Genomic DNA, 228,033 nt, shown 5'->3' with positions numbered 1-228,033 from the left:
GCGTTACTTCTTCTTGCCGCCCGCGCTCGCCTTGATGAAGTCGCCGTTGAGGCGGCCGATGACGTCGAGCGAGATGCCCTTCGGGCACGCGACGGTGCACTCGCCGGTGTTGGTGCAGCCGCCGAAGCCCTCGGCGTCGTGGGTGTCGAGCATGGACACGACGCGGTCCCAGCGCTCGGGCTGCCCCTGCGGCATGAGGCCGAGGTGCGTCACCTTGGCGCCGAGGAACAGCGCCGCCGAGCCGTTCGGGCAGGCCGCGACGCACGCGCCGCAGCCGATGCACTCGGCCGCCTCGAACGCGCGGTCGGCGTCCGGCTTGGGCACCGGCGTCGAGTGCGCCTCGGGCGCGGTGCCGGTCGGCGCCGAGATGTAGCCGCCCGAGGTGATGATGCGGTCGAACGCGCCCCGGTCGACGACGAGGTCCTTGACGACGGGGAACGCCGCCGCGCGCCACGGCTCGACGTCGATGACCTCGCCGTCCTTGAACTTGCGCATGTGGAGCTGGCACGTGGTCGTGTTGCGCTCCGGGCCGTGCGGGGTGCCGTTGATGACCAGCGAGCACATGCCGCAGATGCCCTCGCGGCAGTCGTGGTCGAACGCCACCGGCTCGTCGCCCTCGGCGATGAGCCTCTCGTTGAGGACGTCCAGCATTTCCAGGAACGAGGCGTCGGGCGAGATGTCGTCGATCGGGTACTCGACCATCGAGCCCTTGTCCTGCGGGCCCTTCTGCCGCCAGACGCGCAAAGTGAGCTTCATTACTTGTACGACCTCTGCGTGGGCTTGACGTATTCGAATTCGAGGGCTTCCTTGTGCAGGACGGGCTGCCCGCCCTCGCCGCCCCATTCCCAGGCGGCCACGTAGGCGAAGTTCTCGTCGTCGCGCTTGGCCTCGCCGTCCTCGTCCTGGCTCTCGGCGCGGAAGTGGCCGCCGCAGGACTCGCTGCGGTGCAGCGCGTCGATGACCATCAGCTCACCGAGTTCGAGGAAGTCGGCGACGCGGCCGGCCTTCTCCAGTTGCTGGTTCAGCTCGTCGCCGCTGCCGGTGACCTTGAGCCGCGTCCAGAACTCGGCGCGCAGCGCCGGAATGAGCTCCAGCGCCTTGCGCAGCCCCTCCTCGGTGCGCTCCATGCCGCAGTACTCCCACATGATGTGGCCGAGTTCGCGGTGGAAGGAGTCCACCGAACGGTCGCCGTCGATCGACAGGAACTTCTCGATCTGCGTCGTGACGCGGGTGCGCGCCTCCTGCACCGCGTCGTCCCGGACGGCCGGGAGTTCGGTGCGGGCGATGTAGTCGCCGATGGTGTTCGGCAGCACGAAGTAGCCGTCGGCCAGCCCCTGCATCAGCGCGGACGCGCCGAGGCGGTTCGCGCCGTGGTCGGAGAAGTTCGCCTCACCGGTGACGAACAGGCCCGGGATGTTGGACGACAGGTCGTAGTCGACCCACAGCCCGCCCATCGTGTAGTGCACGGCGGGGTAGATGCGCATCGGCGTGTCGTACGGGTTCTCGCCGGTGATCCGCTCGTACATCTCGAACAGGTTCCCGTACTTGGCCTCGACGGTCTTGCGGCCCAGCCGCTCGATCGCGTCGGCGAAGTCGAGGTAGACGCCGAGCCCGCCGGGGCCGACGCCGCGTCCCTCGTCGCACACGTTCTTGGCGGCGCGGGACGCGATGTCGCGCGGCACCAGGTTGCCGAACGAGGGGTAGATGCGCTCCAGGTAGTAGTCGCGCTCGTCCTCGGGGATGTCGGCCGGACGGCGCGTGTCGCCGCCCTCCTTCGGCACCCAGACCCGGCCGTCGTTGCGCAGCGACTCCGACATCAGCGTCAGCTTCGACTGGTGGTCGCCGGAGACGGGGATGCACGTCGGGTGGATCTGCGTGTAGCACGGGTTGGCGAAGTAGGCGCCGTGCTTGTGCGCCCGCCACGTCGCGGTGACGTTGGAGCCCATCGCGTTCGTGGACAGGAAGTACACGTTCCCGTAGCCGCCGGACGCCAGCACGACCGCGTCGGCGGTGTAGTGCTTGATCTCGCCGTTGATCAGGTCGCGGACGACGACGCCGCGCGCCCGCCCGTCCTCCACGATCAGGTCGAGCATCTCGTGCCGGGCGTGCAGCTCGACGTTGCCCGCGTCGACCTGCCGCATGAGCGCCTGGTAGGCGCCGAGCAGGAGCTGCTGGCCCGTCTGGCCGCGCGCGTAGAACGTCCGGGACACCTGCGTGCCGCCGAACGAGCGGTTGTCGAGCAGGCCGCCGTACTCGCGGGCGAACGGGACGCCCTGCGCGACGCACTGGTCGATGATCTGGGTGGAGATCTCCGCGAGCCGGTGCACGTTGGACTCGCGGGCGCGGAAGTCGCCGCCCTTGACCGTGTCGTAGAACAGCCGGTGCACGCTGTCGCCGTCGTTGCGGTAGTTCTTCGCGGCGTTGATGCCGCCCTGCGCGGCGATCGAGTGGGCGCGGCGCGGGCTGTCCTGGAAGCAGAACTGGACCACCTGGTACCCGGCCTCGCCGAGCGTGGCTCCGGCCGCGCCGCCCGCCAGCCCGGTGCCGATGATGATGATCTTCTTCTTGCGCTTGTTGGCCGGGTTGACGAGCTTGGCCTCGAACTTGCGGGTCGTCCAGCGCTGCTCGACGGGGCCCGCGGGCGCCTTGGCGTCGGCGATCGGCTCGCCCGACTGGTAGAAGGGATCGCTCATGGTCAGCTCACCAATCCGAACGTGACGGCGAAGGGCACGGCGAGGAACCCGAGGGTGACCACGCCGGCGAGGGCGAAGGCGACGCCGCGCAGCGTGCGGTTGTTGCGCGGGGTGCGCAGGCCGAGGGAGTTGAACGCGCTCCACGTGCCGTGCGCCAGGTGCAGGCCCACCATGATCACGGCGACGACGTAGAACAGCGTCACGTACCAGTTCTCGGGGGCGAAGCCCTGCACGACGCGCTCGTAGGGGGTGGCCTCGCGGCCGGCGGGGTTCACCACGAGGAACGTCATGTCCAGCAGGTGCCAGACGATGAACAGCGCGATGATGACGCCGCCGTAGCGCATGGTGTGCGTGGCGTAGCCCTGCGCGTGGGACTTCTTGCGCGAGGCGTACTTCACCGGGCGGGCGCGGCGGGCGCGCAGCGCCAGCGACGTCGCCGACCACATGTGGGCGACGACCGCGACGACGAGCCCCACTTCGAGGAGGGTCAGGAGGGTGCGGTACGGGACGGCGGGCTCGCCCATCGTGCGCAGCCAGTGCGCGTAGTGGTCGAAGTCCTCGGCGCCGTAGAAGATCTTCAGGTTGCCGACCATGTGCCCGATGAGGAAGAGCACGAGGACGCCACCGCTGACCGCCATGACGGCCTTCTTGCCGACGGTCGATCGATAGATCGCAGGTTTCGCTATAGCCACGGCCCGCACGGTAGGCGGACCTGCATCAAGATAGCCAAGTCATCAACGAACTTGATCCGATAGCCACAGGCTATGAACGGTGTTTCGGCGGGGTTTCCCGACGCCGCGTCGGAGCCGCCGTGTGGGGCAGTTCACAACCCCGTCGGGAACCTCAGACCTCACCGGCCCGGTTTGTGCGTCAGCAACAGAACCGCGAGATCGTCCGCGAGCGCGTCGCCGTTCAGCTCCTCGACCTCCGCGACGAGCGCGTCGATCAGCGCCCGGCCGCCGCTGCCGCGCCGCCGCGCGATCTCCGCCAGCCCCACCAGGCCCTCGGTGCCCAGGCGCTCGGCGCCGTCACCGACCCGGCCCTCGATGAGCCCGTCGGTGTACAGCATGAGACTCCACGCCCCACCCAGTTCGACCTCCGTCGCGGGCCACTCCGCGCCCGGCAGCAGGCCCAGCGCGGGACCGTGCGCGTAGTCGGGCAGCGCCGACACGTGCGCGCCGTCGCCGTCCTCGCGGAACAGCAGCGGCGCGGGATGCCCGGCCGAGTGCAGCCGCGCCGTCCGCCGCGACGGCGCGATCGTCACCATGCACAGCGTCGTGAAGATCTCCTCGCTGCGCCGCTCGTGCCCGAGCACGGTGTCGAGCGTGGCGAGAAGCTGCTCGCCGGTGTGGCCCGCCAGGACGAGCGTGCGCCACGCCATGCGGAGCTGCACGCCGAGCGCGGCCTCGTCCGGGCCGTGCCCGCAGACGTCCCCGATCATCAGGTGGACGGCGCCGTTCGCGGTCTGCACGGTGTCGTAGAAGTCGCCGCCGAGCAGCGCGCGGCGGCGTCCCGGCCGGTACCGGGAGTGGTGCGCGAGCGCGTCGTCCCCGATGATCGGGATCGGCAGCAGGCCGCGTTCCAGCCGCGCGTTCTCCCGGCCGAGAATGCGCGCCTCGACGAGCCGCCGTTCGGTGTCCTCGGCGCGCTTGCGCTCGATCGAGTAGCGGATCGCGCGGGCCAGCAGCGGGCCGTCCACCTCCTGCTTGACCAGGTGGTCGGCCGCGCCGGTCGCCACGGCGCGGACGCCGAGGTTCTCGTCGTCCAGCGCGGTCAGCACGATGACGGCGGCCGTCCGCGACAGCGCCAGCACGTCGCGCAGCGCCGCCAGCCGGTCGATGCCGCGCCCCGACAGGTCGACGATGACGCACTGGGTGCGGCGGGTCAGCACGCGGCGCGCGGAGTCGAGGTCGGCGGCCACGCGGAGGCGGACGTCCAGGCCGCTGTCGCTCAGCATGCGCTCGACGAGGAACACGTCGGACGGGTCGTCGTCGATGAGCAGCAGGTCGATGCGGTCGTCGCCGCCGCCCCCGGGCCGGCCCGAGGGGCGGCCGGGGACCGGCGCGCGGTCACGGCGAGGGCTGAGCGTGCTCACAGAAATGGTTTCCGGCTTCCGGACGGGTATCGGCGGGGCGGCACACACCGGCGTCTCGGCGAGGGCCGCCGGCCGGGTGGCGCCGGGGGGCGGCTTCGGCCTAGCCGCCGGGTTCCCGGCATCGGGGAGCGGGGAGAAAACGTCGCTCCGTACCCCCCGACCCTAGCGTCTCCGCTCGCGGTCACGCATCCTCCGCGCCCGTCCGCCTCGCCGGTCGGCGCCGGAAAACCTGTCGAGAAATCCGGCGTCCGCCGCCTACGGTGCGTGCCGTGGACCTTTCGCCGATGAAAGATCCCGGTCCGCCCGGTGACCGGGGACCGTGGTGGTATCTGGCGGTACTCGCCGCGAACATGCCGGGACGCCTCGCCGCGATGGCGGGCTGGGGCGTGGTGCACGCGCTGAGCCTGGCGTTCGTCCCCGCCGTGCTCGGCCGCGCCCTGGACGCGGGCGTCGTCGGCGCCGACACCTCCGCCCTGTTCGCGTGGACGGGCGTGCTGCTCGCGCTCGGCTGCGTGCAGGCGCTCGCGGACACGCTCCGGCACCGCGTCTCGGTCCGCGCCTGGCTCGGCGCCGCCTACGGGACCGTCCAGCTCGTGACGCGCCGCGCCACGGCCACCGGCGCCGCGCTGCCCCGCAAGATCTCCACGGGGGAGATGGTGAGCGTCGGCGCGGCGGACGTGTCGCAGGTCGCGACCGTCCTGGAGATCTTCGGGCGCGGCGTGAGCGCCGTCGTGACGATCGCGGCGGTGACGTCGCTGATGCTGGCGTCGTCGGTGCGGCTCGGGCTGGTCGTGCTCGTCGGCGTCCCGCTCATCCTGGCGCTGGCCGCTCCGCTGCTGTCGCCCTACCGGCGGCGCGAGGAGCGGTACCGGGAGCTGAACGGCACGCTGATCGGACAGGCCACCGACATCGTCGCGGGCCTGCGGGTGCTGCGCGGCGTCGGCGGGGAGCGGCTGTTCGCGGACCGCTACCGGGCGGCGTCGCAGCGGGTGCGCGTCTCCGGCGCGGAGGTCGCGCGGGCCGAGTCGATGCTGAGCGGCGCGCAGGTGCTGCTGCCGGGCCTGCTGCTGGTGCTGGTGACGTGGCTCGGGGCGCGCGCGGTGGCGGACGGGTCGCTCAGCGCGGGACAGCTCGTCGCGTTCTACGGGTACGCGGTGTTCCTCGTCCAGCCGTTGAAGGTCATCGGCGAGGTGGCGGGGGAGACGATGCGCGGGACGGTGGCGTCGCGGCGCATCATGGCCGTGCTGGCGCTGGAACCGGACGTTCCGGCGGCGGGCACCGCGCGGGTGCCCGGACCGGCGCCGCTGACGGACGCGGCGTCCGGGCTGGTGCTGCGGCCCGGCCGCGTCACCGCGCTGGTCGCGAGCCCGGCCGACACGGCCGCGATCACCGCCCGGCTCGGGCGGCACGCGCCCGGCGACGTGACGTACGGCGACGTGCCGTGGGGCGACGTCGCCGACGTCCGCGACCGCGTCCTGGTGGCCGTCAACGAGGATCGGCTGTTCGCCGGGCCGCTGCTGCCGTCCCTCGCGCCCGCCCGGCCGGTGCCCGCCGCGCGCCTGGACGAGGCGATCGCGGTGGCGCACGCCGCCGACGTCGTCGCGTCCACCGGGGCGGACGCCGTCGTGGCCGAGGCGGGACGCGAGTTCTCCGGCGGCCAGCGCCAGCGCCTCCGCCTGGCCCGCGCCCTCGCCGCCGACCCCGAGATCCTCGTCCTGGTCGATCCGACCAGCGCGGTGGACGCGCACACCGAGGCCGCCATCGCCGCCGTCCTCGGCCCCGCGCGCGAGGGCCGCACGACCCTGGTCTGCACGACGAGCCCGCTGTGGCTGACGCGCGTGGACCACGTCGTCCACGTCACCGAGGGCAGCGTCACCGCCGAGGGCACACACCCGGACCTGCTCGCGGCGTCCCCGTCCTACGCGTCCCTGGTCAGCCGCGACTGACCACCGCCGCGACGGGCGCGGCTCGTCGCGGCGGTTCGCGCGATGCGAGAGCGGGGGTCGGGAGGCGACGGGGCGATGGGCGGAGCGGACGGCGAGTGGGGGCGACCCGGCCGGAAGGGGCCGGGTGATCGTGGCGGGTTCGGCGCTTCGGGAAGTTCGACATGAGATCCGGTGACGAGGAGAGACGATGAACGCGCGACATCTTCCGGTGGCGTCGCGGCAGCAGGTGCGGCGCTATGCGCGGGTGCTGCTGACGCGGCACCCGCGAGCGCTCGCGGGCGTCCTGGCGCTGCACGCGGCCGCGGCCGTGTCCGGGCTGGCGGCGCCGCGGCTGCTCGGCGCGCTCGTCGACGGCGACGGCGCCGCCGACACGATCGCGGTCGCGCTGGTGGCGTTCGTGGTGGCGCAGGGCGTGCTGGTCCGGTACGCGTACCTGGCGGCGGCGCGGCTCGGCGAACGCGTCCTGGCCGAACTGCGGGAGGAGTTCGTCGACCGCGTCGTGGAGCTGCCGCTGTCGCGGATCGAGCGGGCCGGCACCGGCGACCTGGTCAGCCGGTCCACCCGCGACGTCGAACAGATGTCGGAGGGCGTCCGCGAGGCCGTCCCCGACACCGTCATCGGCGTCGTCACGATCCTCGCCACCGTCGTCGCGCTGATGCTGAACGGGCCGCTGCTCGCGGCGGCGTGCCTGGTCGCGCTGCCGCCGCTGTACCTGGTGACGCGCTGGTACCTGCGCCGCGCCCGCGACGGCTACCTCGCCGAGAACGCCGCCTGGACGCAGATCACCGACGGCTTCGCCGAGACCGTGGACGGCGCCCGCACCGTCGAGGCGTACGGCCTGGCCGACCGGCGGCACGCGCGCGGCCGGGACGACATCGCGGCGAGCTGGACGGCCGAGCGGTACACGATGCGGCTGCGGACCGTCCTGTTCCCGACGATGGTGCTGGCGTTCGTCCTGCCGGTCGCGGCGACGCTGCTCGCGGGCGGTCTCCTGCACGCGCGCGGCCTGGTGACGCTCGGGCAGCTCACCACCGCCGTCCTCTACGTGCAGCAGCTCACCGGGCCCGTGGAGACGCTGCTGTACCGGCTCGACGAGTTCCAGCTCGCCGGTTCGTCGCTGGCGCGGCTGCTCGGCGCCGGAGAGGTGCCGCCGGACCGGGTGGCGTCCGGTGAGCGCCCGCGCGGCACGGAGATCGAGCTGCGCGACGTTCGCTTCGCGTACCGGCCGGGGCAGGAGGTGCTGCGCGGCGTGGACCTCACGCTGCGCAGGGGCGAACGCCTCGCGATCGTCGGGCCGTCGGGGGCGGGGAAATCGACGCTGGCCCGCATCCTGGCGGGCGTGGACGCCCCGACGTCCGGGTCGGCGACGGCGGGCGGCGTCCCGCTGACGGCGCTGCCGCTGGACGACCTGCGCCGGACGGTCGCGCTCGTCACGCAGGAGCAGCACGTCTTCGGCGGCACCGTGGCCGACAACCTCCGCATGGTCGGCGAGTCGCTGCCGGACGCGCGGCTGCGCGCGGCCCTGACCGCCGTAGCCTGGGACGGCCCGGCCCTGGACGTCCGCGTCGGCACCGGCGGCGCCGCCCTGACCCCGGCCCAGACCCAGCAGCTCGCGCTGGCCCGGCTGATCCTGGCCGACCCGCCCACGCTCGTCCTCGACGAGGCGACGTCCCTCCTGGACCAGCGCGCCGCCCGCACTCTGGAACGCTCACTGGCCGCCGTCCTGGAGGGCCGCACCGTGATCGCCATCGCGCACCGCCTCACCACCGCCCACGACGCCGACCGCGTAGCCGTAGTGGAGGACGGCCGCATCACCGAACTGGGCCCCCACGAAACCCTCCTGGCCGCCAACGGCCCCTACGCCGCCCTCTGGACCTCCTGGCACGGCCCCACCCCGACCCTCGCCACCACATCCGAAGACGACCACTGACCCACAAGCCCACCCGACAACGAGACCCCAAGCCACCCACGAAATGCGACCCCTGAGCCGTGGATCGCGTCCGGGCGGCAGCCAAGCGCCCGGCGGCTGCAGAACGTTCAGGCGTGTCGGGCGTCTGGATGCGGGTCGTGGAAGGACGGCAGCTTGGGCTCTGGGCCGAGGCGGACCGCCGGGCTCGCGGCCCACCTCGGTTACGTGTGTTCGCCGGACTGGAGCGAGTCGGGCATGTCGGGCGTGGTCGGGGTCAGTCGGGGCGCCGATCGGAGGCGGCCGCGAGGCTCGCGGCCCGCCTCGGGTTGGTGCGGTGGGTCAGGTCAGGTTTTTCTTGAGGAAGTCGACCTGGAAGGAGAGGAGGTTCTCGGCGACGGTCTCCTGCGGGGTCATGTGGGTGACGCCCGAGAGGGGCAGGACCGTGTGCGGGCGTCCTGCCGCCAGGAGCGCCGACGACAGGCGGAGCGTGTGGGCGGCGACGACGTTGTCGTCGGCGAGGCCGTGGATGAGGAGGAGCGGGCGCGTCAGGTCGGCGGCGCGGCCCAGGAGCGAGTTGGCGAGGTAGTTCTCCGGCTCCTCGTCGGGCAGGCCGAGATAGCGCTCGGTGTAGTGGGTGTCGTAGAGACCCCAGTCGGTGACGGGTGCCCCGGCGATGGCGGCGTGGAAGACGTCCGGCCGTTCGAGCACGGCGAGCGCCGCGAGCCAGCCGCCGAACGACCAGCCGCGGATGCCGACGCGGTCGAGGTCGAGCGCGCCGGGATGACGGCGGGCCGCCTCGGTCAGCGCGGCGATCTGGTCGTCGAGGACGGGCCGGACGAAGTCGCCGTACACGGCCCGCTCCCAGCCCGGCCCGCGCCCCGGCGTGCCGCGCCCGTCGGCGATGACGACCGCGAACCCCTGGTCGGCGAGCCACTGCGCCTCCAGATAGGCCCGGCGCGTCGCCAGGACGCGCTGCGCGTGCGGCCCCCCGTACGGGTCGAGGACGACGGGCAGCCGCCCGTCGCTCGGCTCCCACCCGGTCGGCAGCAGCAGCGCGCTGCGGACCTCGCGCTCCCCGGCGCGGTACAGCTCGACCCTCGGCGTCAGCACCGGCGTCTGCGCGAACGACGCCACCGGATGCACGCCGCCCGGCGTCCGCACCTCGACCTCGGCGCCGTCCGAATCCGGCCGCGACCCGCTGACGACCGTCACCTCACCCGACCGCGCGGCGCCGAACACCCCCGGCCCCGACGTGAGCGACCGCAGCGTGTCGGGCGTGTACTCCCACACGTGCACCTCGGCGGGCTCCTCCGACGCCGTGAACACGATCGTGGTGTCCTCCACGGACAGCACCGACCGCACCTGGAGCCCCGCCGGGGTGACGGGCTTGCCGCCGATGGTCAGCCGCCGCGTCTCGGCGGCGTGGTCCTCGGTGATCCACACCAGGTCGCCGCGGCGCGTCCGCGCCGGGACGCCCGGCACGATCTCCGACCAGACCGGGTCGTGCTCGGTGTGCAGCAGCGTGGTGTCGCCGCTGAGCGTGTCGACCTTCAGCGCCCGCTGGCTGCGCTGGTCGCGCGGCTGCACGACGATCGCGAGGCCGTGCCGGTCCCACAGGGGCGTGACGACGTACGGGTACTGCCCCCGGTCCCACGAGACGCCGATGCGCCCGCCGTCGAGCGGGAACAGCGCCAGCGACACCAGCGCGTTCGGCGTCCCGGCGGCGGGATAGGCGAGTTCGGTGGCGGGCCGCTCGGGGTTGGCCGGGTCGGCGACGTGCCAGCGCAGCACGGGCGTCTCGTCGACGCGGGCGGCGAGCACGGTGGTGCCGTCGGGCGACCACCAGTGGCCGCGGAACCGGCCCATCTCCTCGGCGGCGATGAACTCGGCGAGGCCGTAGGAGATCTGGTCGCTCTCGGGCCGGGCGAGGGCGCGGTCGCCGGAGCCGTCCAGCTCGATGACGCGCAGCGCGCGGTCGGACACGTAGGCGACGCGGCGCCCGGCCGGATCGACGCGCGGGTCGAACACGGGCGTCTGCGCGGGCAGGGCCCGCACCTTGCCGGCGGTGAGATCGGCGGCGAACAGCCTGCCGCCGAGCGTGAACACCGCGACCGCGCAGGCCCGGTCGACGGCGTAGCCGACGATGCCGCCCGCCTGCTCGCGGACCCGCTCACGGCGGGCCCGCTCCTCGGCGGGCAGCTCCTCCTCGCCGGGCAGGTCGAGCGCGGCCGGATCGGCGACGAGCCGTTCGTCGCCGGTCTCGGTGTCGAGCGTCCACAGGCAGGTGACCGGGTCGTCGCCGGCGCGCGTCCGCAGGAACACGACCCGCGACCCGTCCGGCGCGATCTGGAACGCGCGCGGGACGCCGAGGCTGAACCGTCGGGTGCGGGCACTCTGCCGCGGATAGCTGATGCTCATGGGACACGAGTCTGCCAGCCGCGGTGGGCACACACCGACCCGAGCCGCCGCCTGTGGATAACCCGGTCGTGCCGATCGCGTCCCGGCGAACGAACGCGGGGGCGGGCGGGCCTCGCGTAAGCTCGGATCTTCCCGCGTACGCGTCGAAATGTGCAGGCTTGAAGGAGAAGATCCATGGCGGAGCTGCAACCGGGGGACCCCCGGCGGCTGGGCTCGTACGAGCTGCTCGAACGGCTCGGCGAGGGCGGCCAGGGAGTCGTGTACCTCGGTGCGGACGCCTCGGGCAACAAGGCCGCGATCAAGCTGTTGCGCGCCGACCTCGTCGAGGACGCCTCGGCCCGCAACCGTTTCGTCCGCGAGGCGCAGGCCGCCAAGCAGGTCGCGCGGTTCTGCACGGCGCAGGTGCTGGAGGCCGACGCCGCCGGTGACCAGCCCTACATCGCCAGCGAGTACGTCCCCGGCCCGTCGCTCTACAAGCAGATCATGGAACAGGGCGCGCTGTCGGGCGCGGCGCTGGACCGGCTCGCGATCGGCACGGTGACGGCGCTCGTCGCCATCCACCAGGCCGGGATCGTGCACCGCGACTTCAAGCCGCACAACGTGATCATGGCGCCGGACGGTCCCCGCGTCATCGACTTCGGCATCGCGCGGGCGCTGGACGTCGGGCAGACCGCCGCGACCAAGGCGATCGGCACCCCGTCCTACATGGCGCCCGAGCAGGTCGCGGGCGCCAAGCTCACCGAGGCCGTGGACGTGTGGGCGTGGGCGACGACGATGGTGTTCGCCGCGACGGGCCGCCCCCCGTTCGGCGACGACACCGTCGTCGCGGTGATCAACCGGGTGATGAACGAGCCGCCGTCGCTCCAGGGCCTGCCGCCCGAGCTGCACGGCCTCATCGCCGCGTGCCTCGTCAAGGACCCGGCCCGCCGCCCCAACGCCCAGCAGATCATGATGAACCTGATCGGCGCCGGTCCCGCCACCGAGACTCGCCTGGACGACCCCGCGCAGGCCACGTCCCTGCTCGCCGAGGGCGAGCAGCGCGCGGCGGGCGGCACGCAGCCCGTCGGCGGCACGCGCCGCATCGCCCCGGCCGACTTCACCGGCTCACTGCCGCCCGCGCCCGGCTACGGCCCCGCCGCGGCGACCCGCGCGCGCGGCTACGACGAAGAGCCGGGCAAGTCCAAGTGGCCGATCTACGCGGGCCTCGCCGTGCTGGCGATCCTCGCGGTGGTGGTGGCCGTGGCGCTGGCGACGTCGCGGAACGACGACCCGATCAGCCCGGTCGACAGCCCCACGCCGACCGTCAGCGAGACGACGGACGAGCCGGACGAGCCCGACGAGCCGGACGAGCCCGTGCAGACCCCGACGCGCCGCACGACGCCGCCCACCTCGCAGGCCCCGGCCCCGCCGCCGCCTCCGTCGACCTCCACGCCCCCCACCGCGCCGCCCACGACGCAGCCCCCGCCCACCACCCAGGAGCCGCCGACCGAGCCCGAGAACCCGGGCGGCGGCGGGGAAGGCGGCACCGACACCGGGGCGGGCGCGGGCACCGAGCCCTGACCCGGCGGGCCGGGGCGGGCATCGCCGCGGGAGCGCCTCCTGAGTACGCTCAGGAGGTATGACCGAGCCGAGCATCCTGTTCGTCCATGCCCACCCGGACGACGAGTCCATCGGTACCGGGGCGACCATGGCGAAATATGCGGCGCAGGGCGCCCACGTCTGCCTCGTCACCTGCACGCTCGGTGAAGAGGGCGAGATCATCCCGCCCGAACTGGCCTCGCTCGCCTCCGGCCGGGAGGACCGCCTCGGCGAGCACCGCGTGGGCGAGCTGGCGCGGGCGTGCGCGGCGCTCGGCGTCACCGACCACCGCTACCTGGGCGGCGCGGGACGCTGGCGCGACTCGGGCATGATGGGCGCCCCCACCAACGACGACCCGCGCTGCTTCTGGCGCGCGGACCTCGACGAGGCGGGCGCGGCCCTGGCGGAGGTCATCCGCGAGGTGCGCCCGCAGGTCATCGTCACCTACGACGAACGCGGCAACTACGGGCATCCCGATCACATCCAGGCGCACCGGGTGACGCGCCGCGCCTTCGACCTCGCCGCCGACCCGGCCCACCCCGGCGGTGCGCCGTGGCGCGCCGCCAAGCTGTACGCCTACGCGTCGCCGCGCACCGTGCTGGCGCGGGCCATCGCGGTCATGCGGGAGGGCGGGCGGCTGCCGTTCGCGCGCGTCGCGGGCCTGGAGGAGCTGGGCTCGGGCGTCCCGGACGACCTCGTCACCTCCGCCGTCGACGCGCGCGCGTTCCTGCCCGCCAAGCTCGACGCGCTCCGCGCCCACCGCACGCAGATCACGGTCGCCGACGAGGGCCCGTTCTTCGCGCTGTCCAACAACCTCGGCCAGCAGGCGTTCGGCACCGAGTACTACATCCTGCTCGAAGGCACCCTCGGCCCGCCCGCCGCCCCCGGCGGCCGCGAGACCGACCTGTTCGCCGCCGCCCGCGCGGAACCCCGCGTGTGACCGTCCGGATACCCTGACCCCCGTGCCCGACGAACACGACCCACCCGCCCCCGCGTCCCCGCGCCGCTCCGACGGCGAGCCTGTGCCGGACCCGTCCGGCGCGCATCCTCCCGGCGAACCCCGGGGGGACGAAGCGGGACACGACCCCGACCGGGAGACGCCCGGCGACGCCGTCGTCGCCGGAGCCGCCTACGCGGCGCTCGGCATCCTCGGCGCGTTCTGGGGCATGATCGGCGCCGTCGTGCAGGCGTGGCCGGCCGGGCCCGAGCCGGTGCTGGGCGTGGTCGCGGTCCTGGCGACGTTCGGGTTCGTCCACCTGGCGGGACGGGGGATGGGCGCGCGGCTCGGCGCGGTCGTGCCCGGCGTGGCCTGGGGCGTCGTCGTGCTGCTGATCTCGCAGCAGCGTCCCGAGGGCGATCTGATCATCGCGGGGTCGCTCAGCGGGTACGTCTACATCCTGGGCGGGATGATCGCCGTCGTGGCGGCGGTCCTGCTCGTCCCCGCGCGCCGTCCGGCAGGGTCCTGGCTGACTGCGGGGGCCGACGTTACCCGCAGGTAGGGTGGAGGCGCTGTGAACACCGATCCGGATGCCGCGCCCGCCGTCGACCGCGGACGCTTCCGCGCCGTCGCCGGCCGCTTCGCCACCGGCGTCGCCGTCGTCACCACCGTCGCCGACGGCGTCGACCACGCGATGACGGTCAACGCGTTCACGTCCGTCTCGCTCGACCCGCTGCTCGTGCTCTTCTGCGCCGAGAAGACGGCCCGCTTCCACGACGCCGTCCTCGCCACCGGCACGTGGGGCGTCTCGCTGCTCGCCCGCGACATGGCCGAGACGTCGCAGCGGTTCGCCACCCGCGGCCGCCCGCTGGACGACCAGCTCGCCGGCCTGGAGCACACCCGCGGCGCCCGCACCGGCGCCGCCCTGCTCGGCGGCGCCGTCGCGACGCTGGAGTGCCGCACCCACGCCGTCCACGAGGGCGGCGACCACAGCATCGTCGTCGGGGAGGTCCTCGACCTGGACGCCCCCGAGGTCGCCGCCGCGCCGCTCGTCTTCTACGAGGGCCGCTACCGCACCCTCGGCTGACCCTCGGGCTGCTCCACCGGCTCCGCCGCCGGGGCCTGCGGCACCGGCGCCCGGTAGGAACGCACGGCCAGGCACGCCGCTGCTCCTACGAAGATCAGCACGGCGGGCAGCAGCATCGTCGGCTTGAGCGCGTCCACGAACCCGTGCGTGAACACCTGCGCGCCCAGCTCCTGCGCGCGCTGCGCGACGTCCGGCGGCAGCCCGTCCGGCACCCGCGCCCCGTGGTGGGACGCGCCGATCTCCAGCCCGCCCCGCGCCGCGTCCGCGAAACCCGCCGTGAACGGCTCGCGGTAGTCGGGCGGCAGCGCGGCCGCGCGCCGCTCGGCCTCGTCCGCGAGGCTCACCGTGAGGCGGTTCTGCAACACGGCGCCGATCGCCGCCGAGGCCAGCACCGACCCCACCTGCCGCACCGTGTTGTTCACCCCGGACGCCGCTCCGGCCAGCGCGGGCGGGACGCGGCGCGTCGCCTCGGTCGCCATCGGTGCGAACAACCCGCCCATACCGGCGCCAGCGACGATGAACGGCACGATGAAGGACGTCCACGGCGTGTCCACCCGCGCGATCGTGATGATCCACAGCATGCCCGAGCCGTACAGGACGAGCCCGCCCATCAGCAGGTACTTGCCGCCGACACGGTCGGACAGCCGCCCGGCCAGCGGCGCCAGCAGCATCGACACCACCGACGTCGGCGCGATGATCAGCCCAGCCTGCAACGCGCTGTACCCGAGGACGGACTGGAGGTAGAACGTCAGCGGCAGGAACATCCCGATCATGCCGAACGACACGATCGCCCCGACCAGGTTCAGCACCGTGAAGTTCCGGTCGCGGAACAGCGAGAAGGGCACCAGCGGCTCGCGGTCCTGGCGGCGCTTCTGCTGCGCCAGGAACACCGCCAGCAGCACGGCGGCACCCGCGAACAACGCGACGATCCCGCCGTTCCAGGCGTGCTTCTGCCCTTCCGTCAGCGCGAACACCAGGCAGAACAGCGCCGCCGTGGCCAGCACGACCCCGGTGACGTCGAACCGGTGCCGGACGCCCTTGACGTGCGCGGGCAGGATCGGCGCCGCCATCGCGAGCACCAGCACGCCGATCGGCAGGTTGACGAAGAAGATCCACCGCCAGTCCAGCCAGCTCACCAGCAGGCCGCCCAGCGTCGGTCCCGCGACCGTCGAGACGCCAGCCACCGCGCCCCACACGCCGAGCGCGGCGCCGCGCCGCTCCGCCGGGAACGTCGCGATGATCATCGACAGCGTCTGCGGCATCAGCAGCGCCGCGCCGAGCCCCTGGACGGCGCGGGCCGCGATGAGCTGCGCCGGGTCCTGCGCGAGGCCGCACGCCAGGCTCGCGAGCGTGAACAGCGTGACGCCCGCCATGAACAGGGTCTTCTTGCCCCACACGTCGCCGAGCCGCCCGGCGGTGATCAGCAGGACGGCCAGCACGAGGATGTAGGCGTTCGACACCCACAGCACCTGGTCGAGCGACGCGCCGAGCCGGTCGACCATGCTGGGGAACGCGATGTTGACGATCGTCAGGTCCAGCAGGGTCATGAAGAACCCGAGCGACAGCGTGAGCAGGATCGCCCACGGGTTACCGCGCCAACGGGTCATGCGTGCTCCTGCGCGGTGAGGTGGGGGGACGCCGCGACGCCCGCACCGGCACGGGTCGGCCGGAACGTACCAATCTACGCCTGATGCACCGCCGTCGCGTGCGGCCGCGTGCTCAGTCGCCGATGCGGGGGCGCGGCAGCAGCACGCCGGTCAGCCCCTCGAAGTGCCCGACGCCGCGGTGCAGATGGCGCCGGGCGTCCGGCCAGCGGCGCCGCGCCGCGTACCCGACGGCGGCGCCGAGCGGCACGACGATGGCGCGGAACCCGTCGAAGCCGCGATAGTGCCGCTGGTAGACGCGTCCGGCGCCGCGCGCGAGATGCCGCTCGCGGGCCGGATCGGCCTTGTCGGCCGGCTCGCGCACGTCGATGCCCGCCTCGTGCCGGACGACGCGGCGTCCGCGCAGCGCGCGGAGCAGCAGGTCGGCCTCGGCGCCGGACTGCCAGGGGGTGCTGCCGCCCCCGCCGAGCCGCTCGTCGAATCCGTCGGCGTCGCGCAGGAACCCCGTGCCGTAGAAGCACGCCGCCCCGGCCCGCGCCCAGACGGTCCGCTGCGTCACGGGCCCGTCGCCGCCGCAGACGACGTCGGCGTCGCCCGCGAACGCGGCGGCGGCGCGTTCCAGCGTGTCGTCCCCGTAGACGGCCCGTTCCCCGCAGAACACGACGACGTCGGCGCTCGCGTCGGTGCCCGGGGGACTGGGCCGCGTCAGCACACCGCCGTGGGCACCCTCGGCCTGAGCCCGCCCGTCCGTCCCGGACAGCAACGTCTCCAGCAGGCCGAGCCCGGACGTCCGCTGACCTCCGCGCAGCACCCCGAGCGCCCGCAGGGCGGCGTTCCGCGCGACGGAGACCCCGCCCGTCACCTCGACGACCCGCACCGGCAGCCGCTCCGCGTACTCCTCGATGACGTCCCGCGCCTCGCGCGACATCCCCTGATCAGCGACGACGACCGCCGAGGGCGCCCGCGTCTGCGCGGCCAGCGACGCCAGCAGCCGCTCCACCGGCCGCGCCCGCCCAGCGGTGGTGACGACGACGGCGATCCGTGGAGACGACGCGGCAGACGGCATGCTGATCATTCTCCGCGCCGCCCCCGCACCCACTCACGACCAGCGATATGTGCGTGTCGCCCGATCTCTCCCGCTGATCACGCAACCCGGCAATCCGGACGGTCTCGAACGGTCTCCCGGTACTCGCCCGAGGCCGCCGACGGCGAGACCGCCTTGCCTGCGGCCTCTTCCGGCCCGCGCCCCGCCCATCCGGGTTATCCACAGCCGGAAAAAGCTTCCCGTCCGCGGAGCGAACGAGAGCACGATCGAGAGGCCGTCCCAGCCGAGGGCGGTCCACGAAGGGAACCCGTCATGCGCAGCCCGTTCCGCTCTCTCCTGCACCGCCTGGCCCTCCGACGAACTGCCCTCCCGCGCCCCACCCGGGCCGCGTCGCGACCGTCGCCGCCCGACCCCGGTTCGCGAGGCGATCTCCCCTGCGAAGCGGCGTCCTCCCGGCGTGCGGCGCGACCACGCTCCGACCGGGCGCCGACAGCCATCGGCTCGGTGGCACGTCCGTCACCGCCGCTCCACCCGTCTCGCCCTGCTCCGGCACGGCCGTCTGCTGCGGCGGTGTGCGGTCGTCCACGCGCGGGAGGCACCACGACGCCCGAACGGCGCCCGGAGACGCGCAGCGACCCTCCCCGGCCCCTCGGCGGCCCCATCGCCTCACGTGCGCCGAGCGCACGCCCACGTCGGCCGACCGAGCCCGGACGGCCGGACGCGAACGCCGCACGTCCGCGTCTCGCCGCCGGGCACCGCGCGCGGCCGCCGCGCGTCGAGGCGCCTGCGTCAGGCGTTCAGAGCCGCCGTGAACTGGTCGATGCCCCAGTCGAGGTCGTCGCGGGTGATGGTCAGGGGAGGGGCGATGCGGATCGTGTAGTCGTGCGTCTCCTTGGCGAGGACGCCCAGCTCCATCAGCCGCTCGCTCACCGGACGCGCCGGGGCCGTCAGCTCGACGCCCGCCCACAGGCCACGGCCGCGAACCTCCCGGACACGGTCGCCACCGAGGTCCTTCAAGCGCTCCATCAGATGGGCTCCCAGCTCGCGGGAACGCTCCTGGTACTCCCCGGTCTTCAGGATCGCGATGACCTCGCGGGCAATGGCGCAGGCGAGCGGGTTGCCGCCGAACGTGGAACCGTGCTGCCCGGGCTTGAAGACCCCGAGGACGTCACGGTCGGCCACGACGGCCGACACCGGCATGATGCCGCCGCCCAGCGCCTTGCCGAGCAGGTACACGTCCGGGACGACGTGCTCGTGCTCCAGCGCGAACGTCGCGCCGGTGCGGCCGAGCCCCGACTGGATCTCGTCGGCGATCATCAGGCTGCCGTTGGCGGAGCACAGGTCGCGGACGGCGCGCAGGTACCCCTCCGGCGGCACGATGACGCCCGCCTCACCCTGGATCGGCTCGATCAGCACGGCGACGGTGTCGTCGTCCATCGCGCCGCGCAGCGCCTCGGCGTCGCCGTAGGGGACGGTGCGGAACCCGGGGGTGTACGGCCCGTACGAGTCGTGCGCGACGGGGTCGTTGGAGAAGCTGATGATCGTCGTGGTGCGTCCGTGGAAGTTGCCGTCGAACACGACGATGTTGGCCTGGTCCTCCGGGACGCCCTTGACCTCGTAGCCCCACTTGCGCGCCGTCTTCAGCGCCGTCTCCACCGCCTCGGCGCCGCTGTTCATCGGCAGCACCATGTCCTTGCCGCACATCTCGGCCAGCTCCGTCACGAACGGGCCGAACTGGTCGTGGTCGAACGCGCGGCTGACGAGAGTGACCCGGTCGAGCTGCCGCCGCGCCGCCGCCGTCAACTGCGGGTTGCGATGCCCGAAGTTGACGGCCGAGTAGGCGCTGAGGAAGTCCAGGTACCGGCGTCCGTCGACGTCGGTCACGAACGCGCCGTCCGCCTCCGCCACCACGATCGGCAGCGGGTGGTAGTTGTGCGCGCTGTGCGCCTCGGACAGTTCCCGCAGCCGCTCGGTTCGGGTGTGTTCGCTCACGGCACTCCTTCGGACGGTCGGCCCGGCGCCGTCGCCGGGATCGCGTGGCACACCGGGGATCACCGGTGCGAAGGGGGGCGGATGCCCGCGCCGAAGGGTGGGCACAGCACCCATAGATCAGCGTACGGGCGCGTCAACCGGCGGTGCGCGCAGATCATGGACTCGGTGCCGGACTTTGGTCACCTCTTGACGGCCGGGCAGCGATCCAGCGGGCGGTTCCGTGCGTCTCATCCCTGGAGGCCCCCGCGCCCGCCGTCCCGCGCGCGCCTTCGGCGGGCCACGCGTGGCGAGATTCCCGCACTCTCGGGTACAACAGGGCGGCGACCCCCTTGGAGGCCCCCATGCCAGCGCCGGTCCCGGTGTTCGAGCCCCTCGTTCCGGGCGATCCCCCGGCGCTCGGCGCGCACCGCGTCCTCGCCCGGCTCGGCGTGGGCGAGATGGGCCGTGTCTACCTCGCCGTCGCGCCGGACGGCGGCAAGCTCGCCGTCAAGGTCATACGGCCCGAGTTCGCCGCCGACGCCGACTTTGTCCGGCTGCTCGGCGCGGCGGTCGCCGACGCCCGCCGCGTCCGGGGACGGTTCGTCGCGCCCGTCCTGGACGCCGACACCGTCACCGCACCGCCGTGGGTCGCGTCCGCGCACGTCGCCGGGCCGTCCCTCGCGGAGATGGTCGTGTCGCTGGGGCCGCTGCCCGAGCCGACGGTCCGGGTGCTGTTCGCCGCCGCAGCCGAGGCCCTCACCGCCGTGCACGCCGCCGGTGTCGTGCACCGCGACCTCAAACCGTCGAACGTCCTGCTCGCCCCCGACGGCCCCCGCGTGCTCGACTTCGGCTTCGCCGGCGCCGCCGACGCGCTCCCGCTGGCCGGGTCCGGCATCCGCGCGGGCGCTCCGCAGTTCATGGCGCCCGAACAGGCCCGGGGCGAGGACGCCACCCCGGCCGTGGACGTGTTCGCGCTCGCGTCCGTCGTCGCGTTCGCCGCCACCGGCCGCACCCCCTTCGGCGACGGTGCCGCCAGCGCCGTCCTCTACCGCGTCGTGCACGAGGAACCCGACCTGTCCGGCTGCCCGGACGCGCTCCTGCCGCTGCTCGAACGCTGCCTGAGCAAGGAGCCGTCCCAGCGCCCCGACCCCGCCGACATCCGCACCGAACTCGGCCTGCCCGACGACCTCACCGGCTGGCTCCCCGAGGACGTCACCCGTCGGCTCGGCGCCTACTCGGCCGACCCGCCTCGCCCGATGGGTCCGCCCACCAGCGGACCCGGCTTCGACGGACCGCCCGTCCCGCCGCCCCTCCCGCCGCCCCCGGCCCAGCCGAAGGCGTCACCGGCGCGGATCATCGCGGCGATCTGCGCGGTGGCGGTCGGGCTGCTGCTCGTCGCGGCCGTCCTGGTGGTCGTGATGCTGTCGCGCGGCGGCGGCGACGACCAGCTCCCGTCCGACGCCGCGACGTCCGCCCCCAGCACGGAACCGCCGTCCAGCAGCACCCCCGCCGAGGCGCCCGGAGGGAGCGGCAACGAGGTCGGCCGCTACCAGGACATCAACCTGCCCGACGGCTACGGGCTGGCGTTCGGCGGCGACCCGGCCCGTCCCGCGCCGTCCCACGGCGACCCGCCCGACCTGCGCTACATCGGCCGCGTCCTGTACGCGAACCGCGTGACGCTGCTGCCGCCCACCGCACCGGGCTCGTTCGCGGTCTGCACGAGCCGCCTCCCGTACCAGCGGCACCTGGAGGTGGACCGGCTGGCGCCGGGATCACGGTTCTGCGTCACGTCCGTCACCGGCCTGGTCGCCCTGGTCAACGTCCAAGGCGTAGGGCCGATGCCGGGATCACCCCTGACCCTGGACGTGACCGTCTGGGAGGGCTCCCCGCCGACCCCGGGCAACTGACAGCCTCGGTTACCCCTCGGTACGCTTGCCCCATGGACTTCGCGACCGCCGACCTCATCGACGACTTCGACGCCGAACTGCGCAGTTGCGAAACGCAGTTCACCCAGTACGGCGCCCGCACCACCTTCGCCGGCCAGGTCGTGACGATCCGCTGCCACCGCGACAACGGCCTCGTGAAGAAGACCCTGAACTCCCCGGGCGACGGCCAAGTCCTCGTAGTCGACGGCGGCGCCTCCCTGGCCTCGGCCCTCATGGGCGACATGATCGCCGCCGCCGCCGTCTCCAACGGCTGGACAGGCGTCGTCATCAACGGCGCCGTCCGCGACGTGGCAACCCTCCGCACCCTGAACCTAGGCATCAAGGCCCTAGGCTCCAACCCCCGCAAAAGCGCAAAAGAAGGCACCGGCGAAAAAAACCCCCAACTAACCCTCGGCACCACAACCATAACCCCCGGCGACTGGCTCTACAGCGACGAAGACGGCCTACTCCTAGCCACCCGCCCCCTCATCTAATCCGGATAGCCTCCGATCAGAGGACGGCATCCGGCCAGTCGCCGCTTCAATGAACTCAAGCTCACATCAATACTCGCTTGCGTGCTGACGTGCCGATATCTCCGATATGGGCACCAGTTCGACTTCGCGGTGATTGACGGCGCATGTCTAGGGCCAGCGGGCGCCGGTGCTACAGCGGCTGGCGATTATGGCCTACGGTTGCAAGCCACCTGCTGGTATGTCCGCATGTGAAACTTGATCCTCGCGCCGTAAGAGTTGACGAGGCATGCTCTCGCGTGGGTGGTTCTAATTCGTTGTAGTCGCCTCGGCTGGCGAAACTGAGCGCAGCTTCTACTTGGTCACTGGAACTGCTTCAGCTGAAGTTCTACTGCGGATCGGGCTTGGTCGATGATTTTCTGTGGAGATTTCTTGGGTTCGGTTCGTCCCCAGTACAGCATCGCCAAGAACGTATTTCCACGTACTGCGAAATCGTAAATCAAGTGTAGCCAATTATACTGACTTGCTGAGGCCGCGTACTTCTGTACCTCCTGCCCCTGGAGCCGCGTCCAGCGCTGGTCGGTCGGCTCGCTGACCTTCCACGTATCGTCATGGGCGTACCTGGTGAAATTCTCTCGTACTTTCTTGGCCGGTACGTGTCGGCGTGGAGGGCACGAGTGGGCACTCTTCTTTAGTGCGTCGAACGCGGCCATGGCGGCCGCCGAATCTGGGTAGACGGCCACCACCTGGACGTACTTGACTTCTTTTGCGCCCTTGTGCGGGTTGGTGAACTGTCGCGTAACGAAGCGTGGGTTGCCCTCGAGCTTCTGGCTCTTCAAGGAACAGAGGGGGACGCCGTTGTTCTCCGCTGCGCTCGCGACGGTCGGAGTGAGTTTCAAGTCGCTACCAAGCGCGCGCGCATCGAGAAGCCGGCTCTCGGCCTGCTTGAGATCGAACTGGGGGGGCGGTGCCGACGGGGACGCTGAAGAAGGCGCTGCCCGAGTGGGCCGCGGCGCCTGCCCGTCGTCGGATGAACAGCCCGCCCCCGTCGAGGAAACTACGACTGCCATGACTACCGAGAAACTCAAGGTTCTTGTGTGCATGATCGCTTAATCTCGTGCGTTCGTCTGAATCTCGCCGACCAGAAGCGGGGTGGGAGCGGAGTCTCGCGTCATCGACGGAAGCGTGTCGCCCGAGGACTGGCAGTCGAGTCCTTGACATTCCCACCGGAAGGTCCAGGTTATCGTTGCGACGATGTAATATTTCCCGCCGCGTTGATTTGCTGAAGACCGCTGGTACGTGTAACTGCACTCGGCGCTGTTGCGAGATCCCGGTCCGGCGCAATCGAACTGCTTCTCGACCATTTTCCACGTGACGGTTGTAGCTGTCGCCCAAGCCCTGATTGTTTGACGGCCGACGGTGATCGGCTCGGTTCCGACATCGACGTAGTTGTCAACCCAGAGGTTGGTGCGTACGCCGACGTAGGTCTTCCCCGCGGGCGCCGTGTGGACGATCGGGGTCGGGAGTTGAGCGTTGGCCCTTGCCATCTGCGCGAGAGTGAGCGTAGGGATAGGGGCTGGGCCACCACCTCCGTCACCGCCGCCCCCAGGATCGCCGCCGAGACCGAGCTCCTCCTCGTCTCCCGGAAGCAGGGGCGGAATGTTGAAGCCGCCGTCGCCGTTACCGCCTCCTCCGCCGCCACCACCGCCGCCGTTGCCGCCTCCGCCGCCCCCCACGTTCCCACCGGCGCAATGGAACTTTCCATCTGGGCCCAGAACGCACGGGTCGGCGAAGGCGGGCAACGTCGCAGCCGTCAGGGTTCCCGCGACCGTCGCAGCGGCAACGATCCCGCGTGTGACCCTGGCGGCCGTCGGCGGAAGATTGAAGGGGGTCATCCTGTGCCTCTGTCTCGAGATCACTTGCCATTCAACGGTGTAACGAATGCGGTCAGCATTCTCGATCTCGAACCGCGTCGGCGACCAGCCATCTGCCGGATTCTAGATGAACCGCAGTCCGATAAACGTACGCTTTACCCGGTGCGCTGGCCGTCCGCTTGCCTGTGGCCAGGGAGAAGCGATAGCCCGCAAGTGTGCGTAGGCAATCCGCGATGAATATTGTGGTTCTGTCCGGTGATTGGGCGTAGATGCGAGGTGATAAGACGTTCACGAAACGCCATACAACGCCCTTGGCGGTTGTTTCGTTGACGTCGCGCGTCACCCGGCGGAGGATTGGATCGATGGCCACATTCGGAAGTCCACTCGCATCATTGCGTTCGTAGGCCGTTTGCACGGCCGCATGGTAGGCGCGATAGCTCGTGAGAGCGCTCTTCTCGATCTCCGCCTTGGAGGAGGCGGTGGGCTGCCCTGCTTGGTCGGAGTCGAGGGGAGTGGTGTCGGTGCGCGTGGTGCCCGAAGGACTGAAACTGCCTGTCGCGGGTGCGGAAGCGCACGCGCTCAGAGCGAGCGTGACGAGAGAGGTGCACAGGACAGTGCGCAAGGGGTGGTAGGGGCGGGGGTGTGGCGCCATCTTCGACTCGCTCAGTCGACAACGGGGTGTCAGTACGCGCGAAAGCTTACAGATGCGGGTGCTGGGGGAAAAGTGGTTCGTTGCCGAAAGGTTTGTGCGGGATCGGGGGGTGGAGGGGTGGTCATTTCTGGGTGGATGGATGTGCAGGTCAGGGCGTGGGGGTGGGGTCGGTGATCATCTGTGTCGGTGGGGAGGGGTGTGGGGGTCTGGCTGGAGAGTCAGGTGTCTTCCTGGTGGGGAGTCCTTGTTTGCGGCGCCGGTGAGGTTGGGGCGGTGGTGGCTTGCTGTTGGGCGGAGGGGTTTGCTGCGCGGTCGGTTGAGGGTTCCTGTGCGAGCCGTGGCGTCGGCTTGGTGGTCGAGTGCGAGGTTGTTCGGGGTGGGTGGTCGGGCTTGGGCTTGGTGGTGGGTGGGGAACGGGGCGGTGGTGGTGGGGCGTTGATCGGGCTGTGTCGGTGCGGGGCGTGAGGGCGGGGGTTTTGGGTGGATAGCCTGCCTCGTTGGAGCTATGGAGGAGGCGGCGGTGGGCGGGCGCGCGGATGAGATCGCGGGGTTGGAGGGGCGTGTCGTCGCGGTCGTGCGGGGGGTGGGGGCGGTCGGGTGGCGGCGGATTGATGTGCGGTGCCGGGCTTTGGTGGCGACCAGCGACGTTGTGGTGACCTGTCTGGGGGGTGACGGTGAGCGGTGGGTGGTGCCGGAGGTGCCCGGGGAGTTGAGCGAGGCGTTGCTTCGGTTGCGGCGGGCGCAGTATCTGTCGGAGCAGGGCACGTGGTTCTCGTTGGTGTTCTTCGTCGAGCCCGACCGGTTCGGGGTCGTCTACAACTATGACGACGATCCGGGGTGGGAGCCGCCGTTGCCGGTGGAGCACTGGCGGCGGGATCAGGTGGTGCTGCCCCGGGACGGGGCGAAGATGCCGAGGTGGCTGCGGGAGCGGTTGGACGGGCGGGAGCCGGAGTACGCGGCGGACGACGTGCCCGTTCCACTCGATCCAGCCGAGCAGATGGCCCTGCTGTCGAACCGGTTCACGACGCTGGTGGCCGATCAGGCGCCGCCGCTGTGGCAGAAGGTGTTCGGCTACTACCAGGCGGCCGGCGGGCACGTGGAGTTCCCGCCGCTGATGGTCACGCGCGCCGACCGCACCCGCTGCGACTGGACGCCGCCGCCCGCCGCCGCCGCGTTGCTGGACCGGCTGCGGGCGGGGACGCACGCGTTCCAGGGGTCGACGTGGTCGCGGATCGACTTCGAGGTGCTGTACGACGAGACAAGCGTGCGGTGCCGCGCTTCCTACACCTACGACCGTGAACCGGCGTGGAACACGCTGCCGTCCGCGCATGAGGTGCAGCGCGAGCTGGAGCGGTTCCCCACCGCGCAGATCCCGGAGTGGATGACGCAGCTCGCGGGCGAGGCGTCCCGGCGCGCGGCCGAGGTGCCGCCGCCGCGGCCCGCGCTGCGCCGGGCCCGCGTGTTCGACGGCATCGGCCCCGACGGGGAGAACCCGTCGGTGACGCGTCCGCCGGTCCCGCCGGACGAGACAGGGGTCCTCGCGGAGTATCTGCGGCGCTGCCCGGTGGTGCTGGCGGCGCGGTCGTCCGCGCCCGACCTGCTGGACGCCGCGCGCCCCGACCGCGTCCCGCTGACCTTCCACACCGACGGCGTGTGGGTGTGGTCCGGCGCCGTCGCCTACTACCTGGCCGAGCACGGCGTGCCGCCGGAGCCGGAGCTGGTCGCGCACGTGCGCGGCCGGGGCTTCCGCGTGCCCGCGCTGAGCGACGACGAGATCGAGGCCGCGACGGCCGCCGTCACCGGTGAGAAGGCGCCCGACCGCTTGGCGCCGGGGTCCGCCGATCCCGCGCCCGGTCCGTCGGACACCGGCACAGCGGCGGAGGACGCCGGGCGGGCGGGGCGCTGGCTGGAGCGGGTGCGGCAGCGTCTTGAGGACTTCGGCGTCGACCCGGGCGCCTACCGGATCGGGGAGTCCGCCGACGGGGCGTGGTGCCTGGTCGGGGAGGACGGCGGGTGGGCGGTGTTCAAGGATGTCGGCGGCGAGCGGCTGAAGCCCGTGCGGTTCGAGGCCCCCGACGACGCGGCGGCGCACCTGCTGGGGCGCGTGCTGCTGATTCCGGCGCGTCGGCCGTCCGAGCCGAGCCCGCCGGTGATCGAGCCGTTGCCGGGGGAGCCTCCGCTGACGTTGTTCCGTGATCCGGCGCCGGTGCGGGTGCCGGTGGGCACGGTCGTGGACCGGTACGGCGACCCGTCGGGCAATGTCGTCTACGCGAAGGGGACACCGTTCCCGCAGCGGTCGTTGCCGCCCGACTGGGAGAACCGCCCCTATCAGGCGTATCGGGTGGCGCGACCGGCGTGGGCGTTGCGGGGGACGGCCGTGCCGTGGTTCGAGCAGCCGGGCGGCGGGACGGCGTACGTGCTCGCCGCGTCGGTGGAGGCCCTGGTGGCCGAGGGCGTGCTGGAGCCGGACGGCTGATCCGCCGCCGGGCCGGTCAGGTGCCGATGGCGGCGACGAGGTCGAGGCCGAAGAGCAGGTCGAGGTGGACGCAGGTCTCCAGCCGGGCGCCGGGCGGCAGGTCCGACGCGGCGACGGTGTCCAGGACGCGCAGGGCCGAGGGCACGTCCAGGTCGGCGGCGAGCGCGCGTTCGGCGGTGGCGACGCTCGCGCGGTCGAGCGGACGGCCGGGCGCGGTGGCCCAGTCGGCGACGAGCGCGCGCCAGCGGGCGAGACGGTCGGCGGAGGCGGCGAGAACGGCGTCGTCCAGGTCGAGCGGCGCCGCGTAGTGCGTCTCCAGCAGCGCGAGACGCAGCCCCGGCGACGGTGGGAACACTCCGGACGGCTCGGTGACGCGCAGGTCGCCGGTGGGGCCCACGGTCACGTCCGCGACGGCGTCGAGCCGCGAGAACGGGGCGACGCCGTAGTCGTCCCACCGGCCCGGAGGCGCCGGGACGTCGCCCGTCGCGAACAGCGTCGCGCGCCGCCCGGACCGCCCGGCGACCCGCCGCAGCACGTCCGCGACCACCACGGCGCGCGGCCCCGCCCCGGCCCCGACGCCGATCCGCAGCGTCCGCGCGGGCAGTTCCGAGACTCCGTGCAGCCGCAACATGCCCCAACCCTAAGCGGCCGGGGATGGGTTCAGAGGTTCGGGCCCTCGGGCATGGGCGTGGACCCGTCGGGCTTGCGCACGGCCGCGAACCGGAGCCGGACGTAGTCGGCGACCCAGCCCGATTCCCGGCGCAGGGCGGGAGCGGCGAGGTCGTTGATCCGTGACAGCAGCGGTTCGACGAGTTCGGGCGGCACGTCGGCCAGGGCGCGGGGCGCGTACACGCGCACCCAGTCGGCCGCGCCGTCCGGCCCCTCGACCATGCGCGACGGACGGTCCGCGTGCTCCAGCAGCCGGACGGTGAACCCGGCCGCCTCCAGCCGGGACGCGTACTCGGCGGGGCTCGGGAAGTACCACGGCAGCTCGGGTTCGCCGAGCCCGAAGACGCGCCACGCCGTCTGCATCGCGACGATCAGCTCGGCGCAGTTGCCCGCGCCGCCGAGTTCGCCGACGAACCGGCCGCCGGGGCGCAGGGTCTCGTGGACGCGGGCGATGACGGCGTCGGGGTCGCGGGTCATCCAGTGCAGGGCGGCGTTGGACGCGACGGCGTCGAACGACTCGCTGGTGGTGAAGTCGTGGGCGTCGCCGACGGTGAAGGACAGCCCGGGGTGCAGCGCGGTCGCCTGCGCGATCATCTCGGGGGAGCCGTCGATGCCCAGCACCTCGGCGCCCCGCTCGGCGATCTCGGCGCTGAACGCGCCGGTCCCGCAGCCGAGGTCGATGATCTTCTCGCCCGGCTGGGGATCGAGGAGATCGACCAGTGGCGCGCCGTGCGCGGAGACATACCCGAAGGCTGAGTCATACGTCGTCACGGCCCAATGCACTGTCGTAATTTACCGGCACTACCGGAATGATGCGGGAAGACACCGATCCCGGGTGACGCGAGTCACGGAACGTTCCGGGAGCCGACATCGAGGGAGTGCGACGTGCGAGGCGAGGTCCGGATCGTGGGGGCGGAACGGCCGGGGGGCCTGGAGTTGCGCACGCGGGGGCTGGCGGAACGGGGGTTGCCGGAGGTCCGGACGACGGGCCTGCCGCCGTATCTGGGGCAGGGCTGGGCGCGGGTGCTGGGCGCGGTCGCGCAGCGGCTGGCGGCGCAGGGCCCGGTGCTGCCGGTGGCGCTCGACCTGGGCGAGGGCGTGACGGTCCGGCTCGTGCCGGAGAAGGAGGGGACGCTGGCCGTGGTGCCGCCGGAGCCGGTCCCGGCGGACGCGTGGCGCCGCGACGTCCTCGCGCGGCTGTTCCCGGACGCGGCGACCTAGAATCAGGTTCTAAATCCGCCGGAAGGGGCCGCATGCCGTACACCCAGATCGCCTACGACGTCCAGGACGGGATCGCCACCCTCACCCTGAACCGTCCCGACCGCATGAACGCCTACACCGAGACGATGCGCGCCGAGACGCTCGACGCCTTCGACCGGATCGACGCGGACGACGCCGTCCGCGTCGTCGTGGTGACGGGCGCCGGGCGGGCGTTCTGCGCGGGCGCGGACCTCCAGGCGGGCGGCGACACGTTCAACCAGGACAAGACCCGCGACATGTTCGCCGGTGACGACGTCCTGGAGGACGGCACCCCGCGCGACGGCGGCGGCACGGTCGCGCTGCGCATCGCGCGCTGCCTCAAGCCGGTGATCGGGGCGTTCAACGGCGCGGCGGTGGGCGTCGGCGTGACGATGACGCTGCCGATGGACGTGCGGCTGGCGAGCGAGAAGGCCAAGTTCGGCTTCGTGTTCGCGCGGCGCGGCATCGTGACCGAGGCGGCGTCGTCGTGGTTCCTGCCGCGCCTGGTGGGGATCGCGCAGGCGATGGAGTGGGCGGCGACGGGCCGCGTGTTCGACGCGCAGGAGGCGCTGCGGGGCGGTCTGGTGTCGCGCGTGTACGCGCCGGACGAGCTGCTGCCCGCCGCTTACGCGCTGGCGCGTGAGATCGCCGACAACACCTCGGCGGTGTCGGTCGCGGCGATCCGCCGGCTGATGTGGTCGGGGCTGTCGGCGTCGTCGCCGTGGGACGCGCACGCCGCCGACTCCCGGCTGATGGCGGCGCTCGGCGCCGCGCCGGACGCGGCGGAGGGCGTCACGTCGTTCCTGGAGAAGCGCCCGGCGGAGTTCCCGATGAGCGTCTCGAAGGACCTGCCGCCGCAGGTCCCGGACTGGCCCCTGCGCTGACCCTCGGCACGCGCGCCTTCCCGCACCCGGACTCCGGGCGCGGGGAGGCGCGCGTTCGGTTTCCGGGAGTTTTGCCCTCTGTGGGCTGCCGTTTGGGGCGCACGTCCGGAATACCGGGAAGTGATCTTGTAGGGGGTACGGCCGGACTTGTGCCAGGACGGGGGTCGTGCGCCGAACGCGAGATCGGGGAGGCGCGATGCGAGGCACCACGGGAACGGCGTGGATCGGTGCGGCCGTGCTGGCGGGCACGCTGACGGCGACGTCATGCGGCGCCGAACGGACGGCCGAGACACGCGCCGTCCAGGGCCAGGCCCCGGCGGCCCCCACGCCGACGCCGAGCCCGACGCCGCCTCCGCCGCGCCGGATCGACTGCGCGAAGGAGAAGTGCGTCGCGCTCACCTTCGACGACGGCCCCGGCCCCTACACCGAGGGCCTCCTGGACGACCTGCGCCGCGCGGGCGCCCGCGCGACGTTCTTCATGCTCGGCCAGAACGTCGGGGAGTTCCCGCAGACGGTCCGCCGGATGGCGCTGGAGGGGCACGAGCTGGCCAACCACTCGTGGTCGCACCCGATGCTGACGAACCTGTCCACGTCGGCGGTGAAGAGCCAGGTCCAGCGGACGCAGGACGCGATCAGGCGCGCGTCGGGCGTGACGCCGACGCTGTTCCGCCCGCCGTACGGGGCGACGGACAAGCGCGTCGCCAAGGCCGTCGCGCTGCCGGAGATCCTGTGGAGCGTCGACACGCTCGACTGGCGGCACCGCAACGTCTCGCGGGTGCGCAAGTCGGGCGTGGGGGAGCCGCGCAAGGGCGGCATCGTGCTGTTCCACGACATCCACGAGTCGACGGTGAAGGCGGTGCCGGAGGTCGTGGCGGGCCTCAAGCGCAAGGGGTTCACGCCGGTGACGGTGTCGGAGCTGTACGGCGACACGCCGCCCGAGGCGGGCCGCTCCTACCTGGAGCGGGTCGAGCCGCAGCAGACGCCGCCGCCCGTCGAGTACGACCGGGAGACCAGCACCGCGCAGGGCTGAGCGGTCACAGTTCCAGTTCCGGTTTCAGCCGGGCGAGGGTCCACTGCCGTTGCCGGTGGACGGTGAACACGACCAGGCAGAGCGCGGCGGTGAGGAACCCGGCGAGGACGCCGACGTCGCGCAGCACGCGCGGGATCTGCCCGCCGGAGATCATCGCGCGCATCGCCTCGACGAAGTACGTCATGGGCACGACGTCGTGGACGAACCGGAACGGCTGCGGCAGCGTCTCCACCGGATACAGGCCGCCGCACGACACGAGCTGCACCATGAGCAGCACGAGCGCGACGGCGTCGCCGGCGGCGCCGAACGCGAGCCGCAGCAGGTGGACGAGGGAGCTGAACGTCAGCACGCCGAGCGTCATGACGCCGATCGTCCCGAGGGTGTGGACGGCGTCGAGCCCGAGCCCGGCGGTCAGCACGGTGAACAGCAGCAGCGCGGCGCAGACGCCGAGGAACGCGACCGGCAGCCACGCCGCGAACGCCACCGTGACCGAGGGGGCGCGGCTCGCCAGCAACCGCCCCGAGACGGGACGCAGCATCAGGAAGGCGACGATCCCGAACACCCAGAGCGCGATCGCGATGAAGAACGGGGCGAGGCCGCGTCCGTAGGGACCGGCAGGGTGCGCGTTGGACGTGGCGACGTGCACGGGGTTGGCGAGCCGTTCGGCGGTCGCGGCCTGGTCGTCGGTGGCCAGGGACGGGATCTGGCCGACGGCCGAGTCCAGCCCGGACGCGAGTTCGGCGGCGCCGTCGCGGAGCTTGGCGTTGCCCGAGTCGAGCGTCCGGGCGCCGTCGAGGAGCCGCGTGTTGCCCGCGTCGAGTTGCCGGGCGCCGTCCAGGAGCCGCGCGTTGCCGGAGTCGAGTGCGCGGGCGCCGTCTAGCAGGCGGGCCGAGCCCGCGCCGAGGTCGGCGGCGCCGTCGGCGAGCCGCGTGTTGCCCGCGTCGAGTTTCCGCGCGCCGTCCAGCAGCCGCGCGTTCCCGGCGTCGAGTTGCCGGGCGCCGTCGAGGAGCCGGGTGCCGCCGCTCCGGAGCGCGGTCGCGCCGGTGAGCGCGGCGGCGGCGCCGTCGTCCACTCGGCGGGCGCCGGTGGCGAGCCGCGCGGCACCCGCGTCCAGGGCGCGCAGGCCGGTGACGGCGTCACCGAGACGGGCCTGGAGCGCCGGGACCTGGGCGCGGAACGCGGTGACGTCGGCCGCGACGCGGCGGGTGCGGCCGTCGATTCCGGCGGCGAGGTCCGCGATGCGGCGGGTGTCGGCGGCCGCGCCGTCGGCCAGGTCGAGGACGCCCGCGAAGACGGGGTCGGTGTTCAGCGCGGGGTGCCGTGCGGCGAGCAGCCGCAACCGGCTGAGCAGGGCGGCGTCGGCGGCCTGCGCGGCGTCGAGCGCGGCGGCGCGGCCGGGGTCGCGTTCGGCGGCGGGGTGGGCGGCGGCCAGTTCGCGGACGCGCTGCGCGACCGTGCCGTCGAGGCGGGCGAGGGCGGCGCGGAGGCGGGCATAGGGGGCGCCGCGGGCGAGGTCGGGGTGCCGTGCGGCGAGGTCGCGCAGCCAGGCGTCGACGTCGGCCGCCGCCGTGGCGACGCGGGCGGAGACGGACGCGGCGAGGCCGGTCAGCTCGGTGGCGTCGTTCGCCGCCGCGGCGGCCGTGCCCGCGAGGCCGGGCAGCGCCGCCGAGGCGCGCTCGGCCAGCGGGACGGCCTCGGCCGACAGCCGGTTCAGCCCGCGCGACAGCTCGGCCGCACCAGGCGCGAGCGCGCCGGTGCCCGCTTTGAGCCGATCCAGGCCGGTGACGAGCGCGGCGGTGCCGGTGTCGGCGGCGGTGAGGCCCGCGACCAGCGCGGACGACCCCTGCCCGGCCCGCCCCAGTCCCGCGACTAGCTCGCCGGACCCGCGCCGCGCCGCGCCGAGCCCGTCCGCCAGCGCGCCGACGCCCGTCTGCGCCTGCTCGGCGCCGGTGACGAGCGCGCCCGTGCCCCGCTTGGCCTGGTCGAGGCCGGTGACGAGCCGCCCCGACCCGTCCTCGGCCGCGCCGAGCCCTTCGACGAGGCTCGCGGAACCCCGCTTGGCCGCGCCGAGGCCGTCGCGCAGCTCGCCCGCGCCGGACGCGGCGTCCCCGAGCCCGCCGCGCAGCTCGGCCAGCTCACCGAAGGCCGTCTCGAAGTACGCGGCGACGGCGGCGGCGGCGATCTGCCGCTCCAGCTCCGCCTGGACGGTCCGCGCCATCACCCCGACCAGGTAGTTGTTCGCGTCGTCCAGCCGGATGCTCATCGCGGCCTGCTCGGGCGTCCCGTTCGCGCCGCTGGTGAGCTTCGCGCTGAAGTCGGACGGAATCGTGATGACGGCGTAGTAGCGCCCGTCGCGGAGCCCGTCCCGCGCGTCCCCGGCTCCGGTGAACCGCCAGCCGAGCAGCGGGTTCGCCCGGAACTGCGCCACGACGTCCGCCCCGGCGTCCACCGTCCGCCCCTCGACGTTCACGGCCCGGTCCTCGTTCACCACCGCGACCGGAACCTGGTCGAGCCGGGCGTAGGGGTCCCAGTTGGACCAGAGGTAGATCGCGCCGTACATCAACGGCACCACGAGCAGGAACGCGAGCCCGGCCCGCTGCAAGGGCGTCCGGAACCGCAGAAGCTCGTACACGCCCAGCCGCAGCGCCCTCACGCCGGGTCTCCGAGCGTGACCAGGACGTCGCCGGGGCCCGGATCGGCGGCGGCGGCGACGATGACCGGGCCGTGGGCGGCGGCGTGGCGGGCGGCGTCCCAGAGGGACTGGCGGGCGGCGTGGCCGGCGCCGGAGTCCAGGTCGTCGAGGACGATGACGGCGGGGGACTCCAGCAGGGCCAGGGCGAGGGCGAGGCGGGTGGTGTCGGCGGCGGGGAGCGACTCCACGACCGTCGCCGGGCCGGCGGACAGGCCGACGATCTCGCAGGCGTCCTCGAACGTCTCGCGGGACGCGTCCGGCGCCGTCCGCAGCCGTTCGGCGACGAGCTGCCGGACGCGCAGCCACGGTTCGGGCGCGGCGGCGCCGCCCGCGCGGGCGACGGCGACGCGGCGGCGCACGGCGGCCGGGTCGTCGTCGCCGTCGACGGCGAGCGCGCCCGCGCTCGGGCGCATCCGTCCGGCGAGCGTCAGCAGCAGCGAGGTGCGGCCGCTGCCGCCCGGCCCCGCGACCGCGACGAGCTGCCCGCGGTGCGCCCGCAGCGACACCTCGGAGAACACCCAGCCCCGGCGGGTGCGGACCCCGAGCAGGTCCGCCTCCAGCACCGGCGCGTCGGCACGTGCGTCGTCCATCTCGACCCCCCAGGACAGAGTGGGGAGGATCGGACGTGCGCGGGGACGCGCGGCACCGTGCCCGGGCCGCTCATCGTCAAGGTTTTGCCGGAGGTTGTCCGCGCAGCTCAGCCGGGCGGTTCGGGCCGCGCGCGGCGGCGCGGCGGGGCGGCCGGGACGACCTTCCCGGCGGCCAGCGCGGCCTCGGCGACCTGCGCGACGGCGCCGTCCCGGCGGCGAACGCGCAGCGTACCGGCGGACCAGGATTCGAGGACGCCCACCACGTCACTGTACTCTCCCGTTGGCAGGCGGCGGCGTAGCGAGACCCGTTGACCCACGTCGGCCGGACTGATCGACACCACCAGCCGTGCCGCGAGATATCCGGACATGCTCTGAGCGACCCCCATGTCGAATCGACCGCACGGTGACGGCAATACTATTCACAGCGAGCTTGCGGTGAACCGGGAGAGGAGTCACTGAGGTGACCTACGTCATTGCGCAGCCCTGCGTTGACCTGCTCGACAAGGCATGTATCGAGGAGTGCCCGGTCGACTGCATCTATGAGGGCAAGCGCCAGCTTTACATCCACCCTGACGAGTGTGTCGACTGTGGTGCGTGTGAGCCGGTCTGCCCCGTGGAGGCCATCTACTACGAGGACGACGTCCCCGAGCAGTGGAAGGACTTCTACAAGGTCAACGTGGAGTTCTTCGACGACCTCGGGTCGCCCGGTGGCGCGTCCAAGGTCGGCAAGATCGACAAGGACCACCCGATCGTGGCCGCACTGCCCCCGCAGACGCAGGACTGACCGCCGACGCTCGCGGGCCGCGGCCTCCCTCGCGGAGGTCGCGGCCCGCGCTGCTTCACCGAGCTGGAGGAACCGGGCGTGTTCACGCTGCCGGATTTCCCGTGGGACCGCCTCGTGCCCTACCGGGAGCGCGCCGCCGCGCACCCGGGCGGCACCGTCGACCTGTCGGTCGGCACCCCGGTCGACCCGACGCCGCCCGCCGTCCGGGAGGCGCTGGCGGCGGCGGCCGACGCGCCCGGCTACCCGCAGACGTACGGCACGCCTCGGCTGCGTGAGACGGTCGCGGCCTGGCTGCGCGACGTCCACGGCGTGAGCGGCGCCGACCCCGACGCCGTGCTGCCGGTCATCGGCACCAAGGAGCTGGTGGCGTGGCTGCCGTCGCTCCTGGGCCTCGGCGCGGGCGACACCGTCGTGTTCCCCGAGCTGGCCTACCCGACCTACGACGTCGGCGCGCGCCTGGCGGGGGCGCGGCCCGTCGCGACCGACGGCCTGCTGACGCTCGGCCCGGCGACGCCGAAGCTCGTCTGGGTGAACTCGCCGTCCAACCCGACCGGACGCGTGCTGCCGCCCGAGCACCTGCGCAAGGTCGTGGCGTGGGCGCGCGAGCGCGGCGCGATCGTCGCGAGCGACGAGTGCTACCTCGACTTCGGCTGGGACCAGCGCAACGCCCCGGTGTCGATCCTGCACCCGGACGTGTCCGGCGGGTCGCACGAGGGCCTGCTCGTGCTGAACTCGCTGTCCAAGCGCTCCAACCTCGCCGGGTACCGCGCGGGGTTCGTCTCCGGCGACCTCGCGCTCGTGCGGCGGCTGCTGGAGGTGCGCAAGCACGCCGGGATGATCGTCCCGGCGCCGGTGCAGGCCGCGATGATCGCCGCCTACTCCGACGAGCGGCACGTCACCGAGCAGCGCGCCCGCTACGCGCACCGGCGGCAGGCGCTGCGGCGGGCGTTCGAGCGGCACGGCTTCCGCGTCGACCACTCCGAGGCGTCGCTGTACCTGTGGGCGACGCGGGACGAGCCCTGCTGGGACACCGTCGGGCATCTCGCCGATCTCGGCATCGTCGTCGGGCCGGGCGAGTTCTACGGCCCGGCGGGGGCGCGGCACGTCCGCATCGCGTTCACGGCGACGGACGAGCGCGTCGAAGCGGGCGTCGCCCGCCTCTGACCGTTCCGTCCTCTTTTCAGGGGAACCGCAGTGGCGAGCGGCACGTCTCACGGCATGTCGGACCCGGGGTTGCTTCGGTAACATGCCCGGATTCTCGTTCGTTGAGGCGTTCCCCCTGGAGGTTCCGGATGACCGGAGTCGTCATCGGCGTGCTGCTCGTGCTGATCCTGGCGGCGCTCGTCGTGGTCATCCTGCTGTTGCAGCGCCGCCGCGAGGTCCCGGCCGCGTCCGCCGCGCCGCGCGACCCGTTCGCCGCGTCCGAGCACACCGCGGGCGACCCGCGCGCGCTCAAGGCCGGCGACATGGTCGAGTACCTCGGCACCCGCTACTTCGTCCGCGGCTCGCTGCGCATCCGCGAGGGCGGTTTCACCTGGTCCGAGCACCTGCTCGACGCCGACACCCGCGACGGCGGCAAGGTCTGGATCTCCGTCGAGGAGGACCCCGACCTCGAAGTCGTCTGGTGGACCGAGATCGACATCGGTGACCTGCGCCCCGACGCCCGCCACCTCACCGTGGACGGCGTCGAGTACCGCCGCGACGAGCACGGCACCGCCGACTACACCAGCGAGGGCACCACCGGCCTCGGCGTCACCGGACGCGTCGAGTACGTCGACTTCGAGGGCCCGCGCGGACGCTACCTGGCGTTCGAGCAGTTCGGCGGCGGCACCTGGGAGGCGGGCGTCGGCGAACGCGTCCCCGACGGCTCGCTGACGATCTACCCGGGCTCCTGACGCCGTGCTCGCCGCGCTCGACACCCCCTACGCCGACACCCGCGCCGACGCCCTCCGCTTCGCCCTCGGCCTCCCGCCCCTGCCCGCCCTGGCGACACTGACCGTGGAACGCGCCGGACACGCCGTCGAACTGCGCCTGCTCGGCGCCTCACACCAGATCATCACGGCCGACCTCAGCGAAACCGTCGCCTGCCTACCCGACGCGGGCATCCCCCTCCCGTCCCGGCACGACGGCACCGGCTACGCCTTCGCGTCCCGCACCGACACCCACGGCGACGACGCCGCGTTCGCCGCCGCCGTCACCGCCCTCCGGCACGACCTCGACGGCCGCGCCGACGTCCTCACCGGAACGTTCCCCGGCTCCCCGCACGCCGTCACCGCCCTCGCCGTCGACGCCGCCGGGCTCGGCTGGCGCACCTGGCACACCTACCCCCAGACCCGGGAGATCGTCATGACATGGAGCCGGACGGAGGTGCGCCCGTGCGCCGCGCCCTGATCGGTGGCGGGCTGCTCGCCGGGCTCGGCGGGCTGGTGCTCGCCGGGGCGTTGTTCGCGGGTGGTGGTTCGCCGCGCGGCTGGATCGACGGCCGCTACCAGCAGCTCGGCGCGGGGAGCTACCGCGCGGGTCAGCCGCCCGCGCGCGTCGCGAGCGACCTCGTGCGGCGGCACCGCCCGTCCGACCGCGTCTACGACCCGGCCGGGATCTTCCTGCGGTACCGGGACGACGTGGTCGTCATCGCCCCGGACGGGCGCGGCAGCCGCGTCACCGTGCTCGACCCGGACCGGGCGTACCGGACGTACCACGGCTACGTCGGCGGACGCTGGGGCGGGTTCAACGGCCGCGCGTCCACGTTCCGCGGCGGCGGCCCGGGGACGGGCAAGTGAGCGCGTCGTCGTCCGCGAAGCGGACCTGGATCTGGATCATCGCCGTCGCCGTCATCGTGATCTTCGTCTGGGTCACGCTCGCCGACATGAACGACGACGACGGCGGCAGCGGCGGCGCCGTCTTCGGCGCGGCCGACTCGGCGCGGCTGTCCGACCGGCTCGCCGCCGCGCAGCGCGCGCAGGGCGTCTGCTACGGCTGGCGCGTCGACCCCGGCACGCCCGGCCGGTCGTTCACCGCCGCGCCGGACGGCACCGAGACCGGCTCCAGCCTCGGCCCCCGCACCGACCCGGCCCAGGACAAGGTCCGCTGCGCCCGCTACGCCGTCGTGGACGCCCGCTACTCCTACTCCTCGATCGACGAGGAGTGGACGTCGGTCTCACTGCACGTCGACAACAACCTCGGCCTGAACCCGACCAGCACGACGCTGCTGTCCCGCGTCGGCCTCACCGAGCGGGACCTGCTGGACGACGAGGCCGCCGGCCGCCTCGCCGACGTCGTCGGCGCGCTGCCGCTGCTCGCCGCCGAGGAGGGCAAGGCCCCGCCGGTGCCGCTGGACGCGGCGTCCACGCCGCGCGCCGGCGACCGGATCTCCGGCTCCGGCCACGGCCGCACCGTCTTCATCGGCCTCGGCGCCGCCCTGATCCTGGGCGGCGTCATCTGGATCATCGTCGCCGCCGCGCGGAGGAACTCCACATGACCCACGACATCCTCACCGAGAGCGGTGCCGCGCTCGCCTACGGCGTGGTCGCGATCGCGCTGATGGCGATCGGCTACCTCGTCGTGGAGATCACGACGCCCGGGAGGCTCGGCGACCAGATCTGGGTCGAGCGGAACCGCGGCCTGGCGCTGATCCTGGCGGCCAAGCTGCTCGGCGTCGGCGCGATCGTCGCGACCGCCATCGTCACCAGCGAGGACGACCTCGCGGAAGGGCTGCTGAGCACCGCCGTCTACGGGCTGATCGGCATCGCGCTGACCGTCGCCGCGTTCTACCTGCTCGACCTGCTGACCCCCGGCAAGCTCGGCGCGACCGTGGCCGAGCCGAGCGTCCTGCACCCGGCGTGCTGGGTCGTGGGCGCCGCCGACCTCGCGACCGCCGTCACCGTGGCGGCGGCGATCTCCTAGATGGAGCAGGCTCCGCCCGGCCCCGCGTGGCGGTTCGCGCGGTCGCTCGTCCTGGCGGCCGTGTTCGTGTGCGCGGCGTGCGGGCTGGTGTACGAGCTGGCGCTGGTGGCGCTCGGCAGCTACCTGGTCGGCAACTCGGTGACGCAGGCGTCGGTCGTGCTGTCGGTGATGGTGTTCGCGATGGGCGTCGGGTCGCTGGCGGCCAAGCCGCTGCAAACGCGGCCGGTCGTCGCGTTCGCCGTGGTCGAGGGGTTGCTGGCGCTCGCGGGCGGTCTGTCGGTGCTCGTGCTGTACGCGGCGTTCTCCTGGCTCGACCTGTACCAGCCGGTGCTGGTCGTGGTGGCGTTCGTCGTCGGCGCGCTCATCGGCGCGGAGATCCCGCTGCTGATGACGCTGCTCCAGCGCATCCGGCGGCAGGACGCCGGGTCGGCCGTCGCGGACCTGTTCGCCGCCGACTACGTGGGCGCGCTCATCGGCGGGCTCGCGTTCCCGTTCCTGCTGCTGCCGCAGTTCGGGCACATCAAAGGCGCGCTGGTCGTCGGCGGCGTCAACGCGGTCGCGGGCGTCGCGGTCGTCCTGTGGCTGTTCCGGCGGCAGGTGCGGCGCGGGGCGCGGACGGCGCTGTGGGCCGGGATGGGCGGCGTCCTCGCCGTTCTGGCCGGGACGTACGCGCTGGCCGACGGGTTCGAGGTGTCGGCCCGGCAGGCGCTGTACCGCGACCCGATCGCGTACGCGGTCCGCACGCCGTACCAGGAGATCGTCCTCACCCGGCAGGTCGCGCTGACGGGCCGCGCCGACCTGCGGCTGTTCCTCAACGGCGACCTCCAGTTCTCCTCGGTGGACGAGTACCGCTACCACGAGTCGCTGGCGCACCCGGCGCTGGCGGGCGGGCCGCGCGGGAACGTGCTGATCCTCGGCGGCGGCGACGGGCTCGCGCTGCGCGAGGTGCTGCGGTACCGCGACGTCGCGACGGCGACGCTCGTGGAACTCGACCCGGAGATGATCCGGCTCGCCCGCACCCATCCGGAGATCTCCGCGCTCAACGGGCGCGCGTTCGACGACCCGCGTGTCCGCACCGTCGCCGCCGACGCGTTCGGCTGGCTGCGCGGGCTGGACCGCACCTACGACACCGTCATCGTGGACATGCCCGACCCCGACGACGTCGCCACCGCCAAGCTGTACTCGGTCGAGTTCTACGGCCTGGTCAAGCGCGCCCTGGCGCCGGGCGGCCGGATGGTCGTCCAGGCGGGCAGCCCGTACTTCGCCCCCAAGTCGTACTGGAGCATCGCCAAGACGATCGGCGCGGCGGGCTTCGCCACCACCCCGTACCACGTGGACGTCCCCAGCTTCGGAGACTGGGGCTACGTCCTGGCCGCGCCCGGCGACCGCCCGCCGCCGCTGGCCCTCGACCCGTCGATCCCCGCCCTGCGCTACCTGGACGCCGACGTCCTGCGCGCCGCCGCCGTCTTCGGCCGCGACCTCCGCCACCGCGACGTCGCCGTCAACACCCTCGCCCACCCCCGCCTCGTCGAGTACGAGAACGAGGAGTGGCGCGACGCCTGACGCGTCACGTCGTCGCGTGGCCGAAGCGGGACTGGAGGTCGGCGTCGACCTCGCGCTGGTCGCGGCCCTTGGTCTCCGGGACGAAACGGGCGACGAAGAAGAGCCCGGCGAGCGAGATGGCGGCGAAGATCCAGAACGTCTCGCCCTCGCCGATGAGCTGCATGAGCGGCAGGAACAGCAGGCTCACCGCGAAGTTCGACGCCCAGTTCGTCGCCGTCGCCGCGCTCGACCCCGCGCCGCGCGCCCGGGGCGGGAAGATCTCGCCGATGATCGCCCAGAAGACCGGGCCGAGGCCGACCGCGTACACCGCGATGAACAGCACCATGAACACCAGCGTCAGCACCGACGGCCAGCCCGCCACGAACGACAGGCCCAGCAGCGCCATCGACACGGCCATGCCGGCCAGCGAGAACAGCAGCAGCGGACGGCGGCCCGCCCGGTCGATGAACCGCGTCGCGACGACCGTCATGACGAAGTTGATGACGCCGATCGCGATCGAGTAGAAGATCGCGTTCGACGCCGTCAGGCCCGTCTGCTCGATGATCGTCGGCGCGAAGTAGATGATCGTGTTGATGCCGCCGAACTGCTGGATCGCGGCGAGCAGCACGCCGACGATCAGCGCCGGACGGACGGCGGGGGAGAGCAGCGAGCGCGACTTCTGCTCCGGTCCGTGCTCTTTGGCCTCCTTGGCCTGGTTGTCCTCATAGCGGCGGATCAGTACGTCGGCCGTCGCGTCGTTGGTGACCGACGCGATGCCGCGCCGCGCCTCGGCCGTCCGGCCGCGCGAGAGCTGCCACGCCGCCGACTCCGGCACGAACCACAGCGACGCCGCCACCATCACCAGCGCCGGGACCGCGCCGACCCCGATCATCGCCCGCCAGTCGCCCGCGCCGGAGAAGATCAGGTTCGTCACGTACGCGACGAGGATGCCGACCGTGATGAGGAGCTGGTTCAGCGTCAGGACGCGGCCCCGGATCTCCTTCGGCGCGATCTCCGACAGGTAGACCGGGACGGTCGCCGACGCCGCCCCGACCGCCAGGCCGAGCACGAGCCGCGCGAGCAGCAGCGTCACGAACCCCGGCGCGACGACCGCGATGGCCGTCCCGACCAGGAACACCGCGCCCTCGATGCCGAGCGCCTTGCGGCGTCCGATGCGGTCGAGCAGCCGCCCGGACGCCAGCGCGCCGACCATCGCGCCCAGCACGAGCACGCTGACGACCGCGCCCTGCTCGAACGAGCTGAGCCCGAAGTCCTTCTTGATGAACAGCAGCGCGCCGGAGATGACGCCGGTGTCGAAGCCGAACAGGAAGCCGCCGACCGCGATGAGCACCGCCCACCGCCAGATCTTGCGCCGTCCCTCGGGAGGCACCTCGGCGAGCGGCCCGTGCTGGGACGGGGCGGTGTTGTACGCCTGCACGTGGGGTCCTCTCGCCGGGATTTCACTCCATGGCGAGAATTACCCTCCGTGATCGTCTGTATACGTCGTTGTGCGGATCAGTCACCCGGGACCGTGCGGCGGATGGCGTCGTCCACCGCGCGCTGGAACGACGTCACCAGCGACTGGATGAGCAGCGGCTTCAGCTTCCCGGCCAGCTCCAGCAGGCCCTCACGCTCCTCCGGCGGGCGGCCCCGCTCGCGGTACGGGCGCACGACCGTCTCCTGGAAGACGGCCTGGAGCTCGCCCGCGAGCGCCGTCGTGTACCGCTCGACGGCGGTGTGCGCGGCGAGCAGCGTGTCCAGCGGCATCGGCAGCCGGGCCAGCTCCGCGCCGACGCCCAGCAGCGACGGGCTGACGACCCGGACGCGGGCGCCGCCGTCCAGCCGCTCCAGGACGCCGAGCGCGGCGAGCCGGTCGAGCGCGGAGTCGTCCAGGTGGAACCCGGCGCGGCGGTCCAGGTCGCCGCGGTCCATCTCCTCGGGCTGCTCGGGCGTCCACGGTGACAGCAGCGCCCGCTGGAGCGCGATGTCCTCGGGGCGCGCGTCGTCCGGGATACGGGCGACGTGCTTCTCGATCGCGGCGAGGGTCAGGCCGAGGGCCTGGAGTTCACGGACGAGTTCGAGCCGGACGAGGTGGTCCTCGCCGTACAAGCCGGTGCGCCCGCGCAGTACCGGCGGCGGCAGCAGGCCGCGTCCGGCGTAGAAGCGGACGGTGCGGACCGAGACCCCGGCCCGCGCGGCCAGCTCGTCGATCGTGAGGTCCGTCATGCCCGCTCCCTTACGTGACAGTGCTGGTGTTACATTAGCGCTGTATCAGCGCACGCTTACAAGCAGGGAGACGCGCCGGATGGCACGCGACATCTTCACCCCCGAGCACGAGGACTTCCGCGAGACGGTGCGGGCCTTCATCGCCAAGGAGATCACCCCCCACCACGAGCAGTGGGAGAAGGACGGCGTCGTCTCCCGCGACGTGTGGCTGGCGGCGGGCCGCGCGGGACTGCTCGGCATCGACATCCCCGAGGAGTTCGGCGGCGGCGGGGACGAGGACTACCGCTACTACGTCGTCCTGAACGAGGAGTTCGCGCGCGCGGGCGTGCACGGCCCCGGCTTCTCCGTGCACAACGACATCAACGGTGGCTACCTGCGGCAGCTCGCCAACGACGAGCAGAAGAAGCGCTGGTTCCCCGGGTACTGCTCCGGCGAGCTGATCACCGGCATCGCGATGACCGAGCCCGCGGCCGGGTCCGACCTCCAGGGCATCAAGTCGACCGCGATCCTGGACGGCGACCACTACGTCCTGAACGGCTCGAAGACGTTCATCTCCAACGGCATCCTCGCCGACCTCGTCATCGTCGTCGCCAAGACCGACCCGGCGGCCGGAGCCAAGGGCGTCAGCCTGCTCGTCGTCGAACGCGGCATGGAGGGCTTCGGCCGGGGCCGCAACCTGGACAAGGTCGGCATGCACGCCCAGGACACGGCCGAGCTGTTCTTCGACAACGTCCGCGTCCCCAAGGAGAACCTGCTCGGCGAGGAGGGCATGGGCTTCATCTACCTCATGCAGAACCTCGCCCGCGAGCGCCTGTCCATCGGCGTCACGGCGCAGGCGGCGGCCGAGGCCGCGTTCGAGATGACCGTCGAGTACTGCAAGACCCGCGAGGCGTTCGGCCGCCCGATCGGCAAGTTCCAGCACAACCGCTTCACGCTCGCCGAGATGAAGACCGAACTCACCATCACCCGCACCTTCACCGACCAGTGCGTCACCAAGGAGGGCAGGGGCGAACTCTCCATCGAAGAGGCCGCCATGCTCAAGTACTGGAACACCGAACTGGTCAAGACGGTCGTGGACCGCTGCGTCCAGCTCTACGGCGGCTACGGCTACATGACCGAATACCCCATCGCCAAGGCCTACCAGGACGTCCGCATCCAAACCATCTTCGGCGGCACCACCGAGATCATGAAAGAGATCATCGGCCGCAGCATCCTGTAACGCGCCCCGACCCTCACGCGGCCTTCCGCGAGCCCGCCGACGCCACGCCGTCTGCCCACCTTCGACGGCCGTGCTCACCTGACGACAGGGGCAGGGGCTCGGTGGGCAGACGGGGTGTGGGGTCAGGGGCGGGTGGCGGCTACTCGGGCGGCGATGGCGCGGAAGGCGATGAGGTCTTCGGTCGCGGAGCTGGTGGACATGAGGGCGGTTTTGGCGATGACGACGCCGTGTTCGGGGTTGACGTAGATCTTCTGGCCGCCGAAGCCGTCGGCCCAGTAGTCGCCGTGGGTGCCGCCGCCCAGCCACCAGTGGAGGCCGTAGCCGACGCCGAGTTCACCGGCGGGCTCGTTGAAGGGCGCCGAGGGGCTGGTCGCCTGCTGGACCCAGGACGCCGGCACCACCTGGCCGGCCGGGGAGGCCCCGTTGTTGAGGTAGAGCAGGCCGAGCCGGGAGAAGTCCTCGACGGTCGCCATCATGCAGCAGTAGCCGAGCGAGCTGCCCTGGTAGTCGCGGCTGACGGTGGCGGCGGACGCCATCCCGGCCGGGTTCCAGATCTTCTGCTGGACGTACTGCGCGAACGGCGTGCCGGTGGTCTTGGTCAGCAGCCACGTCAGCACGAACGTGTTCATGCCGCTGTACACCTGCTGCGTGCCCGGCTCCCAGCCGCGGACGCGGGACTTGGCGAACTCGGTGAGCGGGTTGCCCGCCGCCGCGCCCAGGTGCGCCTGCGGGATGTCGAGCTCCTCGGTCCACTGAACGCCCGACGACATCCGCAGCAGGTTCCGGATCGACACCCCGGCGAAGCCGGACCCGTTCAGCTCGGGGAGGTAGGTGGTCACCGGGTCGTCGATCGAGGCGATGTGCCCCTCGGCGAGGGCGATGCCGACGGCCGTCCCGACGAACGACTTGGACGCCGACCACGACTGGAACCGCGTCGCCCGGCTGGAGGCGAAGTAGTGGTCGCGGACGATGGTGTTGCTGCGCCCGTCCAGTACGACCATGCCCCAGGCGCGGGTGCGGTCGTTGATGTACTGGTCGAGCGTGTAGGTGTTGCCCTGGTACTGGTACGTGACGTTCAGGTTCCGGATCGCCCGGGTGAGCGGCACGGGCTGCGGCGAGGGGGTCAGCGGGTCGGACGGCAGGATCGCCGAGATGACGTCGGGCCCGGGCGGTGACGGCGCCGCGGCGGCGGGCAGGGCGGTTCCGAGGACCAGGCTTCCGGCGGTCAGGCCGGCGATGAGGTATCTGCGCACCAACTGATCATGGTCGCGGCGCCGGGGCCCCGACTATGACTTCCGATAACAAAGTTACCGCCGCCCGTTATGGCGCCAGAAACTGGCGCATCGCGGTCCGGACGGGCTCACGTCCCGGCGGGCGGGCGGGGGATCGCATAGAGGTCGAGGACGGCGGGCGGCACGGCGATCCCGGGGCCGCCCGCGTCGATCCAGGCGGTGAGGTCGTCGAGGACGGCGTCGTCGTTGACGAGGCCGAGCCAGACGGGCCGTCCGCCCGCACGCCGGCCCGCCGCCGAGGGCTGCACCACCACGACGTTGGCCTGGGCGCAGACGTCCAGGCACTCCGAGACGCGCGTCGGCACGCGCCGCGCCAGGTCCGCGACCTGCTGGTCATGGTCGAGTCCGGGCACCTTGGACGTGCCGCAGCAGCAGCCGCGGCACACGGTCACGCGGCAGGGGACCGGCTCACCGGCAGGCACGGGAGGAACCTCCTGTCCGGGGAGATCCGCCCGGGACGGTCAATGACCGGCCCATCCTCCCATGCCGGGCATTCGCACGACGCGGGAGCGGTCAGCTCACCGGAAGCCGCAGCACGAGCCGGGCGCCGCGCGCGCCGGGTTCCTCGGCGGTGAGGACGCCGCCGTGGGCGCAGGCGATCTCGCGGGCGATGGCCAGGCCGAGGCCGGTGCCCCCGTCGCAGCGGCTGCGCGCGGTGTCCAGGCGGGTGAACCGCTCGAAGACGCGCTCGCGGTCGGCGGCGGGGATGCCGGGGCCGTCGTCGGCGACGGTCACGACCGCGTGGTCGCCGTCGCGGCGCAGGGTGACCTCCACCCGGCCGTCGGCGTGCCGCTCGGCGTTGTCCAGCAGGTTGTCCACCAGGCGGGCGACCTGCGTGGGGACGGCGTGCACCCGCAGACCCGTGGCGAGGTCGGCGGACGGGGCCGGCACGCGGGCGGCCAGGCCCTCGCGGAGCAGGTCGGACAGGTCGACCGGCTCGCGCGCGGCCGGGTCGCACGACTTGACGCGGACGAGCAGCAGCAGGTCGGTGGTGATCGCTTCCAGCCGGTCGGCGTCGCGCAGCGCGGAGTTCAGGACCTCCTTGACGTCCACATCGTCGGGGTACAGGACGGCCTCTTCGAGGTTGGCGCGCAGCCCGGCGATCGGGGTGCGCAGCTCGTGCGAGGCGTCGGCGGCGAAGGCGCGCTGCCGCTCGACGACGTCGACGAGCCGCTCCAGCACGAGGTTGACGGACGCGCCGAGCCGCGCGGCCTCGCCGTCGCCGGACGCGACGGTGACCCGGCCGCAGGCGCGGCCCGCGCCGATCGCGTCGAGTTCGGCGCGCACCCGCGCGACGGGGCGCAGTGCCCGTCCGGTGCCCCACCACGCCGTTCCGGCCGCGACGGCGACACCCGCCGCCGCGATGACGGCCGCGTCGAGCACGAGTGTGAGTGATCCGAGTAGTACGACCGCCGATCCGGCGGCAAGTAACGTGACACGCGCCCGGATCGAGCGCTGCGACACGCGCATGGACGAGAACATGACTCCCCCTCGGTCGATATATACGACCGTAGGCGCCGTCTCCCGCCCCCGTCCCCGGCGCGGCCCCAGGATGCCTCGCCTGCACAACCGGTACCGCCACCCTTAGTGACGATGACCAGTCCGACCTGCGCCGATGCACCGGCGGCCGGGTGCGGGGAAGGGTGGTGTCAGGGTGCCCGGAAGCGGCGTTGGAGGGTGGGGGAGAGGGCGAGCAGGAGGAAGGCCCAGTAGCTCAGGGCCGGGACGGCGAGGGAGAGGAGGAGGGCGACGGTGATGAGGGCGGTGGTGGCGGCGGCGCCGGTGCGGAGGGCGGCGGGCGGCGCGTCGGCGGCGTCCGGGTTCCGGGCGACCAGGAAGGCCATGGCGGTCAGCAGGGCGGAGGCGAGCAGGACCGTGCCGGTGTAGAGGGCGACGGTGAGGCGGTCGGTGCCGAAGCGGCCCGCCATCTCGGTGGGGAACGGGAGCAGGACGACCGTCAGCAGCCAGCCCAGATTGCACCAGACGAGCGGGCCCGTCAGGGCGCGGACGTGCCGGAAGAGGCGGTGATGGGCCAGCCACAGCCGCATGATGACCACGAAGCTGAGCAGGAAGACGCCGATCTGCGGCGCGCTGTCCGCGAGGACGTCGGCGGCGGTCGCGCCCTCGCCCACGACGTCGACGAGCGGCAGCACCAGCAGCGTGGCGGCGATCGCGACGATGGCGTCGGTGAACGAGACGAGCCGGTCCGGCTCTCTGACGGCGGTCACCGGGCCAATCTACGAGGCGGCCGAGCCAGGAGCCGGGACCGCCTCGTGCGTGCCACAAGTTACCGAACCGTAGGACCGGCCTCGTCGGCGTCAGCGCTGACTCGGCAGGACACAGCGCGTGTCGAGGCCGAGCACGTGGTTCAACCGGCCGAAGGCGAGCCAGGAACCGAGGCTCATGGACAGCTCGACGATCTCCCGCTGCGCGTAGTGCGCGGACATCCGCTCCCAGAACGGCTCGTCCAGCCCGTGCGGGTCGAGCGCGTACCGCTCGGCGTACTCGGCGGCGAGCCGGGTGCGGTCGTCGAAGCGGTCCGTGGTGCGCCAATCGGTGACGGCGTCGGCGAACTCCGCCTCGACCCGCTCCCCGTCGCGTTCGGTGCGCCAGTCCAGGCAGAACACGCACCCGTTGATCTGCGCGATCCGCAGCCGCGCCGCCTCGAACTCGCGCAGCCCGAGCGTCGTGTGGGCGTAGACGGCGAGCGAGAACCCGGCGGCGGCCGGGCCGATGCCGGGCACCATCTCGCCCCACACGTACTCGATGGGGTCCTTGCCGTCGGGGACGTCGATGTTCACGCCGGTCTCCTTCCGAGCCTGCCGACCGCGGGCCGCAGCGGGACGTCGAGCGCGTCGTACAGGCCGGGCGGCGCCGCGGCCAGCCACTCGATCGCGCCGACGAGCCGGCCGACGGCGGTGGCGTTGCCGCCCGCCGCGCGGTTGCCGTCCTCGTCGGTGGCCTCGACCGTCACCTCGATGCGCGGACGGCCCTCGATCACGACGCGGTGCGCGCCGTCGCCGCCGTCCGGCGCCGTCGGCCAGTCGGGCGCGCACGAATGATGGACGCGGGTGACGTGCTCGATGACGATCCGGGGTTCGCCCGCGACGATCCCCTGCACCTCGAACCGGACGGCGCCCTGCGTCCCGGCCTCGAACGCGCCCATGGTCGCGGTCTCCACGGTGACGTCGAGGGCGCGCCGGTCCACGACCTCGCGCACCTCGTCCAGCTCGACGCCGAGCCCGCGCGCGATCAACCGGACCTGCCCGCCCCACACCATCGACGGGACGGTCGGCGCGAGCATGGGCGGCGCGTAGTCCATCGGCTGGCCCATGCCGACGATGAACCGGACCGACTCCTCCTGGTCGTAGGTGGAGTAGTCGAAGATCTCCTGGCAGCGCACGACGTCCACGACCGTCCCGAGCCCGCTGACGAGCAGCGGAAGCACGTCGTTGCCCCACCCGGGGTCGACGCCGGACACGAACAGCGACCCGCCGCCGTCCTCGACGGCGGCGCGGACCGCCGCGCGCGTCGCGGCGGGAGCGTTGCGCGGGTCGTACAGTTCGTACAGCGCGGGCGTGACCACGACGGCGCCGCCCCGGACCGCCCGCAGGATGTCGGCCAGCGCCTCGTCGGGCCGCAGCTCCCCGGACGCGGCGTACACGACGGCGTCCGGCCGCGTCCCGAGCACGGCGTCCACGTCGTCGGTGGCGACGACTCCGAGCCGGCGCCCGAGCCGCGCCAGCTCACCCGCGTCCCGGCCCACCTTGCCCGGGTCCGACACGAGCACCCCGGCGAGACCGAGCCCCGGATACGCCTCCACGGCCCGCAACGCGAGCCGCCCGACGTTCCCGGTACCCCAGACGACCGTAGAGAGCATGAACAAAACCTAGCAAGCGTTAGGTTGATGGTCTAGGGCCCGTGATCATCAGATCGCCCACCGCTCCTCGTGGCCGATCGGCCGGGGCGGCGGGACGGGCTCGACGACGGCCGCACGGTCCGGTTCGGGCAGCCGCAGCAGCCGGTACATCTCCCGGCGCAGCAGCGCCGCGGCCTCGCCGGGGCGCGAGCTGAGATCACGGCGCACGGCGGCGTACGTGTCGTCGCGGTACGCGCGGGCCGCGTCGTCGAGCTGAGGACCCAGCGGGCGACTCCAGTCGATTCGCGGCGCCAGAGTGCCCAGCCGCGCGATGTGCGTGCCGGGCGCGATGTCGTCCTCGGGGAAGGCGCCGAGCGCGGCGGGCACGCCCGCCGCCAGGCCGTAGCAGGTCACCGAGCCGTGGTCGCCGAGGATTCGGTCGGCGGCGACGAGCGCCGCGCGCCAGCCCTCCTCGGGCGGCAGCAACAGGACGCCGTGGCGCAGCGCGTCCGCGCACCAGGCGAGGACCTGACGGCGCCCGTACCACGCCCAGATGTGCGGGTGCAGAGCCGCGACGATGCGGTAGCGGTCGGACGGCAGCTCCTCCGCCGCGCGCGTCAGCACGTCCGGGCACTGCCCGAACAGCGAGCCGCGCCCCCAGGTCGAGCTGACGAACACGACCCGGTGGTCGGGTCCGGCGCCCAGCGCGGTGCGGTACGCCGCCCGGTGCGGGCGGCCCGCCAGCAGCCGGTCCAGGCAGGGGTCGCCGCCGACGAACGCGACCGGAACCGCGTCGGGGCACGCGTCCTCCAGGCGGCGCAGATGCCGGTCGTGCCCGACGGCCAGCGCGGACGGCACCACCCGCCCGTTGACGACGATCCGCTCCGCGATCAGGCTCGTCACCGGCCGCGCGGCGTCGCGTCCGGCCCCGGCACCCCGATGCAGGAACTTGCCCGGCCCCGTGCCGTGCGGGACGGTCAGCACCGGCGCGTGCAGGTGCTCCAGCATGCCGTGGCTCGCCGCGACCGCCAGGTCGAACCGCGTGTGCACGGCCTGCTGCCAGGGCAGCACCAGCGCGCCCATGGCGTGCAGCAACTCGTCGAGACCGCCGGTGAACGCCGACGCCGGCGGGCGGGTGTACGCGACCGCGATCCGCGGATCGCGCTCCAGGAGCGGCAGGACGTCCCCGAGCCGCGTCGCGGCGGTGACGTGGTGGACCACCGCCAGGACGGTGCGCCGCGTGTGGACGGTCGCCTCCGTCTCCGCGTCCGGACTGAACGGTCCCCGTCGCCAGACGTCGGCGGAAGAGTGCATGCGCACGTCCTTTCGTCGCGGCCCGCAAAATTACCGAAGTGTGCCAGCGTCCGTGAGGCCGTGATCCGTCGGCTGTCGTTGCGGGGGCGGGGTGGGCTAGCGTCGGGGTATGGCGGACTTCGGGGAGATCTTTCGGGGCTTGCATGCCGGGGCGGGGCCGTTGGTGCTTCCCAACGCCTGGGACTTCGCTTCTGCGGCGGCGTTCGTCGCGGCCGGGTTCCCGGCGGTGGGGACGACGAGTCTCGGGGTGGCGGCCGTGGCCGGGAAGCCGGACGGGGCCGGGGTCACCGAGGCGGAGACGATCGGGCTGGCGGAACGGCTCGCCGCGCTGCCGGTGCCCGTCAGCGTCGACGCCGAAGGCGGGTTCGGGGACGCGCCGCGGGTCGCCGCGCGGCTCGCCGAACTCGGCATCGCGGGCATCAACCTGGAGGACTGGGGCGGAGACGCCGGACTGCTGGACACGTCCGTGTTCGCCGACCGGATCGCCCAGGTGAAGCGGTCCGCGCCGGGATTGTTCGTCAACGCCCGGACCGACGCGTTCTGGATGGACGTGCCCGACCCCCTGCCCGTCGCGCTGGAGCGCGTGCGGGCGTACGCGGCGGCGGGCGCGGACGGCGTCTTCGTGCCGAAGCTGGCCGAACCCGAGCACATCGAGGCGATCGTGCGAGCCGTCGACGTGCCGCTGAACGTGCTGTTCCTCCCCGGACGCCTGACCGTCGCCGAATTGGGGGAGCTGGGGGTGCGCCGGGTCAGTATGGGCTCGATGCCGTACCGGGTGGCGCTCGGCGCGGCCGTCGGGGCCGCGCAGGCCGTGCGGGACGGCGGAGACGTCCCGGCCGCGCCGTCCTACGCCGAGGTCGCGGAGATGCTCTCCGACGCGTGACGGACGGTAAGCGCCCGGCAGCCGTAAGCCCGGGGTGTACCTGTTCGCGATGGTGAAGCCGACCCTGGCCGTGACGACGCCGATGAATCGTGCCAGGAAGTCGAGCGCTTGGTCGAAGTGCAGCCGGGGCGTGCGACCTGCCCGTAGTGGCGGTCCGTCCGGGAGCGGCACCCGCTAGGCGCGGGTCCTGCGGGAGCGGGCGCCGCGCCGGAAAGGCGGTGCGCGGCCCGCATCGGGCCATCTCCGGCGTCTCGACCTGAAGTCAAGTGAGCGATACGGCGCCCTAGTTTATGTGCCATCGCATTCTGTGCCGTCAATCAATGGCATATACCTGTTGCGGGTGGTTCGACGGCGCGCGCCGGGAGGGTGTTCCCTTCCGGCGCGCGCCCGTGCGCACCGCCTGCCGCCGGGGCGTCCGGCGGTATCACGCCCCGTGCGAGGAGTCCCCCATGGCCGAGACCACGTTCGACCTCAGCGACCCCGGCGCCGTCCGCGCCCTGTTCGACGGCATCACCTCGCCCGACGAGCTGCGCGACATCCTCGACGCCCCCGGCGCCGACGACGCCGCCATCGACGAGTTCATCGGCATCGTCGGCACCGAGCAGTTCCTCGACCGCGTCTTCGACCTCATGTGCGCGCACTTCGCGGGCGAGCGGGCGGGCGGCGAGAGCGGCGTCGTGCAGTGGAACGTCAAGGCGCGCGGTGACAAGCACCCCTACCACCTGGAGGTCCGCGACGGCACGGCCGTCCGGCACACCGGCCCGGCCGCGTCGCCCCGCGTCACGCTGACGGTGACCGCCCCCGACCTGCTGCGCGTGTGCGCGGGCAAGCTCGCGGGCGTCCAGGCCGTCATGACCGGCAAGATGAAGCTGAGCGGCGACATGATGTGGGGCGCCAAGCTGCCCGGCTGGTTCAACATCTGACCGGCTCAGCGGCGGATCGCGGCCACCGACGCCGCGTCGCCGCCGAGCGTGACGTGCAGGTCGGCCCACGCGCGGTCGTTGCGCGTGGGCGGGCCGCCGTCGCAGTAGGGCCGCAGCCCGTTGGCCGTGTGGTAGCGCAGGACGGTCAGGTTCCGCGCCGTGCCGCCGGTCGCCGCCGGGTCGGGGGCGTGCGGCTGGTGCTCCATGCACGTCACCGGCTCGGGGGACGCGCCCGCCCGGAACGGGCCGTGGTCGTCGCCGCGCAGCAGCGCGGCCGAGCCGCCCGCGCCGAGCGCGGCCGTGACGAGTGCCGCCAGTGCGATCGTCGTTCGCTTCACGTGTGTTCCCCTCAGACGGTTCCGGTGAGGCCGCGCACCGTCAGCCCGGCGCCGACCACGACGACGAGACCGGCGGTGAGCAGCGGTGTGTGCGCGTTGAACCGGGTCGCCGTCCGGCCGAGCGGCAGGCGTTCCAGCGTGCTTTGCAGGCGGACGAACAGCAGCCCGGCGGCCGTCAGCGTCGCGGCCATCCCGAGCCCGTAGGCGAGCACGAGCGCCGCGCCGAAGACGGTGCGGCCGAGCGCGACGGCGCCGAGGAGCACGACGAGCGCGGACGGGCTGGGCACCAGCCCGCCGGTGATCCCGAGCCCGATCAACCCGCCCCGCCCGAGCCGCCCGCCCCCGTCGCCGTGCCCGTGTCCGTGTCCGTGTCCGTGGCCATGCCCGTGTCCATGGCCGTGGCCATGCCCGTGTCCGTATCCGCGCCCGCGCCCGTGCCCGTGGCCGTGCTCGTGCCCGTCTCCGTGCTCGTGGCCGTGCCCATGGCCGCCCGCGTGGCCGTGCGGGCCGACCCCGGCGCCGACCAGGACGCGTTCGGGTTCGAGCATCCGCGCCGCCGCGCGCCGTCCGCGCCACGCCGAGCGCACGAGCGTCGCGCCGATCGCCGTCACGAGCAGCCCGCTGACGACGCCGAGCGCCGCCAGCACCGACTCGCCCGTGACCGACGCCGACACGGTCAGCACCAGCCCGAGCACGAGCACACCGCCGGTGTGCGTGAGCGTGACCGTGGCCCCGACGATCAGCGCGTCCCGGACCCGCCCGCGCTTCCCGGCGATGTACGCCGCCATGACCGTTTTGCCGTGGCCGGGCAGCGCCGCGTGCGACGCCCCCAGCACGATCGCGAGCAGCACCGCCAGCAGCCCGACGCCGAACGAGAGGTCCTTCGCCCCGACGAGCGCGTTGAACCGCGCCGTGAGCGCGTTGACGGCCGACGCCACGAACCCGGCCGACGGCAGCCCCGGCAGCACGCCCGTCGACGATCCCGACCCCGGCTCCACCCGCAGCGACGCGCTCCGCACGTCCAGCGGCGAGGCCAGCAGGTCGTCGGGGTAGGCGCGCAGTTCGTCGCTGACGCTCCGCTCCGGGACGGGCGAGGCGTCGATCCGCACCCCGAGCCCGCGCGCGGTGACCTCGTGCCACCCGACCCGGTCGGCACGGAACCGGTCCGCGAACGCGACCGAGGCGGGCGCCGACAGGTCGGCGTCGGCCCGCAGCCCGCACGTGAGCCGCCCGGCCCGGAGCCCGGCCGCGCCCGGCACGTAGGCGTGCGACGACGCCGTCACCCGCCACGCGGCGGCCCGCCCGCCGACGGTGAGCGACGACGCCGCCGCCAGCGCCGCGCACTGCGTCCGCGCGTGGGCGGCGTGCCCGGCCGCGTCGATCGCGTCGCTCTCTTGGAGCGTCGGGATCTCCGCCGTGTCCACGATCGCGGTGTTCTCGACCCGGTCCGGGTAGAGCCGCAGCCCGTTGTAGTGGTTGACGGTGAAGTTCCCCAGCGGATGCGCGGGCACGGCCGCCGAGGCGGGCGCGGCGACCGCGCCGAGGGCCGCCGTGCCGAGCGCGGTGAGCAGGAGGCGTCTCATGAGGACCGTCCGAGTGCCGGGAGCCTCGGATCGAGGCGCGGGTTGATGGAGCGGGCGGCGGCGCGGTCGCCGCGCGCCCCGGCGGCGTCGCCGAGGGCGGCGCGGATCGCGGCGCGGTGCAGGTGGAAGGACGCGTTGCGCCAGCCGTGCGCGAGCGCCCGGTCGGCGTGCGGAAGGGCCTCGCGGTCGCGTCCGTTGAGGTGCAGCGCCCAGGCCAGCGCGTCCGCGACGAGCACGGACGACCGCCGCCCGGCCTCGGCCCGCGCGTGCCGCAGCGCGCCCGCCGCGTCCCCCGCGTCGGCCGCGTACTCGGACGCGGCCAGGTCGTCGGTGAGCCCGCCCCCGGCGAGCAGCCGTTCCTGCGCGCGCAGTACGGCGTCCTGCCGCGCGGCCTCCGCGCCGCGCCCGGCGGCGCGCAGAACGCCCGCGTACTCCATGAGGTACTGCGGGTGCGGCGCCCGCGCGACGAGCGCCGCGTAGCCCGCGGCGGCTCCGGCGAGGTCGCCGCGCAGCGCCCGGACCTTCGCGCGTCCCTGCGCCGCCGGGGCGGACGCGGGCTCGGCGGCAGCGGCGGCGACGTAGCGGCGGTCGGCGCCGTCCAGGTCACCGGCGTGGAACGCCAGCTCGCCCAGGTAGTACTGCGCGTACGCGACGTCGGCGGGCCGGTGGGCGACGCGCGCGGCCTGCTCCAGCAGGGTCCGCGCGGCGGCGGTGTCGCCGTGCTGCTGCGCGTCGTAGGACGCCCGGGTCAGCGCGGGCACGTCGGGCGCCAGCTCGGTCATCCGCGCGACGGCCCGCGTCGCGGCGGGCGCGTCGCCGAGCTGGGTGTAGGCGTCGGCGAGCGCGCCGTGCGCGTCGGGGCTGGACGGGCTCGCGGCGACGGCCCGCTCACCCCACCGGGCGGCCTCGCGGAAGGCGTGCCGGGCGTTGGCGAGCGCGGCCATACCGGTGAGCGCGCCGGGGTTCTCGTCCGGCGCCAGCTCCAGTGAGCGGCGGAACGCCCCTTCGGCGCGCGTGTAGTAGGAGGGGTCCAGGGTGGTGCGGGCCTCCTGCACGTAGGCGGCGCCGAGCGCGGCCCAGGTGCGGTGGTCGCGCGGCGAGTCGCGCAGGAGGCGCTGGTATCGGGGGATGGCACCGGAGGGGGCGGCGGCCTGGTCGGCGGACCGCGCGCCGTGCGGACGCCCGAGGGCGCCGATCGTCACGACCGCGGCGACGGCCGCGACCAGCGCGACGACGGCGGCGAGCAGCTTGCGTCGGTTCAGCACGAGAAGTCCCGTCGAGAGGGCACGACGGCGGCGGACGCCCGGAGACGCCCGCCGCCGCGTGGTCAGCCGGCCTTGTTGACCGCGGAGCTGTGCGGCAGCGCCACGTACGGGAACGACGTCCCGAAGGCGCGGTCGTTGGCGTTCACCGCGTCGCCGTTGGCGAGCGCCGGGACGATCCTCCCGGTGAGCGCGGCGCCCTCCAGCGCCTGCAGGCTGATGTCCAGGACGTCGTCGCCGAGGCGGCGGCCGTTCGGGAAGCCCTGCAGGTCGCCCGCCAGGACGCCGAGCCGGTTCGGCCGCCGCGTCACCGGCACGGCCATGTTGAGCCGCAGCATCTCGGCGGGCTTGAACGCCCGCGCGTTGACGTCCCTGTTGAGGAGCTGCGAGTTCAGGTCGGCCTTGATCGGGCCGGTGCGCTTGGCGACGCCGGTGAGGAAGATCTGCGACAGGTCGGTGCGGGGCGTCGCGGGCGCCTTGATCCCATAGATCTTCTGGATGAGCATCGGGACCTCGGGCTTGAGCACCCGGTCCACGAGAGGCTTGACCTTGTGGTCCTGCGACGGATCGAGCCGGTTGAAGGCGTCCTTGAGCCCGGCCGGGACGACGACCTCGTTCACCAGCGGGTTGCCGAGCCGCGACACCTGCCGGTAACCGCCGGCGGCGACCTTGCCGACGCGCACGCCGGCGCCCGCGCGGTCGGTGGTGGCCCAGACGCCGACGACGGGGTTGCGCCCGGCGTTGCCGCGCAGCGCCAGCGCCGACTTGGGCACCTGGATCGCGAGCGTGTTGACGTTGTAGCCGCGCAGGGTGTCCTGGCCGGTCTCGCTGAGGTTGCCGCCGTAGAGCAGGTCGAACACGCGCAGGTCGAGGAAGAACGAGTCGTCGGCCTGCCCCGCGTACGTGCGGCCGCCGCCGGGGACGGCGCGGACGGCCTGGGCGCGCAGCGCGCCGTAGTCCGGCATGGACGCGCGGCCGGTGTGGGACGGCGCGGCGATGGCGTCCTTGACGAGGGTGCGCGTGCCGCGCGGCGTCACCCGCTGGAGGGTGTAGCGCTGGCGGAAGAGCAGCGTGGCGTCCGTGAGGGACTTCACGGGGCCGTTGTTGTACAGGAATGTGGCGTTTCCGCGCCGGTCCTCGTTGCGGAACGTCCAGCGGTAGACGACGTCGGCCTTGCCGTCGCCATTGTTGTCGATCTTGATGTTGTATCGGGCATTCGTCGCGAACGGGTAGAAGTTCGGCCCGCCGTTGGGTTCCTGGAACGGCGTCCAGTTCGCCACGAGCGAAACGGTGCCCGGCGCGTCGGGACTCGTGAACGCGTACAGGTCGGTGTTGTCGGCCTGCGGGTCACCGGCGATGAGCGGCGCCTCCCGGTGGCTGGACGCGTTCGAGGTCGCGGGCCCGAGCGCGGCGAGCACGCCCGCCAGGACCACCAGGCCGCTGCCCGCGGCGAGGAGGACCGGCCGCTTGTTTCTGATCACGGTTTCGGAATGTCCTTCCAGTGGTGCCCGAAAAAGAAACCTTGTCCTTTTCGCGGCATAAAGGCCGGTCGTTGGATTTTGCAGACCGGCCGGGACGTGATCCTAATTCGTGGCCGGCCCGGGGCGCGGATGGGTCTTGCCGATCAATTCTTGAAGAAAGTTGTTGCGAATGGCTCGCAATAAGTTGGCCGCAGCCTTCCCGGCCCGCGCGCGCATCTCCCATGCTTCTATGGCCCACCCGGTCGTGGTTCGTGCCCCTAGGATGGTTGCGTCAACGGCGACGCCGACACGGACCAGAGACGGGTATGGACAGCTACCGAATCGACGAGCTGGCACGGCTCGCGGAGACCACCGTCCGCAACGTCCGGGCGTTCCAGGAGCGGGGGCTGCTGCCGCCCCCGACCATGCGGGGACGCACCGGCTACTACGACGACTCGCACCTGGCCCGCATCCGCGTCATCGGCAACCTCCAGGAGCGCGGGTTCACGCTCGCCAGCATCGGCGAGATGATCTCCGCTTGGGAGAGCGGCCACGACCTGTCGGACGTGCTCGGCGTCGAGAAGGTGATGACCGAGCCGTGGTCGGGCGAGGAGCCCGCCTACCTCTCGATCGCCGAGGTCGTGACCGCGTTCGTCCCCGACCTCGGCGAGGCCGACTTCGCGGGCCGCTCGCCGGACGTGTTCCCGATGCTCTCGCGCGCCGAGCAGCTCGGGTTCCTGCGCTGGTCCGGCGACCGTTTCGAGGTGCCGAGCCCGACGCTGTTCCAGGTCGGCGTCGACCTGCACGCGTCCGGCGTCCCGCTGTCGGTGATCTTCACGATCGCCGAGCACCTGCGCCGCGACTGCGACACGATCGCCGAGCGCTTCGTGGAACTGGCCGTCGAACAGGCCGACCTGCAAGATCCGGCCACGCTCAGCGGACGCTCCGACCTGCCCGAGGTGGGCCAGCTCATCCAGCGGCTGCGGCCGCTCGGCGTGCTTGCGGTGCAGGGGATGCTCGCGCAGGCGCTGCACGCCCGGATTCAGTCGGCGTTCAGTGACCGGATCGAGGACATCGTCCGGTTCCGGGCGAACCCGCCGGCCGCCCAGTCCTGATCCGCGAGCCCGGCTGACGGTGCCACACATTCGTGGGACATGAAATTGCGTCATGTCTGGACGCGATCGAGCCCTGGGCGCTTTGTATGCCCACAGGCGATTATGGATGTTTGAGACCTCGTAGACCGGCGTTGTCGCTGTTGTGAACGCTGTGTCGTGATTGAACTTCGTTCAGTGAGGTTCTGGGGCGTTTTGGCCATATGATCGGCGGTACAAGGCCGATGTCGCCTCCGTGATGGAGGTGCATCTTGTCCTCGTTTGTGGCGGAGGTGTATTGACAAAGCACTCCCGCCCCTCTCATCGTATGGTCCATAGATCTATGGAACATAGATTGGCGGTGTTGCACCCGTGGTCGGCACGCACGAACTCGACGGCACCGGCTGCGCCCGGTCACCGGTCGCAGCACCCCCCACGACGGCGCCGGTTCCGGGCCCCCGTCCGGACCCCGACGACGAGAGCGCCTCGGCACGCGTCGCCGCCCTGCTCGCCGAGGTCGCCCCCGGCATCACCCGCGAGGCCGCGGCCACCGTCCGCCGCGAGGTGCCCGCCTACGCCGGCGTCCCCGACGACGCGGGGCTGGAGACGGCCGTCGGCATCGGCGTCGGCCACTTCGTCGACCTCATCTCCCGCCCGCACGCCGACGAGACCGCCGTCCTGGCGTTCTTCACCCGGCTCGGCGCCGACGAGACCCGCGCCGGACGCGGCCTGCTCGTCCTCCAGAACGCCGTGAACGTCGCCGCGCGCGTCCTCGTCCGGCACCTCACCCGCGCCCTGGCCCCCTGGGACCTCATCTCCACCGCCGCCTACGGCCGGGTGATCGAGGAGGTCTTCCCGTTCGTCAACCGGATCATGGCGGCGGCGGCACGCGGCCACGAGCAGGCGCGCGGCGGCGAGGACGCCCGCGACCTCGACCAGGCCCGCCGGATGCTGCTCGCCGCGCTGACCGCCGAGGCCGAGCCGTCCGCCGAGGACCTGGCGCGGCTGGCCCGCGCCGCGCGCTGGACCGTCCCGTCCACGGTCGCCGTCGTCGTGCTCGCCGCCGGGGACGAGCCGCCGCGCCGCCCGCAGGGCCTCGCCCCCGACGTGCTGGACGGCCTCGACCTCACCGACCCGTGCCTCATCGTCCCCGACCCCGACGGGCCCGGCCGCCGCGCCCGGCTGCGGGCGGCGCTGACGGGGCTGCCCGCAGCGCTCGGCCCGACCGTCCCGGCGGCCCGCGCCGCCCGCTCGCTGGCCTGGGCGCGCCGCACGCTCGACCTCGCCGGACAGGGCAGCGTCGGCGGCGACGGCCTGCTGGAGGCGACCGACCACATGCCGACGCTGGTCATCCTCCAGGACCCCGAGCTGGTCACCCACATCGCCGTCCGGCGGCTGGCGCCGCTCCGCGAGCTGCGCCCCGGCAAGCGCCACGCCTACGCCGACACGCTGCGCGCCGTCATGGAGCACAGCTTCAACGCCCAGGCCGCCGCCGAACGCCTGCTCGTCCACCCGCAGACGATCCGCACCCGCATGCGCCGCCTGGACGAACTCTTCCAGGGCTCCTTCCACGACCCCGACCTGCACCTGGAGTTCCTCATCGTGCTGCGGGCCTGGCTCGACGCCGCCGCCCCCGACACCGACCCCCCGTGGTTCACCCCGGCCCCGTCCCGCCCCGGCGCTCGCTGACGCGGGTTCAGCGGACGGACAGTTCGATGCTCGACGGCTCGGCGGCGGAGTGCCGGAGGGCGTAGCGGCCGGCGAAGAGGGCGGGCAGGTCGGCGAGCGGGATCAGGTGCGGGAAGTCGGCGGTGGCGACGCGGAGGCGGAGCCGGTGCCCGGCGGGGACGGTCGCGAACGCGGGACGCACCTCGATGTCGTAGCGGACGGTCTTGTTCACCGGGACGTCCGAGCGCTGCGTCATGCGGTGGTACGGCCGCAGCAGGGCGCCGTTCCGGCCGGGCCAGCTCTTCTCGTCGTCGAGCGCGCGGAGCGAGCCGAGCTGCGCGCCGCCGGTGATGTCGGTCGAGGAGCCGTCCGGCGCCACGTCCTCGACGGTCAGCGAGAACAGCGCGTCGGGACGGGTGGACGACGCCCGCAGCGTCACGCCGATCGGCCCGGCCAGCGTCAGCGGACGCTCCAGCGGCGCGGTCGCGTAGGTGACCTGGCCGTCGTCGCGGACGGGCTTGACGCGCGGCGCGACGCACGCGGCGCCGATGCCGAGGCCGGACAGCAGCCCGGCCGCGAACTGGTCGGTGGAGCGGGTGCAGGGGTCGGAGAGGCCGGTGTAGTTCACGGTGTCGGGCGGTTCGGCCCCGGCCGGGGCGTCCGGGGTGAGACGTCCGTTCTCGCGGAGGTACAGCGTGTGCGGGCGGGCCTCGGTCAGCGGGTAGGTCGTCGCCTCGTACCGGCGCCCGCCGGGCTCGATGATCTGGAGCGGCGCGCCGAGGTCGGCCGGGCGGCCCTTGAGCCAGCGGTCGAACCACTGGAGCTGGATCTCGTTGAGGTCGACGCCCTCGCCGATGTTGCCGTGCGTCCACGGCCCGGTCAGCAGCCGGAACCGCTCGTCGGCGGGCTGCCCGGGGAGCATGGGCGCGTGCCAGGGCCGTCCGGCGGCGGCGTTCTGCAACCCGCTGTACAGCAGGGGCTCGCCGCGCTGGAAGACGTCGTACAGCCCGCCCGCCAGGTGGACGGCGACGCCGTTGTCCACGATCTTGCGCAGCACGGTCTCGGGTGCGCGGGTCCGCCAGTACGGGCCGTCGTAGCGGCGCGGCCCGTTGAGGATCATGTCGCGGGCCATCACCAGCTCGAAGTTCCCGGCCTGCATGAGGTTGGCGTAGGCGAGGGTGAGCGCGGTCGCGGGGTCGCCGGGCAGTTCGAGGAACGGCGTGGCGACGCGCGTGACGCCGTAGCCGAACACCAGGCCGAGCGGGGACAGGACGTTCAGCGCGCCGCCGCTGGTGAACAGGTCGCGGTAGGGGTCGGCGGACGCCGCCATCGGGAAGATCGCCTTGAGCGGCGAGCCGGGGCCGATCTCGGCGGCGGTGAAGAGCTGGTCGATCGCGACGTAGGACAGCCCGAGCATGCCGACGTTCCCGGTGCTGCGCGGCAGCGCGGCGGCCCAGCGGACGAGCGCGGCCCCCGCGGTCGCCTCCTCGGGGCTGAACAGGTCGAACGCGCCGGTGGAGCCGCCGGTGCCGGGCACGTCCGCGATGACGCCGATGTAGCCGCGCTCGACCAGGTAGGGGTTGAGCCCGCCGGTGCCGGGCGGCCCGGCCAGCGCGGACGGCGTCTTCCCGTACGGCGTGAACCCGACGATGACGGGGAACGGCCCGTCGGCGGGCTTACCGGTGGCCGGGTCGGCGGGGGAGTGGATGTCGGCGCGCAGGACGCGGCCGTCGGGCAGCGGGATCTTCTGGTCGCGCAGCACGTGGACGCGGTACGTGCCGGGTTCGGGCGGCGCGGCGGTGGCCGGGGGAGGCGCGGCGAGCCCGAGCGCGGACAGCAGGAGGACCAGGACGGCGAGGACTCTGCGCATGGCACGGCTCCGGAGTTCGACGGTGCCGCGACGCTAACAACCGGGCCGCCCGGCCGGAAGGTTGAATGAACATAGTTGTTCATATGTGACAGGCGTTCTCGGTCAGTCCCAGTTCGACGGCCGTCGCGTAGTCGTCGTCGATCGTGACGGCCGGGAGGCCCGCCGCCGCCAGCAGTGACGCCGCGATCGACGCGCGGTAGCCCGACGCGCAGTGCACCCAGATCTCGCCGTCCGGCAGCGTGCCCACGCGGTCCGCCAGGTCGTGCAGCGGAACGTGCAGCGCGCCCGCGATGTGTGAATCGTCCCACTCGCTCCTGCGGCGGACGTCCAGCACCGTCACGCGGCGGTGATGCCGGACGGCCGCCAGCTCCGCGAACGTCGCCAGGCGCAGCGTCTCCGGCTTCGCGTCGCCCGCCCACGCCTGCGGCGAGCCCGTCGCGGACGCCGCCGGGCGGTCGATGCCGATCCGCACCAGCTCGCGCTGCGCTTCGGCGACGTCGGCGGCCGTCGCGCCGAGCAGCGTCACCGGCGTCCCCCACGGGATCAGCCAGCCGAGGTGGACGGCGAACGAGCCGTCCAGGCCGAAGTTCAGCGACCCGCGCAGATGCCCCGCCGCGAACGCCGTCCGGTCGCGCAGGTCCACCAGCCACTCGCCCGCCTCCAGCCGGCGGCGCAGCTCGGCCGCGTCGGCGCGGCCCGGCGGTGACAGGTCGGCGGGCGCGGGACCGGCGGCGTTCACCGCGCCGAGACGGGCGTAGTAGGCGGGATAGTCGTCCAGGCCGCCGAGCAGCTCGGTGACGTACGCCTCCTCGTCCTGGGTCAGGACGGGGTTCCGCCTCTTCTCCGCGCCGATCGTGGACGCGGTCCGCTCCGTGGGCGTCGCCGAGCAGAACGACCCGAACCCGTGCGTCGGGTACACCTCGGTCGCGTCGGGCAGCTCGTCGGCCAGCCGCCGCGCCGACGCGTGCTGCGCCCGCGCCAGCTCCTCGCCGTGCTCGGGGCCGAGCAGATCCGGACGGCCCGTCGAACCGAGCAGCAGCGACCCGCCGGTGAACACCGCCGGGGCGCGGCCCGGCGCGGTGAGCACGTACGACAGGTGCGTGAACGTGTGGCCCGGCGTCGCCACCGCCCGGACGCGCAGCGGCCCCACCGCCACCTCGTCGCCCGGCTCGATCGGGTTGCGCTCGAACGCCACCTCGTCCCCGGCCGCGACGTGGTACCGCGCCCCCGTCGCCCGCGCCAGCTCCAGCCCGCCCGACACGTAGTCGTTGTGGACGTGCGTCTCGAACACGTCGGTGATCGTCCAGCCGCGCTCGGCCGCCGCGTCGAGCACCCGGTCGATGTCGCGCTGCGGATCGACGACGAACGCCACGCCGCCCGCGCCCGCCAGGTAGCCGTGGTCGCCCAGCGCGGGCGTGTCGAGCACGACGATCTCACTCATGATCCTCCCCGTTCCCTATACCGGCTGTTGGAACCGCGATGACGCCCGGCCGACCGGAGCGGGGAACGATGGTCCCGACGAGGGGAGCCCCGCATGGCCCGTGACCAGGGCGACAGGGACGGCTGGGACGCGCGGTACGGCACCGCCGAGCTGATCTGGACGGCCGAGCCGAACGTCTTCGTCGCGCGCGAGGCCGCCGACCTGCCGCCCGGCCGCGCGCTCGACCTGGCCACCGGCGAGGGCCGCAACGCCGTCTGGCTCGCCGGGCGCGGCTGGCGCGTCACCGCCGTCGACTTCTCCGTCGAGGGGCTGCGCAAGGCGCGGCGGCTCGCCGCCGAACACGGCGCCGACATCGACTGGATACTCGCCGACGTCCGCGACCACCGGCCCCGGCCACGCGGCTACGACCTCGTCCTCGTCGCCTACCTGCACCTGCGCGCCGAAGACCTGCGCGACGTCCTGTACCGCGCGGCCGAGGCCGTCGCCCCCGGCGGCACGCTGCTCGTCGTCGGGCACGACCTCACCAACCTCAACGAGGGCGTCGGCGGCCCGCGGGACCCGTCCGTCCTCTACACCGCCACCGGCGTCGCCGCCGCCCTCAACGGGCTGGAGGTCGTCCGGGCCGATCGCGTCACCCGCGTCGTCGTGCGGGGTGAGATCGAGCACACCGCGTTCGACACGCTGGTCCGCGCCGTCCGGCCCGGGTGACCTAGCGCAGCACCACGCGGTCGCCGGGGGCGTCCTCGTCGCGCTGCCAGCCGTCGTGGCCGTTGCGCGCCGTCCAGCGGCGGCCGTCGTGGCGGACGTCGGTCAGCCCGAACGCGCGGGCGTGCGTGACCGCCCAGTGCGCCACCGCCCAGCCCGACCGGCGCGACGTGACCCGCACCGCGTCCTGCCCGGCCGGAGCCGGGACGACCACCTGGAGACGGCTGCCGAACGCCCGGCGCAGCTCGCGGACCGCCTCGGCGCGGCGCGGCGCGGCGTCGTCGTCCGGCGGATACCAGCAGCGGACCGTCGCCGGCTCGCGTCCGGTGAACGCTCGCGCCAGCAGGCGGCCGTCCGGCTCGTGCCGGGCGTAGGCGTCGCCGTCGGCGCTGCGCTGGACGCGCTGCGCGGCGTCGTGCAGGTCGCGGTCGAGGTAACCCTTTACTTTGACCAGCGCGTCAAAGAACTTGCTCGTCGACGTCACCGGGTCGCGCAGCTTCTCCGGCGTGCCCCAGCCCTGCGAGGGACGCTGCTGGAACATGCCGACCGAGTCGCGGTCGCCGCCCTCCAGGTTGTGCAGGTGCGACTCCTGGATCGCCGTCGCGTACGCGATCACGACCGCGCGCTCGGGGAGCTGCTTGCGGAACGCCACGCCCGCGATCGTCGCGGAGTTCGCGCCCTGCTCCAGATCGAGCGGCTTCTTGCCCTCCGACGTCGTCACCTCGCAGCCCGTCCCGTGCAGATACGGACGAACCTGCTCGTACAGCACGTACCCGCCGACACCGAGTCCGAGCACGACGACGAGCGCGACCACGGCCCACCGCCGGCGCGCCCGCACCGAAGCCCCGTCCGGCCCCGTCGTAGCACCCACGCGAAGACCGTACCGGCATGCGCGAGCACTAAGCTCAGGGCCATGACCGAAACGTTCACCAGCCCGATCTCCACCGGCATCGACGAGCTGTGGGAGCGGCGCGCCGAGCTGACCCCCGACGACGCCGAGGCCCGCGCCGCGATCGTCGCCGCCGTCGACCAGATCGACGCCGGGGAGGCCCGGGTCGCGCACGTCTCCGGCGACGACGTCGTCGTCGACGAGCGCGCCAAGCGCGCCATCCTGCTGAGCTTCAAGGTGCTGGGCATGGTGCGCGCCCAGGTGGGCGACTTCCAGTACCACGACCGCATCCCGCTGAAGACCCGGCTGGACGGCGTCCGCGTCGTCCCCGGCGCCATCGCCCGCTGGGGCGCCTACCTGGCGCCCGGCGTCGTGCTGATGCCGTCGTTCACCAACATCGGCGCCTACGTCGATTCCGGCACGATGGTGGACACCTGGGCCACCGTGGGCTCCTGCGCTCAGATCGGCAAGAACGTGCACCTGTCGGGCGGTGTCGGCATCGGCGGCGTGCTGGAGCCCCCGAACGCCAAGCCCGTCATCGTCGAGGACGAGGCCATGATCGGGAGCCGCTCGATGATCGTCGAGGGCGCCCGCGTCGGCAAGGGCGCCGTCATCGGCTCCGGCACGAACCTGTCGGCCTCGATGCCCGTCATCGACGTCGAGACCGGCGAGGAGGTCAGCCGGGGCCGCGTCCCCGACTGGTGCGTCGCCGTCGGCGGCACCCGCCTCAAGGAGTTCAAGGGCGGCTCCTTCGGCCTTCCGGCCGTGCTGATCCTCAAGCGCCTCGAAGAGGGCCAGCGCCACAACAAGGCCGAGCTGAACGACATCCTCCGCGACCACGGCATCAACACCTGACGCGCCCGCGCCCGGTGGCCGCGCGGCGCCGCCACCGGGCTTAACCTGCTGCCATGAGCCTTGACCTCACCGCGGACGTGACGGACCTGACGGCGGCCATCGTCGACGTGGAGTCGGTGAGCGGCGACGAGAAGCGGCTGGCCGACCTCGTCGAGGACGCGCTGCGGCGGCTCGGGCACCTGGACGTCGTGCGCGACGGCGACACCGTCGTCGCGCGGACGCGGCTCGGGCGCGCCGAACGCGTCGTCCTCGCCGGGCACCTCGACACGGTGCCGGTGAACGCGAACCTGCCGTCGCGGGTCGAGGGCGACCGCCTGTACGGGTGCGGCACCACCGACATGAAGGCGGGCGTCGCCGTCCAGCTCAAGGTCGCCGCCGCGCTGCCCGAGCCGAACCGCGACGTCACGTACGTCTTCTACGAGTGCGAAGAGGTCGACGCCGAGCGCAACGGGCTGCGGCGGCTCGCCGCGACCCGTCCCGACCTGCTCGCGGGCGACTTCGCCGTCCTGCTGGAGCCGACCGGCGGGCTCATCGAGGGCGGCTGCCAGGGCACGCTGCGCGCCGAGATCACGGTCCCCGGCGAGCGGGCGCACAGCGCGCGGGCGTGGATGGGCGTCAACGCGATCCACGCGGCGGGCGAGGTGCTCGACGTGCTGCGCCGCTACGAGCCCGCGAAGCCCGTCGTGGACGGGCTTGAGTACCACGAGGGGCTGAACGCGGTGTTCGTCCGCGGCGGGGTCGCCGGGAACGTCATCCCGGACGAGTGCGTCGTCACCGTGAACTACCGGTTCGCGCCGGACAAGTCGCTCGCCGAGGCCGAACAGCACGTCCGCGACCTTTTCCCCGGCCATGCCGTCACCGTCGTGGACGCCGCGTCCGCCGCCCGTCCCGGCCTCGACCACCCGGCCGCGGCGGCGTTCGTCCGCGAGGCCGGAGCGGAGGTCCGCGCCAAGCTCGGCTGGACCGACGTCGCCCGCTTCGCGGACCTGGGCGTCCCCGCCGTCAACTACGGCCCCGGCGAGCCCACCCTCGCCCACACCGCCGGCGAATACGTCGAAACCCCCCTCATCACCGACTGCGAACACCGCATCCTCACCTGGCTCCGCTGACCATCGGAAGTTCACCGTCCGGCCAGGTCCGGGCGGGCTACGGTGTGGGGCATGGCTTCTGAGAACGACTCCCGCACGCGGCGTCAGGGTCCGGCGACCCTGCGCGGACGCGCCGTCCCGCAGACCACGACGGACCAGCGCCTCCTCGACCACCGCGGCCCCGGCGACTGGGTCCACGCCGACCCGTGGCGCGTCCTGCGCATCCAGGCCGAGTTCGTGGAGGGTTTCGGCCTGCTCGCCGAACTGCCCCGCGCGGTGAGCGTCTTCGGTAGCGCCCGCACCAGCCCGGACAGCGAGGAGTACGCCCTCGGCGTCGACATCGGCGCCCGCCTCCACGACGCCGGCTACGCCGTCATCACCGGCGGCGGCCCCGGCATCATGGAGGCCGCCAACAAGGGAGCCCACGAGTCCGGCGGCCTCTCCGTCGGCCTCGGCATCGAACTCCCCTTCGAACAGGGCATGAACAAGTACGTCGACATCGGCCTGGAGTTCCGCTACTTCTTCGTCCGCAAGACGGTCTTCGTGAAGTATTCACAGGCCTTCGTTGTGCTGCCCGGTGGCTTCGGGACTCTCGACGAGCTTTTCGAGGCTATCACCCTCGTACAGACCCGCAAGATCACTCGTTTCCCGATCGTGCTGATGGGAATCGACTACTGGAGCGGCCTGCTCGACTGGATGAAGAAGACGATGCAGGTCAGAGGCACTATCTCCGATCATGACCTGGAGTTGATCCACCTCACCGACGACCCCGCCGACGCCCTTCAGTACATCGTCAAGGCCCACGAACGAGAAGGACTGCGCGAACTGGAGGAAGCGGCGGTGGAGTCCACGGCCGACACTGTGGGCACCTGACTTTACGAATTGTGTGCTTCCCGATTCTATCCGTGATAGTCGACGCGCTAGTGAGCGCCCTCGGCCGCGCAAGTGTGGAGCGTGGTGCTGGATGATGGAGGGATACATTGCCAAGTCGACGAGAAGCCGAGGTTCTGCACCGTCTCCTTCTGGACCGTGACCTCTTCCCGTCCAGGATGGGCGCCAACGCAAACTGAAGGCGGCCCATCAGCCTTCTCCTGCCGGCCGCAGATGCGACTCCATGCGTGCCGCATAGAGGTCGTGGTGTCGTCTCGTTATGACTGAGATGCCCTCGTCCGGGCCGCCATGATGGCGGTGGCCAGCCCGTCGGGGTGGTCGGCGCACACCAGCGTGTCGGTGCCGTTGGGAAACCGCACTCGCGCCCACCACTGCTGGGTGGCCTTGCCCCAACACGGGGTCGCGGCGGGGAATTGCGTGCGCAGGTGCCGCGCCGCCTCGCTTCGGCACTCCCACAAGAGGGCTGTAGTAGGTCAACGCCATCCTGATGCGCACCGGGATCATCTCGAACCACGAAGAACCCCGGCGCCTTCGGAGGGCACCGGGGTTCCTTTTCAGGGGGGCAGGGGGTGGGGTGCAGGTGGTCAAGGATGTAGCGGTGGATCGCCTGCGCGGCTCCGGCGGGGTCGTTGGTGGCGTGGTGGTTCTCGTTGCCGCGCCACCAGGAGTACACGTCGCCCTTGGAGATGACCACGTAGGCGCCGCCGATGATCCGCTGGTCTTCGGAACTGCGAAGCGTGACGTCCACGCCGGGACCGGAGCGTACGGCGAGGAGGCCGATCTTGCGGAGCTCAGCCATCAGGTTCTGTAGGGCCGATTCGTCTTCGGCTTTGACGGTCAAGGCGGTTGCTTCCTTTCTGGTGACCCGTGGAAGGCTCCCGCCCCGCGCTCTCCCCTCCGGAACGTGGGGCGGGAGCCGTTCGAGGGCACGGACGCACGGGGGGAGGTACGCCTGTGCCCGGTCTAGAGGTGCGCGGCGCCGAGCCGTTCGGACAGCGTGTCCGCGACCTTGGAGGGTTCGCCGCAGGAACACAGCTCTTCCATGTCCCGGCTGAACACGACGGCCTGATCGTCGATCACGACGGCGGTGACGCCGTAGCCGATGGACTTGTCACCCGGCGTTGAGGGCGTGATCCACAACGTCGGCACGGCGGACGGGGCGAGGGAACAAGACCAGCCGCGCGCAACCATCTCCCGCGCCAGGCTGTTCAGGTAGGACGCGGCCGCCGCGCGGCGACGCACCCAGACGAACCACGTCACCAGCGCCTTCAAGCCCGTCATACCTCTTCTCCATTGCTCCTCCGGTACAACCGCATGACCTCCGCGCGGTCGAACCGCAGGTGCCCCGACGGCGTCGTCCCCGCCGCCAGGTGGCCGCGTCGCATCCACCGAATGACGGTGTAGGGGGTGACGCCGAACAGGCGGGCCACCTCGCGCGTCTTCATGGAAGAGTTGATGTGGTAACCAGGCCGCATGGTCACGTCTCATCCTCACCGTTCATCGTCGCCAGACGCCGACGGACAACGCTGAGACTCGAAGTCTCCGTCGTGCACACGCCGATCGTGCACAGCAGCTCGGCGAGGTCGCCCGAACTCGTCGGAACCGGGAGCGAGTTGTGCCGACTCACCGCCGTCCAGCGAGCAGCGCGACCCGCACCGCCGACGACACCGAACCGGAACTCCGGGAAGAGCCTGTCGAGCACCTGCAACAACTCGGCGTGGGGATGCGGCACGATCCTCCCCGTGACACCACGACGACCCGGCTTATCCTTTGCGGCTACGACGCTCCACCCACGGGAGCGCAGATACTGGACGATCTTCATTTCGATCGCTGCACCGACCGTTCTCATTCTCCTCCTTCGATGACGGCCCAAACGGCTTTTCCGCCGTTAGCCAGGGGGTTGACGTCCCACTTGTACGAGAGCGCTTCCACGATCGCCATGCCGCGTCCGGACTCGTTGAGGAGGTCGGGCACCATGACCTTCGGCCGTTTGGCGCCGAGCGCGTCCCACACCTCGACCGTCGCGCCGACGTCACAGCGGTAGAGCCGCAGGAGCACACCTTCGGAGCCGGCTGCGTGCTCGACGGCATTCGCGACCAGCTCAGACGCAACTAGCCGCACGTCCTCGATCACCTCGGCGGGGAACCCCTCGGCGTCCGCCCACTGACCGGCGAGGTTGCGTGCCTCGCTCACCCATGCCGTTCCCGCCCCGACTGCTGCGTTCGGCGGTTTGTGCTCGGTGATACCGGTAGTGATCATCGTGCGGCCCTTCTCGTGTTCGATCGCGCTCCGTCGCGTTCGCCTGTGGATTCGCTCCCATTGAGGCACGGATGGGCTTACCGTGGTGACGTCAACACTCGACGTGAAAAGTCGGGTGAGTTGGTCTCAGTGGTAGCTCAGTTCCACCTCAGCCCGGGAGGGGCGTGATCGTTTTGGCGCGTAAGCGACTTGTGCCTGCGTGGGCGCGGTTCGGCGCGGGAGTGAACAAGTTCCGGACACAGCGGGGGATGACGCGCGAACAACTCGCCGCCCGCATCCCCATCTCAGGTGGACACATGGGGCAGATCATCAAAGGCACGGCCAAGTGCTCGCGGGACGTCGCCGAGAAGCTGGACAAGGTGCTCGGCGCGGGCGGAGAGATCATCAGCGCGTGGGAAAGGTGGGTCGATCTCAGCGGCGACGTCCGCCCCTACGCCGAGTTCTCCGAACTGGAGGGCGAAGGCGACGCTCTCCGCGCCCTGGACACCCTGTGGGTTTACGGCCTGCTCCAGACCGAGGACTACGCCCGCTCGCTGCTTCCCACCCCCGCAGCCGTAGAGCGGAGGATGGCGCGGCAGAAGCGTGTGTTCGAGAACCCGAACCCGCCGAAGATCTTCACGATCATGGACGAAAGCGTGCTGCACCGCATGGGCGGATCGCCGTACATCATGCGCGAGCAGCTCGAATTCCTGCACGAGGCGGCGAAGTGGCCGAACGTGTGCCTCCAGATCATGCCCTGGCGGAACTACGGCAGCCTCAGCGTGACCGGATCGTTCTCGCTGGTGACGCGCGACCTCAACACGGCGGCGTTCCTCGACAACCAGGACACCGGCGAGACCTCGCTGTCCCCGGAAGTCATCGGCCCCCTTCTGGAGACCTTCGCTACACTCCAGGCGCAGGCCCTCAACATCGAGGATTCGCAGAACCTCATCAGCGAAACGAGGATGCACGTATGGAGCTGAACGGCGTGACCTGGCGCAAGTCGTCCCGCAGCGGCGGCAACGAAGCGCAGTGCGTCGAGGTCGCCAACGTCCCCGCCACGGTCGCCGTCCGCGACAGCAAGGACCCGAGCGGCCCGAAGCTCCTCGTCGGCCGTGGGGACTTCCGCCGCTTCGCCGGAGTCGTCAAGACCCTCTGAACGCAGAAAACGCCCCTCGTCCCGGCTCACGGCCAGGACGAGGGGCGTTCTGCTGTTCGCTACGACTCTTCGTAGGGCGGGTCAACCAGGTGGCGTCGCTCCTCGCGCTCGACGGCGTCCGCGAGGTTCGCGCGCAGGGTCGGAACGTCTTCCCGGTTGGGGGTCAGTGCGACGGCCAGCGGTGCCAGGGCCGCGAGAGCCACGGTGATGATGACGGCGAGGTCGGCGCCGACCAGCGGGGTCGCGGCGTGAAGGCCGGCGATCAGCATCGCCACGGCCGCGCTCCTCGACGCCGCGCAGCTCCATTTCCGGGCTGTCGGGGTCGCCCATCAGGATGCGGACGCGCACGCCCTGCTCGGCCTTGCGGCGAATCAGCTCGATCGACTGAGGGTTCTCCTCCGGCAGGAACAGCGAGGCGTTGGCGAACAGCCACAGCTCGCGGTGCGCCCGTGACACCAGTTCCAGCCACAGGCGGCTCGGTGTGTCGGAGACCCGTCAACGTCCTGGGCGCCCTCGCTCACATCCCGTCATGAGAGCGGGCGCCACGTACTCACCGGCCTGCTATCCGAGTGTTGACCAGGTCGCCGGACGGCGTTGTCGCAGGGACGGATCGTCGGGCGTGTCGGCGGTGTCGGTTCGCGCGCGGAGTCACACGTTCCGGGGTTCGGTGGGGTGGGCCGGTAGCCCTTCGAGGGAGCGGGCTTGTTCGATCATGGTGGTGATGGCGCGGAGGGTGTCGTCGGAGAGGCCGTCGGCCTTGATGGCCAGGGCGCGGACGGCGTCGGTCTCGGTGGTGTCGGGCGCGTCGAAGAAGAACTGCTCGGGAACGCCGAAGTACCTGGCCAGAGCCTGGATGTGCTTGTAGGTGGGGTTGGTCTTCACCCCTCTGCGCAGTTGGTGGACGTACGCCTGAGAGATCACCTGTTCGCCGGCCGCTTGGTTGATGGCGTCGGCGACCCTTTGGTAGGTCAGCTTCTTCTCGCCTTCGGGGTTGCGGGTCTGGAACAGGTACTCCAGCCGCTCGGCGAACAGCCCCGGCGATGACGCGTCGTCGCTCACGGATCTCCAGCCTCCCTGCCGCGAACCTCGCCGACGTTCGCGTGGAGTGCACGACTCCAAGTTTTCTTCACGCCAGTATACGCCGGATTCGTGCTGTCGACCCCTGCCCGGCGAGTATCACCGCGCGGTTCGACGGGTGGGCGCGGTCGGGCGGGTGTCCCCGAGCCAGACGGTTGGCGCGGAGCTGCGCATCGTAAGGCCGGTGTGGTGGTCGGAGCCGGGCTCGCTTCGGGCGCAGTCGATGCTGGGGTAGGGGCCGTGGATGGCGTCGATCTGGTTGCGGGCGGCGACGGTGCGGGCTTTGCAGACGGCTGTGCCGGTGAGCGGGTGAGCGGGCCTTGGAGCCTGTCGTGCGTGCGGTCGGCCGGGTCAGAGTCCGAGCCGGCGTTGCTGCGGCTGCTGTGGCTGTGGTTGCGGCTGCACGGTCGGCGTGGTCTGGGGTTGCTGGGTGTGAGTGCGTTGGGTTGGGACGTGCTGTGATGGCTGGCGTGCTTGTCGGTTGTTGGTGCGCAGGTTGTTGAGGCGGGCGGTCTCCATCCGCGTAGTCCGCCCAGCGGCTCTCCGGGATTCGACGGTGGCTGTCCGGGGTTCGACGGTCTGGACTTCGACCGGTTGCTTGGCGGTCGGCTGGACGGCTTGCCGGATGTGTTTCTTTTCGGGTGTGTCGAGGTGGCCGCGTTCGGTGAGCACGTGTTGAAGATCGAGGGTGTTGGCGGGGTGGGTGACGGAGGTGTCGTCCAGGCCGGTGCGTGCGCCGAACCATAGGGCGCCGCGTCGTTGGGCGACGGTGTTGTGGATGGTGGCGCGTTCGTCGGCGGGTAGCGCGAGGTAGAGGTTGGCGGCGACTTGTGCACGTGCGCGCTCATCGCTGGTCTGGGGCGTCTCGGGTGTGAGGCCGGACAGGTGGCGGGCGATGAGGATGGAGTCGACGGCGTGCCAGTAGGCGCTGTGGTCGTGGCGTCCGGGTTCGGCGTAGGGGCCGAGGATCTGACGAGCGTCGTCGGTGAGGACCTTGGCCTGGTCGCGGTAGGCGGCGACGATTCCGACGTGGCGTTCCCACTCGGCATGCCCCGCCGGGTCTTCGGGCGCGGTGCCCAGCGCGGTCGACCACCTCGGCTGGGCGTCGATCGTGGATGCCGTCAGGGAGTGGACGCGGTCGCGGATGGCGGTGTCGAGGTCGTCGAGGTAGGGCTTGAGGTCAGGGTGGGTTGTGCGTTGATCGTCGTCGGCGGCGAGCCACGGTAGAGCGCGATCGGCATCGTGGCGGGCGGTGCGTTGTTGCACGCCGGCGTCGTGGGCGGTGCGCAGGACGTCGTCCATGGTCTGTGGCGCGGCGTCGTTCAGGAGCGCGGCGAGGTCGACGCCGTTCCCCTCCAAAGCCTTGAGAGTCCAGGCCAGTGTCCGCCAGTCGGTCGCGGACGCTGGCGCAGGTTGGGGCGGCAGCGTGCTGGTGTAGCGGTTGAGGCGCGACGCCAGCGCCTGCGCGGGGCTGACGGCGGTGGTGCAGTCGCGGGCTCGGGCGACGAGTTTGAGCGTGGCGACGGGGTCGTGTCCGTCACGTTCGGTTCGGCGAAGGGCTGCGTCCAGTGCGGCCCAGGCCGGTTCGGCGCGAAGTCGTTCGGCGGTGTGGTGGCCGAGCGCGGCCGTGGCGGTGGCGGTGTGCTTGAGCTGGTGGGGGATGACAGCCGGGCCGGTTGCGGGGTCGGCGTTCAGCAGGCGCCGGGTTTGCCGGGAGAGTTCGGTGACGCGGACCTCCGGTGCGGTGGCGGGATGGGTGAGGGCGAGTTCTGCCGCGAGGGGACCGAGAAGACCGGGAAGGTCTCGGCCGCTGCGGTCGGCGGCGGCCAGGACGGCCGCCAGGTGAGGCCACGCGCGGTGGGTGGTGACGGCACTGAGCGGCAGGTGAAGTGCTCGGGCGGCTGCGTGGGCGTAGGAAGCGAGGTCGTCGGAGGTGACGTGCGCTGCTTCGGGCCCGTCGCTGGGACGAAGGAGTGCCGGTGCGTGCGTCGCGGCGGCGGGGTCGAGACCCTCGGCGCCCGGGACGGCGGACAGCAATGCGGCGTAGCGGGTGGTGTCGGCAAGGCTCGGCCGAGCAAGAGGCGCCGGTGGAGTCCGGTCGGTGGTGTAGTGGTTGATGCGCCAGGCCAGCAGCCGGCCGGGGGTGTCGGCGGTGAGGAGGCCGCCGTCGCGCGCCACGGTGTTCAGGAGGTGCTCGGCGGGCCAGCCGTCGGCTTCGGCCGTGGCTAGAGCGGCGACAGCTTGCGGCCAACCCTCGCATCCGGACAGCGCGCCAGCGAGTGGCCGGGGCAGCGTCTCGTGGACGAGGCGCATGTAGTGCTCGGCGGCGATGAGCGAGCTGCCGTGGTGGTGGCGGGGGACGAGGGTGGCGAGGGAGCCCGCCTCGTCGGCGGCTTGGCGCAAGGTTTCGGTTGCGGAGATCTCGTTGCCTTCGCGGGCCAGGATGTTCTCCAGGACTTCGCGGGCGGCGTATTGGCGGGCGTCGAAGCGGGCTCGGTCGAGGCGGTCGTCGGGGTCGAATGCCAGGAGTTGGTGGGTGGTGACGTACAGGGTGGTGCGCTCGCGCGCTCGCGTGGTGACGACGTAGAAGTTCTCCCGGCTCATCTCCGGGGTGATGAGCGGGTGCGCGGTGTCGACGGTGGAGCCCTGGGCCCGATTGGTCGTGGTGGCGTAGAGCAACTCGACGTTGGCGGCGACGTAGGCGGCGGGCAGGGTGACCGTGCTGTGGTGGTTGAGGTGGCGGACGGTGAGTGAGCCGTCGGTGTGGCGGCGCTGCACGGTCCAGCCGTCGCCGTTCTTGACCCAGTCCCGGCCGCCGGCGGTGGAAAGGCGTCGTTCGTTGTGGCGGGTGACGATCCAGTCGCCGGCACCGGCGTGGTTGCCGTCGTGCAATGCGACGCCGTCGGCGTGGACCTGTCCGGCTTCGACGCGGTCGCGGCGGGCCTGGGCGGACAGTTCGGTGACGTTGTGGCCGGTGGCGGCGGCCATGAGGGTGGTTTTTCCGGCGAGCATGTCGGTCTTCCACGCCGCGTACGCCGACTCGATCATCGCCTGCTTGGAGCCCGTCTGGACGCGGCGCTCGGTGAGGTAGAAGTCCAGGCCGGAGGAGTCACCGACGCGGATCTTGAGGGTGGCGTCGGCTTCGGCCGGGTTGGTGAAACGGTAGAGGGTGGTGAGCTCGGCGGCGCCTGCCTCGTGGGAGATGAGGCGGAGCGCGCCGCCGGATTCGACGGCGCCGAGCTGGCGGTGGTCGCCCAGCAGCCGGACGACGGCGCCGCGGCGGGCGGCGATCTGCACGAGCCGATCGAGTAGCAGCGTGCCCGCCATCCCGGCTTCGTCGACCAGGACGACGTTGCCGGGGTTGAGGGCGAACATGCGGGCGAAGACGGGAACGCGCTGTCCGGCGTTGAGTTCGCGGGCGTAGCGGCCGGTGGTGTACTCGGTGAGGAACTTGTGCAGGTTGTCGGCCCGCACGCCGAGTTCGTCGCCGAGGATCTGGGCTGCGGCGGCGGAGGTCGCCAAGGGCACGATGCGCTGCCCGGCTTGGGCGGCGACGTGGGCGTAGGCGCGCATCGCGGTCGTCTTTCCGGCGCCTGCGGGGCCGAGGCCGACGACCAGCAGGCGATCGTCGGCGGCGAAGGTGGTGACGAGCCGGCGCTGCCCGGCGTCCAGCTTCATCCCCTTCTCCGCGAGCCGGGCGTCGACGCCGTCCAGCGCGGCGGCGACCTGCGGACCGGCCAGGCCGACGGTGGTGGGGGTGCGGGCGGCGGCCAGGAGGCGGTCTTCGGCGTCCAGGATGATGCGGCTGGTGAAGCGGGCTGAGGCATGCTGGACGAACACCGAGGTGCCGTCGGCCCGCCGCAACATCGCGGGCTCGCGCACAGGCGAGGGCTGGTCGACCCGCACGGCCAGGTCCGGGCCGAGTGCGTGCTTCACGATCGCGGCGACGACCTCATCGTGCCGCGCGGCGGAGCCCGCGATGAGTTTCTGGCGGGCGAGCCGTTCGGCCTCGGCGCGCAGATTCCACACCGTCCACGTGGAACGCATCGCCGCCACGTTCCGCACGACCTGCTCGGCGAGGCCACGGAGCTCGGCCTCATCCCGGCCCTTACCGGGCTCTGCTTCGGCGGCTTGGGTGGGGATCGTGAGCGTGGCGAGCTTGGCGTCGTCGACGACGTCGGCCAGGTCGGTGAGTGCGCGGGCGCCGAACCGGTCGAGGAACGCGTCGGTCCAGTCGGTGCGCATCTCCTCCAGGGAGCGTGCGGTCTTCTTGGCTTCGCGGGTGTCCAGGTTGGCCTGACGGGCGAGCTGGTGGCAGATCGCCCGGTTGGGGTCATGGCCGTGCTCGCGGCGGAACTGGCGCAGCAACTGCTCGTAGCGGGCTTCGATCTCGGTGCGTCGGCTGCTGAAGAACTCGATCCACGCCAGGGGGACGCCGGCGATCTCCCGGATCGGCTCGCGCTCGTCGCGGGTGTCGGCGCGCTCGGTGAAACCGACGGGGAGCCGCTGCTGGAGCTCGGTCTCGAACCGGGTGTTGTAGAACTCGCTGGCCGCCACCGTGATCCGGTACAGGGCGCGTGCGTCCAGGCTGCGCCATTTGCCGTCGACGCCCTGGACCTTGGACGAGATCGCCACATGGGTATGCAGATTCGGGTCTCCGCCCCGGCTGTCGTAGTGGTCGAACACCGCCGCGATCAGGCCGTGCGTGGCGATCTGGGAGACGCCGCCCTTGCCCGTCCGGGTGAACGCGGCGTGTTCCTGGAGCATCGCGAACGCGGCGTCGCGGGCCGCTTCATGCGCCGCGCGGACCGCGTGCCGCACCTGCGCGCGCGGGTCCAAAGCCCACAGCAGCGCCGCCGACTTCACCGGCGCGAACACCACGTCGAACCCCGCGACCGCCGCACGCGCACGACGGGACTCCTCGGCCTGGACCTGCTTGCGGTCGATCGTCGTCGGACGCCGTCCGGTCTGGCGCTCGATGTCCTTCAACCGCGCCTGGACGCGCTTGGTGAACGCGGGCAGCGCCTGATAGTCGGGGAAACGCGTGCCGAGCGTGGCGCTGCGAAGCGCCGCCGCCTGAACCGCCTTGAGCTGCCGGCCGGTCATCCCGGCCTCGACGTGCTCGGCGAGGTACTCCTCGATGAGCCGGGCGGCCTCGGGCTGCATCCCGTCGCCGTACAGCGCCTTCATCTGCTCCTCGCTCACCGCGCCATCGAGTCCGAGCAGCTCGGCTCCCCGGCCCATCCACCGGCCGGGCGGGTTCCCCTTGGCGGTGTAGTACTCGGCGGCCGACTGCCCCCGCTCCATCGGCACGTCACCGCCCGCGACCTGCCGCGTCAGGTAGGTGTAACCGTCACCGGCCGTCAGCTTATGAACGGTCATCAACGCGACCACCCGGCCTTCACCGCGTCGCTCAACGCGACACGAGTACCGCTACGACCCGCCGCCGAACAGCGTTCGCGCGACGCCCGACCGACCTTGGACCCACGCTCGAAGACCGGTCCGCCAGGTCGGGAACCGGCGCCCAGGTCCGGCTTCGCGGCGGCTGAGGCGACGCGCTCGCCTGCCTTCTCGGTGGCGGCTGCGGCGCGGGCGTGCTGGAGGTGCAAGAGGTGTCTTGTCGGCTTGAAGCCTGCCGGAAGGAGGCCTGCCGGAACGGCAGGTGCGGGGCGAGAGCGGACGAACGTCAAGGCACGCGACGAGGTGCGAGACGAGACGAAGCGCGTGGAGGCGCGTGAGGACGAGCGTGCGCGTGAGCGCTGCACGGTACGGCGGCCCTGGGCGGGCGATGCCTTGACAATCCTCATATACGTGAGTATAACTTAAAAGGTATTCATCTACAGGAGGGAGTGGCTTGGCGCCACGAACAACCAGAAGCAGGGCAGCGGCACTACGGCAGGCGCGGGAGGCGCAGGCGGCACGGGTCGCCGCGCGCCTGGCCCGCGAGAAGGCGACCGAGCAGGCGCTGGCCGATCACTTCGAGGCCGCCAGCGCGGCAGAGGACATCCGCGACGACGCCCGACGCCGGGCAGAGCGCGTCATCGCTGACGCCGAGACCAGGACGCAGGAACTCGACACGGTGCGAGCGCGGGCGGTGCAGGCGCTTCGCGCACTGGAGTACACCAACGCCGAGATCGCCGAGATGTGCGGACTGTCGATCCCGCAGGTCCGAGCGCTGGCCAACGACCACGCGTCGGCGGCGATCACCGAGCAGGCCGGGCCGCAAGGCGATGCCGCGAGTCCACGCCGCCGTTCCCACCCTGCGGCCGCGTCGGCGCGGGTGGAGCCACCCGCTGGAACATCTCCCACAACTCGTCCGGTACCAGCCGTTCCTCAAAGCTCACCCCGGCTGGCTCAACGAGACATCACCGATCAAGACACGGTCTAAGCGACGGCTCTTTCGCTGGCGGGACACCGCACAACTCGCAGCCGTTCGCATGGTCGTCCCGACAGACATAGCCGATGCCACCTGCCACGCACCATTCGGTAGCTGCTTCGGACAGCAGGTCCGGCCCTGCGAGCAGGAGCCGACGCAGTTCGGCGTGGTCCGCGATGTCGGCAGGACGGCTGGTGAACCACTCGTCGAACCCAGGCCTGTCCCGGTGCACGCGCCAGTGTCCGTGCTCGCGGTCGTCGACTGCGGCAACGAACCGATCGACGGTGCGCTCCCAGCTAGGTGCGCCGAACCAGCCGTTGTCGAACGCGCAGATGGATTCGATCAGGGTCCGCAGGCCGAACTCCCGCTCGTGGAGGCGGTACGCACGGCCCCAATCGATCGCGTCCTGTGCCATTTCCGCAAGGTCGTCGCGCGGATCATCCTCGTGTGCCGGGTCGTCAGGGTTGTGGCAGGCCAACCCGAGTTCGAGCACGGATTGTCCAGTCGGCAGAACCCGAGACGGGTTGACGATCGCGAGTCCGACAGCGACCCAGTCGACATGGTCGAACGACAGCATCGAGCGTACGAGCCGGGTGGTCGCCGCGTTGGTCCGCATCATCATGCCGTCGTGCAGCGGGCTCCTACCGGCATGCCAGTTCTCGACAGGCGTGTTGCGCCACAGGCCGAGCGTGATCCGGGTGGCGGCGAGCCACAGCAGAGCGTCGTCGTCAAGGTGTCCGAACCGGCTGGCGCACTCCTGGGCGCCGTACCGGATCAACTCTCGCTGGTTCGGTCGCGCGTGGCTGTCGGACCTTTCAGGTTCGACGTATTCGTAGTCGGTGGCGTACTCGTCGAGGATCTCGTTGAGCTCGGCTGCGCTGCCCGCGACGTTGTACTCGAAGTCGTCCGGCCCGTTGACGGCGTACACGTCGTGGTCCCACGTGACTTGCACGTCGCCCCAGAGCACGACGTCATCGCACGTGTCGATGGCGCCGTCAGTCATTACCGGCCTGATCGTGATCGGTGCAGTTCGCCCATCGGTCCGCCCGTCGTCCTGTTCGGCCGCCCACGCGGTGATGACGCCGAGCGGCTTCGGGACGAAGGAACCGACCTCGGTGAAGCCGAACGGCTCGTCGTCCTCATCGGTGTCGAACCGGCTATTGATGAACGCGACCGCCTCGGCAGCCGTACTGACGACAGCCTCGGCACCACTGTCTTTGTCGACGACTCGCCACAACACGCGATTCTTCACGACGGTCTCCGATCTAGGTGGCGACACCCGGGGCCGACAGGACACACCGAGTTACTCAGCACTGACTCCAATGATGGGGTGACCGTCCCCTCTGTAGGTCCCGCAGGCGCTCCTCGGCGAAGATGCCTCTGGGAGAGCTGGGCGAGGATCGAGGTGCTCGTCGTGACGGCGGTGTGGAGTCGAGCGCGCTGGCGATCAAGGTCGCCTTGGTTGAGCATCGTGTGGTGCGACGCCTGTGTGAGTTGATCGTGTTGAGCTGGTGTCAGCTGCGTTGAGACAGCGTGTCGGAGGCGTTCGTGGGCGGCGTGCCCGCCGCCGGGAGCCGTCGCGTCTTGAACGAGTCGGCGCACGATTTCGGTGGTGTCGAGGGCGGTGTCGACGGTGAGGTCTAGGACCGTAAGCCCGAGCTTGGTTGCTGTGGTGACGAGATTCAGTTCTTGAGGAATCGTGAGGAAGCAGTTGGTCATCGTGCGTGCGGGTCGGTGGGCTGGCCGTCCGGCGATATTCGCGCATAGAACGGACAAGCAGGCTGCGACCGTTTCGTCCCACGGCTGGGTGAGGACGCTGGTGTTGATGAGGTCGGTCGCCTCGGTGTGGCGGTCGCCGAAGGCGTGCGCGAGGGCGGCGAGTTGGCGGCCTTCGGTGAGGTGGTCGTCGATGCCGCCGAGTCGTTCGGCGGTGGTGAGGGCGTGTTCCCATAGGCCGGCGCGGGCCAGGGCGCGGAGGCCATCGACGAGAAGGTTCGTCCGCAGCCGTGAACTGGTCGTTTGCTGAGCGTCCGGGTGAACGAGGTCCGACAGGTCGATGGCCGTGCCCTCGACCGTGAGGCAGGTGCGTCCGTTGATGGCTGCGATCAGGTCGATCAGGAGGGGTGTAGGCGCTGGCACCGTCACCTGCGCGGGTGTGCAGGCGTGCGAGGTTGATGAGGGGTTGGAGCGCGAGCTTGGCGGTGTCGAGACGGTGCGGACGCGACGCGTGGAACAGCTCGAACTGCTGCATGCACAGGGTGCGCGCGAGGTCGGTGTCGCCGTAGTCGCTGGCCAGGAGGGCGGCGAGGTTGAGGGCTTGGGCGGCGCGGAGCACGCTGTCCGCGCCGCCGTGGCGCGCTTGTTCGGCTCGGGTCTCGATCTGGGCGATCCGGACCGGTAGCGGGCGCGAGATGACCCCGGGACGCGCGACGAACGGGAAGCGGCGCGCGATCGTTTCGGTGAGACGCGATGGCGTGGCGGGGGTTGGGGCGTCCATCGGCGCTTCCTCCGGCGGGGCTACCAGGCGATGGTGAAGCGGGTGTCGGGGCGGTCGATCCGGACGCCGGTGCCGAGTCGGTCGTCGGGAGTGTCGGCGCGGTGCGCGGTGATGAGGGGCCGGGTGGGCCGGGTGTGGTTCCATTCCTGCAGCAGTTCGAGGAGTCGTGTGGTGAGGCGGTGGCTGTCGGGTCCGTGGGTGGTGATGCCGATTTCGCGGGAGATGGGGCCGTGGGGTCGTGCGGTGAGGTAGGCGAGGGTGCCGCCGTCGAAGAGGGTGGCACCGGCCCAGCGCAGGGCGGGATCGGCGATGCCGGACGTGCGGGCTTGGGCGTTGACCGACAGGCGGGCGAAGCCGGGGCTGGTGGTGGCCAGCCACAGGTCGAGGTGCTCGACGGGTTCGTGGTCGGTGACGCGGATGCCGGTCCAGTGCGTTTGGGTGCGGGCGGCGAACCCGTCGGTCAGGGCGGCCTGGTCGGGGTCGTCGACGGTGGCGGTGTTGAGGACGATCTGGTCGGTGAGGGCGATGGTGGTGGTGGAGTCGGCTTGGGTGGTGCCGCGCATGGGGACGAAGCCGCAGACGCGGGTGTGGCTGCCGAGGAGTTCGCCGGTCGGTTGCAGGTCGAGGGCGAGCGATCGGGTGAGGCCGCTGCCGTGCAGGCGGACGGGCACGACGATCCGTCCGCCTGGTGCGAGCTGGTCCCACCAGGGGCTCGGGATGTCCCAGGCTCCGGCGGTGACGATGATCCGGTCGTAGGGTGCGGCCTTGGCCCATCCGGCGGCGCCGTCGCCGCAGACGGTGGCGACCGAGGTGTAGCCGGCGTTGTCGAGTGCGGTGCGGGCTCCGTCGGTGAGGTCCTGGTCGATCTCGATGGTGACGACGCGGCCGCCCGGTCCGGTGATCTCGGCGAGGAGCGCGGCGTTGATGCCGGTCGCGGCGCCGATCTCCAGAATGGTGTGGCCGGGGCGGATGTCGAGGTCTTCGGCCTGACCGGCGACGATGTTGGGTGAGGAGGCCGAGGAGACGGCGGTGCCGTCGGCGGCGCGCTGGGTGACCACGACCTTGGGGGCGTAGGCGTCGGTCAGTTCGACGCCGGGCAGGAACACCTCGCGCGGGACGGTGCGGAAGGCGTCCTCGACGGCGGCGGTGCGGAACGTGCCGAGGCTGAGGATGCGGTCGGCCAGCGCGTTGCGGAGCGCGACGGGGTCAAGGGCGAGGGTGCCTGCGGTGTCTGTGGTCACCGCGTCGACGTTAGCCGTCTGCGGCTTGCGAGACGCGGTGTTAGAGACGGCCGCTGACCGGTGGTCGTGGAAGATGACGTGCGCGGCGGTGTGGGCTAGGGCTCCTTGGATGGGCTCGCTGAGACCTAGGCGGTTCCAGGCGTACAGGATGTGGTGGGCGAGTACGGCGTTCAGGCCACGGGTGGTCTTTCCCCGCCGGTCGAGGTCGAAGTGCTCGGCTCCGGCGCGCTCGAAAGCGCTGAACCATTCCGGCTTGACGCCGAGGCTGCTCGGTACGGGGTCGGCGGTGAGAAGGACGCGCACCTGGTCGGTGCCGGATGGTGCGGCGGGTGCGGTGCGGTGCTGGGCAAGGACGTCCCAGACGTGTCCTTGGTCGTACCAGTCGCGGCTCGCGGCGCGCAGCATCGCGGTGGCGAGCAGGACGCCGAGCTCGCGTCGGTGTCCCGCGCCGGTGGCCAGGTGATCCAGGACGTGGCGGCTGTCGGTGTGGAAGAGGCGGTGTGCGGTGTCCAGGCCGAGCGGTCCGCCGAAAGCTGCGGTCGGTGGTTCATAGACGGTGTGGGCCCAATGCGTGCAGCCGCCCTGGCTGAGAAGTCCCTGGAGAGTTTCGTCGAGCGCTCCGGTCGCTTCTTCTGCGGCCGAGCTTCCGGGCTCGTACCTCACCCGCCATTCTCGTCCCTTGCGCAGGAACCACCAGCGGTTGATCGAGCGGACCGCCTCTTGATGGCGCAACGCCGGTCGCAGGGTTCCGGTTACGGCATGTTGCGCCGCCTGCCATGAGGTGAACCAGACGCTGATCTCACGCCAGTGAGGGCTGACAGTGTTCATGGCGCGACGCCTCCGGTGATCAAGAGGCTGTTCGTCCAGTCGGTGAGGCCGCCGGTGCTCAGGCTGTGTAGGACCAGTGCGGGTCCTGCCGTTCCGTCGAGCAGGCCCGGACGCTGTCTGGGGGTTGTGTCCAGCGCGTGCAGCAGGTGTTCGGTGAGTCGGGGTAGCTGCTCGGTGAGGTCGGCGGTGGTGGCGTCGGCGGCGGTGGCGGCCACGGTGGCGAGCGTCCCGGCCCAGCCGTGGCATAGGGCCGGATCGTTGAGCCACCCCATCTGGACGGGGTCGGAGACGCAGGCCAGGAGCGCATGCTCTGCGAAGACTTGACGACTGCGGTCATTGAGGACTCGGGCGCCCAGTTGAAGCGAACGGGTGATACCGGGCGTCCCGTAGCACCAGGACGGCCGCGCCGGACCAGTTTGATGGACGTGGCCGGTGCTGTACTCGCCGAAGGTGACGCGTTCGGGCCACCAGGGTCCTGCCGTGCCGAATTGCTGCCAGCGCTCCAGCCAGGACCAGATCGCGGTGATGGCCGCGCGCTGCCCGGGAACGGTGATACCGGCGCGATGCGCCAACGCGAGGAACGCCAAGGGCCCGGTGATGCCGTGCGCCATGCCGTTGTCGGAGTGCCCCTCACCGTAGTCGCGCGCCGTCTTCCCGTGAGGGATGTAGCGGGTCCACCATCCGGGGACGTCGCTGGAGGGTTCGTCGTCGGCGGGGACCGGGACGGTGAGGTCGACGAGGTAGGAGAGGACGGCGCGCAAGTGCGGACTGGCCGGATCGCCGGTGAGGAGATGGACGCCGAGGCCGGTCAGCCCGCGGACGAGATCGTATTCGCCCGGTTCAGGCCGTTGCCGCGCGGCGATCCGGCGTTCGGCCGCCTCGATCTGGCGCGTCACCATGGCAGCGACGACGGCATCGAGGTGGGCCAGCAGCGGTTCACTTCCGGGCAGTCGGGCGGCGCGTAGCGTGAACGCGAGCGCCGGTGCTCCGTGCCAGAGACCGGCTCCGCCGGCTGCGGCGATCGGTTCGCGGACGGCGGCGGCGAACCACCTCGCGGGCCGCTCCCAGCCTGCCGACCCGTCGCGCGCCCGCAGTGCGTGCAGCAGCGTCACCCCGAGGTGACCGCTGGACAGGGACTGGCCGTCCCAGCGCGGGCTGCTCGGCGTGTGGTCGGCGTGAGCCGGTTGGGGTGGCGGAACGGCCAGGGCGTCGGCCAGGGCAGCGGCCACAGAGGCGAGGTGAGTTTGGTCGATGGAGTCACCCATCATCGGACGGCTTCTTGCCGGCGAACGCGCGCGAGGGCTGCCGAGCGCGCGAGCCGTTGGCAGGCGTGCTCACGCTCTGGGTCGAGGCCGACGCTGCGGACGTGGTTCATGTGCAGCAGCGAACCGATCACCGTGTCGGCTTCCAGGCAGGCCGACGTCCACAACCGGCGGTACGCGTCTGCGGCGGCACGGCGCGTCTCCCAGGCGCGCAGAATGTTCTGCCCTCCGGGCAGAGCGAGGACTGAGTCCGGTTCGGTGAGTTCCTGGGCTCGGCGGGCGGTTGCGCGGTCCATCGGACACGTGGAAGGTGCGGGTGGATGGTCGATCAGCCACCGTGCTCCCGCCGAGCTGCCGCCGGTGAGGGCCGTGGCGAGATCGAGGCGTCCAGCAGCGGTCAACGCCAACGGCGCAAGGGCGCGGTCGGCGCGCTGAGTCGTGAGCTGGGCGTGGACGGCGTTGGAGTCGGCGGCGAACAACGCTTCGGCGGCTCGCTGCGCCGCGCCGTCGCCGTATCGCGTGGTTTCGGCGACATGCGTGTCGAAGACCAGTCGGCTGAGCAGTCCACGGGCGCGCAGTTGCTCGGCCCAAGCACCGATGCGGGTGTAGGCCAGCCCTTGGTGGTCCTGGTCGGCGAGATGCAGGCGAAGCCGCAGGTGGGGCGATGGGTCACGGTAGCGGACGAACCACCAGGTCGGTGATGCCGTCCATGCCTCCAGCAGCACGGGCAGGTGTTCGGTGAGGATGAGGTCGAAGAGCTGGGGGTCGCTGTAGAGCTTGGCGAAGGCGATGGTCCCTGTTCCGGGCAGCACACTGCGGTTCGCGCTCCGGGTCGGGCGCCGGGTTACGGCGCGGGGCGCGGGGGCCGCGGCTCGGGTCGCGGCGACGGGCACGATGAGCTCGTGGGCGCGGCCGTCGAACCAGCCGTGGTCGGCGGCCGTGCCGGCCTCCGAGATCAGCACGGTCGAGCCGGCCGTCCGCGCCTTGTCCAGGTGATCGCGCAGGAGAGCGAGGTCCATCGGCTCGTCCAGCCGGAGCCGCAGCCGTAGGTCCGAGTCGCCCACGCTGACCGTATCGGGGAGTGCGACCTTCGCGCGCAGGACGTCGAACTGGTCTCGCCACGCCCGATCGGTCAGGTTCGGATCGGGAAGGTCTCGCGCGGGCAGCGACCATCGCGCCATCGCCAGCACGGTCCGGCCGTAGACGACCCGTGGCAGGAACGGCAGGCAGCGCGCGGCGCCCCACGCGAACGGTGAGCAAGCGGCGCTGCGAGCACGGGGCAGCTCGAACAGCAACCGGGCCATCGGCGGCATGACGCGGCGGGCGGCGGCGTTGACGAGAACCGGCTCCACCACGCGTCCACGTGACTGCGAGACCAGGTACATGCCGTTCTTGTCGGCGGTGACAGCAAGGTCGTCCAACGTGATTCGGTCGGCTGCCGGCGCCCGATGCTCGGCCAGGGTGACCAGGGTCGGAAGAAGTTGCGGCGCGCGAACCACGTTCTCCAGGTGAGCGTGAATCGGCGGGAACGAGAGCTGGGCGGCCAGCGCGCCCTGCACACTGGTCGGCAGCTGAGCGTAGATCCGCCGCCGCTGCTGCTCGGATTCGGGCAGGAGATCGGTGAAGCGGCCGGCCAGGGCGATGCCGGTGCGGCTGATCGACGACAGCACGAGCCGGAAGTCGCCCGCCGCGACCGCTTCCGGCGACGATGCCCACAGCTGCGCACAGATCTCCAGATGCGGCGGCACACGAACTTCACCACGGTCGAACGTCGAAGCGTCTCCCTGCAGATCGTCGATGTCCTCCTGGCGCAGGACCATCTCGTCGGCACCGTCCAGCGCGGCACGTTGCGCCAGACGAAGCAGTTGCGCGTCTCGAACCGTCAGCTCAGGCGGCAGTTCGGCGGCGGGCTCGGCGAAGTGAGCCGGGTAGCCGAGCCCGGCGACCGGGTCCACGAGTGCGGCCACCGGTACGAGCGCGTGCGCTCCGAAACGAGCAAGGAACGCCTCGTGATAGGCCTGCCATCCGGGGACGCCGAAGGGATGGGGCGTCAGCCGCATCAGCGCGTCGGCAGCGGCCGACGCTTCGGCGGTGACGGCCGACGGAAGGACCAGACGACCGCCTAGGCGAAGATCGACCGCCACCGGATGTTCGACCTCGACCAGCTCCCGCGCGCGCACGCCCGCGCTGGGGTGGTTCGCCGCCAGGAGCGCGGCGATGTCCTCCAACTCGGTGAGGAACGGCGACGCGTCGCGCGGCGAGGCGGCCTTTGTCGCCGCGAACGTCTCCAGGATGTGGGCCAGACCGTCACCGCTGGTGGACGGCGGTCGCAACGATGTCACCAGAGCACCGATCCCGACCAGACGCGCCAGCAACGCCTCGGCAGCGCCAGAAGGCAAGTCCGGGAACTGGGCCGTGAGCGTCCCGACCAAATCGGTGAACACCACCGGTGCGCGCGCGGCATCGACTATCGACCCGATGACGGGCGTCGACCGGAGCGAAACGTGCTTCGCCGGGGGCCGGGTGGGATCGGTGGCGTGCGGTTGCCAGGGGATGACGAGCCGGTCGCCCCTTTCGACCACCAGATCGTTCGTCGTGACGGCCAGGTTGCACAGCACCGATGGGTGGGACTCCAGGCGCGCGAGCAACCGGGCCAGCCACACGGCGTGAGCCCTTGTCCGGACCGACTGACCGCGCGGCTCCCAGGACACCGCGACCCGATCACCGAACTCCAGGACCGCGACCCCCGCGAACAGCCCGAACGGAGTCGGCCGAGCGCTCATCCGCACCAAGTACCGGGCCAGCGACATGACGACGCTGCGGGCGCGGGAAGTTGACATGGCTCGCCCATCGCAAATCTGCTCGATTTGGACTGCCAGACGGGGACTCGCGACAGCCACCGCCTCGGCGACGCGCGCATCGGACCAGACCTCGCGAATCCACCGGCAAGCCTCCTGGACACCTCCCTCTACGTACAGTCGAGGCCACCAGCTCGGGGCCAGTTCACCGGAGAAGGCCGACGCCCGGTACAACGCGGCGTCCACCGCTTGGTACAGCGGCTGCGAAGCTGAGGCAGGCACTTGGTTCTCCTCGCCAGGTCACGGGCGTCACCGGCATTCCGTGGAGCGACGCGGCTCGCCGCTCGGACGTGTGGGCGGTCTCAGCAGTCGCTGCCGGCGAGGGTGTCGCAGCCGTTGTCCGTCGAGCACTTGCGCGACGCGGTGGCAGGCCCGTCGTGCACGACCGTGATGTCGAGGCCGTCCAGCAACGCCACCACCGCGGCTTCGGCGTGCCCGTCGATGCTCTGCGGCGTGGCGCTGTCGTTCAGGGGCGTCATGGCGACTCTCCTCCGAGGAAAGGCGGAACTGATCACCTCACGAAAACCCATATCGACCCCTGAACGTAATTGCCTCTTGTTCACAACCAGGTTGTGGAGGGGCCGCAACCCGCGAATCCTTGCGCTCGGCCTCACCGGTGTTACCGTTCGCTCGTGGACCCCCAGGGACGCGAGTCAATCGCCGCAGAATTGCGCGAGACGGCCGCCGCAGAGAACTGGAGCCCTTGGCGGCTCGTCCAAGCCGTCCAGCTCAAAGCCCAGACGCCCACGTTGATCATGGCTTGGCGCCTAGCGTCCGGCCAGGTTCAGACAGACGTCATCGCCGGCATCCGAGGCCTGGCCGCCGACGATGGGACACCCTGCTCAGACAACGCCCCGTCCGTCCCGAACTACTCGAAATGGGAGAACGGACACGGCGTACCCGGTTCCTACTACCGTCGCTATCTGGCGTTGTGGTTCCGCTGCCCGCTGGAGCGACTCGGCCTGGCGGAACCCGAGCCGATCGTTACCCTGGTGGGACAGGCGCAAGTTCCGGCAGTGCTCACCGATCCGGAGGATCACGTGGAACGTCGACAGTTCCTTTCCCTCGCCGCTGCCGCTCCACTGATCAGCTTGGACGGCACCCGCTCACGCATGGAAGCCGGACTCCGCCGCATCCTGCCCGCCGCCGACCTGGACCACTGGGCCGACGTCACCGCCGGGCACGTCGCCGCCTACGGCACCGCCGCACCCGCCGCGCTCCTGGCCGCTCTGCGCCCCGACCTGGACGAGATCGCCGTCCTAGCCGAGCGCTACCCGCACCAGGCCGACCTGCACCTCACCGCATCCCGCCTGTGCGGCCTGGTCGGAGCCCTCTACACCGACCTGGACCAAGACCGTGACGCCCGCGACTGGCTCCACACCGCCAGCCGCTACGCCGACCTGTCCGGCGACACCACCCAGCGCTACTGGATCGCCATGGCCCAAGCGATGACCGCCTTCTACGGACCTACACCGCAGCGCGTCATCACCATCGCCGACCGCGCCCGCACCGCCCTCGGAGCCGCCCCCAGCGCTCCCGCCGCGCAGCTCGCCGGGCTCACCGCCCGCACCCACGCCCAACTCGGCGCCAAAGACCAGGCGGCCCGCGAACTCGGCACCGCGCAGGCCATCTTCGGCAGACTCACCCCGGCCCAGGCTCAGGAAACCTTCTTCGGCTTCCCCGCAGCCGAGATGACCATGTACAGCGCGCAGGTCCTCAGCCGAACCGAAAACCCCCGCGCCTGGGACGAACAGACCAGAGCCCTCGCCGCATACCCCGACAACGACCCGATGGACCGGCCCCTCATCCTCCTCGACCGCGCCCGCTACCTCACCGGCCAGGACGAACCCTCCCAAGCCGCCACCCTCGTCAACGACACGATCACAGCCCTGCCGACACAACAGCGCGTTCCCCTGCTACTCAACCAGGCCCGTCAGGTCACCGCCCTCATCGCCCGCCGATCACCCAACGCGGCTGCCGCACTGAAGGACTCCCTGCTCGCCTCATAGGCGGAGAACACACCGGATCGCGCTGGTATACGTGCCCGCTGCTGGCCCGCCCTCCCAAGTTGAATGCCCGAGAAAGCGGCCCAGTCCACAGGACGGACCGGCGCGCAGGGCAGGGCCACCGAGGCCGTGTCAGTTAGCGGCGCCGAACTCGTTCTGCTGCGCGGGCCGCAGGGTCACGATGCGCCGTGGTCGGCGCCACTGGCGGCGGCTCGGTCATGCGTCGCCGGATCGGTGGTGGTGTGCGTCGCGGGTGGCGGTGATCACGATCGTGAGGGTGAAGACGATCCAGACGATCAGTCCGTACACCGCCCAGCGGTGGTGCCGAGACCGTAGGTGACGCTGGCCTTGGCGAGTGCGGCCAAGTCGACGCCGATGAGCCAGCGGGGGACGCGGGGTGCGGGCTGCGGACTGGGATCGCGGGACTTGTCCATGGTGTTCCTTTCGCGTGGTGCGGTGGCCGCTTGGTCACCGGTGGAGGTGTGGCTGGTGGCTGAGTCAGGAGGGGTTCTGCCGGACGTGGGCGTTCGGAGACACACGCTCGTCGGTATGGACTCCCGGTCGGTTCGGGCCGGGGTGATGGTGAGCCGATGGGTTTCAGCCGTGAGGAGTGCGCTTCGAGCTGTCGTGGGCGCGGTTCGTTGTGGTGATCCACTGCACGACGTCGTTGAGGTCCCGTGCGGGCACGATGGTGGGTCCGCCGGGTGGTAGGGACGTCTCGTTCGCGTTGTCGGCTGGAATGACGACGGTGGTGCAGCCTGCTGTCGCGAGGGCGGTGAGACGGGCGGCGACGCCGTGGATGGGGCGGAGGGCTCCGTGGAGTCTGAGTTCGCCGATGAACGCGGTGGTGGTGAGGTCGGTCAGGTTCAGGCTCTTGTGGACGGCGAGAAGGGCTAGGGCGATCGGCAGGTCGAGGCCGGTGTCACGTTCGGGGAATGAAGCGGGCAGGAGCGCGACGCTGACGGCGCGGGGTGGGTGGAGTGACGCCGCTGTTGTGCACGGCGGCGAGAACACGGTCACGTGTTTCGCGCTCGCGGGCAAGGCCGCGCCAGAGGTAGAGGCCGGGACGGCCGGGGATGGCGTGGGCATCGACTTGGATCGCTACCGTGTCGAATCCGCGGACCGCGGCGGTGTGAATGGTCACGCTGTTCCCTTCGGCGGGCACCGTCGGCCGGGGTCGGCCTGCTGAGGAGTGCCCGGTGGGAGGCGCGGCGCGAGGCGCCCGGCCCGGTCAAGGTGGAGCGCCCGCGGCGAGCGTCGGCGAGCAAGGACGAACGACCTTGACCGGGTCTGGCGCCCGCCGCGATCGTCGCGTGCACCGGGCATCGACGACGGCCACAGAACGTCCGGCCGACGGTTGGCGTGCTCGATCCGGGCGGCTCGCGCTCACGACTGTGCGGAGACCATGAACCCGGTGCCGGGTCAGGCGCTCCGACGTCGGAGACGCAGGAGCGAGGTCTATGGGCGGTTGCGGTGGAGAGCGATGACCGCTGCCGTTCGGTCGACCAGCAGACTGACGAGCGGATGTTCCTCCCAGTCTTCCCAGTCCTCGAAGCCCAGCGCGTTGCGGGGAACGGCTTGTGCGGTGTAGATGATGCGGCATCGGCAGCAGACCACGCCGATCTCGTCCTCGTCGTTCAGCTCGGGCAGCAGCGCTTGGCGGAGGCAGCAAGGTAGGGCCAGATGTCGACCGGGGGATGCCGGGGCGGCCTCGCAGATGATGAGGTGATCGTCGTGGAGTTGGTCGGCGATGCCGCGTCCGCCCCAGGTGGCGTCGATGTTCCAGCGTCGCGGCGGGGTGGTGCGCCGGTCCAGGTCGGCGGCCAGGCGCTGGAGTTCCAGGGTGAGTTCCAGACGGCCGGCTCTCCGTCCCTGCTCGTAACCGGCCGCCCAGTCCGGTGACGTCACGTCGGTAGGGGTACCGGAGGCGTCCTCTCTGGCGGGTTGGCCGGTCACCAGGTGCCCAGCGGGACGTCGTCGTCGGCTTCCATCAGGGGCCAGGCCACGATCTCCTGGGTGAGGACCTGCACTTCGGCTCCGTCGGAGTGGTGGCGTATCTCGGTTGGGGCGACCCGGACGGTCACCTCGCCGATGTCGGGGCTGGCCCACGGCACGATCTCGTCGCCGGGCTCCAGGTTGCGCGCTTCCTTGTTGGTCACGTCTTCCTTCGTGGATGACGGGTCCCTGATCGCAGGGCCAGGGACCCGATGTCGAGGTGAGGGCGCCAGGCATCTCACGGTTTGGTGGCGGTGGCTGCTGCGTTCTCGGTTTCGTCGGTGAGGGGGTCGGCGGGGTCGTCGCCGCGGTAGGGCTGGTCGTCGGCGACGGCGCCCCGCCCAGGGCAGTCGGCGTGTGCGTCGGCGTCCATCGCCTGGCCGTCCTGGGTGACCAGCGCACGCAGCGACACCGCGTCCTGGGGACGCTCCGCCGTGATGGGCAGGCCCGACGCCTCCAGCTCGGCCACCCGCGCCGCGTGACGCCTCTCGCGGGCACGGCTGTCCTCCAGCCGCTGCACGGCGTACTTCAGCGGCGAGTAGGTGGCCGTCCGGGCCAGGTACTCCAGCGCGTCGGGATCGTCCTGGTAGGGGGCCAGCAACGCCAGCTCCTCCAGCGTCCACTCATAATCCAGCTCCGCGACCAGCTCGCGGGCGTTGCCGTTGAGCCCACCAGCCCGCACCCCGTCCCGAACTTCGTCCCGCGACAGCCCGGTGGTCTTGCGGATCTGGGTCCTGGTCAGCCCGGCCTCGGACGCGGCGAACAGCGCCGCGGCCTCCTCATGCACGTTCAGGCTCTTGCGATACCGGCTGGTGATCAGCATGTGCAGGAACTGCAGCCCCTCCTCATCGCCGGTGTCGGAGAAGAAGTACGGCACCGCCTCCAGCCCGACCTTCAGCGCGGCGTCCAGCCGGATGTTGCCGTCGACCACCCGGTAACCGCCCTCGGGCTCGGCCGCGATCTCCAGCGGCGTCACGATCCCGGCGGCGGCCACCGACTTGCAGAACGCCTGGTCGGCCTGCTTGTCCTCGCGGACATTGCCCGGATGCGCGGTCAGCAACTCCACCGGGATCATCGGCCGCTCGGTGTAGACCGGGGACTGCCCCTTGGTCTCGGGAGGGCTCGTCGCGCTGTCGGCGCTCTCGTCCTGTTCGGTGACGCCGTTCGGGTCGTCGTGGTCGGAGGCGATGACTGCGGCTTCGGTCATGTGCGATCCCTTCACCGCCGGGCTCGGCTATCGGCACCGCCGCGAGGCGCTGCCGCAGGACCGTGGTCGGCCCTGGCCCGGCTCAAGGCGACCGCGACGCGTGCAGCCGGGAACGCACACCGGGTGCCCCTGCGGGTTCAAGATGTTTTCGGCGAAGACGAAAAGATCTTGAACCGGCAGGGCGAGCGCAGCGAGAGCCCGGTTGCGAGCACGGCAAGCGCGACGCAGCCTAAAGAGCCGGGCGAGGCGTCGGCCCCTGAGAGCTCGCGATGCGGTGGGTCTCCGCAGCGAGGGCAGGGCTAGAACGCGAACAGGCAGCCCGCACGGACTGCCTGTTCGGTCATACGCGGGTTCGCCAAATGCCGCTGTCGACGATCAGGGGTTGCCGCCGAACGATGGCAAATACAGGGATGAAGGGACCGACGTGAGCGCCTGAGACGTTGTAGTCGATCCACTCGGCGGCTTCCTCCTCCGCCATTCCCGTGTTGGTCAGCGCCCTGAAGCAGTGCGCGAGATCGTAGAGCGCGACAACACGACGCGAGTTGCCAAACCATCCTTCCGCCGATCCGATGAGTGCGTCGTCGAAGCCGTCCGCGACAAGCGCCTCGCCATCGCTGGCTTCGCGAAGCCGGGCCGAGATGTTGTGAAACAGCGCATTAGCCATGGGCGTCGTCCAGCTTTCGGCTGCGGCGGCGTCGCGACGGACGATGCGGCTGCGCGCTCAACCCGAGCGGAAGTCCACTGTGCATGCCCCAGGGCTGTCCTTCCGCGCTCGCCCTCGCGAGCGCGTCTCGGAACGACTGAGCCAGGTCGTAGGATCGGAGGGTCCGGGAGCGGTGTTGGCCGGCCACCGGCCAGCGAACGCGGAACGTCTCCCCACTGCGCGTATGCCGTAGCGCGATCCAGTCCCAGTCCTCCGCCTTTAGGTGACGGCCTGCTGACGGCACATCGAGCGCTTGCGGCGAGGAGCGCGATGCGCGTTCACGACCGGAAGCCCTTCGCATCGAGGCTGACGGCATCCAGCCCGACGCGGCCCACGGTGCCGAGTCTGCCGTTGGGTTGACCATAGGTAGATTTCATAAGAAAAATTTATACTCATAGAGAAAAATCTGACGATCCGGCCTCCCAAGCGGCGAGCGACTTCGCGTGCGGCTCGCCCCGCAGTCTCTCGCTCCAGGGTGACCGACCCCTCTGGGCCGGTGTGACCACGGGGCGGCGCCCCTGGTGGCGGCTGTAGCCGACACACCTCCAACGGTGACCGATCCCTCCGGGTCGGTGCGACGTACCCATCAGCGCACCGCCCGCTCGAAGTGCGTGGTCCTCCAACGGTGACCGACCTCGTCGGGCCGGTGCGACGGCTACCCGTGCCAGCCGTTCAGTGTCGCCGGCAACCGCCTCCAACGGTGACCGACTCCTCCGGGCAGGTGCGATGACATGTCGATGCCCGAGGAGGTCAACCGGCGCCTCAGTCGCACTAGCCCGCCGTGGCCGGTCACCGTTGAAGCACCGTCCGCCGCACATGGTGATGTGCCCCGAAGTGAGCCGCCCCAAGGATTCCGGACAGTGCACAGACCGTTCGACTGGTATTAATTCTGCGCGGTCGACGGCGCATGTCGCCGGTAACGCAATGTACACGAGGGCATGGCTGTTTTACTCGGGCAACTCTCGCCCGTGCCGAATTTCCCATGTTCCCACATCGGTATAGAAATGGCCGAAGTGCCGAAGCCACGCTGCGATGGTTTCGCTGACCCTCCTGGACTGCGTGTCCGTCATTCCGGTCTGCTCCTGAAGCGCCTGCTGCAGCTCTACATTACTTAGACGGTTCCCTGCTACGAGCGCCTTGAGAGCGGGGATCTCCCGTAAGCGACCCTCTATCAATCGATGAAATTCTCCCTCGGACAGACCAGCCGGTATGCCAAGAAAAGCGAAATCTTGAAGAATTGCTGCTTCAACCGGTCGGCCGATATTAGCGCGTCCGCAGTAGTATGGGTATAGAATCGTCGGACGTCGAGTTACCGGATACCAGTCCTGTTGGCCTTCTTCCCGCAGTTGGTCGGCGGCAGCCGGACGCAACTCTTTAAGCAACTCGGCTTGGCTTCTCACCATGGCAGCCATGTGCCGTGTCGCCGAGACAGCGCAAGTCTCGATTTCGTTTAGCACTCGGACGACTTCCGGATGAGTCACAGGTACTTCTACCAGGATCTCGATATTGGCGCCGGGAACGCGCCCCGTCGCTTTATTCGTTAGGTTGGCGGATCCCACCAGGCAGCGGTCTGTGGTTAGGTAGAGCTTGGCGTGCAGGCTCGGGCAGAGCACGATGTGCAGCCGCTCGTCTCCCTCGGTGAGTTCGATGATCTCGGGGTCGGACACTCCGGCTGCCACCTCTTCAGGAGTCCAGCGCGTGATGCACTCGATTCTTGTAACGGTCGAGGGGGCAGTGGAGATAATGGCCGCGAGAACATCCCGCTTGATGAAGGGTGCGACAAATGTTACCTGGCCCTGGGCGCCCTCAATCAAGGCTTCGATCTGCCGCCAGATGTGGTCGGGCTCGGCCACGCTCAGTCCGCCGTCCCATCTACGAAGTCGCGAGCGTACTGGCCCCACAAGCGGCGTGCGTCCGCGATGCGCTCACGGAGCTTATCGGGGTGAGTTTCGTCTTCCATACGCGCCCAGGAGAAGAGCAGCAGTTTGAAGGTTTCTGCGGCACGGTTGAGCCGGTCGCGCAGATCATTCGCGTCGGCGTCTTCGGGAACGTCTTCGAGGACGGCCATCAGTTGGGCGTGCAGCGGATGCTTTTCGTTGAAGATCACCTGCAGCATGCCGGCCATAAGGTCAATACTGAAGAAGGCGGAGGTATCTTGGAAGCTAGAGATCCATCGTGCTCTAAGGTCCTTCTTCAGCGCCTCGTCGACCATGGACTGGGCGATGTCCTCATCGAGGTGATGTCGTTCGGTCAGGGCAGCGACCTGCTCCTGGCGCTTGTCTTCGGTCGTTGTGCCTGCTTCGAGCTCATCAGTTTTTCCAGTGTGACCCTCTTCGCTGCGCCGTTTGACGGCGTCCGTCGCCCTTGATGCAGCGTCCTCGTTGTGCCGCTTTTTGCCCTTGCTGGTTCCATGCGTTTGCTGCTTCAGCTGGCGCCGGATGGCCGGCAGGAGCTTCTCTTCCAGATAGAGCACGAGATCGATGAGCGGTAGGCGTGGATCGCCAAGATCGGCAAGGCGCTCCTTGAACTCTTTGAAGCTTTCGCCAGCCTCGGCGTGAACCCTCCAGTCGAAGTGAGCCAACGACGAGAAGACTGTGGCGCTCTGCTTGTTGTTCGTCACACCGAAAATAGAGTCGAGCTCCGGTGGGAACTCCACCTCAATACCCCACCAACGCTCCCGCGGGTCGTATCCGATGGCCCAGGACGCGTCGAGGTCCAGCTCTCTGCCCTGGCGCACGAGCGATACGCCCACATTGCGCTTGGCATGCTTACCCCACGGAAGGTTGCCAGGGTCCGCCGCGCGGCTCCCTCTCGGCCACGGATGGCCTTCGACATCGCCACGACGGGCCTCCGGACGAGCGATGGAGGCCCGCACCGTGATGTTGTACCTCTTGCCTTCATGTAGCACAGGGAACGGCGCCACGCCGGCTTCCGAGTCGTCGCCCATGGAGAACGGCATGAACATCTGTTTGTCTGAGAACGGGTTAGGCGTAGAGGTCGGTACCATCAAATAGAGCGGGTCGTTCGGCACAGCGTGGTATTCGCCATCTACGACCTTGCCCTCCCGGACGGGCGCCATCCGGATGTCGACGCGGCCGTCCTGGAGGTAGTGCCGGTAGACCCGGCCGATCAGTTCGGCGGTGTTCTTTAGTGTGGCTGCTGCTCCGTGCCAGTTGACCTTGTCCAGGTCGGTCCACATGATGAGTGTGCCGGAGTCTCCGAGGCCCTCGCTCAGGTCGCGCCAGTGCTGCGGCAGCGGGTCGTGTTTGGGTTCAGGGACGTCGTCAACCAGGCCCTGTTCGATCTCCTCCAGGCTGAGGTAGGTGTGCAGGGCGTTGCCAGCCCCCTGCGTCCAGGACCAGACATCGAGCCGGGTGCACTGGGACATGCTGGAGTTGGGCAGGCCCATGCCGAAACGGCCGATGCGGTCCGGGTCTGCGCCGTCCCCGTCGCCGTACTTCAGAGCGCGCCGCAGTTGCGGCTCCTCCATGCCATGACCGTTGTCGAGGACTGCGATGGTTTCCACGTGGTGGCTGGTCCGGGAGCCGACCTGCACGGGACTCTCACAGGCGAAGACCTCGACAAGGGTGGCCTTGGCGTCGATGCTGTTATCGATCAGTTCAGCGAGAGCGTAAGCGGTGTTCTTATAGCCGCTGTCCCGCATGGCCTTGACGGTCAGCGAAGGACTGACGATTCGATAGTTGCTGCGGTCACTGATCATGCGGTCTCCCATACGTCTTCCCAGTTGGTGAATGCTTCTGCCACATTGCCGAACCCGGGAAGCTCCGGATTCACGACGGTGACGATTTCACAGGTGTCAGTACCGCCAGCTTTCGGGCCGCGGATGACGCGGCCGACCATCTGGCTGTACAGCACCAGGGACTTGGTCGGGCGGGCGATCACTGCCGCGCTGGCCGCCGGTGCGTCGAAGCCTGTCGTTAGAACGCCGTAGTTGCACAGCACCATTGGGCGCCGTCCGGATCCCTTGAAACGGGAGATGACTTGGCTCCGGCGCCGGGGAGAGGACTCGCCTGTCACAAACTCGGCGTCGAAGCCTGCAGCGGACAGCACGGAGGCAATCAGCCGACAGTGGCTGACGGAGGCGGCGAACACGAGGACGCGTCGGTGCTGCTCCTGGAGGAGCTCCGTGATCGTCTGGACGATTTTGAGGTTCCATTGCTCGTCGCGGGCGAGGTCGGCCATCATCGCAGTCGGAATGTCAAACGAACGAGCAAGGACTTGCTGGTCCCGAGAGGACAGGTGCATGCCCGCTTCAGAGGCCACCGTCCTCATCAAAGGTCTGGCCAGGTAGCCCTGGTCGATCAGGGCGGAGACCGGGTTGGTGTAACCCTCAATCTCCAGCATGACCTTCTGCCGGGAGAAGTAGTCTGAGAGCTCTTCGTCTTTGGAGACGTCCGCCCACGTGCGCCCCGGGGTGGCGGTCAGCCCGAGCAAACTCGCATCGTGACGAATCGTCAGTTCGTCGACGACTCTTTGGAAGGTGGGGGCAATGATCTGATGCGCCTCGTCGAAGACCGTCAGGGTGCTGCGTGCCGCGAGGATCGCCAAGAACCGCTTATCTGACTTGGCTGCTGAGACGGCCTTCTCCAGACCGAGGACAACCAGCCCATCGCTCATCTCTGTCAGTTCTGCGGGGGCGTTACCCCAGAGCCGAAGGACCTGAAGTGGACGGTCTCCGACCCTTGTCCATGCGCGCTCGAACTCGACCGCGGCCTGCTCTAGCAATTCCTGTCCGTGCGCCAGCCACACCACCACAGTGGGTTCCTGCTGCCGCAAATGATCACAAATCAGACTCATGCCCGTTCGGGTCTTGCCCACGCCGGTCGGGAGGTGCAGCACTGCTCGTCGCGAGCCGTCGTACAGGAGTGTCTTGACTCGGGCCGCCGCGCGACGCTGATGGGGAAACAAGCCGTACTCTGGAGCAGCTTCCTGAGCGAACACCCGTGGCAGGGACGGCGCTCGGTCAACCGTGAAACCGAAGAACTCCAGCAGTTCGCGACGCTCGTCCACGGTCCACTTCAAGCTCCGCAGGTAGCTCATCGGTGGATGCTCGTCGCGCACGAGTCCAAGGCGTTGCGCCAACTCGGCTTGCTTAGTGCCCGGGAGCATGGCGATCAAAGTTGCACGCTCGGCCTCGTCGGCGACCAGGCGCTCGGCGTCGATAGCGATCGGTGCGACAGCCCGGAGACGATCGTCTCCTGCCACACCTCCGTCGATCAGATCAAGCAGAGAGCACAACTGTTCGCCGAGATGGTCGCGAACATAAGCCATCGGCGCATCGGCGAGGAGCGCCTTAAAAGACATCCCGGGTGACCACCCAGTCACTACTCCACCTGCCCCGTGACAGGCATCAATCCGCACATCCTTGCAGCCGTAGCACCTGTCGTCATGAACTCTGCCCCCGATTCGAGCACACCCAGCGCCACACCAGCGAGCGTTGCTACTCAGCGCTGGAGCGTGCAGACCACCCTAGAGGGGAGTACCGACAACGGGGGCACTAACAGACGAAGTCCCAGTTAGTGAGGTTGTTCGCTCCACTCCCAACTCAGCCAACGAGATTGGATCTTGGCTGCGCACGACTTGCGCTGGAGAGCTTGAAGTAGAACGCTAGTTCGACCTGCGGCTCGCAACACCCCGTGTTCCGAGGAATTCACGGAGTGGATCTTGGCTCACGGCTAGGATCGCCCCACCTGCTGGGGGAACCTAGGAGGCGGCAGAAGCTTCCCACCAGGAGTACATTGGTACGGGACACGAGCGAGGCGGGGTGACGGAGCGATGGATGGGTCGGACGCGTCGGATGAGTCCTACCTCGACTACAATGCCACCGCTCCGGTCCGGCCGGAGGCGTATGCGGCCGTCTGCGAGGCCATGCAGTTGGTCGGTAACGCGTCGAGCACGCATGCAGCGGGTCAGCAGGCCGCTCATCGGGTCGACGTCGCTCGCCGACAGCTAGCCGACCTCCTCGGGTGTTCGCCGGGTGAGCTCATCTTCACCTCCGGGGCGACCGAGGCAAACAACCTGGCCCTCCGTGCCGCGTTCGCTCCTGGGGATCCTCTGGTGACGAGCCCTGCTGAGCATCCGGCCGTCTTGGAGACGGCTCGCGCGGTCACCGCTGGTAGTCCCGATGAACTTGTTCTGCTACCGGTCGGCGTGGACGGACTGGTGGATCTCGACGCTCTCTCTCAAGTATTCGCGACACGCCGCGGAGGACTGGTCTCTCTGATGGCGGCGAACAACGAGACTGGCGTCCTCACTGACCTGCGGGTCGCGGCCAAGGCGGCTCATGAAGCCGACGCACTCGTCCATACGGACGCGACACAGCTCATCGGACGACTCCCTGTGGACGTCACTGAGCTCGACGTGGATCTCCTGTCGCTGTCGGCCCATAAGTTCGGTGGTCCACAGGGCGCAGGAGCTCTGTTTGTGCGGCGGGGAGTGCCTCTGCCGCACCGGCCGCTCCTGGTCGGCGGCGGACAGGAACGGGGCTGGCGTGCAGGAACGCTGAACGTGGCAGGGATAGCCGGCATGGGAGCGGCGTCCGAGGCCGCGCGTCACAGCCTCGCTGAAGAAGTCGAGCGGGTCCGTGCACTGCGTGACCGCCTCGAACACCTGATAGCAGGCGCGCTACCTGACTGCCGCCTCAACGGTCGACGCGATCAGCGACTACCGGGCGTCACCAGCATTACTATTCCTGGAGTCCCGGCAGACGCGGTCTTGGCTGCCATGCCCGATGTCTCTGCCTCTGAAGGAAGCGCGTGTGCATCTGGCGCACCGACGCCGAGCCATGTGCTCCTGGCGATGGGTTTGACGCGGGAAGACGCCGACAGCACCATCCGATTTTCGTTGGGCTACGCCACCACGGTCGACGAGATCGACCACGCCGCGCAGGCCGTTAAACGTGCCGTAATGCAAGTTCGTGCCGCGCTGACGGAAGCTCACCATCCTCGCTAACGGTTGCCTGTACCTCGTTACAGCGCACGCACTGGACGTAGAAGGGTCCTGGATGTCAGACAGCCGGCTTGGGGAAGCCGCTCACTTTGCCTTCGCGCGACACGAAACGTTCGCGCCCCGCTTCGGCTGGCTCCACAAGGCCTACATGCAGGTCAAGGACGATCCCAGCGCATTCCTCGCTGAGGACGCGCCGGTGCTGTTCGGCGTAGGCAAGAACATGGTGAACGCCATGCGCTACTGGTCACGCGCCTTCAAGCTGACCCGCGAGCACTACCCGACGGACGGGGCCCGTTCTAAGCATTCGTTTCCCACGTGGGAGGCCCGTTGGCTTCTCGATGAGGACGGCGCCGATCCCTACCTGGAGGAGAACGGCAGCCTCTGGCTGCTGCACTGGTGGCTAGTTTCCTCCCGACCTGCGGCCAAGAGCCACGCACCGACCTGGTACACGGCCTTCCACCTGGCACCGTTCTCCCGGTTCACCGTGGCGGACATGACCCAGGTCGTCACTCGCCATGTGAACTTCTCCTACAAGGAGCGCCCGGTCGAAGCGTCGATCGTTCGCGACATCGACTGCCTCACCAAGATGTACGCGCGCAGCTCACCAGAGAAAGCGGGCTCCCCAGGCAGCTACGAAGACATGCTCGCCTGCCCCTTCCGCGATCTCGACCTGCTCACCTTCGTCGGTACGCGCGGTAAGGCCGAATGGCAGTTCACGAGCGGTCAGCGCACGACGCTTCCCGCCCGAGTCTTGGCCTACGCCTGCCTCGACTACGCCGCTAAGTTCACCCGGCAGGCCAACTCCATCTCCGTGGCCCGTCTCGCCAATGAGCCGGGGTCTCCAGGGCGCGCGTTCCGCGTCCGGGAGAACGAGATCGTCATGGCACTTCAGAAGGTCGCCGCCGATCATCCACAGCTCGACCTAACCGAAGCTGTGGGGCAGCGCAGCCTCGCCTTCACCACTGATCCCTTCGTTCTGGCGTGGGACGTGCTCGACGAGCAGTACGACTTCGTCAGCCGTCGTCCCGGTTTTCCCACCCGTGAAGAGTGGGCTGCCAAGTTCCCCAGGCTCTCCGAGGCCGCGCAGAAGGAACTCACCACCTCCACCGACACCAACGAGACCCTCTTCGAGGAGATCGCGTGACCGCCCCGACCTCCACGCAGACCTCTAGCACGACGGCCGGCTTCGGCCCGCAGTTCCCCGCTGGTATCAAGCTCATCGGCTCCCAAATGCGCTCGACCAACCTTGAGCGCGATGTTGAGGACGCCTTGCACGAACCCTACGTCGGCGCCCGGGCCGTCGATGTCCTGGAACGCATCGCAAGTGCCCTAGCCGACCAACACCGCACCCGCGCCTGGTCGTTCACCGGCCCTTACGGATCCGGCAAGTCCACGCTGGCCAACTTCATCGACGCACTCCTCGGACGGGACGCCGAGCGGCGCAGTGAATCCACCCGCATCCTCGACAAAGCCAGTCCAGCTCTTGCCCACCGCCTGACCGCAGCCCTTGACGCCAGCGCCCCTAAAGGTTTCCTCGGCGGCGTGGCCACCGCCCGCCGCGAACCCCTCGTCGCCACGCTCGCCCGTGCATTGAACACGGCGGCTGCACGGCGCTGGGGTAAGCGAGCCCCGAAGGCGATCGCCGCAGCCCTGGCGGCATGCGTCGACCCCAACAGCGCCAGCGCCAAGGACATCCTTGCCGCCGTCACCGCACTGACCGAGGGCGGGAAGCAGCCTCTGCTCCTCGTCATCGACGAGTTCGGCAAGACGCTCGAACACCTCGCGGGCAACCACGAGTTTACCGACCCCCAGCACGACCTGTTCCTGCTGCAGGAACTCGCCGAGAGGTCCGCTGGCCCTAACGGGTTGCCCCTCTACCTCATGACCTTGCAGCACTTGTCCTTCATGGACTATGCCTCACGGTCCAGCGACCTTAAGACCCGCGAATGGGCCAAGATTCAGGGACGCTTCGAAGACATCACCTTCGTCCCCCACCACGGCGACTCACTGCATCTGCTACGCCGTCGCCTTGACCGCTCAGCTGTCAGCGCTGCGGGACAAGCACTGATCACGGCGTCGGCCCAGGCATCGTCTGCCATCTGGGCCGAGCACGGCCTGGGGGTCCTGGCCGAACTCGGGCCCGACCATTTCGCGGACCTCTACCCACTGCACCCACTGACGGCCCTGGCCGCGCCGATTCTTGCCGCTCAGATCGGACAGCACGACCGGAGCCTGTCGGGCTTCCTCAATAGCGGGGAGCCCAACACCGTCCGCCATTCACTAGCGCAGCACAGCGTCGCGAAGGCCGATCGCGCCAGCACGGTGCGGCTGCCGCAGCTGTACGACTACTTCCTCAACTCCGGACGTACGACCCTGCTCTCGTCTGCCAACGCCAGCCGGTGGATCGAAGTCGACTCGCGCCTTCGGGATGCCAACGGGCTATCAGAGGCAGACCAAGACGTCCTCAAGACCATCGGTGTGCTCAATCTGATCGACTCCGACGGGGCTCTCAGCGCGACCGCTCCGATGGTTCACTTCGCCCTCCACGACCCCACCGACCTAGCCGATTCCACTGCCTTCGCGGCCCTGGAGGCGCGGCTCGCCGACCTCGTACGCCGAGGCTTTGTGGTCCATCGTGACTTCAGCGGCGAATATCGGGTCTGGCAAGGCACAGACGTCGACATCGACGGCCGGGTCAAGGAAATCATCGCTCACCTCGACGCACCCTCGATCATCCGCCGACTTAGTAAACTCGTTCCCCAGGCATTCGTCGCCGGTCGCCAAAGCCAGATCACCGGCATGATGCGAGTTTTTTACACCGCAGTCAGCGGCCCGGAGACCATGACCGTCGCTGCGCCAGACGAGCTGAAAGAGCCCGCAGATGGTCTCGTCGTGTTCCACCTCGGCAGTAACGCGGACCGGCCCGACGTCATTTCGCCTCTGCCGGTGCTCGTCGGGACCACACCCGACCCCGAAGCCGTGCTCACCAAAGCCACCTATCTAGTCGCGCTCAAGGAACTCAGCGACGAGCCGGGCCTCGACCACGTCGCCAGGCGAGAACTCACTGAGCGAATCGTGCAGGCTGAGGCCGAACTGCTGGAGCTACTGCAGGACGCTTTTTACCCGCCATCCCCCGAAGCATCCTGGAGCCTTTGGCACAGCGGCATCGCTCCCGGCGAAGAACCGGCCGTCTCCGGGTTGACGGCCCGCAGCTTGAGCGGGCTTGTCTCGCTAGCCTGCGAGTCGGTTTATCCGCACACACCTCACATCCGCAATGAGATGCTCGGGCGCCACGTCCTGACGAGCCAGGCCGCCCAAGCCCGCGGCGTACTGATGACGGCCATGCTCTCCGCTTCTGGGCAGAAAAACCTCGGCTTCAGCGACGGCTACCGCGCCGAACGCGCGATGTATAGCGGTGTACTGGCTTACCTCGGCCTGCATCGAGAGAACGGCGTAGCCCAAGCCGAGAGCCAGCGGGAGAGCCTGGTCCCGTACGGCTTCTCAGCGCCGGGCGCCGGTCACGAGCACGCCCAACCCGCTTGGAACGCGCTGAACAAGGTGCTAACGGATGCCACTGAGCGACTGAGCGTTGAGGAGGTCATCCGGGTTTTGATGAGCCCGCCCTTCGGACTCAAAGCGGGCGTCGTCCCGGTGTTCCTGGTGCCGGCCCTGATCATCCGCCGCCACGACGTCGCCCTGTTCGAAGAAGGCACCTACCTTCCTCGACTGACCATCGACGTGGTGGAGCGCTTGGTCAAAGGACCTGGGCGATTTTCGGTGAAGTACACGCCCACAGGCGGCATGCAGCGCGGCCGCGTCATCAAGGAGTTGCAGGTCGCGCTAGGTGTGGAAGCAGCTCGCTCTCAGGCACTGCGCAACCCTGACCTGCTCTCGGTCGCCAGCGCTCTCATTGTGCGGGTAGCCGACCTCAACAAGTACGCCCGCACCACCAAGAACATCTCCGCCGACGCCCGCGCTGTGCGCGCCGCCATCGCCAAGGCGGTCGACCCCGACGAACTGCTCTTCCATGCGCTGCCGAAGGCACTCGGCCTCCCCGAGATTCCGGCGCGCACGCGCGCCAACGCCGAAGCGGCGAACGTTTACGTCGCACGCCTCACCGCCGCGGCGGACGAGCTCTTCGCGATCGACAGTCAGCTGCGTTCGAAGGTCGTTCGCGTCCTAGCTACGGAGTTCCGCCTGCCTGCCGAACTGTCCCAGCTGCGTACTGGGCTCGCGGCCCGATTGCGGGGCTTCGCAGACGCCGTGCTCACACCGGAGTTGCGAGGCTTCGTCGACTTCGTTCTTAGCGACAGCCTTGAGGACGACGACTGGCTGGAGCCCATCGTCGTACGGCTGACCAACTCCGCCCTTGGCGACTGGAACGACCACGAAGCCAAGGTCTTCCCCCAGAAGGCCCGGGCGATGGCCACCGCCCTTGACCGTGTCGGCCACCTACACCACGCGGGTCGAGACGTCGATGGCCGGGAAGAGAAGCTCGACGCCCAGCTGTTGACCTTGACCGACAGCGCCGGTGCTGAGCGGCGGACTCTGATCTACGTACCCCAACAGGCCCGCAGCGAGGCTGAAACCCTCGCGGCCGACATTCTCAAGCAGGCTGAGAACGCTCTCGGACCCGACGGGGCACGGATTCTGCTCGCTGCTCTCGCCCAGCGAGTGACCGAAAGCGCCGCAGCGGCCAACGAAAGGGAGACACAAGATGACCGACAGGCCTAACCCCCACAAGGTCCGGCATGTGCTCGGTATATCCGGCGGCAAGGACTCATCGGCGCTTGCCGTCTACATGCGCGATCGAGTCCCGGAAATGGAGTACTTCTTCTGCGACACCGGTGCCGAACTGCCCGAAACCTATGAGTACCTCAACCGGCTTGAGGCCGCCTTGGGCAAGTCTATCGTGCGACTCAACGCCGACCGCGACTTCGACCACTGGATGGAGGTCTACCAAGGTACTCTGCCTAGCCCGCAGATGCGCTGGTGCACCAAAAATCTCAAGATCAAGCCCCTAGAGGACTGGGTCGGCGATGACCTGGTCATCTCCTACGTCGCCATCCGTGCCGACGAGAACCGAATCGGCTACGTCAGCACCAAGCCAAACATCGATGCCGTCTTCCCCTTCCGCGAGGACGGCATCGATAAGGCCGGCGTGATGCGCATCCTCGACGAGGCTGGCATCGGCCTGCCTGGCTACTACGAGTGGCGAACGCGCTCGGGCTGCTACTTTTGCTTCTTCCAGCGTAAGCACGAGTGGGTCGGCCTCAAGGAGCGCCACCCAGAGCTGTTCGACCGTGCCGTCGAGTACGAGGAGAAGGTGCGATACCGACACACCGCCATGAAGGGCCGCAACTACACCTGGTCACAAGGCGAGTCGCTCCCAGAGCTCATCGAGCGCCGGGATGAGATCGAAGCCAAGCACCAGACGGCCTTGGAGCGCGCCGCCAATCGCGTCAAGCCCAACCGTCCGCTCCTCGAAGTCCTCTCCGACGCCCTCGACTCCGACGACGACGAGGCTGGTTGCTCTGTCTGCCACCTCTAAATTGCGGTTTGTCGTGGAGAACATCCGGAATGCAGAACGACTATTGCGCGATTACCGTTGCCTATGAGGACTGGTGTCGAGCTACCGCGCAAGAACTGCCGGGACCCAGCTCGCAGGAATCGAACACACCGCCCTCAATGGGCGGCAGGCGAGTTGCAACAGAGCGGTGCCACCACCCGCTGTACCTGACCAACGCGCAGCCGCAGCCAGGCCGATCTGCAGAGCGGTCCACACCAGCCGACACCCAGCGCGTGGATCGGCTCGGGTGGCTGGGCCGAAGCCCAGCCACCCGAGCCGAGGACCTGGCGCCGGCCGAGGAAGTCGGCGAGCGGGGCCAGCACGCCGTGATCCAGCGGCGGTTCGCCTTCGGCCGCTCATCGTCGATCCAGATATCTGACGGCAAGCACCTCTGATTGAACGGGCATTCCTCACATGAGAGAACTGCCTGTTCTCCTTCGCAGTTGTCGCTGCCGTGCTCTTATCGCTGGGCCGCGCAGCGCACAGTAGTCGACTTCTCGTCCGGCTCGCGAGGCTGTGCCGCGCTTGCCGCGCTTGCCGTGCCTGCCGTGCCCGCGACCGTGCTTCGCGCTCGCCTGCCGGTCCAGAACCTTTTCGTCTTCGCCGAGAGCATCTGAACCGGCTGGGCCGCCCGGTGTGCGTTCCCGGCTGCACGCGTCGCGGTCGCCTTGAGTTGGGCCAGGGCCGACCACAGTCCTCGAGCAGCGCCACGCGGCGGCGCCGTCAACCGAGCCCGGCGGTGAAAGGACGCACGTGACCGAAGCCAAAGACATCGAATCCGAGCACGAAGCCCAGAAGAGTCCGCCGTCCACGACGGGTCCCCCGACGGCGAGGTGGGCTGTCCCGATCTCGGGCAGCACGCTCTGTCCTACACCGAGCAGCCGATGATCCCGGTCGAGCTGTTGACCGCGCATCGGGGCAACGTCCGTGAGGACAAGCAGGCCGATCAGGCGTTTCGTAAGTCGGTGGCGGCGGCGGGCATCGTGACGCCGCTGGAAATCGCGGCCGAGCCGGGCGGCGGGACCGGGTGGTGGACGGCAACATCCGGGTGGATGCGGCGTTGAGGGTCGGCTTGTGAGCGGTGCCGGACTTCCTCTCCGATACCGGTGATCAGAAGGGTTTGCAGTGATGATCACCAGCCGGTACCGCGAGAGCCTGAACGTGCACGAGGAGGCCGCGGCGCTGTTCTCGGCGTCGGAGTCGGGCATGACCAGGGCCCAGATCCGTAAGGCGACGGTCCTGTCGCGCGAGGAGGCCCGCCACGGTGTGCGCGCGGGCGGGCTCATCGGCAACGCCCGCGAGCTGGTCGCCGAGATGGACTACGCCTGGACGTTTGATCAGCTGGCGTTGCTGGCTCCGTACCAGTACGATCCCGACGCGCTGGAGTAGTTCGCTACGGCAGCGGCGGCGTATTTGCCGCTGAAGGTACGCCGTTCAGCGGTTGGAGGACCGTCGGGCCAGCGAGGCTCGTTATGCGGCGCAGGACGCCGAGCTGGAAGCGACGGGCCTGACCGTCACCAAGACCCTCCCGAGGGCTCGGTCTCGCTGCGCGATCTGCTCACCGAGGACGGCGAGAAGATGAACGCCGGGGCCCACGCCGACTGCCCCGGCCGGGGCGCGTGGCTGGGGACCTGGGGGCCTTCCCCCTCGAATGTGGACACCTTGGAGACTGGATCTTGAGGTCCAGGGGAAGAGATGTCATCGATGGCGCTGAACTACTATCCGGAGGAGCTCAAGGCCGACGCGGTCGCGTTGTACCTGTCGGATCCGGGCAAGACCTACCCGGCAGGTCGCCGACGATCTGGGGATCAACCGGGCGACGCTGCGGCAGTGGGTGCGCGACGCCCGGACCGGCGGCACCGCCCCGGTCGCGTCGGCTCGGGCACGGCCCTCGCACTCCCAGCCGGACGTAGGCTCACCTGACGTGCTTGAGGAAGAGAATCAGCAGCTCAAGGCCCGGATCCGGGAGCTGGACTGGAGCGACATCCTGCGCAAGGCGGCGAAGTGTTTGCCGGGGCGACGCGCTGGTGAACCGCTTCCAGTTCGTTGACGATCACGCGGACGCCTTCGGGGTGAAGCGGTTATGCCGGGTGCTTCAGATGACCCGATCCAGTCTCTACCGGTAGCGCGGTGCCGCCGCCGGGCGGGTGGTCCGGGCGCGGGCCGAGGCCGATCTCGCCGCCCGGATCCGCGTGATCCACGCCGAGCATGACGGCACCTACGGGTCTCCGCGGATCACCGCCGAGCTGCGCGACCAGGGCGTGCGGGTCAATCACAAGCGGATCGAGCGGGTGATGCGCGCGCACGGCATCGCTGGGCTGCGGCTGCGCCCGCAAAGGTCCGCACCACCGTGCCTGACCCGGTCGCCGCGCCGGTGCCCGACCTGCTGCGCCGCGACTTCACCGCTGATGCACTGGGCCACAAGTACGTCGGCGACATCACCTACCTGCCGGTCGCCGACGGTATGTTCCTGTGTCTGGCCACCGTGCTGGACCTAAGGTCGCGGCGGTTGGTGGGCTGGTCGATCGCCGACCACATGCGCACCGAGCTGGTGACCGGCGCGCTGCAGGCGGCGGCCGCACCGGCGGGGCGGACGGCTGGACGGAGCCATCTTCCACAGCGACAACGGCGCCCAATACTGCAGCCGCGAGTTCGCTGCAGCCTGTGACCGGCTCGGCGTGCCCCGGTCGCGGGGCGCGGTCGGCACCAGCGCGGACAACGCCGCCGCCGAAGCCTTCAACGCCACCCTCAAACGCGAAGTCCTGCAAGGCGCCCGCCACTGGCCCGACTCCCGGACCGCCCGCATGCAAGTGTTCCGCTGGATCACCCGCTACAACACCCGCCGCAGGCACTCCCGCCTCGGCCATACCTCACCGATCAACTACGAGAACGACCCGTTCGGCGCGGGCTGGAACCTGCTGGGCTCGACCGGCAACCGCGTCGACAGCGACGTGGCGGGGCGCGCAGGTACAGGGGACAACAGGTAGCCTCGCCGCTGCCACCTGAAACCGGTGTCCACATTGCGGGGCCCCCCGCAGACGCTCGGCGCGGTGCAGTTGTCGCACCGGCCGGCCGTGGCCGGCCGCCGTTGAAGCACCAAGAGCGCGTTGGCCAACGCCGTCAAGGGCGGGCCGCACCGGCCCGCCGTGGCCAGTCACCGTTGCAGCGCCACGCCGCATGGGCGGGCAACTACAGTGACTACCAGCGTCGCACCGGCCTGCCGTGGCCGGTCACCGTTGAAGCGCCCGGCTCCGCGCTGAGACATCCGGCTCGCTGCATGTCGCATTGGCTTGCCGTGGCCGGTCACCGTTCGAGCCGACCCGAGGTGACCTCAGCGCGAGTGCTTTCCTTCCACGTCAGCCTTCGACTATCTCGCATCTGAGGTGATGCCACGATGCCGACGAGACGGATCCATCGCAGCGCTCCTTGATGAAACTGCTGTCTGGGAGATCAGCGCACAGGTGCGTCTTCGAAGAGCGTGTCGAGGTTGTCGGCGAGGGTGGGGTCGCATTCGTCGAGGATGGTTTGGTAGCGGGAGGTGACTTCGAGGCTGCCGTGGCCGGCGCGTTGGCGGACACGACCGAGGTCGGCGCCTTGGGAGACGGCCCAGGAGATGCCGGTGTGGCGGGCGTTGTAGGGGGTGAACGCGGCGGGTAGGCCGACGGTGTCTCGGGCTGCGCGCCAGATTCGCGTCCAGACGTCGGAAGAGAGATATTCGGTGCCGTCCTGGCGCCAGACGCTCGTTCGGGTTTGGGCCTCGGGGTCGCGGGTGCGGGCGCGTCGCTGGCGGGCGTACCAGGCCGCGAACGCCTTGCAGTGCACGCAGCGGCAGTCCATCGTGAAGCGGGCGCCCATTGTTCCGTGGTGATAGGCCTTGCCTGTGCTGCTGATGATCGGTGGAGGTATTTCCTCGTTGTCGATCAGCGTGACGCCTGTGCTCGGGCGCCTGTAGGCGAACATCCACTGGGGGAACAGCAGGTCGTCGCTCTTGATGTCGTGCTCTTCGATGTGGGCACGCACCATCGAGGCTGTCTTCTGGGAGATGGCGAACCTTCGCCAGTCGCCGTTCTTGGGGTTCGGCTGCACGACCCACCCCGCGACGCCGTCCGGGTGGTTATCGGCAGTCACGTAGGACGCCGAGCGCGTGATGTTGATCACCGGGGAGTCGTCGAACTCGAAGTCGCGGGGGCGGAGCGTGCGCATCTCGCACTGACGGGCCCATGTGGTGACGTTCAGGCGCGCGTACAGCTTCGCGGCGGGGAACGGCATACCGGCTTCTAGCCGGTTCCACTGCGCGTGGGTGGCGACCAGGACCCTGCGGGCCGGCACTTTCTTGAGCCTGATCGTCGACACCGGGTTGTTCTCGCGGTAACCCTCGTCCCACGCCATCTGGAGCATGCTCGACAGCACGGTGCGGACGGCTCTGCGCGTCGTGAGGCTCACGCCCTCGCGGACCAGCGTCGTCACCAGATGGTTGTAGATGGTCTCCCGGGCGATCTCGGCGACCCGGAGGGAGCCGAGGTACGGGTAGACGTGGTTCTTGAGGTGCGACTTGTAGGTCTGCTTGGCCTTCGGAGTGATGTCGGCGCGGGGAATGAAGCGCGTGGTGCCGAACTGCTTGATCGTCATCCGCGCCTTGTCAGCGGGCGGCGTGCCGTCGCGTGCGTCGCGGATGTGGCGTTCCTGCTCCTCGGCGACGCGCAGCGCCTCGTCCTCGGTCGCGAAGGTTCCGGCCGGCTTGATCTTGCCATCCGCGGCCCGGTAGAAGCCCACGTAGCGGACGCCCTTGGTCTTCGACGGCCGTGCCTGCGTGTAGGCCAACGACGTTCCTCCTGGAGATCATCGGTTAGGAGATTTGTTAGAACGACGCCGTGCCAACCGACTCCACTGAACTCCACTGGCTAACACGATGTCGTCTCTGAACTGCATATATACGTCTACATGCATGGCGATCTTCGCGCAACCGTGTAATTTCGTCCGCAAGACGGTCTTCGTGAAGTACAGCCAGGCGTTCATCGTCCTGCCCGGCGGCTTCGGCACCCTGGACGAACTCTTCGAGGCCGTCACCCTGGTGCAGACCCGCAAGGTGACGCGCTTCCCGATCGTCTTGGTCGGCACCGCGTACTGGGGCGGCCTCATCGACTGGGTCCGCGACGTCATGCTCCCGGCGGGCAAGATCTCCAAGCACGACCTGGACCTCATCCACCTCACCGACGACCCCGCCGACGCCGTCCAGACCATCGTCAGCGCCCACGAGGAAACCGAACGCCGCCTCAAGGAAGAACGCGCCGCCGCCGAGGCCACCGCAGAAGCCGCCGAAGACCCCGCCTAACCCGCAGGCCCGGCCCGGTGCACTGGCAGGACACGGCCTGCCCAAGTCGCAGGAGCGGGCGATGCTCGGCGCTACGGGTGCTGGGCCGAGTACTGCGGCTTCGCCAACCGCGCGCCTGCGTCCGGCGGGGGCTCGACCTCGGCGGCCCGAAGCGGCACACCGCCCGGCCCGGCACATCGAGACCCGGGGCACGGCGATCGGCTGACGACAAGCCGGACGCCCATGAACTGCCTTACGGACATTCTGGACGAATGGCAGGATAGGCGCGGGGGATCGGCATGGGCGGAAGCCTGAGCAGGATGCGATCGCTGAGCTGCTGGCGGGAGCCAGGGCCGGGAGCAGTTCGTCGCTGGTGCTGCGCGGCGACCCGGGCATCGGCGAGACGGCGCTGCTCGACCACGCCGCCGCGGCGATCGGGGCCGGGGACATGCGGCTCCTCCGCGCCACGGGCGTCGAGTATGAGGCGGAGCTGCCGTTCTCGGGGCTGCAACTGCTGCTGCGTCCGGCGCTCGGACGCCGCGCTGCCCGTCCCGAAGCGTGAAACCCTCGAAGCGGCGTTCGGGCTCAGACCCGCGTCCGGCTCCGAACCGATGCTCGCCGGGCTGGCGGTGCCGTCCCTGCTCGCGGAGCACGCGGCGGACACGGGGCTGCTGTGCCTGGTCGACGACGCGCAGCGGCTCGACCGACCGCGCCGCCGAGGCTGAAGACCAGCCCGCCGAACTGCGCTTGGACCGCCGCGATGGCGGCGTCGAGGCCGTTCCCGCCCTGGACAGACACCAGCGGGTCGGTGTACGCCGCGTCCTCGGCGAACACCTCCGCCAGGACCGCCCGCCGCGCGGCCGCGTCGGTCTCGTTCCATGCGGCGGGGTAGCGCTGGACCAGCTCGTCGGCGTCGCCCATGTTCCATCTCCTCGGTGCTCGTGCTCCCTTGTGACACCAAACTTGGGAGCCGGAGAAGAGGGGGAATCTGACGCGCTTAGGTACTTCCGCCGACGCTTCAGGTATCCGCCGCGCTCATCCTGACGCGACCGGGCTCATTCGGTCATCATCAGGAAGCGACCTGCGTCACCATCCCTGATTTCAATTGAGTCGGTGCTCTCGTATAGCTACGACGGGGGGCAGGTAGCTCTTTTGCGTGCGGTGCTCGGAGGCCGCCCCGTTGTTCATGGCGGAGAAGTAGGCGCGTGCGGCCTTGACGACGGCCGTCGCTACCCGGCCACCTCCGGTCACCGGTGGCGACGGCGTCGCCACCGGTCCTACGGTTGGAGTCCGCCCGGTCGTCGAGAGGGTGCGCGTCATGCTCCGCCGATCTCCGCCCGCCGATTCGCAGTACCGCCCGGGTGGGTCGGCCGTGGATCGGTACCGGGAGCTGCGAGCGGCGGGACGTAACGCTCGTCTGGTCGCCCTGGGCGTCCTCCCGGCCGCCGCCTCGCTGGCGGCGCTGCTGACGCTCGGCGGCCGCGCCGCGCTCGCCGCTCTCTTCCTGGTCGCGGGCGCCGTGCTGTGGTGGCAGCACCGCCACGACTCCGCGCGGACCTGGCTCCAGGGCGCACGCGGCGAACGCGCCACCGCCCGGCTGCTGCGGCCGCTGGAACGCGACGGGTACGTCGTCCTGCACGACCGCGCCCTTCCCGGCACGCGCGCGAACGTCGATCACCTGGTCGTCACCCCGGCGGCCGCCGTGATCGTCGTGGACTCCAAGCAGTGGTCGCGGGGACGCGTCGTCAAGGCCACCGGCCGCCGCCTGCGCGTCGGCAAGGTCGGCGGGCGCAAGGTCGTCGGGTCGGCGGCGTTCGAGGCCCGTCGCGTCGCCGCGACGCTGCGCCGCGACCTCGGACCCGACGCACCCCGCGACGTGCGCGCCGTGCTGGCCGTCCACGGCGGCCGCCTCCCGGCCTGGCGCACCCCGACCGTCGACGGCATCCCGCTCCTGGCCGCACGCAAGGTACGGCGGTGGCTGCGCTCGCTGCCCGGCGACAGCGACCCCGTCGCCGCCGCGCTCGTCGCCGACGCCTGCCGCCGGCTCTTCCCCGTCTACGGCACCGAAGCACCGCAGCCGCCGCCCCGGAACAGCTAGCGGCCGGTCGGCTCCACGTGCCGGGATCGGCCGCTCATGCCCTCAGTTTTCCGCGCAAGCCCGTTCAGACGCTCGAATTTCGATACGCCGACGATAGGGCGCTTCGGCTTGAGTGGAGGCTCGAATCGTGGACGATCCCAGAGGGGCGCATGTGTCGTACAGAAATGCCGGTTCGTTGCTGGGCAAAGGCGTGGCGTTGGGTGCCGCCATCCTGGTGATGCTTCCCGTGGGGTCCGCCGCGGCGGGGACCGCGCCGGTCGGAAAGGTACGCAAGGCGATGGAGGAACTGGCGGCGGTTCCCGGCGTCGTGGGGGCCGTCGGCGGTGCCTATGTCGACGGCGAGTCCGTCGGGGAGGCGAGTGGCGGCTCGCGGTTCCTCTGGGGCGGGAGGATTCCGGCGGACGCGCGCTTCCGGATCTGGTCGCAGACGAAACAAATGGTCGGCACCGTGGTGCTGCAACTGGTCGAGGAAGGCCGGCTCGGCGTCGACGACACCCTCGGGCGCGTCCTGCCGGTCGTCGTGAAGAAGGATCTGGTCGCGCGGGGCGCCGACATCACGGTGCGGCAGATGCTCCAGCACACGTCCGGCATCCCCGACTGGTACGCGGCCCCGGGCGGGAATCCGGAAGATCCCTCATTCGACCCGTTCGACTTCACGACCGACTACCGGCCGCTGGACCTGGTGAAATGGACCAGGGAACGGCCCCGGACGGGAGAGCCGGGGGAGAGCTATTCGTACTCCAGCACCAATTACACCCTCCTGGGTCTGATCGTCGAGCGGGTGACCGGTAACGACCTGGCCACCGAGCTGCACCGACGCCTTTTCCGTCCGCTGGGGATGACCAAGACCTACCTGACGCGTCGGCCTCCGGAGGGCATCAAGGGGCCGCACGGTCACGGTTACTATCCCGACGCCAACGGCAGGCTGCGCGATATCGACCGTTACAACGCCAGCCTCGCGGGCGCGGGCGCCGGTGGCGTCGTCTCCACCGCGCGCGACGCGAGCGCCTACCAACGGGCGTTCACGCGAGGCGAACTGCTGCCGCCGGACCTTCAGCAGATCCTGAAGCCGCCGCTGCCGCCCGAGCAGGGCCGCGCCGGCGACGATTGCGGCGGCCAATTCAAGATCCTCGGTGGCACCGGTCCCGGCTCGCTCGCCATGACCTTCTCCTCCGACGACGGCCGCCGCCAGCTCACCGTCTCGCTCACGCTGAGCGTGAAGGACAATTCCGGACCCGCTCAGGCCGTGGGAAAGGCCGTGGAGACCGTCTTCTGCTAGCGCGCCGTCACCGAACCAGACCGCAGAAGACGCGAGGCCGGACGGCTCATTGCGCGGTGCAGCCGCCGTCCACGGGCAGGGCGATGCCGGTGACGTAGCTCGCGCCGGGACTGCACAGCCACAGGACCGCCTGGGCGATCCCCTCGGGGGTGCCCAGGCGGTCGATGGCCTGCCCCGTCTCGGCCTGGGCGCGCATGTGGCGGAGTTCGTGCCTCATGCTCGCCCAGACACCGCGCAGGTTGACGGCGTTGACGCGGTCGAACTGGGCGGTGCCCGGCGTCGGTGAGTTCCCTCGCGGCGGCGTCGACGCGTTCGCCGAGGTCGGCCAGCCCGACGGCGGCACCCGCGGCGGCGAACGCGCGCGGTGGCCGGCCCCATGCCGGAGGACGCTCCGGTGACGAAGGCGACCCGCCCGGTGAAGTCGTAGCTGGGATGCATCGTGCTCCGCACGTCAGCGGGCGGTCTCGAAGGTGACGCGTTCGGCCCTGGCGAGCCGTCCGGCGTCGACGTCGAGGCGGCCGAGAACCAGCAGGTCGGCGGAGGGCGCGGGACCGTCGCGGTAGAAGAGGGCCAGGTTGCCCCACGGTGCGAAGTAGGCGATGTCCCCGGCCTTCGCGGCGACCGGCGCGGGGGCGCCCTCGGTGGAGAGCCTGCGCGGAGTGTCGGCGATCCGCTCGGTGCCGTGGAAGTCCTTGAGGTCCAGGGTGAGCGGGAACAGGGACGCCAGGTCGCGCGCGGCGGGGCTGTCGTTCAGGGTGGCGCCGACGGTTCGCCCGTCGAGGGTGACGCGAAGGTTCACGGTGGTGTTCCTTTCGGACGGCGGCGAAGCGGACGGTTCCGGCGCTCCGCCGCAGCCGGTCGAGGCCACGGCCAGCGCCGTCACGATGGTGAGCGTGCGCGGCGGCATTGCTCCTCCGTTTCGGTGAGGTCAGGGCCGGAGGAGCGTCTTGACGGCGCGGCGTTCGTCCATCGCGCGGTAGCCCTCGGCGACCTGGCCGAGGGGGAGCGTCAGGTCGAAGACCCGGCCCGGGTCGATGGCGCCGGTCAGGACGCGGTCGATGAGGTCGGGCAGGTAGCGGCGGACGGGGGCGGGGCCGCCGCGCAGGCCGACGTGCGAGAAGAACAGCTCCTGCCCGTCGAGCGCGACGTCGTGCGGGACGCCGACGAACCCGACGTTCCCGCCCGGCCGCGCCGAATGCAGCGCCTGGCGCATCGCCTCGGCGGTGCCGACGCACTCCAGGACGCTGTCGGCGCCGATCCCGCCGGTCATCTCCCTGATCCGGGCGACGCCCTCCTCGCCGCGCTCGGTGACGATGTCGGTCGCGCCGAACGCGCGGGCCAGCTCCTGGCGGGGCTCGTGCCGGGACATGGCGATGATCCGTTCGGCGCCCTTCTCCCGCGCCGCGATCACCGCGCACAGCCCGACCGCGCCGTCCCCGACGACGACGGCGGTGGAGCCCGGCGCGACCGCGGCGGCGTCGGCGGCCCACCAGCCGGTGCCCAGGACGTCCGACACGGCCAGTAGCCCCGGCCAGAACGCCGCGTCCGGCACGGCGCCGGTGGCGACCAGGGTGCCCTGCGCGTTGGGGATGCGCACGTACTCGGCCTGGCAGGTGCTCAGGAACTCACGGTCCAGGCAGTGGGACGGGAAGCCGTTGCGGCAGTTGGCGCAGGTGCCGTCGGAGGTCGCGAACGACCCGACGACGAACTGCCCCGGCCGCACCGACGTCACGTCCGCCCCGACCTCCTCCACGAAGCCGACGTACTCGTGGCCCATCGGGTGCGGCGCGTCCGTGGGCTCCGCGCCGCGATAGGGCCACAGGTCCGAGCCGCACACGCACGTCACCGCCGTGCGGATGATCGCGTCGCTGGGGTGGAGGATCTTCGGGTCGTCCAGCGTCTCGAATCGGACGTCGCCGGGACCGTGGATCACCGCTCCGCGCATGAGGACGTTCCTTCGCTTCCAGGACGCCGCCGCGAGAGCGGCGCCGAGTACGGACGGGCGCGTGACGGACCGTCGCGGGCGCCGCCTTGACCTGCGCCGTGAGCATCACGTCCTCCAGATAACCGCCTCTTGGTGCGCGCTGCGAGTCACCGTCAAGGGGTGTACCGGCAGTACACCCCCGGGACTTCGGGCAACACGTACGGTCGGGGTGTGGACAACCGTGAAGAGGTCCGCGAGTTCCTGACGTCGCGGCGCGCGAAGATCACGCCCGAGCGGGCCGGGCTGCCCACCGGGTCACGGCGCCGGGTGCCGGGGCTGCGGCGCAGCGAGGTCGCGGCACTGGCCGACATGAGCGTCGAGTACTACGCCAAACTCGAACGCGGCAGCCTCGCCGGTGTCTCCCCGGCGGTCCTGGAGGCGCTGGCCCGCGCGCTGCGGCTCGACGACGCCGAACGCGCTCACCTGCTGAACCTGGCCCAGGCCGCCGACGGCTCCGACTCCCTGACCCGTCCGCGCCGACGACGCGGCACAGACCGGTGGAGACCGCACCCCAGCCTGCAATGGACGCTGGACGCCGTCACCGCCGGGCCCGCGTTCGTCCGCAACGGCCGCATGGACGTCCTCGCCGTCAACGGGCTCGCCCGTGCCTTCTACGCCGACGTCTACGCCGCCCCCGGCAACCAGGCGAACCTGGCCCGCTTCACCTTCCTCGATCCCGCGTCCCGCCGCTTCCACCCCGACTGGGACCGGGCCGCCGACGTCGCCGTCGCCATCCTGCGCACCGAGGCGGGCCGCAACCCCTACGACAAGGACCTGCACGACCTCGTCGGCGAACTCTCCACCCGCAGCGACGCGTTCCGCACTCGCTGGGGCACCCACGACGTCCGCCACCACGGCACCGGCACCAAACACTTCCACCACCACGCCGTCGGCGACCTCACCCTCGCCTACGAAGGTCTGGAGATGGCCGCCGAACCCGGCCTCACCCTCACCATCTACACCGCCGAGCCCGGCTCGCCCTCCGAAGAGGCCCTGCGCCTGCTGGCCTCCCTGGCCGCCACACCCGGAACGGCGTGACCTCGTCCACGGGTCTCAGGGGGCGGCGGGCCGCGCGAGGTGGACCAGCCACTTGCGGAGCAGGGCGGACTCGGCCGCGCCGAGGCGGCGTTCGATGTCGGCGGAGTGCTGGAGCAGCCGGACCGCGTCGCTCGCGGGCGTCGCGGCGGGCGGCGGCGCCGAGCCGGTGATGGCGGCGATGGTCGCCTCGCGCATGCTGTCGGAGAGCGCGGGGTCGGCGTCGGGCGAGGTGATGAGCGCGAGCGTCGTGCCGATGTTGGCGGCGAGGACGTGGTCGGCGGCGAGTCGCGCGGAGACCACGAGGCGGCCCTGCTCGGCGGCGGCCGTGGTCAGCCCGAGCAGGAGGCCAGCGGGCACGGCCGCCGGGGCGGGGCGCTGCCCGGGTGAGGTCTGGCCGTACATGAGGGCGTAGAAGCCGGGATGCGCGAGGCCGAAGGCGACGTGGGCGTTCCAGCCCTCGCGGATGTCCTGGATGGGGTCGCCCGTGCTCTCGTGCTCGTCCTTCCGCGCGACGTAGCGGTCGAAGCCGTGCTGTACGACAGCGTCGAGGAGCCCCTTCTTGCTGCCGAAGAAGTGGTACAGCGTCGGCATCTTCACCCCGGCCCGCTCGCAGATCGCGCGGAGCGGGATGTCCTCCCCGGGGGAGGCCGCGATGAGGTCGGCGGCCGCCTGGAGCAACGCCGTCCGTGTATCGCTGTTGCGTCCTGGTGTCACCTTGCTACAGTAGCAAGCGAACAACGTTACATTGCCGCATATCAATGATACAGGGAGGAATCGCCCATGGAGGCATCCACGCTGGTCGGCAAGAACGTTCTGGTCGCGGGCGGCGCGAAGAACCTCGGCGGCCTGGTGAGTCGCCAGGCCGCCGAGGCGGGCGCGAACGTCGCGGTCCACTACCACTCGGAGTCCTCGCGTCCGGAGGCGGAGGCGACGCTCGACGCGGTCCGGGCGCTGGGCGGAAAGGGAACGATCCTCACCGGCGACCTGACGTCCCCGGCGAACGTCGAGCGGCTGTTCGCGGACGCGACGGCGGAGCTGGGCAGCATCGACGTCGCGGTCAACACGACCGGAATGGTGCTGCGCAAGCCGATCGTCGACACATCCGAAGCCGAGTTCGACCAGATGTTCGACGTCAACGCCAAGGCCGCGTACTTCTTCCTCAAGGAGGCCGGCCGGAACGTCGCCGACGGCGGCAGGATCATCACGCTGGTGACGTCGCTGCTGGCCGCGTTCACCGACGGGTACTCCACCTACGCGGGCGGCAAGTCGCCCGTCGAGCACTTCACGCACGCCGCCGCCAAGGAGTTCGCCGAGCGCGGGATCTCCGTGAACGCGGTCGCGCCCGGCCCGATGGACACGCCGTTCTTCTACGGGCAGGAGACCCCGGAACGGGTCGAGTTCCACAAGTCCCAGGCGATGGGCAACCGCCTCACCCGCATCGAGGACATCGCTCCGATCATCCTGTTCCTCGCCACCGGCGGCGGATGGATCACCGGACAGACGATCTTCGCCAACGGCGGCTACACCACACGCTGACCCACACCTTCCACCCGAGGAGTTCGAACATGACCTCTCTTCCCGAACCGGTCGCGTCCTTCATCGACACCGTGAACCGGCACGACCGCGAAGGCTTCCTCGACGCGTTCACCGAGCAGGGCTTCGTCGACGACTGGGGCCGCACCTTCACCGGCCGCGCCGAGATCGACGGCTGGAGCCAGAAGGAGTTCATCGGCGCCACCGGCACCCTGACGCCGGAGGAGACCACCGTCGACGGCGACACCGTGACCGTCGTCGGCGACTGGAGGAGCGCCCACGCCAACGGCCGCTCCTCCTTCGCCTTCCGCGTCGACGGCGACCGGATCGCCTCGATGACCATCCGCGAAGGCTGATCCACCGGCGGCCGGTGGCGGGCGCGGGCGTCCTAGACTGGAGGGATGCGCGGGTCGGTCGTGGACGAGGTGGCGGAGCGGGTCGCGTTCGACATCGTGTCCGGGCGGCTGGCGGCGGGGGAGCGGCTGCCGTCGATCCGGCGGCTGGCCGAGGAGCACGCGATCAACCCCGCGACTGTCCAGCTCGTCCTCGGCCGGCTGCGCACGGCCGGGTTCGTGGAGACGCGGCAGGGGCTCGGAGCCGTCGTCCGCGACGTCGAGACCGACGGCGGCGTGGAGACCTGGCGGTACCTGTTCCGGCTCTCCACCGGCGTCCCCGACCTGACCGCGCGCATCCTCGCGGACCTGCTGGAGACGCTGCGGATGTTCTACGAGTCGGCGCTCGGCAAGATCGCGCGGTCGCCCGGCGCCTACGACCCCGCGCCCGTCCGCCGCGCCGTGCAGCGGCTCGACCTGCTCGTCCGGACCGGCACGCCCGCTCCCGCCGACGTGCATCACGGCGTGCTCCAGGTGCTGCGGGCCGCGTCGGCGGCGCTCGGCGGCGGCGTGTTCCTCGGGGTGCTGAACTCGCTCGGCCCGATGTTCGGCGACGTCCCCGCCGTCCTCGACGCCGTCTACGCCGACCCGGGCGCGCACGTGTGGTGGTGGGACACGCTCGTCACCGCGTGGGAGTCCGGCGACCTCGACACGGCGCGCGCGGCGCTGACGCTCCTGGAGGACTTCGAGGCGCAGGTCATCGACCGCCTGCACGCGATCCTCGCCGCCGGAACCCCCTGAACCGCCCCGGCCGCACCGGGACGCCCGCCCGACACGCCGACGGACGCGCCGGACCGCCTTTGCCATCACCGGGAACAATGGCGGCAGGTTCGGCCACCGAATCCCGGTGGAAGTTACAGCCGGGCTTTTTCGGCGTTCGCTCCGGGCGCGAATCGCGCACGTGGGGTCAACTCTGCTGTCCGAAAAGTTGAATTGGGCTGTCGTCGGACGGGCGCCATCGTTGATTGTCCTGCGATGCGCATCTAGCGTCCGCATTGACCGCACGGTCGGCGCCCACCCGTTCCCGTCCTGCGTCGGCCGGCCGCTGACTGCCGAGGAGCGCCCATGGCCCGACGGACGAGACTCCCCACGCTGGCCGGCGAAATGGCCGCCGAGTTCGCCGGAACCCTGATCCTCATCCTGTTCGGCGTCGGCGTCGTCGCGCAGGTCGTCGCCGCCGAACTCGGTGACCACGACAGCATCGCCTGGGCCTGGGGGCTCGGCGTCACCCTCGGCGCCTACACCGCGATGCGGATCAGCGGCGCCCACCTCAACCCGGCCATCACGATCGCGCTCGCGGTGTTCCGCGAGTTCCCGTGGCGCAAGGCGGCGCCGTACATCGTCGCGCAGACGCTCGGCGCGTTCGTCGCCGCGCTGCTCGTCCGCTGGAACTACAGCGAGGTGCTGGCCAAGTTCGACCCCGGGCACACGATCAAGTCGCAGGGCGTGTTCTCGACGCTGCCCGGCAACGGGGAGTACCCGGTCGGCACCTGGGGCGCGTTCCGCGACCAGGTCATCGGCACGGCGATCCTGCTGTTCCTCATCCTCGTGCTCACCGACGTCCGCAACCACGGCCCGCTGTCCAACCTGGCGCCGCTGCTCATCGGGTTCGTCGTCGTCGCGATCGGCATGGCGTGGGGCACCAACGCCGGCTACGCCATCAACCCGGCGCGCGACTTCGGGCCCCGGCTCGCGCAGTTCCTCACCGGCTATGAGGGGGCCTGGCGCGACCAGTACGGCGAGCTGTACTTCTGGGTACCGATCGTCGGGCCCATCCTCGGCGCCATCGTCGGCGTCGCGCTGTACAAGGTGCTCATCGGCCGGTTCCTCGGCGACTCCGAGGAGAAGGGGCCGGTCGCCGCGACCGAATCCGCCGAGACGTCCTGAATCCCCCCGACACCGTCAGGAGACCCGTATGGCAGAGTTCGTCGGCGCGCTCGACCAGGGCACGACCAGCACCCGGTTCATGATCTTCGACCACGGCGGCAACGAGATCGGCCGTCACCAGCTCGAACACGAGCAGATCCTGCCCGCCGCCGGGTGGGTCGAGCACAACCCCGTCGAGATCTGGGAACGGACCCGCTCGGTCATCGAGACGGCGCTGAACAAGGCGAACCTCACCCACATGGACCTGGCCGCGCTCGGCATCACCAACCAGCGCGAGACCGCCGTCGTGTGGGACCGCCGCACCGGGCGCCCGTTCCACAACGCGATCGTCTGGCAGGACACCCGCACCGACCGGATCGTCTCGGCGCTCGAACGCGACGGGCGCGGCGACACCATCCGGCACCGCACCGGCCTGCCGCCCGCGACGTACTTCTCGGCGGGCAAGGTGCAGTGGATTCTGGAGAACGTGGACGGCGTGCGCGAGGCCGCCGAACGCGGCGACGCCGTCTTCGGCACCACCGACTCCTGGGTGCTGTGGAACCTCACCGGCGGCCGGGACGGCGGCGTGCACGTCACCGACGTCACCAACGCCTCCCGCACGATGCTCATGGACCTGGAGACGCTCGACTGGGACGACGAACTGCTGTCGTTCTTCGGCATCCCGCGTTCGATGCTGCCGCGCATCATGCCGTCCTCCGCGCCGGACGCCTACGGCGTCACGCTCGCGTCCGGCCCGGTCGGCGGCGAGGTCCCGCTGACCGCGGCGCTCGGTGACCAGCAGGCCGCCACTGTCGGGCAGGTCTGCTTCGCGCCGGGCGAGGCCAAGAACACCTACGGCACCGGCAACTTCCTGCTGCTCAACACCGGTGAGGAGATCGTCCGCTCGCGGAACGGCCTGCTGACGACGGTGTGCTACCGGTTCGGGGACGCCGCGCCCGTCTACGCGCTCGAAGGGTCCATCGCCGTCACGGGCTCGGCCGTGCAGTGGCTGCGCGACCAGCTCGGCATCATCTCCGGCGCCGCGCAGAGCGAGTCCCTGGCCCGCCAGGTGGACGACAACGGCGGTGTCTACTTCGTCCCGGCGTTCTCCGGTCTGTTCGCGCCGTACTGGCGGTCGGACGCGCGCGGCGCCATCGTCGGCCTGTCTCGCTACAACACCAACGCGCACCTGGCCCGCGCCACGCTGGAGGCCATCTGCTACCAGACGCGCGACGTCGTGGACGCGATGCGCGAGGACTCCGGCGTCGCGCTCGACGTCCTGCGCGTGGACGGCGGCGTCACCGCCAACGAACTCTGCATGCAGATCCAGGCGGACGTCCTCGGCGTCCCGGTCTCCCGTCCCGTCGTCGCCGAGACCACCGCACTCGGCGCCGCCTACGCCGCCGGGCTCGCCACCGGCTTCTGGCGCACCACCGACGAACTCCGCAACAACTGGAACGAGGACCGCCGCTGGCAGCCCACCTGGGACGAGCCCCGCCGCAACGCCGCCCACGCCGACTGGAAGAAGGCCGTCGAGCGCACCCTGAACTGGGTCGACGTTGATTGACCTCGGCGTCAGGATATCCCCGCCTGCCGTCCTCTAATTCAGACTGCGACGTAACGGAGCTGGGGCCGCCCGGTCGTCCCGCGCAGGAGTGAGGAAACCTGGCGCTTGGAAGATGGTGCCCCGATGCCCGCGAGAGGCGCCGTCCGAAGGCGGCCCGTCCACCGGGAGACCCATGCCGATCATCGCCGCGAGGTAGCGGTCCGGGTCCAAGCCGGAACGCTGCCACGCAAGGCTGGTCGGGCCATGCCGGAGCGTCCGTCCGTGCTCCCGTTCACCTGTGCGCGCCGTTTCCGAGTGTTCCGTGTCGTCCGCGATCGGGACAACGGCGCGGTGGACGCGTTAGGGCGCCGGGGTGTGGAGGTCGGCGGCGACGGTGAGGGCCGTGCGCAGGTAGGCGCGCAGGACGTCGGGGTCGTCGAAGTCGAAGCGGCTGCGGATGAGGACCGTGGAGAGGGTGATGCGGAAGAGGACGTCGGTGAGGACGGGCACGTCCACCGGCGGGAAGTGGCCGCGGTCGACGTGCCGCTGGACGATCGGCGCCGCCATCTCGGAGATCCGGGCGATCGGCTCGCTGGCGTGCAGCGTGAAGACCGGCAGGACCAGTTCGGGCACGTCGCGCAGCGCCGCGTTCAGCAGCCGGTGGTTGCGGGCGTAGCCGACGATGAAGACGAGCAGCTCGGTGAGGTCGTCGGCCGACCAGCGGACGTCCTCCAGGCGCGGGGCCAGCTCGTCCAGGAAGGCGGCCAGCTCGCGTTCGACGAGCGCCTCCTTGATGTCGTCGATCGTGCCGCCGTACTTGTACAGCGTCGGCCGTGACAGGCCCGCCGTGCGGGCGATCGCCGACAGCAGGCGGCCGGACGCGAACCCGCCGTGCAGCAGGCATTCGGCGGCGGCGTCGAGGATCTTGGCGCGGATCTGGCCGGGGGAGGGACGCGCCGGGCGGGAAGAGGGGGCCGGGCGCGCGGTGCGCGGCGTGGTCACGGGTCACTCGCTCCTTCGGCTCCGGCGGGAAAGTATCCCACATCACGTCTCGCGGCCGCCGTCGGGACCTTGACCCCCCGGTCACCGTACACTTACAGTCCCAATTGTAAGTGTAAACGTTGTGTTGCGCGCGGGGCGCCCGCCGCGAGGTCGTATCAGGAGGTGGCCGGGATGAAGATCGACCAGGACTACCGGGACATGTTGCAGACCCTCTCGGAGGGGTCCGTCCACCGGCGCTTCGACCCCTACCTGGACATCGACTGGGACTCCGCCGACTTCCAGATCGACCCGAACGACCCGCGCTGGGTCCTGCCCGAGTGCGACCCGCTGGGCGCGCACCCCTGGTACAAGGCGCAGCCGCTGGAGAAGCAGATCGCGATCGGGCTGTGGCGCAGCGCCAACATCTCCAAGGTCGGGCTTCAGTTCGAAAGCGTCCTGATCCGCGGCATGATGCAGTACGCCATGCGGCTTCCGAACAACTCGCCGGAATTCCGCTACTGCATGCACGAGATGACCGAAGAGTGCAACCACATCCAGATGTTCCAGGAGTTCGTGAACCGCACGGGCGTGGACGTCCCGGGCATGCGGGCCGACTACCGCGCGACGTCGCACTTCTGGCACCTCGGGGCCTACCTTCCGGTCATCTTCTTCATTGGCATCCTCGCCGGTGAGGAGCCGATCGACCACTTCCAGAAGAGCGTGATCCGCGAAGGCGCCGAGCGCCCGCCCGCGCTGCTGCGCACGATGGAGATCCACATCGCCGAGGAGGCGCGGCACATCTCGTTCGCGCACCGCTTCCTGCACGAGCACGTCAGCCGCCAGAACAAGGCCGGCAAGGGCATCACCTCGGTCGCCTACCCGCTCATCATGCGCTGGCTCGCCGGTGCGATCATGTCGCCGCCCAAGGAGTTCGCCCGCGAGTTCGGCATCCCGCGCAAGGTGATGCGCGAGGCGTTCTGGAAGCGGAACGAGTCCCGCGACATCATGCGCGACTACTTCGGCGACGTCCGGATGCTGGCCGACGAGCTGAAGCTGATGAACCCCGTCGCCAAGGCGCTCTGGCGGACGCTGAAGATCGACGGGCCGTCCTCCCGCTTCCGCGGCGAGCCGCACCGGCGCGCCCAGGCCGCGGCCTGACCGCATCGCCGCACACCCCTCGCGAAGCCGTAAGGAAACCCCCACCCCATGCCTCACGTCGTCACGCAGTCCTGCTGCAACGACGCCTCGTGCGTCCACGCCTGCCCGGTGAACTGCATCCACCCCACGCCGGACGAACCGGACTTCCACACGGCGGAGATGCTGTACATCGACCCGGCGTCCTGCGTGGACTGCGGCGCCTGCGTGAGCGCGTGCCCGGTGGGGGCAATCGTCCCGCACACCAAGCTGGCCGACGACCAGCTCACCTTCCTGCCGCTGAACGCCGACTTCTTCGCGCCGCAGCGGCCCAAGCCGCCGCTGCTGGCCAAGGTCACCGAGCCGCTGCGGGTGCGTCCGGCGGACGAGCCGCTGCGCGTCGCCGTCGTCGGCTCGGGCCCGGCGGCGATGTTCGCCGCCGACGAGCTGCTGACGATTCCTGACGCACGCGTCAATGTATTCGAGCGGCTCTCGGTCCCGTACGGGCTGGCCCGCACCGGCGTCGCCCCCGACCACGGCAAGACCCGGCAGGTCACGGACCTGTTCGACACGGTCGCGCGGCAGGACGGGTTCCGGCTGTTCCTCGGCGTCGAGGTCGGCCGCGACATCACGCACGAAGAACTGCTCGCCCACCACCACGCCGTCGTCTACGCCGTGGGGGCGTCCTCCGACCGGCGGCTGACGGTGCCGGGCGCCGAGACGGCGGCCACCGCGACCGAGTTCGTCGCCTGGTACAACGGCCACCCCGACCACGCGCACCGCACGTTCGACCTGTCGCACCGCCGCGCGGTCGTCGTCGGCAACGGCAACGTCGCGCTGGACGTGGCGCGCATCCTGACGCGCGACCCGGAGTCGCTCGCGGACACCGACATCTCGCCGCTCGCCCTGGACGCGCTGCGCGCGAGCGCGATCGAGGAGGTCGTCGTCGTGGGCCGGCGCGGCCCGGCGCAGTCGGCGTTCACGGTCGCGGAACTGACGGGACTGCTGTCCACGCCGGGCATCGACGTCGTCGCCGAGGGCCTGGGCGCCGACCCGGTGACGGACGGTCTGCCGCACTCCACCGTCCACAAGCTGCGCATGCTGCGCGACCTGCCCGAACAGGACGGTACGCGCCGCCGGATCGTGCTGCGCTACCTGCTCACCCCGGAACGCGTCACGGACACCGGTGTCGCGTTCGTCCAGAACGAGCTGGTGGACGAGGCGGGCGTCGCCCGCGCCGTCCCCACCGACCGCACCGAGCACATCGAAGCGGGCCTCGTCCTGTCGTCGATCGGCTACAAGGGCCGCCCGGTCGCCGACCTGCCCTTCGACGACGCCACCGGCACGGTCCCGCACGACTCCGGCCGCGTCATCGACCCGGGCCTCGGCACCGCCGTCCCCGCCACGTATGTCACGGGATGGATCAAACGCGGACCGACCGGCTTCATCGGCACGAACAAGACCTGCGCCCGCGAGACCGTCCACACCCTCGTCGACGACTACAACATTGGCCGCCTCCCCACCCCGTCCACCGACCCCGAGGTACTGGAACGCCTCATCAGGTCGCGGACCACGACACCCGTCCCCACCCCCTGATCGGCTAGCAGCCCGGCAGGACGGTTTCGGCGATGCGTTGCCGGTGCCAGGCCGGGGTGCCGAAGAGCTGGGCCGAGCCGTGGGCGCGCTTGAAGTAGCGGTGCGCCGGGTGTTCCCAGGTGAAGCCGATGCCGCCGTGGAGCTGGATCGTCTCGGCCGCCGCCGTCTGGAACGCCTCCGCGCAGTACGCCTGCGCGGTCGCGGCGCGGCGCTCGGCGTCGGGGGCGTCCGCCGCGAGGGCACGGGCGGCGTCCCGCCCGAGCGAGCGGGCCGACTCGACGAGGACGTAGACGTCCGCGAGCCGGTGCTTGACCGCCTGGAACGAGCCGATGGGACGCCCGAACTGCTTCCGCGTCCTGACGTACTCCACCGTCATGTCGAGGCAGTACTGGGCGCCGCCGAGCTGCTCGCCCGCGAGCGCCGTCGCGGCGACGGCCAGCAGCCGGTCCAGCAGGGGAGCGGCATCGGCGGCCAGCAGCGTCGCGGGCGTGCCGTCGAAGACGATCCGCGACTGCGGACGGGTCTGGTCCATCACCGGCAGCGCTTCGACGGCCGCGTCCGTCACCGCGAAAAGCGCCAGGTCGCCGCCGAACCGGGCGGGCACGACGACAAGCCCGGCACCGGGGGCGTCGAGCACGTGGTCCTTCACGCCATACAGCCGTCCGTCGCGGGCTTCGGCGCGGATCGCGGCGGCGTCCCACGAGCCGTCCTCCGCCCAGGCGACCGTGCCGGTCAGCGTGCCCTCGGCCAACGCGGGCAGGTGCTCGTGCGCTCCCGCGAGCAGCAGCGCCTGCGCGGCGAGCACCGCCGACGACAGGAACGGGACGGGCGCCAGCACGCGGCCGACCTCCTCGCAGACGACCTGCGTCTCGGCGAGCGTGCAGCCCAGGCCGCCGTGCTCCTCGGGCACCGCGAGCCCGTAAGCGCCGAGCTGCCCGGCGAGGATCGCGGGGCCCTCCGCACGGTTTAGCGCGGAGCGCACGCTGGCGCGCAGTTCGGCATGATCGAGCGTCACGGCGACCTCACTCCATCAGCGCGCGGGCGCGCGGCTCGGACGGGCGTCCTGCGGGCGGGGCCGGGCGTGTTCGCCGTCAGCGCGCGGGTGCGCGGCTCGGACTCGACAACCTCGCCACCAGACCGCGCGGCAACGCGCCGCCCACGGTGCAAGCCACCAACGGTGGCGTCGTAGGCGCGGGTCACAGCGCGGCCAGCACTCGGGCCCGGTGCTCGGACGGCGAACCCCACGCGTTGTACAGCGCGCGGGCCTTGCGGATCGAGAACGAGCCGTCGAACTCCTCGGTGTAGCCGATCGCCCCGTGCACCTGGAGCGCGACGCGCGCCGCCGCGTACGACGCCCGCGCGCACGCGGCCTTGGCGGCCGACACGTCCCGCGCGAAATCGGGCGTACCGTGCGCGAGCGCGGCGCCGTACACGAGCGGCCGGGCGAACTCCAGCCCGGTCAGCACGGACGCGAGATGGTGCTTCACGGCCTGGAACGCGCCGATCGGACGCCCGAACTGTTCCCGCGTCCCCGCGTACGCGACCGTCCGCTCCAGCAGTCCGCGCCCGACGCCGAGCTGCTGCGCCGCGCACGCCAGCGTCGCCAGGTCGAACGCCGGGCCGGTGTCCACGCCGCGCGCCAGCACCTCCCCGGGCACGACCTCGAACAACCGCCGCGCCGGGTCGAGCGACGTCAGCTCCCGGCCGGGCGCGGCGGCGCGCAGGTCGGTGCCGTCGGCGGCCAGGACGAGGTCGGCGCGGTCGGCGTCCAGCGCGTACGGCCGGGCGACCGACACGACCGCGTCGCCGGACGCGACACGCGGCAGCCACGCGTCGGCCAGCGGGTCGCGGTCGAGCAGGACGGCAGCCGCGACCGTCTCCACGACCGGTCCGGGCACGGCGTGCCGCCCCAGCTCGTGCAGCGCCGTGACGAGTTCGACGGGCAGCACGCCCGCGCCGTCGTACTTCTCCGGGACCGCGACCGCGAACACGCCCGCGTCGGCCAGCGCCGACCACAGCGGACGCCAGTCCCCGCCGCGCAACACGTCCGGCACCCCGGCGCCCGACAGCAGTTCGCGCAGCGTCGCACCGAACATGCGCTGCTCGGCGTTCAGGACGAACTTCACCGGTTCCCCCTCGGCAGGCCGAGCACCCGCTCGGCGACGATGTCGCGCTGGATCTCGTTGGTGCCCGCGTAGATCGGCCCGGCGAGCGCGAACACGTAGCCCTCCAGCCAGTCCCCGGCCAGTTCGCCGTCCGGGCCGAGCAGGTCGAGCGCGGTCTCGTGCAGCGCGATGTCCAGTTCCGACCAGAAGATCTTGTTGACGCTGGCCTCGGCGCCGACGTCGTCGGTGCGCGACACCGTCTCGAAGCCCTTGAGCCGGTAGGCGCGGGCGGCGATCCAGGCGTCGGCGACACGGTCGCGCAGCGCGGCGTCGGACGGGTCGCCGTGCGCGCGCCACGCGGCGACGAGCCGGTCGGCGGCGGCGGTGAAACGGCCGGGGGAGCGGAGCGTCAGGCCGCGCTCGTTGCCGGCGGTGCTCATCGCGACGCGCCAGCCGTCGCCGGGAGCACCGATGACGTCATCATCCGGGACGAACACCTCGTCCAGGAACAGTTCGGCGAACGCGGGCCTGCCGTCCAGGCGGCCGATGGGGCGGACCGTGACGCCCGGCGCGTCGAGCGCGAACATGACGTAGGTGAGCCCGCGATGGCGCGTCGACTCGGGATCGGAGCGGAACAGCCCGAAGCCGCGGTCAGCGAACGCGGCGCGGGAACTCCACGTCTTCTGCCCGGAGAGCCGCCAGCCGCCGTCCACGCGGGTCGCGTTGGCGCGCAGCGCCGCCAGGTCGCTGCCCGCGTCGGGCTCTGACCACGCCTGCGCCCAGATGACGTCGCCCGCCGCCATCGGCGGCAGCACCCGCGCGAGCTGGTCCGGCGTGCCGTGCGCGAAAAGGGTAGGGGCGAGCAGATTGATGCCGTTCTGGCTGACGCGGCCGGGCGCACCCGCCGCGTAGTACTCCTCCTCGAAGACCAGCCACTCCAGCGGCGTCGCGCCCCGCCCGCCGTGCTCGACCGGCCACGAGACGACCGAAAGCCCGGCCGCGCCGAGCCTTCTCTCCCACTCCCGGTGCTGGGCGAACCCGGTCGCGGTCTCCAGCGACTCCAGCGGCTCGGCCGGAACGTGCTCTTGAAGCCATGTGCGCACTTCCTGCCGGAACGCCTGCTCCGCCGCGCTGAACTCAAGATCCATCTGCCGCCGCCTTCTCGATGGACGCGAACCCGGACCGGGGTCTCACCTTCTCCGGCTCGGTGAACGCCGTAGTCGCGCGGACGGACCGGTTCCCGGCGTCCGGTCGCCCGTCGCCTGGGTCGCGGCGAAGTCCCGCGTGGTGCGGAGCGCCGGCCGGGCAGGTGCCATGACGAGCGCGCCGGTGAGACATCACGACCGACATGGCATCTCCCTTTTATCTAACAAGTGTTTGGTAGAGTACCGTACGGTCCGGATGCCGGAAATGCTCCTATCGCAGCGGACCGATGCGGACCCGTCGCCGTCCTCCCACGTCAGCGCTCCGTGAGCGGGACGTCGGTAAAGGAGGGGTTGCCCGGACGGTCCCGGACCGCACACGTCATGATCGGCGCATCGGTATGTCGAGCGGCGGGGTCGTCGCGCAGGGAGGGCAGATGAGCGTCGTCGGGTACGAGGTCGAGCGGGGCATCGCGACGATCACCCTGGATTCGCAGCAGAACCGCAACGCGCTCTCGGCGGCGGTCCGTACGGGACTGGCCGACGGCCTGGCCGCCGCGCGCGCCGACGACGCCGTCCGTGCCGTCGTGCTGACCGCCGCCGGACCGGTGTTCTGCGCGGGCGCCGACCTCAAGGAGATCGCCTCCGGCGCGCCGCCCGCCGGACCCGGCCTGCCGGAGATCCTGACCGCGATCCTCGAATCGCCCAAGCCGGTCATCGCCCGGCTCAACGGACCCGCCCGCGCGGGCGGCCTCGGGCTCGTCGCCGCCTGTGACATCGCGGTCGCGCCCGACGACGTGACGTTCGCGTTCACCGAGGTCCGCATCGGCGTCGTCCCCGCAATGATCGCCGTGGTGTGCCGGGCGCGGATGACGCCGCGCTCGCTGGCCCGCTACCTGGTGACCGGCGAGACGTTCGACGCCGCCGAGGCCGTCGCGTCCGGCCTGCTCACCGCCACCGCCCCGGCCGCCGGGGTGGACGCCCTCGTCACCGGCATGCTCGACGGCCTGCGCCGCGCCGAACCCCGCGCCGTCGCCCGTACCAAGAGCCTCGTCCCCGAACTCGCCGCCCTCAGCCACACCGAGGCGTTCCCGCTGGCCGAACGCGTCTCGGCCGAGTTCTTCGCGAGCCCGGAGGCCGACGAGGGCCGCCGCTCCTTCTTCGAGAAGCGCCCGCCCTCCTGGTCCCTGTGACCAGCGACGCCCGCATCACGTCGGGTCGGTGACGCGCACACGTCACTGACTCGGCGCGGTGACGGCACGGTCACGACCGTGAACCGCGGTCCGTCCGTGGCCGCCACGCGGAAGCGCGGTCAGTCGCGCTGGTAGACGTCCGGAACACCGTCGGCGTCCAGGTCGATCGACTCCTTGACGAAGATCTTCCGGTACGCCCGGTTGCGCAACCGCAGCACGACCGCTGCCAGCAGGCTCGCGGTGACCGACGCGGTGAGCACGGCGATCTTGACGTCGTCGTCGATGTCGGATCCGCTGCCGAACGCGAGTTCCCCGATGAGCAGCGACACGGTGAACCCGATGCCGGCCAGCAGCGCGAGCCCGAACACGTCGAGCCAGGTGAGGTCGTCGTCAAGGTCGGCGCGGGTGAAGCGGGCCACCAGCCAGGTCGCCAGCAGGACACCGACGGGCTTGCCGACGATGAGGCCCGCCATTACGCCGAGCGCGACCGGGTCAGCGAGGCTGGACGTCAGGCCGCCCAGGCCACCGACGTCCACGCCCGCCGCCAGGAACGCGAAGATCGGCACGGCGACACCGGCGGAGATCGGCCGGAACCGGTGCTCGAAGTGCTCAGCGAGCCCGGGACCGGCCTCCGGGCCTCCCCGCGCCCGGCTGCGGATCACCGGCACCGCGAACCCGAGCAGCACGCCCGCGACCGTCGCGTGGACGCCCGACGCGTGCACGAGCGCCCACGTCGCGAACGCCAGCGGCAGCAGCAGCCACCAGCTCCGTACCCGCCGCTGCACCAGCGCGGTGAACACCGCGAGCGGGACGAGCGCGCCGAGCAGCGGCAGCGGTGCCAGATCCGAGGTGTAGCCGACGGCGATGATGACGATCGCGATGAGGTCGTCCACGACGGCGAGCGTCAGCAGGAACGTCCGCAGCGCCGACGGCAGGAATCGTCCGAGGACGGCCAGCACGGCCAGCGCGAACGCGATGTCGGTCGCCGCCGGGATCGCCCAGCCGCGCGCGGCGCCGGGCGTCCCCGCCGTCACCGCCAGGTAGATCAGCGCGGGCACGACGACGCCACCGCACGCGGCGGCGACGGGCACCGCCGCCCGCCGGGGGTCGCGCAGGTCACCGGCGACGAACTCGCGTTTCAGTTCTAGGCCCGCCACGAAGAAGAAGACCGCGAGCAGCCCGTCCGACGCCCAGCTCGCCAGCGAGAGGCGCAGATGCAGCGCCTCGGGGCCGAAGCTGAAGGACCGTAGTGCCTCGTATCCGCTCGACCAGGGCGAATTGGCCCACACCACGGCCATGAGCGCCCCGGTCAGCAGCAGGGCCCCGCCGACGGTCTCCAGCCGCAGGATCGCGGCGATCCGCCGCACCTCCGGCCACGAACCACGGGTGAACAGGGACGTACGAGACGAAGTGCTCACGCATCTCCTCGCGGGGTCGACAGAGGAACCGCCGACCAGACTTCCCGGCACACCTGTTCCTCACCGTACCCACCGGTGATCGGGAAACCTCACGGCGACCCGGACGCTTATTCACGTGAGCCGCCGCTCCCGGCCGTGATATCCCAGGGTGCGGGCCTGTCCGGCCGGCCGTGATTCCGTGAGGAGACCTTCGTTGAGTTCGCTCGCCGTCTGCGTGTTCTGCGCCTCCAGCAGCCGTATCGACCAGATCCACATCGACCTGGCCGAGCAGGTCGGTGCCGAACTGGCGCGGCGCGGGCACAGCCTCGTCAGCGGCGGCGGACGCGTGTCGTGCATGGGCGCCGTCGCGCGCGGGGCGCGGGAGGGCGGCGCCGTCACGATCGGCGTCATCCCCGAGGCGCTGCGCGACATCGAGGTCTCCGACGAGGCGAGCACCGAGCTGATCGTCACGCCCGACATGCGCTCGCGCAAGGGCGAGATGGACCGCCGCAGCGACGCGTTCCTCGTGCTGCCCGGCGGGATCGGCACACTGGAGGAGCTGTTCGAGATCTGGACCGCCCGCGTGCTCGGCATGCACGGCAAGCCGCTGGTCATCCTCGACCCCACCGGCGTCTACGACCCGCTGCGCGAGCTGATGAACGGCCTGGCCGACACCGGCTTCGTCCGCCCGAAGGTGTTCGACGCCATCGGCTGGACGTCGTCCGTCACCGAGGCGTTCGACCTGCTCGAACGCAGCACCGTCCGCATCGAGCCGACCGCCGAGGACTACGGCGAGAGCGTCCCGCAGAGCGAGCAGGACGGCACCGCGCGACGCTGACCCGCCGGGGTGTCTTCCCTGCGGCTCCGCCGTCCGTTCACTCCCGGTTCAGCACCGCCCGCGAAGCTCCTTCTCGATCACTTTGAGGCAAGGAGTTGCTACATGTCCGTTTCGCGGCGCGGGGTCGTGAAGGGCGGTGCGGTGGGAGCCATGTCCATCGCGCTCGCCGGCAGCCTGGACACCGTCTTCCAGACGTCCGCCGAGGCGGTGGGCGCCCCCGGTTATGGAGAACTGGTCCCCGACCCCAAGGGCGTCCTGGACCTGCCCAAGGGCTTCACCTACACGACGCTGTCGGCCGAGGGCGACGCGATCGCCGACGGCGCGCGCGTCCCGGGCAAGCACGACGGCACCGCCACGTTCCCCGGCTCGCGGCTCGGCCGCACCCGGCTGGTCCGCAACCACGAGCAGACCGCGTCCGGCGTCAAGCCCGTCGTCCGCGCCGACCTCGTCTACGACCCGGCCGCGTACGGCGGCACGACGACACTCGAAGTGGACCGTAACAATCGGCTGGTCGCGCAGGAGATCAGCCTCGCGGGCACCGCGACGAACTGCGCGGGCGGCCGCACGCCGTGGGGCACCTGGCTGACGTGCGAGGAGACCGAGGGCTTCGCCGGTCAGACGAAGTCGCACGGCTGGGTCTTCGAGGTCGACCCGACGGGCCGGCGCACCAAGGCCGAGCCGCTGAAGGGCCTCGGTCGTTTCGCGCACGAGGCCGTGGCGATCGACCCGCTCACCCGCGTCGCGTACCTCACCGAGGACGCCAGCAAGCCGTTCGGGCTGTTCTACCGGTTCCGCCCGTCACGCCTGGGATTCGGCTACCACGCCTACATGTCCGGTGGTCAGCTCGACGCGATGCTCATCCCGGACGTCCCGGATCTGGCCTCGGTGACCGAACCCGGCTCCACGTTCCGGGTGAAGTGGGTCAAGGTACCCGACCCCGAGGCGGCGGCGACGTCCACCCGCAAGCAGTTCGACACGATCACCCGCAGCCAGAAGCTCGAAGGCGCCTGGTGGGGTCGCGGTAAGGCGTACTTCGTCGCGAGCTACGCCAAGACCGCCGACGGCGCGACGGGAAACCACGCGGGACAGGTCTGGTCCTACGACCCGCGCCGCGAGACCGTCAAGCTGGAGATGATCTTCAAGCCGAACGGCCGCTTCGAGAGCCCCGACAACATCACCGTCTCGCCCTACGGCGGCGGCGTCATCCTCGCCGAAGACGGTTCGGGCGAGCAGTACCTCGTCGGCTCGACGCTGCGCAACGTCCCGTTCCCGATGGCGCGCAACGCCTTCAACGACAGCGAGTTCACCGGCGTCACCTTCTCGCCGGACGGCCGCACCCTCTTCGCCAACCGCCAGGACCCGGGCGTCACCTTCGCCATCACCGGCCCCTGGCTGCGCCTGCACCTCTGACCGCGCGGCGTCAGGCCAGCCCGCGCCGCCCCAGCAGGGGCGGCCGGTGGCCGCCGATCGAGGCGACCATGTCGAGCACGTCGCGCAACGCGGCGTGCTCGGCCGCGTCCGCCCGGAACACGCGCGCTCCCAGCCAGGCGTGCACGGACGCGGCGGCCAGCAGCTCCGGGCCGCCCCCGGAGAGCGTGACCAGCACCGGTTCGCCGCCGCGCGCCAGCGCCGCGACGTGCTCGGCGGACGGGTCGGTCCCCGCGTCGCGCACGCCGCCGGGGACGGGCTCGGTCGGCGCGAGCAGTCGGTCGTCGGAGGCGTCCATGGGCCGATCGTGGCACAGCCGTGTGGCACGATCGTTGCCAGAAGCCGAGGATCGGAGCGCGCGTGTTCATCTACGTGGTGGTCGGGACCGCCTGCCTGGCCGTGCTGGGAGCGGTGCTCGTCCTGGCCGTCGGACGCGGCGGCGAGCTCGCCCCGGCGCAGCCCGAGACCGCGCCCCCGCTCGTCCCCGCCGGGGAACGGGTGGTGCCGTCCGACGTCACGTCGGTGCGGCTGCCCCGCGGGCTGTGGGGCTATCACCCGGTGGCCACGCAGGACACCGTCCGCTGGTTCGCCACGACGCTCGCCGAACGCGACGCCCGCATCGCGACCCTGGAGACCGAGGTCGCCGACCTGCGCGGCGACGACCCGCCCCCGATCACCCGCGCCGACCGCTGGACCGACACGCCCGCCGCGACGCGCCCGGGCGACACCGCCGGTCCGGCCGCCGCCGAGCCCGCCCCCGCCCTTGACCCCGCCGACGAGCGCCGGTTGCAGGACGAACGCTGGAACGACCTCACCGGACGCGGCGCCAAGAAGCGCGAGGAGTCCACCTCGACGAATCCGGCGACCGGGGACGACCCGACCATCCCCGCAGCCGGAGGCGACATCCCGGCGAACCCGGGCCCGAGCGCGACGTTCGCCGAAGCAGACGCCGCTGAACGCGAGCCGACCGCCGGGGAGCGCTGGGACGACCGCGCCGTCGGCGGGCGGGAGGGGAACGTCCCCGCGAATCCGGTCACCTGGGAGCGCGGGAACGACCTCACCGGTCGTACTACCGGGGGAGCGGAGGGCGGCGTCCCTGCCAGTCCGGTCGCCGGGGAAGGCCAGGACAGCCCCACTGGCCGCAGCGCCGGGGAACCGGAGGGCGGCGTTCCGCTCACCGAGGGGCGCCACGATGACCTCACCGGCCGCGACGCCAGGGGGTCGGTGGGCAGCGCCCCCGCGAATCCGGCATCCGGGGAGCGTCATGACGATCCCAGCGGCCACGTCGCCGGAGGATCGACAGGTGGTGTCCCCGCGAATCCGGTCTCCGGCGCAAGCCCGGACGAGCGCACCCCCCGTGCCGTCCCCGAGGGACCGGGCGCGCAACGGGACGGCGCTTCCACTGACCCGTCCGGCCAGGGCCCCTCGTTCTCCCGTGCCGGAGCCGGAGACGCCTCCGCGCCGGCCGTCCCCGCCGAGCGGCGGGACGACTCCGCCGACGAGGACGACGAGTGGTGGGCGGAATCGTCCGCCGAACCCGACACCAAGAGCGAGCGCTGATGGCCGATGTGTGGGCCGAGGCCACGGGCGCGGCGTCCGCGGCGCACGTCTTCGACGTCCTCACCGACTGGCCGCGCCACCGCGAGTGGATGCCGTTCACCAAGGCCGAGGGCGGCCACGGCGTCGGCGCGGACATCACCGGCTGGACGGGGATCGGGCCGCTGCGCTTCAGCGACACCATGGTCATCACCGACTGGCGGCCGGGCGAACGCGTCGAGGTCCGGCACACCGGGCGGCTGGTGCGCGGTTCGGCGTGGTTCGCGGTCGAACCGCTGCCGGGCGGTGGCAGCCGCGTCGTCTGGACCGAGAAACTCGACCTTCCGCTGGGCGTGCTGGGCCGAGCGGGCTGGGTCGTGGTCCGTCCGGTGACGCGGGTGTTCATGGGCTTCGGGCTCCGGCGGCTTGCCCGGCTCGCCGCGAAAGGCTAGCTCTGTCCGTCCCATCGGGTAGAACGGGCGGGTGAGCATCGCAGTCATTGGCGACGACGGTCTCGGGCGCTGCCCGTGGGGTCTGTCGGCACCCGAATACGTCGCCTACCACGATCAGGAATGGGGCTGCCCGGTCCGCACCGACCAGGGCCTCTACGAACGGATGTCGCTGGAGGCGTTCCAGTCCGGGCTCTCCTGGCTGACCATCCTGCGCAAACGGGAGAACTTCCGCGCCGCGTTCGCCGGGTTCGACCCGGAAAAGGTCGCCGCGTTCACCGCGGACGACGAGGCGCGCCTGCTGGCCGACGCGGGCATCGTCCGCAACCGCGCCAAGATCCAGGCGACGATCGCCAACGCCCGCGCCGCGCTCGACCTCCCCGGCGGTCTGGCCGAACTGCTGTGGTCCTACGCCGACCCGGCGTCCCCAGCCCGGACCTCTCTCGCCGACGTCCCCGCCCTCACCCCCGCCTCCACCGCCATGTCCAAGGACCTCAAACGACGCGGCTTCTGCTTCGTCGGCCCCACCACCGCCTATGCCCTCATGCAGGCGTGCGGCCTGGTCGACGACCACCTCACCGGCTGCCACCGCCACGGCGCCTGCCACTGACCCACCGCCAACGCCCTGCCCGGGACAGCCCTCGGGAAGACGCCGTGACGGCCTACCGCGCAGAGCCGGGACGTCCGACCATGGTCGACGCACCGCGCACCGCGCACCGCGCACCGCGCACCGCGCACCGCGCACCGCGCACCGCGCACCGCGCACCGCGCAGGGCGCACCGTCGTGCGGGCGGACGGACCGCGCCTTGCGGGACAGCGCCTACCGGGACAACCGAGAAAGCCGGGGCGTCCCCGCGCCGGAAGGCTTCGGGCGGGGAACGCCCTCTCGTCCGCCGGCTACCGGGTGGCCGCGACCTCGGCCGCGACGGCGCGCATGACGGTCAGGGTCTCCGCCTCGTCGAGGACGCTGTAGAGCGTGGTCTTGACGATGGTGACCCGGTGCCGTGGCGAGACGTAGACCATCTGGCCGCCGAAACCGCCGTTCCAGAACCCTTCGGTGCCGTCCAGCACCGCTGCCACACTCTGGTCCGGCTTGACGGGGTTCTTCGCCGTGGCGAAGGCGAGCCATGACGACGGCAGGACCTGCCGCCCGTTGGCGCGCCCGTCCTTGAGCATCAGCAGGCCGTACCGGGCCAGGTCACGGTCGCGGACGTAGTAGCAGCAGTAGCCCATGGCGTTGCCGTGCGAGTCGTTGCCGACGTAGGCGTCCGACGCCATGCCGGCCGGTCCCCAGATCTTCTCCTGGATGTACCGGTGGTACGGCTGCCCGACCGCGCGGGACAGGACCAGGGCGAGCACCGCGCTGTTGAGACTGTTGTAGCTGTACTTCGTGCCCTGCGGCAGTTCGGCCGTCGCACCGGCCGCGTACTGGAGTGTCGACGTCCACCCCATGCTGAGGGCGACCTGCAACGGGTAGTCGTCCATGTCCGAGTTCCAGCGAATACCGGACGCCATGCGCAGCAGGTTGCGAATCGTGACGGCTCCGTACGGCCGTGCCGCCAGCTCCGGCACATACGCGCCGACCGTGTCGTCCAACGACTTGATCTTGCCTTCGGTGTGGGCGATCCCGACCGCGTGCGCAGTGAACGGCTTGGCGATCGACCAGGTCTGGAACAGCGAGTCCGCCGAGTACCCGGGCGCGTACCACTCGTTGACGATCCTGTCGTCGTCGAGGACCACCCAGCCCTGCGCCGCGCGGTCGAGGTACTCGCGCAGGGTGCGTACGCGACCTTGATAGGTGTACGTGACGTTCAGCGCGCGGGGTGCGTTCGTCAGTTCCACGGGGTCGTCCGAGGCCCGCAGCGGGTCGAAGTTCGGCAGTGGCGCTCGCGTGACGGGCGCGGCGTCGGCCCGCGCGGGAGGTCCGGCGATGACGTTCAGCGACAGGCCGACAGCCAGCGCCAGGGAGACGGAGACGGATCTACGGCGCATCAGCGGCACCTATCCCGATAGTCCATTTTGTACTACCGCGACGGTACGAACTGTGAAGCTTCCGGCCTATGGCCGTGCTTCTAAAAGACAGTATTGTCTTTTAGCATCTCGGTTCATAGACCGACCATCATGCGCTCGTACCTGATTCCGAACTCGAGGGCGTATCGGTGTTCCGGGGCGAGGTGCTCGCCAGCGAGTTTCGCGAGGCTCTCGTATTCGGTGAACGTCCGCTGATGGGCCCGGACCTGCGCGGGAGCGCGCAACCGTGGCTCGGCTCCGAACCAGAGCTTGAGCATGCCCCGCTCCCGTGCCCCCACCGGGACGACGGTCGTGTCCGCGAGCCAGTCCCCGAGGTCCGTCCGTCCCGTCTCCGTCAGCCGCATCACCCGCCGCTGCCGCCCCGCACCGTCCCGGTCCTGCGCAAGCAGCCCGGCTTCGACGTGCCTGCCGCAGACCGCGTACACCCGCGCATACGGAACCTGCCAGAACGGCGCGACCGTACGGCCCGCCTCGACCTTCACGTCATACGGACTCGCCGCACACAGCGCGTCGACAACCCAGAACGAGACAACCAGAAGGCGTCAGCTTCACCCCAGGAAAGCAGCGCCCCAAGGCATAGCGCCCTGCCCCAACACCCACCTAGGAGCCCACGCTTCAGATTTCGCCACCTCGCACGAAGGTGAGGGTCGGGCGAGCAGGCTGGAGTGCTGGGGTAGACCTGGCTCTACCTCAAGGTCGGCGGTTCGGTCCAATGATCGTCAGGGGTGTCCGGCGGTTGGCTGGAGCACATGACGACCCAGCTCAGGTCCCGAATAACACCGGTCGCACCGGCTCGAGAGAAGACCGCATGGTGGCCGTCCGTGCTCTACGGCGGCTTCGCCGTCTTCGCGGCGGTCACGGCGCTGGTGACCTCTCTGCCCCCGCATCGGCTGTGGGGAGCGATCGCAGCGCCGGTGTACCTCCTCGCCGCAATCGCGGCTTATACCCCCTGGGGGCGCTCCCGCGCGGCGACCGTGGCGGCGCTCACGGCTGTGGGCACATTGCTCGCGCCGCTCGGGGTGCTGACGGTGACGGGGTCGGGGCAGCCAGAGGTCGAGGTCGTGCACCGGTCCGGGGCGCTGCTGATGGAACACGGTTCGCCCTATCTGCACGGCACCGATCTGTCCGGCTACCTCGCTTACAACCCGTACTTCCCCGGCATGGCGTTGTTCGGCGTGCCGCACGCGCTGCTGGGCCTCGACGCGCGATGGCTGTTCACGCTCGTCACCCTCGCGGCGCTCACCGCACTCGTCCGGCGGCGCGACGCGGCACTGATCGCTGCGTCGCCACTGCTGGCCCTGGCTCTCGCCGTGGGCGGCGACGACCTTCCGGTCCTCGCGCTGATGGGCGTCGGTGTCGTCCTGGCCGGGCAAGGACGCGGAGTTCCGGCCGCACTGGTGGTCGGCGTCGCCGCGCTGCTCAAGGCGACCGCGTGGCCTGCGCTCGCCGTCGCGTTCGTGCTCGTGGCCGCCGTCGGCGGACGGCGTGAATTGCGACGATTCGTGCTTGGCGCCGGATTCATGCTCTTGGTGCTCGCCGGAGCTGTTCTCGCAGACCTGCCCGGTTTCATGGAGAACGCGATCCGTTTCCCGCTCGGCCTCGCCGGCGTCGACTCACCCGCGAGCAGCCCGCTGCCGGGACGGCTCCTCGCTGATCTCGGCCCGCACGGTCACACCGCCGCCGTCGTCCTGCTCGGCGCGGCCGCGTTCGCGATGGCCGTGTGGCTCGTGGTCAAGCCACCCCGGACCACCGGTGACGCCTTGCTGCGGCTCGCTCTCGGCCTCTTGGTCGCGGCCGCGCTCATGCCCGCCACCCGCTGGGGTTACCTGGTCTACGCTGCGGTCCTCGGCTGGCTCGCGCACCTGCGAGGAGGGGTCCGATGGGCCGCCTCCTGATCGTCACGAACGACTTCCCGCCCCGGCGCGGCGGCATCGAGACCTTCGTGTACGAATGCGCACGCCGTTTCCCCTCCGACGATGTCGTCGTCTACACATCCCGCGGCGAAGGCGACGAGCGGTTCGACGCGCGGCTCCCGTTCCGCGTCGTCCGCGACCCGTCCCGCGTCCTGCTGCCGACGCCCACCGTCGCCGCCCGCGCCCGCGCGCTCATCACCTCCTACGACTGCGACCGTGTGTGGTTCGGCGCGGCGGCGCCGCTCGGTCTGCTCGCCGGACGCCTCGGCCTCCCGGCCGTCGCCACCGCCCACGGCCACGAGGACTGGTGGGCGCGCCTCCCCGGCACTCGCGCCATGCTGCGCCGCATCGGCGCCCGCGTCACCACCGTGACGTATCTCAGCGAACGCTCCCGTCGTCGCATCACCCCGGCGTTCCGGTGTTCGACCGCGCGCCTCGTGCCGGGCGTGGACGTCACCATGTTCCGTCCCGATGTGGACGGGGACGCTGTCCGCCGCGCTCACGGCCTCGGCCGGCGGCCGGTCGTGCTCAGCGTGTCCCGGCTCGTCGCCCGCAAAGGCCACGACCGATTGATCCGCGCGATGCCCGCCGTCCGCCGGGCCGTCCCCGGCGCGATGCTGCTCATCGTCGGCGGCGGACCGCAGGGCTTCTGGCTGCGCGGCCTGGCGGGCGCGGTCGCCCCCGGCATGGTCGTCTTCGCCGGACCGGTCGACCACGCCGACCTGCCGCCTTACTACGCGGCCGCCGACGCGTTCGCGATGCCGTCCCGCGACCGTCTCCTCGGCCTGGAGACCGAGGGCCTCGGCATCGTCGCGCTCGAGGCCGCCGCGGCGGGCCTGCCGGTACTGGCGGGCACGTCCGGCGGTGCTCCCGACACCGTCGAGGACGGCATCACCGGCTTGCTCGCCGGTCCGGACGATGACCTCGCACCGCCGCTCGTCCGGCTGCTCACCGACACGACCGGCATGGGCCGGAAAGGCCGCGCCCGCGTCGAACGTGAGTGGACGTGGGACCGCACGCACGCCCGCCTGTCCGCATTGCTCGACGACGCCCGTACGCTGCGGTGATGTCCACCGACACCCCGACCTTGTGGCGGGCCATGGGCCGCAATCCCGTGCGGTTCGTGTTCTCGTCGTGGCCTTGGCGGGCGTTCGCCTACGTCGTCACCGGGCCGGTCGTCGCGCTCGCCTGGCTCGCGGCGGTCTCCGTCGTGCTGGTCGTGGGCTTGGCGCTGACGCCGGTCGTCGTCGGCCTCGTCGTGCTCGCCTGCCTGCCGCTCACCGCGTTGCCGTTGGCGGCCGTCGAGCGGAACCGCCTGCGGTGGATCGACCCGCGACCGGCCCCTTCGTCCCATTCGGCACCTGAACGTCCTGGTCTCCAGGCTTGGATGCGGTTCCGTCTGCGTGAGCCGATGACGTGGCGCGAGTTCGGTTATGCCCTGCTCACGGCAGTTCTTGGGGTCGTGGACGTTGTCGTGCCGTTCACGGTCATCGTCGGCTCGACGCTACAACTCGCCGCACCCGACCTCGTCCGCCGCGGCGACCAGCTCGCCTACGGGCCCGGACGCACCGTGGACGAGCCCGCCGAGGCATGGCTGGCCGCCGGCGCCGGACTGCTCGTCCTACTCGCCGGGCTTTACCTGATCACGGCACTCGCGGGAGCCCGCGCCGCCCTGGCCCGCGCGCTGCTCGTCCGCGACGCCGAACGCGAGCTGATCGAGGTACGTGCCGCCCGCGTGCGCCTCGCCGACGCCTTCGAGGCCGAACGCCGCCGCATCGAACGCGACCTGCACGACGGCGCGCAGCAACGCCTCACCGCACTGATCATGACGCTCGGCCTCGCCCGCCTCGACCACCCCAGCCCGCTGCTGGACCGCGCCCACACCGAGGCCAAGGAAGCCCTGGAGGAACTGCGCGACCTCGTCCACGGCATCCACCCGCCCGTCCTGACCGACCGGGGCCTGGGCGTCGCGGTCGAGGCACTGGCGGAACGGTCCGTCATCCCCGTGGACGTCGACATCGAGGTCGGCCGCCTGCCCGAGGCGATCGAGTCCGCCGCCTACTTCGTCGTCGCCGAAGGGCTGGCCAACGTCGCCAAGCACAGCGGCGCCTCCCGTGCGCGCGTGACCGTCCGACCCGGTCTGGTCGTCGAGGTCCAGGACGACGGCTCCGGCGGCGCCGAACCCGGCACGGGGGTGCGCGGCCTCGCCGACCGCGTCGCCGTGCACGATGGGACCGTCCGCCTGTCCAGCCCGGCCGGCGGGCCGACCGTCCTGCGAGTGGAGATCCCGTGCGCGTCGTGATCGCCGAGGACTCGGTGCTGCTCCGCGAGGGCCTCACCCAGATCCTCACCCGTTTCGGCCATGACGTCACCGCCGTCGGTGACGCCGACGCGTTGCACGACGCCGTCCGCGCCGACCCGCCCGGCATCGTCGTCACCGACGTCCGTATGCCGCCGGGCTTCCGCGACGAGGGTCTGCGCGCCGCCTTGTCCCTCCGCGCCGAGCATCCCAGCCTGCCCGTGCTCGTGCTGTCCCAGTACGTCGAGCAGTCCTACGCCGCCGACCTGCTCGAAACCGGCGGCGGCATCGGCTACCTCCTCAAGGACCGCGTCGGAGACGTCACCGACTTCGTCACCGCCCTGCACGACGTCGCCACCGGCGGCACCGTCATCGACCCCCAAGTCGTCCGCAGCCTGCTCGCCCGCCGCCGCACCCCGCTCGAACGCCTCACCCCGCGCGAACGCGAAGTCCTCACTCTCATGGCGGAGGGCCGCTCCAACGGCGCCATCGCCCGCGATCTCGTGGTCTCCGAAGCCGCCGTCATCAAGCACGTCGGCTCCATCTTCACCAAGCTCGACCTTCACGTCACGCCCGACGACCACCGTCGTGTCCTCGCCGTTCTGACCCTCCTGAGAGGCACGTGAGCACGCACCTCGCCTCCGCGCCGTCGTGTGCGCGAGGTGTGTGAGCAGCGTCCGGCCTGGTGCCCGGCCAGGCAACTCACGCGTCCGCGCGGCACGTTGTGAAGCTGACCTGTCGGGCGGACCAGTGGGCTTACGTGTCCGAAGGGTGCGTGAGTTCTGCGATCGGCGGTGGGTAGCCGAGGTCGCGGTCCAGATCCCACGGCTTGTGCAGCAGGGCGGCGTCGGCGTCCTTCAGCTCCGGGACATAGCGCCGGATGTACGCGCCGTCCTTGTCGAAGCGCGCGGACTGCCGCAGCGGGTTCATCACCCGGTTCGGGCGTGTGTCGTTGCCCGTCCCCGCGACCCACTGCCAGTTGCCCGCGTTGTTGGCGAAGTCGCCGTCCACCAGCCACCGGTCGAAGTGCGCGAGTCCGCGTCGCCAGTGGATCTTGAGGTTGCGGGTGAGGAACGAGCCCGTGACCAGCCGGGCGCGGTTGTGCATCCAGCCCTCCTCGCGGAGCTGCCGCATCCCGGCGTCCACGATCGGGTAGCCGGTGCGGCCTTCGCGCCACGCGTCGTACGCCTCGTCGTCGTCGGTCCAGCTCCGGTCACGGGACCGGTAATCGTCCCGGTTGAGGCGGGGGAAGGCCGCGCCGACCTGGTAGTAGAAGTCGCGCCAGGCGAGCTGGCGCGCGTACGGGTCACCGCCCTCGCGCTTCAACGCTGCTTGCGCCAGCTCGAGCGGCGACACGCACCCGAACCGCAGATAGGCGCTGACATGGGACGTGTCGTCGGCGGCGAGCGCGTCATGTTGCGCGTCATAGCGGTCGATTCCCGACTTGAGCCAGGCGTGGACGAGCCGGCGCCCCTCGGTCTCGCCGCCCTTGACGAGCCCGGGCGAGGTGTCCTCGGCGAACGCCCGCGCGATGGTTTCCGACCCGACGTGGTCAGCGATCTCGACGTCCGGCGGCGTGAGCGAACCGGGCAGCTTCGCGGGCGACCGCCAGCGCGCCTCGCTCCACGCCCGCCAGTACGGGGTGAAGACCTTGTAGTGGTCGCCGCCGCCCGGCTTGACGTCGTCCGGCGGCACGACGGTGACGCCGGGGCACTCGGTGAACGGCACGCCCGACTCGCGCAGCGTCGCACGACGACGGGCCGCGTAGTCGCTGACGTCGGTCGCGAGATAGATGTGCTCGGCGCCCGCCTGCCGAGCGAGCCGCACCGCCTCCTCGGCCGGGTCGCCGCGCCGCAGGACCAGCCGGCCGCCGCGCTCGGCGATCGTGTCCGCGAGGTCGTCCAGCGCGTCCAGCAGGAAGCGCGTGCGGTTGGGGGAGCGGGAGAGGAGCCGATCATCGAACACGAACAGCGGCACGACGTGCTCGGCCTTCGCCGCCAAGGTCAGCGCCGGGTTGTCGTGCAGCCGGAGGTCCCGTGTGAACAGCATGAGTGACGTCTTCATCGACCGGACTTCGTGCAGCGGACCGCGCACGGTTGCAACCGGTCCGTGATCACCGGTCGAAACCCTGATGAGAGGGCTCTAAGGTGTCCTCCCGATGGGAGCAGGGGGTGGAAGGTGTCCGGAGTCGGGCTCAGCGTGGGCGCGGTGGCGCGGCGCCTCGGCATCGCACCGTCCACGCTGCGCACGTGGGATCGTCGTTACGGCATCGGCCCGAGCCGGCACAGCGCGGGCGGCCACCGCCGGTATGACGCCGTGGACGTCGCCCGCCTGGAGCACATGAACCGGCTCATCCGGGGAGGGGCCCCTCCCGAGGAGGCCGCCCGGAACGCCCTGCACGCCGACGTCGAGACCCTCGGGAAGAACCCCGTCCCGGCCCAGGTCGCCGCGCCGCGCGGTGCGGGCGGCAATCGGCTCGCGCTTCCCGACGCCTCACCCGAGGCACGGGTGCTGGCCCGCGCGGCGATGGCCATGGACGCCACCGCCATCCAGGACGTCATCTGGGCGGCTCTGCGGCGCGACGGTGTCGACCGCACCTGGCAGCACCTTCTCGTGCCCGTCCTCATCGGCATCGGAGAACGCAACGCCCGCACCGGCGCGACCATCGAGGTCGAACACCTGCTGTCAGGCTGTGTGCAGAGCGCACTGTCGGCCGTGACGACCATGGCCCAGCCGCCGCTGACGACGCGCCCGGTGCTGCTCGCCTGCGCCGCCGAAGAACAGCACGCTCTCGCCGTCCACGCGCTGGGCGCGGCTCTCGCCGAGCGACGCGTGGCCGTCCGCGTCCTCGGCGCGCGCGTCCCCTACCGGGCGCTCGCGGACGCCATCGGGCACCTGCGTCCCTCGGCGGTGTTCATCTGGTCCCAGACGCCGGAAACCGGTGACCCCGCGCCGCTCGCCGACCTTCCCGGCACCCGTCCGCCGCTGCGTCTCATCGTGGGCGGACCGGGCTGGCTGGACGGCCCGATCCCCGCCGATGTCACCCGCGTCGGCACGTTCCCACAGGCTATGGAAGCCATCGACGCGGCCCTCGGGCTCAACTGATCTTCCCTTCGCAGGCCCCCGTCGAGTTTCTCCGCCGCTCCGCGCGCACCGGACGCCTGCGCTGCACGCCCTTATCCGCGACGCTCACCCCCTCACCGCCTGGCCCATGGGCTGGCCCGCTGCCGTATGCCGCACGCGGCGCGCTGTTGGCCCAATCTCGGTAGCGAAGGCGCCTGACCTGCGGTTTCGTCGCTTCATCGGGCTGCCCTGACCCGGTTTTGACCCCGATCGGGTTGCGCCGACCACCCGCGACCGACTATGAACAAGTTTTGAAGAGGTTTTCGTTCGAGGGAGAGCGGTGCCGGGACAGGGAACGAGCGACACCGTGGGCGCATCGTGCGGGAGGGGAACCGAAGCGCTCACCGTCGTCGCCGCGCGGCTCGCGGCCGGAGACGAGACGGCGCTCGCACGCTGTAGCGCGCTGCTCGGCCCCGTGCTGCGCCGTTTCCTGCATGGACGTGTGCCGCCCGACCTCGTCGATGACGTCGTCCAGGCCGTGTTGCTAGATCTGTGGCGCTGCCGCGACCGGTACGACCCGTCTCGCAGCTTCGAGGCGTGGGCCTTCACGATCGCGCGACGACGCGCCGTGGACGCCCTGCGGGCCCGGCCGCGCCCGACCGTTCCGCTGAGCGAGACGGCCGAGCGCGCTGGCGCCGACCCGGCGGCCGGAGTCGCCCGCGCTCTGGACGTACGCCGCGCGCTCGCCGAGCTGCCGCCACCGCAGCGCGAGGCGATCGCACTCGCGTACTACGGCGACCTGACGCAACGCGAGATCGCCGAGCGGCTGGGGACGCCGCTCGGCACCATCAAGGCCCGCACCGCGCGCGGCCTGAACCGGCTGAGCGTCCTGCTCGGCACTGTCGCCCAGGGGGAAGCATGACCGACGACCGCCCGGCTCCGATCCCGCGCACGGCCGACGTCCGGCCGCGCGTCGCGGTGTCGAGCTGCCTCATGGGAGAACCGGTCCGCTACAACGCCGGTCACTGCCGGCATCGGTTCTTGACGGACGAGCTGTCGCCCTACGTCGACTACGTTCATGTCTGTCCGGAGATGGAGATCGGACTGGGGGCACCGCGCCCGACACTGCGGCTGGTCAACGCCGAATCGGGCGTCCGGCTGCGTGTCCGTGACGGCGGCGCCGATCACACGGACGCGGTCACGGCCCTCGCCGACCGCCGCTCGGCCGACCTGCCCGATCTTGACGGCTGGATTCTCAAGTCGCGCTCGCCCACGTGCGGGACGCGCGGCGTCCCGCGCCACCTGGAGAACGGCATGCCCGCCGACCGGCGCGGCCAGGGCGTCTTCGCCGCCCGGCTGGCCGAGCTGCGTCCGCTGCTGCCGATCGAGGAGGACGGCCGACTCAACGATCCGGTACTACGCGATCATTTCGTCGCCCGGGTCTTCGCGCACGCCCGGCTGCGCGCGCTCTTCGCCGGCGCCTGGGCGCCCCGCGACCTGGTCGCCTTCCACTCGGCGCACAAGCTCCAGATGCTGGCGCACGACCCGGCCCGCTACCGGGAAGCGGGCCGCGTCGTCGCCGACGCAGGTAGCCGCCCCCGCGACGAGCTGGCCGCCGCCTACACCAAGGTCTTCTCGGAGGCGTTCGCCGTCCGGCCGCGCCGAGGGCGTCACGTCAACGCGATGCTCCACCTCTTCGCGCCGATGAGCCGTCGCCTCGACGACGTCCGCCGCCGCGACGTCGCCGACGTCATCGACGCCTATGGGCGCGGCGACGTGCCCCTCGACGTCCCGATGACCCTTCTGCGTCACCACGCCCGTGGCGAGGACATCACCTACCTCGACGCCCAGACGTACTTCGAGCCGTATCCGCCGGCGCTGAACTGAGCCCGCCGGACGAGTCGTCATTCGGCTTGTCCACAGGACGCCGGGCGTCCTTCGCGCGCTTTCACCTCTGCGGCGTGACCACGTGTTGCGGCCGTGAGCGCCCTGCCGCTCGGTGCTCCCACGCTCTCGGCCAGCCCATCGGGTTATCCACAGAATCAGATTCGGTCGCGCTGGGGTTTGCGGGCCGGGCCAGCATCCTCTCGTGCCGCCGTTGGGGCGGTCGGTGACGAGAGGAGTCCGGAATGGGTGCGGGACGCAGGCTGGCGCGCAGGATCGGCTCAGCGGCCCTCGAAGGTGGGCGTCTGCTTGTTCAGAAAAGACTCGGTCGCGTTGCGGTGATCGTCGGTGGCGGCGCAGCGGTCCTGCAGGTCGGCCTCCAGTTCAAGCGACGATGGCAGATCGTTGGTGGCCGCGAACGCGAGGGCGTCTTTGACGGCGGCGTAAGCGGCCGTGGGCCCGGCGGCGAGGCGGCGGGCCAGTTCGACGGCGGCGGGGGCCAGGCCGTCGGCGGGGACGACACGGTTGACCAGACCGAGGGCGTGGGCTTCATCGGCGTCGATCCGCTCGCCGAGGAGCAGGAGCTCGGTGGCCTTCGCACGGCCGACGAGACGTTGCAACGTCCACGACATGCCGCTGTCGGGGGCGAGGCCGATGGCGGTGAAGGCCGTCGCGAACCGGGCGCTGTCGGCGGCGACGATCAGGTCGCAGGCGAACGCGAGCCCGGCCCCCGCACCGGCGGCGACGCCGTTGACGGCTGCCACGACGGGCTTCGGCAGCGCGGTGATCCCCCGGACGATCGGGTTGTAGTGGTCGCGGACCGTGTTGTTGAGACCGCGTCCGGCGACGAGGTTGTCGGCGTGCTCGCGGAGGTCCTGACCGGCGCAGAAGGCGCGGCCGGCGCCGGTGAGGATCACGGCCCGCGCGGTGGTGTCGCTCGCGGCCCGGTCCACGGTGTCGCGCAGCGCGGCCTTCATCTCGGCCGTCAGTGCGTTCATCGCGGACGGCCGGTTGAGTGTGATCGTTGCCACACCGTCGGTCACGTCGTACAGCACCGTGTCAGACATCGTCGTCCTTCCTCTCGGCCGCTCTCAAGCAACGATCGACGAACCGTGCCGTCCCCGGCAAGAGGCGCGCGGCCTCGGCGTCGAATCTCCGTGCCGCCGCTGATCCTGGCCATCCCTCCGGAAGCAGCTCGGCCGGCAGGCCGGGGTCCTCGAACAGGAACTTCCGCCACTCGTGCACGAGGCGAGTCCGCGTCGCGAACGCCTGCTCGTCCGTCCTTACCCACCCCGGATGAAGCGACGCAGAAGCGCCTCCACCGGTGTCCTCCTTGGCTGCTGCCACTCCTGCTGGGCCGTTTGGCGAAGCTTCGGAGTCCGTGGTCGTCGCCGGGCTGGCGTCGGTGGGTATGTCGTCTGCGCGCCTCGCACCGGGGTGTCGATTCGGCGGCGGAGCCGATGCCGGGATGAGCCCGGTCGTGTTCCCGTCGGCCCCCACGTCAGCAAGGCCGTCCGGTGCCGAAACCGCGTCCAGCCAGCGGGTGTAGGCGTTGGCGAGGGCGTCCAGGTTCCAGACGCGGCGGACCAAGGCGCGGGGGTCGCCGTCCAGGGCCGAGCGGAAGCGGTCGGCGTGGACGGCCTCGGCAGCCAGCAGGCCGGTGACCTCCGTGGACGCGCGCGGGCCGATCCAGGTGGTCTCCTCCAGCCGCGCGTAGCCGAGGTAGGTGAGCCCCGCCGCCAAGCGGTCACGGCGGGCCCGGTCGCGGACTCGGCGCAGGACGAGCACGTCCCAGTAGCCGTCCCACGGCTCCAGATCGCGGTAAATGCGACGGGCCGCCTCGTCCAGCCGGTGTGTGGCGCGGGGTGTCAGACGGTAGCCGTCGGCGCGTTCCAGCCACCCCTGCCGCACCATCCGCGACGCTGCCTGGCGGACGGCGGGCGGGGCGATCCCGAGGGCGCCCAGGAGGGCGACGAGCGCGCTGATCGGAGCCGAGCCGCCCCGTCGGCGGAGGTGATCGCCGTACAGGTCGAACAGCGCCGATCGAGCGTTCATATGTACCGGTCTTCCTATCTGGCTGCTGATCGTTACCACTTCGCGCCCGGAAGACGAGATAATGGACCTTACAGATACAGACGCGAAGGCGAACCGGAGGCCACGCGGCCAACGGTGCCGGCGGCCCGCGCGGCCCAAGGCCCGAGGCAGGAAGGGGATGCACGCATGGCGGCGATGAAGCCGCGGACGGGAGACGGTCCGCTCGAAGTGACCAAGGAGGGCCGCGGAATCGTCATGCGGGTCCCGCTGGAAGGCGGTGGCCGCCTGGTGGTCGAGCTGTCCGCCGACGAGGCCAAGGACCTCGGTGAGGCCCTCAAGCAGGTCGTGGGCTGACACCTCCGTCCCCTGCGGTGAACGGCCCCGGCGCTCCACTCCTGCCGGGGCCTTCGCCTTCCGCCCCACAACCACCCCACCCGCTGGCTCCGCACGCACTCCCACACCTGCAAGACCGGACATCGCGCCCATAGATCACGCATCACGCGCCTACAAGTCCAAGCAACGTCCGCCGTTGCGCACCCGCCCGTCGGCGTCCGGCGCGTCGCGGTCGTCACGCCCCGCTTACCCAGCACCAGCCGGTCCGCGTGCGCACCGGCCATGCGCACCGGCCATGCGCACCGCTCACGCGCGCACCGTCCACGTTCGTGCGTTGCTCACCTCGGCGCGCACCGTCTGCGCGCAACGCTCATGTCTGCGTTCACTTGCACGGGTATCAAGGAGCCGAGGCCATCGCGCACTCATGGGTCATGATGCATGGCATGTGATCCGTAGCCGTTGGTGCGCGCGTACCGAACGTGGCGCGCCCAACGTGGCGTGTCTCACGGGGTGGGGCTTGTGGTCTTAGGCCGCAGGTGCCGTGTGTTTTCGCACTGTGTTCGTGTGTGAGGGTTGCCTCCGCTGTGGGTGGTTGGCTTTCGAGGCGTGGCTTGTGCCCTCGGTCGTGTGAACGGTGTGGAGTCGGTGTTGCGCCTTTGGGTCGGGGCGTGGTCTGTGAGCGAGCGTTGGTGGTTGCGCCGGGGCGTTCGGGCCGGTGGTTGGATCTTGGTGCGTGCCTGCGTGCCTGCGTGCCTGCGTGCCTGCGTGCCTGCGTGCCTGCGTGCTATTGAATTCTGCAGGCGCAAGGGCACGCGACCCTCGCTAGGTCGGCAAGTGGGGGAACCTTGATCTTCGTACGTGAGGGTGGTGGGCTGTCGGGTGGTTGGCGTGGTGGGGGTGGGGGCTGAAAGGATCTGGTGTCGCTGTTTGATGCTTGGGGGAGGGGCGCTGATGCCCATCACGACCGAGGTTCGTGCCGTCGCGGGGAAGCTTTCCGAGGCCGGTGCCGAGTTGTTCGCCGTCCCGGTGCGGGTCGGGGCGGAGGCTCCGGCGGCGGAGATCGCGGCGTTGTTGCCGTTCACGCTGGACGAACTGCTGACGTTGCACCGTGCCAAGGGGGAGGCCGGGGAGGTCATCGCGACGCCGGTGCGGGTCGGCGGTGAGGTGCGGGAGCTGCTGCTTTACGGGGTCGGGGAGGCTTCTCCGGCCGAATTGCGCAAGGCGGGTGCGGCGCTCGCGCGGCGGGCCAAGGGGCGGACGTCTCTGGCGGTGGGCGTCCCGGGGCACGTGGCGGCGTTCACCGAAGGCGCGCTTCTCGCCACCTACGGCTTCAAGATCGGGAAGGCGCCTGAGCGGACAGCACCGGCGACCATCCTTGTCCTCACCGAAGAGGGGGATGCCGCCGAGGCCGTCGCGCTCGGCACGGCGCGTGCCCGTGCCACCGCGCTCGCGCGCGACCTGGCGAACACGCCGTCCAGTGAGAAGGACCCGTCGTGGCTCGCGGAGCAGGCGCGGGAGATCGGCGCGGCCGCAGGGGTGACGGTCGCCGTCCGTGACGAGAAGCAGCTTGCCGACGGCGGGTTCGGGGGACTGCTGGCCGTGGGTGGTGGTTCGCCGCGTCCGCCGCGGCTCATCGAGCTGAGCTACGACCCGGGTGACGCCGAGCGGCATGTCGTGCTCGTCGGCAAGGGCATCACGTTCGACAGCGGCGGACTCTCGCTCAAGCCGAACGCCAACATGATGACGATGAAGACCGACATGGCGGGCAGCGCGGTAGTGCTTGCGGTGATGAGCGTGCTGCGGGAGCTGGGCGTTCGCGACCGTGTCACGGGGTTGGTCGCCGCCGCCGAGAACATGCCGTCCGGCTCGGCCATGCGGCCCGGTGACGTCATCACGCACTTCGGCGGGAAGACGTCGGAAGTCCTCAACACCGACGCTGAGGGTCGGCTCGTCCTCGCTGACGCGCTCGCCTACGCCGACGCCGAACTCGATCCCGACGTCATGATCGACGTCGCGACGCTGACCGGGGCGGCGAAGGTCGCGCTCGGGCTGCGGCACGGTGCCTTGTTCGCCAACGACGACACCCTCGCGCAAACGCTGGTGGCGGCGGGTGAGGCGGCGGGCGAGCCGCTGTGGCGGCTGCCGTTGAGCGAGGAACTGCGTCCCGCGATCGACTCCGACGTCGCCGACCTGGTCAATACCGGTAAGCCCGGGTACGGCGGGGGTTCCATCACGGCCGCGCTGTTCCTGCGGGAGTTCACCGGCTCGCGCGCCTGGGCCCACCTGGACATCGCCGGTCCCGGCCGCTCGACGTCCGATTCCGGTGAACTGTCCAAGGGCGCCACCGGCTACGCCACCCGGCTTCTTCTCACCGCACTCACGGAGGCGTCCAGCTAGCGGCACCGGCCCCGCCATCCGGCTCCGCACCGCTGCGCCTGCCCGGAGGTATCCCATTGGCGGCATGGCACCGGCTATGCCACATGGTCCCTTCTCACCGCTGGTTCCTTCTCACCGCGCCGCACCGCACTCGTCCGCGCCCGCGCCCGCCCGCACTCGCCTGTGCCCGCCCGCACTCGCCTGTGCCCGCCCGCACTCGCCTGTGCCCGCCCGCACTCGCCTGTGCCCGCCCGCACTTGCCCGTGCCCGCCCGCACTTGCCCGTGCCCGCCCGCGTTTGGTCGTGCCCGCCCGTGCTTGCCCGCGCCTGTGGAGTGGCCTGCTGGTTGCGCCGGGAGGGTCGACCGGTTTGCGACGGCGCCTGCGGGGCTGTCCCAGCGGTGGGATGCGGGTTTGCGCCGTCCAGCAGCCCCACCGACGGGGACGGCGGCGACGGCGGCCTCGCCGAACCGCCACCACCGCGTGGCCCCGCGCCGCTTGGCTCCCATCTTGCTTGCGGGGCGTTTCATGGGTGGTGCCGGCGGCGCGGCTCGGTTCTGTCGCCGTGCTTGCGGGGCGTGCTGCGGCTGGTGTCGGCTGTGGTGTGCGGGCTCTGCCGTGCCTGGGGGCGTCCGGCTGAGTGGCATTGGTTGGGTCGCTTGTCTTGTGTGTTCGGCTAGAAGGTGCCGTGGCGGCCTTCGCCTGCGGTGAAGCGGGCGGCGCCGGTCAGGGCGTCGGCGGAGAGGGAGCGTTCGCCGTGGGTCCATTCGGTGGCCAGGGCGGTGGGCTCGTCCAGGTTCCATTGGGCGAGGACGGAGGCGCGGTCTTCGCGGAGGCAGGTCTGGGGGAAGGCGGCGAGGGTCGCGGCCAGGGCCGTTGCCTCCTCCAGGGCCTTGCCTTCGGGGACCAGGCGGTTGGCCAGGCCCATGCGGAGTGCCTCGTCCGCTTGCACGGGACGGCCCGTCAGGATCATGTCCATGGCGTGGCTGTGGCCGATGAGGCGGGGGAGACGGACGGTGCCGCCGTCGATGAGGGGCACGCCCCAGCGGCGGCAGTAGACGCCGAAGACGGCCGATTCCTCCACCACGCGCAGGTCGGCCCAGATGGCCAGTTCCAGGCCGCCCGCCACCGCGTGGCCGTTCACCGCCGCGATGACCGGTTTGGTGAGGCGCAGACGGGTGGGGCCCATCGGGCCGTCGCCGTCCGGGGACGCGCGGTTGCCGTCCTCGGTGGCCAGGGCGCGGAGGTCGGCGCCCGCGCAGAAGGTGCCACCCGTGCCGTACAGGACGGCCGCCACGGAGTCCGGGTCGGCGTCGAAGGCGCGGAAGGCGTCCGCGAGGGCCGCCGCCGTCGGGCCGTCGACGGCGTTGCGGCGTTCCGGGCGGTCGATGCCGATCAGGGTGACCGGTCCCTCGCGGCTGACGAGCACGCTCATCGGCGTCCCTCTCCCAACAGGTCGCGCAGGCGCGGCGCGTCGCCCGATCGGCTGCGGGAACGAGTCCACGTCGCGCATCGGCTCCGCCGCCTTGTTCCCGGCGAGTCTCGCACGCTCCGCGTTCAGCGGTCATCGTGGGTGGGTCTCGGTGCCTGGGCACGGGACGAAGGGAAACCCGCGCCCCTGAAACGGGTGGGGATCGGTGACGGGCGAGCCTGTCGCGTTGTGCGGGGGCGGCGGTGTGGGTAACGGTCGGGCATGGAGGAAGAGACGACGCTTCGGGCCGTCAACTCGCATCTGTATCCGGGCAGCGTGGTCAGCGTCGACGGGGAGGTCGAGCGGCTCGCGGAGCGGCCGCGGCCGTTGCTGTTCGACGATGACTCGCAGAGCGCGGCGCAGCTCGTCGAGGACGACGTGCTGTGGGTCGCCGCCTACATGACCACGGCCGGGACGCCCGTTCCCGAGAAGCTGTGGCTCGTCGCCGTCGAGGGTTCGGCGCTGCGGCTGCGCCGCCGCCTGCCCGGGGACGTCTGACGCGTCAGGCGGGCAGGTGGGCCCGGACCGTGTCGAGGACCTGGGCGGTGGTCGCGAAGTCGGGTGAGAGGCGGTTCTTGGTGAAGGCCACCGAGACGCCCGTCGCGGTGTCGCCCGCCGCGTAGCTGCCGCCGGCGCCGCCCATGCCGAAGACGGTCAGCGTCTCGTCCCCCTCGACCGGCCAGCCTAGCGCGAAGCCCAGCCCCCACCGCACCGGGTTGCCGAAGACCTGGTCGATGCCGTTCACCGCGACGGACGTCGCCTCGGTCAGGCGCGCAGGGGAGACGAGGCGGCCCGTCAGCAGCGCGTCGTAGAGGGCCGTGATCGCGCGGGCGGACGTCTTGGCGCCCGCCGGGATGTCCGCTCCGAGGACGTCGGGACGGTTGCCCATCTCCGCCGCCGGGAACAGTTCCATCGGCGCCGAGCGGAAGAGGGGCAGGTCGGCGGGCATCTCCGCGGACGGATCGCCTTCCGGAGCGTCGGCGGGCGGCGGCGCGTCCTCCAGGACGGCCAGCCGGTGCTGTTCGGCGCGCGGAACCCCGAAGTAGAGCTCGTCCGCGATGCCCAGCGGCTCGGTGATCTCCTCGCGGAGCACCTGCGCGAGGGGACGGCCCGTGACCCGCTGGATGACTTCGCCCAGGATGTACCCGAACGTGTAAGCGTGGTAGCCGGTCTGCTCCCCGGCGGGCCACCACGGCTTCTCGGCGGCGACGGCCGCGCTCATGCGCGCTGAGTCGCACACGTCCTCGACGGTGGTGTCGAGCGGGATGCCGGGAACGCCCGCCGTGTGGGTGAGGACGTGCCGGACGGTCACGTTGCCCTTGCCGTGCGCGGCGAACTCGGGCCACGGCTCGGCCACCGGCGTGTCGTAGCCGAGGTCGCCGCGGTCGGCGAGGATGTGCACGATCGTCGCCGTCACGGCCTTGCCGATCGACCAGCCGTAGATCGGCGTTCCGGGCGTCATCGCGCGGCCCGTCGCGGGATCGGCCACGCCCGCCACCGCGTCCGCCAGGACCTCCCCGCCCCGCCGCACGCTCACCTGCACGCCACGCTCGGCGCCCGACTCGACCAGTGCGTCCAGCGTGCGCTGGACCTCGCTCTGCAACTCCGTCATGACTGCCCCCTCTGCGATGAGGTTTCCCACAGTAGAGACGGCCACCGACAGAGCGGCCACCGATGGCGCGGCTCGGCCGGGGCGAATCTGTGAGGGCGGCTCCGTGAGGGAAGCTCGGCTTGACCGTTGGGCTGTTGAGCCGCTGCGGGCGCCGACAGCAAGGCTGGGCCAAGGCGGCTACCGGCGGTACGACTCAGCCGACATGGGCACCGATGGTCGGCTTCGCCAGGGCGGATGGACCTGGTCTTCTGAGCCAGTGGCTGCACTTGGATGGCTCGATCGGGGCGGGCGCCGACAGCAAAGCTTGCCATTGCGGTTACCGGCGGTACGACTTAGCTGGCGCGGGCACCGACGGCTGGCTCAGCCAGGCGGCTGGGCTGAGGCGGTTATCGGCAGGGTGTCTCGGGCCGGTGGTGGGTCGAGGTCGGGTCGGTGTCGTTGGTCGGTACCGGTCGGGCGCGACGGACGGGGCGGGTCTGGGTTCAGCGGCGTTCGGCGATGAGCAGCATGAACAGGGCCGTCGGGAAGGCTTCGCGCCACCACGGGTCGTCGCGGAGTTGGTCGGGGGTGGGGTGCGGTTCGCGTAGGTCGGCGATGACGAAACCCGAGTCTCGGAGCGTTCCAGCGTAGTGCTCCAGCGGACGCAGCCATGAGGTGATCATCGCGGGCGACTCCATGCCGTCCACCAGGAAGTGCTGGTCGATGCCGCGTTGCGCGAAGTACTGCTCGGCGGGGATGCCGGTCAGCGCGCCGCGCTCGGAGTCGGCGACGTAGAAGCACGGGTGCAGCGTGAGGATCACCAGCCGGCCGCCCGGCCGCAGCACCCGGCCGAACTCGGCGATGGCGTGCTCGGGCTCGGGCAGGTGGCTGAACAGGTGGTTGCACACGACGAGGTCGAACGCGTCGTCGCCGTACGGCAGCGCGTCGACGCTGGCCCGCTCGAACTCCGCCGTCCCCGGGCCGGGCACCGGGACGGCCGCCGCGGCGTCGACGAGGTTCTGCGCGGCGTCCACGCCCGTCACGCGCGCGCCGCGCCCGGCCAGTTCGCGGGCCAGGTAGCCCTCGCCGCAGCCCGCGTCGAGCACGTCCCGTCCGATGCACGGGCCGACGGCCTCCAGGACGGCGCGGTCGGTCAGCTCGGTCCGGTACCGGTCGTGCCTTTCCCGGATGACCTTCACCCAGTACGCCGCATTGGTCTCCCATCTTTCACGTGTGAGCTGCGCGAAGTTGCGCGTCGTCTCGTCCACCGGCCCCCCACTTTCTCAGGCCAGGATCAGGCCAGGCCCTTCAACCGCGACAGCAGCCGGTCGCGGGCCTCACGGATTCTTCGGTCGTTGATGGAGGCACTCCGCCGGTCGAGCGCGGCCCGCAGTTCCGGGACGCGGTCGCCGAAGGTGGGGTCGCGCGTCAATGCCAGCGGAATGTACGTCGACATCAGGTAGTGGAGGTAGGCGTCGTTGTAGCCGTCGACCTCGCGCAGCACTTCGCGCGCGGTGTTGCGCAGCGTCAGCGTGCTCGGCAGCGTGAAGTCCGGGCTGATGCGGGCGTCGCGCGTGTAGGTCGGGAACGACCATTCCTCCAGTGCCGCGTAGACCGGCGTGGATTCCAGCGCCTGGCGGTAGCGTTCGGCGAGATCGACGTCGCCTGTGCTGATCAGCGAGCCCATCACGACGCCTCGCATCATGAACGCCGACTGGCGTCCGGGCGTCTGGAAGGCCAGGTCTTCGTGCTGCGTGCCGGTGACCTTGCTGACCTGGTGCGTCAGGATGTTCAGCGCCAGGATGGAATGGAACGAATAGGCTCGCTGGTTGAGCCGCGGCGCCACCTCGATCGACGCCTCGAAGAGCCGGTGCGGGTCTTTCAGGAGCCCGCCGCGCGTGGCGTACAGGGCCTCCAGGGCGCGGTCCTGGTCGCGTCCCCAGAAACGCGCGATGTACGACGAGACCTTCGCCGGCTTGTCGCCCCGGACGATCTGGAGCCCCGCTTCCAGCGCGTTCAGCAAGTGCTGGCGCGGCACCGTCGAACGGGCCAGCACCTCGGTGTCGACCTCTAGTCCCTGCGCGTGCAGTTCAGCGACGAGCGCGCGGCGCCGTTTCTCCACGGCGTGGGCGGCGACGTATTCGGCGATGCCCGGAACGGACGCCATCAGGCTCTGCAAGGAACGTCCGCTGGCCCGTTCGAGCCAGCCGGCGTTGTCCCACAGACGGAAGACCGTGCTCTCGTCCAGACCGGAGAACGCGGCGACGTCCGACATGTTGAGACCCATGTCGGTGGCGATCTCGGAGAGGGGTTTCGGCTCGCTGTCGGCTGTCATCGCTCGCCTTGGGAGTGGCCTTTTCCGGGGACTCGATCCTAGCGGCGCGGCACGTCCGCGCACGACCCCGTCAGCCGGCCTTTCCGGCGACGCACGCGACGATCGGCAGTTCCGCGCCGCTGGAGTGCCGCAGCCGCACGGCCCGGCCGGACGGGACGCCGAGGCGGCCCGCGAACGCCTCGATGTCCGCGAACGGCCGGGGGGTGAGCGGCAGGTCGGCCTCGGTGTAGAGCAGCGAGACCGCGTCCAGTTCCGGCGTGCTCTCGGCGTGCGTGTACACGACGCGGCTGCCGGGCGGCAGCGCGGCGAGGAGTCCGGCGACGACGCCGCCGGGGTTCTCGTCGTCGCGCAGGAAGTGCAGGACGTTCATGAGGAACACCGCCATCGGCGCGGCGGGGTCGAGCAGCCGGGCCAGCTCGGGGTGCGCGAGCACGGCCCGGGGGTCGCGGGCGTCGGCCTCGGCGGCGGCGGTGCCGGGGTCGACGGCGACGAGGGCCCGCGCGTGGCTGACGACCATGGGGTCGATGTCGGCGTAGGCGATGCGGCAGCGCGGGTCGACGCGCCGGACGACGTCACCGACGCTGCCGTCGCGGGCGGGCAGCCCGCAGCCGAGGTCGAGGAACTGGCGGATACCGGTCCGCGCGGCGAGGTCGCGCGCCGTCGTGCGCAGGAACGCCCGGTTCGCCCGGACGAGGTCGGCGACGACGGGCGCGCGGGCCAGGACGCGTTCGGCGAGTGCGCGGTCGGCGGCGTAGTTGTCCTTGCCGCCGAGGTAGTAGTCGTACATGCGCGCGGAGTTCGGGACGGTCGTGCGCAGGGCGTCGGCGTGTTCCACCGGACGCTCCATGCCGCTGAGCACAGATCCCACGGTGCGGTACCTTCCGTCCTTCCGGTGGCGCTGCGACGCCGCGAACAGGAACGCGGACCGGCGGTCCCGCCGTCGGACCGACCCGCACGACTACCATCCTGACGGCGGGCCGCCCCGCCAGTCACGCACCCTTGCGTACACGCAAAGCCCCTGCCCTGACCCGCGCGTTCTCCCGTCCCCGGCCGCCCGGACGGCCCGCGCCGCAGCGCTCGCGACGCGGACGGCGCCGTCGTGCGGGGTGGACACGGCGGTGCCGCCGGGGCTCGTCCGGGGTGGCAAAGGCCCGTCCCGCCCGGGTTCGGGCGGGACGGGCCGGAAGTTCGCGTAGGGGTTAGAACGGGGCCTTGTCGCGGGCCTTGCGGCCGCCGTGGCCGCTCTTGCCGACGGCCTTGGAGGAGCTGCGGAACGGCTTGCTCAGCAGGCGTCCGAGTCCGCCGGGGGCCTGCCCGCCGGCGCGCGATCCGACGCCCAGCACCCGCTTGGTGCCGTTCTCGGGCCCGCGGGAAAGCCGGGGGACCAGGAAGGCCAGCACCAGGAGAACCGCACATACCGCCACGATCCCGACGATAACCATGTTCAACTCCTTATTGTCGTTTTCGTGTGCGAAAGCCGTCTACCCCGGACATCGGGCTTGACACTTCCCCGCGCCCTGACATGCGAACGCCCCGGCCACGGCGCCGGGGCGGAGCGGAACGGGCGGCGTCAGGACGTCAGATCGTCCTCGCTGAGCCCCTTCTCGGCCAGCCGGTCCCGCAACTCGGCGCCGACCGCCGGACGGTCGTCGGAATCGGGGTTCGTGCGCGGCTCCTGGTCGGGGTCGCCGTCCGGGCGGAAGACGACCTGGTCGGTGTCGGTGGTCTTCGGCGCGTTCTCTTCCGGTGTGGTCATGGTGCGGGCCTACCCGGGAGCGACCTGGCATAACGTCCGTGGCCGGACACGCGGCCCGGCCACGGACGGACGGTCAGCCCGTCAGGGACTCGCGCAGCATCGGCCACGCCTCGTGCAGCGACCGCTGCCAGTACGGCCAGGTGTGCTGCCCGTCGTAGATCCGCGTCGTGGCCGGGACGCCGACCAGCGCGAGCCGGTCGCGGAACGCGCGGGCGTGCTCGACGGCGCGGGCCTCCACCGGGTCGGTGAAGGGGAACCCGCCGAGCGACCCCCGCCGGCCGGTGCCGCTGGCGATCCACAGCCGGGTGCCGCGCAGCCGTTCGGCCAGGTCGTAGGGGTTGTGGGCGTGCCAGATGGCGGCCTGGGCGTCGGGGTGGCCCCAGACGCGGCGCCAGTCGGTGCCGGGGCAGGACAGCGACGGTCCCCAGCCGGTGGACGCGTCGCCCGGCCGGTGCCCGTACAGCGTGTGCAGGTAGCCGCTGAACGACGCCGCCGCCCCGAACATGCCGGGGTGCCGGGCCGCGTACAGCATCGTGCCGAGGCCGCCCATGGAGTTGCCCGCGACGGCGCGGGCGGTGCCCGCGCGGTAGTCGCGTTCGAGGATGCCGCGCAGTTCGGTGAGGTGGAACGTCTCCCAGGCGGGCGATCCGCCGCGCCCGTAGTTCCACCAGTCGGAGTAGTTGCCGCAGCGGCCGCCCTCGGGCATGACGACGATGACGTCCGCGTCGCGGGTGAGGCGTTCGACGTCGGTGTCGCGCGTCCAGGCGGTGTAGCCGTCGACGCCGCCGTGCAGCAGCCACAGCACCGGCCAGGTGCGGTCGGCGTCGCGGGACCAGCCGGCCGGCAGCAGCAGGCGCGCCTTGGCGCGGCCGCCGAGGGCGGGGGAGTCGATCGTGAGGTCGAGGGCGCGCGGCCCGGCGGACGTCTCGGCGACGACGCGCGCGGTCGCGGCGGAGGCGGGGAGGGCGGGGACGAGGAGGGTCAGCAGGAGGAGCCCTGCCGCCAGCGCGGAGAGGGTGGTGCGAGGCACAGCGGGCCTTTCGGGGCGGGCCGGGCATGGGTGGGGCCGGCCGGCGGGAGCGGTGCGCGCCGTCGCGGCGATTCGTGGTCGCCGCGACGGCACGGGGAACGCAGCACGAAACGGCTTGTGTCCGGGTGCGTGCGGGCAGGCCGGAACCTGGCCGTGAAAGCGCGGACCGCTGCGTCGGACTCCGGCCGCCACGGCACCGGCGGTGCCGTTTCCGGCACGTCGAGCCTGCCGCGATGGGGTGGGACCGGAGAGCTCTCCTGGCGTTTATTCTTCCCAGCTTTTACTGGTTCGATGCCAAGTAACCGGGCAAAACACTCATTTTCCGCCAAGCAGATGGGCGGTGAATTTTTTGCCCAGGACGCCGGATGGCGGTGGGAAGTGAGGAAAGGAACGGGAGCGATGAGAGTGGGGAGGCCGGAAAATGCAGACGTTTCTGCCGTATGCCGATTTCGCCGCGACGGCCGCCGCCCTGGACCCGCGCCGCCTGGGAAAGCAGCGCGTCGAGGCGCTCCAGGTTCTCCGGGGCCTCACGGTGCCCGGCTACGGCTGGCGCAACCACCCCGCCGTGAAGATGTGGACGGGCTATGAGGAGGCCCTGGTCCGCTACGGCCTGACGATCTGCGCCCAGTGGTGCGCCCTCGACCGCAAGGACACCTGCGCCACCACCCTGACCACCGACCTCACGTCGGCGACGGGCGTCACGCGTCCCCGCGCGCAGCCCGAACTGGCCGCCGCGGGCGACCTCCCGCCCTGGCTCGGCGACGAGCCCTTCCACCGCAGCCACCGCTCGGCCCTGCTCCGCAAGGACCCCGCCTTCTACCGCCCCCGTTTCCCCACCGACCCCGACGACCTCCCCTACGTCTGGCCCGCCTCCGACCGCTGAAAGCCCGGGACGTCACCAGTCGCGTTCGGCTACGAGGTCTTCTATGTCCGCGTCGGGGAAGCCGTAGGACGTGGCGATGTGGAGGATGTCGGTGGCTATGACGTCGCGGCCCACGGTCTCGATGCCGCCGCCGGCGGCGCCGAACTCCTCGTCGAGGGCGTTGAACTCGTGTGTCGCGGCGGCGGTGAGGGCGTAGAGGGCGGGCAGGTCGGCGGGCCGTTCGGCCTCGACGCGTTCGCACAGCCGGACGAGGATGGCGGCGCCCTTGTCGACGAGGGCGTCGGGGAAGTACGCGTCGTCGTACATCCCGGCGAGGAACGGGTACGCGGCCAGGTCGGGGTTCGTGGGCACTGCGGTCTCCTCGCGGCTCGGATGCCCCCGATCCTTCCGTCCGCCACCGACGTTTCCGGTGGTCGCCGCGCTCGCCGGGTAGGGGAAAGACGACGCCGTCGCACGGGCGGCGGAATCCCCTCGGGGGGACGGGGGTTGGAGCGGGGTATGAAGAAGATCGGGTTTCTCTCGTTCGGGCACTGGAGCGACGGCGGCGGGTCGCGGACGCGTTCGGCGGCGGACGCGCTGCTCCAGTCGATCGACCTGGCCGTGGCCGCCGAGGAGCTGGGCGCGGACGGCGCCTACTTCCGGGTGCACCACTTCGCCCGGCAGCTCGCCTCGCCGTTCCCGCTGCTCGCGGCGGTCGGCGCGCGGACGTCGCGGATCGAGATCGGCACCGCCGTGATCGACATGCGGTACGAGAACCCGATGTACTTCGCCGAGGACGCGGGCGCCGCCGACCTGATCGCGGGCGGGCGGCTCCAGCTCGGCATCAGCCGCGGCTCGCCCGAGCAGGTGATCGACGGCTGGCGGTACTTCGGGTACGCGCCCGCCGAGGACGAGACCGACGCCGACATGGCGCGGGCGCACACCGAAGTGCTGCTGAACGTGCTGCGAGGCGAGGGGTTCGCCGAGCCGAACCCGCGGCCGATGTTCCCCAACCCGCCGGGCCTGCTGCGCGTCGAGCCGCATTCGGCCGGGCTGCGCGACCGCCTCTGGTGGGGTTCCAGCTCGAACGCCACGGCCGTCTGGGCGGCGGAGCTGGGCATGAACCTCCAGAGCTCCACCCTGAAGGACGACGAGACGGGCGAACCCCTGCACGTCCAGCAGCGCAAGCAGATCGAGGCGTACCGGGAGGCGTGGGCCAAGGCGGGTCATCAGCGTGAACCTCGCGTCTCGGTCAGCCGGAGCATCTTCGCGCTGACCGACGACCGTGACCGCGCCTACTTCGGGGGCCGCACCGACTCCGGCGACCAGATCGGGATGATCGACGCGAACACCCGGGCGATCTTCGGCCGCTCGTACGCGGCCGAACCGGACGTCCTGATCAAGCAGCTCGCCGAGGACGAGGCGATCCAGGCCGCCGACACGCTCCTGCTCACCGTCCCCAACCAGCTCGGCGTCGACTACAACGCGCACGTGCTGGAGAGCATCCTCACCCACGTCGCGCCCGGCCTCGGCTGGCGCTGAGGTCAGGCGGGGGCGAAGAACCCCGCGTCCCACAGGGCCCGGACGTACGCGCGGAGCTGCTCGGCGGCCTCGTCGAGCCGGTCCCGGCGGTCGGTCGCGGCGGCGCCGGTGACCAGCGACGCCATCGCCGCGACGATCATGCGGCAGGCGAGCATCCCGCGTTCGTCGGTGGCGCCGAGGACGTCGGCGTGCAGGCTCACCAGGAGTTCCTGGTTGGCGGCGCGGCGCTCGACGGCGTCCGGCCCGGCGGCGTAGATCTCGGCGAGGAACAGGCGCGCGGCGGGCCACTCGGTGCGCAGGGCGTCGAGGTAGGCCGTCAGGCCGCGCTCGTAGAGGTCGAGGGGGTGGACGCCGCCGTCCGGGTCGCCGGGGGAGGGGGCCAGGCCCTCGGTGATCCGCTCCTTGAGGTACCCGGTGGCCAGGTCGAACGCGGCCAGGAAGCAGTCCAGCTTGGAGGAGAACACCTGGTAGAAGGACTGCCGCGCGACGCCGGAGCGCTGGAGGACGTCCTGGACGGACGTCGCGGCGAACCCCTTCTCCGCCACGGCCTCGATCATGGCTCGGCAGAGCCGCCCGCGCTGAACGCGGGTGACCTCTTCGGGGGGCAGCGCCGTCCGCCCGCGCGGCAGGCGGCGCGGTGTGACCATGCGCACACTGTAGTCCACGAACTTCTCGTTCTCACCTCGCGGACCTGGTGCGACTTCGCCAGTCAAGGGTGGCGAGGTGGCGTTCCGGGGTGAACGGGGCGCGAACTTCATGCCCCGAGGTTCCGTCCCAAACCCAGGCAGACAAAGATGTCTTTCTGTGGTGGCGGGGTGCGGCCCCGCCCGTCCCGAGGAGTGAACACGTGGGTGCCCCCCTGCTCGACAGAGATCCCCGGCAGCTCGGCGGCTACTGGCTCGCCGCGCGGCTCGGCGCCGGCGGCCAGGGCGTCGTCTACGAGGGCTACGACGCCCAGGGCGACCGCGTCGCCGTCAAGGCGCTGCACGCCGACGCGCTCACCGACCGGCTGCGCGACGGGATGCGCCGCGAGGTCGCGACCCTCCAGCGCATCGCGTCGTTCTGCACCGCCCGGATCATCGCCGCCGATCTCGACCACGTCCCGCCCTACATCGTCAGCGAGTACGTGCCCGGCCCCGACCTGCACCACTGGGTCGAGGAGCACGGCGCCTACGGCCCCGACGAGCTGTACCGCCTCGCCATCGGCATCGCGACCGCGCTGGCGTCCATCCACCGCGCGGGCGTGATCCACCGCGACCTGAAACCCGCCAACGTCCTCATCGGGCCGGACGGGCCGCGCGTCATCGACTTCGGCATCGCCCGCACCGACGAGATGTCGCGCAGCGCCACCGGCCTCAAGGGCACCCCGCGCTGGATGGCGCCCGAGCTGTTCCGCGGCGGGCAGGCGACGCCCGCCGTGGACGTGTGGGCGTGGGGCGCGATCGTGCTGTTCGCGGCCGACGGCGTGCCGCCGTTCGACGGCGGCACCCTGCCCGTCCTGATGCACCAGATCACCACGAAGAACCCCGACACCGGCAGGCTCCGGGAGCCGCTGCGCGGCCTGGTCGAAGCCGCGCTCAGCCAGGACCCCGCCGCCCGCCCGGCACCCGGCGACATCCTCGCCGGGCTCGTCGGCGGCGAGCCCCGCAACCCGCTCGAAGCCGGGCGGGCCGCCGCCGAGACCACCCGGCCGCCCACGCCGCTTCCGCCGTCCCTCGCTGACATCGCCGAACGGGTCCACAACGGCCTCGACCCCGAAGCCCGGCAGGCCGTCCCGCGCATCCTGCTCCGGATGATCGTCGCCCGGCCCGGCGCCGACGACGTCCTGTGCACCGTCCCGATCAAGGAGTTCGAGGACGGCGAGACCGGCCACTTCACCGTCGAACGCGTGCTGCGGGCGTTCAGCGACGCGGGCCTGCTCCGCATCACCGGCGGCGTCGCCGCCATCACCACCCCGGCGCTGCTGCGCGCCTGGCCCCGGCTGCGCGACTGGGTCGAGGCCGAACGCGCCGGGCTGGACGGCCACCACGCCCTCGCCGGAGCCGCCCGCCGCTGGAACGCGCACGGCCGCAAGACCGCCGACCTGCTCCAGGGATCGAGCCTGGACGACGCGCTCGGCTGGGCGTCGACCGGCCGCCGCAGGCTCACCCTCAACCTCGCCGAACGCGACCTGATCGCGGCGTCGGTCGCGCAGACCCGCGTCCGCGCCCGGACCCGCACCGTCGTGGCCGCCGCGCTGGCCGTCCTGCTGCTGATCGCCACCGGCGCGGGCGTCGCCGCCGGGTTCCAGAGCCTCAACCTGAGCAAGGCCAACGCGACGGTGTCCGCGCAGCGCGACGCGGCCGTCGGACGGCAGCTCGCCGCGCAGGCCGTCCAGTCGCGGCGGACCGACCCGGCGCTGGCCCGCCGCCTCGCCGTCGCCGCCGAGTCGCTCGCCCCCGGCAACGCCGACACCCACCACGCCCTGGTGACGCTGAGCTCCCAGTGGGAACGTGACATCTGGACGCCGCCGGGCATCGACGGCTCGTGGAACCGGGCCTACCCGCAGAACGGCGGCCCGCTCGTCTTCTTCAAGCGCGAGCAGAACCGGGCCGTCATCGTCGACCCCGAGGCCCGCCGGATCGTGCGGACGATCAACCTCCCCGGCGCGCAGCTCGCCGGTCTGGACCTCACGCTCGACGGCAAGCGCCTGTTCACCCTCCAGCAGGACGGCACCCAGACGTTCTGGGACGTCGCGCGCGGCACCCCGTCCCCTCTTCCGTACAAGCACCGGGCCGGCGCGGGCCTGCACCTCAGCCCGACCGGCGCGAAGCTCGTCACGACCTACCGGGGCGACATCACGGTCGTGGAGGCGGCGACCGGCCGGACGCTGTTCCGCGCCAAGGGCGACAGCAGCGTGTGGAGCCCGGCGATGCCGCCGGACGAGCGCTTCATGGTGCTGCCGCTGGCGGCCGGGAAGAACAGGACGCGGCTGGCCTGGTGGGACCTGACGACCGGCAAGGAGGTCTCCGGCGACCACGACGCGCGCGGCCGGTACCCGTTCGACGGCGCCCGCCAGTTCGTCGGCACGACGTTCAGCCCGGACGGCCGCTTCCTCGCCACCCGCGCCGGTGACGTCATCGTCGTGCTGGACGCGCGGACGCGGAAGGTCCGCACGACGCTGTCGGCGCCCAAAGACATGCAGGACACGTCGCTGGACTTCAGCCGGGACGGCGGCTACATCGCCACCGACACGACGCTGTGGAGCACCGAGCCCGGCACGCAGGAGCAGCCCTATCTGCGCTACCGGCCGGACGCGATGTGCTCGGGCACCCGGTTCGACGCCGCCGGGACGACGCTGCGCTGCGTCGACGGCGAGGCCCGGGTGCGGTCGCTCGACGTGTCCAGCTTCACCCGTCCGCTGCGGTTCGCGCCGCTGAGCGTGAAGACGGCGATCAGCCCGGACGGGAGCACGCTGGCCGTCCGCGTGCCGACGCTGGGCGTGGACCCTGACACCCTCCAGATCTGGGACGCCCGGACCCGGACCAAGCGGTCCGATCTGCGCATCGGCCACCCGGTCGGACGCGAGATGGCGCTGTCGCCCGGCGGGCGGTTCCTCGCGCTGCCCGACGAGAGCGGCGCGATCGAGGTCTGGGACGTGCGGTCCGGCGCGCGGCGCACCGTGATCCAGACCGGTTCGGCGCCGTCGCTGCGGCCGCTGCCGTCGTTCTCGCCGGACGGGCGGGCGGTGGCCGTCGTGGTCTCGACGCGGCCTGCCGTGCTCGCGTTCTACGACAGCGCGAACGGCCGCAAACTGGGGGAGGCGCGGACGAAGCAGCCGTCGACGCTCTCGGTGGACTCGGAGACACAGATCGTCTGGAGCAAGGACGGCAAGCGCGTCGTGTCCGCGCTCGACCTCGGCGTGGTCGCGTTCCCGTCCGGGCGGACCGTCGTCGAACCCGGCGCGCTCAACGCCCCGGCCGCGATCCGCAGCGTCCAGGCGCTCAGCCCGCAGGGCGTCCTGGCGACGGTCGAGGGGTCGGTCGAGCAGCGCTCCCTGCGGTTCTGGGACGTGGCGACGCTCCGCCAGCGCGGCGGCCCGATCCGGCTCCCGAAGGGGCCGTCGCCCATCACCGCGATCTCGCCGGACGGGCGGCTCGCCGCCACCGCCGACGTCCGCGGCAAGGTCGACCTGTGGGACGTCGGCACCGGCCGTCGCCTGGGTCTCCCGCTGACCGGTCACACCGCGACGACCAACAGCACCGACGTCCAGTCCCTCGCGTTCAGCCCGGACGGCACCCGGCTGTTCAGCGTCGGCCAGGACGACGCCAAGCTCGTCACCCACACCGTCGCGCCGCACCTGCTGAAGAAGGACCTCTGCTCCCGCACCGGCGGCCTCTCCCGCGCCGAGTGGGACCGCCTGGTCGGCAACGGCGTCCCCTACCGCACGACCTGCTGACGGCCGGCCGCCTCGGCGTCCGGTTCCCCGGGCGCCGGGGCGGCGGGCTTCCGGACGGCGAGGACGACGCCCGCCGTCGTCGCCCCGAGCAGGCCGAGCACGAGGTCGCCGACCGTGTCCTGGTAGAGCGTGCCCACCTCGGGGGTGTCCAGGATGAAGATCGCGTACTCGGCCAGTTCCCACAGGATCGCCGTGATCGCCCCGAATCCGGCGCAGCACAGCACGAGCACCCACGACCGGAGCCCGCCCCACCGGCGCATCGCGATCCCGGCGGCGCCCGCGAGCAGCGCCCAGTTCCCGTAGTGGCACGCGTCATCGAACCACTCGACGGCGTCGTACAGGTCGGCGGCGTTCCCCGCGACGTCGATGAGGAACGGCGCCGTCAGCAGCGCGTCCACGTCCCACGGATACGCGCCGCGCCGTCCGCGCGCCGCCCACACCCCGGCGACGAGCAGCACGGCGACCGGGTACGCGACGGCGCGGACGTCCATCGCCTTGTCGGCGAACCGATCCCAGCCCGGGAACAGCACGGCCAGGACGAGCAGGGCCGCGAGCGCGACCTTCATGGCAATGGCGGCGAAGCGCCACAAGGGGGAGGACATGCCCCCATCCTTGCCGCGCCGCCGCCCCGGCACCTCCGTACAGGTACTCATTCGCGAGCGGGGAGGGGGACCTCGATGTCGGGGAGGTCGGTGGGTTCGGGGGTGCGCCAGGTGCCGGAGAGGAGGACCGACAGGGAGAGGAGGTGCCAGCTCTGGCCGGGGCGGCGGGGCGGCACCTCGGACAGGCGGCGTTCGACGGCCTTGCGGTCGACGATGGAGAAGAGTTCGGCGGGGGCGTCGAGGATGTGGGCGCGGAAGACGTCGGCCAGGTCGTGGCCGTAGGATTTGCGCCAGTTGAAGCCCGCCGCGGCGGTGCTCGGCGGGGTGGCGCGGCGGCGCCAGCCCGGCCAGGAGCGGAGGGAGCGGGGGCGCTCGGTCTCGAAACGCCAGCGTTTGCCGTCGAAGGGGACGTCGCGCAGGCGCGGGGCGAGCCGGTGCAGCGCGAGCGCGACCGGTTCCTCGGTCATCCGCCATTCCACGGGCAGCGCCAGCGCGGCGCGGACGACGCGGTTGTCCAGGAAGGGGTGGTAGTACGCCCAGTTCATCAGGGTCGCCGTGTGCGAGCCCGCCAGCCAGCGGCCCGTCTTGTAGAACATGTGCAGCTTGTCGAGGACGTCGACGCCGTCGCGCTCGTAACGCGCGACCCACGCGGCGTGGTGGCGTTCGGCGTGGGCGTTGGCGTCCGGGGTGAGGAACTCGCTCTGGGCCAGGAAGACGGTCTTCAACCGCGCGCGGACGCCGTCGGGGGACAGGTCGGCCTGGTCGGTGAGGAAGCCGCCGCGCAGGCGCTCGCCGCCGGAACCGGAGCTGCGCGGCTCCGGGTCGAACGGCGCCCACCGGTTGACGCCCTCGTACGCCGAGTTCATGCCCTCGCACATGCGGACGAGCGCGTGCGCCCGCCGCACCGGATGCCCGACGACGACGGCGCCGGGCCGCTGCCGGTCGACCGTCACCCGGCACTCGACGCCCAGCACCGCGGCGACCCGCTGCGCCAGCACCACGTCCGGGCTGTCGGCCAGGCCGTGCGTCGCGCCGAAGAACGGCACTCCGGCGGCGTGGCACGCGGCGGCGATCAGCCGGCTGTCGCGTCCGCCCGACAGCGCCAGCCGCAGCGGCCGGTCGTGCCACCGGAACGGCTCGACGGCCGCCAGCAGCGCCTCGGCCAGCGGCTCGGCCCGCGCGACGGCCTCCTTGCGGCCGCGCGGCGCGGGCTCCTGCTCGGGCAGCGGCCGTGCGACGACGGCGGCGGGCCGTCCGCGCCGCGCGACGAACGTCGCCGCGTTCGGCACCGCCCGCACGCCCTCGAACGGCGTCTCGTCGGACGCGAAGAACCCGTGCCGCACCATCGACTGCAACGCCATCACGTCATAGGCGGGCGCCGGGCGGGTCAGCCCGGTCGCGGCGGCCCGCGCCGCCAGATGCGCCAGCAGCGCACGCGACGCCGCGAACCGCAGCCCGCCCGCCTCGGCGGTGTAGACGGGGCACGCCCGCGTGATGGACGTGGCCGCCTCGAACCCGTCCGGCCCGGCGCGGAACACCGAGAAGCAGCCGCCGAGGCCGTCCGCTTCCGCACCGAGCGACGCGGCGTCCAGCAGCAGGTCGGCGTCGCCCTTGGCGCCCAGGTACCCGCAGTAGGCCAGCGCCCGCCCGCCCGACGTCAGGACCGGCGCGGGGAACGGCTCCTCGACGGGCTCGTTCGACCAGGCCAGCAGCGCGGTCCCGCCGTCCGGCGCCACCCACTCCGCAGTACGCCACACGTCGGCGGGCACGGGCACGGCCTCCCCGACGGCCCACCGCGCCGCCGCGAGAACCCCGTCCGGAATCCGCCCCCCGGCGTCCCCCACGGAAACGACAAGACAAGCACGCATACGCCCCACCCCACCACCCCGGAACGAACACGGCATGAACACGGCGCGACGACCCCCGGAAACACGAAAGAGCAGACGCGACTCGCGTCTGCTCTCGTGGTGGTGGGTGCGCCGTCAGGGACTTGAACCCCGAACCCGCGGATTAAGAGTCCGCTGCTCTGCCAATTGAGCTAACGGCGCGTGTCAGGTCGCGTGGTGCCGTGGTGCCTGACTCGTCCAGGTTAGCAGGGCGGGAGAGGTGGGACGTACCGGTTTTCTTCGGGGGGAGGGCGTGGCGGAAGATCTTGGACCAGGTGCTGCCGATCTGCTTCGTCAGGCCGCCCGTGGAGTAGGGGAGGTCGTACTTCTCGCAGAGCGCGCGGACGCGCGGCGCCAGTTCGGCGTAGCGGTTGCTGGGCAGGTCGGGGAACAGGTGGTGCTCGATCTGGTGGCTGAGGTTGCCGGTCATGATGTGGAAGAGGCGCCCGCCGCTGATGTTGGCGGTGCCGAGGAGCTGCCGGACGTACCACTCGCCCTTGGTCTCCTCGTCCAGCCACGACTCGGGGAAGACCTCGGCGCCGTCCGGGAAGTGCCCGCAGTAGATGATCGTGGACGCCCACAGGTTGCGGGCGATGTTCGCCGTGGCGTTCGCGGCGAGGGTGTACCCGAAGCGGCGGCCCGTCAGCAGGGGGAAGCCCACGTAGTCCTTGCCCCACTGGCGGGCGATCTTGCCGCGGATCGCGGTGAGCTTGCGGCGGGTCTCGGCGCGGTCGTCCTCGCCGGCCAGGACCTTGTCCAGCTCCAGGTCGGCGACGGCCACGCCGTACTCGAAGAACATCTGGAGCAGCAGCGCGTAGACCGGCTGCGCCAGGAAGAACGGGTGCCATTCCTGCTCGGGCGCGATCCGGACGAGCCCGAAGCCCAGGTCGTCGTCCTTGCCGAGGACGTTGGTGAACGTGTGGTGCACGTAGTTGTGCAGGTGCTTCCACTGCTCGGCGGGGGCGACGCTGTCCCATTCCCACGTCGTGGAATGGATCTTCTCGTCGCGCATCCAGTCCCACTGGCCGTGCATGACGTTGTGCCCGATCTCCATGTTCTCCAGGATCTTGGCCAGCGACAGTGTCACGGTCCCGGCGATCCACACCGGCTTGCGGGACGACGCCAGCAGCATCGCCCGCCCGGCCAGCTCCAGGTAGCGCTGGGTGCGGATCACGCGGTGGATGTAGGCGGCGTCGTCGGGGCCGAGGTCGGCGGCGATCTCGGCCCGGAGGGCGTCGAGTTCGCGGCCGATGGCCGCGTAGTCGGCGGCCGTGAGGTGCGCGGTGGTCGTCATTGCCGTCCCTGCGGGAGTTCGGTGCACGGACGTCCGACTCTCGCAGCGGGCCGTGCGCGGAGATAGAACGTCAACTGAGTCGCCCGCGCCGGAATTCGTGCGGATGAGGACGAAAAACGGAAAGGGTCTGACCCGAACCCGGCTCATGTTTCCGGCGCGTTAGGGTCGTCGCACCGCGAGCCGAGGAGGTGCCCATGGCCGAGGATTTCCCGCGCGGTGTCGATCTCCACACGCCGAGCACCGCACGCATCTACGACTATCTGCTGGGCGGCAAGGACAACTACGCGGCGGACCGCCGCGTCGCCGCCGAGCTGCTGGAGATCATCCCGCAGGCGGCGACGGCGGCGCGGGCGAACCACGCGTTCCTGTGCCGCGCCGTCCGGCACCTGGCCGCGGCGGGCGAGACGCAGTTCGTCGACGTCGGCGACAAGCTGCCCGCCGCCGGGAACGTGCACGAGACGGCGGCGCGGATCGCGCCGGACGCCCGCGTCCTGTTCGCCGGGGAGGACCCGGTCGCGCTGACCCACGGCCGCGCGCTGCTCACGCACCCGAACACGGCCGTCGTCGGCGTCGACCTGCTCTCCCCGGCGGACGTGACCCGCGACCCGGCCGCCCGCGCGCTGATCGACTTCGACCGGCCGGTCGTCGTGATCCTCGACCGGGTGCTGCACTTCATCGAGGACGACGCGCGGGCCCGCGCCGCCGTGGACGACCTGCGCGCGCGGCTCGTCCCGGGCAGCCACGTCGTGTTCACGCACATCACGCAGGAGCCGCGCCCGGAGGCGTCCGACCCGGTCCGCCGCGTGTTCGACCCGACGACCAGCCACTTCCGGGGCCGGGAACGGGACGCCGTCCGCGCCCTGTTCACCGGCTTCACCTGGCTCGACCCGGGCCTCACCTATACGCCCGAGTGGCGCCCGGACGACGACGCCGACCCCGGCGACGCGCCGGAGCTGAGCTTCACGCTCGCGGGGGTCGTCCGCCGCTAGGCAGGTGCCGGGCGAGGAGCTGCGCGAGGTGTTCGCCGCCGCGCGGCGCGAGCGCGTCGAGCTGCGTCCGGCAACTGAACCCGTCGGCGAGGACGACGTCGGACGCCCCGGCCGCCCGGACGGCGGGCAGCAGCGCGTGCTCGGCGACCGCGACGGACACGTCGTGGTGCCCCTTCTCGACGCCGAAGTTCCCGGCGAGCCCGCAGCATCCGCCCAGGCGCCGCACGGCGGCACCGGCCGCCGCGAGCAGCGCCGCGTCCGCCGTCCACCCGAGGACGGCGTGGTGGTGGCAGTGCGGCTGCGCGACGGCCGTCACGCCGGACAGGTCGGGCGGCGCCCAGCCGGGCGTCTCGGTGAGCAGCTCGGCCAGCGTGCGCGTCGCGGCGGCGACCTCGCGGGCGGCCGCGGCCTCGGCGCCGTCGAGCAGTTCGGCCGCGTCCGCGCGGAGCACGCCCGTGCAGGACGGCTCCATCCCGACGATCCGCGCCCCTCGCCGCACGTAGGGCAGCAGCTCCCGCACGGCCGCCCGCACCCGTGCCCGCGCCCCGTCGAGCTGCCCCGTGGAGATCCACGTGATCCCGCAGCACACCGGTCCCGGCACGGTCACGCGGTATCCGGCGTCCTCCAGCACCCGCACGGTCGCCCGCCCGACGTCGGGGGAGAAGGCGTCGGTGAAGGTGTCCACGAACAGCACGACCTCGTCGCCCCCGGCGGGCGCGGCATGCTCGGCGAACCAGGAGCGGAACGTCCGAGGCGCGAACGACGGCAGGGCGCGGCGGCGGTCCAGCCCGGCGGCCCACGCGACCAGCGGGCGCAGGGCCAGCACGGCGTTCGCCCCGCGCGCCAGCAGGGGCGAGCGGCCGGTGAGCCGGGTCCAGCGGGGCAGCCAGCCCAGCGCGTAGTGCGCCCGGGGACGCGGACGGCGCCGGTAGCGGCGGTACAGCGCCTCGGCCTTGTACGACGCCATGTCGACGCCGGTCGGGCAGTCGGTCGCGCAGCCCTTGCAGGCCAGGCACAGGTCGAGGACGTCGCGCACCGCGTCCGACCGCCACGGCTGCGGCCCGAGCCGCCCGGACACGGCGTCCTGCAACACCCGCGCCCGGCCCCGCGTGGAGTCCTTCTCGTCGCGCGTCGCCAGGTACGAAGGGCACATCACGCCGCCCGTCCCGGTGTTGTCGGCCCGGCACTTCCCGACGCCGGTGCACCGGTGCACCGCGCGGGACAGGTCGCCCCTGTCGTGGTGCAGCCGCAGCCCGGTGCCCGGCGACGACCCGGCCGACGGCGCGCGCAGGTCGGCGTCCACCGGCGCGGGCGCGACGATGACGCCCGGGTTGAGCACGTCGCCGGGGTCGAACACGTCCTTGACGGCCGCCATCAGCGCGAGCGCGTCCGGTGAGTACATGTGGTGCAGCAGCGCGCTCCGGGCCCGGCCGTCGCCGTGCTCGCCCGACATCGTCCCGCCGTGCGCGGCGGCGAGCGCGGCGGCCTCGTCCAGGAAGGCGCGGAACACGCCGGTCCCGCCGGGCCGGGTGAGCGGGAAGTCGACGCGGACGTGCACGCAGCCGTCGCCGAAATGCCCGTACGGGACGCCGAACAGCCCGTGCGCCGTCAGCAGCGCCTCGAACTCCCGCAGGTACGCGCCGAGCCGCGCGGGCGGGACGGCGGCGTCCTCCCATCCCGCGTACGCCTGCTCCCCGGCGGGGGTGCGCGCGACGAGCCCCGAGCCGTCCTCGCGGATGCGCCACAGCGCGTCGGCGAGCGCCATGTCGGTGACGAGCAGCGAGTCCAGGCAGCCGGAACCGGCGATCAGCGCCGTGGAGCGGTCGGTCAGGTCGTCCCCGGCCAGCTCGACGAGCAGCCACCCAGACCCGCGCGGCAGCGCCGGGACGGCCGCCGCGCCGCGCCGCCCGGCGACGACGGACGTGATCCGCGCGTCCAGGCCCTCGCACGCGATCGGCCCGTGCGGCAGCAGCGCGGGAACGGCGTCGGCGGCCTCGGCCATCGACCCGTAGCCGAGCACGACCAGCACCCGGTGCGCGGGCTCGCGCACCATCCGCACGCGCGCCGCGAGCGTCACCGCGAGCGTGCCCTCGCTGCCGACGAGCATCCTGGCGACGTCGAAGCCGCGCTCGGGCAGCAGATGCTCCAGCGAGTAACCCGACACCTGCCGTCCGAACCGCCCGAACTCGGTGCGCAGCAGGGCGAGACGGTCGGCGGTGAGCGCGCGGAGCCGTCCGGTCAGGTCGCCGCCGCCGTCCGCGCCGGGAACGTCACCGAGCCGCAGCCGCTCCCCGGTGCCCGCCACGACGTCGAGCCCGAGCACGTTGTCGGACGTCCGCCCGTATCCGAGCGCCCGCGACCCGCACGCGTTGTTCCCGATCATCCCGCCGAGCGTGACCCGCGTCCGGGTGGACGGGTCGGGCCCGAACCGCAGCCCGTGCGCCCGCGCCGCCGCGTGCAGGTTCTCCTGGACGACGCCCGGCTCGACGAGCGCCGTCCCGGCGTCGGGGTCGATCTCCAGGACGCGGTTCAGGTGGCGGCTCACGTCGGCGACGACGCCCGGCCCCACGGCGTTCCCGGCCAGCGACGTGCCCGCGCCCCGCAGCGTCAGCGGCACCCCGGCCGCCCGGCACACCTCCAGCGCGGCGGTCAGCTCCCCGCCCTCACGCGGAGTGACGACGACCTGCGGCGGCACCCGGTAGAGCGAGGCGTCGGACGCGTAGAGCGACCGCGCCAGCGCGGAGCCGTCCACGCCGGAGACGCCCGCCCGGAGCAGCGCGTCCATCAGCGCGGCGCGGGTGTGCGCCGTGCCCCGATCCACCGTTTCATCTGCGCTGATGGCCACGATCGTAGCGCGGGTGGCAATCGCGACTGATCGCCCGCGACGGGCGGTACTCTTCACCTACTTGTCGGGTGTTAACGAAGTGGGGCACCGTTGGAAACCAAGCAGGACGCCGCCGCGCAGGGCGCCATCGCCGAGCTGCTCCGGCGGCGCCGCGACGACGTTCTCGGCCGCTGGGTCGCCATCATCGCCGCGACCGTGCAGGGCCGCATCACCGAGCGTGAACTGCGCGCCGAGACCGCCGAGCTGTTCGAGCTCGCGGTCCGCGTGGCCGAGGAGGGCCCGCGCGGCGCCGCGGCCGACGAGCTGCGCGGCGCGCTCGGTGACCTGTCCCGCTCCCGCGCCCGCCAGGGGTTCAGCCCCACCGAGATCGCGGTGAGCGTCTTCGCGCTCAAGCAGGCCCTCTACGAGAACATGGAGGGCGGCGACACCGACGAACAGGCCGCCTACCGGCAGTTCATCGAGTTCTCCGCCGTCATGGACGACCTAGGGCTGCACACCTTCGAGACCTACGCCGCCGCCCGCGAACAGGTCATCGCGGATCAGGCCGAGAGCCTGCTGGAACTCTCCACACCGGTCGTGAAGCTGTGGGAGGGCATCGTCGCCGTCCCGCTGATCGGCACGCTCGACTCGGCGCGCACCCAGGTCGTCATGGAGACGCTGCTCCAGACCCTCGTGGACACCGGGTCGGAGTACGCCGTCATCGACATCACCGGCGTCGCCGCCGTCGACACCGAGGTCGCGCAGCACCTGCTGAAGACGGTCGTCGCTGCCCGCCTCATGGGCGCCGAGTGCGTCATCTCCGGCATCCGCCCGCAGATCGCCCACACGATCGTGACGCTCGGCATCGAGTTCGGCGACATCGTCACCAAGGCCACCCTCGCCGACGCGCTCGGATACGCGCTGGAGCACCGGGGCGTGGTGCTGGGCGAGAAGCGGGAGCGGTGATGGAACGCGTCCCCGTCCTCAAGATCGGTGACATCCTGCTGGTGTCGATCCAGATCGACCTCCAGGACCAGAGCGTCCTGAACCTCCAGGAAGACCTCGCCGACCGCATCGTCGCCACCGGCGCCCGCGGCGTGATCATCGACATCACCGCCGTGGAGATCGTCGACTCGTTCATCGGCCGGATGTTCGCGACGATCGCGTCCATCTCCCGGCTGCTGGACGCCGAGACCATCGTCGTCGGCATGCGCCCCGCCGTCGCGATCACGCTGGTCGAGCTGGGCCTGTCGCTCGGCGGTGTGCGCACCGCCCTCGACCTGGAGAAGGGCCTGCGGCTGCTCGGCGTGGACGGGCTGGCCGCCGGTCCCCGGGACCGACGGTGACCGACGCCGGGGCCACCGAGATCCCCATCGGCTCGGGCGACGACGTCGTGCGCGTCCGGCAGGCCGTCCGGGAGGCCGCCGGGGCGGCGAAGCTGTCCCTCGTCGACCAGACCAAGATCGTCACGGCGGCCAGTGAGCTGGCCCGCAACACGCTCATCTACGGCGGCGGCGGGCACGCCCGCGTCGAACGCGTCGACAGCGGCCTGGGCCGCGCCGGAATCCGCATCCTGTTCGCCGACGAAGGGCCCGGCATCCCCGACCTCGACCTCGCGCTCACCGACGGCTGGACGAGCGGCAACGGCCTCGGCCTCGGCCTGTCCGGCGCCCGCCGGCTCGTCGACGAGTTCTCGCTGGACAGCGCGCCCGGCGCCGGAACCCGGATCACGGTGGTGAAATGGGGCCGCTGAGCGCTCCGGGCTGGTCGGTCGGCCCCACCGACGAGGAGTCGGTGTGGCTGCCCGTCGAGGACGTCAGCGCCGTCGCCGCCGCGCGCCGCCGCGCCACGGCCCTCGCCGAACCGCTCGGGTTCGAGCCCGACCGCCTCGCCCAGATCGCGCTGGCCGCCAGCGAGGCGGCCTCCAACCTGCACAAGCACGCCCGCGACGGCACGATGACGCTGCGCGTCACCCGCGCGGGCGGCGTGCCCGCGATCGAGCTGGTCTGCATCGACAAGGGCCCCGGGATGTCCGACGTGCCGCGTTCGCTGCGCGACGGCTACTCCACGTCCGGCACGCTCGGCATCGGCCTCGGCGCGATCAACCGGCTGGCCGACCGCAGCGACCTGCACTCGGTGCCCGGCCGCGGCTCGGTCCTCACGGCGGCGTTCGCCGTCCAGGACGAACCCGCCGAACCCGCCCCCGACCTCCCCTACGCCGGACTCACCCGCCCGATCCGGGGCGAGCAGATCTGCGGCGACGCCTACGCCGTCCACTACTCCGGCGACCGCGTCCTCGCCCTGCTCTGCGACGGCCTCGGGCACGGCCCCCTCGCCGCAACCGCCAGCCAGGAGGCGGTCCGCGCCGTCCGCGAGGCCGACCCGGACGCGTCGCCCGTCGAACTCCTGCGGCTCGTGCACCGGCGCCTGCGGCCCACCCGGGGCGGCGCCGTCGCCGTCGCCGCCATCGACTTCGCCGCCCGCACCGTCCGGTTCGCCGGGCTCGGCAACGTCGCCGGATGGGTCGTCGGCCCGGACGCGCGGCGCGGCATGATCTCCGTCCCCGGCATCGCCGGGCACCAGGCCCGCACCTTCCGCGAGTACTCCTACGACCTGCCCGCCGGGGGAGCGGTCGTGCTGCACTCCGACGGCCTGACCGACCGCTGGAAGACCGCCGACACCCCCGGCCTGCTGGCGCGGGCGCCGCTCGTCGTCGCGGCCGTGCTGCTCCGCGACGCGGGCGTCCGGCAGGACGACCGCTCCATCGTCGTGATCAAGGAGGCCGGGTGAGCGTCGCCGGTGAACTGCTCCGGCTCGACCTGCGCGACCAGGAGGAGATCTACGAGGTGCGCCGCGCGTCCCGCGAGCTGTGCGCGGCCGTGCGCCTCGACCCGCAGGACCAGGTCCGCCTGCCCACCGCGCTGTCGGAGATCACCCGCGACCTCGTCGCGCACCTGGGCGTCGTCCGCGTCACGTTCCTGCTCATCCGCTCCCCGCGCGCGGGGCTGACCGTCGAACTCGCGCTGGACGCCGAGCCCGGCGACGTCCCCAGCGCCGGGCTGCGCGCCGCCGAACGCCTGCTCGGCGGCGTCGAGGAACGGACCGGCCCGGGCGGCACCGTGCTGCGCCTGCACCGCGACCTGCCCGCCGGCGTCGACCCGCCGTCGCCGCGCGAGGCCGCCGACCTGCGGCACCGCTTCTCCGTCCGCGTGTCCTCCACCGCCGCCGACGAACTGCGCGTGCAGAACGCCGAACTCATCGACGCGCTCGACGACGTCCGCCGCCAGCGCGAGGAACTGCGCTCCCTCAACGCCGAGCTGGAGGAGACCAACCGGGGCGTCCTCGCCCTGTACAGCCAGCTCTCCCAGGAGCTGGAGGAGACCAACCGCGGCGTCGTCGCCCTCTACGCCGAACTGGACGACAAGAGCGCGCAGCTCCGCGAGGCCGCCGAGGCCAAGAACCGGTTCTGGGCCAGCATCAGCCACGAGCTGCGCACCCCCGTCAACTCCGTCATCGGCCTCACCCGGCTGCTGCTCGACGCCGCCGCCGAGCCGCTGTCGGCCGAGCAGCGCCACCAGGTCGGCCTCATCGCCGACTCCGGCGAGACGATGCTGTCGCTCGTCAACGAGCTGCTCGACCTGGCCAAGGCCGAACGCGGCGCGCTCGTCGCGCAGATCCGCACCGTGCCGGTCACCCACGTCGTCACCGCGCTCACCGAGCAGCTCGTCCCGCAGGCCGCGCAGGCGGGCATCGCGCTGCGCACCGAGCTGCCCGCCGAACCCGTCGAGCTGGCGACCGACGAGGTCATGCTGACCCGCATCCTGCGCAACGTCGTCGGCAACGCCATCCGGTTCACCCGCGAGGGCGAGGTCAGCGTCGAGGTGCGCGCCGAGGGCGACGACCTGCTGTTCACCGTCGCGGACACCGGCGTCGGCATCCCCGCGGAGTTCCACCGCCGCGTCTTCGAGGAGTTCTTCCAGGTGCCGGGCACCTCCGGCGGCACCGGCCTCGGCCTGCCCTACGCGCGGCGGCTCGCCGAACTGCTCGGCGGCGGCCTCGACCTGCACAGCGAGGCCGGCCAGGGCACCCGCGTGACGCTGCGGCTCCCGGCGGGCGAGGTGCCCCGGCTCGGCCACGTCCTCATCGTCGACGACGAGGACGCGCGGCGCGCCCAGCTCCGCGGCCTGCTCGGTGACGCCGCCGACCGCGTCAGCGAGGCGTACTCGGCTCCGTCGGCGCTGGAGGCCGTCGCCGCCGACCCGCCCGACCTCATCCTGCTCGACCTGAACATGCCCGGCGGCGACGGCCTGGACGTCCTCGGCCGGATCGGGCCGGACGTCCCCGTCGTCCTCGTCACCGCGCTCGACGTCGCCCTCCTCACGGACTCGCGTCTGGCCCGCGCCGGAGCTACCGTCGACAAGGCGGTCCTGGACCGGCCCGTGCTGTTCGACGCGGTGCGCCGCGCCCGGGAGGCCGTCCGATGAGCCCGCTGTCCACCGCCGCGCGCGCCGACCTCGTCACCGCGCTCGTCGTCGACGACAACGACACCAAGCGCTACATCATCGGGAGCTGGCTGCGCCGCGCCGGGCACACCGTCATCGAGGCCGCCAGCGCCGCGCAGACGTGGGAGCGGCTCGCGGAGCACAACGTCGAGCTGGTCATCCTCGACGTCCGGCTGCCCGACATGAGCGGCATCGAGGTGTGCGAGCGGATCAAGACGACGGCCGAGTACGCGTCACTGCCCGTCATCCACATCTCCGCCACCGCGATCGACAGCGCCGACCGCACGCACGGCCTGCGGCAGGGCGCCGACGCCTACATGACCGACCCCATCGACCCCGAGGAGTTCCTGGCCACCGTCCAGGCGGTGCTGCGCTACTACCTGGCGCGGCGCCGCGCCGAGCGCACCGCCGGGCGGCTGGCCGCGCTGACCCGCGCCACGCTGGAGATCAACTCGGCGGGGAACCTGGACCGGCTCGCCGCCGCGACCGCCACCGGCGCCGCCGAGATCTTCGGGGTGCGGGCCTCGTCGTTCATCATGTCGGTGGACGGGCGGCTGCGGCGCACCGTCTGCCTCGACCCGGCGCTGCCGCCCGAGCCGCGCGGCTGCCCGCCCGACGCGCTGGAGCAGCTGAGCCGCCGGTTCGTCCCGCTGGGGGAGAGCACCGGATCTGCGGTGGCGCGCGTCCCGTACGCCCGGCTCGGTGAGATCGTCGCCGACCCCAACACCGAGCAGGACGCCGTGTTCATCATGGCGCGCACCCTGCCGGGCCGCCCGCCGATCTGCATCGCGCTGGAGGCGGGCGGGCTCGCCAACGAAGAGGACCTCAACCTGCTGCGCCAGCTCGCGCAGACGGTCGCGCTCGCCGTGGAGGCGCTGCGCTCCTACGCCGAGGAGCACACCGTCGCGCTGACGCTCCAGCGCAGCCTGCTGCCGTCGCTGCTGCCGGAGGTCGCGGGCTGGACGTTCGCCGTCCGCTACGAGCCCGCCAGCGAGCAGGCCGAGGTCGGCGGCGACTTCTACGAGATCATCGACCTGGACGGCACGCTGCTCATCGCCATCGGAGACGTGCAGGGCCACTCGCTGCACGCCGCGACCGTCATGGCCGAGCTGCGGCACGCGCTGCGCGCCTTCGCCGACGAGGGCCACGACGCGGCGACGATCCTGGAACGCCTCAACAGCGTCATGCACCGCTACCACGACGACCAGTCCGCCACCGTCTGCCTGCTCACGCTCGACCCGCGCACCGGCGACCTGGAGCTGGCCGGCGCGGGCCACCTGCCCGCCCTGTTCCACCACGACGACCGCGCCTGGTACGGCAAGGGCGGCGGCATCCTGCTGGGCTTCCCGGTGTCGGGCGTCGACGTGGAGAACACCACCGTCCCGCCCGGCGGCGCCGTCGCCCTCTACACCGACGGCCTCATCGAGGACCGCGACGTCTCCCTCTCCGACAACCTGGAACGTCTCCGCCAGATGCCCTTCGGCGGCGACGCCGAGGCGTACTGCGACCGCGTCCTGGGCGAATTCGGCCACCGCGAGGACGACGTGGCCCTCATCGTCCTCCACCGCACCGCACCGCCGTAGCGGTGCTCAGAGGTCGCCTTTCGCGGTGAGGAACCGGTCGAGCGCGTGCAGGACGACGTACTTGGCCTTCGGCCCCGAAAGCGCCGCTCGCAGCAGTGACGGGCGCTTGGCGAACTCGTTCTCCGTCAGGATCTCGGGCAGCTTGCGGCATCCGGGGAGACTGCTCAGATCTTTCGCCAGGTGCGTCATCCGGCCCCGGGCGGCACCGCGACCCGCCATCCATTCGAAGTCGATGGAGAGCGCCACGTCGTCGCCTCCCGCGTAGATGCTCCAGACCGGCGCGTCGGTGTGACCCAGGTGGAACCAGGCGGTGACCGACGGCGCGGCGCCGCTGCCGAAGGAGTAACCGGTGAACGTCGGCTGCTTCTCGGCGTGCTGGTAGACGGCGAGGAGCGTCGCGGCCGGTCGCGGTCGTGGGGTCGCGGTCGGCCGTGTGCGCGATGGCGTTGCGCCGGTCGGTGACCGCGCGCAGGCGCGTCCGCACCTGATCGGCGGTGACCTCGCCGCCCTCCCGCGCGGTCAGGAGCTGCGCGACGCGCGGCCAGAGGTTCACGCCGCTGACGTACGCCAGCCCCTCCTTGATCTTGTCGGGGTTCTGGAACGTGCGGAACGCGAAGAACTGTGCGAAATGGGCGCGGAGGACGTCCGGCAGCGGCCGGCCGTGGTGGTGGATCTGGTCGAAGACGTCCAGGCCGATCGTCAGCTTTCCGTACTTGTCCGGCCGCACCGCCGCGGGCTGCCGGGCGAGCGCGACGGCCCGCTCGATGATCTCCTCGGTCAGCCAGTGGTCCAGCGCCGCGACCGCCTGCACCCACGCCGCGCGGTACAGGTCACCGACGTCGAACGCCCCCACCTGGAGCTGTTCTAGCCGCCTGCCGCCCCCGACGAGCTGCCGGGCGTAGTCGATGTTCTGCCGGAACCCCTGGAAGGGCTCGATGGGCTCGTCGGTCGGCACGTCCGTCCTCGATTCGGTGAGCATTGCGCGACAGCGTAGGAGAGGCCCGCCCGCGCGCGCCGGGGAACGCGGGACCGCTTCCGGTCGGAGGGCCGTAGCCTGGGCGGACGATGGAGCATATGGAGACGCCCTGGGGTGCGGTCGCGCTCGCCCGGTATCCGGAGGACGGGCGGTTGCGCGCGTGGGACGCGGCCGACGAGTACCTGCTGCGGCATCTCGCCGAGGGAGGCGTCGATCTGTCCGGTTCGGTGGTCGCGCTGGGGGACCGGTGGGGTGCGCTGACGGCGGCGCTCGCCTCGGCTCCCGGCGCCCGGACGGTCACGCAGGTCGGTGACTCCTACCTTGGCCGCACCGCCACGGTGGGCAACCTGGAGCGCAATGGCGTCGAGCCGTCGTCGGTGCGGCTGCTGACCACGCGGGACGCGCCGCCGGAGCGGGTGGACGTCCTGCTGGTGCGCGTGCCGAAGGCGCTGGCGCTGCTGGACGACCAGCTTCGCCGTATCGCACCGGCTTTGCACGCGGGCAGCGTCGTCGTCGGCACCGGCATGGTCAAGGAGATCCACACGTCGACGCTGCGCCTGTTCGAGGACATTCTTGGCCCGACGCGGACGTCCCTCGCCGTCCGCAAGGCCCGGCTGATCTTCACGAGCCCGGACAAGGCGGACGAAGCGGCCCCGAGTCCGTGGCCCCAGCGCTATGCGCTGCCCGCCGACGTCGGCCCCGCCTCCGGACGGACGGTCGTCAACCACGCGGGGATCTTCTGCGCCGACCGCCTCGACATCGGCACCCGGTTCTTCCTGAACCACCTGCCCACGGGCGATTTCGCCCGCGTCATCGACCTCGGCTGCGCGAACGGCGTCGTCGGCCTCAGCGCCGCCCTCGCCCATCCGGACGCCGACATCCTGTTCACCGACGAGTCCTACCAGGCGGTGGCGTCGGCGGAGGAGACCGTCCGCGCGAACGGCCTGGCGGACCGCGCGAGGTTCCGCGTGGGCGACGGCCTGGACGGCCTTCCGCCGGGCTCGGCCGACCTCGTCCTGGTGAACCCGCCGTTCCACTCGCACCAGGCCACCACCGACGCGACCGCCTGGCGCATGTTCACCGCCGCCCGCGACGTCCTGGCCCGCCACGGCGAACTGCACGTCGTCGGCAACCGCCACCTCGGCCACCACGCCAAACTCCGCCGCCTCTTCGGCAACTGCACCACGGTCGCGTCGAACCCCAAGTTCGTCGTCCTGCGCGCCGTACGCCGCTGAGGTGCGTCCGGTCGGCGGGCGAGGGTGCGCGTCGCGTGCCCGGCGGCGAACTCTCGTGAAGGAGAAAGCATGCGGTCGGTCGTTCCCGACTATCTGGCCGAGGTACTCCGCGACGTGGAGGCCGACGCCTCCGGACGGCTCGCGGGGTACATCCCCGAACTCGCGGCGGCGGACCCCGAGCGCCTCGGCGCCGTCTTCGCCACCGTCGACGGCGAGGTCTACGGCGCGGGTGACGTCGACGTCGAGTTCACGATCCAGTCGATCTCGAAGCCGTTCGCGTACGCGCTGGCCCTGTCCGACCGCGGATTCGACCCGGTGCTGGCCAAGGTCGGGGTCGAGCCGTCGGGGGAGGCGTTCAACGAGATCTCCCTGGAGAACGACACGGGCCGCCCCCGCAATCCGATGATCAACGCCGGTGCGATCACCACGCACGCCCTCGCCGGTCCGGGGGACATGACGCCCGCCGAGCGCGTCGAACGCGTCGTCCGGGGGCTCTCGGCGTTCGCCGGGCGTCGGCTGAGGGTCGACGAGACGGTGTGCGCGTCCGAGATGGACAACGCGCACCGCAACCTCGCCATCGCGCACATGCTGCGCAGCCACGGCATCCTCACCGAGGACCCGAGGGCGGTCGTCGACGGCTACATCCGCCAGTGCTCGGTCCTCGTGACCGCGCGGGACCTGGCCATGATGGCCGCGACGCTCGCCAACCGGGGCGTGCATCCCCGCTCGAACGAGCAGGTGGTGGACGGGGCGGTGGTGCGCCAGGTGCTGAGCGTCATGGCCACGTGCGGCATGTACGACGCGGCGGGGGACTGGGCGACTCAGGTAGGCATCCCCGCGAAGAGCGGCGTGGCCGGGGGCCTGATCGGCGCGCTTCCCGGTCAGCTCGGCATCGCCACCTTCTCCCCCCGGCTGGACGGGCATGGGAACAGCGTGCGCGGTGTTGCGCTCTTCGAGCGGTTCTCGTCCGATATGGGAATGCATGTGATGGAAGTTCCACCTGCGGCGCGTGCGGTCGTACGTTCCAACCAAATCCGCCCGGGTACGGGAGGCATGACGCGGATCTTCCGGCTGCAAGGGGGAATCCGCTTCGCGGGAGCCGAGCGGATCGTCCGCGAGGTCGTGGAGACCGCGCCCGCAGAGCCGCGGGTGGTTCTCGACGTCTCCCTGGTCTCGTCGATCGACGACGTGGCCCGGCGCATGCTCCTGGAGGTCGCGCGCCGGCTCACCCTGGACGGTCACGAGGTCTGTCTGGTCGATCCGGAGACGATGATCCCGGACCCGGACCCCGGCGACGGGGGCCGGCTCACGGTCGTCGGTGATCTCGAACAGGCCGTGAACCCGCGTCCGATCACGTCCGGCCGGAAAAACGAATCGAAGGGGTCATGACCATGGGATTCATCTCGGTGGGGAACGAGAACAGCACGTCGATCGAGCTGTACTACGAGGATCAGGGTTCCGGGCAGCCGGTCGTGCTGATTCACGGGTATCCGCTCAACGGCCATAGCTGGGAGCGGCAGACGCGCGAACTGCTGGAGCGGGGCTACCGCGTCATCACCTATGACCGCCGCGGTTTCGGCCGGTCGTCGAAGGTGGGTACCGGCTACGACTACGACACCTTCGCCGCCGACCTGAACACGGTGCTGGAGGCTCTGGACCTGCGCGACGTCGTGCTCGTCGGGTTCTCGATGGGCACCGGGGAACTCGCCCGCTACGTGGCCCGGTACGGGCACGAGCGCGTCGCCAAGCTCGCGTTCCTCGCTTCGCTCGAACCGTTCCTCGTGCGGCGCGACGACAATCCCGAGGGCGTTCCGCAGGAGGTCTTCGACGGTATCGCCGAGGCCGCGAGAGGCGATCGGTACGCCTGGTACACGCAGTTCTTCAAGGACTTCTACAACCTGGACGAGAACCTGGGCGGCCGCATCAGCCAGGAGGCCGTCACCGGTAGCTGGAACGTCGCGGTCGGCAGCGCACCGGTCGCGGCGTACGCGGTGGTCCCGGCCTGGATCGAGGACTTCCGCGGCGACGTCGAGGCGGTCCGCGCGGCCGGCAAGCCGACCCTGATCCTGCACGGTACGAAGGACAACATCCTGCCGATCGACGCCACGGCACGCCGGTTCCGCCAGGCGGTCCCCGAGGCCGACTACGTCGAGGTCGAGGGCGCTCCCCACGGCCTGCTCTGGACCCACGCCGACGAGGTCAACACCGCCCTGACGGACTTCCTCGCCAAGTGATCGCCACGACGCGGAGGGCCGCCGGGCGGCGGCTCCTCCGCGTCCCCCGGCGAAACGAACGAAGGACGAACGCGAGGATGCGTTCGCCCTTCGGTAAGCGGGTGCGCCGTCAGGGACTTGAACCCCGAACCCGCGGATTAAGAGTCCGCTGCTCTGCCAATTGAGCTAACGGCGCGTGTCTGGCCGGTGTCCCGGCGACGAGTGAACTTTAGCAGGCGGCCGCGAGTCAGTGCGAATCGGTTCTGCTGTGCGGGGAGCCGGGCGGGAGGGCGCTGACGACGCCGCGCCACAGGGCGATCGCGCGGGCGCGGGACGGCACCCCGAGCTTGGCGTAGATGCGGTTGACGTGGTTCTTCACGGTCTTCTCGCTGAGGAAGAGCTGCCGGGCGATCTCGCCGTTGGAGCGGCCCGTCGCGATGAGGTCCATGACCTCCGCCTCGCGGGCCGACAGGCCGCCGCCGACCCGGGTCGCGTCGCGGACGCGGCGGATCAGGTCGGGCGCGGTGAAGCCGTCCGGCGCCAGATGCCCGCAGGCGCCCGCGCGCAGCGCCGACTCCAGCGTGGACGCGTCGCCGTCGACCGGGGCGATCATGACGAAGACGCGCGACGTCCGGCTGAGCGGCGACGTGCAGCCCGCCCGCGCGGCCGCCGCGTCCAGCAGGACGACGTCCGGCCGGAGCCGTTCGGCCAGTTCGAGCGCGGCCGGGCCGGTCGAGGTCTCGGCGACGACCTCCAGCTCGGCGCTGCCGGTCAGCCGCGCGACGACATCGGCGCGGGCCCGGGGATCACCGTCCACCACGAGCACGCGCAGGGGGGCCGTTGCGTCGAGATCCATCCCGCCTCCGGCGGTCGCCCTGAGCCTGTCCAGGTCCCGGCAGCATAACCGTCCGCTGACGCCCCGCCCAAGCCCCGGCGATCAGGACGGACGCAGCGCCCGCACCGGCTCGGCCAGCTCGGTGGCGAAGAACTCGAAGAAGCCGTCGGGGTCGGGACCGGCGTTCATCAGCGTCAGGTGGTCGAACCCGGCGTCGACGAACTGCTGCGCGACCTCCAGATGGCGGGCCCTGTCCGGGCCGCAGCCGAAGTTCTCGCGCATGTCGTCCTCGGTGACGGTGGCCGTCGCGGCCTCGAAGTTCACCGGGTTCGGCAGTTCGGACTGCACCTTCCAGCCGGTGACGCCGAACCGCATCAGCCGGTGCGCGGACGCGACGGCGGACTGCTCGTCCTTCGCCCACGCCAGCGGCACCTCGCACCAGCGCTCACCGGCGCCGCCCGCGTCCCGGTAGGCGTCCAGGACGGACTTGTCGGGCAGCGTGTTGAACAGGCCGTCGCCGAGTTCGGCGGCGATCCCGGCGGCGCGTCCGCCGCTCGCCGCGACGACGATCTTCGGTGTCTCGGCGGGCAGGTCGAACACGCGGGCGTCGTCCAGATCGAGGTATTTGCCCTCGTAGGAGTGGTAGCCGCCGGACCACAGCAGCCGGATGATCTCCAGCGCCTCGCGCAGCATCTCGTGCCGCACCCGCACCGACGGCCAGCCGGAGCCGATGATGTGCTCGCTCAGGTTCTCGCCCGACCCGACGCCGAGCGTGAACCGCTCCTCCGACAGGATCGCGACGGTCGCCGCCGCCTGCGCGATGATCGCCGGGTGGTAGCGCATCGTCGGGCACGTGACGCCGGTCGCCAGCTCGATCGTCGCGGTGCGCTCGGCCATCGACGCGAGCATCGACCACACGAACCCCGAGTGCCCGTGGCTGAACAGCCACGGATGGAAATGGTCGCTGACCTCGACGAAGTCGAACCCGGCCCGTTCGGCCTCCACGGCCTGCCGGACGATCTCGCGCGGGTCGTACGCCTCGGCGAACAGCTTGTAACCGATCTTCATCGTCATCCCCCCGGACCGGTTCATGCCCGGGAGCCCCAGGGGCAATCACGGCTCGCGGGCGTCGCGGGCATCTGCTAGACCGAGGGGGACGGAGGAGGTGCCGGATGGTGCAGGTGGCGGTGGGGCAGTTCGCCCCCGGGCTGGACAAGGCCGACAACTCGGCCCGCGTGCGGTCGCTGGTGGACGAGGCGGCGGGACGCGGCGCGGACGTCGTCGTCCTGCCCGAGTATGCGTCGTTCACGGCGCCCCGCATGGACGAGCGGTTCGCCGCCGCCGCCGAACCGCTCGACGGGCCGTTCGCCGCGACGCTGTCGGAGCTGGCGTCCGGGCACGGCGTCCACGTCGTCGCGGGTTTCGCCGAGCACGCCGATGCGGGCCGCATCCACAACACCCTGCTGGCGTTCGGCCCGTCCGGCGAGATCGAGGCGACGTACCGCAAGATGCACCTCTACGACGCCTTCGGCTACCGCGAGTCCGACGTCGTGCTCCCCGGCCCGCTGGACACCCCCGAGACTTTCACCTCCGGCGCGATCACCTTCGGACTCCAGACCTGCTACGACGTCCGCTTCCCCGAGGTGACGCGCCGCATCGTCGACGCGGGCGCGACCGCTCTGGCCCTGCCCGCCGAGTGGGTTCCGGGCCCCCTGAAGGAGGACCACTGGCGCACCCTCGTCCGAGCGCGGGCCATCGAGAACACGATGTACATCGCCGCCGCAGGCCAGAACGGCCGCCACGGCGCCGGAAACAGCATGATCATCGACCCCATGGGCGTGACCCTGGCCTCCCTGGGCGAACAGGACGGCACGGCCCTGGCCCTTCTGGACCCGGCCCGCCTGGAGTCCGTCCGCCGGACCAACCCGGCCCTGACCCTCCGCCGCTTCACCACGACCCCCCGCTGACGGCGGTGCGCGCCGGTCAGTCGACGACGGCCGCAACGGCCTCCAGCTCCACGAGCTGGTCGTCGTAGCCGAGGACCGTGACGCCCATCAGCGTGCTCGGCACGTCGTGGTCACCGAAGGCGTCGCGCACCACCTCCCACGCCGCGACAAGATCGGCCCGCCGGGACGAGGCGACGAGTACCCGCGTGCTGATCACGTCGTCGATCGTCGCCCCCGCGGCGGCCAGCGCGCGCGTCAGCGTCTCGACGCATGCCGCCGCCTGCCCCGCGTAGTCGCCGACCGCGAGCGTCGTCCCGTCCTCGTCTAGCGGACAGGACCCGGCGAGGAAGATCAGCCGGGCATCGCGCGGCGCAGTCGCGGCATACGCGTACTCCGCGACATCGGACAGGTTCGAAGCGCGGATCAACTGCACACGACTCGCCATACGCCCCATCCTCGCAGACCGGTCATGCCTGACCTCGGCGCGGGAATGGCGGGGGCGGTGCCGGGGTTCGGGGTGGCATGGAGCTTCAGGTCGTGTTGCCGGACGAGTCGATCGCGATGCCGGCGGAGGTGCTGGTGGAGGTGGCCCGGGGGGCCGAGGAGCTGGGGTTCGCCGGGGCGTGGCTGCCCGATCACGTGTTGCCGCCGGGGGAGTACGGGGCGACGTTCGGCGGGGTCTACGAGCCACTGGTGACGATCGGGTATCTGGCCGCCGTCACGCGGCGGCTGTGGTTCGGGACGTCGGTGCTGGTCGCGCCGTTGCGCGACCCGTTCGTGCTCGCCAAGCAGGCCGCCACGCTGCACCGGCTGTCGGGCGGGCGGTTCGTGCTCGGGGTCGGGGTGGGGTGGAGCGAGGAGGAGTTCGCCGCAGTCGGCGCCGACCACGGGCGGCGCGGCGAGATCACCGATGACGTGCTGGCGCTGCTGCACCATCTGTTCGGCGGCGGCACGGCGCCCTACCGGGCCCGCCGGTTCTCCTACGAGACCGGGGTGTTCGCGCCCGTGCCGGACGGCCGGGTTCCCGTCATGGTCGGCGGCAACAGCGACGCCGCCCTGCGCCGCGCCGCGCGGTACGCCGACGTCTGGCAGGGAGTCCCCGCCGACCCCGGCGCCTTCGCCGAGCGGGCCCGCAGACTGACGGAACTCGCCGCCGGACGCGACGTCCGCGCCGCCCTCCGCATCGCCTGGAACGGCACCGAACCCGCCGAAAGCGTCGCCGACCGCGTCCGGGCCTACCGCGACGCCGGAGCGTCCGAGATCGCCGTCCACTTCGGCCCCCACGAGGGCACCCGCGCCCGCATGGAGTCCCTGACCACCGCCCTCACCGACCACTGACCGCAACGACGAAGGACCCGGTCATCTTCATGACCGGGTCCTTCGTTTGATGGGGTGAGTGACGGGACTTGAACCCGCGACATCTTGGACCACAACCAAGTGCTCTACCGGCTGAGCTACACCCACCGTGGCCGGGGTGCGTGGGCCCCGGCTTTCAGAAGTGTAGCGGGTTTCGGGGGGTGGTCGGCACCGGTGCGGTCAGGGGGTGCGGGGGGCGGCGACGGTCTCGGCGGCGACCGCGCGGGCGGTCGCGAAGTCGGGGCCCGGCTGGGGGACGAAGACGGCGGCGCGGTAGTAGCGGAGTTCCTGGATGCTCTCGGTGATGTCGGCCAGGGCCCGGTGGCCGCCCTTCTTGGCGGGGCTGGCGGCGTAGGCGCGCGGGTACCAGCGGCGGGACAGCTCCTTGATGGAGGAGACGTCGACCATGCGGTAGTGCAGGTGGCCGTCCAGGGCGGGCATGTCGCGGGCCAGGAAGGAGCGGTCGGTGGCGATCGAGTTGCCGCACAGCGGCGCCTTCTTGGGGTCCTTGACGTGCTGCTTCACGTAGTCCAGGACGGTCGCCTCCGCCTCGTCCAGCGTGACGCCGCCGGGCAGCAGTTCCAGCAGGCCGGAGGTGGTGTGCATGTCGCGGACGACCTTCGACATCTGCTCCAGCGCCTCGGCCGGCGGCTTGATGACGATGTCGACGCCCTCGTCGAGAATGTTGAGGTCGCTGTCGGTCGTCAGGGCCGCGATCTCGATGAGGGCGTCGTCGCGCAGCGAGAGACCGGTCATCTCGCAGTCGATCCAGACCAGCTTCTCGTTCGCCATAAGCCTCTCACCCGCAAGAACGTCGCGCTCCGCCCGCCGGACGGTGAGCGGTGCCACATTCCGACGGATCTGTACCCGCCCAGGTTAAGCCCAGGAGGCCCGCCGCACGGTACCGTCCCTCACCACGACGGCGCCGCGGGCCCCGGCTCCAGGCGCGGGTCGGGCTCGGCCGGGCCGTACGACGTCCGCACCGGCATCACCCCGGCCCAGACGGGCAGCGCGTAGTCCTCCTCGTCGTCCACCGGCGGCCCGGACCGCGCCTTCACCGACGCCTCGTCCAGCGGCAGCGCCAGCACCGTCGTCGCGGCCAGCTCCTTGCGGGTCGGCGGGCGGGTGGCCGCCCACCGGCCGGGCGCCATGCTCTCGGTCAGCGCCTCCAGCGCCGCGAGCTTCTCCGCCGGGTCGGTGACGACGCGCGGACGCCCGTACACGACGGCGCTGCGGTAGTTCACCGAGTGGTGGAACGCCGACCGGGCCAGGACGAACCCGTCGAGCAGCGTCACGGTCACGCAGATCTCCCCGGACGACGCGCCCAGCAGGCTCGCCGACCCGGACGAGCCGTGCAGGTACAGCGTCTCGCCGATCCGCCCGTATCCGGTGGGCAGGACGCGCGGGGCGCCGTCCACGACGACGCCGAGGTGGCAGATGCGCCCCTCGTCCAGGACGGCGTGCAGCGCGTCGCGGGAGGTGAGCGCGCGGTCCTTTCCCCGCCGCAGCCGTGTCCGTTCTGTCGTTGAAAGCGATGTCATGACCGTTAATCTAGACGGGAAGTGGACTGTTCCAAAGATCCACTCACGACCGAAAACGGGATACCACTTGGACGTTCCGCTCGTCCTGGACCGTTCCGCCGCCGAACCGCTCGGCGTCCAGCTCGTCGCGCAGCTCCGCGCGGCGCTCACCGGCGGACGGCTGCGCGCCGGTGAGCGCCTGCCCTCGACGCGCGCGCTGGCCGCGACGCTCGGCGTCGGCCGCGCCGTGGTCACCCAGGCGTACGAGCAGCTCTACGCCGAGGGCTGGCTGGAGGGACGGCACGGCTCGGGCACCTACGTGAGCGGCCTGCTCACCGCCGACCCCGTCCCGCCGCCCCCGCCGCACGAGCCGTTCCGCACGAACGAGGCCCCCGCCGGGACGATCGACCTGCGCGCGGGCATCGCCTGGACGGGCGCGCTCGACACCCCGGCCTGGCGCCGCGCCTGGCGCGCCGCCGCCGTCGCCCGGCACCCCGAGCGGGCGGACGTCCGCGGCCTGCCCGCGCTGCGCGAGCTGATCGCCGGGCACGTCCGGCGCGGGCGCGGCGTGCCCTGCGACGCGTCCCGCGTGCTGGTCACGCGCGGCGCGACGCACGGCCTGGACCTGCTCGCCGGGGCCGTGCTGCGTCCCGGCGACCGCGCGGGCGTCGAGGAGCCCGGGTACCGCCGGGCCAAGAGCGCGCTGCGGGCGCGCGGCATCGAGGTCGTGCCGTGCCCGGTCGACGAGCACGGCCTGATCGTGGACGCGCTGCCGGACGGCCTGCGGCTCGTCTACACGACGCCGTCGCACCAGTTCCCGCTGGGCGGCGTGCTGCCGGTGCCGCGCCGCCAGGCGCTGCTGGCCTACGCCCGCCGCAACGGCGCGCTGGTCGCCGAGGACGACTACGACGGCGAGTTCCGCTACGACGTCGCACCGCTGCCCGCCCTGTACGGCCTGGACCCCGACGTCGTCGTCTACCTCGGCACGACCGGCAAGACGCTCACCTCGGCGCTGGGCGTCGGCTGGCTGATCGCCGAACCGTCGCTGGTCGCGGACCTGGCCCGGCACCGCACCGCCGTGGGCGACCGCACCCCGGCCCTGCCCCAGGAGGCGCTGCGGACGCTGCTGGACGGCGGCGACGTGGACCGCCACGTCCGCCGCATGCGCGCCGAGTACGCCCGCCGCCGCGCCGTCGTCGCCGGGGCGCTGCACGGCCTGCGGCTGCGCGGCGACACGGCGGGCCTGCACCTGGTCGTCGAGCTGGGCGCCGCCGCGGCCGTCCGCGTCACCGCGGAGGCCGGGCGCCGCGGCGTCCTCACCGAGACGGTCGCGAGCCACGGCGCCTCGCGGTACTCCGGCCTGGTCGTCGGCTACGGCGGCGCCGCCACCCACGCCGACCTCCGCGCCGCCTGCGCCGTCCTGCGCGAACTGGCCGTCGGCCGGGGTCTATGAGCGGGTGGCGCGGACGGGTTGCGGGACGGGCGCGGCGAGCGCGCCCGGGTCGAGGTCGCCCGGGAGGCGCGGCGGGGGGAGCCGGGCCGGGGCGGGACGCGGGGCGCGCGACGGGGCGGTGACGGGCGTGTCCGGGCCGGTGAGGCGGCGGACGTCGATGCCGCCCGGGTCGGGACGCTGCGAACCGGGCACCTGGGACGCGCCGAAGTGGCCGCCCCGCGCCCAGTCGCGGCGGTCGCGGCGGGCCTGGTAGGAGTGCGGGGGCGGCAGCGGGGGACCGGCGGGCCAGCGGCGGGCCACGCCCCAGCCGTCCGCCCAAGCCATGATCGTCTCCACGCCGGGCAGCGTCCCGGCCGTGAACGGCTCGGCCGTCAGCGCGACCACCATGATCTGGAGGCACGTCCGCCCCTCGTGCCCGACGTCGCCGAGCAGCCCCGCCGCCCGGGTGGCCGGGACGAGCTGGATGATCTCGCCGCTGCGCGGGTTCCACACCAGATGCGCGGGCCGGCCCGCCCGGGACAGGTCGGCCGCCACCGAGCGGGCCGACACCGCCCGGGGATCGGAGTCACTGCCGAACCAGACCGCGCGCGGGGCGCCGCCCCGCAGCCGTCCGCCGTCCTCGCGGGCCGGTGTGCGGCCCGCCTCCGGCAGCCATGCGTCTGCCACCGTGCGTCCTCCTGATCGGGCGCGCCCACGCCCTGCCTGAGTTCGGATCTTCCCTGCCCCCGGCGTCGCCGGGCCGTACTGGTATTCGCGCAGGTCGCCCCCGGGCCCGGCAAGATCATGTGCGCGGCCGATTGTGGCCTTTCCGTGACGGCCCGGTCGCGTACAGCGCGGGACGCCCCCGCCCTTCCGCTGTGAACCGAGCCACGTTCTAATAGGGCGTCATGAGCGCTGACACGAGTTCCGCCGCCGTCCCCGGCCTCGACGTTCCCCGCCTCACGGACTGGCTCGCCCGCGCCCTGCCCGGCGCCGGAGCCGTCACCGGCGCCGAACTCATCGCCGGTGGACGCTCCAACCTGACCTACGGCCTCACGCTCGCGGGCGGACGCCGCGTCGTGCTGCGCCGCCCGCCGCTCGGCCACGTCCTGCCCACCGCGCACGACATGGCCCGCGAGTACCGCGTGATGACGGCGCTCGGCACGGGCACCGACGTCCCCGTCCCGCGCACCCTGGCGTTCTGCGACGACGAGGACGTGCTCGGCGCCCGCTTCTACCTCATGGACTTCGTGGACGGCCGCGTCCTGCGCACCGAGGACGACGCCGCCGGGCTCACCGCCGACCAGGCGCGCGGCCTCAGCGAACGCCTCGCCACCGCCCTCGCGGCGATCCACACCGTGGACGTGGACGCCGCCGGGCTCGGCGACTTCGGCCGCCCGTCCGGCTACATGGAACGCCAGGTCCGCCGCTGGGACCAGCAGTGGCGGCGCTCGCAGGACGCCATCGAGGAGGCGGGCGGCGACCCCGCCGGGCCGGAGTACGACCGGCTCGTCGTCCGGCTGCGCGAACGCCTCCCGCAGGACGCGCCCGCCCGGCTCGTGCACGGCGACTTCCGGCTGGACAACGCGCTCGTCCGGCTCGACCCGCCGGAGATCGCGGCCGTCGTGGACTGGGAGATGTCCACGCTCGGCGACCCGCTGTCCGACCTCGGCCTGACGCTCGTCTACTGGGCCGAGGCCGCCGACCCCGACGGCCTGCCGGTCGGCGCGACGATCACCGCCGCGCCCGGCTTCCTCACCCGCCGCGAGTTCACCGACCGGTACGCCGACCTGACCGGCTACGACCTGTCCGACCTGGACTTCTACGTCGCGTTCGCCTGCTTCAAGCTCGCCGCGATCCTCGCGGGCATCCACGCCCGCTTCCTCCAGAACGCGACGGTCGGGGAGGGTTTCGACGCCATCGGCGCCGCCGTCCCGGTCCTGCTGGACCGTGCCCACCGCATCCTGGACGCGCGCTCGCCGTTCTGACGAGTCGCGGGGAGGATGGTGCGGGTCGGTCACGGTGCGTCGGGCTCCGGCTCCTCGGGTTCCTCGGGCGGGCAGTTCCACGTGACGGAGGCCGCTCCGCCGGGCGCGAACGACACCGATCCGCCCCCCGCTCCGGAGCATTCCCCGGTGCGGGTGGCGCTCACACCCGCGCTCTGCCCGGCGAGCAGCGTCCCGCCTCCGGCGGCGCTCACCCCGGACGTCCCGGCGACCGACCACCGCACGGTGCCGCCGACCGCGCGGACCGTGACGGTGCAGGACGATCCGGCGCCCATCGAGCAGCCCGACACCGCCAGCGTCCCCGGCCGTGAACTCGACGGCGGCGGAGGCGGCTTGACCGTGCGCGACGGCCGGGGCGTCCGGGTGCGCCGCGTCGGCGTGGCCGTGGGCGTCGGCGTCGCGGACGACGTGGTGGGCGTCGGTGTCGGGCTCGGCGTCTCGCTCGGCTCGGCCGGCTCGTCGGTCAGCGGGTCCTCCGACGGCGCCGCGACGGACGCGGACGTGCTCGGCGTCCCGCCGCCCGCCGTGGGCTGCGCCCGGCCCGGCATGAGGAAGTAGGCCCCGGTGACGACGACGAGCACCGCCGCGGCGGCGGCCAGCGCGGGCCACAGCGGCGGCGTGCCGCGCCGCTCGGGCCGCTCGGCCGGGCCCGGCCCGGTGCCGTCCACCGGCAGCGGGCGGCCCTCCTCGTCGAAGGTGTTCGCGCGGGCGGCCAGCGCCTCCAGCTCGTCCATCCGGTCGGGGTCGGACGCGGCGGCGATGACGGCGGCGGGCAGGTCGGACGGCAGCAGCGCGACGGGCAGCACCTGCATGAGCCGCCGCGACGAGACGGTGCGTTCCCGGCGTTCGGAGCAGACCGGGCAGTGCTCGATGTGCCGGGCGAGCTTGCGGGCGACCGACGGCGAGAGCGGCCCGTCGCCGTCGTCGGCGAGCGCGGCGACGCTCGGGCAGTCCTCCCGGCCCGCGTGCGCGATCATCGCGGCGGCGAGGGACTCGTCGAGCCGGGCGACGGCCTCGTCGGCGAGCCCGGCGGCGTCGCCCGGCGGCAGGCCGAGGACGGCGGCGATCTCGTCGGTGTCCAGGTCGTGCCGGAGCAGCAGGTCGAGCGTCTCGCGCTCGCGTCCGCGCAGGCCCGCCAGCGCGCTGTGCACGAGCCGCCGCGTCTCCAGGCGGCGGGCGTGCTCGGCGGCGTCGAGGAAGGCGTCCTCGACCTCGGGCGCCTCGTGCCGCTCGGCGGGACGGTCGGGGGAGCGCAGCCGCCGCAGGCACTCGTTGCGGACGAGCGTGTACACGAACGGCCGCAGCGGGTTGCGCTCGTGCAGCAGCTCGCCGTGCGCCCAGATGGCCAGCAGCGCGTCGCGCAGGGCGCGGGACGCCTCGTCCTGGTCGCGCAGCAGCGCGTGGCAGTAGTCGAACAGCCGGGCCGCGTAGCGATCGGAGAGCTGCGAGAGCGCGGCGGGCTCGCCGTCGCGCAGTGCCCGCGCGAGGCGCTCGTCGGCGGTGCGGTCGAGACTGGGCCAAGCGGACACTGGGGTCCTCCCCGCGGACTGTGGAGGGGCACGGGTGGCGGGAGCCGAGGGGAGTCGGGTTCCGCGCCGCGCGGGCGGGCCGCCCCTGATCGCGGATCAGGGGGAGAAGGTCGGAGGCCCGACGGCCCCGCTCCCCGTCGGGCCTCCACATAGAAAGACGGGGGAGTCGGGGGATCGGTTGACACCCATCCGCAGATATTTCAGGAGATTTACGGGGACGGGCACCCGGAACGCGAACGGGCCGGTCAGCGCCCCGCCGAGGGGGACGCCGACCGGCCCGTTCCGCGCGGGCTACTCCGCGATACGCCGGGAGAGCATCGCCAGGAAGATCTTCTTGATCTCCTCGGCGGTCATCGCGATCTGCACGCTGCCGTTGGTGGCGGCGGCGATCTGCTCCAGCTCGTTGCGGTCCACGCCGTCCCCGAACCCGATCATGTTGATCTGGATCGGCTTGTTCGGGTCCTTGAGGCGCTTGATCTCGTTGAGCGTCTGGCGCAGCGTCGGGCCGCCGCCCGGGTCGTCGTTCTTGCCGTCGGTGAGCAGCAGGATCGAGTTGCCGAACTCGGGCTTGTAGGTGCGGCTCATCTCCTTGTACGCGGCGATGGCCGTCTCGTACAGGGCGGTGTCGCCGTCCGGCTTGGGCTCCATCTGCGACAGCAGCGACAGCATCTGGTAGCGCCGCGTCGTCGACCCCGCGACGCGCTCACCGAGCGGCCCGATGCTGATCGACTTCTTGTAGGGCACGTTGCCCTGCATCTTGGTGGAGAACAGCCAGTGGCCCATCTCGGTGTCGTTGGACATCATCGACAGCCCGCCCTGCGACACCCGCGCGATGGCCTGGAGCCGGTTCATGTTCGGCCCGACCTTCTGCGCCATCGACCCGGACACGTCGGTCAGCACCAGCATGCGCAGGCCGAGCGACAGCTTCGACCACGACTGCATGACGCCCGCGACCTCGGCGGCCTTGGGCGAGGGGAGCTGACGCGGCCGGGACGGGCTCACGCCGAGCTTGTCGGAGAAACCGGCGGGCGCCTTGCCGTCGGGGGCGCGGAAGCCCAGTTCCTGCACGTCGGCGCGGGTCTCCGGCGACGTCAGCGCCTGCTCCAGCAGCGCGGCGGCCTTGGCCTTGGCGTCGTCGGCGGTGGTGATCGCGACGGGGTAGTCCATCGACAGCGTGCCCTCAAGGGGGTACAGCGCGACGGCGGGCTCGCCCGGGGACGACTTGTTGTACTTCCAGACGGCCTGCTCGGGCGCGAGCGCGATCGGCTGCTTGCCGGTGCGGCCCTTCTTGAAGTACTTGAACTGGTCCTCGACCTTGGGGACGGTCGCCTCGCGGACCGTCCGCACGATGCCGGTGAAGATCGGGCCCTTGTTGGGGTCGTTGGTGAGCAGCGCGTCGGTGACCATCAGCGCGCCCATGCCGGTCGCGTTGTTGGCGGGCTCGGGCAGGAACAGCCGTACCGCGCCGGGCGGGATCATCTGGTTCTTGGTGACGCCGCCGCCGGGGACGCCGCCCGCGGCCTTGAGCAGGTTGTCCCAGGACGGGGTCGCGGTGACGCCCTCGCGCTGGAGCTGCCCGGCGAGCGTGCGCGGCAGGCCGACGACGATGGGGGTGGTCGCCACCGACGTCTTGGTGGTGGTGACGGCCTCCTTGCCCTTGTCGGAGCTGCGCACCAGGGACGTCCACAGCGACGAGTCGGGAATCCACACGTCCGGGCGGGCGCTGTCGCCGGTGGCGACGCCCTGGCCGGACAGCAGCGTGGCGACGGTACCGGGCTCGGCCTTGACGACCTTGGCCTGGGCGCACTTGCCGCCGACCTTGTGGCGGGCGTCGTTGTAGCGTCCGGCCGCCTTGACGACGGCGGGCTCGATGTCGGGCGCGGCCGAGACGGTGAGCTTGAGCGCGTCGTCGCCGTCGCAGCCGCCGCCGGTCCCGGCGAACGCGTAGACGCCCACGCCGAGCAGCACGGCGAGGCCCACCGCGCCGGCCAGCGGGCCGATCATCGCGCCGCGGCGCTTCTTGCGGCGGCGGCCGGGGTCGTCGCTGTAGCCGCCGGACGCGCCGGGGCCGTAGCCGCCCGAGTCGCCCGAACCACCGGCGCGTCCGCCGAAGAACCCGGCGGGGCGCTCGTCGGATCGCGAGACCGACTCATAGCCGCCGTAACCGGCGCTGGACGCGCCCGGCAGCCGGTAGCCGCCGGAGTCCTCCTCGCGGGGGGCGTCGCGCCTGGGTTCCTGCTCGCCGTAGCCGCCCTGCGCGGAGCGGCCGAGGCCGTAGCCGCCCGCGTCGGAGGCGCCGGTGAAGCCGCCGGCGCCGTAGGCGGGGGGCTGCTCCTGGGCACGGGGCTGGTACCAGTCGGGGGTCTCGTCCTCGGGCTCCCGGGGCGGCGGGTTCACCGGGTGGCTCTGGCTGTCGCGCGGCGCGAACCAGTCGGACGAACCGTCGTTGGCGGGCCCGAAGACCGGATCTTGCCCGTCCCCCGGCGGACCCTCGGGGAAGTCATTGCGATGACGTCCGCTCACGGCAGCCTCGATTCACCAGAAACCCGTCGATGTTCCCCGGCACTGTAGTAGTACGACAGAGAGGTTACAAAGAACTCAAAATTGATGATGGTGCAGGTCGTCCCCGTATGGCCCGACGATCTTGCTGCCGGTGCGGTCGGTCGCACCGTCCGATCGTCGGCGCCGACCCGCGCCGGGCCGGGGCGTCCCGCCGCTTCGACGGCGGAGGGCGAGACGACCGGGCGAACCCGGAGGAACCCGGCGCCTGGGCAGGATAACCCGGCGCACCGACCGGTTCGGCGCGGACCCCCGCACGCGGCGCCGACCGGCAGAATGGGGACATGGCTCGCCTGGTCACCGTCACCGATCCCGCCGACCCGCGCCTCGCGGACTACACGCGGCTGCGCGACGTCAACCTGCGCAAGAGCCTGGAGGCCGAGCACGGGCTGTTCGTCGCCGAGGGCGAGAAGGTCATCCGGCGGGCCGTCGGCACCGGGCATCCGGCGCGGTCGTTCCTCATGGCGCGGCGCTGGGTCGAGCCGCTGGCCGACGTGCTGGACGGCGTGGACGCCCCCGTCTACGTCGCGGACGACGCCACCGTCGAGGCCGTCGCGGGGTTCCCGGTGCACCGGGGCGCGCTGGCGTCGATGCGGCGGCTGCCGCTGCCGGAGGTCGCGTCGGTCGTCGCGGCGGCGGGGCGGCTGCTCGTCCTGGAGGACCTGGTCGACCACGCCAACGTCGGCGCGATCTTCCGCTGCGCCGCCGCGCTCGGCGTCGACGCCGTCGTGCTGTCGCCGCGCTGCGCCGACCCGCTCTACCGGCGCGCGGTCAAGGTGTCGATGGGCGCGGTGTTCGCCGTCCCGTACGCGCGGATGCGGCACTGGCACGACGGCCTGGCCGAGCTGCGCGCCGCCGGGTTCACGCTGCTGGCCCTCACCCCCGACGCGGCGGCCGTCCCGCTGGACGACGCCCCCTCCGGCGACCGCGTCGCCCTGCTGCTGGGCGCCGAGGGCGACGGCCTCACCTCGCACTGGCTCGCGGAGGCCGACGTCCCCGTCACCATCCCGATGAGCCCCGCCGCCCTCGGCCAGGGCGTCGACTCGCTGAACGTCGTCGCGGCGGCGGCCATCGCCTGTCACGCTCTGGTGCGCGGCTAGGCGGGCGTGGGTTCGCGTTCGTCGTCGCGCTCGGCGGCGGTCTCCCTGCGGTGGGCGCGGATCGAGACGGCCAGGGCGGCCGCCCAGACCGCGTAGACGACGGCGTAGACGGCCCAGCGGACGCCCGCGCCCGCGTCGATCCAGTCGCTGCGCAGCAGCGTGCGGGCATTGGTGAGGATGATCACGCCGCCGACCGCCGAGCCGAGCACGCGCGGCGGGATGTGCCGGACGAGCCAGGCCGCGATCGGCGCCGCGATCACGCCGCCGATGAGCAGCGCCGCGACCCAGGTGGCGTCGATGTCCTCCGCGCCGATGCCGACGATGAACCCGGCGCTGGCCGCGACAGCGACCAGGAACTCGCTGGTGTCGATGGACCCGATCGTCTTGCGGGGCTCCAGGCGCCCGCTGGCCAGGATCGCCGGGGTGCCGACCGGGCCCCAGCCACCGCCGCCCGTCGCGTCCACGAACCCGGCGACCGCGCCGAGCGGCGCGAGGAACCGGCGGCGCAGCGGCAGGCCGAGCCGGTCCTTGCGCAGGCCCTTCACGGTGAAGCGGACGAGGATGTAGGCGCCGAGCGACAGCAGGCTCAGCGACATGATCGGCGCGGCCGTCTCGGTGGACAGGTTGGACAGGAACGTCGCCCCGGCGAACGCGCCGGCCGCGCCGGGGATGCCGATCCGGGCGACGACCTTCCAGTCGACGTTGCCGAACTTCCAGTGCGCGGCACCGGACACCAGCGTGGTGCCGATCTCGGCGAGGTGCACGGTGGCCGACGCGGCGGCGGGGTTGGTGCCGATGGCCAGCAGCAGGGTCGTCGAGGTGACGCCGTAGGCCATGCCCAGGCTCCCGTCGACGAGCTGGGCGCCGAGGCCCACCAGGGCGAGCAGGACGAGTTTGCGCATGATCCTCTCCGGGGCGACGGGTCACCGGTATACCCGTTATTCCTACCAATCAAGTCAAATTGATAGGCCGGAATCCGTCATCCGGGGAGTGCGCCGGGGGTCAGCGCTTGCCGTACACGCCGCGCCGGGGGCGCCGGTGGGTGCCGGGCGTCCGGCGGGCGCGCTCGGCGGCGGCCAGCGCGCGGGCCGTCCGGACGCGGCCGATCCGCAACTGCGTCAGCAGCAGCGACACCGCCACCAGCAGCGCCGCCAGCCACGCCGCCTGCGTGCCCGCCACGCGCTCGAACTCCAGATCCTGCGCGACCGGCGCCTGGTTGCCGCGCAGCCGGTTCTGCCCCGGCCGCGCCGCGCTCGCCGGGGACGTCTGCGGCGCGGCGATCGACGGCAGCGCGACGTCGCCGCCCTTCGCCGTCGGGGGAGCCGTGCCGAAGGTCGCGTTCGGCGCCGGAGGCGTGTACGGCGGCGGCGCGACGGTCGCGGCCCGCCCGCCGCCGGACGGGACCGGCGCCTCCGGTTTCGGCGCCGGCTCCGGCCGGGGCGCGGGCCTCTTCGCGGGCGGGCGCACGGGCACCGTGTAGGTGATCGTCGCCCTCTCCCGCGCCTGCGGGGCGTTCGCGGCCTCGACCGTGACCGTGACGCTGAGCCTCGTCGTCTTCTTCAGCGACTTCGGCAGCGACACGTGCGCGGCGACGGTGTCGCGTTCGTCCGCGTCGAGCGTGCCGAGGACGCAGCCCGCCGCCGTGAACGGGGCCGGGCACTCACCGCCGATCTTCGCCGCCTTCGCCGACGCCGTGACGCCGGTGACGCGGACGTCCGTCGCCGTCGCCTCGGCCGCGCGGACGCGGATCGTCAGCGCGACCCGCTCGCCGGGCTTCGCCTCGTCGGCGTCCGGGACGGCGCTCAGGACGAGCTTCGCGTCGGGCGTCGGAGTCGGCGTGGGGGAGGGGGACGCGGTGGGCGACTCGCCCGGCGAGGGCGAACCGCTCGGGTCGGGGGACGGCTCCGCCAGCGCCGCCGGGGCTCCGGCGGCGATCACCGCCGCCGCGCCGAGCCCTGCGAACAACGCCTGTCCCCCCGAGCGGGAAAGCACGCCCTGCACCTCCGTCGCGTGACCGTTCGACGCCTGGGGTCCGCCGTACCCCCGAGGCTCCTCCCGGAATCATGCGAACACGGGCAAAGGGCCGGAATCAACCCTGTCGCGTGCGCACCGCTCAGACGGCGTCCTCCCGGACGTCCTCGATCTCCGCGCGCGGCGCCCAGCTCTGCCACACGCCCTGGTCGATACGGTCCAGCCCGAGCGCCTCCGCGACCGGCGCCCGGCCGCCGGTGTACTCCACCCGCAGCCACCCCTCGTGCTCGCCGACGATCACGAACGGCTCGCCCCGCCACCTGCACGTCGTCCGCACATAGCGCAGCCCCTCGACCTCGAACGCCGGGACGATCCGGCGGTACCGGCCCGGCCGCAGCTCGTCGAACCCGTCCGTCGGCTCGGTCGCGTACAGCCGGATCTCCCCGTCGGCGCCCGGCGCGGCCTCGAAGTCGCGACCCAGCCAGCGCGCCACATAACCGTCTCTGATCGGAGCCATGATGCCCGCCCTTCCGTCAGCGCTCAGGAGGTCGCGTCGGACCGGTCCGGCTCGGGCACCGCGCCGTCGCCCTCCGGACGCAGCCACGCCAGCCGGTCCGGGTCGTACATCGCCACGAACCGCTCGGACCGGTCGGCGCCCAGCACGTACATCTCCGCGCCGTACGGCAACCGGACGCTGTCGACCTTGTACTCGCGGATCGTCCCGGCACTGCCCGGCGCGAACCCGCCGCCCTCGAACGGCGCGGCCTCCACCACCCAGCCCGCCTCGCCCCACGCGGCCAGGTCGGCCTCGGACCGGCCGCCGAACGGCACCCGGTACAGCGCCGGGCAGTACGCGGGCCAGCGGATCACGTGCACCGCCGCGTCGTCCGGCGCGAACGCGGCCCCGTCCGACAGCAGGCCCAGCGTCGCGTAGAGCTGGTCGGGCGTCTGGAGTTCGGCGACGTCCGACGTCGGATGCACGAAGCCGCCGACGCGGTCGTACCCCTGCTCCAGGTACCAGCCGACGTGCTCGTGCGGCACGACCTTCTGCATGATCGTCGGCTGCGCGACCGGTTCGCCCTCCGGCTCCGGCAGACCCGCGTACGGGTCCGGCGCGGGCCGCTCCTCGACCGGCAGCGGGCGCGGCCCCGTCTCCAGCGACGGCGGCACCGTCATCTCCGGACGGGCCCGCACCAGGCCGACCCGCACCGCCCACGCGCTCAGCGCGCGGACCTGCTCGCCCTCCAGCGACGCGCCGATCCGGGTGCCCGGATTGAGGACCATCGCCCAGTCGTCGCGCGGCCACGCCGCGATCAGCTCGCGGAAGTCGGCGTAGACGAACCGCGACTCGGGCAGCACGTCCCGCAGCCGCACCAGCGACGTGAACACCCGCACCGAGCCCGCGTCGCGCAGCGCCGCGTCCCAGCGGAAGTCGCCCTGCACCGGCGTGACCTCCAGCGGCGCGTCGTCCGGGATGGGGACGAGCACGTTGGCGGCCAGCAGGACGCGCAGGAACGCGTCCGAGTCGCCGCCGAGGGCGGCTTCGTGGAGTTCCTGGTCGATGCGGTTGCCCGGGGTGAACGGCTGCTCGGGGAGCTGCGGCGTCTCGATCGGGCGCGGCTCGGGGGCCGTGGGCGCGGGGCCGCTCAGGGCGCGCACCTGGTCGGCGGTCAGCGTCGCGTCGATCGGGGTGCCCGGGTTCAGGACGAGCGTCCAGCCGCCGTCCGGCCACGCCGTGACGATCTCCAGGAGGCTCGGCATGACGAACCGGGACGAACCGATCGCCTCGTTCATCCAGCGCAGCGACGTGAACACCTGGATCGACGGCCGTCCGTGCACCGGCACCGGCCGCCACGGGAACTCGGAGTCGTCGGGGGTGATGCCCCACGGCGTCTCCGGGTCGGCCGGGACGAGGACCTGCGCGCCCAGCAGCACCTTGAAGAACGCGTCGGTGTCGCGGCGCAGCGCGGCCTCGAACAGGCGCTGCTCGACGTCGTTCTGCGGGTCGAACGCCTCGGCCATCCGCCGCGCCGTCCGCTGGTCGGCCCAGCCCGCCAGGCCCGGCAACTGGTCGGCGAGGATCGTCCCGCCCGCCGGGGAACCGGAGTTCACGGCCAGCATGAGTCCCGGCTCGGGCCAGTACCGCAGCACGTTCGTGAACGGCAGCGTCAGGTACTCGGTGCCGGTGCCCTCGGCGCGCGCCGCCTCGACCAGCCGCTCGGGCGACGTGTACAGCGGCAGCGCCCGGACCCCGTCGACCTCGACCGTGCGCCACGGGAACCCGGTGCGCCCGGGCCGCAGCGTGTAGTCCATCTCCTCGGGGACCGGCAGCAGGATCTCGGCGTCGGCGAGCGTCTGCACGAACAGATCGTGATCGTCGGCCCCGGCCGCCGCCAGCAACGCCCGCTCGACGTCGTTGGCGGCCTGAAACCCGGCCCGCCGCTCCGCCCGCCGCCCGGCCCGCTGCTCCCGCACACTCTCCCAGGGAGCCTCATCGTCCCCCCCGGGCCCCGCATCACCCACCCCCGGCGCATCGGCCGAAGCCCCGTAGGGGGCCTGAGCCCCTTCCACCGATACGTGCGGCGCGGGCGCGTCGCTCGCGCCGCCGCGCGGCGGAAGCGCACCTTCGGTACGTGCGTCGGGCGCGGACGGCTCGCTGAGTCCCAGCGCGGAAGCGTCGCTCGCGCCGCCGCGCGGCGGGAGCGAGCCTTCGGTACGTGCGTCGCGTGCGGACGGCTCGTTGAGGCCCGGCACGGGTGCGCTGCTCGTGCCGCTGCGCGGCGGGAGCGAGCCTTCGGTACGTGCGTCGGGCGCGGACGGTTCGCTGAGGCCCGGCACGGGCGCGTTGTTGGTGCCGCCCGGGGCGCGGTTGTCGCTCGCGGGGGCGCCGCCGTGCGGCGGGCGTGCGCCCTCCGTGCGTGTGTCGGGCGCGGTCGGCTCGTTGAGGCCCGGCGCGGGTGCGTCGGTCGTGCCGCTGCGCGGCGGGAGCGCGCTTTCCGTTCGCGTGCCCGGTGCGGACGGTTTGTTGAGGCCCGGCGTGAGCGCGTTGTTCGTGCCTTCCGGGGCGCGATTGTCGCTCGCGGGGGTGCCGCTGTGCGGGGGGAGCGTGCCTTCCGTTCGCGTGTCGGGCGCGGACGGGCCGTTGAGGCCCGGTGCGGGCGCGTCGAGCGGCGGGAGGCTGCCTTCCGCCTGCGCGTGGGGCGCGGACGGTTCGTCAAGGCCCGGGGCGCGGTTGTCGCTCGCGGGGGCGTCGTGCGGCGGGAGCCCGCCCCCGGGTCGGGTACCGGCTGCGGACGGCTCGTCCGTACCCGGCGCGAAGCCTTCGGGCGGTCCGGCCGCGAACGGAGCTTGGCTTTCACGCCCGGGGACGCCTTCGCGGGGCGGGGCGGCGCCTTCCGTTCGTGCGCTGGGCGGTTCGTCCGTGCTCGGCGTGAAGGCTTCGGACGGGTCGCCCGCGAAAGGCGCCCGGTCCTCGTGGGCGGGCACGCCGTCGAGCGGTGGGAGCGCGCCTTCGTGCCGCGCGTCGGCCGTCGACGGCGCTTGCCCTTCGCTCAGGGGGGCGCCGCTGTGCGACGAGAGGGGGCCGCCTGTCCGTGCGTCGGGCGTCGGGGCTCCCGGTGCGCCGCCGTGCGGGGGGAGTCCGGCTTCCGCGCGCGTGTCGGACCCGGGCGTGGGGTCGGTGGCGAAGGGCGTCCGGTCTGCGGGCGCGGCGCCGTGCGGGAGCGCGCCTTCCGGTCGCGCGCCGGACGCGGGTTCGATGGTTCCAGGCGCGGGGGGCTGGTGTGCCCCGCCCGCGAAGGGCGGCCGGTCTTCGCCCGCAGGCGCGCCGCCGTGCGGCGGGAGTGCGGGCGCCGTCCCGCTCGCGTGCGGCGCGAGGCTCTGGCTGGCAGCCGGGGCGTCGTGCTCCGGGAGCGCGGCGGACGTCGGCTGTCCGGGCGCCGTCCCGCCCGCGTGCGGCGCGGGGCTCTGGCTCGAAGCCGGGGCGTCGTGCGCCGGGCGCGCGCCTTCCGGGCGTGCGTCGGACGGTCCGCCCGCGACGGGCGCCGGGCCTTCGCTCGTCGGCTCGTATGTCCGGCCTGCGCGGGGGTCGGGCGTGTACGGCGGCTGGCCCGCGTCGTCGGATGTCGGGAATGCCCGCCCGTGGCCGCCGTCGGGCACGGGCGGCTCGCCCGGACTCTGCGGACGGTCCGCACCGGCGGGCCCGCCCTGCGACGGCGCGCCGGGCTCAACGCCCGCGCCGTAGGGAGGCCGCCCGGCCGCGAACGGCGGCGGCCCCTCGGCCGGGAGGTACGAGAACCCCTCGTCGGGGCGCGCATTGGACGGCCCCTCCTGCGCGGGCGCACCATCGCGCCGTCTGGGCAGCGCGTCCTCCGGCCGCGACGGACCACCGGACGCCGGGAACCCCGGCCCGGAACCCTCGGCCACGAAGGGCGGAGGCGCACCCGGCCCGGCCCCGGGCTCCTGGGCGAACGGCGACGACAGCCCGGGGAACGAAGCGCCCCCGCCGTCCTCCGCCGACGCCGGAGGCGAGGGCGCGGCGGAGCGCGGCGGCTCCACCCCGAACCCGTCCGGCGGCGCAGCGTCCCCGCGCCCGGCCGGGGCCTCGTCCGCACGAGCACCCCACGCGTCCGACCCTGCCGAACCCGAGCCGCCGGGCACACCCGGTGCCGCGCCGGGCTCGGCTTCGTCCGACCCCGGCGAACCCAACGCCGCCCCACCGTCCGGACGCGCATCATCCACGTCACGGCCAGGCTGCGCATGCGGCACCCCGCGCGGGTCCAGCGGCGTCCCGCCGCTGACACGCGGATCGACCGACGCGTCGTCGCGACCGGGCAAGGAGTTCTGCCCAGCGCCGCCGCCCGCACGAGAACCACCGAGGGCGGCGTCGTCCGGCGCACCCTGCGCGTGCGATCCCAGCGGCGTCGCGCCCGTACCGCGCGGCACGGCATCGTCTTGGCCTGGTCGCGGCGCGCTCTGCGGGTGCGGCGCGAGCCCACGCGAGCCCAGCGGCGTCGCGCCGGTGCCATGCGGCATGGCGTCGTCCTGGTCCGGTCGCGGCGCGCCCTGCGTATGAGGCGCGGACTCGTGCGAGACCTGCGGCGTCGCGCTGGTGCCGTGCGGGTCGCTCGGGGCGGCGTCGTCTTGGTCTGGGCGCGATGCGTTGTGCGGGCGCGGCGCCAGCCCATGCGAGCCCAGCGGCGTCGCGCCGGTGCCGTGCGGGTCGCTCGGTCTGGTGTCGGGGAGGCCCGGTGCGGTCGTCTCGTGCGGGGTGGACTCGTCACGTCCCGGCTGGGGTGCGCCCTTTGCGTGCGGCGTCGCGCCGGTCTGGGTCATGCCGGTGGCGCGGGAGGCGTCGGCGTGGCCCAGTTGCGGGACGGCCGGGTCGGTCCCCGGAGCGTCGTTCCGGCCCGACGAAGACGCCTCACCAGTGTGCCGTGCCCGGTCGTGCGGTGCGGCGTCGTCGCGTGCCTGGTGGGCGGCGTGCTGCGTGGGTGGTGCCTTAGCGAGCGGGTTGGGGCGGGGTGAGGGGTCGCCCTGCGCGTGCGGCGTCGACGGGGCCGACGTGTCGCCGGGCTCGGACGGGCGGGACGCCGCGTCCTGCGCCGGTGCCGTGCCGTCGGGCGCGCCGGGGGACGCGTGACGAGCCAGCAACCCCGGACGTCCGGCCTGCGGCGGGTGCGCGTCGCCGTCCGCGAGCTGCCGGACGAACCACGACGGCAGACGCCCCTCGATCGGGAGCGGCGCGACGCCCGGCGAGGACGCCGCGGGAACGTCCACGGCGAGCCACCAGGCGTTGTCCGGCCACGACTGCGCGAGGTCCTGGAAGGTGAGGGTGAGGAAGTGCCGGTAACCGTCGCCGAGGCAGGCGCGCATCGCCGCCGCCGACGTGTAGACCAGCGCGTAGACGCGCCCGTCCTCCTCGTGCGTCGGCCACGTCGGCCGCGCGCCGCCGCCGAGGACGCCGTCGACGACCTCCGGCGCCACGGGCACCACCAGTTCCGCCCCCGCCAGCGCGCGGAAGTACCCCTCCTGGTCGCCCGACGCGACCGCGTCCGCGAGCCGTTCCTCCAGCGCTGACGTGGGCCGCCACGCGTCGGCCACGGTCGCCACCCCCTGATTCGTCTCCGCTACGGACCTGCCTACGCTACATGGGCGAACAGGCGCAAAGCTCCCCGTCTTCCAGGTCCGTGACGGGAGCTCACGTCCGGGACGCGAGCGGCGCCCGGGCCAGCGCCGCGACGGCCGCGACCAGCCGGTCCACGTGCGCGCCGGTCGTCCCGAGGCCGAGACTCGCCCGCAGCGCCGTCCCGGCCGGGGCCTCGCAGCCCCGCTCGGCGGGGGTTCCGCCGAGCAGCCGGTCGACCAGCGGATGCGCGCAGAATTTCCCGTCCCGTACTCCGATTCCATACGTTCCGGACAGCGCCAGCGCGGCGTCGCGGGCCTCCCACCCGTCGATGACGAACGACACTATCCCGACGCGCGGCTGCCGCTGGCCGAACAACGTGAGTTCGCGCACGCCGGGGACGGCGGCGAGCCCGTCCCGCAGCCGCCGCAGCAGCCGTTCCTCGGCCGCGACGACCGCGTCCCAGCCCGCCGATTCCAGCGTCCGGCAGGCGGCGGCGAGCGCGACGGCGCCGAGGACGTTCGGCGTCCCCGCCTCGTGCCGCGCCTCCGGCTCGGTCTTCCACTCGACGCCGTCGCCGGATACGGCCGCGCTGGCGCCGCCGCCGCGCAGGTACGGCGGTGCGGCGCGCAGCCAGTCGGCGCGGCCCGCGAGGACCCCGGCGCCGAACGGCGCGTACAGCTTGTGCCCGGAGAACGCGACGTAGTCGAGGTCGAGCGCGGCCATGTCGAGCGGACGGTGCGCGACGAGCTGCGCCGCGTCCACCGCGATGCGCGCCCCGTGCCGGTGCGCGACGTCCGCCAGCTCGGCGACCGGCCACAGTTCGCCGGTGACGTTGGACGCGGCCGTCACCACCAGCAGCCGGGGCCCGGCGGGCGCTCCGGCCAGCGCCCGCTCGGCGGCGGCGACCGCGTCCAGCGGCGACGCCGGGGCGGGCAGCCGCACCGCCCGCCGCCACGGCAGCAGCGTCGCGTGGTGCTCGCTGTCGAAGACGACGACGGTGGTGCCGCGCGGGAGCGCCGACGCGAGCAGGTTTATGGCGTCGGTGGTGTTGCGGGTGAAGACGACGGCGTCCCGGTCGTGCGCGCCGAGGAAGTCCCGGACGGTCGCGCGGGCGCTCTCGTAAGCGTCGGTGCTGACCTGCGACAGGTGCCCGGCGCCCCGGTGCACGCTGCTGTAGAAGGGCAGCGCGGCCGTCACCGCGTCCTGGACGCTCTCCAGACACGGGGTGCTCGCCGCGTAGTCGAAGTTCGCGTAGGGGACGGTGCCGCCGCCGTCGAGCGGGACGGGGACGTCGGCGCCGAGCACACGCGGCAGAACCGGAGACGGGGTCGGTGACGTCTCAAGGAACGTGACAGTGGCGAGCGACATGGCCGGACCCTCCCGGGGGAGTCAGGGACCCCCGGGTGACGGGCGGTCCGCACTTGCCGCCACCGCGAGCGCGGGACGGCCCGGTCTTCACCCGGGGCACCCCATCGCGGACGAAGGGTTGCCGGCCAGCAAGCCGGGGCTTTGCGCTGGCACTCATGACCTTGTGCGGAATTATAGGCGCACGCGCACGCCGATCAAGTGGGAGACCCAAGTGCAGACAACCCGATTCCGGGCATCGGCGGCCCTCCTGGCCGCGACCACCCTCACCCTCGTCACGGGTTGCTCGCTCCTCGGCGGCTCGAACACCGCCGAGGTCTGCGCCGAGGCCCGTACGGCGTACGCCCGGTACATGACGCAGATCCAGGCCGTCCCGGCGAACGTCCCGGCCCAGTGGAAGGCCCCCACCGACGCACTCGCCGCCAAGCTGGACGGCCTCGCCGCCAAGGCCGACGACGCGACGCTGAAGAAGACCCTGAAGTCCGAGTCCACCACCCTCCGCGCCGCCGTGACGCCTCTCACAACGGGCGACACCACCCAACTGACCAAGTCCACCGCCGCAACCCCCCGCAACCTCGGCCGAGCCTGCGACTGACCCGCCCCACCACGACCAGCCCGTGTCACACGGCAACACCGGGCAGGCCCCAACCGCGCCGGGCCGCCGCCGGCAGAGCAAGCCCCCGGCGGCGACCACCTCCGCCAGCGGACGGGATCACACCGAGCATCACACCCCGGCACCCGGCGGCCCATTCCTCACATCGCTCTTCGCGCCGATGCTGCGGAACGCACGCAGCCGACGTACTCTGAGCGCGAACCCATGGCCCCGGATTTCAGCGACACGCCGGGACCCACAGCACGACCGGAGGCTCGCTGAAATCCGCCCCCAAAATCCGTGGCATCACGAAGAACTGAGCTGCGGCTTTACCGTGGGGTCCCCATCGCCCCTAAGAGGGGTCGCAACCAGCGGCTGCTGCGGTGCGACGGGTGCGGGCGCCAGTCCCCATCGCCCCTAAGAGGGGTCGCAACGCGTCCACGGCCCACTGCGCGAGCGCGCTCACCTGCCGCGTCCCCATCGCCCCTAAGAGGGGTCGCAACGCTGCTGCCTCGTCCAGGCGCGCGCGGATGTCGCGGTGTCCCCATCGCCCCTAAGAGGGGTCGCAACCGCGCCCGCGACCGGGTGGTCACACGGCGCTTGACCGGTCCCCATCGCCCCTAAGAGGGGTCGCAACAAATGCGGGATCCACAGGCTTTTGTGGGTCCCGGGTGGTGGCCGGGACCCACGGGGGTGGGGTCGGGTCAGCGGTGGAGGTCCAGGTTGGGGACGCCGCCGCCGGGGAAGCCGCCGCCTCCTCCGCCTCCACCGCCACCGCCGCCACCGCCGGGTGGGTCGCCGCCGCCTGGGTTGGGTGGGAGTTCGGGTTCGGTCGGGGGGCGGGGTGGGCTCGGTTCGGATGGGCGGGGCTGGGTCGGGCGGGACGGGGTGGACGGGCGCTGCGGTTCCTGCGGGCGGTACGAGGGCACCGACGGGCGGCCCTGGTAGGGGTCGCCGGTGTAGCCGCCGCCGGGACGCAGGGACGGTGAGCCGAACTCCTTCGGCTCCATGTTCTCGATCGACACCGCCTCGCGCATGTACGAGTTCCAGATCCGCGCGGGGAGCTGCCCGCCGAACACGCTGTAGCCGGGGATCGTCATCGGCTTGCGGTCCTTGTGGAACATCGTCACGCTCGTCGCGAGCTGCGGCGTGTACCCGTTGAACCAGATCGCGACGCCGTTCTCCGTCGTGCCGGTCTTGCCCGCGACGTCGCGTCCGTCCGGGAGCTGGGCGCCCGTACCGGTTCCGCTGCGCACGACCTGTTGCATGGCGTAGTTCGCGTCACGGGCGGTCTGGACGCTGAACGCCCGCTTGCCCTTCTCGCTGAACGTGCGGGTCTTGCCGCCGTCGACCGCGACCGACCGCACCACGTGCGGCGTCCGGTACACGCCCTCGGCCGCGAACGTCGCGTACACCGACGCCTGCTGGACGGGATGCACCGAGACGATGCCGAGCGGGAACGACGCCGCCGCCCGCTGCTCCTTGGTCATCTGGCTCGGCGCGATGCCGAGCTTCTCGGCCATCTTGGCGACCTTCTGTGCGCCGACGTCCCGGTTGAGGTTGACGTACGCCGTGTTGACCGAGTTCTGCGTCATCGTGACGAGGTTGACGGGACCGTAGCTCGTCCCGCCGTTGTTCTCGATCGGCTGGCCGCCGTCGTAGTACTGCGGGGAACTGCCGTCGTAGCTGCTGGTCAGGCTCTTGCCGTCCTCCAAGGCGGCGGCGAGCACGATCGGCTTGAACCCCGACCCGGCCTGCGCGTGGTCGTAGAACGCACTGCTCAGCGGCTCGGTCAGGTAGTTGCGCCCGCCGTAGAACGCCAGGACGCGGCCCGTCGCCGGGTCGACCGAGACCGCCGCCGTCCGCACCTTCTTGCTCAGCCCGTTCGGCAGGTTCCCGGTGACGGACTGGCGGAGCTGGTCCATGAGCTGCTTGTCGAACGTCGTGGTGATGCGCAGGCCGGCGCGGTTGATCTCGTCCTCGCTGTAGCCGCGGCGCTCGATGAGCTCCTTCTTGGCCACGTTGACCATGTAGCCCTTCTGGCCCTTGAGGATGTCGGTGACCTTCAGCTCCTGCGGGACGGGGAACTTCATCTGCGCGGCCTCGGCGGCGCCGACCGAGCCGTCGCGCACCATGTTGTTCATGACGGCGCGCCACCGCGCCTCGGCGCCGGGCCGGTTGCGGTCGGTCAGCTCGGCGAAGTTGGACGGCTGCTGGATCGCCGCTGCGAGGTAGGCGCCCTCGGCGGGTGTGAGGTCCTTGACGTCCTTGCCGTAGTACGCCTTGGCGGCGGCCTGGACGCCGTAGGCGTTCCGGCCGAAGAAGATCGTGTTGAGGTACTGCTCCAGAATCCAGTCCTTGGACTTCTCCCGGCCGACCTTCAAGGAGACCATGATCTCCTTGAGCTTGCGGGTGATCGAGCGTTCCTTGCCGATGCCGCCGTAGTAGTTGCGGACCATCTGCTGCGTGATGGTCGAGCCGCCCTGGAGCTGCTCGCCGGTCGCGGTGGACCAGAACGCGCGGGCCGTGCCCTTCAGCGAGACGCCGGGGTCTTCATAGAAGCTGCGGTTCTCGGCGGCGATGACGGCGTCGCGGACGCCCTTCGGGATGTCCTCCATGCCGACGGCCTCGCGGTTCACGCCCGTCTTGGCGATCTGGGTCTTGCCGTCGCTGTAGTAGAACGTCGGCCCCTGGGCGATCGCCGCCTCCTGCGGCGACGGGACGGGCGTGAACAGGTACGCGACGCCGAACGCCGCGAGCACGAACCCGACGAACGCCAGCAGACCGATCGCGACGCGTCGCGTGTACCGCGCGCGCTTGCTGCGCGGCGGCTTCGCGGGAGGCACGGCCGACGTCTTCGTCTCCGCCGCCGGAGCCTCCCCGAGCCCCCGCGTCGCCGCGCCGCCCTCGGCCGCGCCGTCGCCGGTCGCGCTGCTTCCGGCCGCGCCGCCCCCGGCCGCGCCGCCCTTGGGCGCGCCGTCACCGGTCGCGCTGCCCCCGGCCGCGCCGTCACCGGTCGCGCTGCCTCCGGTCGCGCTGCCTCCGGTCGCGCTGCCTCCGGTCGCGCTGCCTCCGGTCGCGCTGCCTCCGGTCGCGCTGCCTCCGGTCGCGCTGCCTCCGGTCGCGCTGCCTCCGGTCGCGCTGCCTCCGGTCGCGCTGCCTCCGGTCGCGCTGGCTCCGGCCGCGCTGTCACTGGTCGCGCTGCCCTCGGGCGCGCTGCCCTTGGGCGCGCCATCGCCGGTCGCGCCCGACGACGGGGCGCCTGTGGGGGAGTCCGCGCCGTCTCCGGCGGGGGTGCCGAGCCGGGCCGTCTCGCTCGCCGTGGCGGACGCCGCCCCGGCGGGGACGTCACCGGCTGCGGAGACGGCCGAAGTGGCGCCGACTGGGGCGCCCGCGTCGTCGGTCGAGGGTTCGCCGCGCGCGGGTGGGGCCGCCGCGCCGGTGGGCGCGGCGCTGCCGGGGGCGCCCGCGTCGTGGTCGGGGCGTGCCTCGGCGGGGGGAACGGCGGTCGCTCCGGCCGGCGCGGTGCCAGCAGGGGTTCCCGCGTCGTCGGTGCGTGGCCCCATGGGTTCGGCGCTCGGGGGAAGGGCCGCCGTGTCGTCGGTGCTCGGCTTGGTCGAGGTGCCGGGGGAGTTCGCGTCGTCGGCCGTTGTGCCGCGAGGGTCGGGCGCGTCGGTGGGCTCGTCGTCGTTCGCCGGGGAGTCGGTGTCGCCGGGAGAGGGGGCGGGGGTCTCGGGGGCGGTCGCGTCGGGTTCGGCGCGGGACGCGCCGTTCGTGCTGGCCGGACCGGCGGCCGGCCGTGCTCCGCCCGTCCCGTTGACGCGGGCGGTGGAACCCTCACCGGACGGGGCGGCACCGTTGGCGGCGCCGTCCACGACCTCGTTCTCCCCGGTGGGCGTCCTGCCCGCCGGTTTCCTGTCGCTGTCGCTCACAAGCCCCCCGTGATGATTCCGTTACCGACGATACCCGAGGGGAACAGTGCCTTCGGCCGGTCGTGCACAGGGCCCTCGGGTCTGCAAGAGGGGACGGCCGACCACCCGCGCGGGTTGTCGCCCGGACGTCCCCGAAACGTTCAAAACCGAACGGCGGGACCCCGTCCGAGGGGCCCCGCCGTCAGGCGTGTCCTGCTGGTCCGGATCAGACGACGCCGAGGATGTCCACGATGAACACCAGCACGTCGTCGCCCTTGATCGGGACCGCGGCCTGCGGGTTGCCGTCCTTGCCGTAGCCGTCCGCCGGCGGCAGGACGAGCATGACGCGGCTGCCGACCTTCTGGCCGGTGAGTCCCTTGTCGAAGCCGGGCACGGTGGCGCCGGTCCCGATCGGGAAGACGGTGGGCGCGCTGCCGTAGTTGCTGTCGAACTGCTTGCCGTTGCGCCAGAGCTGCCCCTGGTAGCGGACGACGGCCTGGTCGTTCTTGGCCAGCGCCTTGCCGGTGCCCGCGATGACGGTGTGCGTCTCCAGCTTCTCCGGCGCGTCCGTCTTCGGGATCGTCACCTTGGGCGCCTTGCCGGGCTCGGCGGCGGCGACCTTGGGCAGGTCCTTGCCGGGGTTCTTCGGCTCGCCGGTCGGGCCGGACTTGTCGTCGAAGACGTTCAGCACGTCGATGACGAAGACGACCGAGTCCTTGGGGGACAGGCCCATCTGCTCGCCCTGCTCACCGAAGCCCTGGCTCGGCGGGATCTCCAGGACGACGCGGCTTCCCGCCGTCTTGCCGACGAGGCCCGCGTCGACGCCCTTCAGCCCCGTCTTGCCGATGACGAGCGGCTGGACCTGGTTCGACTGCGGGTTCTGGGGGTTCGGCTTGAAGGTGTTGCCGAGTTCCTTGTTGGTGCTCTTCTTGTCGCGCTCGGAGCCGGTGTCGGGCGCCCACTGGTAGAAGGCGAAGCGGCCGAACACGGTGGAGCCGTTCGCGATGGCCGAGCCGTCGCCCTTGATCGGCGTCGTCACCCTGAGCTTGGACGTGGGCGCGATCTCCTCCGGGATGGAGATCTTCGGCTGCTTGCCGAACGCGCCCGTGACCTCGATCACCGGGTCGGGCCGGGTGACGACGTACGCGACGCCGCCCGCCGCGGCGAGCACCGCGACGACGGCGGCGAGGATGCCGAGCCGCTGGCGCTTCTTGGCCTGCGCGGCGGTCAGCCCGGACGGCCGCGAGCCACCGCGCCGCCCCGCGCTGATGCCGTGCGGGGTGAACTGGGGGCTGCGGATGTTCTTGGCGTTCGGAATCTTCGCCTTGGCCGGCGGTTCACCCCGGGGCTTGTCATCCTCAGACATGTTTCCTCACTCGCTCCGGGATCGACGACACGGCAACGGTCACACCCTGCCACCGCGCACCTAAGAGGACTGTGAAAACAGGGCAAAGACGACCGGTCCGTAATCTACCGGTCCGGGACTGGCCGTCCTGACCTTCGGCCCGCCGGTGGACGGCGGGGGGAAGCGACCACGATACCGCCGCCCGCGACCCGGGGCGAAAGGGGCGGACGGCGCCGGGACATGCGGATTCGCGCCGGGCCGTCGCGTCCCGGACGGCGGAGACCCGCGCCCCGGCCGCGACGTTCCGGCCGGGGAGATTCCGCAGCCGTTGTTCCTTCTTTTCCCAAGCCGCCGTGTCCGGAAAGCGCGACTCGGGCATGACGGATGTGTTCTCCGGAGGGATCGACGACGACCAGAGGCTCGACATGGTGCATCAAAGCGAAGTGGCGGGCATAAGCCCTAATTCCGGGCAGAAGCGGCGTCCTCGAACGGACTGGCTCGTCTTCGGCGTCACCACGACCCTGACGCTCGCGTTCGTCGTCTGGGGCGCCGTCGCCACCGACGTCCTCCAGGACGTGTCGGCGGCGTTGCTGGCGGGCGTCATCGGAAATGGCGGCTGGGGATTCGTCCTGGCGACGTCGGGATTCGTCATCTTCGCCCTCTGGATCGCGTTCAGCCGTTACGGCCGTATTCGTCTCGGGGCGGACGGCGAAGAACCCGAATTCCGCACGGTCTCGTGGATCGCCATGATGTTCAGCACCGGCATGGGCATCGGCCTCATGTTCTACGGCGTCAACGAGCCGCTCGCGCACTTCACCGAGCCGCCGCCCGGCACGCACGGGCCCGGCGACCCCGCCCCGGCCCGCATCGAGACCGCGATGGCGACCACGCTGTTCCACTGGACGCTGCACCCCTGGGCCATCTACTCGATCATGGGCCTGGCGATCGCCTACAGCGCGTTCCGGCGCGGCCGGCGGCAGACGATCAGCTCGGTCTTCACGCCGCTCATCGGCCGCCGCAACACCGAGGGCCCGGTCGGCAAGGTCATCGACATCCTCGCGATCTTCGCGACGCTGTTCGGCTCGGCCGCGTCCCTCGGCATCGGCGCCCTCCAGATCGGCAGCGGCCTCACCGAGCTGGGCTGGGTCACCGACTTCGACGACACGCTGCTGGTGCTCGTGATCGCGGCGCTCACGCTGGCGTTCGTCGCGTCCGCCGTCTCGGGCATCGCGCGCGGCATCCAGTGGCTCGCCAACATCAACATGGTGCTGGCGTTCGTGCTGCTGGTGTTCGTCTTCCTCGTCGGCCCGACCGTGCAGATCCTCAACATGATCCCGACGTCGATCGGCGCCTACCTCGGCGAGCTGCCGCAGCTCGTCGGCCGCACCGAGGCGACCGGCGGCCCCGGCGTCGACGCCTGGCTCGCGCAGTGGACGATCTTCTACTGGGCGTGGTGGATCTCCTGGACGCCGTTCGTCGGCATGTTCATCGCCCGCATCAGCCGGGGCCGCACGATCCGCCAGTTCGTCGGCGGCGTCATCCTCGCGCCGTGCCTGGTCAGCCTGGTCTGGTTCGCGGTGTTCGGCGGCACCAGCACGCTGTTGCAGGCGCGCGGGGTGCCGCTCGCCGACGCCGGGTCGCCCGAGGCGCAGATGTTCACCATGCTGCGCGAGTTCCCGATCTTCGGCGCGGTGAGCGTGCTCGTCATCGTCCTCATCGCGATCTTCTTCGTGACCGGCGCCGACTCGGCGTCGCTCGTCATGGGGACGCTCTCCCAGCACGGCACGCTCGACCCCACCCGGCCCGTCGTGATCGTCTGGGGCGTGCTGACCGGCGGCGTCGCGGCGATCATGCTGATCATCGGCGGCGGCGGCGACGCCGCGCTGACCGGGTTGCAGAACCTCACGATCCTGGTGTCGGTGCCGTTCCTCATCGTCCTGGTGCTCATGTGCGTCGCGCTCACCCGCGACCTGCGGCGCGACCCGCTCATCCTGCGCAGCCGGCGCGGCCGGGAGGTGGTCGAGGCCGCCGTCGACACGGGCCGCGACCGCTACGACGGCGACTTCGTCCTCGACATCAGCCCGTGCGAGCCGGACGGGGAGGCTCGGGCGCGGCGTTCCGTCCCCGGCAGCGGTTAGGGTCGTCTGCATGGCGGACGAAGGGTCGGTGCGGGTCGACGTCTACATCTGGTCGATCCGGCTGGTGAAGACCCGCTCGATGGCCACGGCCGCGTGCCGGGGCGGTCACGTGCGGGTGAACGACGAGCGCGTCAAGCCCGCCGCCGTCGTGCGTCCCGGCGACCGCATCCGCGTCCGGCTGGACGGGCGCGAACGCGTCGTCGAGGTGCGTCAGATCCTGCGCAAGCGCGTCGGGCCGCCCGCCGCCGCCCTCGCCTACACCGACCACAGCCCTCCGCCGCCGCCGCGCGAGGCGCTGGTCCCCGTGGCGCGCCGCGACCGGGGCGCCGGGCGTCCCACCAAGCGCGACCGGCGCGAACTCGACCGGCTCCGCCGCGACCTCGAACAGGGCTGACGGCCGCGCGCGTCAGGCGGGACGGGGCGAGGGGTTCTTCCAGACCTCCAGGAACAGGTGCTCCCAGGCGTCGGCGATCGGGTCGGGGCCGTAGTGCTCGGCCACCGTGCGGCGGGCCGCGTCGCTGAGCTTGCGGCGCAGTGATTCGTCCCCGATGAGGCGGTTGATGCCGTCCGCGAGGGCGTCCACGTCCTGTTCGGGGATGAGCAGCCCGTCGACGTCGCCGGTGAGGATCTCGCGGGGGCCGATGGGGCAGGCGTAGCTGACGGCGGGCAGGCCGCAGTTCATCGCCTCCAGGAGCACCATGCCGAAGCCTTCGGACTTGGAGCTCATCGCGAAGATCGAGCCCTGGGCGAGGCGCCGGTCGAGTTCGCGGGTCGGTCCCATGACGAACACGTTGTTGTACAGGTGGCGCTTGAGCACCATCCGGCGCAGGCGCTCCTCCTCCGGGCCGCCGCCGTAGATGCGCAGCGTCCAGTCCGGGTGGCGCTCGACGACCCGCTCGAACGCGGCGATGAGCTGGTGGAAGCCCTTGTTCTCGTCCAGCCGTCCCGCCGTGACGACGACCTTGGCCGCGTGGCCGGTCTGCGGGACGTCGAGCGAGTGCACGGCGTTCGGGATGCGGCGCACCCGGACGCCGGGGAAGAGGCCCGCGTAGTGGTCGAGGTCGGAGCGGCTGAGCGTGACGATCGCATCGAACGTCGGATAGGTCGCCTCGACGTGGTCGCGCCACACGCCCTTGTGCGCCAGGGCGTGCATGTGCTCCTGGACGATCCGGGGCACGTCCGCCGGAAGATGGTTCCGGACGATCAGCGCGATGCTGGCCCGGGTGGCGACGACGATGCCCTCCCGCACCCCGCGCAGGTACGCGACGAGGTTGCCGGTGCGCCGCCGCGACAGCGGGTCGGCGGACATCTGCTCGGGGAGTCCGGCGTGCCAGGACGTGTCCTCGGTGCCGTCCTCGTCCGGCTTGGGCGCTTCGGCGCGTTCGTCGGTGAGGGGGACGACGCGGACGCGTCCGTCCAGCGGGAACGCGGGTTGCTCCTGCGTGCGCTGCATGACGGCGATCTCCACGTCGAAGCCGCGCGCCACGAGCGCGTTCGCCTGCGTGACGACCGTCCGCACGGTCCCGCCGACGCCGTACACGTTGAACGTGACGTAAATGATCTTCGGTCGCTTCATCGCCCCTCCTGCGCCCCCGCTTGCAAAGCGTCACGATACGCGGCGCCGACGTTCAGCCGGACCGCGGCGCCGGGTTCGTCCAGACGTCCAGGAACAGGTGCTCCCAGGCGTCGCCGATCGGGTCGGGACCGTACTGCTCGGCGACGTAAATGACTTCGGCCGCTGGGGTGAAAGGCCGGGAACTCAACGCCCCACCGCCTCGTTCGGCAGAGGGGACGAGTGGAACAACAGGGGAAAGAGAGCGCGCCCGGCAGGATTCGAACCCGCGACCGTCGGTTTAGAAGACCGGTGCTCTATCCAGCTGAGCTACGGGCGCTCGGTGCTCAAGGGGTGGGCACCGGGTCACAGTGTAGGGCGGCGGGTGTGCTGGCTCCACCTCTGTTTCGGGTGGTCTGCGTGGGGGCGGGGAGGTTCTATCGTGGGTCAGCGTGGCGGGTGAGGTCGAAAGGGTGCTCTCGCGGGAGGGCCTCGCGGACGGTGTGGTGCGCGTCGGGGAGACCGTGCGGCGGCCCCTGGGGGCGCACGGTCCCGCCGTGCACGGGCTGCTGCGGTATCTGGAGGACGTCGGGTTCGACGGGGCGCCGCGCTTCCTCGGCGTCGACGAGCAGGGGCGCGAAGTGCTGTCGTACGTCGAGGGCGACGTGCCGCGCGGCGCGCTGCCCGGCTACGCCGCCGCCGACGACGCGCTCGCGGGCGTCGCGCGGCTGCTGCGCCGCTACCACGACGCCGTCCAAGGCTACGACCCACCGGCCGGGGCGCGCTGGGACGCCGAGCCCGCCGACCTCGACGTCGAACCCGAACTCATCGGGCACTGCGACATCACCCCGGAGAACGTCGTCTTCCGCGACGGAACGCCCGTCGCCCTGATCGACTTCGACCTCGCGCGGCCCACGACGCGGCTGTACGACGTCGTCACCGCCGTCCGGCACTGGGCGCCGCTCGCCGACCCCGCCGACCGCGACCGGCTCCTCTACCACGTCGATCCCGGCCCGCGCGTCCGGCTGTTCTGCGACGCCTACGGCCTCGCCCGCGACGAGCGCCGCTGGCTGCTGCCCGCCGCGTGGGCCCGGTTCGAGCGCTCCTACCGCGTCATGCGCGAGCGCGCCGAGCGGCGCGGCGGCGTCTGGGCCGCACTGTGGGACGGCGGCGCGGGCCGCCGCATCCGCCGCGCGCAGGACTGGATGGAACTGCACTGGGACGATCTCGATGGCCACCTGGTCTAGGGCCGCCGGGCTGCTCGCGGGCGTCGCCCTCGACGCGCTGCTGGCCGACCCCCGGCGCGGCCATCCCGTCGCCGCGTTCGGGCGGGCCGCCCGCGCCGTCGAACACCGCCTCTACGGCGACGACCGGGCGCGCGGCGCCGTGTTCACCGCCGTTCTCGTCGGCGGCACCGCCGCGCTGGGCGTGGCCGCCGAGCGCGCGACGCGGCGGCGGCCCGTCCTGCACGCCGGGGCGACGGCGGCCGTCACGTGGGCGGTGCTCGGCGGCACGTCGCTGGGCCGCGAGGGCCGGGCCATGGCGGGACATCTGGAACGCGGCGACCTCGCGGCGGCCCGCGCCCGGCTGACGCACCTGTGCGCGCGCGACCCGAGCGGTCTGGACGCCGCCGCGCTCGCCCGCGCCACCGTCGAGTCCGTCGCGGAGAACACGTCGGACGCCGCCATCGCGCCGCTGGTGTGGGGCGCGGTCGCGGGCGTCCCCGGCCTCGCCGCCTACCGCGCGGTGAACACGCTCGACGCCATGGTCGGCTACCGCAACGCCCGGTACGCGAACTTCGGGTGGGCGTCGGCGCGGCTCGACGACGTCGCGAACTGGGCGCCCGCCCGCCTCACGGGACTGCTCACGGTCGCGTGCGCGCCGCGCTCGGACGCCTGGCGCGTGCTGCGCCGCGACGGCGCCGCCCATCCCAGCCCCAACGCGGGCCGCTGCGAGGCGGCGTTCGCGGGCGCGCTCGGCGTCCGGCTCGGCGGCGCCAACGTCTACCACGGGCGCACCGAGACCCGGCCCACGCTGGGCGACGGGCGGCCCCCGGCGGTCGCGGACGTCCGCCGCGCGACCCGCCTCTCGACGGCCGTGACGCTCGCGGCGGCGCTCCTCGCCTCGGCCGCCGCCCTGGCGCTGGCCCGGCGGGCGGGCTGATGGGCGCGCTGCTGGTCGCGGGGACGACGTCGGACGCCGGGAAGAGCCTCGTCGCGGCCGGGATCTGCCGGTGGCTGCGGCGCGAGGGCGTGCAGGTGGCGCCGTTCAAGGCGCAGAACATGTCGCTGAACTCGATGGTGACGGCGGACGGCGCCGAGATCGGCCGCGCCCAGTACATGCAGGCGCAGGCGGCGGGTGTCACGCCCGCCGCCGTCATGAATCCCGTGCTGCTCAAGCCGGGCAGCGACCGCCGGAGCCAGGTCGTCGTCCTCGGCAGGCCCGTGGCCGACGTCGACGCTCTGGAATACGGCGCCCACAAGGCCCGGCTCAAGAAGATCGTCCTGGAGTGCCTGGAGGAGCTGCGCGGCAGCCACGACGTCGTCGTCTGCGAGGGCGCCGGAAGCCCGGCGGAGATCAACCTGAGGGCGAACGACATCGTGAACATGGGGCTGGCGCGCGCCGCCGGGCTCCCGGTCGTCGTGGTGGGCGACATCGACCGGGGCGGGGTGTTCGCGTCCCTGTTCGGGACGGTCGCGCTGCTCGAACCCGCCGACCAGGCGCTCGTCGCGGGGTTCGTCGTCAACAAGTTCCGGGGCGCGGTCGAGCTGCTCCGCCCCGGCCTCGACCAGTTGCACGCCCTCACCGGCCGCCCGACCTACGGCGTTCTGCCCTGGACGCCCGGTCTGCACCTCGACTCCGAAGACTCCCTCGCCCTGGACGCCCCGCGCGCCGCCGCCCTCGCCCCCCACGGGCGGGACACGCTGCGCGTCGCCGTCGTCCGGTATCCACGCATCTCGAACTTCACCGACCTGGACGCGCTGGTGTGCGAGCCCGGTGTCGCCGTCCGGTACGCGACCGGCCCCGGCGACCTCACCGACGCCGACCTGGTCGTCCTGCCGGGCAGCCGCGCGACCGTCGCCGACCTGGACTGGCTGCGCGAACGCGGCATCGCGGACGTGATCGTCCGTCGCGCGCGGGACGATCGTCCGGTGCTCGGCATCTGCGGCGGCCACCAGATGCTGGCGCGCTCGATCACCGACGACGTGGAGTCCCGCCGGGGCCGCGTCGACGGCCTCGGGCTGCTCCCCGCCGACGTCGTGTTCGCGGCGGCGAAGACCCTGGCCCGCCCCACCGGCCACGCCTACGGGCACCCGGTCGAGGGCTACGAGATCCACCACGGCACCGTCCACGTCGACGGCGGCGACCCGTTCCTCGACGGCTGCCGCGCCGGAGCCGTCTGGGGCACCACCTGGCACGGCGCGCTGGAGAACGACGCGTTCCGCCGCGCCTTCCTCACCGACGTCGCGCACGTCGCCGGACGCGACTTCACCCCGGCGCCCGACGTGTCCTTCGCCGCCCTGCGCGAACGGAGCCTCGACACCCTCGGTGACCTGGTCGAACAGCACCTCGACACCGCCGCGCTGCGCCGCCTGATCGACGGCGGCGCCCCGTCCGGCCTCCCGGTGGTGCCGCCCGGCGGCCCGCCGCGCTGACCGGCCTACCGGAACGGCGGTGTTCCCGCGGCGGCGGCGTACGCACCGGTAGGGTGATCCATTCGGCGTCCGGCGACCGCACAGGAGGAACCACCCGTGACCGAGCGGAGCAGTGCGATCGTCCCGCTGTTGAAGGCGCGGGTTCCGGCGGAGGTCCAGCTTGAGTTCCCGTTGCCGCCGGGGGAGGAGCCCGTCCGCGACGACCTGGCCGGCGACCTGTACGTCACGTACGCGTTCGAGGTCACCGACGACGGCCGCCGCCGCTACGAGCACGTCGCCGCGCGGCACTGCGCCGAACTCGACCTGCGCCCGTCGGCGCTCGCGGGCCTGGCCACGCTGAACCTGCGCACGCTGCGGCCCGAACTGTCGCTGCACTGGTACCCGGACGCCCGCGCCGTCACCGTGACCCTCGGCGGCCTGGAGGCGGGCCTGCTCCTGGACGACGGCTTCCTGGAGAAGCTCGAACAGGACGTCGAAGGCGACCTCGTCGTCGCGACGCCCGCGCGGGACGTCTTCGTCGCCACCGGCACCGGCCACCCGGACGGAGTGGACAAGCTCCGCTGGGCCGTCGGCCGCATCTGGGCCGACGGCCGCCACGAGGACGACGCACCCCCGGCCGCCGACATCCCGGCGGGCACGCTCCTGAGCCGAGACCTCCTCGTCCGCCGCTCGGGCCAGTGGGACGTCTTGGCCTGACGGGCCGCCGCTCGTCCCAGCCGTGCGCCGGAGCGAGGGGCGTTCGGCTGTGTTCAGAGGGCTCGATGGTGTCCGCGACGCGGTGAGGCTTTCGCGGGCGACCAGGAGCCCGCCGCTCACCGTGTGAGGAACTTGTGTGCGCCGCGTAGGCGGGTTGTCAGTTCTTTCTGGGTGTGGGTTCCGTCGAGGCGGATGTCCCTTGGGGAGTCGGGGCGGTGCGCGGGTCGCAGGAGGGCGGGGTCTAGGCCGTCGCGGCGGGTGAGGAGTACGCCGAGTTCGTAGCGGCTGACGGCGTCCGGTCCGGGGAGGTGGACGGTCCCGGCGTGGTCGCCTTCGGCGATCTCCACTAGGGCGGCTGCCAGGTCGTCGGCGTGGATCGGGCAGCGGATGTCGTCGACGAACAGTTCACCGTCGCGTCGCCCGGTGGCGAGGTCGCGGACGAACGTCTCGTGTTTGGAGTCTCCGTCTCCGATGATCAGGGACGTGCGGGCGATGACGGCCGAGGGGGTCAGCGCGCGGACCGCCGTTTCGGCGGCGGCTTTCGCCGCCCCGTAGGGGGTGACGGGATCGGGGAGGGCCGCCTCGTCGTAGTGGACGTCCCGGCCCGAGAAGACGGCGTCGCTGGAGACGTGCACCAGGCGGCACCCGTGGCCGCGGGTCGCGGCGGCCAGGCGGGCGGCTCCGTCGGCGGTCGTGGCCCAGTCGGCCGGCCGGACCGCGACGTTGATCACGGCGGACGGACGGACGGCGGCGAGGGCGGTGGCGATCTGATCGGGAGCACGAAGATCGACGGGCAGCCACCGGACGTCGGCGTCACCGGGACGGCTCGTGTAGGTGGCCGCCATGGCGTGTCCGACGGCGACGGCTCGCCGGACGACCCGGCGGCCCAGGTGCCCGCTTCCGCCCACGATCAAGAGGCTCATGGGCGGAAACGATGAGGCCGCCACGCTGGGCGGGGAGGGTCCTCCTGGAGATCGAGCAGGTGCAGGAGCCGCCACGCAGGTCGCCCGTCCCCGTGCGGTGAGTAGGTGGGGTGTGGCGTGTGGGCGTCTTGACCGGCGAGGGGTTCGCGGGGTCGTATCCGGGTGGGCGAGGGGAGCGCGTATGGGGCGTGGGAACGGGGAGGGTGACGGGCCGGTCGTCACCTTTTACTGTAAGGACCCCGGCTCGCAGGGTGATATCGAGTGCGACACCTTCTATTCGACCGATCGCGGCTCCTGGGTCGTCCAGGGCAAGGCGCGGGGGGCCGATGTGGGGGCGCAGTTGGTGGCGCTGGGCGACGATGAGGGGTTCGTTGAGATCTCTGGGCCTGCGGCGGCCGTTTTCGTCCGGAAGTATGTCAGGGAGCATTATGGAATCGATCTCGGCGAAGCGGCGCCTTGAGGTGTTGTTCGGGGAACCGGCGCAGGAGGTGCGGAAGCTGGAGCTTCGGGACGGTTATGAGGTGGACCGGGGTCTTTTTGAGGCGTGGCGTGCGGGTGATCGCGCCGCCGTCGAGAAGACGATGCGCGGGCACCGGGACGCTCGTGCCGAGAGGGCCGCTCGCGGTTTCCCGTTCCGTCGCGTCCGGGTCGTTTCCGAGCCGCTTTCGGAGTACCAGCGAATGGCGGTCGATATTGCCGACCCGGACGAACGGCTCAGATGGCTTCCCCGGCACAGGGTCTCCGCCGTTCCGCTGCCGGGGAACGACTGCCTGATCCGCGACGACCTGGTCGTGTTCAACCTGATCGGCGGGGACGACCAGCAGTCCGATATCCAGCTCTCCACCGACCCGGACGTGGTGAATTTCTGCAACGAGGCGTTCGAGCGGGCGTGGTCACTCGGGACGCCCAACGGCGAGTACGAGCCGTAGCACGGTGTCGGATCGGCAGCCGTCCGAATCCGCACGGCAGGCCCTCGGCGCCCAGCTCAGAGACTTGCGGCTCGGCGCCGGCCTCACCGGCGTCGAACTGGCCCGGCGGTGCGGATGGCACAAGACCAAGGTCTCCAAGATCGAGCACGCGACGCAGAATCCGAGTGAGGACGACATCCGGAGATGGGCCGTCGCCTGCGGCGCCGGAGCGTCGATCGCGGAACTGATCGCCGCCGGTCGCGAGATCGAGCACATGTGGACCGATTATCGGCGGCGCCATCGGCGCGGCATGAAGCGTCTTCAATTCCATGCGATGGACCTGTATGCCGCGTCCAAGCTCATTCGGGTGTACGAGTCGTTGTTCATACCCGGCTTCTTGCAGACGGTCGAGTACGCCGAGGCGCAATTCACGATCCATGCCGGGCTGCACGGCCTGCCGGTCGGCGACGTCGCGGAGGCCGCGCAGAACCGGATGGCGCGCAAGAGATTCCTGGGCACCGGGGCGCCTGCGTTCGCGTTCTTGCTGGAGGCGTCCGCGCTCACGAACAACACGGGCGGCGTCGACGTGATGAACGCCCAGCTCGACCACCTCCACGAGGTGTCGGCGCTCCCGTACGTGTCGGTGGGCATCATCCCGGAGGGGCGCACCCACGGGTTTTGGTGCATTGCGGGCGCAGGCGGTGTTCGGGGCGGCAGCCGGGGCGGAGATCGAGGGGGCTCGGGCACGGCTGGGAGGAACTTGAAGCAACGTTCTGGCGTCCTGGGTGTGAGTGTCCCTACCGTCGCGGTCAAGGAGCGGGACAGAGACGGAAGGAGACGAACGGTGGGGAAGCACGAAGCGCCCAAGGAGAAGCCGCAGCCGATCAAGTTGCCGAAGCCGACGTCGGACGGGGATCGCCCGGTCAAGAAGGGCGGGAAGTGAAGGGCATCGCCCACTACATCGAGGGAATGGCCGATGGGCTCGTCGCGTCGGGATATTCCCTCGATGAGGAGTGGCGTCGGGTATTGCACGCCGTGCCTCGGCACGTGTTCGCGCCCTCGGCGGCGTGGGTCGGACGCTGGGACGGGCCCGCGCGTCTCGTTCGGCGGGACGTGGACGAGGAGGCGTGGCTGCGTGCGGTGTACTCCGATGTCTCGATCGTCACGCAGTTCGATGACGGCGCCGGTGCGCTGGAGGCGGGCGGCGAGGACTTCACCTCGTCGCTGTCGGCGCCCGGCGTCGTCGTGGCGTTCCTCGATCTGCTCGGTGTGCGGGATCACCAGCGGGTGCTGGAGGTCGGCACCGGTACCGGGTGGACGGCGGGGTTGCTCGCGTGGCGGCTCGGGGACGAGAGCGTGACGAGTGTCGAGATCGACGCCGGGGTGGTGCGGGAGGCGAGGGCGAACCTGCGGGACGCCGGTCTGGGGCCTGGCGTGGTCGAGGGGGACGGGGCGGACGGGTGGGAGGCGGGGGCTCCGTACGATCGCGTGCATGTCACGTGCGGGGTGCGGGAGGTGCCGTACGCGTGGATTCGGCAGACGCGGCCCGGGGGCCGTGTGGTGTTTCCGTGGATGCCCGGTTTCGCGTTCGGGCATCGGGCCTGGCTGACCGTGACCGGGGACGGACGCGGCATCGGTCGTTTCGCGGGCAACGCGGGATACATGATGCTGCGTTCGCAGCGGTTCGGGGACTATGCGCCCGCCGTGGAGGAGGACGCCGAGCCGGGTGAGACCCGAGTGGACCCGCGCGCGGTCGCGGGTGAGTCGTACGGGTGCGATGTGGCCGTCGCGGGGCTCGTGCCGGGAGTGACGTCCGTCGAGGAGGAGACCGGGGGCGGGTGCGTCCGGCTGCATCTGCGTGACCCGGACGGTGCGTGGGCTCTGGTGGACTTCGAGCCGGGCCGGGACGTCTTCCCAGTGTTCCAGGCGGGGCCCCGGCGTCTGTGGACCGAAGTGGAGGCCGCCTACCTGCGCTGGCTCGCGTGGGGCAGCCCGAGCCGCGACCGTTTCGGGATGACCGTCACCCCCACCGGCCAGCACCTGTGGCTCGACTCCCCGGACAACCCGATCACTCCCTGAACACCAGACGCCCCCGGCCCGAGTGTGTCGGGGCCGGGGGCGCTCTCTGCGCTCAGAGGGTCTTGACGGTCTCCGCGAAACGGCGGAAGTTGTCGCGGTCTACGAGGAGCTTCGGGCCGCTCGGGTCCTTGCTGTCGCGGACGGCTACCGTGGTGGGGACGTTGGCGACTTCGATGCAGTTGTCGCCGCTCTCGTCGGAGCGACGGGACTTGCGCCACTGTGCGCCGGTCAGGAGTTCCATGCACGTCCCTTCTCTTCCATGAACGCGCGGCTCTCCGCGGCGTTCATCGCTTCGGAGCGCAGAATATCCCACGCCTCATGCGCCTCACTCAGGTGTTCGGCGAGCACCAGCGTCGAGCCTCCGCCCATCGAACCCGCGTACATCATCTCGGAGCGGTCGGCCTGGGTGGCGATGATGAACGCGCCAGCGGCGCCGTGGTGGTAGACCTCCTGGGGTGAGATGTGAATGAAGATGCGCGGCATGTGCGACATCTTCACCAGGGCGCGGGTCTGGTCGGCCATGATCTTCGGGGAGCCGACCATGCGGGTGAGCACGCTGGAGTCCAGTAGGACGTGGAACAGCGGCGGGTCGGGGCGGAACAGGATCTCCTGCCGCCGCTTGCGGCCTTCCATGCGGCGCTCGTCGCCGCCGAGGATGACGCGGGCGTAGTCGTCGGTCTGGAGGAGACCGGACACCAGCCTCCACTCGTACGCTCGGAGCTGTACGGCCGTGCGCTCTTCGCGGGGGAAGTCGTCGTAGAACGGTGGGTAGGCGCTCTTGTCTACGAAGTCCTTCCACGCCTGCATGATCTCGCCGTTCGCGCCCGTGGCCGCGTCCAGCGCGCAGGCGTCCTCCCACTTGCAGCGGAGCGTTCCTAGCTGGACGCCGCTCACCCAGGACGCGCTCTTGTAGACCAGTTTGGCCAGTGTCTTGCCGTTGAATCCGGCGTGTTGTCGCCACTTGTCCACTACAGCCCCGAATCGGGCGTGCGTGGTCAATGGTGCTGGTTGAGGCATACGTACCCCCTGCTACGTGCAGTGTTCACCAGATGGCAGCACCTTAGTTGCTGGATCGAGCGTGGAGGGGGTTTTTCGAGAATCGGCGTGCGAATCTGTCGTCGAGAGCTGCAAATCCGACACGAACGCGGAGTGCGATCGAACACGAGAAGGGCCGCATGATGATCACTTCCGGTATCACCGAGCACAGACCGCCGTGTGGCGGAACGGTTGCGGGTGCCGTGTGGGTGGGGGAGGCGCGTGATCTGGCCGGGCAGTGGGCGGATGCGGAGGGCTTTCCCGCCGGGGTGGTCGAGGACGTGCGGTTGGTGGCGTCTGAGCTGGTGACGAACGCGGTGGCGCATGTGGCCGGGTCGTGGGGCGTTGTGTTGCGGTTGTACCGGTGTGATGTGGGTGCGGTGGTGGAGGTGTGGGATTCCGATTCGGCTCATCCGCCTCGTATTGGGGAGCCGGATTTTGTTCGGGAGTCCGGTCGGGGGTTGTTCATCGTGGACAGTCTTACGGGCGGTTTGTGGGGCTGGCAGTGCCTCGCGGATGACAAGGGAAAGGTGACGTGGGCGGCGATTCGGTGCAGATGATGAAGACGAAAGAGGTCGCGCGGTTGTTCGGCGTGACCTCGTACACGGTGGTGCGGTGGACGCGGAGGGGGTTGCTGGCGGCGGGGACGACGCCGTCGGGGCACCTGCGGTTCGACCGCGCCGAGGTCAT

At 71.8% G+C, this 228,033-nt stretch carries 202 protein-coding genes, 4 tRNA genes, 5 pseudogenes, 1 CRISPR repeat array and 1 riboswitch; of the genes and pseudogenes, 101 read left to right on the top strand and 110 right to left on the bottom strand.

What is annotated here, in order from left to right; all coding sequences use genetic code 11:
* Positions 1 to 3: 3 nt before the first annotated feature.
* The 4 genes from C229_RS0114225 to C229_RS0114210 form a co-directional block, all read right to left on the bottom strand.
* Positions 4 to 756 carry a succinate dehydrogenase/fumarate reductase iron-sulfur subunit gene (locus C229_RS0114225; RefSeq protein WP_026313791.1) on the bottom strand — a complete coding sequence of 251 codons (753 nt, stop codon included), beginning with the start codon at positions 754 to 756 and terminating at the stop codon, positions 4 to 6.
* Positions 756 to 2,693, bottom strand: a complete 1,938-nt coding sequence (locus C229_RS0114220; protein ID WP_018655745.1) for a fumarate reductase/succinate dehydrogenase flavoprotein subunit — start codon at positions 2,691 to 2,693, stop codon at positions 756 to 758. Before C229_RS0114220 ends, C229_RS0114225 begins: the two co-directional genes overlap by 1 nt.
* A 2-nt stretch (positions 2,694 to 2,695) precedes the next feature.
* A complete protein-coding gene (locus C229_RS0114215) occupies positions 2,696 to 3,331 on the bottom strand; it encodes a succinate dehydrogenase cytochrome b subunit (protein ID WP_018655744.1) in 636 nt (211 codons plus the stop codon).
* Positions 3,332 to 3,543: 212 nt separating this feature from the next.
* Positions 3,544 to 4,788, bottom strand: coding sequence for a PP2C family protein-serine/threonine phosphatase (locus C229_RS0114210; protein WP_018655743.1), 1,245 nt, complete (start codon positions 4,786 to 4,788; stop codon positions 3,544 to 3,546).
* A gap of 269 nt (positions 4,789 to 5,057) precedes the next feature.
* On the opposite strand from C229_RS0114210, the gene C229_RS0114205 reads away from it, so the two are divergent.
* Together C229_RS0114205 and C229_RS0114200 are read left to right on the top strand one after the other, a co-directional pair.
* Complete coding sequence (locus tag C229_RS0114205; protein WP_205624483.1) at positions 5,058 to 6,734, top strand: ABC transporter transmembrane domain-containing protein; 1,677 nt, start codon at positions 5,058 to 5,060, stop codon at positions 6,732 to 6,734.
* A gap of 187 nt (positions 6,735 to 6,921) precedes the next feature.
* A complete protein-coding gene (locus C229_RS0114200) occupies positions 6,922 to 8,664 on the top strand; it encodes an ABC transporter ATP-binding protein (protein WP_033424353.1) in 1,743 nt (580 codons plus the stop codon).
* Between the two features lie 318 nt (positions 8,665 to 8,982).
* Here C229_RS0114200 and C229_RS0114195 read toward each other — a convergent pair whose 3' ends face one another.
* A complete protein-coding gene (locus tag C229_RS0114195) occupies positions 8,983 to 11,061 on the bottom strand; it encodes a S9 family peptidase (RefSeq protein WP_018655740.1) in 2,079 nt (692 codons plus the stop codon).
* Between the two features lie 174 nt (positions 11,062 to 11,235).
* Here C229_RS0114195 and C229_RS0114190 point away from each other — a divergent pair, with 174 nt between their 5' ends.
* Genes C229_RS0114190 through C229_RS0114175 form a run of 4 tightly spaced genes read left to right on the top strand, consistent with a single transcriptional unit; the run spans position 11,236 to position 14,663 of the window.
* On the top strand, positions 11,236 to 12,621 hold the full coding sequence (locus tag C229_RS0114190; RefSeq protein ID WP_018655739.1) for a serine/threonine-protein kinase: 1,386 nt from the start codon (positions 11,236 to 11,238) through the stop codon (positions 12,619 to 12,621).
* A 58-nt stretch (positions 12,622 to 12,679) separates the two neighbouring features.
* Positions 12,680 to 13,579, top strand: a complete 900-nt coding sequence (gene mshB, locus C229_RS0114185; protein WP_018655738.1) for an N-acetyl-1-D-myo-inositol-2-amino-2-deoxy-alpha-D-glucopyranoside deacetylase — start codon at positions 12,680 to 12,682, stop codon at positions 13,577 to 13,579.
* Between the two features lie 22 nt (positions 13,580 to 13,601).
* Positions 13,602 to 14,138: a DUF6113 family protein gene (locus C229_RS0114180; RefSeq protein WP_018655736.1), complete on the top strand. Its 537-nt coding sequence runs from the start codon at positions 13,602 to 13,604 to the stop codon at positions 14,136 to 14,138.
* 12 nt (positions 14,139 to 14,150) lie between these two features.
* Positions 14,151 to 14,663 (top strand): flavin reductase family protein, encoded by a 513-nt coding sequence (locus tag C229_RS0114175; protein ID WP_018655735.1) that lies wholly within the window; start codon positions 14,151 to 14,153, stop codon positions 14,661 to 14,663.
* On the opposite strand, the gene C229_RS0114170 is transcribed toward C229_RS0114175, so the two are convergent.
* The 3 genes from C229_RS0114170 to rocD all read right to left on the bottom strand — a co-directional run bounded on the left by C229_RS0114170 (position 14,645) and on the right by rocD (position 19,304).
* Positions 14,645 to 16,270: a DHA2 family efflux MFS transporter permease subunit gene (locus C229_RS0114170; protein ID WP_018655734.1), complete on the bottom strand. Its 1,626-nt coding sequence runs from the start codon at positions 16,268 to 16,270 to the stop codon at positions 14,645 to 14,647. The two genes, C229_RS0114175 and C229_RS0114170, sit on opposite strands and share 19 nt — an antisense overlap.
* A gap of 112 nt (positions 16,271 to 16,382) precedes the next feature.
* Positions 16,383 to 17,333: a glycosyltransferase family 2 protein gene (locus C229_RS0114165; RefSeq protein WP_033424352.1), complete on the bottom strand. Its 951-nt coding sequence runs from the start codon at positions 17,331 to 17,333 to the stop codon at positions 16,383 to 16,385.
* A gap of 768 nt (positions 17,334 to 18,101) precedes the next feature.
* Positions 18,102 to 19,304 (bottom strand): ornithine--oxo-acid transaminase, encoded by a 1,203-nt coding sequence (gene rocD, locus C229_RS0114160; protein ID WP_018655732.1) that lies wholly within the window; start codon positions 19,302 to 19,304, stop codon positions 18,102 to 18,104.
* A 341-nt stretch (positions 19,305 to 19,645) separates the two neighbouring features.
* Here rocD and C229_RS0114155 point away from each other — a divergent pair, with 341 nt between their 5' ends.
* On the top strand, positions 19,646 to 21,190 hold the full coding sequence (locus tag C229_RS0114155; protein WP_240487259.1) for a serine/threonine-protein kinase: 1,545 nt from the start codon (positions 19,646 to 19,648) through the stop codon (positions 21,188 to 21,190).
* Between the two features lie 32 nt (positions 21,191 to 21,222).
* Positions 21,223 to 21,702, top strand: a complete 480-nt coding sequence (rraA, locus tag C229_RS0114150) for a ribonuclease E activity regulator RraA (RefSeq protein ID WP_018655730.1) — start codon at positions 21,223 to 21,225, stop codon at positions 21,700 to 21,702.
* A gap of 338 nt (positions 21,703 to 22,040) precedes the next feature.
* Here rraA and C229_RS34255 read toward each other — a convergent pair whose 3' ends face one another.
* A complete protein-coding gene (locus C229_RS34255) occupies positions 22,041 to 22,517 on the bottom strand; it encodes a hypothetical protein (protein WP_155884832.1) in 477 nt (158 codons plus the stop codon).
* Between the two features lie 2,339 nt (positions 22,518 to 24,856).
* Here C229_RS34255 and C229_RS0114145 point away from each other — a divergent pair.
* Entirely contained in the window at positions 24,857 to 26,680 is a 1,824-nt protein-coding gene (locus C229_RS0114145; protein WP_240487257.1) for a TNT domain-containing protein, read from the top strand.
* Positions 26,681 to 26,696: 16 nt separating this feature from the next.
* On the opposite strand, the gene C229_RS32880 is transcribed toward C229_RS0114145, so the two are convergent.
* Positions 26,697 to 27,311, bottom strand: a complete 615-nt coding sequence (locus C229_RS32880) for a hypothetical protein (RefSeq protein WP_018655728.1) — start codon at positions 27,309 to 27,311, stop codon at positions 26,697 to 26,699.
* A 29-nt stretch (positions 27,312 to 27,340) separates the two neighbouring features.
* Positions 27,341 to 28,120 carry a class I SAM-dependent methyltransferase gene (locus tag C229_RS0114135; RefSeq protein ID WP_018655727.1) on the bottom strand — a complete coding sequence of 260 codons (780 nt, stop codon included), beginning with the start codon at positions 28,118 to 28,120 and terminating at the stop codon, positions 27,341 to 27,343.
* Between the two features lie 114 nt (positions 28,121 to 28,234).
* On the opposite strand from C229_RS0114135, the gene C229_RS0114130 reads away from it, so the two are divergent.
* The 3 genes from C229_RS0114130 (at position 28,235) to C229_RS0114120 (ending at position 30,502) form a co-directional block, all read left to right on the top strand.
* Positions 28,235 to 28,570 carry a hypothetical protein gene (locus tag C229_RS0114130; protein ID WP_018655726.1) on the top strand — a complete coding sequence of 112 codons (336 nt, stop codon included), beginning with the start codon at positions 28,235 to 28,237 and terminating at the stop codon, positions 28,568 to 28,570.
* A 32-nt stretch (positions 28,571 to 28,602) separates the two neighbouring features.
* Positions 28,603 to 29,472 (top strand): enoyl-CoA hydratase-related protein, encoded by an 870-nt coding sequence (locus tag C229_RS0114125; RefSeq protein WP_018655725.1) that lies wholly within the window; start codon positions 28,603 to 28,605, stop codon positions 29,470 to 29,472.
* Between the two features lie 196 nt (positions 29,473 to 29,668).
* A complete protein-coding gene (locus tag C229_RS0114120) occupies positions 29,669 to 30,502 on the top strand; it encodes a polysaccharide deacetylase family protein (protein ID WP_018655724.1) in 834 nt (277 codons plus the stop codon).
* 4 nt (positions 30,503 to 30,506) lie between these two features.
* On the opposite strand, the gene C229_RS0114115 is transcribed toward C229_RS0114120, so the two are convergent.
* From C229_RS0114115 to C229_RS36075, 3 genes are all read right to left on the bottom strand, one after another.
* Positions 30,507 to 33,155, bottom strand: a complete 2,649-nt coding sequence (locus tag C229_RS0114115) for a YhgE/Pip domain-containing protein (RefSeq protein WP_018655723.1) — start codon at positions 33,153 to 33,155, stop codon at positions 30,507 to 30,509.
* Positions 33,152 to 33,784 (bottom strand): ATP-binding cassette domain-containing protein, encoded by a 633-nt coding sequence (locus C229_RS30535; RefSeq protein ID WP_018655722.1) that lies wholly within the window; start codon positions 33,782 to 33,784, stop codon positions 33,152 to 33,154. The genes C229_RS0114115 and C229_RS30535 overlap by 4 nt, the downstream gene beginning before the upstream one ends.
* Positions 33,785 to 33,891: 107 nt before the next feature.
* Positions 33,892 to 34,152 carry a putative acetyltransferase gene (locus C229_RS36075; protein WP_033424395.1) on the bottom strand — a complete coding sequence of 87 codons (261 nt, stop codon included), beginning with the start codon at positions 34,150 to 34,152 and terminating at the stop codon, positions 33,892 to 33,894.
* A gap of 92 nt (positions 34,153 to 34,244) precedes the next feature.
* Here C229_RS36075 and fdxA point away from each other — a divergent pair, with 92 nt between their 5' ends.
* The 8 genes from fdxA to C229_RS0114065 all read left to right on the top strand — a co-directional run bounded on the left by fdxA (position 34,245) and on the right by C229_RS0114065 (position 40,034).
* On the top strand, positions 34,245 to 34,568 hold the full coding sequence (gene fdxA, locus C229_RS0114100) for a ferredoxin (RefSeq protein ID WP_018655720.1): 324 nt from the start codon (positions 34,245 to 34,247) through the stop codon (positions 34,566 to 34,568).
* 78 nt (positions 34,569 to 34,646) lie between these two features.
* Complete coding sequence (gene dapC, locus C229_RS0114095; protein ID WP_018655719.1) at positions 34,647 to 35,732, top strand: succinyldiaminopimelate transaminase; 1,086 nt, start codon at positions 34,647 to 34,649, stop codon at positions 35,730 to 35,732.
* A 128-nt stretch (positions 35,733 to 35,860) separates the two neighbouring features.
* Positions 35,861 to 36,463: a DUF4178 domain-containing protein gene (locus C229_RS0114090; protein WP_018655718.1), complete on the top strand. Its 603-nt coding sequence runs from the start codon at positions 35,861 to 35,863 to the stop codon at positions 36,461 to 36,463.
* A 4-nt stretch (positions 36,464 to 36,467) separates the two neighbouring features.
* Complete coding sequence (locus C229_RS0114085) at positions 36,468 to 36,959, top strand: DUF2617 family protein (protein WP_018655717.1); 492 nt, start codon at positions 36,468 to 36,470, stop codon at positions 36,957 to 36,959.
* Positions 36,944 to 37,348, top strand: a complete 405-nt coding sequence (locus C229_RS0114080) for a DUF4247 domain-containing protein (RefSeq protein WP_018655716.1) — start codon at positions 36,944 to 36,946, stop codon at positions 37,346 to 37,348. The genes C229_RS0114085 and C229_RS0114080 overlap by 16 nt, the downstream gene beginning before the upstream one ends.
* Positions 37,345 to 38,046, top strand: coding sequence for a hypothetical protein (locus tag C229_RS0114075; RefSeq protein WP_018655715.1), 702 nt, complete (start codon positions 37,345 to 37,347; stop codon positions 38,044 to 38,046). Before C229_RS0114080 ends, C229_RS0114075 begins: the two co-directional genes overlap by 4 nt.
* Positions 38,043 to 38,471, top strand: a complete 429-nt coding sequence (locus tag C229_RS0114070) for a DUF350 domain-containing protein (protein ID WP_018655714.1) — start codon at positions 38,043 to 38,045, stop codon at positions 38,469 to 38,471. The genes C229_RS0114075 and C229_RS0114070 overlap by 4 nt, the downstream gene beginning before the upstream one ends.
* The gene (locus C229_RS0114065; RefSeq protein ID WP_018655713.1) at positions 38,472 to 40,034 is read left to right on the top strand and encodes a polyamine aminopropyltransferase; all 1,563 of its coding nucleotides are present in this window, start codon (positions 38,472 to 38,474) and stop codon (positions 40,032 to 40,034) included.
* Positions 40,035 to 40,038: 4 nt separating this feature from the next.
* Here C229_RS0114065 and C229_RS0114060 read toward each other — a convergent pair whose 3' ends face one another.
* Together C229_RS0114060 and C229_RS0114055 are read right to left on the bottom strand one after the other, a co-directional pair.
* Positions 40,039 to 41,451: a sugar porter family MFS transporter gene (locus tag C229_RS0114060; RefSeq protein WP_018655712.1), complete on the bottom strand. Its 1,413-nt coding sequence runs from the start codon at positions 41,449 to 41,451 to the stop codon at positions 40,039 to 40,041.
* A gap of 77 nt (positions 41,452 to 41,528) precedes the next feature.
* On the bottom strand, positions 41,529 to 42,239 hold the full coding sequence (locus C229_RS0114055; RefSeq protein ID WP_018655711.1) for a MerR family transcriptional regulator: 711 nt from the start codon (positions 42,237 to 42,239) through the stop codon (positions 41,529 to 41,531).
* 79 nt (positions 42,240 to 42,318) lie between these two features.
* Here C229_RS0114055 and C229_RS0114050 point away from each other — a divergent pair, with 79 nt between their 5' ends.
* Complete coding sequence (locus tag C229_RS0114050; RefSeq protein WP_018655710.1) at positions 42,319 to 43,458, top strand: acyl-CoA dehydrogenase family protein; 1,140 nt, start codon at positions 42,319 to 42,321, stop codon at positions 43,456 to 43,458.
* A gap of 122 nt (positions 43,459 to 43,580) precedes the next feature.
* On the opposite strand, the gene C229_RS0114045 is transcribed toward C229_RS0114050, so the two are convergent.
* The 8 genes and pseudogenes from C229_RS0114045 to C229_RS0114015 form a co-directional block, all read right to left on the bottom strand.
* Positions 43,581 to 44,711: a serine hydrolase domain-containing protein gene (locus C229_RS0114045; RefSeq protein ID WP_018655709.1), complete on the bottom strand. Its 1,131-nt coding sequence runs from the start codon at positions 44,709 to 44,711 to the stop codon at positions 43,581 to 43,583.
* Between the two features lie 107 nt (positions 44,712 to 44,818).
* Positions 44,819 to 45,172, bottom strand: a complete 354-nt coding sequence (locus C229_RS30530) for a hypothetical protein (RefSeq protein ID WP_033424350.1) — start codon at positions 45,170 to 45,172, stop codon at positions 44,819 to 44,821.
* Between the two features lie 91 nt (positions 45,173 to 45,263).
* A pseudogene (locus C229_RS36145) lies at positions 45,264 to 45,647 on the bottom strand (sensor histidine kinase); the annotation flags it as partial.
* A 75-nt stretch (positions 45,648 to 45,722) separates the two neighbouring features.
* Positions 45,723 to 46,220 (bottom strand): annotated as a pseudogene (locus C229_RS36140) (histidine kinase dimerization/phospho-acceptor domain-containing protein); the annotation flags it as partial.
* A gap of 179 nt (positions 46,221 to 46,399) precedes the next feature.
* Positions 46,400 to 46,978 carry a TMEM175 family protein gene (locus C229_RS0114030; RefSeq protein WP_018655706.1) on the bottom strand — a complete coding sequence of 193 codons (579 nt, stop codon included), beginning with the start codon at positions 46,976 to 46,978 and terminating at the stop codon, positions 46,400 to 46,402.
* Positions 46,979 to 47,068: 90 nt separating this feature from the next.
* Positions 47,069 to 47,551, bottom strand: coding sequence for a carboxymuconolactone decarboxylase family protein (locus C229_RS0114025; protein WP_018655705.1), 483 nt, complete (start codon positions 47,549 to 47,551; stop codon positions 47,069 to 47,071).
* Positions 47,548 to 48,630, bottom strand: a complete 1,083-nt coding sequence (locus C229_RS0114020) for an NAD(P)H-dependent amine dehydrogenase family protein (protein WP_026313785.1) — start codon at positions 48,628 to 48,630, stop codon at positions 47,548 to 47,550. The genes C229_RS0114025 and C229_RS0114020 overlap by 4 nt, the downstream gene beginning before the upstream one ends.
* A 48-nt stretch (positions 48,631 to 48,678) precedes the next feature.
* Positions 48,679 to 49,923, bottom strand: coding sequence for a hypothetical protein (locus C229_RS0114015; RefSeq protein WP_018655703.1), 1,245 nt, complete (start codon positions 49,921 to 49,923; stop codon positions 48,679 to 48,681).
* 109 nt (positions 49,924 to 50,032) lie between these two features.
* On the opposite strand from C229_RS0114015, the gene C229_RS0114010 reads away from it, so the two are divergent.
* Positions 50,033 to 50,806 carry an isocitrate lyase/PEP mutase family protein gene (locus tag C229_RS0114010; RefSeq protein WP_033424349.1) on the top strand — a complete coding sequence of 258 codons (774 nt, stop codon included), beginning with the start codon at positions 50,033 to 50,035 and terminating at the stop codon, positions 50,804 to 50,806.
* 449 nt (positions 50,807 to 51,255) lie between these two features.
* Entirely contained in the window at positions 51,256 to 51,729 is a 474-nt protein-coding gene (locus C229_RS0114005) for an SCP2 sterol-binding domain-containing protein (RefSeq protein WP_018655701.1), read from the top strand.
* A 5-nt stretch (positions 51,730 to 51,734) separates the two neighbouring features.
* Here C229_RS0114005 and C229_RS32875 read toward each other — a convergent pair whose 3' ends face one another.
* From C229_RS32875 to C229_RS0113985, 4 genes are all read right to left on the bottom strand, one after another.
* Entirely contained in the window at positions 51,735 to 52,067 is a 333-nt protein-coding gene (locus C229_RS32875) for a hypothetical protein (protein ID WP_018655700.1), read from the bottom strand.
* 11 nt (positions 52,068 to 52,078) lie between these two features.
* Positions 52,079 to 53,650, bottom strand: coding sequence for a hypothetical protein (locus tag C229_RS0113995; RefSeq protein ID WP_018655699.1), 1,572 nt, complete (start codon positions 53,648 to 53,650; stop codon positions 52,079 to 52,081).
* Positions 53,647 to 54,915: a tetratricopeptide repeat protein gene (locus tag C229_RS30515; protein ID WP_018655698.1), complete on the bottom strand. Its 1,269-nt coding sequence runs from the start codon at positions 54,913 to 54,915 to the stop codon at positions 53,647 to 53,649. The genes C229_RS0113995 and C229_RS30515 overlap by 4 nt, the downstream gene beginning before the upstream one ends.
* Positions 54,916 to 54,977: 62 nt before the next feature.
* A complete protein-coding gene (locus tag C229_RS0113985; protein ID WP_018655697.1) occupies positions 54,978 to 56,393 on the bottom strand; it encodes a DUF4331 domain-containing protein in 1,416 nt (471 codons plus the stop codon).
* A 305-nt stretch (positions 56,394 to 56,698) separates the two neighbouring features.
* Here C229_RS0113985 and C229_RS0113980 point away from each other — a divergent pair, with 305 nt between their 5' ends.
* Complete coding sequence (locus C229_RS0113980; RefSeq protein ID WP_018655696.1) at positions 56,699 to 57,487, top strand: MerR family transcriptional regulator; 789 nt, start codon at positions 56,699 to 56,701, stop codon at positions 57,485 to 57,487.
* A 348-nt stretch (positions 57,488 to 57,835) separates the two neighbouring features.
* Positions 57,836 to 59,152 carry an RsbRD N-terminal domain-containing protein gene (locus C229_RS0113975; RefSeq protein WP_018655695.1) on the top strand — a complete coding sequence of 439 codons (1,317 nt, stop codon included), beginning with the start codon at positions 57,836 to 57,838 and terminating at the stop codon, positions 59,150 to 59,152.
* 7 nt (positions 59,153 to 59,159) lie between these two features.
* Here the strand turns inward: C229_RS0113975 and C229_RS0113970 are convergent, their stop codons facing one another.
* Together C229_RS0113970 and C229_RS0113965 are read right to left on the bottom strand one after the other, a co-directional pair.
* Positions 59,160 to 61,001: a CocE/NonD family hydrolase gene (locus C229_RS0113970; RefSeq protein WP_018655694.1), complete on the bottom strand. Its 1,842-nt coding sequence runs from the start codon at positions 60,999 to 61,001 to the stop codon at positions 59,160 to 59,162.
* A 79-nt stretch (positions 61,002 to 61,080) separates the two neighbouring features.
* The gene (locus C229_RS0113965) at positions 61,081 to 62,442 is read right to left on the bottom strand and encodes an MBL fold metallo-hydrolase (RefSeq protein ID WP_018655693.1); all 1,362 of its coding nucleotides are present in this window, start codon (positions 62,440 to 62,442) and stop codon (positions 61,081 to 61,083) included.
* A gap of 93 nt (positions 62,443 to 62,535) precedes the next feature.
* On the opposite strand from C229_RS0113965, the gene C229_RS0113960 reads away from it, so the two are divergent.
* The gene (locus C229_RS0113960) at positions 62,536 to 63,150 is read left to right on the top strand and encodes a class I SAM-dependent methyltransferase (RefSeq protein ID WP_018655692.1); all 615 of its coding nucleotides are present in this window, start codon (positions 62,536 to 62,538) and stop codon (positions 63,148 to 63,150) included.
* A 1-nt stretch (position 63,151) separates the two neighbouring features.
* Here C229_RS0113960 and C229_RS0113955 read toward each other — a convergent pair whose 3' ends face one another.
* Positions 63,152 to 64,018, bottom strand: a complete 867-nt coding sequence (locus tag C229_RS0113955; RefSeq protein WP_026313782.1) for a hypothetical protein — start codon at positions 64,016 to 64,018, stop codon at positions 63,152 to 63,154.
* A gap of 42 nt (positions 64,019 to 64,060) precedes the next feature.
* Here C229_RS0113955 and C229_RS0113950 point away from each other — a divergent pair, with 42 nt between their 5' ends.
* From C229_RS0113950 to C229_RS0113940, 3 genes are read left to right on the top strand one after another with little or no spacing between them, the layout of a single operon-like run.
* A complete protein-coding gene (locus C229_RS0113950) occupies positions 64,061 to 64,891 on the top strand; it encodes a 2,3,4,5-tetrahydropyridine-2,6-dicarboxylate N-succinyltransferase (protein ID WP_018655690.1) in 831 nt (276 codons plus the stop codon).
* 53 nt (positions 64,892 to 64,944) lie between these two features.
* Positions 64,945 to 66,000, top strand: a complete 1,056-nt coding sequence (dapE, locus tag C229_RS0113945) for a succinyl-diaminopimelate desuccinylase (protein ID WP_026313781.1) — start codon at positions 64,945 to 64,947, stop codon at positions 65,998 to 66,000.
* Positions 66,001 to 66,051: 51 nt separating this feature from the next.
* Complete coding sequence (locus tag C229_RS0113940; protein ID WP_018655688.1) at positions 66,052 to 66,852, top strand: LOG family protein; 801 nt, start codon at positions 66,052 to 66,054, stop codon at positions 66,850 to 66,852.
* A 981-nt stretch (positions 66,853 to 67,833) separates the two neighbouring features.
* Here C229_RS0113940 and C229_RS0113930 read toward each other — a convergent pair.
* Genes C229_RS0113930 through C229_RS30510 form a run of 4 tightly spaced genes read right to left on the bottom strand, consistent with a single transcriptional unit; the run spans position 67,834 to position 69,129 of the window.
* Entirely contained in the window at positions 67,834 to 68,151 is a 318-nt protein-coding gene (locus C229_RS0113930) for a hypothetical protein (protein ID WP_018655686.1), read from the bottom strand.
* A complete protein-coding gene (locus C229_RS0113925) occupies positions 68,148 to 68,315 on the bottom strand; it encodes a MerR family transcriptional regulator (RefSeq protein WP_081639901.1) in 168 nt (55 codons plus the stop codon). The genes C229_RS0113930 and C229_RS0113925 overlap by 4 nt, the downstream gene beginning before the upstream one ends.
* A gap of 32 nt (positions 68,316 to 68,347) precedes the next feature.
* Positions 68,348 to 68,719 (bottom strand): hypothetical protein, encoded by a 372-nt coding sequence (locus tag C229_RS0113920; protein ID WP_033424348.1) that lies wholly within the window; start codon positions 68,717 to 68,719, stop codon positions 68,348 to 68,350.
* Positions 68,716 to 69,129: an ATP-binding protein gene (locus C229_RS30510; RefSeq protein ID WP_155884829.1), complete on the bottom strand. Its 414-nt coding sequence runs from the start codon at positions 69,127 to 69,129 to the stop codon at positions 68,716 to 68,718. Before C229_RS30510 ends, C229_RS0113920 begins: the two co-directional genes overlap by 4 nt.
* Positions 69,130 to 69,293: 164 nt before the next feature.
* Between C229_RS30510 and C229_RS32870 the strand changes: the two genes are divergently transcribed.
* Both C229_RS32870 and C229_RS0113905 read left to right on the top strand, forming a co-directional pair.
* Positions 69,294 to 70,091 (top strand): helix-turn-helix domain-containing protein, encoded by a 798-nt coding sequence (locus tag C229_RS32870; RefSeq protein WP_155884828.1) that lies wholly within the window; start codon positions 69,294 to 69,296, stop codon positions 70,089 to 70,091.
* Positions 70,082 to 70,267 carry a DUF397 domain-containing protein gene (locus C229_RS0113905; protein ID WP_018655681.1) on the top strand — a complete coding sequence of 62 codons (186 nt, stop codon included), beginning with the start codon at positions 70,082 to 70,084 and terminating at the stop codon, positions 70,265 to 70,267. Before C229_RS32870 ends, C229_RS0113905 begins: the two co-directional genes overlap by 10 nt.
* 59 nt (positions 70,268 to 70,326) lie before the next feature.
* Here the strand turns inward: C229_RS0113905 and C229_RS0113900 are convergent, their stop codons facing one another.
* The 7 genes and pseudogenes from C229_RS0113900 to C229_RS34245 form a co-directional block, all read right to left on the bottom strand.
* Positions 70,327 to 70,542 (bottom strand): hypothetical protein, encoded by a 216-nt coding sequence (locus C229_RS0113900; protein WP_018655680.1) that lies wholly within the window; start codon positions 70,540 to 70,542, stop codon positions 70,327 to 70,329.
* A 373-nt stretch (positions 70,543 to 70,915) separates the two neighbouring features.
* Complete coding sequence (locus C229_RS0113895; RefSeq protein ID WP_018655679.1) at positions 70,916 to 71,326, bottom strand: helix-turn-helix domain-containing protein; 411 nt, start codon at positions 71,324 to 71,326, stop codon at positions 70,916 to 70,918.
* Positions 71,327 to 71,695: 369 nt separating this feature from the next.
* The gene (gene mobF / locus C229_RS32865; protein ID WP_155884827.1) at positions 71,696 to 76,726 is read right to left on the bottom strand and encodes a MobF family relaxase; all 5,031 of its coding nucleotides are present in this window, start codon (positions 76,724 to 76,726) and stop codon (positions 71,696 to 71,698) included.
* A gap of 508 nt (positions 76,727 to 77,234) precedes the next feature.
* Positions 77,235 to 77,534, bottom strand: a complete 300-nt coding sequence (locus tag C229_RS34970) for a hypothetical protein (RefSeq protein ID WP_018655678.1) — start codon at positions 77,532 to 77,534, stop codon at positions 77,235 to 77,237.
* Between the two features lie 64 nt (positions 77,535 to 77,598).
* Positions 77,599 to 77,688, bottom strand: a pseudogene (locus tag C229_RS34965) (IS5/IS1182 family transposase); the annotation flags it as partial.
* Between the two features lie 21 nt (positions 77,689 to 77,709).
* Entirely contained in the window at positions 77,710 to 78,972 is a 1,263-nt protein-coding gene (locus C229_RS0113880; protein WP_026313779.1) for a hypothetical protein, read from the bottom strand.
* Positions 78,969 to 79,865 carry a hypothetical protein gene (locus C229_RS34245; protein ID WP_155884825.1) on the bottom strand — a complete coding sequence of 299 codons (897 nt, stop codon included), beginning with the start codon at positions 79,863 to 79,865 and terminating at the stop codon, positions 78,969 to 78,971. Before C229_RS34245 ends, C229_RS0113880 begins: the two co-directional genes overlap by 4 nt.
* 82 nt (positions 79,866 to 79,947) lie before the next feature.
* Here C229_RS34245 and C229_RS34240 point away from each other — a divergent pair, with 82 nt between their 5' ends.
* Positions 79,948 to 80,121 carry a hypothetical protein gene (locus tag C229_RS34240; RefSeq protein WP_155884824.1) on the top strand — a complete coding sequence of 58 codons (174 nt, stop codon included), beginning with the start codon at positions 79,948 to 79,950 and terminating at the stop codon, positions 80,119 to 80,121.
* A gap of 116 nt (positions 80,122 to 80,237) precedes the next feature.
* Here the strand turns inward: C229_RS34240 and fxlM are convergent, their stop codons facing one another.
* The 4 genes from fxlM to C229_RS34235 all read right to left on the bottom strand — a co-directional run bounded on the left by fxlM (position 80,238) and on the right by C229_RS34235 (position 86,885).
* Positions 80,238 to 82,286, bottom strand: a complete 2,049-nt coding sequence (gene fxlM, locus C229_RS33610) for a methyltransferase, FxLD system (protein ID WP_026313778.1) — start codon at positions 82,284 to 82,286, stop codon at positions 80,238 to 80,240.
* On the bottom strand, positions 82,283 to 83,554 hold the full coding sequence (locus tag C229_RS0113855; RefSeq protein WP_018655671.1) for a lanthionine synthetase C family protein: 1,272 nt from the start codon (positions 83,552 to 83,554) through the stop codon (positions 82,283 to 82,285). Before C229_RS0113855 ends, fxlM begins: the two co-directional genes overlap by 4 nt.
* Positions 83,551 to 86,592 carry a lantibiotic dehydratase gene (locus C229_RS0113850; RefSeq protein ID WP_276203307.1) on the bottom strand — a complete coding sequence of 1,014 codons (3,042 nt, stop codon included), beginning with the start codon at positions 86,590 to 86,592 and terminating at the stop codon, positions 83,551 to 83,553. Before C229_RS0113850 ends, C229_RS0113855 begins: the two co-directional genes overlap by 4 nt.
* A gap of 116 nt (positions 86,593 to 86,708) precedes the next feature.
* Complete coding sequence (locus C229_RS34235) at positions 86,709 to 86,885, bottom strand: hypothetical protein (protein ID WP_018655669.1); 177 nt, start codon at positions 86,883 to 86,885, stop codon at positions 86,709 to 86,711.
* A gap of 153 nt (positions 86,886 to 87,038) precedes the next feature.
* Here C229_RS34235 and C229_RS32850 point away from each other — a divergent pair, with 153 nt between their 5' ends.
* Entirely contained in the window at positions 87,039 to 88,415 is a 1,377-nt protein-coding gene (locus tag C229_RS32850; RefSeq protein ID WP_018655668.1) for an NsdA family TPR-like regulatory protein, read from the top strand.
* A gap of 293 nt (positions 88,416 to 88,708) precedes the next feature.
* On the opposite strand, the gene C229_RS34230 is transcribed toward C229_RS32850, so the two are convergent.
* The 9 genes from C229_RS34230 to C229_RS0113790 form a co-directional block, all read right to left on the bottom strand.
* Positions 88,709 to 88,846 carry a hypothetical protein gene (locus C229_RS34230; protein ID WP_155884823.1) on the bottom strand — a complete coding sequence of 46 codons (138 nt, stop codon included), beginning with the start codon at positions 88,844 to 88,846 and terminating at the stop codon, positions 88,709 to 88,711.
* Between the two features lie 163 nt (positions 88,847 to 89,009).
* Positions 89,010 to 89,432, bottom strand: coding sequence for a magnesium chelatase domain-containing protein (locus C229_RS0113820; RefSeq protein WP_026313775.1), 423 nt, complete (start codon positions 89,430 to 89,432; stop codon positions 89,010 to 89,012).
* 438 nt (positions 89,433 to 89,870) lie between these two features.
* Positions 89,871 to 90,320, bottom strand: a complete 450-nt coding sequence (locus C229_RS0113815; RefSeq protein WP_155884822.1) for a hypothetical protein — start codon at positions 90,318 to 90,320, stop codon at positions 89,871 to 89,873.
* A 44-nt stretch (positions 90,321 to 90,364) separates the two neighbouring features.
* The gene (locus C229_RS0113810; RefSeq protein ID WP_018655665.1) at positions 90,365 to 90,571 is read right to left on the bottom strand and encodes a hypothetical protein; all 207 of its coding nucleotides are present in this window, start codon (positions 90,569 to 90,571) and stop codon (positions 90,365 to 90,367) included.
* Positions 90,572 to 90,645: 74 nt separating this feature from the next.
* A complete protein-coding gene (locus C229_RS30490; RefSeq protein ID WP_018655664.1) occupies positions 90,646 to 91,614 on the bottom strand; it encodes a ParB/RepB/Spo0J family partition protein in 969 nt (322 codons plus the stop codon).
* Between the two features lie 340 nt (positions 91,615 to 91,954).
* On the bottom strand, positions 91,955 to 92,278 hold the full coding sequence (locus C229_RS0113800; RefSeq protein WP_018655663.1) for a hypothetical protein: 324 nt from the start codon (positions 92,276 to 92,278) through the stop codon (positions 91,955 to 91,957).
* A gap of 986 nt (positions 92,279 to 93,264) precedes the next feature.
* Positions 93,265 to 94,170, bottom strand: a complete 906-nt coding sequence (locus C229_RS33605; RefSeq protein WP_081639867.1) for a phospholipase D family protein — start codon at positions 94,168 to 94,170, stop codon at positions 93,265 to 93,267.
* Between the two features lie 2 nt (positions 94,171 to 94,172).
* A complete protein-coding gene (locus tag C229_RS0113795; RefSeq protein WP_033424386.1) occupies positions 94,173 to 96,038 on the bottom strand; it encodes an ATP-binding protein in 1,866 nt (621 codons plus the stop codon).
* Positions 96,035 to 97,642 carry a DEAD/DEAH box helicase gene (locus tag C229_RS0113790; RefSeq protein WP_026313774.1) on the bottom strand — a complete coding sequence of 536 codons (1,608 nt, stop codon included), beginning with the start codon at positions 97,640 to 97,642 and terminating at the stop codon, positions 96,035 to 96,037. Before C229_RS0113790 ends, C229_RS0113795 begins: the two co-directional genes overlap by 4 nt.
* A gap of 471 nt (positions 97,643 to 98,113) precedes the next feature.
* On the opposite strand from C229_RS0113790, the gene C229_RS30485 reads away from it, so the two are divergent.
* The 8 genes and pseudogenes from C229_RS30485 to C229_RS32315 all read left to right on the top strand — a co-directional run.
* Positions 98,114 to 99,289 (top strand): cysteine desulfurase family protein, encoded by a 1,176-nt coding sequence (locus C229_RS30485; RefSeq protein WP_033424345.1) that lies wholly within the window; start codon positions 98,114 to 98,116, stop codon positions 99,287 to 99,289.
* Positions 99,290 to 99,341: 52 nt separating this feature from the next.
* The gene (locus tag C229_RS0113775) at positions 99,342 to 100,430 is read left to right on the top strand and encodes a DUF4007 family protein (protein WP_018655657.1); all 1,089 of its coding nucleotides are present in this window, start codon (positions 99,342 to 99,344) and stop codon (positions 100,428 to 100,430) included.
* The gene (locus C229_RS0113770; RefSeq protein ID WP_018655656.1) at positions 100,427 to 104,020 is read left to right on the top strand and encodes an ATP-binding protein; all 3,594 of its coding nucleotides are present in this window, start codon (positions 100,427 to 100,429) and stop codon (positions 104,018 to 104,020) included. The genes C229_RS0113775 and C229_RS0113770 overlap by 4 nt, the downstream gene beginning before the upstream one ends.
* Positions 104,004 to 104,837, top strand: a complete 834-nt coding sequence (locus C229_RS0113765; RefSeq protein ID WP_018655655.1) for a phosphoadenosine phosphosulfate reductase family protein — start codon at positions 104,004 to 104,006, stop codon at positions 104,835 to 104,837. Before C229_RS0113770 ends, C229_RS0113765 begins: the two co-directional genes overlap by 17 nt.
* 29 nt (positions 104,838 to 104,866) lie before the next feature.
* Positions 104,867 to 105,250 carry a hypothetical protein gene (locus tag C229_RS34225; RefSeq protein ID WP_155884821.1) on the top strand — a complete coding sequence of 128 codons (384 nt, stop codon included), beginning with the start codon at positions 104,867 to 104,869 and terminating at the stop codon, positions 105,248 to 105,250.
* A 489-nt stretch (positions 105,251 to 105,739) separates the two neighbouring features.
* Positions 105,740 to 105,919: a hypothetical protein gene (locus C229_RS0113755; RefSeq protein ID WP_155884820.1), complete on the top strand. Its 180-nt coding sequence runs from the start codon at positions 105,740 to 105,742 to the stop codon at positions 105,917 to 105,919.
* A 64-nt stretch (positions 105,920 to 105,983) separates the two neighbouring features.
* Positions 105,984 to 106,244 carry a hypothetical protein gene (locus C229_RS0113750; protein WP_018655652.1) on the top strand — a complete coding sequence of 87 codons (261 nt, stop codon included), beginning with the start codon at positions 105,984 to 105,986 and terminating at the stop codon, positions 106,242 to 106,244.
* A 315-nt stretch (positions 106,245 to 106,559) separates the two neighbouring features.
* Positions 106,560 to 107,743, top strand: a pseudogene (locus C229_RS32315) (IS3 family transposase); the annotation flags it as partial.
* A gap of 562 nt (positions 107,744 to 108,305) precedes the next feature.
* On the opposite strand, the gene C229_RS0113735 reads toward C229_RS32315, so the two are convergent.
* Positions 108,306 to 109,676 carry a tyrosine-type recombinase/integrase gene (locus tag C229_RS0113735; RefSeq protein ID WP_018655650.1) on the bottom strand — a complete coding sequence of 457 codons (1,371 nt, stop codon included), beginning with the start codon at positions 109,674 to 109,676 and terminating at the stop codon, positions 108,306 to 108,308.
* A 151-nt stretch (positions 109,677 to 109,827) separates the two neighbouring features.
* On the opposite strand from C229_RS0113735, the pseudogene C229_RS30475 reads away from it, so the two are divergent.
* The 4 genes and pseudogenes from C229_RS30475 to C229_RS30465 form a co-directional block, all read left to right on the top strand.
* Positions 109,828 to 110,187, top strand: a pseudogene (locus tag C229_RS30475) (LOG family protein); the annotation flags it as partial.
* 259 nt (positions 110,188 to 110,446) lie between these two features.
* A complete protein-coding gene (locus C229_RS33600; protein WP_205624495.1) occupies positions 110,447 to 110,728 on the top strand; it encodes an AAA family ATPase in 282 nt (93 codons plus the stop codon).
* A 756-nt stretch (positions 110,729 to 111,484) separates the two neighbouring features.
* Positions 111,485 to 112,264 (top strand): nuclease-related domain-containing protein, encoded by a 780-nt coding sequence (locus C229_RS30470; protein WP_155884819.1) that lies wholly within the window; start codon positions 111,485 to 111,487, stop codon positions 112,262 to 112,264.
* Between the two features lie 127 nt (positions 112,265 to 112,391).
* Positions 112,392 to 113,543: a serine hydrolase domain-containing protein gene (locus C229_RS30465; RefSeq protein WP_155884818.1), complete on the top strand. Its 1,152-nt coding sequence runs from the start codon at positions 112,392 to 112,394 to the stop codon at positions 113,541 to 113,543.
* Positions 113,544 to 113,589: 46 nt separating this feature from the next.
* Here C229_RS30465 and C229_RS35775 read toward each other — a convergent pair whose 3' ends face one another.
* The 3 genes from C229_RS35775 to C229_RS0113695 form a co-directional block, all read right to left on the bottom strand.
* Positions 113,590 to 113,886, bottom strand: a complete 297-nt coding sequence (locus tag C229_RS35775; RefSeq protein ID WP_018655646.1) for an SDR family oxidoreductase — start codon at positions 113,884 to 113,886, stop codon at positions 113,590 to 113,592.
* Between the two features lie 108 nt (positions 113,887 to 113,994).
* Positions 113,995 to 114,342: a cyclophilin-like fold protein gene (locus tag C229_RS0113700; protein WP_081639900.1), complete on the bottom strand. Its 348-nt coding sequence runs from the start codon at positions 114,340 to 114,342 to the stop codon at positions 113,995 to 113,997.
* A 129-nt stretch (positions 114,343 to 114,471) separates the two neighbouring features.
* A complete protein-coding gene (locus C229_RS0113695; RefSeq protein ID WP_018655644.1) occupies positions 114,472 to 115,488 on the bottom strand; it encodes a zinc-dependent alcohol dehydrogenase family protein in 1,017 nt (338 codons plus the stop codon).
* A 210-nt stretch (positions 115,489 to 115,698) separates the two neighbouring features.
* On the opposite strand from C229_RS0113695, the gene C229_RS0113690 reads away from it, so the two are divergent.
* Positions 115,699 to 116,565 carry a helix-turn-helix transcriptional regulator gene (locus C229_RS0113690; RefSeq protein WP_018655643.1) on the top strand — a complete coding sequence of 289 codons (867 nt, stop codon included), beginning with the start codon at positions 115,699 to 115,701 and terminating at the stop codon, positions 116,563 to 116,565.
* 15 nt (positions 116,566 to 116,580) lie between these two features.
* Here the strand turns inward: C229_RS0113690 and C229_RS0113685 are convergent, their stop codons facing one another.
* Positions 116,581 to 117,279, bottom strand: a complete 699-nt coding sequence (locus tag C229_RS0113685) for a TetR/AcrR family transcriptional regulator (protein ID WP_033424343.1) — start codon at positions 117,277 to 117,279, stop codon at positions 116,581 to 116,583.
* A 66-nt stretch (positions 117,280 to 117,345) separates the two neighbouring features.
* Here C229_RS0113685 and C229_RS0113680 point away from each other — a divergent pair, with 66 nt between their 5' ends.
* The 5 genes from C229_RS0113680 to glpK all read left to right on the top strand — a co-directional run bounded on the left by C229_RS0113680 (position 117,346) and on the right by glpK (position 121,923).
* Entirely contained in the window at positions 117,346 to 118,101 is a 756-nt protein-coding gene (locus C229_RS0113680) for an SDR family oxidoreductase (protein ID WP_018655639.1), read from the top strand.
* A 29-nt stretch (positions 118,102 to 118,130) separates the two neighbouring features.
* Positions 118,131 to 118,454 (top strand): nuclear transport factor 2 family protein, encoded by a 324-nt coding sequence (locus C229_RS0113675; RefSeq protein ID WP_018655637.1) that lies wholly within the window; start codon positions 118,131 to 118,133, stop codon positions 118,452 to 118,454.
* A 45-nt stretch (positions 118,455 to 118,499) separates the two neighbouring features.
* Positions 118,500 to 119,231: a GntR family transcriptional regulator gene (locus tag C229_RS0113670; RefSeq protein ID WP_018655636.1), complete on the top strand. Its 732-nt coding sequence runs from the start codon at positions 118,500 to 118,502 to the stop codon at positions 119,229 to 119,231.
* A gap of 324 nt (positions 119,232 to 119,555) precedes the next feature.
* Positions 119,556 to 120,377, top strand: a complete 822-nt coding sequence (locus tag C229_RS0113665) for an MIP/aquaporin family protein (protein WP_026313769.1) — start codon at positions 119,556 to 119,558, stop codon at positions 120,375 to 120,377.
* A 28-nt stretch (positions 120,378 to 120,405) separates the two neighbouring features.
* A complete protein-coding gene (gene glpK / locus C229_RS0113660) occupies positions 120,406 to 121,923 on the top strand; it encodes a glycerol kinase GlpK (protein ID WP_018655634.1) in 1,518 nt (505 codons plus the stop codon).
* A gap of 339 nt (positions 121,924 to 122,262) precedes the next feature.
* Here the strand turns inward: glpK and C229_RS0113655 are convergent, their stop codons facing one another.
* Positions 122,263 to 122,904, bottom strand: a complete 642-nt coding sequence (locus tag C229_RS0113655) for a TetR/AcrR family transcriptional regulator (RefSeq protein ID WP_018655633.1) — start codon at positions 122,902 to 122,904, stop codon at positions 122,263 to 122,265.
* A 171-nt stretch (positions 122,905 to 123,075) separates the two neighbouring features.
* On the opposite strand from C229_RS0113655, the gene C229_RS0113650 reads away from it, so the two are divergent.
* Both C229_RS0113650 and C229_RS30455 read left to right on the top strand, forming a co-directional pair.
* Positions 123,076 to 124,041 (top strand): AurF N-oxygenase family protein, encoded by a 966-nt coding sequence (locus C229_RS0113650; RefSeq protein ID WP_018655632.1) that lies wholly within the window; start codon positions 123,076 to 123,078, stop codon positions 124,039 to 124,041.
* 48 nt (positions 124,042 to 124,089) lie between these two features.
* Positions 124,090 to 125,613, top strand: coding sequence for an FAD-dependent oxidoreductase (locus C229_RS30455; RefSeq protein ID WP_081639864.1), 1,524 nt, complete (start codon positions 124,090 to 124,092; stop codon positions 125,611 to 125,613).
* Positions 125,614 to 125,617: 4 nt separating this feature from the next.
* Here the strand turns inward: C229_RS30455 and C229_RS0113640 are convergent, their stop codons facing one another.
* From C229_RS0113640 to C229_RS0113630, 3 genes are all read right to left on the bottom strand, one after another.
* The gene (locus C229_RS0113640) at positions 125,618 to 126,628 is read right to left on the bottom strand and encodes an acyl-CoA dehydrogenase family protein (RefSeq protein ID WP_018655629.1); all 1,011 of its coding nucleotides are present in this window, start codon (positions 126,626 to 126,628) and stop codon (positions 125,618 to 125,620) included.
* 181 nt (positions 126,629 to 126,809) lie between these two features.
* Complete coding sequence (locus C229_RS0113635) at positions 126,810 to 127,739, bottom strand: acyl-CoA dehydrogenase family protein (RefSeq protein ID WP_018655628.1); 930 nt, start codon at positions 127,737 to 127,739, stop codon at positions 126,810 to 126,812.
* Complete coding sequence (locus C229_RS0113630) at positions 127,736 to 128,866, bottom strand: acyl-CoA dehydrogenase family protein (RefSeq protein ID WP_018655627.1); 1,131 nt, start codon at positions 128,864 to 128,866, stop codon at positions 127,736 to 127,738. The genes C229_RS0113635 and C229_RS0113630 overlap by 4 nt, the downstream gene beginning before the upstream one ends.
* Before the next feature lie 431 nt (positions 128,867 to 129,297).
* Between C229_RS0113630 and C229_RS0113625 the strand changes: the two genes are divergently transcribed.
* Positions 129,298 to 130,053: an enoyl-CoA hydratase-related protein gene (locus C229_RS0113625; RefSeq protein WP_018655626.1), complete on the top strand. Its 756-nt coding sequence runs from the start codon at positions 129,298 to 129,300 to the stop codon at positions 130,051 to 130,053.
* A gap of 119 nt (positions 130,054 to 130,172) precedes the next feature.
* Here C229_RS0113625 and nhaA read toward each other — a convergent pair whose 3' ends face one another.
* Positions 130,173 to 131,471 (bottom strand): Na+/H+ antiporter NhaA, encoded by a 1,299-nt coding sequence (gene nhaA / locus C229_RS0113620; protein WP_026313768.1) that lies wholly within the window; start codon positions 131,469 to 131,471, stop codon positions 130,173 to 130,175.
* Between the two features lie 193 nt (positions 131,472 to 131,664).
* Between nhaA and C229_RS0113615 the strand changes: the two genes are divergently transcribed.
* On the top strand, positions 131,665 to 132,288 hold the full coding sequence (locus C229_RS0113615; protein WP_018655624.1) for an LOG family protein: 624 nt from the start codon (positions 131,665 to 131,667) through the stop codon (positions 132,286 to 132,288).
* Positions 132,289 to 132,390: 102 nt separating this feature from the next.
* The gene (locus tag C229_RS0113610) at positions 132,391 to 133,698 is read left to right on the top strand and encodes an alkaline phosphatase PhoX (RefSeq protein ID WP_018655623.1); all 1,308 of its coding nucleotides are present in this window, start codon (positions 132,391 to 132,393) and stop codon (positions 133,696 to 133,698) included.
* A 10-nt stretch (positions 133,699 to 133,708) separates the two neighbouring features.
* On the opposite strand, the gene C229_RS0113605 is transcribed toward C229_RS0113610, so the two are convergent.
* Positions 133,709 to 134,014 (bottom strand): hypothetical protein, encoded by a 306-nt coding sequence (locus tag C229_RS0113605; protein ID WP_018655622.1) that lies wholly within the window; start codon positions 134,012 to 134,014, stop codon positions 133,709 to 133,711.
* 62 nt (positions 134,015 to 134,076) lie between these two features.
* Between C229_RS0113605 and C229_RS32835 the strand changes: the two genes are divergently transcribed.
* From C229_RS32835 to C229_RS0113590, 3 genes are read left to right on the top strand one after another with little or no spacing between them, the layout of a single operon-like run.
* The gene (locus tag C229_RS32835) at positions 134,077 to 135,276 is read left to right on the top strand and encodes a hypothetical protein (RefSeq protein WP_020608193.1); all 1,200 of its coding nucleotides are present in this window, start codon (positions 134,077 to 134,079) and stop codon (positions 135,274 to 135,276) included.
* Positions 135,276 to 135,704, top strand: a complete 429-nt coding sequence (locus C229_RS0113595) for an SRPBCC family protein (RefSeq protein ID WP_018655621.1) — start codon at positions 135,276 to 135,278, stop codon at positions 135,702 to 135,704. The genes C229_RS32835 and C229_RS0113595 overlap by 1 nt, the downstream gene beginning before the upstream one ends.
* Before the next feature lie 31 nt (positions 135,705 to 135,735).
* Positions 135,736 to 136,311, top strand: a complete 576-nt coding sequence (locus C229_RS0113590; RefSeq protein ID WP_018655620.1) for a DNA-3-methyladenine glycosylase I — start codon at positions 135,736 to 135,738, stop codon at positions 136,309 to 136,311.
* Positions 136,312 to 136,598: 287 nt separating this feature from the next.
* Here C229_RS0113590 and C229_RS0113585 read toward each other — a convergent pair whose 3' ends face one another.
* Positions 136,599 to 137,693: a serine hydrolase domain-containing protein gene (locus C229_RS0113585; RefSeq protein ID WP_026313767.1), complete on the bottom strand. Its 1,095-nt coding sequence runs from the start codon at positions 137,691 to 137,693 to the stop codon at positions 136,599 to 136,601.
* A gap of 113 nt (positions 137,694 to 137,806) precedes the next feature.
* Positions 137,807 to 138,214, bottom strand: coding sequence for a hypothetical protein (locus C229_RS0113580; protein WP_018655618.1), 408 nt, complete (start codon positions 138,212 to 138,214; stop codon positions 137,807 to 137,809).
* Between the two features lie 339 nt (positions 138,215 to 138,553).
* Between C229_RS0113580 and C229_RS30445 the strand changes: the two genes are divergently transcribed.
* From C229_RS30445 to C229_RS35355, 4 genes are read left to right on the top strand one after another with little or no spacing between them, the layout of a single operon-like run.
* Positions 138,554 to 139,627, top strand: a complete 1,074-nt coding sequence (locus C229_RS30445) for a glycosyltransferase 87 family protein (RefSeq protein WP_018655617.1) — start codon at positions 138,554 to 138,556, stop codon at positions 139,625 to 139,627.
* Positions 139,612 to 140,712, top strand: coding sequence for a glycosyltransferase family 4 protein (locus tag C229_RS0113570; protein ID WP_018655616.1), 1,101 nt, complete (start codon positions 139,612 to 139,614; stop codon positions 140,710 to 140,712). Before C229_RS30445 ends, C229_RS0113570 begins: the two co-directional genes overlap by 16 nt.
* Complete coding sequence (locus tag C229_RS35360; RefSeq protein ID WP_018655615.1) at positions 140,712 to 141,947, top strand: sensor histidine kinase; 1,236 nt, start codon at positions 140,712 to 140,714, stop codon at positions 141,945 to 141,947. The genes C229_RS0113570 and C229_RS35360 overlap by 1 nt, the downstream gene beginning before the upstream one ends.
* The gene (locus tag C229_RS35355; protein ID WP_018655614.1) at positions 141,935 to 142,570 is read left to right on the top strand and encodes a response regulator; all 636 of its coding nucleotides are present in this window, start codon (positions 141,935 to 141,937) and stop codon (positions 142,568 to 142,570) included. Before C229_RS35360 ends, C229_RS35355 begins: the two co-directional genes overlap by 13 nt.
* A gap of 130 nt (positions 142,571 to 142,700) precedes the next feature.
* Here C229_RS35355 and C229_RS0113555 read toward each other — a convergent pair whose 3' ends face one another.
* Positions 142,701 to 143,993: a cryptochrome/photolyase family protein gene (locus tag C229_RS0113555; protein WP_240487253.1), complete on the bottom strand. Its 1,293-nt coding sequence runs from the start codon at positions 143,991 to 143,993 to the stop codon at positions 142,701 to 142,703.
* A 129-nt stretch (positions 143,994 to 144,122) separates the two neighbouring features.
* Here C229_RS0113555 and C229_RS0113550 point away from each other — a divergent pair, with 129 nt between their 5' ends.
* The 3 genes from C229_RS0113550 (at position 144,123) to C229_RS0113540 (ending at position 146,894) form a co-directional block, all read left to right on the top strand.
* On the top strand, positions 144,123 to 145,049 hold the full coding sequence (locus tag C229_RS0113550; protein WP_026313762.1) for a MerR family transcriptional regulator: 927 nt from the start codon (positions 144,123 to 144,125) through the stop codon (positions 145,047 to 145,049).
* Between the two features lie 325 nt (positions 145,050 to 145,374).
* Positions 145,375 to 145,929 carry an RNA polymerase sigma factor gene (locus tag C229_RS0113545; RefSeq protein ID WP_018655611.1) on the top strand — a complete coding sequence of 185 codons (555 nt, stop codon included), beginning with the start codon at positions 145,375 to 145,377 and terminating at the stop codon, positions 145,927 to 145,929.
* Positions 145,926 to 146,894, top strand: a complete 969-nt coding sequence (locus tag C229_RS0113540; RefSeq protein ID WP_018655610.1) for a YbgA family protein — start codon at positions 145,926 to 145,928, stop codon at positions 146,892 to 146,894. Before C229_RS0113545 ends, C229_RS0113540 begins: the two co-directional genes overlap by 4 nt.
* Positions 146,895 to 147,172: 278 nt before the next feature.
* Here the strand turns inward: C229_RS0113540 and C229_RS0113535 are convergent, their stop codons facing one another.
* Positions 147,173 to 147,958, bottom strand: coding sequence for an enoyl-CoA hydratase-related protein (locus C229_RS0113535; protein ID WP_018655609.1), 786 nt, complete (start codon positions 147,956 to 147,958; stop codon positions 147,173 to 147,175).
* Positions 147,951 to 148,946 carry a PaaX family transcriptional regulator gene (locus C229_RS35350; protein ID WP_018655608.1) on the bottom strand — a complete coding sequence of 332 codons (996 nt, stop codon included), beginning with the start codon at positions 148,944 to 148,946 and terminating at the stop codon, positions 147,951 to 147,953. The genes C229_RS0113535 and C229_RS35350 overlap by 8 nt, the downstream gene beginning before the upstream one ends.
* A gap of 165 nt (positions 148,947 to 149,111) precedes the next feature.
* Between C229_RS35350 and C229_RS33575 the strand changes: the two genes are divergently transcribed.
* Both C229_RS33575 and C229_RS0113520 read left to right on the top strand, forming a co-directional pair.
* On the top strand, positions 149,112 to 149,279 hold the full coding sequence (locus C229_RS33575; protein WP_018655607.1) for a DUF3117 domain-containing protein: 168 nt from the start codon (positions 149,112 to 149,114) through the stop codon (positions 149,277 to 149,279).
* 930 nt (positions 149,280 to 150,209) lie between these two features.
* Positions 150,210 to 151,655, top strand: a complete 1,446-nt coding sequence (locus tag C229_RS0113520; protein WP_018655606.1) for a leucyl aminopeptidase — start codon at positions 150,210 to 150,212, stop codon at positions 151,653 to 151,655.
* 654 nt (positions 151,656 to 152,309) lie between these two features.
* Here the strand turns inward: C229_RS0113520 and C229_RS0113515 are convergent.
* Complete coding sequence (locus tag C229_RS0113515; protein ID WP_018655605.1) at positions 152,310 to 153,068, bottom strand: crotonase/enoyl-CoA hydratase family protein; 759 nt, start codon at positions 153,066 to 153,068, stop codon at positions 152,310 to 152,312.
* A gap of 258 nt (positions 153,069 to 153,326) precedes the next feature.
* Between C229_RS0113515 and C229_RS0113510 the strand changes: the two genes are divergently transcribed.
* Entirely contained in the window at positions 153,327 to 153,602 is a 276-nt protein-coding gene (locus C229_RS0113510) for a hypothetical protein (RefSeq protein WP_018655604.1), read from the top strand.
* Positions 153,603 to 153,606: 4 nt separating this feature from the next.
* On the opposite strand, the gene C229_RS0113505 is transcribed toward C229_RS0113510, so the two are convergent.
* From C229_RS0113505 to C229_RS0113475, 7 genes are all read right to left on the bottom strand, one after another.
* Positions 153,607 to 154,716, bottom strand: a complete 1,110-nt coding sequence (locus tag C229_RS0113505; RefSeq protein ID WP_018655603.1) for a serine hydrolase domain-containing protein — start codon at positions 154,714 to 154,716, stop codon at positions 153,607 to 153,609.
* A 482-nt stretch (positions 154,717 to 155,198) separates the two neighbouring features.
* Positions 155,199 to 155,963, bottom strand: a complete 765-nt coding sequence (locus tag C229_RS30440; RefSeq protein ID WP_018655602.1) for a class I SAM-dependent methyltransferase — start codon at positions 155,961 to 155,963, stop codon at positions 155,199 to 155,201.
* Between the two features lie 26 nt (positions 155,964 to 155,989).
* Positions 155,990 to 157,030, bottom strand: coding sequence for a hypothetical protein (locus C229_RS0113495; protein ID WP_018655601.1), 1,041 nt, complete (start codon positions 157,028 to 157,030; stop codon positions 155,990 to 155,992).
* Positions 157,031 to 157,100: 70 nt separating this feature from the next.
* The gene (locus C229_RS30435; RefSeq protein WP_155884817.1) at positions 157,101 to 157,898 is read right to left on the bottom strand and encodes an SAM-dependent methyltransferase; all 798 of its coding nucleotides are present in this window, start codon (positions 157,896 to 157,898) and stop codon (positions 157,101 to 157,103) included.
* 331 nt (positions 157,899 to 158,229) lie between these two features.
* Positions 158,230 to 158,472, bottom strand: coding sequence for a DUF6411 family protein (locus tag C229_RS0113485; protein ID WP_026313760.1), 243 nt, complete (start codon positions 158,470 to 158,472; stop codon positions 158,230 to 158,232).
* Positions 158,473 to 158,600: 128 nt separating this feature from the next.
* Positions 158,601 to 158,786 (bottom strand): hypothetical protein, encoded by a 186-nt coding sequence (locus C229_RS0113480; RefSeq protein WP_018655598.1) that lies wholly within the window; start codon positions 158,784 to 158,786, stop codon positions 158,601 to 158,603.
* 73 nt (positions 158,787 to 158,859) lie between these two features.
* A complete protein-coding gene (locus tag C229_RS0113475) occupies positions 158,860 to 159,816 on the bottom strand; it encodes an alpha/beta hydrolase (protein ID WP_018655597.1) in 957 nt (318 codons plus the stop codon).
* Between the two features lie 421 nt (positions 159,817 to 160,237).
* Between C229_RS0113475 and C229_RS0113470 the strand changes: the two genes are divergently transcribed.
* Positions 160,238 to 160,699, top strand: coding sequence for an MSMEG_6728 family protein (locus C229_RS0113470; protein ID WP_018655596.1), 462 nt, complete (start codon positions 160,238 to 160,240; stop codon positions 160,697 to 160,699).
* Between the two features lie 12 nt (positions 160,700 to 160,711).
* Here the strand turns inward: C229_RS0113470 and C229_RS0113465 are convergent, their stop codons facing one another.
* Positions 160,712 to 161,050, bottom strand: coding sequence for a DUF5713 family protein (locus C229_RS0113465; RefSeq protein WP_018655595.1), 339 nt, complete (start codon positions 161,048 to 161,050; stop codon positions 160,712 to 160,714).
* A gap of 147 nt (positions 161,051 to 161,197) precedes the next feature.
* Here C229_RS0113465 and C229_RS0113460 point away from each other — a divergent pair, with 147 nt between their 5' ends.
* The gene (locus C229_RS0113460) at positions 161,198 to 162,220 is read left to right on the top strand and encodes an LLM class flavin-dependent oxidoreductase (RefSeq protein ID WP_018655594.1); all 1,023 of its coding nucleotides are present in this window, start codon (positions 161,198 to 161,200) and stop codon (positions 162,218 to 162,220) included.
* Between the two features lie 2 nt (positions 162,221 to 162,222).
* On the opposite strand, the gene C229_RS0113455 is transcribed toward C229_RS0113460, so the two are convergent.
* On the bottom strand, positions 162,223 to 162,867 hold the full coding sequence (locus tag C229_RS0113455) for a TetR/AcrR family transcriptional regulator (RefSeq protein WP_018655593.1): 645 nt from the start codon (positions 162,865 to 162,867) through the stop codon (positions 162,223 to 162,225).
* A 200-nt stretch (positions 162,868 to 163,067) separates the two neighbouring features.
* Between C229_RS0113455 and C229_RS32830 the strand changes: the two genes are divergently transcribed.
* A complete protein-coding gene (locus tag C229_RS32830; protein ID WP_051108969.1) occupies positions 163,068 to 166,658 on the top strand; it encodes a WD40 repeat domain-containing serine/threonine protein kinase in 3,591 nt (1,196 codons plus the stop codon).
* Here C229_RS32830 and C229_RS30425 read toward each other — a convergent pair.
* From C229_RS30425 to C229_RS32825, 4 genes are all read right to left on the bottom strand, one after another.
* A complete protein-coding gene (locus tag C229_RS30425) occupies positions 166,640 to 167,260 on the bottom strand; it encodes a DUF2238 domain-containing protein (RefSeq protein WP_155884816.1) in 621 nt (206 codons plus the stop codon). The genes C229_RS32830 and C229_RS30425 overlap by 19 nt on opposite strands.
* Positions 167,261 to 167,307: 47 nt before the next feature.
* Positions 167,308 to 169,104 carry an asparagine synthetase B family protein gene (locus C229_RS0113440; protein WP_051108968.1) on the bottom strand — a complete coding sequence of 599 codons (1,797 nt, stop codon included), beginning with the start codon at positions 169,102 to 169,104 and terminating at the stop codon, positions 167,308 to 167,310.
* A 131-nt stretch (positions 169,105 to 169,235) separates the two neighbouring features.
* Positions 169,236 to 169,308 (bottom strand) — tRNA-Lys (locus C229_RS0113435).
* Entirely contained in the window at positions 169,271 to 170,200 is a 930-nt protein-coding gene (locus tag C229_RS32825; RefSeq protein ID WP_240487293.1) for a fatty acid desaturase family protein, read from the bottom strand. The genes C229_RS0113435 and C229_RS32825 overlap by 38 nt, the downstream gene beginning before the upstream one ends.
* A 434-nt stretch (positions 170,201 to 170,634) precedes the next feature.
* On the opposite strand from C229_RS32825, the gene C229_RS0113410 reads away from it, so the two are divergent.
* Positions 170,635 to 171,429: an SAM-dependent methyltransferase gene (locus C229_RS0113410; protein ID WP_018655591.1), complete on the top strand. Its 795-nt coding sequence runs from the start codon at positions 170,635 to 170,637 to the stop codon at positions 171,427 to 171,429.
* Here the strand turns inward: C229_RS0113410 and C229_RS0113405 are convergent.
* Positions 171,401 to 174,214: an FAD-binding and (Fe-S)-binding domain-containing protein gene (locus C229_RS0113405; protein ID WP_051108991.1), complete on the bottom strand. Its 2,814-nt coding sequence runs from the start codon at positions 174,212 to 174,214 to the stop codon at positions 171,401 to 171,403. The two genes, C229_RS0113410 and C229_RS0113405, sit on opposite strands and share 29 nt — an antisense overlap.
* Before the next feature lie 150 nt (positions 174,215 to 174,364).
* Here C229_RS0113405 and C229_RS0113400 point away from each other — a divergent pair, with 150 nt between their 5' ends.
* From C229_RS0113400 to C229_RS0113375, 6 genes are read left to right on the top strand one after another with little or no spacing between them, the layout of a single operon-like run.
* Positions 174,365 to 175,219 carry an STAS domain-containing protein gene (locus tag C229_RS0113400; protein WP_018655589.1) on the top strand — a complete coding sequence of 285 codons (855 nt, stop codon included), beginning with the start codon at positions 174,365 to 174,367 and terminating at the stop codon, positions 175,217 to 175,219.
* Complete coding sequence (locus C229_RS0113395) at positions 175,219 to 175,599, top strand: STAS domain-containing protein (protein ID WP_018655588.1); 381 nt, start codon at positions 175,219 to 175,221, stop codon at positions 175,597 to 175,599. Before C229_RS0113400 ends, C229_RS0113395 begins: the two co-directional genes overlap by 1 nt.
* Complete coding sequence (locus tag C229_RS0113390; protein WP_018655587.1) at positions 175,596 to 176,006, top strand: anti-sigma regulatory factor; 411 nt, start codon at positions 175,596 to 175,598, stop codon at positions 176,004 to 176,006. Before C229_RS0113395 ends, C229_RS0113390 begins: the two co-directional genes overlap by 4 nt.
* The gene (locus C229_RS0113385; RefSeq protein ID WP_018655586.1) at positions 175,994 to 177,043 is read left to right on the top strand and encodes an ATP-binding SpoIIE family protein phosphatase; all 1,050 of its coding nucleotides are present in this window, start codon (positions 175,994 to 175,996) and stop codon (positions 177,041 to 177,043) included. Before C229_RS0113390 ends, C229_RS0113385 begins: the two co-directional genes overlap by 13 nt.
* Positions 177,040 to 178,737: an ATP-binding protein gene (locus C229_RS0113380; RefSeq protein ID WP_018655585.1), complete on the top strand. Its 1,698-nt coding sequence runs from the start codon at positions 177,040 to 177,042 to the stop codon at positions 178,735 to 178,737. Before C229_RS0113385 ends, C229_RS0113380 begins: the two co-directional genes overlap by 4 nt.
* Positions 178,734 to 180,338 carry a fused response regulator/phosphatase gene (locus C229_RS0113375; RefSeq protein WP_018655584.1) on the top strand — a complete coding sequence of 535 codons (1,605 nt, stop codon included), beginning with the start codon at positions 178,734 to 178,736 and terminating at the stop codon, positions 180,336 to 180,338. The genes C229_RS0113380 and C229_RS0113375 overlap by 4 nt, the downstream gene beginning before the upstream one ends.
* Before the next feature lie 6 nt (positions 180,339 to 180,344).
* Here the strand turns inward: C229_RS0113375 and C229_RS0113370 are convergent, their stop codons facing one another.
* Positions 180,345 to 180,584: a hypothetical protein gene (locus C229_RS0113370; RefSeq protein WP_018655583.1), complete on the bottom strand. Its 240-nt coding sequence runs from the start codon at positions 180,582 to 180,584 to the stop codon at positions 180,345 to 180,347.
* Between the two features lie 187 nt (positions 180,585 to 180,771).
* Between C229_RS0113370 and C229_RS0113365 the strand changes: the two genes are divergently transcribed.
* The 4 genes from C229_RS0113365 (at position 180,772) to C229_RS0113350 (ending at position 184,783) form a co-directional block, all read left to right on the top strand.
* Positions 180,772 to 181,206 carry a hypothetical protein gene (locus C229_RS0113365; protein WP_018655582.1) on the top strand — a complete coding sequence of 145 codons (435 nt, stop codon included), beginning with the start codon at positions 180,772 to 180,774 and terminating at the stop codon, positions 181,204 to 181,206.
* A gap of 206 nt (positions 181,207 to 181,412) precedes the next feature.
* Positions 181,413 to 182,549, top strand: coding sequence for a methyltransferase (locus tag C229_RS0113360; RefSeq protein WP_018655581.1), 1,137 nt, complete (start codon positions 181,413 to 181,415; stop codon positions 182,547 to 182,549).
* Positions 182,550 to 182,618: 69 nt separating this feature from the next.
* The gene (locus C229_RS0113355; protein ID WP_018655580.1) at positions 182,619 to 183,938 is read left to right on the top strand and encodes a glutaminase; all 1,320 of its coding nucleotides are present in this window, start codon (positions 182,619 to 182,621) and stop codon (positions 183,936 to 183,938) included.
* A gap of 2 nt (positions 183,939 to 183,940) precedes the next feature.
* The gene (locus C229_RS0113350; RefSeq protein WP_026313756.1) at positions 183,941 to 184,783 is read left to right on the top strand and encodes an alpha/beta fold hydrolase; all 843 of its coding nucleotides are present in this window, start codon (positions 183,941 to 183,943) and stop codon (positions 184,781 to 184,783) included.
* A gap of 102 nt (positions 184,784 to 184,885) precedes the next feature.
* Here C229_RS0113350 and C229_RS0113345 read toward each other — a convergent pair.
* The 3 genes from C229_RS0113345 to C229_RS0113335 all read right to left on the bottom strand — a co-directional run bounded on the left by C229_RS0113345 (position 184,886) and on the right by C229_RS0113335 (position 186,665).
* A tRNA-Lys gene (locus tag C229_RS0113345) sits at positions 184,886 to 184,958 on the bottom strand.
* Between the two features lie 51 nt (positions 184,959 to 185,009).
* Positions 185,010 to 185,618 (bottom strand): response regulator transcription factor, encoded by a 609-nt coding sequence (locus C229_RS0113340; protein WP_018655578.1) that lies wholly within the window; start codon positions 185,616 to 185,618, stop codon positions 185,010 to 185,012.
* Between the two features lie 81 nt (positions 185,619 to 185,699).
* Complete coding sequence (locus C229_RS0113335) at positions 185,700 to 186,665, bottom strand: TIGR03557 family F420-dependent LLM class oxidoreductase (protein WP_026313755.1); 966 nt, start codon at positions 186,663 to 186,665, stop codon at positions 185,700 to 185,702.
* 104 nt (positions 186,666 to 186,769) lie between these two features.
* On the opposite strand from C229_RS0113335, the gene C229_RS0113330 reads away from it, so the two are divergent.
* Positions 186,770 to 187,564: a carbon-nitrogen hydrolase family protein gene (locus tag C229_RS0113330; RefSeq protein ID WP_018655576.1), complete on the top strand. Its 795-nt coding sequence runs from the start codon at positions 186,770 to 186,772 to the stop codon at positions 187,562 to 187,564.
* Between the two features lie 16 nt (positions 187,565 to 187,580).
* On the opposite strand, the gene C229_RS0113325 is transcribed toward C229_RS0113330, so the two are convergent.
* The gene (locus C229_RS0113325; RefSeq protein WP_018655575.1) at positions 187,581 to 187,988 is read right to left on the bottom strand and encodes a RidA family protein; all 408 of its coding nucleotides are present in this window, start codon (positions 187,986 to 187,988) and stop codon (positions 187,581 to 187,583) included.
* A gap of 77 nt (positions 187,989 to 188,065) precedes the next feature.
* Here C229_RS0113325 and C229_RS0113320 point away from each other — a divergent pair, with 77 nt between their 5' ends.
* Entirely contained in the window at positions 188,066 to 188,881 is an 816-nt protein-coding gene (locus C229_RS0113320; protein WP_018655574.1) for a TIGR03619 family F420-dependent LLM class oxidoreductase, read from the top strand.
* A 50-nt stretch (positions 188,882 to 188,931) separates the two neighbouring features.
* Here the strand turns inward: C229_RS0113320 and C229_RS0113315 are convergent.
* From C229_RS0113315 to C229_RS0113305, 3 genes are all read right to left on the bottom strand, one after another.
* Positions 188,932 to 189,007 (bottom strand) — tRNA-His (locus C229_RS0113315).
* Between the two features lie 72 nt (positions 189,008 to 189,079).
* Positions 189,080 to 189,691, bottom strand: coding sequence for an oligoribonuclease (orn, locus tag C229_RS0113310; RefSeq protein ID WP_018655573.1), 612 nt, complete (start codon positions 189,689 to 189,691; stop codon positions 189,080 to 189,082).
* A gap of 119 nt (positions 189,692 to 189,810) precedes the next feature.
* Positions 189,811 to 190,440, bottom strand: coding sequence for a pyridoxamine 5'-phosphate oxidase family protein (locus C229_RS0113305; RefSeq protein WP_018655572.1), 630 nt, complete (start codon positions 190,438 to 190,440; stop codon positions 189,811 to 189,813).
* Positions 190,441 to 190,507: 67 nt separating this feature from the next.
* On the opposite strand from C229_RS0113305, the gene pdxR reads away from it, so the two are divergent.
* A complete protein-coding gene (gene pdxR, locus C229_RS0113300; protein ID WP_018655571.1) occupies positions 190,508 to 191,872 on the top strand; it encodes a MocR-like pyridoxine biosynthesis transcription factor PdxR in 1,365 nt (454 codons plus the stop codon).
* Here the strand turns inward: pdxR and C229_RS35770 are convergent.
* Complete coding sequence (locus C229_RS35770) at positions 191,867 to 192,538, bottom strand: hypothetical protein (RefSeq protein WP_018655570.1); 672 nt, start codon at positions 192,536 to 192,538, stop codon at positions 191,867 to 191,869. The genes pdxR and C229_RS35770 overlap by 6 nt on opposite strands.
* A 221-nt stretch (positions 192,539 to 192,759) precedes the next feature.
* On the opposite strand from C229_RS35770, the gene C229_RS0113290 reads away from it, so the two are divergent.
* Entirely contained in the window at positions 192,760 to 193,839 is a 1,080-nt protein-coding gene (locus C229_RS0113290) for a phosphotransferase family protein (RefSeq protein ID WP_018655569.1), read from the top strand.
* A gap of 29 nt (positions 193,840 to 193,868) precedes the next feature.
* Here the strand turns inward: C229_RS0113290 and C229_RS0113285 are convergent, their stop codons facing one another.
* Together C229_RS0113285 and C229_RS0113280 are read right to left on the bottom strand one after the other, a co-directional pair.
* The gene (locus tag C229_RS0113285; RefSeq protein ID WP_020608192.1) at positions 193,869 to 195,386 is read right to left on the bottom strand and encodes a sigma-70 family RNA polymerase sigma factor; all 1,518 of its coding nucleotides are present in this window, start codon (positions 195,384 to 195,386) and stop codon (positions 193,869 to 193,871) included.
* Positions 195,387 to 195,677: 291 nt separating this feature from the next.
* Entirely contained in the window at positions 195,678 to 197,909 is a 2,232-nt protein-coding gene (locus C229_RS0113280; RefSeq protein WP_018655568.1) for a substrate-binding domain-containing protein, read from the bottom strand.
* 320 nt (positions 197,910 to 198,229) lie between these two features.
* Here C229_RS0113280 and C229_RS0113275 point away from each other — a divergent pair, with 320 nt between their 5' ends.
* On the top strand, positions 198,230 to 199,045 hold the full coding sequence (locus C229_RS0113275) for a TrmH family RNA methyltransferase (protein ID WP_018655567.1): 816 nt from the start codon (positions 198,230 to 198,232) through the stop codon (positions 199,043 to 199,045).
* On the opposite strand, the gene C229_RS0113270 is transcribed toward C229_RS0113275, so the two are convergent.
* The 5 genes from C229_RS0113270 to C229_RS30415 all read right to left on the bottom strand — a co-directional run bounded on the left by C229_RS0113270 (position 199,042) and on the right by C229_RS30415 (position 208,511).
* On the bottom strand, positions 199,042 to 199,947 hold the full coding sequence (locus C229_RS0113270; protein WP_018655566.1) for a sulfite exporter TauE/SafE family protein: 906 nt from the start codon (positions 199,945 to 199,947) through the stop codon (positions 199,042 to 199,044). The two genes, C229_RS0113275 and C229_RS0113270, sit on opposite strands and share 4 nt — an antisense overlap.
* 100 nt (positions 199,948 to 200,047) lie before the next feature.
* The gene (locus tag C229_RS0113265; protein WP_155884815.1) at positions 200,048 to 201,037 is read right to left on the bottom strand and encodes a COG1361 family protein; all 990 of its coding nucleotides are present in this window, start codon (positions 201,035 to 201,037) and stop codon (positions 200,048 to 200,050) included.
* A 121-nt stretch (positions 201,038 to 201,158) separates the two neighbouring features.
* Positions 201,159 to 201,533 carry a hypothetical protein gene (locus tag C229_RS0113260; protein ID WP_033424341.1) on the bottom strand — a complete coding sequence of 125 codons (375 nt, stop codon included), beginning with the start codon at positions 201,531 to 201,533 and terminating at the stop codon, positions 201,159 to 201,161.
* Between the two features lie 23 nt (positions 201,534 to 201,556).
* Positions 201,557 to 207,127 (bottom strand): SseB family protein, encoded by a 5,571-nt coding sequence (locus C229_RS0113255; RefSeq protein WP_026313753.1) that lies wholly within the window; start codon positions 207,125 to 207,127, stop codon positions 201,557 to 201,559.
* Positions 207,128 to 207,215: 88 nt separating this feature from the next.
* A complete protein-coding gene (locus tag C229_RS30415; RefSeq protein WP_051108967.1) occupies positions 207,216 to 208,511 on the bottom strand; it encodes an aminotransferase class V-fold PLP-dependent enzyme in 1,296 nt (431 codons plus the stop codon).
* A 44-nt stretch (positions 208,512 to 208,555) separates the two neighbouring features.
* Positions 208,556 to 208,672: riboswitch (SAM riboswitch) on the bottom strand.
* Positions 208,673 to 208,722: 50 nt separating this feature from the next.
* On the opposite strand from C229_RS30415, the gene C229_RS34210 reads away from it, so the two are divergent.
* Entirely contained in the window at positions 208,723 to 209,103 is a 381-nt protein-coding gene (locus C229_RS34210) for a hypothetical protein (RefSeq protein WP_018655563.1), read from the top strand.
* 336 nt (positions 209,104 to 209,439) lie between these two features.
* Positions 209,440 to 209,737: direct repeats of the CRISPR family, unit length 30 nt; unit sequence GTCCCCATCGCCCCTAAGAGGGGTCGCAAC.
* Between the two features lie 67 nt (positions 209,738 to 209,804).
* Here C229_RS34210 and C229_RS34945 read toward each other — a convergent pair.
* Together C229_RS34945 and C229_RS0113230 are read right to left on the bottom strand one after the other, a co-directional pair.
* Positions 209,805 to 213,032, bottom strand: a complete 3,228-nt coding sequence (locus C229_RS34945; RefSeq protein ID WP_205624480.1) for a transglycosylase domain-containing protein — start codon at positions 213,030 to 213,032, stop codon at positions 209,805 to 209,807.
* A 205-nt stretch (positions 213,033 to 213,237) separates the two neighbouring features.
* Positions 213,238 to 214,377 (bottom strand): FKBP-type peptidyl-prolyl cis-trans isomerase, encoded by a 1,140-nt coding sequence (locus C229_RS0113230; RefSeq protein ID WP_018655561.1) that lies wholly within the window; start codon positions 214,375 to 214,377, stop codon positions 213,238 to 213,240.
* 356 nt (positions 214,378 to 214,733) lie between these two features.
* Between C229_RS0113230 and C229_RS0113225 the strand changes: the two genes are divergently transcribed.
* On the top strand, positions 214,734 to 216,494 hold the full coding sequence (locus tag C229_RS0113225; RefSeq protein ID WP_240487251.1) for a BCCT family transporter: 1,761 nt from the start codon (positions 214,734 to 214,736) through the stop codon (positions 216,492 to 216,494).
* A 10-nt stretch (positions 216,495 to 216,504) separates the two neighbouring features.
* A complete protein-coding gene (locus C229_RS0113220) occupies positions 216,505 to 216,888 on the top strand; it encodes an RNA-binding S4 domain-containing protein (protein WP_033424340.1) in 384 nt (127 codons plus the stop codon).
* A gap of 12 nt (positions 216,889 to 216,900) precedes the next feature.
* Here the strand turns inward: C229_RS0113220 and C229_RS0113215 are convergent, their stop codons facing one another.
* The 3 genes from C229_RS0113215 to C229_RS0113205 form a co-directional block, all read right to left on the bottom strand.
* Positions 216,901 to 218,070, bottom strand: a complete 1,170-nt coding sequence (locus C229_RS0113215) for a glycosyltransferase family 4 protein (RefSeq protein ID WP_018655558.1) — start codon at positions 218,068 to 218,070, stop codon at positions 216,901 to 216,903.
* A 52-nt stretch (positions 218,071 to 218,122) separates the two neighbouring features.
* Complete coding sequence (locus C229_RS35765) at positions 218,123 to 218,257, bottom strand: hypothetical protein (protein ID WP_018655557.1); 135 nt, start codon at positions 218,255 to 218,257, stop codon at positions 218,123 to 218,125.
* 55 nt (positions 218,258 to 218,312) lie between these two features.
* Positions 218,313 to 218,386 (bottom strand) — tRNA-Arg (locus C229_RS0113205).
* Positions 218,387 to 218,498: 112 nt separating this feature from the next.
* Between C229_RS0113205 and C229_RS0113200 the strand changes: the two genes are divergently transcribed.
* The 4 genes from C229_RS0113200 to C229_RS0113185 all read left to right on the top strand — a co-directional run bounded on the left by C229_RS0113200 (position 218,499) and on the right by C229_RS0113185 (position 222,398).
* Entirely contained in the window at positions 218,499 to 219,293 is a 795-nt protein-coding gene (locus C229_RS0113200) for a phosphotransferase (RefSeq protein ID WP_033424339.1), read from the top strand.
* Positions 219,277 to 220,209 carry a cobalamin biosynthesis protein gene (locus C229_RS0113195; RefSeq protein ID WP_018655555.1) on the top strand — a complete coding sequence of 311 codons (933 nt, stop codon included), beginning with the start codon at positions 219,277 to 219,279 and terminating at the stop codon, positions 220,207 to 220,209. Before C229_RS0113200 ends, C229_RS0113195 begins: the two co-directional genes overlap by 17 nt.
* Positions 220,209 to 221,702: a cobyric acid synthase gene (locus C229_RS0113190; protein WP_018655554.1), complete on the top strand. Its 1,494-nt coding sequence runs from the start codon at positions 220,209 to 220,211 to the stop codon at positions 221,700 to 221,702. The genes C229_RS0113195 and C229_RS0113190 overlap by 1 nt, the downstream gene beginning before the upstream one ends.
* 96 nt (positions 221,703 to 221,798) lie before the next feature.
* Positions 221,799 to 222,398 (top strand): DUF1444 domain-containing protein, encoded by a 600-nt coding sequence (locus C229_RS0113185; protein WP_018655553.1) that lies wholly within the window; start codon positions 221,799 to 221,801, stop codon positions 222,396 to 222,398.
* Positions 222,399 to 222,514: 116 nt separating this feature from the next.
* Here the strand turns inward: C229_RS0113185 and C229_RS0113180 are convergent, their stop codons facing one another.
* The gene (locus tag C229_RS0113180) at positions 222,515 to 223,321 is read right to left on the bottom strand and encodes a sugar nucleotide-binding protein (RefSeq protein ID WP_026313749.1); all 807 of its coding nucleotides are present in this window, start codon (positions 223,319 to 223,321) and stop codon (positions 222,515 to 222,517) included.
* Between the two features lie 181 nt (positions 223,322 to 223,502).
* On the opposite strand from C229_RS0113180, the gene C229_RS34675 reads away from it, so the two are divergent.
* The 4 genes from C229_RS34675 (at position 223,503) to C229_RS0113160 (ending at position 226,308) form a co-directional block, all read left to right on the top strand.
* Positions 223,503 to 223,781 carry a hypothetical protein gene (locus tag C229_RS34675; RefSeq protein ID WP_018655551.1) on the top strand — a complete coding sequence of 93 codons (279 nt, stop codon included), beginning with the start codon at positions 223,503 to 223,505 and terminating at the stop codon, positions 223,779 to 223,781.
* Positions 223,750 to 224,250 (top strand): DUF6879 family protein, encoded by a 501-nt coding sequence (locus tag C229_RS0113170; protein ID WP_018655550.1) that lies wholly within the window; start codon positions 223,750 to 223,752, stop codon positions 224,248 to 224,250. The genes C229_RS34675 and C229_RS0113170 overlap by 32 nt, the downstream gene beginning before the upstream one ends.
* 4 nt (positions 224,251 to 224,254) lie before the next feature.
* Positions 224,255 to 225,172, top strand: a complete 918-nt coding sequence (locus C229_RS30400) for a helix-turn-helix domain-containing protein (protein WP_051108966.1) — start codon at positions 224,255 to 224,257, stop codon at positions 225,170 to 225,172.
* 92 nt (positions 225,173 to 225,264) lie between these two features.
* Positions 225,265 to 226,308 carry a methyltransferase domain-containing protein gene (locus tag C229_RS0113160; RefSeq protein ID WP_240487291.1) on the top strand — a complete coding sequence of 348 codons (1,044 nt, stop codon included), beginning with the start codon at positions 225,265 to 225,267 and terminating at the stop codon, positions 226,306 to 226,308.
* Between the two features lie 52 nt (positions 226,309 to 226,360).
* Here C229_RS0113160 and C229_RS0113155 read toward each other — a convergent pair whose 3' ends face one another.
* The gene (locus C229_RS0113155) at positions 226,361 to 226,549 is read right to left on the bottom strand and encodes a DUF397 domain-containing protein (RefSeq protein ID WP_018655548.1); all 189 of its coding nucleotides are present in this window, start codon (positions 226,547 to 226,549) and stop codon (positions 226,361 to 226,363) included.
* Positions 226,537 to 227,277 carry a DUF5753 domain-containing protein gene (locus C229_RS32820; protein WP_018655547.1) on the bottom strand — a complete coding sequence of 247 codons (741 nt, stop codon included), beginning with the start codon at positions 227,275 to 227,277 and terminating at the stop codon, positions 226,537 to 226,539. The genes C229_RS0113155 and C229_RS32820 overlap by 13 nt, the downstream gene beginning before the upstream one ends.
* A 209-nt stretch (positions 227,278 to 227,486) precedes the next feature.
* Here C229_RS32820 and C229_RS30390 point away from each other — a divergent pair, with 209 nt between their 5' ends.
* Together C229_RS30390 and C229_RS33570 are read left to right on the top strand one after the other, a co-directional pair.
* Entirely contained in the window at positions 227,487 to 227,903 is a 417-nt protein-coding gene (locus tag C229_RS30390; RefSeq protein ID WP_420804668.1) for an ATP-binding protein, read from the top strand.
* A partial coding sequence (locus C229_RS33570) for a helix-turn-helix domain-containing protein (protein ID WP_081639895.1) occupies positions 227,903 to 228,033 on the top strand: 131 nt, incomplete at its 3' end. The genes C229_RS30390 and C229_RS33570, both read left to right, overlap by 1 nt.

Origin of the sequence: Actinomadura flavalba DSM 45200 (assembly GCF_000374305.1) — a bacterium.
GTDB classification, from domain to species: domain Bacteria; phylum Actinomycetota; class Actinomycetes; order Streptosporangiales; family Streptosporangiaceae; genus Spirillospora; species Spirillospora flavalba.
The sequence above is the reverse complement of the archived record's forward strand: the minus strand, read 5'-3'. Positions and strand labels throughout refer to the sequence as shown.

What these genes read in the sequence shown, in the direction of transcription:
- C229_RS0114225 (WP_026313791.1), bottom strand. Translation starts at nt 756, where the DNA reads ATGAAGCTCACTTTGCGCGTCTGGCGGCAGAAGGGCCCGCAGGACAAG.
- C229_RS0114220 (WP_018655745.1), bottom strand. Translation starts at nt 2,693, where the DNA reads ATGAGCGATCCCTTCTACCAGTCGGGCGAGCCGATCGCCGACGCCAAG.
- C229_RS0114215 (WP_018655744.1), bottom strand. Translation starts at nt 3,331, where the DNA reads ATGGCGGTCAGCGGTGGCGTCCTCGTGCTCTTCCTCATCGGGCACATG.
- C229_RS0114200 (WP_033424353.1), top strand. Translation starts at nt 6,922, where the DNA reads ATGAACGCGCGACATCTTCCGGTGGCGTCGCGGCAGCAGGTGCGGCGC.
- C229_RS0114195 (WP_018655740.1), bottom strand. Translation starts at nt 11,061, where the DNA reads ATGAGCATCAGCTATCCGCGGCAGAGTGCCCGCACCCGACGGTTCAGC.
- C229_RS0114190 (WP_018655739.1), top strand. Translation starts at nt 11,236, where the DNA reads ATGGCGGAGCTGCAACCGGGGGACCCCCGGCGGCTGGGCTCGTACGAG.
- mshB (WP_018655738.1), top strand. Translation starts at nt 12,680, where the DNA reads ATGACCGAGCCGAGCATCCTGTTCGTCCATGCCCACCCGGACGACGAG.
- C229_RS0114170 (WP_018655734.1), bottom strand. Translation starts at nt 16,270, where the DNA reads ATGACCCGTTGGCGCGGTAACCCGTGGGCGATCCTGCTCACGCTGTCG.
- C229_RS0114165 (WP_033424352.1), bottom strand. Translation starts at nt 17,333, where the DNA reads ATGCCGTCTGCCGCGTCGTCTCCACGGATCGCCGTCGTCGTCACCACC.
- C229_RS0114155 (WP_240487259.1), top strand. Translation starts at nt 19,646, where the DNA reads ATGCCAGCGCCGGTCCCGGTGTTCGAGCCCCTCGTTCCGGGCGATCCC.
- rraA (WP_018655730.1), top strand. Translation starts at nt 21,223, where the DNA reads ATGGACTTCGCGACCGCCGACCTCATCGACGACTTCGACGCCGAACTG.
- C229_RS32880 (WP_018655728.1), bottom strand. Translation starts at nt 27,311, where the DNA reads ATGTTGCGGCTGCACGGAGTCTCGGAACTGCCCGCGCGGACGCTGCGG.
- C229_RS0114125 (WP_018655725.1), top strand. Translation starts at nt 28,603, where the DNA reads ATGCCGTACACCCAGATCGCCTACGACGTCCAGGACGGGATCGCCACC.
- C229_RS0114120 (WP_018655724.1), top strand. Translation starts at nt 29,669, where the DNA reads ATGCGAGGCACCACGGGAACGGCGTGGATCGGTGCGGCCGTGCTGGCG.
- C229_RS30535 (WP_018655722.1), bottom strand. Translation starts at nt 33,784, where the DNA reads ATGGACGACGCACGTGCCGACGCGCCGGTGCTGGAGGCGGACCTGCTC.
- C229_RS36075 (WP_033424395.1), bottom strand. Translation starts at nt 34,152, where the DNA reads ATGTCCGGATATCTCGCGGCACGGCTGGTGGTGTCGATCAGTCCGGCC.
- C229_RS0114090 (WP_018655718.1), top strand. Translation starts at nt 35,861, where the DNA reads ATGACCGGAGTCGTCATCGGCGTGCTGCTCGTGCTGATCCTGGCGGCG.
- C229_RS0114070 (WP_018655714.1), top strand. Translation starts at nt 38,043, where the DNA reads ATGACCCACGACATCCTCACCGAGAGCGGTGCCGCGCTCGCCTACGGC.
- C229_RS0114065 (WP_018655713.1), top strand. Translation starts at nt 38,472, where the DNA reads ATGGAGCAGGCTCCGCCCGGCCCCGCGTGGCGGTTCGCGCGGTCGCTC.
- C229_RS0114055 (WP_018655711.1), bottom strand. Translation starts at nt 42,239, where the DNA reads ATGACGGACCTCACGATCGACGAGCTGGCCGCGCGGGCCGGGGTCTCG.
- C229_RS0114050 (WP_018655710.1), top strand. Translation starts at nt 42,319, where the DNA reads ATGGCACGCGACATCTTCACCCCCGAGCACGAGGACTTCCGCGAGACG.
- C229_RS0114020 (WP_026313785.1), bottom strand. Translation starts at nt 48,630, where the DNA reads ATGCTCTCTACGGTCGTCTGGGGTACCGGGAACGTCGGGCGGCTCGCG.
- C229_RS0114015 (WP_018655703.1), bottom strand. Translation starts at nt 49,923, where the DNA reads ATGCACTCTTCCGCCGACGTCTGGCGACGGGGACCGTTCAGTCCGGAC.
- C229_RS0114010 (WP_033424349.1), top strand. Translation starts at nt 50,033, where the DNA reads ATGGCGGACTTCGGGGAGATCTTTCGGGGCTTGCATGCCGGGGCGGGG.
- C229_RS0114005 (WP_018655701.1), top strand. Translation starts at nt 51,256, where the DNA reads ATGGCCGAGACCACGTTCGACCTCAGCGACCCCGGCGCCGTCCGCGCC.
- C229_RS0113995 (WP_018655699.1), bottom strand. Translation starts at nt 53,650, where the DNA reads ATGAGACGCCTCCTGCTCACCGCGCTCGGCACGGCGGCCCTCGGCGCG.
- C229_RS0113980 (WP_018655696.1), top strand. Translation starts at nt 56,699, where the DNA reads ATGGACAGCTACCGAATCGACGAGCTGGCACGGCTCGCGGAGACCACC.
- C229_RS0113970 (WP_018655694.1), bottom strand. Translation starts at nt 61,001, where the DNA reads ATGCGCAGAGTCCTCGCCGTCCTGGTCCTCCTGCTGTCCGCGCTCGGG.
- C229_RS0113965 (WP_018655693.1), bottom strand. Translation starts at nt 62,442, where the DNA reads ATGAGTGAGATCGTCGTGCTCGACACGCCCGCGCTGGGCGACCACGGC.
- C229_RS0113960 (WP_018655692.1), top strand. Translation starts at nt 62,536, where the DNA reads ATGGCCCGTGACCAGGGCGACAGGGACGGCTGGGACGCGCGGTACGGC.
- C229_RS0113950 (WP_018655690.1), top strand. Translation starts at nt 64,061, where the DNA reads ATGACCGAAACGTTCACCAGCCCGATCTCCACCGGCATCGACGAGCTG.
- dapE (WP_026313781.1), top strand. Translation starts at nt 64,945, where the DNA reads ATGAGCCTTGACCTCACCGCGGACGTGACGGACCTGACGGCGGCCATC.
- C229_RS0113940 (WP_018655688.1), top strand. Translation starts at nt 66,052, where the DNA reads ATGGCTTCTGAGAACGACTCCCGCACGCGGCGTCAGGGTCCGGCGACC.
- C229_RS0113930 (WP_018655686.1), bottom strand. Translation starts at nt 68,151, where the DNA reads ATGACGGGCTTGAAGGCGCTGGTGACGTGGTTCGTCTGGGTGCGTCGC.
- C229_RS0113925 (WP_081639901.1), bottom strand. Translation starts at nt 68,315, where the DNA reads ATGAAGACGCGCGAGGTGGCCCGCCTGTTCGGCGTCACCCCCTACACC.
- C229_RS0113920 (WP_033424348.1), bottom strand. Translation starts at nt 68,719, where the DNA reads ATGAGAACGGTCGGTGCAGCGATCGAAATGAAGATCGTCCAGTATCTG.
- C229_RS30510 (WP_155884829.1), bottom strand. Translation starts at nt 69,129, where the DNA reads ATGATCACTACCGGTATCACCGAGCACAAACCGCCGAACGCAGCAGTC.
- C229_RS0113905 (WP_018655681.1), top strand. Translation starts at nt 70,082, where the DNA reads ATGGAGCTGAACGGCGTGACCTGGCGCAAGTCGTCCCGCAGCGGCGGC.
- mobF (WP_155884827.1), bottom strand. Translation starts at nt 76,726, where the DNA reads ATGACCGTTCATAAGCTGACGGCCGGTGACGGTTACACCTACCTGACG.
- fxlM (WP_026313778.1), bottom strand. Translation starts at nt 82,286, where the DNA reads ATGAACACTGTCAGCCCTCACTGGCGTGAGATCAGCGTCTGGTTCACC.
- C229_RS0113855 (WP_018655671.1), bottom strand. Translation starts at nt 83,554, where the DNA reads ATGATGGGTGACTCCATCGACCAAACTCACCTCGCCTCTGTGGCCGCT.
- C229_RS34235 (WP_018655669.1), bottom strand. Translation starts at nt 86,885, where the DNA reads ATGACGCCCCTGAACGACAGCGCCACGCCGCAGAGCATCGACGGGCAC.
- C229_RS34230 (WP_155884823.1), bottom strand. Translation starts at nt 88,846, where the DNA reads ATGGACAAGTCCCGCGATCCCAGTCCGCAGCCCGCACCCCGCGTCCCC.
- C229_RS30490 (WP_018655664.1), bottom strand. Translation starts at nt 91,614, where the DNA reads ATGACCGAAGCCGCAGTCATCGCCTCCGACCACGACGACCCGAACGGC.
- C229_RS0113800 (WP_018655663.1), bottom strand. Translation starts at nt 92,278, where the DNA reads ATGGCTAATGCGCTGTTTCACAACATCTCGGCCCGGCTTCGCGAAGCC.
- C229_RS0113795 (WP_033424386.1), bottom strand. Translation starts at nt 96,038, where the DNA reads ATGATCAGTGACCGCAGCAACTATCGAATCGTCAGTCCTTCGCTGACC.
- C229_RS0113790 (WP_026313774.1), bottom strand. Translation starts at nt 97,642, where the DNA reads ATGTCTTTTAAGGCGCTCCTCGCCGATGCGCCGATGGCTTATGTTCGC.
- C229_RS30485 (WP_033424345.1), top strand. Translation starts at nt 98,114, where the DNA reads ATGGATGGGTCGGACGCGTCGGATGAGTCCTACCTCGACTACAATGCC.
- C229_RS0113775 (WP_018655657.1), top strand. Translation starts at nt 99,342, where the DNA reads ATGTCAGACAGCCGGCTTGGGGAAGCCGCTCACTTTGCCTTCGCGCGA.
- C229_RS0113765 (WP_018655655.1), top strand. Translation starts at nt 104,004, where the DNA reads ATGACCGACAGGCCTAACCCCCACAAGGTCCGGCATGTGCTCGGTATA.
- C229_RS34225 (WP_155884821.1), top strand. Translation starts at nt 104,867, where the DNA reads ATGCAGAACGACTATTGCGCGATTACCGTTGCCTATGAGGACTGGTGT.
- C229_RS0113755 (WP_155884820.1), top strand. Translation starts at nt 105,740, where the DNA reads ATGATCCCGGTCGAGCTGTTGACCGCGCATCGGGGCAACGTCCGTGAG.
- C229_RS0113750 (WP_018655652.1), top strand. Translation starts at nt 105,984, where the DNA reads ATGATCACCAGCCGGTACCGCGAGAGCCTGAACGTGCACGAGGAGGCC.
- C229_RS30470 (WP_155884819.1), top strand. Translation starts at nt 111,485, where the DNA reads ATGCTCCGCCGATCTCCGCCCGCCGATTCGCAGTACCGCCCGGGTGGG.
- C229_RS0113695 (WP_018655644.1), bottom strand. Translation starts at nt 115,488, where the DNA reads ATGCGCGGAGCGGTGATCCACGGTCCCGGCGACGTCCGATTCGAGACG.
- C229_RS0113680 (WP_018655639.1), top strand. Translation starts at nt 117,346, where the DNA reads ATGGAGGCATCCACGCTGGTCGGCAAGAACGTTCTGGTCGCGGGCGGC.
- C229_RS0113675 (WP_018655637.1), top strand. Translation starts at nt 118,131, where the DNA reads ATGACCTCTCTTCCCGAACCGGTCGCGTCCTTCATCGACACCGTGAAC.
- C229_RS0113670 (WP_018655636.1), top strand. Translation starts at nt 118,500, where the DNA reads ATGCGCGGGTCGGTCGTGGACGAGGTGGCGGAGCGGGTCGCGTTCGAC.
- C229_RS0113665 (WP_026313769.1), top strand. Translation starts at nt 119,556, where the DNA reads ATGGCCCGACGGACGAGACTCCCCACGCTGGCCGGCGAAATGGCCGCC.
- glpK (WP_018655634.1), top strand. Translation starts at nt 120,406, where the DNA reads ATGGCAGAGTTCGTCGGCGCGCTCGACCAGGGCACGACCAGCACCCGG.
- C229_RS0113650 (WP_018655632.1), top strand. Translation starts at nt 123,076, where the DNA reads ATGAAGATCGACCAGGACTACCGGGACATGTTGCAGACCCTCTCGGAG.
- C229_RS30455 (WP_081639864.1), top strand. Translation starts at nt 124,090, where the DNA reads ATGCCTCACGTCGTCACGCAGTCCTGCTGCAACGACGCCTCGTGCGTC.
- C229_RS0113630 (WP_018655627.1), bottom strand. Translation starts at nt 128,866, where the DNA reads ATGGATCTTGAGTTCAGCGCGGCGGAGCAGGCGTTCCGGCAGGAAGTG.
- C229_RS0113625 (WP_018655626.1), top strand. Translation starts at nt 129,298, where the DNA reads ATGAGCGTCGTCGGGTACGAGGTCGAGCGGGGCATCGCGACGATCACC.
- C229_RS0113610 (WP_018655623.1), top strand. Translation starts at nt 132,391, where the DNA reads ATGTCCGTTTCGCGGCGCGGGGTCGTGAAGGGCGGTGCGGTGGGAGCC.
- C229_RS0113605 (WP_018655622.1), bottom strand. Translation starts at nt 134,014, where the DNA reads ATGGACGCCTCCGACGACCGACTGCTCGCGCCGACCGAGCCCGTCCCC.
- C229_RS0113595 (WP_018655621.1), top strand. Translation starts at nt 135,276, where the DNA reads ATGGCCGATGTGTGGGCCGAGGCCACGGGCGCGGCGTCCGCGGCGCAC.
- C229_RS0113585 (WP_026313767.1), bottom strand. Translation starts at nt 137,693, where the DNA reads ATGCGCCGTAGATCCGTCTCCGTCTCCCTGGCGCTGGCTGTCGGCCTG.
- C229_RS0113570 (WP_018655616.1), top strand. Translation starts at nt 139,612, where the DNA reads ATGGGCCGCCTCCTGATCGTCACGAACGACTTCCCGCCCCGGCGCGGC.
- C229_RS35360 (WP_018655615.1), top strand. Translation starts at nt 140,712, where the DNA reads ATGTCCACCGACACCCCGACCTTGTGGCGGGCCATGGGCCGCAATCCC.
- C229_RS0113555 (WP_240487253.1), bottom strand. Translation starts at nt 143,993, where the DNA reads ATGCTGTTCACACGGGACCTCCGGCTGCACGACAACCCGGCGCTGACC.
- C229_RS0113540 (WP_018655610.1), top strand. Translation starts at nt 145,926, where the DNA reads ATGACCGACGACCGCCCGGCTCCGATCCCGCGCACGGCCGACGTCCGG.
- C229_RS0113535 (WP_018655609.1), bottom strand. Translation starts at nt 147,958, where the DNA reads ATGTCTGACACGGTGCTGTACGACGTGACCGACGGTGTGGCAACGATC.
- C229_RS35350 (WP_018655608.1), bottom strand. Translation starts at nt 148,946, where the DNA reads ATGAACGCTCGATCGGCGCTGTTCGACCTGTACGGCGATCACCTCCGC.
- C229_RS33575 (WP_018655607.1), top strand. Translation starts at nt 149,112, where the DNA reads ATGGCGGCGATGAAGCCGCGGACGGGAGACGGTCCGCTCGAAGTGACC.
- C229_RS0113520 (WP_018655606.1), top strand. Translation starts at nt 150,210, where the DNA reads ATGCCCATCACGACCGAGGTTCGTGCCGTCGCGGGGAAGCTTTCCGAG.
- C229_RS0113515 (WP_018655605.1), bottom strand. Translation starts at nt 153,068, where the DNA reads ATGAGCGTGCTCGTCAGCCGCGAGGGACCGGTCACCCTGATCGGCATC.
- C229_RS0113510 (WP_018655604.1), top strand. Translation starts at nt 153,327, where the DNA reads ATGGAGGAAGAGACGACGCTTCGGGCCGTCAACTCGCATCTGTATCCG.
- C229_RS0113505 (WP_018655603.1), bottom strand. Translation starts at nt 154,716, where the DNA reads ATGACGGAGTTGCAGAGCGAGGTCCAGCGCACGCTGGACGCACTGGTC.
- C229_RS0113495 (WP_018655601.1), bottom strand. Translation starts at nt 157,030, where the DNA reads ATGACAGCCGACAGCGAGCCGAAACCCCTCTCCGAGATCGCCACCGAC.
- C229_RS0113485 (WP_026313760.1), bottom strand. Translation starts at nt 158,472, where the DNA reads ATGGTTATCGTCGGGATCGTGGCGGTATGTGCGGTTCTCCTGGTGCTG.
- C229_RS0113480 (WP_018655598.1), bottom strand. Translation starts at nt 158,786, where the DNA reads ATGACCACACCGGAAGAGAACGCGCCGAAGACCACCGACACCGACCAG.
- C229_RS0113470 (WP_018655596.1), top strand. Translation starts at nt 160,238, where the DNA reads ATGCAGACGTTTCTGCCGTATGCCGATTTCGCCGCGACGGCCGCCGCC.
- C229_RS0113460 (WP_018655594.1), top strand. Translation starts at nt 161,198, where the DNA reads ATGAAGAAGATCGGGTTTCTCTCGTTCGGGCACTGGAGCGACGGCGGC.
- C229_RS0113455 (WP_018655593.1), bottom strand. Translation starts at nt 162,867, where the DNA reads ATGGTCACACCGCGCCGCCTGCCGCGCGGGCGGACGGCGCTGCCCCCC.
- C229_RS30425 (WP_155884816.1), bottom strand. Translation starts at nt 167,260, where the DNA reads ATGTCCTCCCCCTTGTGGCGCTTCGCCGCCATTGCCATGAAGGTCGCG.
- C229_RS32825 (WP_240487293.1), bottom strand. Translation starts at nt 170,200, where the DNA reads ATGGAGATCGGGCACAACGTCATGCACGGCCAGTGGGACTGGATGCGC.
- C229_RS0113410 (WP_018655591.1), top strand. Translation starts at nt 170,635, where the DNA reads ATGGCCGAGGATTTCCCGCGCGGTGTCGATCTCCACACGCCGAGCACC.
- C229_RS0113405 (WP_051108991.1), bottom strand. Translation starts at nt 174,214, where the DNA reads ATGGACGCGCTGCTCCGGGCGGGCGTCTCCGGCGTGGACGGCTCCGCG.
- C229_RS0113395 (WP_018655588.1), top strand. Translation starts at nt 175,219, where the DNA reads ATGGAACGCGTCCCCGTCCTCAAGATCGGTGACATCCTGCTGGTGTCG.
- C229_RS0113385 (WP_018655586.1), top strand. Translation starts at nt 175,994, where the DNA reads ATGGGGCCGCTGAGCGCTCCGGGCTGGTCGGTCGGCCCCACCGACGAG.
- C229_RS0113375 (WP_018655584.1), top strand. Translation starts at nt 178,734, where the DNA reads ATGAGCCCGCTGTCCACCGCCGCGCGCGCCGACCTCGTCACCGCGCTC.
- C229_RS0113360 (WP_018655581.1), top strand. Translation starts at nt 181,413, where the DNA reads ATGGAGACGCCCTGGGGTGCGGTCGCGCTCGCCCGGTATCCGGAGGAC.
- C229_RS0113355 (WP_018655580.1), top strand. Translation starts at nt 182,619, where the DNA reads ATGCGGTCGGTCGTTCCCGACTATCTGGCCGAGGTACTCCGCGACGTG.
- C229_RS0113350 (WP_026313756.1), top strand. Translation starts at nt 183,941, where the DNA reads ATGGGATTCATCTCGGTGGGGAACGAGAACAGCACGTCGATCGAGCTG.
- C229_RS0113340 (WP_018655578.1), bottom strand. Translation starts at nt 185,618, where the DNA reads ATGGATCTCGACGCAACGGCCCCCCTGCGCGTGCTCGTGGTGGACGGT.
- C229_RS0113335 (WP_026313755.1), bottom strand. Translation starts at nt 186,665, where the DNA reads ATGAAGATCGGTTACAAGCTGTTCGCCGAGGCGTACGACCCGCGCGAG.
- C229_RS0113330 (WP_018655576.1), top strand. Translation starts at nt 186,770, where the DNA reads ATGGTGCAGGTGGCGGTGGGGCAGTTCGCCCCCGGGCTGGACAAGGCC.
- C229_RS0113325 (WP_018655575.1), bottom strand. Translation starts at nt 187,988, where the DNA reads ATGGCGAGTCGTGTGCAGTTGATCCGCGCTTCGAACCTGTCCGATGTC.
- C229_RS0113320 (WP_018655574.1), top strand. Translation starts at nt 188,066, where the DNA reads ATGGAGCTTCAGGTCGTGTTGCCGGACGAGTCGATCGCGATGCCGGCG.
- orn (WP_018655573.1), bottom strand. Translation starts at nt 189,691, where the DNA reads ATGGCGAACGAGAAGCTGGTCTGGATCGACTGCGAGATGACCGGTCTC.
- C229_RS0113305 (WP_018655572.1), bottom strand. Translation starts at nt 190,440, where the DNA reads ATGACATCGCTTTCAACGACAGAACGGACACGGCTGCGGCGGGGAAAG.
- C229_RS0113290 (WP_018655569.1), top strand. Translation starts at nt 192,760, where the DNA reads ATGAGCGCTGACACGAGTTCCGCCGCCGTCCCCGGCCTCGACGTTCCC.
- C229_RS0113275 (WP_018655567.1), top strand. Translation starts at nt 198,230, where the DNA reads ATGGCTCGCCTGGTCACCGTCACCGATCCCGCCGACCCGCGCCTCGCG.
- C229_RS0113270 (WP_018655566.1), bottom strand. Translation starts at nt 199,947, where the DNA reads ATGCGCAAACTCGTCCTGCTCGCCCTGGTGGGCCTCGGCGCCCAGCTC.
- C229_RS0113260 (WP_033424341.1), bottom strand. Translation starts at nt 201,533, where the DNA reads ATGGCTCCGATCAGAGACGGTTATGTGGCGCGCTGGCTGGGTCGCGAC.
- C229_RS30415 (WP_051108967.1), bottom strand. Translation starts at nt 208,511, where the DNA reads ATGTCGCTCGCCACTGTCACGTTCCTTGAGACGTCACCGACCCCGTCT.
- C229_RS0113230 (WP_018655561.1), bottom strand. Translation starts at nt 214,377, where the DNA reads ATGTCTGAGGATGACAAGCCCCGGGGTGAACCGCCGGCCAAGGCGAAG.
- C229_RS0113225 (WP_240487251.1), top strand. Translation starts at nt 214,734, where the DNA reads ATGACGGATGTGTTCTCCGGAGGGATCGACGACGACCAGAGGCTCGAC.
- C229_RS0113220 (WP_033424340.1), top strand. Translation starts at nt 216,505, where the DNA reads ATGGCGGACGAAGGGTCGGTGCGGGTCGACGTCTACATCTGGTCGATC.
- C229_RS0113215 (WP_018655558.1), bottom strand. Translation starts at nt 218,070, where the DNA reads ATGAAGCGACCGAAGATCATTTACGTCACGTTCAACGTGTACGGCGTC.
- C229_RS0113195 (WP_018655555.1), top strand. Translation starts at nt 219,277, where the DNA reads ATGGCCACCTGGTCTAGGGCCGCCGGGCTGCTCGCGGGCGTCGCCCTC.
- C229_RS0113190 (WP_018655554.1), top strand. Translation starts at nt 220,209, where the DNA reads ATGGGCGCGCTGCTGGTCGCGGGGACGACGTCGGACGCCGGGAAGAGC.
- C229_RS0113180 (WP_026313749.1), bottom strand. Translation starts at nt 223,321, where the DNA reads ATGAGCCTCTTGATCGTGGGCGGAAGCGGGCACCTGGGCCGCCGGGTC.
- C229_RS34675 (WP_018655551.1), top strand. Translation starts at nt 223,503, where the DNA reads ATGGGGCGTGGGAACGGGGAGGGTGACGGGCCGGTCGTCACCTTTTAC.
- C229_RS0113170 (WP_018655550.1), top strand. Translation starts at nt 223,750, where the DNA reads ATGGAATCGATCTCGGCGAAGCGGCGCCTTGAGGTGTTGTTCGGGGAA.
- C229_RS0113155 (WP_018655548.1), bottom strand. Translation starts at nt 226,549, where the DNA reads ATGGAACTCCTGACCGGCGCACAGTGGCGCAAGTCCCGTCGCTCCGAC.
- C229_RS30390 (WP_420804668.1), top strand. Translation starts at nt 227,487, where the DNA reads ATGATCACTTCCGGTATCACCGAGCACAGACCGCCGTGTGGCGGAACG.